This is a genomic window from Pseudomonas sp. HD57-3 (genome assembly GCF_056113135.1).
This window is the reverse complement of sequence record NZ_CM148568.1, coordinates 6,273,542-6,490,155: the sequence shown is the minus strand read 5'-3', so window position 1 is coordinate 6,490,155 and position 216,614 is coordinate 6,273,542. Positions and strand designations below refer to the sequence as shown.

General features: G+C 61.7%; 211 protein-coding genes and 1 other RNA gene (1 of these 212 cut by a window edge). 119 read left to right on the top strand and 93 right to left on the bottom strand.

All coding sequences use genetic code 11. The features are described from left to right. Positions 1–264: 264 nt before the first annotated feature. Positions 265–1,935 (top strand): putative bifunctional diguanylate cyclase/phosphodiesterase, encoded by a 1,671-nt coding sequence (locus tag AC0R79_RS29580; RefSeq protein ID WP_179693290.1) that lies wholly within the window; start codon positions 265–267, stop codon positions 1,933–1,935. 107 nt (positions 1,936–2,042) lie between these two features. On the opposite strand, the gene AC0R79_RS29575 is transcribed toward AC0R79_RS29580, so the two are convergent. Further along, complete coding sequence (locus AC0R79_RS29575) at positions 2,043–3,437, bottom strand: NorM family multidrug efflux MATE transporter (protein WP_085606085.1); 1,395 nt, start codon at positions 3,435–3,437, stop codon at positions 2,043–2,045. Positions 3,438–3,594: 157 nt separating this feature from the next. Here AC0R79_RS29575 and AC0R79_RS29570 point away from each other — a divergent pair, with 157 nt between their 5' ends. Both AC0R79_RS29570 and AC0R79_RS29565 read left to right on the top strand, forming a co-directional pair. Beyond that, entirely contained in the window at positions 3,595–4,515 is a 921-nt protein-coding gene (locus tag AC0R79_RS29570; RefSeq protein ID WP_127800610.1) for a LysR substrate-binding domain-containing protein, read from the top strand. A 183-nt stretch (positions 4,516–4,698) separates the two neighbouring features. Then, positions 4,699–6,675 (top strand): methyl-accepting chemotaxis protein, encoded by a 1,977-nt coding sequence (locus tag AC0R79_RS29565; RefSeq protein WP_474732660.1) that lies wholly within the window; start codon positions 4,699–4,701, stop codon positions 6,673–6,675. A gap of 105 nt (positions 6,676–6,780) precedes the next feature. Here AC0R79_RS29565 and AC0R79_RS29560 read toward each other — a convergent pair whose 3' ends face one another. Next, the gene (locus tag AC0R79_RS29560) at positions 6,781–8,274 is read right to left on the bottom strand and encodes a YifB family Mg chelatase-like AAA ATPase (protein ID WP_474732658.1); all 1,494 of its coding nucleotides are present in this window, start codon (positions 8,272–8,274) and stop codon (positions 6,781–6,783) included. 1,098 nt (positions 8,275–9,372) lie between these two features. Between AC0R79_RS29560 and AC0R79_RS29555 the strand changes: the two genes are divergently transcribed. Beyond that, positions 9,373–9,678, top strand: coding sequence for a HigA family addiction module antitoxin (locus tag AC0R79_RS29555; protein ID WP_474732656.1), 306 nt, complete (start codon positions 9,373–9,375; stop codon positions 9,676–9,678). A 252-nt stretch (positions 9,679–9,930) separates the two neighbouring features. On the opposite strand, the gene AC0R79_RS29550 is transcribed toward AC0R79_RS29555, so the two are convergent. Next, a complete protein-coding gene (locus tag AC0R79_RS29550) occupies positions 9,931–10,191 on the bottom strand; it encodes an accessory factor UbiK family protein (protein ID WP_007920416.1) in 261 nt (86 codons plus the stop codon). Between the two features lie 398 nt (positions 10,192–10,589). Between AC0R79_RS29550 and glnK the strand changes: the two genes are divergently transcribed. The 4 genes from glnK to sutA all read left to right on the top strand — a co-directional run bounded on the left by glnK (position 10,590) and on the right by sutA (position 13,373). Continuing rightward, positions 10,590–10,928, top strand: coding sequence for a P-II family nitrogen regulator (gene glnK, locus AC0R79_RS29545; RefSeq protein ID WP_002555808.1), 339 nt, complete (start codon positions 10,590–10,592; stop codon positions 10,926–10,928). Between the two features lie 37 nt (positions 10,929–10,965). After that, positions 10,966–12,303, top strand: a complete 1,338-nt coding sequence (locus tag AC0R79_RS29540; protein ID WP_007951904.1) for an ammonium transporter — start codon at positions 10,966–10,968, stop codon at positions 12,301–12,303. Between the two features lie 215 nt (positions 12,304–12,518). Beyond that, positions 12,519–12,944, top strand: a complete 426-nt coding sequence (locus AC0R79_RS29535; RefSeq protein ID WP_011336526.1) for a secondary thiamine-phosphate synthase enzyme YjbQ — start codon at positions 12,519–12,521, stop codon at positions 12,942–12,944. Between the two features lie 102 nt (positions 12,945–13,046). Beyond that, positions 13,047–13,373, top strand: a complete 327-nt coding sequence (sutA, locus tag AC0R79_RS29530) for a transcriptional regulator SutA (protein WP_007951900.1) — start codon at positions 13,047–13,049, stop codon at positions 13,371–13,373. 65 nt (positions 13,374–13,438) lie between these two features. Here the strand turns inward: sutA and AC0R79_RS29525 are convergent, their stop codons facing one another. From AC0R79_RS29525 to lptM, 6 genes are read right to left on the bottom strand one after another with little or no spacing between them, the layout of a single operon-like run. Beyond that, positions 13,439–14,143: an HAD family hydrolase gene (locus tag AC0R79_RS29525; RefSeq protein ID WP_375744449.1), complete on the bottom strand. Its 705-nt coding sequence runs from the start codon at positions 14,141–14,143 to the stop codon at positions 13,439–13,441. Further along, positions 14,140–15,039 carry a tyrosine recombinase XerC gene (gene xerC / locus AC0R79_RS29520; protein WP_007951897.1) on the bottom strand — a complete coding sequence of 300 codons (900 nt, stop codon included), beginning with the start codon at positions 15,037–15,039 and terminating at the stop codon, positions 14,140–14,142. Before xerC ends, AC0R79_RS29525 begins: the two co-directional genes overlap by 4 nt. A gap of 2 nt (positions 15,040–15,041) precedes the next feature. Next, positions 15,042–15,767: a DUF484 family protein gene (locus AC0R79_RS29515; RefSeq protein ID WP_007951894.1), complete on the bottom strand. Its 726-nt coding sequence runs from the start codon at positions 15,765–15,767 to the stop codon at positions 15,042–15,044. A gap of 13 nt (positions 15,768–15,780) precedes the next feature. After that, on the bottom strand, positions 15,781–16,611 hold the full coding sequence (gene dapF, locus AC0R79_RS29510; protein ID WP_011336523.1) for a diaminopimelate epimerase: 831 nt from the start codon (positions 16,609–16,611) through the stop codon (positions 15,781–15,783). Between the two features lie 4 nt (positions 16,612–16,615). Further along, entirely contained in the window at positions 16,616–17,863 is a 1,248-nt protein-coding gene (lysA, locus tag AC0R79_RS29505) for a diaminopimelate decarboxylase (RefSeq protein WP_474732652.1), read from the bottom strand. A gap of 9 nt (positions 17,864–17,872) precedes the next feature. Next, positions 17,873–18,046 (bottom strand): LPS translocon maturation chaperone LptM, encoded by a 174-nt coding sequence (lptM, locus tag AC0R79_RS29500; protein ID WP_007951888.1) that lies wholly within the window; start codon positions 18,044–18,046, stop codon positions 17,873–17,875. Between the two features lie 239 nt (positions 18,047–18,285). Between lptM and cyaY the strand changes: the two genes are divergently transcribed. The 3 genes from cyaY to rnk all read left to right on the top strand — a co-directional run bounded on the left by cyaY (position 18,286) and on the right by rnk (position 19,386). Continuing rightward, entirely contained in the window at positions 18,286–18,618 is a 333-nt protein-coding gene (gene cyaY, locus AC0R79_RS29495; protein WP_007951887.1) for an iron donor protein CyaY, read from the top strand. Between the two features lie 4 nt (positions 18,619–18,622). Then, positions 18,623–18,847, top strand: coding sequence for a DUF1289 domain-containing protein (locus AC0R79_RS29490; RefSeq protein ID WP_074690015.1), 225 nt, complete (start codon positions 18,623–18,625; stop codon positions 18,845–18,847). A gap of 128 nt (positions 18,848–18,975) precedes the next feature. Continuing rightward, positions 18,976–19,386, top strand: coding sequence for a nucleoside diphosphate kinase regulator (gene rnk, locus AC0R79_RS29485; protein ID WP_007951886.1), 411 nt, complete (start codon positions 18,976–18,978; stop codon positions 19,384–19,386). A 6-nt stretch (positions 19,387–19,392) separates the two neighbouring features. On the opposite strand, the gene AC0R79_RS29480 is transcribed toward rnk, so the two are convergent. From AC0R79_RS29480 to AC0R79_RS29470, 3 genes are all read right to left on the bottom strand, one after another. Beyond that, complete coding sequence (locus AC0R79_RS29480) at positions 19,393–22,236, bottom strand: class I adenylate cyclase (protein WP_474732649.1); 2,844 nt, start codon at positions 22,234–22,236, stop codon at positions 19,393–19,395. Between the two features lie 194 nt (positions 22,237–22,430). Next, positions 22,431–22,676, bottom strand: coding sequence for a TIGR02647 family protein (locus AC0R79_RS29475; protein WP_007951883.1), 246 nt, complete (start codon positions 22,674–22,676; stop codon positions 22,431–22,433). 191 nt (positions 22,677–22,867) lie between these two features. Further along, positions 22,868–23,152, bottom strand: a complete 285-nt coding sequence (locus AC0R79_RS29470) for a hypothetical protein (protein ID WP_007951881.1) — start codon at positions 23,150–23,152, stop codon at positions 22,868–22,870. Between the two features lie 123 nt (positions 23,153–23,275). Between AC0R79_RS29470 and AC0R79_RS29465 the strand changes: the two genes are divergently transcribed. Beyond that, positions 23,276–23,935, top strand: coding sequence for a glutathione S-transferase family protein (locus AC0R79_RS29465; RefSeq protein ID WP_474732646.1), 660 nt, complete (start codon positions 23,276–23,278; stop codon positions 23,933–23,935). A 127-nt stretch (positions 23,936–24,062) separates the two neighbouring features. Here AC0R79_RS29465 and argH read toward each other — a convergent pair whose 3' ends face one another. Continuing rightward, complete coding sequence (gene argH / locus AC0R79_RS29460; protein WP_375744440.1) at positions 24,063–25,457, bottom strand: argininosuccinate lyase; 1,395 nt, start codon at positions 25,455–25,457, stop codon at positions 24,063–24,065. 474 nt (positions 25,458–25,931) lie between these two features. Here argH and AC0R79_RS29455 point away from each other — a divergent pair, with 474 nt between their 5' ends. The 7 genes from AC0R79_RS29455 to AC0R79_RS29425 all read left to right on the top strand — a co-directional run bounded on the left by AC0R79_RS29455 (position 25,932) and on the right by AC0R79_RS29425 (position 32,331). Further along, positions 25,932–26,678, top strand: a complete 747-nt coding sequence (locus tag AC0R79_RS29455) for a LytR/AlgR family response regulator transcription factor (RefSeq protein ID WP_007951875.1) — start codon at positions 25,932–25,934, stop codon at positions 26,676–26,678. A gap of 138 nt (positions 26,679–26,816) precedes the next feature. Further along, a complete protein-coding gene (gene hemC / locus AC0R79_RS29450) occupies positions 26,817–27,758 on the top strand; it encodes a hydroxymethylbilane synthase (RefSeq protein ID WP_007951874.1) in 942 nt (313 codons plus the stop codon). Continuing rightward, positions 27,755–28,522, top strand: coding sequence for a uroporphyrinogen-III synthase (locus tag AC0R79_RS29445; protein WP_474732643.1), 768 nt, complete (start codon positions 27,755–27,757; stop codon positions 28,520–28,522). The genes hemC and AC0R79_RS29445 overlap by 4 nt, the downstream gene beginning before the upstream one ends. 16 nt (positions 28,523–28,538) lie before the next feature. Beyond that, a complete protein-coding gene (locus AC0R79_RS29440) occupies positions 28,539–29,681 on the top strand; it encodes a uroporphyrinogen-III C-methyltransferase (RefSeq protein ID WP_007951869.1) in 1,143 nt (380 codons plus the stop codon). Beyond that, on the top strand, positions 29,678–30,916 hold the full coding sequence (locus AC0R79_RS29435) for a heme biosynthesis HemY N-terminal domain-containing protein (protein WP_474732640.1): 1,239 nt from the start codon (positions 29,678–29,680) through the stop codon (positions 30,914–30,916). Before AC0R79_RS29440 ends, AC0R79_RS29435 begins: the two co-directional genes overlap by 4 nt. 219 nt (positions 30,917–31,135) lie before the next feature. After that, positions 31,136–31,687 (top strand): disulfide bond formation protein B, encoded by a 552-nt coding sequence (locus AC0R79_RS29430; RefSeq protein WP_127800580.1) that lies wholly within the window; start codon positions 31,136–31,138, stop codon positions 31,685–31,687. Positions 31,688–31,872: 185 nt separating this feature from the next. Continuing rightward, the gene (locus AC0R79_RS29425; protein WP_007951863.1) at positions 31,873–32,331 is read left to right on the top strand and encodes an Rsd/AlgQ family anti-sigma factor; all 459 of its coding nucleotides are present in this window, start codon (positions 31,873–31,875) and stop codon (positions 32,329–32,331) included. Positions 32,332–32,391: 60 nt separating this feature from the next. Here AC0R79_RS29425 and AC0R79_RS29420 read toward each other — a convergent pair whose 3' ends face one another. After that, positions 32,392–33,057: an FKBP-type peptidyl-prolyl cis-trans isomerase gene (locus tag AC0R79_RS29420; RefSeq protein ID WP_007951860.1), complete on the bottom strand. Its 666-nt coding sequence runs from the start codon at positions 33,055–33,057 to the stop codon at positions 32,392–32,394. A gap of 192 nt (positions 33,058–33,249) precedes the next feature. On the opposite strand from AC0R79_RS29420, the gene AC0R79_RS29415 reads away from it, so the two are divergent. Further along, complete coding sequence (locus AC0R79_RS29415) at positions 33,250–34,419, top strand: AlgP family protein (protein ID WP_474732637.1); 1,170 nt, start codon at positions 33,250–33,252, stop codon at positions 34,417–34,419. Here the strand turns inward: AC0R79_RS29415 and AC0R79_RS29410 are convergent. Next, entirely contained in the window at positions 34,416–34,877 is a 462-nt protein-coding gene (locus AC0R79_RS29410) for a TIGR02444 family protein (protein ID WP_127800574.1), read from the bottom strand. The genes AC0R79_RS29415 and AC0R79_RS29410 overlap by 4 nt on opposite strands. Before the next feature lie 50 nt (positions 34,878–34,927). On the opposite strand from AC0R79_RS29410, the gene AC0R79_RS29405 reads away from it, so the two are divergent. The 3 genes from AC0R79_RS29405 (at position 34,928) to AC0R79_RS29395 (ending at position 38,166) form a co-directional block, all read left to right on the top strand. Then, positions 34,928–36,838: an ATP-binding cassette domain-containing protein gene (locus AC0R79_RS29405; RefSeq protein WP_007951855.1), complete on the top strand. Its 1,911-nt coding sequence runs from the start codon at positions 34,928–34,930 to the stop codon at positions 36,836–36,838. Beyond that, positions 36,838–37,419: a mechanosensitive ion channel family protein gene (locus AC0R79_RS29400; RefSeq protein ID WP_007951853.1), complete on the top strand. Its 582-nt coding sequence runs from the start codon at positions 36,838–36,840 to the stop codon at positions 37,417–37,419. Before AC0R79_RS29405 ends, AC0R79_RS29400 begins: the two co-directional genes overlap by 1 nt. A 114-nt stretch (positions 37,420–37,533) precedes the next feature. After that, positions 37,534–38,166: a LysE family transporter gene (locus AC0R79_RS29395; protein WP_007951851.1), complete on the top strand. Its 633-nt coding sequence runs from the start codon at positions 37,534–37,536 to the stop codon at positions 38,164–38,166. A gap of 60 nt (positions 38,167–38,226) precedes the next feature. On the opposite strand, the gene AC0R79_RS29390 is transcribed toward AC0R79_RS29395, so the two are convergent. The 5 genes from AC0R79_RS29390 to AC0R79_RS29370 all read right to left on the bottom strand — a co-directional run bounded on the left by AC0R79_RS29390 (position 38,227) and on the right by AC0R79_RS29370 (position 42,958). Then, positions 38,227–38,970, bottom strand: a complete 744-nt coding sequence (locus tag AC0R79_RS29390) for a penicillin-binding protein activator LpoB (protein WP_115079625.1) — start codon at positions 38,968–38,970, stop codon at positions 38,227–38,229. Between the two features lie 3 nt (positions 38,971–38,973). Further along, complete coding sequence (gene lpoB, locus AC0R79_RS29385; protein WP_007951848.1) at positions 38,974–39,561, bottom strand: penicillin-binding protein activator LpoB; 588 nt, start codon at positions 39,559–39,561, stop codon at positions 38,974–38,976. 36 nt (positions 39,562–39,597) lie between these two features. Beyond that, complete coding sequence (locus tag AC0R79_RS29380; protein ID WP_064379914.1) at positions 39,598–39,972, bottom strand: YcfL family putative periplasmic lipoprotein; 375 nt, start codon at positions 39,970–39,972, stop codon at positions 39,598–39,600. 15 nt (positions 39,973–39,987) lie between these two features. Next, positions 39,988–41,382, bottom strand: coding sequence for a COG3014 family protein (locus AC0R79_RS29375; RefSeq protein ID WP_474732634.1), 1,395 nt, complete (start codon positions 41,380–41,382; stop codon positions 39,988–39,990). A gap of 202 nt (positions 41,383–41,584) precedes the next feature. Continuing rightward, complete coding sequence (locus AC0R79_RS29370) at positions 41,585–42,958, bottom strand: COG3014 family protein (RefSeq protein WP_474732632.1); 1,374 nt, start codon at positions 42,956–42,958, stop codon at positions 41,585–41,587. 201 nt (positions 42,959–43,159) lie between these two features. Between AC0R79_RS29370 and AC0R79_RS29365 the strand changes: the two genes are divergently transcribed. From AC0R79_RS29365 to AC0R79_RS29350, 4 genes are all read left to right on the top strand, one after another. Further along, on the top strand, positions 43,160–43,879 hold the full coding sequence (locus tag AC0R79_RS29365) for a cysteine hydrolase family protein (protein ID WP_474732630.1): 720 nt from the start codon (positions 43,160–43,162) through the stop codon (positions 43,877–43,879). Positions 43,880–43,887: 8 nt separating this feature from the next. Further along, positions 43,888–44,787, top strand: a complete 900-nt coding sequence (locus AC0R79_RS29360; protein ID WP_474732628.1) for a LysR family transcriptional regulator — start codon at positions 43,888–43,890, stop codon at positions 44,785–44,787. A gap of 86 nt (positions 44,788–44,873) precedes the next feature. After that, positions 44,874–46,769: an FTR1 family protein gene (locus AC0R79_RS29355; protein ID WP_474732626.1), complete on the top strand. Its 1,896-nt coding sequence runs from the start codon at positions 44,874–44,876 to the stop codon at positions 46,767–46,769. Between the two features lie 110 nt (positions 46,770–46,879). After that, a complete protein-coding gene (locus AC0R79_RS29350) occupies positions 46,880–47,335 on the top strand; it encodes a YaiI/YqxD family protein (protein WP_085606047.1) in 456 nt (151 codons plus the stop codon). 132 nt (positions 47,336–47,467) lie between these two features. Here the strand turns inward: AC0R79_RS29350 and elbB are convergent, their stop codons facing one another. Continuing rightward, a complete protein-coding gene (elbB, locus tag AC0R79_RS29345) occupies positions 47,468–48,136 on the bottom strand; it encodes an isoprenoid biosynthesis glyoxalase ElbB (RefSeq protein WP_474732624.1) in 669 nt (222 codons plus the stop codon). Between the two features lie 115 nt (positions 48,137–48,251). Between elbB and AC0R79_RS29340 the strand changes: the two genes are divergently transcribed. Next, positions 48,252–49,487 carry a sterol desaturase family protein gene (locus tag AC0R79_RS29340; RefSeq protein ID WP_127800560.1) on the top strand — a complete coding sequence of 412 codons (1,236 nt, stop codon included), beginning with the start codon at positions 48,252–48,254 and terminating at the stop codon, positions 49,485–49,487. Here AC0R79_RS29340 and AC0R79_RS29335 read toward each other — a convergent pair. Further along, complete coding sequence (locus AC0R79_RS29335) at positions 49,468–50,124, bottom strand: DedA family protein (RefSeq protein ID WP_085606041.1); 657 nt, start codon at positions 50,122–50,124, stop codon at positions 49,468–49,470. The two genes, AC0R79_RS29340 and AC0R79_RS29335, sit on opposite strands and share 20 nt — an antisense overlap. Positions 50,125–50,332: 208 nt before the next feature. Between AC0R79_RS29335 and hemB the strand changes: the two genes are divergently transcribed. After that, entirely contained in the window at positions 50,333–51,346 is a 1,014-nt protein-coding gene (gene hemB, locus AC0R79_RS29330) for a porphobilinogen synthase (RefSeq protein WP_474732623.1), read from the top strand. Positions 51,347–51,364: 18 nt separating this feature from the next. Then, a complete protein-coding gene (gene ppk1, locus AC0R79_RS29325) occupies positions 51,365–53,590 on the top strand; it encodes a polyphosphate kinase 1 (protein ID WP_007951835.1) in 2,226 nt (741 codons plus the stop codon). A 66-nt stretch (positions 53,591–53,656) separates the two neighbouring features. On the opposite strand, the gene ppx is transcribed toward ppk1, so the two are convergent. The 5 genes from ppx to AC0R79_RS29300 form a co-directional block, all read right to left on the bottom strand. Further along, positions 53,657–55,159: an exopolyphosphatase gene (ppx, locus tag AC0R79_RS29320; RefSeq protein ID WP_474732622.1), complete on the bottom strand. Its 1,503-nt coding sequence runs from the start codon at positions 55,157–55,159 to the stop codon at positions 53,657–53,659. Positions 55,160–55,421: 262 nt separating this feature from the next. Next, on the bottom strand, positions 55,422–56,159 hold the full coding sequence (locus tag AC0R79_RS29315; RefSeq protein WP_064600296.1) for an amino acid ABC transporter ATP-binding protein: 738 nt from the start codon (positions 56,157–56,159) through the stop codon (positions 55,422–55,424). Next, positions 56,146–56,796, bottom strand: coding sequence for an amino acid ABC transporter permease (locus AC0R79_RS29310; RefSeq protein ID WP_007951832.1), 651 nt, complete (start codon positions 56,794–56,796; stop codon positions 56,146–56,148). The genes AC0R79_RS29315 and AC0R79_RS29310 overlap by 14 nt, the downstream gene beginning before the upstream one ends. Beyond that, positions 56,793–57,473 (bottom strand): amino acid ABC transporter permease, encoded by a 681-nt coding sequence (locus AC0R79_RS29305; protein WP_085606035.1) that lies wholly within the window; start codon positions 57,471–57,473, stop codon positions 56,793–56,795. Before AC0R79_RS29305 ends, AC0R79_RS29310 begins: the two co-directional genes overlap by 4 nt. A 21-nt stretch (positions 57,474–57,494) precedes the next feature. After that, positions 57,495–58,280 (bottom strand): transporter substrate-binding domain-containing protein, encoded by a 786-nt coding sequence (locus tag AC0R79_RS29300; RefSeq protein WP_085689913.1) that lies wholly within the window; start codon positions 58,278–58,280, stop codon positions 57,495–57,497. Positions 58,281–58,536: 256 nt separating this feature from the next. On the opposite strand from AC0R79_RS29300, the gene AC0R79_RS29295 reads away from it, so the two are divergent. The 7 genes from AC0R79_RS29295 (at position 58,537) to AC0R79_RS29265 (ending at position 66,745) form a co-directional block, all read left to right on the top strand. Further along, positions 58,537–59,244, top strand: a complete 708-nt coding sequence (locus AC0R79_RS29295) for a FadR/GntR family transcriptional regulator (RefSeq protein WP_007951828.1) — start codon at positions 58,537–58,539, stop codon at positions 59,242–59,244. Positions 59,245–59,364: 120 nt separating this feature from the next. Next, positions 59,365–59,694: a thioredoxin TrxA gene (gene trxA, locus AC0R79_RS29290; protein ID WP_003206727.1), complete on the top strand. Its 330-nt coding sequence runs from the start codon at positions 59,365–59,367 to the stop codon at positions 59,692–59,694. 249 nt (positions 59,695–59,943) lie between these two features. After that, positions 59,944–61,203 (top strand): transcription termination factor Rho, encoded by a 1,260-nt coding sequence (rho, locus tag AC0R79_RS29285; RefSeq protein WP_007951825.1) that lies wholly within the window; start codon positions 59,944–59,946, stop codon positions 61,201–61,203. A 174-nt stretch (positions 61,204–61,377) separates the two neighbouring features. Then, positions 61,378–63,375 (top strand): acyltransferase family protein, encoded by a 1,998-nt coding sequence (locus AC0R79_RS29280; RefSeq protein WP_474732621.1) that lies wholly within the window; start codon positions 61,378–61,380, stop codon positions 63,373–63,375. Between the two features lie 69 nt (positions 63,376–63,444). After that, on the top strand, positions 63,445–64,911 hold the full coding sequence (ubiD, locus tag AC0R79_RS29275) for a 4-hydroxy-3-polyprenylbenzoate decarboxylase (protein ID WP_007951823.1): 1,467 nt from the start codon (positions 63,445–63,447) through the stop codon (positions 64,909–64,911). After that, positions 64,911–65,879, top strand: a complete 969-nt coding sequence (locus AC0R79_RS29270) for a CDP-6-deoxy-delta-3,4-glucoseen reductase (protein ID WP_127800550.1) — start codon at positions 64,911–64,913, stop codon at positions 65,877–65,879. The genes ubiD and AC0R79_RS29270 overlap by 1 nt, the downstream gene beginning before the upstream one ends. 197 nt (positions 65,880–66,076) lie before the next feature. Further along, on the top strand, positions 66,077–66,745 hold the full coding sequence (locus tag AC0R79_RS29265) for a gamma-glutamylcyclotransferase (protein WP_085606027.1): 669 nt from the start codon (positions 66,077–66,079) through the stop codon (positions 66,743–66,745). On the opposite strand, the gene glpT is transcribed toward AC0R79_RS29265, so the two are convergent. Then, on the bottom strand, positions 66,721–68,070 hold the full coding sequence (glpT, locus tag AC0R79_RS29260) for a glycerol-3-phosphate transporter (RefSeq protein WP_007951819.1): 1,350 nt from the start codon (positions 68,068–68,070) through the stop codon (positions 66,721–66,723). The two genes, AC0R79_RS29265 and glpT, sit on opposite strands and share 25 nt — an antisense overlap. 327 nt (positions 68,071–68,397) lie before the next feature. On the opposite strand from glpT, the gene AC0R79_RS29255 reads away from it, so the two are divergent. Next, positions 68,398–69,012, top strand: coding sequence for an energy transducer TonB (locus tag AC0R79_RS29255; RefSeq protein ID WP_474735199.1), 615 nt, complete (start codon positions 68,398–68,400; stop codon positions 69,010–69,012). A 60-nt stretch (positions 69,013–69,072) separates the two neighbouring features. Here the strand turns inward: AC0R79_RS29255 and AC0R79_RS29250 are convergent, their stop codons facing one another. Continuing rightward, entirely contained in the window at positions 69,073–70,050 is a 978-nt protein-coding gene (locus AC0R79_RS29250) for an NADPH:quinone oxidoreductase family protein (protein WP_007951816.1), read from the bottom strand. 150 nt (positions 70,051–70,200) lie between these two features. Here AC0R79_RS29250 and AC0R79_RS29245 point away from each other — a divergent pair, with 150 nt between their 5' ends. Further along, on the top strand, positions 70,201–70,608 hold the full coding sequence (locus tag AC0R79_RS29245) for a flagellar basal body-associated protein FliL (RefSeq protein ID WP_007951814.1): 408 nt from the start codon (positions 70,201–70,203) through the stop codon (positions 70,606–70,608). Positions 70,609–70,764: 156 nt separating this feature from the next. Here AC0R79_RS29245 and AC0R79_RS29240 read toward each other — a convergent pair whose 3' ends face one another. Then, positions 70,765–71,217, bottom strand: coding sequence for an EVE domain-containing protein (locus tag AC0R79_RS29240; protein ID WP_007951813.1), 453 nt, complete (start codon positions 71,215–71,217; stop codon positions 70,765–70,767). A 197-nt stretch (positions 71,218–71,414) separates the two neighbouring features. Here AC0R79_RS29240 and AC0R79_RS29235 point away from each other — a divergent pair, with 197 nt between their 5' ends. Then, positions 71,415–71,570: a hypothetical protein gene (locus AC0R79_RS29235; RefSeq protein ID WP_007911192.1), complete on the top strand. Its 156-nt coding sequence runs from the start codon at positions 71,415–71,417 to the stop codon at positions 71,568–71,570. 35 nt (positions 71,571–71,605) lie between these two features. Here AC0R79_RS29235 and AC0R79_RS29230 read toward each other — a convergent pair whose 3' ends face one another. From AC0R79_RS29230 to AC0R79_RS29215, 4 genes are all read right to left on the bottom strand, one after another. Continuing rightward, positions 71,606–72,211, bottom strand: coding sequence for a 5-formyltetrahydrofolate cyclo-ligase (locus AC0R79_RS29230; protein ID WP_474732620.1), 606 nt, complete (start codon positions 72,209–72,211; stop codon positions 71,606–71,608). A gap of 80 nt (positions 72,212–72,291) precedes the next feature. Then, a non-coding RNA gene (gene ssrS, locus AC0R79_RS29225) (6S RNA) lies at positions 72,292–72,470 on the bottom strand. A 30-nt stretch (positions 72,471–72,500) separates the two neighbouring features. Then, complete coding sequence (locus AC0R79_RS29220; protein WP_007951811.1) at positions 72,501–72,818, bottom strand: cell division protein ZapA; 318 nt, start codon at positions 72,816–72,818, stop codon at positions 72,501–72,503. Continuing rightward, complete coding sequence (locus AC0R79_RS29215) at positions 72,815–73,024, bottom strand: TIGR02449 family protein (RefSeq protein WP_007940359.1); 210 nt, start codon at positions 73,022–73,024, stop codon at positions 72,815–72,817. The genes AC0R79_RS29220 and AC0R79_RS29215 overlap by 4 nt, the downstream gene beginning before the upstream one ends. Before the next feature lie 125 nt (positions 73,025–73,149). Here AC0R79_RS29215 and AC0R79_RS29210 point away from each other — a divergent pair, with 125 nt between their 5' ends. The 10 genes from AC0R79_RS29210 to gcvP all read left to right on the top strand — a co-directional run bounded on the left by AC0R79_RS29210 (position 73,150) and on the right by gcvP (position 85,534). Beyond that, on the top strand, positions 73,150–73,710 hold the full coding sequence (locus tag AC0R79_RS29210; RefSeq protein WP_007951810.1) for a YecA/YgfB family protein: 561 nt from the start codon (positions 73,150–73,152) through the stop codon (positions 73,708–73,710). A 27-nt stretch (positions 73,711–73,737) separates the two neighbouring features. Further along, positions 73,738–75,072 (top strand): Xaa-Pro aminopeptidase, encoded by a 1,335-nt coding sequence (pepP, locus tag AC0R79_RS29205; RefSeq protein WP_474732619.1) that lies wholly within the window; start codon positions 73,738–73,740, stop codon positions 75,070–75,072. Next, positions 75,069–76,256: a 2-octaprenyl-6-methoxyphenyl hydroxylase gene (gene ubiH, locus AC0R79_RS29200; protein ID WP_007951808.1), complete on the top strand. Its 1,188-nt coding sequence runs from the start codon at positions 75,069–75,071 to the stop codon at positions 76,254–76,256. The genes pepP and ubiH overlap by 4 nt, the downstream gene beginning before the upstream one ends. Beyond that, the gene (locus tag AC0R79_RS29195; RefSeq protein ID WP_127800542.1) at positions 76,249–76,734 is read left to right on the top strand and encodes a DUF4442 domain-containing protein; all 486 of its coding nucleotides are present in this window, start codon (positions 76,249–76,251) and stop codon (positions 76,732–76,734) included. Before ubiH ends, AC0R79_RS29195 begins: the two co-directional genes overlap by 8 nt. A 9-nt stretch (positions 76,735–76,743) precedes the next feature. Beyond that, the gene (locus AC0R79_RS29190) at positions 76,744–77,961 is read left to right on the top strand and encodes a 2-octaprenyl-3-methyl-6-methoxy-1,4-benzoquinol hydroxylase (RefSeq protein ID WP_474735198.1); all 1,218 of its coding nucleotides are present in this window, start codon (positions 76,744–76,746) and stop codon (positions 77,959–77,961) included. A gap of 107 nt (positions 77,962–78,068) precedes the next feature. After that, positions 78,069–79,073 carry an extracellular solute-binding protein gene (locus AC0R79_RS29185; RefSeq protein ID WP_375744396.1) on the top strand — a complete coding sequence of 335 codons (1,005 nt, stop codon included), beginning with the start codon at positions 78,069–78,071 and terminating at the stop codon, positions 79,071–79,073. A 163-nt stretch (positions 79,074–79,236) separates the two neighbouring features. Further along, a complete protein-coding gene (locus AC0R79_RS29180; protein WP_474732618.1) occupies positions 79,237–80,853 on the top strand; it encodes an ABC transporter permease in 1,617 nt (538 codons plus the stop codon). A gap of 157 nt (positions 80,854–81,010) precedes the next feature. Continuing rightward, the gene (gcvT, locus tag AC0R79_RS29175; RefSeq protein WP_375744392.1) at positions 81,011–82,093 is read left to right on the top strand and encodes a glycine cleavage system aminomethyltransferase GcvT; all 1,083 of its coding nucleotides are present in this window, start codon (positions 81,011–81,013) and stop codon (positions 82,091–82,093) included. A 49-nt stretch (positions 82,094–82,142) separates the two neighbouring features. Further along, positions 82,143–82,526, top strand: coding sequence for a glycine cleavage system protein GcvH (gene gcvH, locus AC0R79_RS29170; protein ID WP_273903855.1), 384 nt, complete (start codon positions 82,143–82,145; stop codon positions 82,524–82,526). A gap of 134 nt (positions 82,527–82,660) precedes the next feature. After that, positions 82,661–85,534 (top strand): aminomethyl-transferring glycine dehydrogenase, encoded by a 2,874-nt coding sequence (gcvP, locus tag AC0R79_RS29165; RefSeq protein WP_474732617.1) that lies wholly within the window; start codon positions 82,661–82,663, stop codon positions 85,532–85,534. Between the two features lie 55 nt (positions 85,535–85,589). Here gcvP and AC0R79_RS29160 read toward each other — a convergent pair whose 3' ends face one another. The 3 genes from AC0R79_RS29160 to AC0R79_RS29150 all read right to left on the bottom strand — a co-directional run bounded on the left by AC0R79_RS29160 (position 85,590) and on the right by AC0R79_RS29150 (position 88,190). Beyond that, positions 85,590–85,907 carry a DUF2388 domain-containing protein gene (locus AC0R79_RS29160; protein WP_007951791.1) on the bottom strand — a complete coding sequence of 106 codons (318 nt, stop codon included), beginning with the start codon at positions 85,905–85,907 and terminating at the stop codon, positions 85,590–85,592. A gap of 69 nt (positions 85,908–85,976) precedes the next feature. Next, positions 85,977–87,761, bottom strand: a complete 1,785-nt coding sequence (gene tfpB, locus AC0R79_RS29155) for a type IV pilus assembly ATPase TfpB (RefSeq protein WP_474732616.1) — start codon at positions 87,759–87,761, stop codon at positions 85,977–85,979. 90 nt (positions 87,762–87,851) lie between these two features. After that, positions 87,852–88,190 carry a hypothetical protein gene (locus AC0R79_RS29150; RefSeq protein ID WP_375744385.1) on the bottom strand — a complete coding sequence of 113 codons (339 nt, stop codon included), beginning with the start codon at positions 88,188–88,190 and terminating at the stop codon, positions 87,852–87,854. Positions 88,191–88,316: 126 nt separating this feature from the next. Here AC0R79_RS29150 and AC0R79_RS29145 point away from each other — a divergent pair, with 126 nt between their 5' ends. Beyond that, a complete protein-coding gene (locus tag AC0R79_RS29145; RefSeq protein ID WP_007951785.1) occupies positions 88,317–88,787 on the top strand; it encodes an Lrp/AsnC family transcriptional regulator in 471 nt (156 codons plus the stop codon). A 150-nt stretch (positions 88,788–88,937) separates the two neighbouring features. Here the strand turns inward: AC0R79_RS29145 and AC0R79_RS29140 are convergent, their stop codons facing one another. Continuing rightward, positions 88,938–90,308, bottom strand: coding sequence for a CYTH domain-containing protein (locus tag AC0R79_RS29140; protein ID WP_474732615.1), 1,371 nt, complete (start codon positions 90,306–90,308; stop codon positions 88,938–88,940). 156 nt (positions 90,309–90,464) lie between these two features. Here AC0R79_RS29140 and argE point away from each other — a divergent pair, with 156 nt between their 5' ends. After that, entirely contained in the window at positions 90,465–91,613 is a 1,149-nt protein-coding gene (gene argE / locus AC0R79_RS29135; RefSeq protein ID WP_127800526.1) for an acetylornithine deacetylase, read from the top strand. Positions 91,614–91,748: 135 nt separating this feature from the next. Next, positions 91,749–93,047: an amino-acid N-acetyltransferase gene (argA, locus tag AC0R79_RS29130; RefSeq protein ID WP_007951778.1), complete on the top strand. Its 1,299-nt coding sequence runs from the start codon at positions 91,749–91,751 to the stop codon at positions 93,045–93,047. Positions 93,048–93,086: 39 nt separating this feature from the next. On the opposite strand, the gene tauA is transcribed toward argA, so the two are convergent. Beyond that, a complete protein-coding gene (tauA, locus tag AC0R79_RS29125) occupies positions 93,087–94,076 on the bottom strand; it encodes a taurine ABC transporter substrate-binding protein (protein ID WP_127800522.1) in 990 nt (329 codons plus the stop codon). 365 nt (positions 94,077–94,441) lie between these two features. On the opposite strand from tauA, the gene AC0R79_RS29120 reads away from it, so the two are divergent. From AC0R79_RS29120 to AC0R79_RS29085, 8 genes are all read left to right on the top strand, one after another. Then, positions 94,442–95,785, top strand: coding sequence for an OprD family porin (locus AC0R79_RS29120; protein WP_127800520.1), 1,344 nt, complete (start codon positions 94,442–94,444; stop codon positions 95,783–95,785). A 307-nt stretch (positions 95,786–96,092) separates the two neighbouring features. Beyond that, the gene (locus AC0R79_RS29115; protein ID WP_007951774.1) at positions 96,093–96,731 is read left to right on the top strand and encodes a peroxiredoxin; all 639 of its coding nucleotides are present in this window, start codon (positions 96,093–96,095) and stop codon (positions 96,729–96,731) included. Between the two features lie 329 nt (positions 96,732–97,060). Continuing rightward, positions 97,061–97,654 (top strand): NADPH-dependent FMN reductase, encoded by a 594-nt coding sequence (ssuE, locus tag AC0R79_RS29110; protein WP_127800518.1) that lies wholly within the window; start codon positions 97,061–97,063, stop codon positions 97,652–97,654. An 89-nt stretch (positions 97,655–97,743) separates the two neighbouring features. Then, on the top strand, positions 97,744–98,724 hold the full coding sequence (locus AC0R79_RS29105; protein WP_007953529.1) for a sulfonate ABC transporter substrate-binding protein: 981 nt from the start codon (positions 97,744–97,746) through the stop codon (positions 98,722–98,724). A gap of 25 nt (positions 98,725–98,749) precedes the next feature. Further along, positions 98,750–99,898, top strand: coding sequence for an FMNH2-dependent alkanesulfonate monooxygenase (gene ssuD / locus AC0R79_RS29100; RefSeq protein ID WP_474732614.1), 1,149 nt, complete (start codon positions 98,750–98,752; stop codon positions 99,896–99,898). 9 nt (positions 99,899–99,907) lie between these two features. Continuing rightward, positions 99,908–100,690 (top strand): aliphatic sulfonate ABC transporter permease SsuC, encoded by a 783-nt coding sequence (ssuC, locus tag AC0R79_RS29095; RefSeq protein WP_474732613.1) that lies wholly within the window; start codon positions 99,908–99,910, stop codon positions 100,688–100,690. Beyond that, positions 100,687–101,493: an aliphatic sulfonates ABC transporter ATP-binding protein gene (gene ssuB, locus AC0R79_RS29090; RefSeq protein ID WP_375744374.1), complete on the top strand. Its 807-nt coding sequence runs from the start codon at positions 100,687–100,689 to the stop codon at positions 101,491–101,493. The genes ssuC and ssuB overlap by 4 nt, the downstream gene beginning before the upstream one ends. Positions 101,494–101,520: 27 nt before the next feature. Further along, on the top strand, positions 101,521–101,736 hold the full coding sequence (locus tag AC0R79_RS29085) for a TOBE domain-containing protein (RefSeq protein ID WP_007953520.1): 216 nt from the start codon (positions 101,521–101,523) through the stop codon (positions 101,734–101,736). 180 nt (positions 101,737–101,916) lie between these two features. Here the strand turns inward: AC0R79_RS29085 and AC0R79_RS29080 are convergent, their stop codons facing one another. Then, positions 101,917–102,549 (bottom strand): TetR/AcrR family transcriptional regulator, encoded by a 633-nt coding sequence (locus AC0R79_RS29080; protein ID WP_375744372.1) that lies wholly within the window; start codon positions 102,547–102,549, stop codon positions 101,917–101,919. 118 nt (positions 102,550–102,667) lie between these two features. Then, complete coding sequence (locus AC0R79_RS29075) at positions 102,668–104,044, bottom strand: glutamine synthetase family protein (RefSeq protein WP_007953516.1); 1,377 nt, start codon at positions 104,042–104,044, stop codon at positions 102,668–102,670. Between the two features lie 278 nt (positions 104,045–104,322). On the opposite strand from AC0R79_RS29075, the gene AC0R79_RS29070 reads away from it, so the two are divergent. The 8 genes from AC0R79_RS29070 (at position 104,323) to AC0R79_RS29035 (ending at position 113,142) form a co-directional block, all read left to right on the top strand. Beyond that, positions 104,323–104,679, top strand: a complete 357-nt coding sequence (locus tag AC0R79_RS29070; RefSeq protein WP_474732612.1) for a gamma-glutamyl-gamma-aminobutyrate hydrolase family protein — start codon at positions 104,323–104,325, stop codon at positions 104,677–104,679. A gap of 93 nt (positions 104,680–104,772) precedes the next feature. Further along, positions 104,773–106,131, top strand: a complete 1,359-nt coding sequence (locus AC0R79_RS29065) for a glutamine synthetase family protein (protein ID WP_007953514.1) — start codon at positions 104,773–104,775, stop codon at positions 106,129–106,131. A 56-nt stretch (positions 106,132–106,187) separates the two neighbouring features. After that, positions 106,188–107,552 carry an aspartate aminotransferase family protein gene (locus AC0R79_RS29060; protein WP_192562769.1) on the top strand — a complete coding sequence of 455 codons (1,365 nt, stop codon included), beginning with the start codon at positions 106,188–106,190 and terminating at the stop codon, positions 107,550–107,552. Positions 107,553–107,724: 172 nt separating this feature from the next. Further along, a complete protein-coding gene (locus AC0R79_RS29055; RefSeq protein ID WP_115079590.1) occupies positions 107,725–108,837 on the top strand; it encodes a polyamine ABC transporter substrate-binding protein in 1,113 nt (370 codons plus the stop codon). Between the two features lie 187 nt (positions 108,838–109,024). Then, positions 109,025–110,122: a polyamine ABC transporter substrate-binding protein gene (locus tag AC0R79_RS29050; protein WP_127800508.1), complete on the top strand. Its 1,098-nt coding sequence runs from the start codon at positions 109,025–109,027 to the stop codon at positions 110,120–110,122. Between the two features lie 73 nt (positions 110,123–110,195). Beyond that, a complete protein-coding gene (locus AC0R79_RS29045) occupies positions 110,196–111,338 on the top strand; it encodes an ABC transporter ATP-binding protein (protein WP_007953506.1) in 1,143 nt (380 codons plus the stop codon). A gap of 35 nt (positions 111,339–111,373) precedes the next feature. After that, the gene (locus tag AC0R79_RS29040; RefSeq protein WP_170844921.1) at positions 111,374–112,255 is read left to right on the top strand and encodes an ABC transporter permease subunit; all 882 of its coding nucleotides are present in this window, start codon (positions 111,374–111,376) and stop codon (positions 112,253–112,255) included. After that, entirely contained in the window at positions 112,252–113,142 is an 891-nt protein-coding gene (locus tag AC0R79_RS29035; protein ID WP_007953503.1) for an ABC transporter permease subunit, read from the top strand. Before AC0R79_RS29040 ends, AC0R79_RS29035 begins: the two co-directional genes overlap by 4 nt. 58 nt (positions 113,143–113,200) lie before the next feature. On the opposite strand, the gene AC0R79_RS29030 is transcribed toward AC0R79_RS29035, so the two are convergent. Next, complete coding sequence (locus tag AC0R79_RS29030; RefSeq protein WP_085605974.1) at positions 113,201–113,842, bottom strand: HD domain-containing protein; 642 nt, start codon at positions 113,840–113,842, stop codon at positions 113,201–113,203. Between the two features lie 190 nt (positions 113,843–114,032). On the opposite strand from AC0R79_RS29030, the gene AC0R79_RS29025 reads away from it, so the two are divergent. Next, on the top strand, positions 114,033–114,998 hold the full coding sequence (locus AC0R79_RS29025) for a GlxA family transcriptional regulator (RefSeq protein WP_474732611.1): 966 nt from the start codon (positions 114,033–114,035) through the stop codon (positions 114,996–114,998). 127 nt (positions 114,999–115,125) lie between these two features. Here AC0R79_RS29025 and AC0R79_RS29020 read toward each other — a convergent pair whose 3' ends face one another. Beyond that, complete coding sequence (locus tag AC0R79_RS29020) at positions 115,126–117,537, bottom strand: penicillin acylase family protein (protein ID WP_474732610.1); 2,412 nt, start codon at positions 117,535–117,537, stop codon at positions 115,126–115,128. A gap of 470 nt (positions 117,538–118,007) precedes the next feature. On the opposite strand from AC0R79_RS29020, the gene AC0R79_RS29015 reads away from it, so the two are divergent. The 3 genes from AC0R79_RS29015 to AC0R79_RS29005 all read left to right on the top strand — a co-directional run bounded on the left by AC0R79_RS29015 (position 118,008) and on the right by AC0R79_RS29005 (position 120,777). Beyond that, positions 118,008–120,179, top strand: coding sequence for an S-type pyocin domain-containing protein (locus tag AC0R79_RS29015; protein ID WP_474732609.1), 2,172 nt, complete (start codon positions 118,008–118,010; stop codon positions 120,177–120,179). Between the two features lies 1 nt (position 120,180). Continuing rightward, positions 120,181–120,438: a bacteriocin immunity protein gene (locus AC0R79_RS29010; RefSeq protein WP_127800498.1), complete on the top strand. Its 258-nt coding sequence runs from the start codon at positions 120,181–120,183 to the stop codon at positions 120,436–120,438. A gap of 87 nt (positions 120,439–120,525) precedes the next feature. Further along, positions 120,526–120,777 carry a bacteriocin immunity protein gene (locus tag AC0R79_RS29005; RefSeq protein ID WP_111539326.1) on the top strand — a complete coding sequence of 84 codons (252 nt, stop codon included), beginning with the start codon at positions 120,526–120,528 and terminating at the stop codon, positions 120,775–120,777. Between the two features lie 21 nt (positions 120,778–120,798). Here the strand turns inward: AC0R79_RS29005 and AC0R79_RS29000 are convergent, their stop codons facing one another. Continuing rightward, on the bottom strand, positions 120,799–121,374 hold the full coding sequence (locus AC0R79_RS29000; RefSeq protein ID WP_474732608.1) for a DUF6436 domain-containing protein: 576 nt from the start codon (positions 121,372–121,374) through the stop codon (positions 120,799–120,801). Between the two features lie 97 nt (positions 121,375–121,471). Between AC0R79_RS29000 and bipL the strand changes: the two genes are divergently transcribed. Continuing rightward, positions 121,472–122,422 (top strand): phospholipase BipL, encoded by a 951-nt coding sequence (gene bipL, locus AC0R79_RS28995; RefSeq protein WP_179693353.1) that lies wholly within the window; start codon positions 121,472–121,474, stop codon positions 122,420–122,422. 1 nt (position 122,423) lies between these two features. Here bipL and AC0R79_RS28990 read toward each other — a convergent pair whose 3' ends face one another. Continuing rightward, on the bottom strand, positions 122,424–123,176 hold the full coding sequence (locus tag AC0R79_RS28990; protein WP_039765403.1) for a DUF2059 domain-containing protein: 753 nt from the start codon (positions 123,174–123,176) through the stop codon (positions 122,424–122,426). 108 nt (positions 123,177–123,284) lie between these two features. On the opposite strand from AC0R79_RS28990, the gene AC0R79_RS28985 reads away from it, so the two are divergent. After that, positions 123,285–123,917, top strand: a complete 633-nt coding sequence (locus tag AC0R79_RS28985; protein WP_007953495.1) for a 2OG-Fe(II) oxygenase — start codon at positions 123,285–123,287, stop codon at positions 123,915–123,917. 1 nt (position 123,918) lies between these two features. Beyond that, entirely contained in the window at positions 123,919–124,404 is a 486-nt protein-coding gene (locus AC0R79_RS28980; protein ID WP_474732607.1) for a 2-thiouracil desulfurase family protein, read from the top strand. Positions 124,405–124,415: 11 nt separating this feature from the next. Here AC0R79_RS28980 and AC0R79_RS28975 read toward each other — a convergent pair whose 3' ends face one another. Continuing rightward, positions 124,416–124,994 carry a transporter substrate-binding domain-containing protein gene (locus tag AC0R79_RS28975; RefSeq protein ID WP_085647003.1) on the bottom strand — a complete coding sequence of 193 codons (579 nt, stop codon included), beginning with the start codon at positions 124,992–124,994 and terminating at the stop codon, positions 124,416–124,418. Positions 124,995–125,126: 132 nt separating this feature from the next. Here AC0R79_RS28975 and AC0R79_RS28970 point away from each other — a divergent pair, with 132 nt between their 5' ends. Beyond that, complete coding sequence (locus tag AC0R79_RS28970) at positions 125,127–125,552, top strand: DUF4399 domain-containing protein (protein ID WP_007953489.1); 426 nt, start codon at positions 125,127–125,129, stop codon at positions 125,550–125,552. Between the two features lie 62 nt (positions 125,553–125,614). Here AC0R79_RS28970 and serA read toward each other — a convergent pair whose 3' ends face one another. Beyond that, positions 125,615–126,844 (bottom strand): phosphoglycerate dehydrogenase, encoded by a 1,230-nt coding sequence (serA, locus tag AC0R79_RS28965; protein ID WP_007953487.1) that lies wholly within the window; start codon positions 126,842–126,844, stop codon positions 125,615–125,617. A 204-nt stretch (positions 126,845–127,048) separates the two neighbouring features. Between serA and AC0R79_RS28960 the strand changes: the two genes are divergently transcribed. The 4 genes from AC0R79_RS28960 to AC0R79_RS28945 all read left to right on the top strand — a co-directional run bounded on the left by AC0R79_RS28960 (position 127,049) and on the right by AC0R79_RS28945 (position 131,331). After that, positions 127,049–128,443, top strand: a complete 1,395-nt coding sequence (locus AC0R79_RS28960) for an FAD-binding oxidoreductase (RefSeq protein WP_127800490.1) — start codon at positions 127,049–127,051, stop codon at positions 128,441–128,443. A 40-nt stretch (positions 128,444–128,483) separates the two neighbouring features. Continuing rightward, positions 128,484–129,149 carry a fumarylacetoacetate hydrolase family protein gene (locus AC0R79_RS28955; protein WP_007953483.1) on the top strand — a complete coding sequence of 222 codons (666 nt, stop codon included), beginning with the start codon at positions 128,484–128,486 and terminating at the stop codon, positions 129,147–129,149. Positions 129,150–129,372: 223 nt separating this feature from the next. Further along, complete coding sequence (locus AC0R79_RS28950) at positions 129,373–130,296, top strand: SdiA-regulated domain-containing protein (RefSeq protein ID WP_474732606.1); 924 nt, start codon at positions 129,373–129,375, stop codon at positions 130,294–130,296. 117 nt (positions 130,297–130,413) lie between these two features. After that, positions 130,414–131,331: an SdiA-regulated domain-containing protein gene (locus AC0R79_RS28945; RefSeq protein ID WP_474732605.1), complete on the top strand. Its 918-nt coding sequence runs from the start codon at positions 130,414–130,416 to the stop codon at positions 131,329–131,331. A gap of 83 nt (positions 131,332–131,414) precedes the next feature. On the opposite strand, the gene rpiA is transcribed toward AC0R79_RS28945, so the two are convergent. Next, on the bottom strand, positions 131,415–132,089 hold the full coding sequence (rpiA, locus tag AC0R79_RS28940) for a ribose-5-phosphate isomerase RpiA (RefSeq protein ID WP_007953476.1): 675 nt from the start codon (positions 132,087–132,089) through the stop codon (positions 131,415–131,417). A gap of 146 nt (positions 132,090–132,235) precedes the next feature. On the opposite strand from rpiA, the gene ilvA reads away from it, so the two are divergent. Both ilvA and AC0R79_RS28930 read left to right on the top strand, forming a co-directional pair. Beyond that, the gene (ilvA, locus tag AC0R79_RS28935; RefSeq protein ID WP_085605949.1) at positions 132,236–133,750 is read left to right on the top strand and encodes a threonine ammonia-lyase, biosynthetic; all 1,515 of its coding nucleotides are present in this window, start codon (positions 132,236–132,238) and stop codon (positions 133,748–133,750) included. A 41-nt stretch (positions 133,751–133,791) separates the two neighbouring features. Then, the gene (locus AC0R79_RS28930; RefSeq protein WP_474732604.1) at positions 133,792–134,205 is read left to right on the top strand and encodes a DUF2269 family protein; all 414 of its coding nucleotides are present in this window, start codon (positions 133,792–133,794) and stop codon (positions 134,203–134,205) included. A gap of 105 nt (positions 134,206–134,310) precedes the next feature. Here AC0R79_RS28930 and AC0R79_RS28925 read toward each other — a convergent pair whose 3' ends face one another. Beyond that, the gene (locus AC0R79_RS28925; protein ID WP_474732603.1) at positions 134,311–134,967 is read right to left on the bottom strand and encodes a histidinol-phosphatase; all 657 of its coding nucleotides are present in this window, start codon (positions 134,965–134,967) and stop codon (positions 134,311–134,313) included. Positions 134,968–135,110: 143 nt separating this feature from the next. Between AC0R79_RS28925 and AC0R79_RS28920 the strand changes: the two genes are divergently transcribed. Then, positions 135,111–135,590, top strand: a complete 480-nt coding sequence (locus AC0R79_RS28920) for an RNA pyrophosphohydrolase (RefSeq protein ID WP_003229203.1) — start codon at positions 135,111–135,113, stop codon at positions 135,588–135,590. 22 nt (positions 135,591–135,612) lie between these two features. Continuing rightward, complete coding sequence (ptsP, locus tag AC0R79_RS28915) at positions 135,613–137,892, top strand: phosphoenolpyruvate--protein phosphotransferase (RefSeq protein ID WP_007953470.1); 2,280 nt, start codon at positions 135,613–135,615, stop codon at positions 137,890–137,892. Between the two features lie 33 nt (positions 137,893–137,925). On the opposite strand, the gene AC0R79_RS28910 is transcribed toward ptsP, so the two are convergent. Beyond that, positions 137,926–138,672 (bottom strand): NRDE family protein, encoded by a 747-nt coding sequence (locus tag AC0R79_RS28910; protein WP_127800478.1) that lies wholly within the window; start codon positions 138,670–138,672, stop codon positions 137,926–137,928. 131 nt (positions 138,673–138,803) lie between these two features. On the opposite strand from AC0R79_RS28910, the gene AC0R79_RS28905 reads away from it, so the two are divergent. The 3 genes from AC0R79_RS28905 to AC0R79_RS28895 all read left to right on the top strand — a co-directional run bounded on the left by AC0R79_RS28905 (position 138,804) and on the right by AC0R79_RS28895 (position 141,520). Next, positions 138,804–139,586: a sulfite exporter TauE/SafE family protein gene (locus AC0R79_RS28905; protein ID WP_127800477.1), complete on the top strand. Its 783-nt coding sequence runs from the start codon at positions 138,804–138,806 to the stop codon at positions 139,584–139,586. A gap of 96 nt (positions 139,587–139,682) precedes the next feature. Continuing rightward, a complete protein-coding gene (lgt, locus tag AC0R79_RS28900; RefSeq protein ID WP_007953463.1) occupies positions 139,683–140,498 on the top strand; it encodes a prolipoprotein diacylglyceryl transferase in 816 nt (271 codons plus the stop codon). A gap of 50 nt (positions 140,499–140,548) precedes the next feature. Continuing rightward, the gene (locus AC0R79_RS28895) at positions 140,549–141,520 is read left to right on the top strand and encodes a thymidylate synthase (protein WP_474732602.1); all 972 of its coding nucleotides are present in this window, start codon (positions 140,549–140,551) and stop codon (positions 141,518–141,520) included. 119 nt (positions 141,521–141,639) lie between these two features. Here the strand turns inward: AC0R79_RS28895 and cadR are convergent, their stop codons facing one another. After that, positions 141,640–142,089: a Cd(II)/Pb(II)-responsive transcriptional regulator gene (cadR, locus tag AC0R79_RS28890; protein WP_064600182.1), complete on the bottom strand. Its 450-nt coding sequence runs from the start codon at positions 142,087–142,089 to the stop codon at positions 141,640–141,642. An 84-nt stretch (positions 142,090–142,173) separates the two neighbouring features. On the opposite strand from cadR, the gene AC0R79_RS28885 reads away from it, so the two are divergent. The 7 genes from AC0R79_RS28885 to AC0R79_RS28855 all read left to right on the top strand — a co-directional run bounded on the left by AC0R79_RS28885 (position 142,174) and on the right by AC0R79_RS28855 (position 151,316). Beyond that, positions 142,174–144,483 (top strand): heavy metal translocating P-type ATPase, encoded by a 2,310-nt coding sequence (locus AC0R79_RS28885; protein ID WP_474732601.1) that lies wholly within the window; start codon positions 142,174–142,176, stop codon positions 144,481–144,483. Between the two features lie 16 nt (positions 144,484–144,499). Further along, positions 144,500–145,363, top strand: coding sequence for a LysR family transcriptional regulator (locus tag AC0R79_RS28880; protein WP_474732600.1), 864 nt, complete (start codon positions 144,500–144,502; stop codon positions 145,361–145,363). Between the two features lie 233 nt (positions 145,364–145,596). Beyond that, positions 145,597–146,673, top strand: a complete 1,077-nt coding sequence (locus AC0R79_RS28875; RefSeq protein ID WP_474732599.1) for a putative 2-aminoethylphosphonate ABC transporter ATP-binding protein — start codon at positions 145,597–145,599, stop codon at positions 146,671–146,673. Further along, positions 146,673–148,397, top strand: a complete 1,725-nt coding sequence (locus tag AC0R79_RS28870) for a putative 2-aminoethylphosphonate ABC transporter permease subunit (RefSeq protein WP_474732598.1) — start codon at positions 146,673–146,675, stop codon at positions 148,395–148,397. Before AC0R79_RS28875 ends, AC0R79_RS28870 begins: the two co-directional genes overlap by 1 nt. A gap of 47 nt (positions 148,398–148,444) precedes the next feature. After that, positions 148,445–149,470 (top strand): putative 2-aminoethylphosphonate ABC transporter substrate-binding protein, encoded by a 1,026-nt coding sequence (locus AC0R79_RS28865; RefSeq protein ID WP_064600170.1) that lies wholly within the window; start codon positions 148,445–148,447, stop codon positions 149,468–149,470. 152 nt (positions 149,471–149,622) lie between these two features. Beyond that, positions 149,623–150,756, top strand: coding sequence for a TIGR03364 family FAD-dependent oxidoreductase (locus AC0R79_RS28860; protein WP_474732597.1), 1,134 nt, complete (start codon positions 149,623–149,625; stop codon positions 150,754–150,756). Then, positions 150,756–151,316 (top strand): phosphonate degradation HD-domain oxygenase, encoded by a 561-nt coding sequence (locus tag AC0R79_RS28855; RefSeq protein WP_474732596.1) that lies wholly within the window; start codon positions 150,756–150,758, stop codon positions 151,314–151,316. The genes AC0R79_RS28860 and AC0R79_RS28855 overlap by 1 nt, the downstream gene beginning before the upstream one ends. Before the next feature lie 10 nt (positions 151,317–151,326). On the opposite strand, the gene AC0R79_RS28850 is transcribed toward AC0R79_RS28855, so the two are convergent. Then, complete coding sequence (locus AC0R79_RS28850; protein ID WP_375744327.1) at positions 151,327–152,712, bottom strand: GTPase/DUF3482 domain-containing protein; 1,386 nt, start codon at positions 152,710–152,712, stop codon at positions 151,327–151,329. Next, positions 152,705–154,078 carry a DUF2868 domain-containing protein gene (locus AC0R79_RS28845; RefSeq protein WP_474732595.1) on the bottom strand — a complete coding sequence of 458 codons (1,374 nt, stop codon included), beginning with the start codon at positions 154,076–154,078 and terminating at the stop codon, positions 152,705–152,707. Before AC0R79_RS28845 ends, AC0R79_RS28850 begins: the two co-directional genes overlap by 8 nt. Before the next feature lie 85 nt (positions 154,079–154,163). On the opposite strand from AC0R79_RS28845, the gene AC0R79_RS28840 reads away from it, so the two are divergent. Beyond that, positions 154,164–154,676 carry a dihydrofolate reductase gene (locus tag AC0R79_RS28840; RefSeq protein ID WP_474732594.1) on the top strand — a complete coding sequence of 171 codons (513 nt, stop codon included), beginning with the start codon at positions 154,164–154,166 and terminating at the stop codon, positions 154,674–154,676. 126 nt (positions 154,677–154,802) lie between these two features. Here the strand turns inward: AC0R79_RS28840 and AC0R79_RS28835 are convergent, their stop codons facing one another. Next, positions 154,803–156,194 carry an L-cystine transporter gene (locus tag AC0R79_RS28835; protein WP_007953434.1) on the bottom strand — a complete coding sequence of 464 codons (1,392 nt, stop codon included), beginning with the start codon at positions 156,192–156,194 and terminating at the stop codon, positions 154,803–154,805. Between the two features lie 240 nt (positions 156,195–156,434). On the opposite strand from AC0R79_RS28835, the gene AC0R79_RS28830 reads away from it, so the two are divergent. Then, the gene (locus tag AC0R79_RS28830) at positions 156,435–157,496 is read left to right on the top strand and encodes an HAD family hydrolase (protein ID WP_085605918.1); all 1,062 of its coding nucleotides are present in this window, start codon (positions 156,435–156,437) and stop codon (positions 157,494–157,496) included. Between the two features lie 200 nt (positions 157,497–157,696). On the opposite strand, the gene ilvD is transcribed toward AC0R79_RS28830, so the two are convergent. The 6 genes from ilvD to AC0R79_RS28800 form a co-directional block, all read right to left on the bottom strand. Continuing rightward, positions 157,697–159,538, bottom strand: coding sequence for a dihydroxy-acid dehydratase (gene ilvD / locus AC0R79_RS28825; protein ID WP_375744323.1), 1,842 nt, complete (start codon positions 159,536–159,538; stop codon positions 157,697–157,699). Positions 159,539–159,793: 255 nt separating this feature from the next. Continuing rightward, the gene (locus AC0R79_RS28820) at positions 159,794–161,011 is read right to left on the bottom strand and encodes a multidrug effflux MFS transporter (RefSeq protein ID WP_474732593.1); all 1,218 of its coding nucleotides are present in this window, start codon (positions 161,009–161,011) and stop codon (positions 159,794–159,796) included. Further along, positions 161,004–161,960 carry a diiron oxygenase gene (locus AC0R79_RS28815; RefSeq protein ID WP_474732592.1) on the bottom strand — a complete coding sequence of 319 codons (957 nt, stop codon included), beginning with the start codon at positions 161,958–161,960 and terminating at the stop codon, positions 161,004–161,006. The genes AC0R79_RS28820 and AC0R79_RS28815 overlap by 8 nt, the downstream gene beginning before the upstream one ends. Further along, positions 161,957–163,030: a SagB family peptide dehydrogenase gene (locus AC0R79_RS28810; protein WP_375744320.1), complete on the bottom strand. Its 1,074-nt coding sequence runs from the start codon at positions 163,028–163,030 to the stop codon at positions 161,957–161,959. The genes AC0R79_RS28815 and AC0R79_RS28810 overlap by 4 nt, the downstream gene beginning before the upstream one ends. A 440-nt stretch (positions 163,031–163,470) precedes the next feature. Continuing rightward, entirely contained in the window at positions 163,471–164,667 is a 1,197-nt protein-coding gene (locus AC0R79_RS28805; protein ID WP_085605910.1) for a class I SAM-dependent rRNA methyltransferase, read from the bottom strand. A gap of 123 nt (positions 164,668–164,790) precedes the next feature. Next, on the bottom strand, positions 164,791–165,330 hold the full coding sequence (locus AC0R79_RS28800; protein WP_011336400.1) for a type 1 glutamine amidotransferase domain-containing protein: 540 nt from the start codon (positions 165,328–165,330) through the stop codon (positions 164,791–164,793). Positions 165,331–165,557: 227 nt separating this feature from the next. Between AC0R79_RS28800 and AC0R79_RS28795 the strand changes: the two genes are divergently transcribed. The 3 genes from AC0R79_RS28795 to AC0R79_RS28785 all read left to right on the top strand — a co-directional run bounded on the left by AC0R79_RS28795 (position 165,558) and on the right by AC0R79_RS28785 (position 167,620). Further along, positions 165,558–166,370 (top strand): HDOD domain-containing protein, encoded by an 813-nt coding sequence (locus AC0R79_RS28795; protein ID WP_164872189.1) that lies wholly within the window; start codon positions 165,558–165,560, stop codon positions 166,368–166,370. Positions 166,371–166,414: 44 nt separating this feature from the next. Continuing rightward, positions 166,415–167,227 (top strand): bifunctional DNA-formamidopyrimidine glycosylase/DNA-(apurinic or apyrimidinic site) lyase, encoded by an 813-nt coding sequence (gene mutM / locus AC0R79_RS28790; RefSeq protein ID WP_007953423.1) that lies wholly within the window; start codon positions 166,415–166,417, stop codon positions 167,225–167,227. Between the two features lie 69 nt (positions 167,228–167,296). After that, the gene (locus AC0R79_RS28785) at positions 167,297–167,620 is read left to right on the top strand and encodes a multidrug transporter (RefSeq protein WP_127800441.1); all 324 of its coding nucleotides are present in this window, start codon (positions 167,297–167,299) and stop codon (positions 167,618–167,620) included. A gap of 38 nt (positions 167,621–167,658) precedes the next feature. Here the strand turns inward: AC0R79_RS28785 and AC0R79_RS28780 are convergent, their stop codons facing one another. The 5 genes from AC0R79_RS28780 to AC0R79_RS28760 form a co-directional block, all read right to left on the bottom strand. Further along, a complete protein-coding gene (locus AC0R79_RS28780) occupies positions 167,659–167,910 on the bottom strand; it encodes a YfhL family 4Fe-4S dicluster ferredoxin (RefSeq protein ID WP_003195146.1) in 252 nt (83 codons plus the stop codon). Between the two features lie 102 nt (positions 167,911–168,012). Continuing rightward, positions 168,013–168,492, bottom strand: coding sequence for a pantetheine-phosphate adenylyltransferase (gene coaD / locus AC0R79_RS28775; RefSeq protein ID WP_007953414.1), 480 nt, complete (start codon positions 168,490–168,492; stop codon positions 168,013–168,015). 115 nt (positions 168,493–168,607) lie between these two features. Continuing rightward, a complete protein-coding gene (locus AC0R79_RS28770) occupies positions 168,608–170,203 on the bottom strand; it encodes a GMC family oxidoreductase (protein WP_007953413.1) in 1,596 nt (531 codons plus the stop codon). 42 nt (positions 170,204–170,245) lie between these two features. Next, complete coding sequence (locus AC0R79_RS28765) at positions 170,246–170,791, bottom strand: twin-arginine translocation pathway signal protein (RefSeq protein WP_375744312.1); 546 nt, start codon at positions 170,789–170,791, stop codon at positions 170,246–170,248. A 24-nt stretch (positions 170,792–170,815) separates the two neighbouring features. Further along, positions 170,816–172,246, bottom strand: coding sequence for a coniferyl aldehyde dehydrogenase (locus AC0R79_RS28760; RefSeq protein WP_375744310.1), 1,431 nt, complete (start codon positions 172,244–172,246; stop codon positions 170,816–170,818). A 146-nt stretch (positions 172,247–172,392) separates the two neighbouring features. Here AC0R79_RS28760 and AC0R79_RS28755 point away from each other — a divergent pair, with 146 nt between their 5' ends. Further along, a complete protein-coding gene (locus AC0R79_RS28755) occupies positions 172,393–173,064 on the top strand; it encodes a TetR/AcrR family transcriptional regulator (protein WP_007953407.1) in 672 nt (223 codons plus the stop codon). 28 nt (positions 173,065–173,092) lie between these two features. Beyond that, positions 173,093–173,947: a sulfurtransferase gene (locus AC0R79_RS28750; RefSeq protein WP_474732591.1), complete on the top strand. Its 855-nt coding sequence runs from the start codon at positions 173,093–173,095 to the stop codon at positions 173,945–173,947. A gap of 4 nt (positions 173,948–173,951) precedes the next feature. Here the strand turns inward: AC0R79_RS28750 and AC0R79_RS28745 are convergent, their stop codons facing one another. The 6 genes from AC0R79_RS28745 to AC0R79_RS28720 form a co-directional block, all read right to left on the bottom strand. Next, positions 173,952–174,782: an AraC family transcriptional regulator gene (locus AC0R79_RS28745; protein WP_102716712.1), complete on the bottom strand. Its 831-nt coding sequence runs from the start codon at positions 174,780–174,782 to the stop codon at positions 173,952–173,954. 4 nt (positions 174,783–174,786) lie between these two features. Next, a complete protein-coding gene (locus AC0R79_RS28740) occupies positions 174,787–175,785 on the bottom strand; it encodes a hydrolase (RefSeq protein WP_085605900.1) in 999 nt (332 codons plus the stop codon). 63 nt (positions 175,786–175,848) lie between these two features. Beyond that, the gene (gene rsmD, locus AC0R79_RS28735) at positions 175,849–176,457 is read right to left on the bottom strand and encodes a 16S rRNA (guanine(966)-N(2))-methyltransferase RsmD (RefSeq protein ID WP_127800431.1); all 609 of its coding nucleotides are present in this window, start codon (positions 176,455–176,457) and stop codon (positions 175,849–175,851) included. Continuing rightward, positions 176,457–177,944, bottom strand: coding sequence for a M16 family metallopeptidase (locus tag AC0R79_RS28730; protein ID WP_127800429.1), 1,488 nt, complete (start codon positions 177,942–177,944; stop codon positions 176,457–176,459). Before AC0R79_RS28730 ends, rsmD begins: the two co-directional genes overlap by 1 nt. Next, complete coding sequence (locus AC0R79_RS28725) at positions 177,937–179,292, bottom strand: M16 family metallopeptidase (protein ID WP_150793210.1); 1,356 nt, start codon at positions 179,290–179,292, stop codon at positions 177,937–177,939. The genes AC0R79_RS28730 and AC0R79_RS28725 overlap by 8 nt, the downstream gene beginning before the upstream one ends. Before the next feature lie 6 nt (positions 179,293–179,298). Next, the gene (locus AC0R79_RS28720; protein ID WP_041475450.1) at positions 179,299–179,490 is read right to left on the bottom strand and encodes a hypothetical protein; all 192 of its coding nucleotides are present in this window, start codon (positions 179,488–179,490) and stop codon (positions 179,299–179,301) included. 146 nt (positions 179,491–179,636) lie between these two features. Here AC0R79_RS28720 and ftsY point away from each other — a divergent pair, with 146 nt between their 5' ends. From ftsY to rpoH, 4 genes are all read left to right on the top strand, one after another. Beyond that, entirely contained in the window at positions 179,637–181,166 is a 1,530-nt protein-coding gene (ftsY, locus tag AC0R79_RS28715; protein WP_127800425.1) for a signal recognition particle-docking protein FtsY, read from the top strand. Continuing rightward, positions 181,163–181,834 carry a cell division ATP-binding protein FtsE gene (gene ftsE, locus AC0R79_RS28710; protein ID WP_007953396.1) on the top strand — a complete coding sequence of 224 codons (672 nt, stop codon included), beginning with the start codon at positions 181,163–181,165 and terminating at the stop codon, positions 181,832–181,834. Before ftsY ends, ftsE begins: the two co-directional genes overlap by 4 nt. Continuing rightward, positions 181,831–182,856 carry a permease-like cell division protein FtsX gene (gene ftsX, locus AC0R79_RS28705; protein WP_007953395.1) on the top strand — a complete coding sequence of 342 codons (1,026 nt, stop codon included), beginning with the start codon at positions 181,831–181,833 and terminating at the stop codon, positions 182,854–182,856. Before ftsE ends, ftsX begins: the two co-directional genes overlap by 4 nt. Positions 182,857–182,972: 116 nt before the next feature. Beyond that, on the top strand, positions 182,973–183,827 hold the full coding sequence (gene rpoH, locus AC0R79_RS28700; RefSeq protein ID WP_007953393.1) for an RNA polymerase sigma factor RpoH: 855 nt from the start codon (positions 182,973–182,975) through the stop codon (positions 183,825–183,827). 70 nt (positions 183,828–183,897) lie between these two features. Here rpoH and mtgA read toward each other — a convergent pair whose 3' ends face one another. After that, the gene (gene mtgA / locus AC0R79_RS28695) at positions 183,898–184,623 is read right to left on the bottom strand and encodes a monofunctional biosynthetic peptidoglycan transglycosylase (protein ID WP_474732590.1); all 726 of its coding nucleotides are present in this window, start codon (positions 184,621–184,623) and stop codon (positions 183,898–183,900) included. A 74-nt stretch (positions 184,624–184,697) separates the two neighbouring features. Here mtgA and AC0R79_RS28690 point away from each other — a divergent pair, with 74 nt between their 5' ends. The 4 genes from AC0R79_RS28690 (at position 184,698) to trmB (ending at position 186,941) form a co-directional block, all read left to right on the top strand. Continuing rightward, positions 184,698–185,078 (top strand): DUF423 domain-containing protein, encoded by a 381-nt coding sequence (locus AC0R79_RS28690; RefSeq protein ID WP_474732589.1) that lies wholly within the window; start codon positions 184,698–184,700, stop codon positions 185,076–185,078. A gap of 72 nt (positions 185,079–185,150) precedes the next feature. After that, positions 185,151–185,351 carry a sulfur carrier protein ThiS gene (thiS, locus tag AC0R79_RS28685; RefSeq protein ID WP_007953386.1) on the top strand — a complete coding sequence of 67 codons (201 nt, stop codon included), beginning with the start codon at positions 185,151–185,153 and terminating at the stop codon, positions 185,349–185,351. 60 nt (positions 185,352–185,411) lie between these two features. Beyond that, positions 185,412–186,206 carry a thiazole synthase gene (locus AC0R79_RS28680; RefSeq protein WP_007953385.1) on the top strand — a complete coding sequence of 265 codons (795 nt, stop codon included), beginning with the start codon at positions 185,412–185,414 and terminating at the stop codon, positions 186,204–186,206. Between the two features lie 9 nt (positions 186,207–186,215). Then, complete coding sequence (gene trmB / locus AC0R79_RS28675; RefSeq protein ID WP_085646976.1) at positions 186,216–186,941, top strand: tRNA (guanosine(46)-N7)-methyltransferase TrmB; 726 nt, start codon at positions 186,216–186,218, stop codon at positions 186,939–186,941. A 63-nt stretch (positions 186,942–187,004) separates the two neighbouring features. On the opposite strand, the gene AC0R79_RS28670 is transcribed toward trmB, so the two are convergent. From AC0R79_RS28670 to AC0R79_RS28620, 11 genes are all read right to left on the bottom strand, one after another. Continuing rightward, positions 187,005–187,553 carry an RNA 2'-phosphotransferase gene (locus tag AC0R79_RS28670; RefSeq protein ID WP_474732588.1) on the bottom strand — a complete coding sequence of 183 codons (549 nt, stop codon included), beginning with the start codon at positions 187,551–187,553 and terminating at the stop codon, positions 187,005–187,007. 29 nt (positions 187,554–187,582) lie between these two features. After that, positions 187,583–187,906 (bottom strand): DUF3392 domain-containing protein, encoded by a 324-nt coding sequence (locus tag AC0R79_RS28665; protein ID WP_474732587.1) that lies wholly within the window; start codon positions 187,904–187,906, stop codon positions 187,583–187,585. A 19-nt stretch (positions 187,907–187,925) separates the two neighbouring features. Further along, entirely contained in the window at positions 187,926–189,131 is a 1,206-nt protein-coding gene (hemW, locus tag AC0R79_RS28660; RefSeq protein WP_474732586.1) for a radical SAM family heme chaperone HemW, read from the bottom strand. Next, the gene (gene rdgB / locus AC0R79_RS28655) at positions 189,128–189,724 is read right to left on the bottom strand and encodes an RdgB/HAM1 family non-canonical purine NTP pyrophosphatase (RefSeq protein ID WP_011336379.1); all 597 of its coding nucleotides are present in this window, start codon (positions 189,722–189,724) and stop codon (positions 189,128–189,130) included. Before rdgB ends, hemW begins: the two co-directional genes overlap by 4 nt. Then, positions 189,721–190,155: a DUF4426 domain-containing protein gene (locus AC0R79_RS28650; RefSeq protein WP_127800412.1), complete on the bottom strand. Its 435-nt coding sequence runs from the start codon at positions 190,153–190,155 to the stop codon at positions 189,721–189,723. Before AC0R79_RS28650 ends, rdgB begins: the two co-directional genes overlap by 4 nt. A 26-nt stretch (positions 190,156–190,181) precedes the next feature. Further along, positions 190,182–190,802, bottom strand: coding sequence for a methionine biosynthesis protein MetW (gene metW, locus AC0R79_RS28645; protein WP_007953362.1), 621 nt, complete (start codon positions 190,800–190,802; stop codon positions 190,182–190,184). Between the two features lie 7 nt (positions 190,803–190,809). Then, positions 190,810–191,949, bottom strand: a complete 1,140-nt coding sequence (gene metX, locus AC0R79_RS28640; protein WP_085605883.1) for a homoserine O-succinyltransferase MetX — start codon at positions 191,947–191,949, stop codon at positions 190,810–190,812. Positions 191,950–192,138: 189 nt separating this feature from the next. Continuing rightward, positions 192,139–192,426 carry a DUF167 domain-containing protein gene (locus AC0R79_RS28635; RefSeq protein ID WP_127800408.1) on the bottom strand — a complete coding sequence of 96 codons (288 nt, stop codon included), beginning with the start codon at positions 192,424–192,426 and terminating at the stop codon, positions 192,139–192,141. Next, entirely contained in the window at positions 192,423–193,013 is a 591-nt protein-coding gene (locus AC0R79_RS28630) for a YggT family protein (RefSeq protein WP_007953355.1), read from the bottom strand. Before AC0R79_RS28630 ends, AC0R79_RS28635 begins: the two co-directional genes overlap by 4 nt. A 10-nt stretch (positions 193,014–193,023) precedes the next feature. After that, complete coding sequence (proC, locus tag AC0R79_RS28625) at positions 193,024–193,842, bottom strand: pyrroline-5-carboxylate reductase (RefSeq protein ID WP_474732585.1); 819 nt, start codon at positions 193,840–193,842, stop codon at positions 193,024–193,026. A gap of 23 nt (positions 193,843–193,865) precedes the next feature. After that, entirely contained in the window at positions 193,866–194,552 is a 687-nt protein-coding gene (locus AC0R79_RS28620; RefSeq protein ID WP_474732584.1) for a YggS family pyridoxal phosphate-dependent enzyme, read from the bottom strand. 56 nt (positions 194,553–194,608) lie between these two features. Here AC0R79_RS28620 and AC0R79_RS28615 point away from each other — a divergent pair, with 56 nt between their 5' ends. Beyond that, on the top strand, positions 194,609–195,643 hold the full coding sequence (locus tag AC0R79_RS28615) for a type IV pilus twitching motility protein PilT (protein ID WP_474732583.1): 1,035 nt from the start codon (positions 194,609–194,611) through the stop codon (positions 195,641–195,643). Between the two features lie 124 nt (positions 195,644–195,767). Here the strand turns inward: AC0R79_RS28615 and AC0R79_RS28610 are convergent, their stop codons facing one another. Next, the gene (locus AC0R79_RS28610) at positions 195,768–196,385 is read right to left on the bottom strand and encodes a C40 family peptidase (protein WP_007953345.1); all 618 of its coding nucleotides are present in this window, start codon (positions 196,383–196,385) and stop codon (positions 195,768–195,770) included. A 249-nt stretch (positions 196,386–196,634) separates the two neighbouring features. Here AC0R79_RS28610 and AC0R79_RS28605 point away from each other — a divergent pair, with 249 nt between their 5' ends. Next, complete coding sequence (locus AC0R79_RS28605; RefSeq protein WP_007953343.1) at positions 196,635–197,069, top strand: NINE protein; 435 nt, start codon at positions 196,635–196,637, stop codon at positions 197,067–197,069. Between the two features lie 74 nt (positions 197,070–197,143). Here AC0R79_RS28605 and AC0R79_RS28600 read toward each other — a convergent pair whose 3' ends face one another. The 9 genes from AC0R79_RS28600 to gshB form a co-directional block, all read right to left on the bottom strand. Beyond that, positions 197,144–197,548, bottom strand: a complete 405-nt coding sequence (locus AC0R79_RS28600) for a hypothetical protein (protein WP_474732582.1) — start codon at positions 197,546–197,548, stop codon at positions 197,144–197,146. Between the two features lie 39 nt (positions 197,549–197,587). After that, positions 197,588–198,574 carry a lipid II-degrading bacteriocin gene (locus tag AC0R79_RS28595; RefSeq protein ID WP_127800396.1) on the bottom strand — a complete coding sequence of 329 codons (987 nt, stop codon included), beginning with the start codon at positions 198,572–198,574 and terminating at the stop codon, positions 197,588–197,590. 321 nt (positions 198,575–198,895) lie between these two features. Then, positions 198,896–200,167, bottom strand: a complete 1,272-nt coding sequence (locus AC0R79_RS28590; RefSeq protein ID WP_375744275.1) for a dihydroorotase — start codon at positions 200,165–200,167, stop codon at positions 198,896–198,898. Beyond that, positions 200,164–201,168: an aspartate carbamoyltransferase catalytic subunit gene (locus AC0R79_RS28585; RefSeq protein WP_007913665.1), complete on the bottom strand. Its 1,005-nt coding sequence runs from the start codon at positions 201,166–201,168 to the stop codon at positions 200,164–200,166. Before AC0R79_RS28585 ends, AC0R79_RS28590 begins: the two co-directional genes overlap by 4 nt. A gap of 27 nt (positions 201,169–201,195) precedes the next feature. After that, positions 201,196–201,699: a bifunctional pyr operon transcriptional regulator/uracil phosphoribosyltransferase PyrR gene (gene pyrR, locus AC0R79_RS28580; RefSeq protein WP_007953335.1), complete on the bottom strand. Its 504-nt coding sequence runs from the start codon at positions 201,697–201,699 to the stop codon at positions 201,196–201,198. 81 nt (positions 201,700–201,780) lie between these two features. Beyond that, on the bottom strand, positions 201,781–202,218 hold the full coding sequence (gene ruvX / locus AC0R79_RS28575) for a Holliday junction resolvase RuvX (RefSeq protein ID WP_007953334.1): 438 nt from the start codon (positions 202,216–202,218) through the stop codon (positions 201,781–201,783). Next, positions 202,218–202,790 carry a YqgE/AlgH family protein gene (locus tag AC0R79_RS28570; RefSeq protein ID WP_039767938.1) on the bottom strand — a complete coding sequence of 191 codons (573 nt, stop codon included), beginning with the start codon at positions 202,788–202,790 and terminating at the stop codon, positions 202,218–202,220. Before AC0R79_RS28570 ends, ruvX begins: the two co-directional genes overlap by 1 nt. A 59-nt stretch (positions 202,791–202,849) precedes the next feature. Beyond that, the gene (locus tag AC0R79_RS28565; RefSeq protein ID WP_007953332.1) at positions 202,850–203,749 is read right to left on the bottom strand and encodes an energy transducer TonB; all 900 of its coding nucleotides are present in this window, start codon (positions 203,747–203,749) and stop codon (positions 202,850–202,852) included. Between the two features lie 107 nt (positions 203,750–203,856). Further along, positions 203,857–204,807 (bottom strand): glutathione synthase, encoded by a 951-nt coding sequence (gene gshB, locus AC0R79_RS28560; RefSeq protein ID WP_474732581.1) that lies wholly within the window; start codon positions 204,805–204,807, stop codon positions 203,857–203,859. A gap of 225 nt (positions 204,808–205,032) precedes the next feature. On the opposite strand from gshB, the gene pilG reads away from it, so the two are divergent. The 7 genes from pilG to mdcA form a co-directional block, all read left to right on the top strand. Further along, positions 205,033–205,437, top strand: coding sequence for a twitching motility response regulator PilG (gene pilG, locus AC0R79_RS28555; protein WP_007953330.1), 405 nt, complete (start codon positions 205,033–205,035; stop codon positions 205,435–205,437). A 60-nt stretch (positions 205,438–205,497) separates the two neighbouring features. Beyond that, positions 205,498–205,863, top strand: coding sequence for a twitching motility response regulator PilH (gene pilH, locus AC0R79_RS28550; RefSeq protein WP_007953328.1), 366 nt, complete (start codon positions 205,498–205,500; stop codon positions 205,861–205,863). Positions 205,864–205,873: 10 nt separating this feature from the next. Next, positions 205,874–206,413 (top strand): chemotaxis protein CheW, encoded by a 540-nt coding sequence (locus AC0R79_RS28545; protein WP_007953327.1) that lies wholly within the window; start codon positions 205,874–205,876, stop codon positions 206,411–206,413. Between the two features lie 13 nt (positions 206,414–206,426). Next, positions 206,427–208,487: a methyl-accepting chemotaxis protein gene (locus AC0R79_RS28540; RefSeq protein ID WP_085608862.1), complete on the top strand. Its 2,061-nt coding sequence runs from the start codon at positions 206,427–206,429 to the stop codon at positions 208,485–208,487. 35 nt (positions 208,488–208,522) lie between these two features. Continuing rightward, positions 208,523–214,438, top strand: coding sequence for an Hpt domain-containing protein (locus AC0R79_RS28535; RefSeq protein ID WP_474732580.1), 5,916 nt, complete (start codon positions 208,523–208,525; stop codon positions 214,436–214,438). Further along, positions 214,431–214,901, top strand: coding sequence for a chemotaxis protein CheW (locus AC0R79_RS28530; RefSeq protein ID WP_474732579.1), 471 nt, complete (start codon positions 214,431–214,433; stop codon positions 214,899–214,901). Before AC0R79_RS28535 ends, AC0R79_RS28530 begins: the two co-directional genes overlap by 8 nt. Positions 214,902–215,000: 99 nt before the next feature. Then, positions 215,001–216,614, top strand: the 5' portion of a protein-coding gene (mdcA, locus tag AC0R79_RS28525) for a malonate decarboxylase subunit alpha (protein WP_085689631.1). It continues 57 nt past the right edge of the window; 1,614 of the gene's 1,671 nt are visible here — the first part of the coding sequence; its start codon is at positions 215,001–215,003; the stop codon falls past the right edge of the window.

The following is a 216,614-nucleotide window of genomic DNA, read 5'->3' as shown; positions in this document are numbered from 1 at the left end:
ACGAAAATTCGGGAGTCGTTGACGAAATGGGCCGGCATTTTAACAGGCTCAGCGATTTGTGCTGCTCTCTCCGACTTGTGACGCAGCACGCGATTCAAATTTGCCGGTTTTGTTACTTTCACGCAGGATGCGCGGTGATTTTGCGGCTAATGTTCTCATTCGTGACACAAAATAACGTTTTGATAACCGTTGTCGTTTGGTCATTGGTAGCCGCAACGGCATAATGCCCGCCGCCCACATCATTGCAGAGTCTAGGGAGTCAGCTTGACTACGCCTGTCGAACCCTTGCGTTTGCTGCTACTGGCCGAAGAGCCAGCGTGGACAGCGTTATTGCGCGAGTGTCTGGCTCCGTTGGGGAGTGCGGCGGTGCTGATCAGCGCGCCGAACTGGGAGTCGGTCAGCAGTCTGTTCGAAGACAACCGCCACGCGGTGTTGTTGACCGTTCCCGCGTTGCAGCCGGCGCCCGGCCGTTGCAGCCTGCCGACGGTATTGCTTCTGGAACACGAACCGGCGACCGCGCCCGACGGCGTCAGCGACTGGCTGGTATTCGATGCCCTCGATGCCGGCATGCTCCGGCGTTGCCTGCGGCATGTGCGCGAACGTGGCGTGCTGGAAAACACCCTGCAACGCCTGGCCGAACAGGATCCGCTGACCGGCATCGCCAACCGTCAGGGCTTCCAGACCCTGCTCACGGCGCGCCTCGCCGAAAACGACGGCCGTGGCCTGGCCCTCGGGCACCTCGATCTCGACAACTTCCGCCACGCCAACGACGCCCTCGGCCACCAGGCCGGCGACCGCCTGATCCTGCAAGTCGTCGCGCGGCTGAAAAGCCAGCTGGAAGTCGGCGATCAACTGGCGCGCCTCGGCAGCGATGAGTTCGCCTTGCTGATCGACACCCGCCGCGCCCCGCAACGGGCCGAGTGGATGGCCGAACGCATCACTGAAGCCCTGGCCGAACCTTACTGGGTCGATGGCGAAAGCCTGCTGATCGGCTCCAGCCTCGGCATCGCCCATGCCCGTGCCCAGGGCGGCGCCGATCCGCTGATGTGGCACGCGCACATCGCCATGCAGCAGGCCAAGAGTACTCAGGGCTGCACCTTTCACATCTTCAACGAACGAATCAACCGCAACGCGCGAAGCATGGCCGACCTCGAAAGCGAGCTGCGCCGGGCCTTGCGTCGCGACGAGCTGGAGTTGCACTACCAGCCGCGCCTGAACCTGCAGGACGGCCAGATCGTCGGCCTCGAAGCGTTGGTGCGCTGGCGTCACAGTGAACGCGGCCTGCTGCCACCGAGCGAATTCGTGCCGCTGGCCGAACAGAGCGGTCTGATCGTGCCGCTGGGTTACTGGGTGATTTCCCGGGCCCTGCGCGACATGCAGGCGTTGCGCGAGCGCGGACTGCCGGCGCTGCACATGGCGATCAACCTGTCGTTCCGCCAGTTTCAGGACAGCCAGTTGTTGCCGACGCTCAGCCGTCTGATCGCCGAGCGCGGGGTCGAGGCGCAATGGCTGGAATTCGAACTCACCGAAACCGCCGTGATGCGCCGCAGCGATCTGGTCAAGCAGACCATGGACGCGCTCGGTCGCCTCGGCGTGCGTTTTTCGCTGGATGATTTTGGCACCGGGTTCTCATCGTTCGTGCACCTCAACAGCCTGCCGATCACGTTGTTGAAGATCGACAAGAGCTTTGTTGGCGGCATGGAGCAGCGCGAAGAGAACCGCAAACTGGTGCACGCGATGATCAACCTTGCGCACAACCTGCATCTGGAAGTGGTGGCCGAAGGGGTGGAAACCCGGGAGCAGCTGGATCTGCTTCGCGGGTTCGGTTGCGATCAGGTGCAGGGTTACCTGATCAGCAAGCCGTTGCCGTTGACGGAACTGGTTGATTACCTGGTGGCTGATGCCAGTCAGCCACCGCTGGGAATTGTGGTTTAGCCTCAAGACCCTGTGGGAGCGAGCTTGCTCGCGATGGCGGAGTATCAGTCGAACGATTAGTCACTGACACACCCTTATCGCGAGCAAGCTCGCTCCCACAGTGAAACTCACTCGGGCTGAGCGATCTTGAAGTCTTGAGGTTGCGGCTCGAGCCGAATCATCCGCTTCATCTTCCATTCGAACGCCAGCGTCAGGCTCACCGCCGCACACGCCAGCCCCAGCGCCAGGCCCCACCAGACGCCGGTCGGCCCCCAGTGCAGATGGAACGCCATCAGCCACGCCGCCGGCGCGCCGATCAGCCAATAGCAACCGAGCCCGACCAGGAATGTGGTCTTGGCATCCTTGAGCCCGCGAATGCAGCCCATGGCAATCGTCTGCGTGCCGTCGAACAGCTCGAACCACGCTGCCACGGCGAGCAGGCTCACCGCCAGACGAATCACCTCGGCAAACGCCGGGTCGTTATGGTCGAGGAACAAACCGACCAGTTGATTCGGCAACAACCAGAACACCATCGCAAACCCCAGCATCACCACCGCACCAAAGACGATGCCGACCCGCCCGGACATCCGCGCATCGCTCAATTGCCCGGCGCCGTAGTGCTGGCCGACGCGCATGGTGATCGCATACGACATCCCCGCCGGAACCATGAACGCCACCGAGACGATTTGCAGGGCGATCTGGTGCGCCGCCAGTTGCGTGCTGCCCATGGTGCCCATGCACAGCGCCGCGAAGGCGAACAGCCCGACTTCCACCGCGTAGGTTCCGCCAATCGGCAGGCCCAAACGCCAGAGTTCTTTCAGGTACTGCCGGTTCGGCCGCGACAGGCCTTCGCGCAACGGGTAGGCGTCATAGGCCGGATGCCGGCGAATGTGCCAGGCCAGTGCGAGTGCCATGCAGTTGGCGACAATCGCCGTGACCAGGCCGATACCGGTCAGCCCGAGTTTCGGCAGGCCGAACATGCCGGTGATCAGCGCGTAATTGAGCAGGAAGTTGGCCACCGTGCCGGCGAGGCTGATGACCATCACCGGCGTTGCCCGGCCGATGGCGCTGGTGAAACCGCGCAGGGCCATGAAACTCAGGTAGCCGGGCAGGGCGAACGGCAGGGCGATCAGAAATTGCCCGGCGGCGTTGACGTTGGTCTCGGTCTGGCCGAACAGCAGCAACACCGGTTTCAAGTTCCACAACAGCAACCCGGCACCGAGCGCCATCAGCCACGCCAGCCAAAGCCCGGCCTGAGTCAGGCGGGCGGCGCCGATGATGTCGCCGGCGCCCTGACGAATCGCCACCAGGGTGCCGACCGCCGCAATCACGCCGATGCAGAAGATCGACACGAACGAATAGCTTGCCGCGCCCAGGCCACCGCCGGCCAGCGCTTCGGGGCTGAGGCGGGCCATCATCAGGGTGTCGGTCAGCACCATCAACATGTGCGCCAACTGCGAGGCGATCAACGGCCCCGCCAGCCGCAGGATGGCCCAGAGTTCGGTACGCACAGGACGCTGCATGTTTTCACATCCTTATAGAAGAGGGAGCAAGAGACCGTCGATTCTCAGGGTTTGGCGCGGGTTGCACAAAGGGATAAAAAGGATGGGTGGCATGATTAAAACTCATCCTGCCGCGATTCTGCTAAGTTGGCGCAATCCCGCCATTGGAGCGTTGTGCATGTCCCGTCGTCTTCCACCCTTGTATGCCCTGCGCGCATTCGAAGCGGCGGCCCGCCACAGTTCGTTCACCCGGGCAGCCGAAGAGTTGTCGATCACTCAAAGTGCGGTGAGCCGGCACATCCGTACGCTCGAAGAGCACTTCGCCTGCCGCTTGTTCCACCGCAGCGGGCGCAATCTGCAACTGACCGAGTCGGCGCGCCTGCTGCTGCCGGGCATCCGTGATGGCTTTGCCGCGCTGGAACGGGCCTGCAATACCTTGCGCGCCGAAGATGACATCCTGCGCATGAAAGCCCCGTCGACCCTGACCATGCGCTGGTTGCTGGCGCGGCTCAGTCGCTTTCGTCATCTGCAGCCAGGTAACGAGGTGCAACTGACCAGCGCGTGGATGGACGTGGATTCGGTGGACTTCAACAACGAACCCTTCGATTGCGCGGTGTTGCTCAGTGACGGGCATTTCCCGCCGGACTGGGAAGCCAGCCTGCTGTTTCCGGAGGAGCTGATTCCGGTTGGCGCGCCGAACCTGCTCAACGATCAGCCGTGGGACGTGGCGCGGCTGGCCAGCGCCGAGCTGCTGCACCCGACGCCGGATCGCCGGGACTGGCGCAGCTGGCTGGAACACATGGGGCTGTCGGATCAGGTGTCGCTCAAGGGCGGGCAGGTGTTCGATACCTTGGAACTGGGGATGATTGCGGCGGCTCGGGGCTATGGGGTTTCCATGGGCGATCTGCTGATGGTGGCTGAAGACGTTGCGCAAGGACGCCTGAGTCTGCCGTGGCCGACGGCGGTCGCCAGCGGACTGAATTATTACCTGGTGTGGCCAAAGACCCGTCCGGGAGGTGAACGTTTGCGCCGCCTCAGCGACTTCCTGCAAGGCGAAGTCCGCGCCATGTCGCTGCCGGCGGTCACGCGCTTGAGCTGAAACGTTCGAGCCTGCACAATGCCGGCCTTTCGCCATAACCCTGCTGTTCGCTCAAGTATTCGGTTTTACCGCCGAATACGTGCATGTGGAACCGTCGTGCCGGTCTCCACTATTCACCCCCACTATTAGAAAATTTCCGAGTCGGGATCAAGGAGGATCCCGTGGCTCGGCCAGGAGCTGTCCATGTCTCAACCTCGCGCTCGGATCGCCTCGCAGCTGGGCCTCGCGCTCGCCGTGATACTGGCGATAGTCATCAGCGGCAGTACGGTGTTCGCCCTGCGTTCGCTGGACACCGCCAACCTCGCCACCCGTGAAGAACACCTGGCCAGCGAGGCACGCCTGCTCGCCGATCAGCTGAGCACTTTTCACGGCACGCTGCGTGAAAGCACCCAGCGCCTGAGCGGGCTGTTCGAGAAGCGCTTTAGCGCGGGTCTGAGCATTCACCCGAGCGAGCCGGTCAATGTCGCGGGCACCCAGACCCCGGGCCTGCACCTGGGCAGCGAAGTGTTGAACAACAACTTCAAGGAAGTCGACGAGTTCAAACAGATGACGGCGGGTGTCGCCACGCTGTTCGTGCGCAGCGGCGAAGACTTCATTCGCGTCAGCACTTCTTTGAGCAAACAGGACGGAACCCGCGCCATCGGCACCGTGCTCGACCACGCCCACCCGGCCTATGCGAAATTGATGGCGGGGCAGGGTTACGTCGGGCGCGCCTTGTTGTTCGATCGTTCCTACATGACTCAGTACACCCCGGTGCGTGACAGCAGCGGCAAGGTGATCGCGGTGTTGTTCGTCGGCTTCGATTACACCGACGCGCAGAACGCCCAGTTCGCCAATCTCAAGCGCTTCCGTATCGGCCAGACCGGCTCGCTGGCGCTGCTGGACGAAAAGAACCAGTGGCTGGTCGCGCCGGCCGGTGTGCAGGCGCTGGATCAAGCGGTTCCTGTGATCAACGGTCTGGCGAAAGCGCCGGGTAAAGGACAGTTCTGGAGCGACAAGTCCGAAGACTTCTACAGCATCGCCGTGCCGTTCGAAGGCGGCCCGTGGTCGGTGGTGGCGAGCATGCCGAAAGCCGAGATCCGCGCAGTTACATGGAGCGTCGGCACTCAGCTGGCCATCGGCAGTCTGCTGGCGATGCTGCTGGCGGTCGGTTCCGTGGTCTGGTTGCTGCGCAGCAAGCTGGCGCCGCTGGGTGATCTGGTCCGTCAGGCCGAAGCCTTGGGTGCCGGTGATCTGAGCGTACGTCTGAGCGTGTCGAGCAACGACGAAATTGGCCAGTTGGCTCGCGCGTTCAACCAGATGAGCCAGGCCCTGTCGACCATGGTCGAGCACATCCGCCGCGCCTCGGAAGAGGTCAACCGTCGGGCTCAAGCCCTGTCCGGGCTGTCTGGTGGCGCCTATGAAGGCATGGAGCAACAGTCTGGCGAAATCACCAGCATGGCCGGCGCCGTTGAAGAGTTCTCCGCCACGTCGCTGAACATTGCCGACAACATGGGCAACACCCAGCGTCTGGCCCAGGAAAATGCCCAGCAGACTCAGATCGGTCGCACGTCGATGGAAGAAGCGTCTTCCTCGCTGGAGCAGATTGCCGGCGCACTGAACACCACGGCCACCGTGATCAACACGCTCGGTCAGCGCTCCCAGGAAATCGGCGGCATCGTCAGCGTGATCACCTCGATTGCCGAGCAGACCAACCTGCTGGCGCTCAACGCTGCCATCGAAGCGGCCCGTGCCGGTGAACAAGGTCGCGGCTTTGCCGTGGTGGCCGATGAAGTGCGCAATCTGGCGTCCCGCACCCGTCAGGCGACGGACGAAATCTCCGGCATGATCCACAGCATTCAGCAGGAAACCGGCAACGCAATCAGCACCATGGAACAAGGCAACGTGCTGATGCAGGAAGGCCTGTCGCGTAACGCCAACGTCGCTTCGGCGCTGGCGCGGATCGATGAGCAGAGCCGTTCGGCAGGGCAACAGTTTGCGGCGATCACCACCGCGACCCAGGAACAGAGCAGCACCGCGACGCTGTTGAGCAGCAATCTGCAGAGCATCGCGATGGCCAACAGCGAGCAGCGCGAAGTGGTGTCGAACCTGGCAATCACCGCCAAGGAGCTGGAAGGTCTGGCAGCCGACCTGCGCCAAGAGGTCGACCGCTTCCGTTGAGGCGCCTCTGAAATAGCGATCGCGAGCAGGCTCGCTCCCACAGGGTTTTTGTTGGACCTGTGAGAGCGAGCCTGCTTGCGTTTGGGCCCGCCACGACCTCGGCACTTACTGAGTCGCCGGTCGATACTGCAACGCTTCGGCCAGATGCTCGCGACTGATATCCGCGCGCTTCTCCAGATCCGCCAACGTCCGCGCGACCTTGAGCAGTCGATGCGCCGAGCGCAGCGACAAAGTCAGTCTTTCGCACGCCGTCTCCAGCCAGGTTTCATCGGCTGTGGATAACTTGCAGTGCCTCTTCAGTCCCGGCAAATCGAGGAACGCATTGGCGCAGCCCTGGCGTTTTTGCTGACGCTCGCGGGCCTCGGCGACCAGCGTGGCCGCGCTGGCGCTGTCCTCTCCCGGTTTTACCGCAGGGTTCAGTGCTGTCGCCTCCCGCGCCACCGTCAGGTGCAGATCGATCCGATCCAGCAACGGCCCCGACAGTTTGTTGCGATAGCGCTGCACCATGTCCGGCGTGCATGAGCACTTGCCGCTCGGTTCGCCAAGATATCCACAGGGACAGGGATTCATCGCCGCCACCAACTGGAATCTCGCGGGAAACCGCACCCGTTCCTTGGCACGGGCGATCACGATGCAGCCGGATTCCAGCGGTTCGCGCAGCACCTCGAGCACCTTGCGATCAAATTCGGGCAGTTCATCGAGAAACAGCACACCATGATGGGCGAGGGTGATTTCGCCGGGTTGTGGTTTTGAGCTGCCACCGACCAGTGCCGGGCCAGAGGCCGAGTGATGCGGCTGGCGAAACGGGCGCTGTGGCCAGTGGGTCAACGGTGCGCCACTGGCAACCGATTGAATCGCCGCCACCTCCAGCGCTTCACTCTCGGCCAGCGGTGGCAGCAACCCCGGTAATCGACTGGCCAGCAACGTCTTGCCCGTCCCCGGTGGCCCGCTGAACAGCAGGTTGTGCGCACCGGCGGCGGCAATCAGCAGCGCCCGTTTGGCGGCCAGTTGGCCCTGTACTTCATTCAGGTCGGGATAAGGTTTGGCGGCATGGATCAGCCCATCCGAGACATACGGCTCGACCGGTGTATGCCCATTGAAATGCGCCACGGCCTCCAGCAGATGATCCACCGCAATCACCCTCAGCCCCGACGCCAGACAAGCCTCCTCGGCATTCGCCCGTGGCACCACCAACGTCCGCCCGGCCTTGCGTGCTGCCAGCGCCGCTGGCAACACCCCACGCACCGCCCGCACTGCGCCGGATAACGCCAGCTCACCGAGGCATTCCACGTCATCCAGCGTCAACGTTGGCACCTGCACACTCGCCGACAGAATCCCCAGTGCAATCGCCAGGTCGAAGCGCCCACCATCCTTGGGCAAGTCCGCCGGCGCCAGATTCAACGTGATCCGCCGCGCCGGAAACTGCAGCCCGGAATTGATGATCGCACTGCGCACCCGGTCCTTGCTCTCCTTCACCGCCGCTTCGGGCAGGCCGACCATGGTCAGCGAGGGCAAGCCGTTGGCGAGGTGAACTTCGACGGTGACGGCGGGAGCATCCACGCCAATCTGGGCGCGGCTATGGACGATGGCGAGGGACATGGTCGTTCCTTGAGTTGAATCGAGGGGCCGCTTCCTGCGGGTTTTTGAAGGGTAGTTGAGCCGGGTTTCAGTGTATGAATTGAGGTTTACAAGACGTATCAAGACCTGACGGCAGTGTCACTGCTTCCCTGAATTGGAGCGTTGACTCACGGCCGGCATTGACGGATCATTCCGTTCGAGGACTGCAACTGCGCATTCGTCGGGACTGGGCACCAGCAAAAGCTCCCCCGCATTTTTGGCAGCAGAGAAAGCTGGTTTCTCTGAAGTAGTGACGACGGGATAGCCTGTCGGATTCTGAACCCATGGATTTAAAGCCGGGAGCTAAAGAATCGCTGCGACTACTCCTCAAAAATATTCAAAAGGCGTCCTTCGGACGCCTTTTTTATTTCTGATTGGATGGTGCTCGTGGTATCTGCCCCACCAACGTGCCATGTGCGCGCTTTTGCGGGTACCAAGTCACCACGAAGTAACCAAATCCTGTGGCGCGCTCGTGTCGCGGTTCAAGAATCAGTGTTCCCATGGATGTTCTCAGTACCGCGACCCTGTTTCCGCATCGCTGTTCTTTGAACTCGCAATAGATTTGCGCTCCTGGGACGATCATTTTCGCAACAATCGCTGCTACCCCATCGACAGTCTGGCAACCATGCTTGAGCAAATCGGCTCTGTGCGCTTCCCATATGTGTACTACGCCAAACCACTATTCGCTCGGCGGTGAATACCTATTCGCAAATAAATCTTCCCACCTGGCAAGCCGAATTTTGGCATGTCGGGGATCGCACCAAAGATGTAACTGCCATCTGGGTGCTGAACTAGCGTGTTTTCTTTTTGTGTGAGCAAATCAGACAAGAGGTAGTCCAGAACCAGAATGTCTGGCAATCAATTTGATCCTTCTGAACTCGACGTGTTGGATCGATCAGCGTAGGTGATGGCCACGAGCGTAACTACAAGTAAAAAATCACGTAATCGGGCGCGAGAGGTGATTCTTGTAGGGCCATGCTTTGATGGTTGTAGGACGTCGGCGAAACGGTGGCGGAGGTCTTGAATAGCCGAATCGGATGCTCCAGTTTGGCCGCTCAATGCAGCCTTTGGAGGCGAAAAATGGACCGCAATGGTATGCGCCCGATTCATCCGGGGGAGGTTCTGAATAAGGAATTCATGGAGCCGTTGGGCGTGACGGTCATGGACTTGGCCATGCCCACAAACTGGCCTGAAACCGAGATCGAGAAGCTTGTGAAATGCCAACTCAGGATCTGCGCCGATCTGGCAATCAGGCTGGCCATCCACCTCAACACCACACCTGAGTTCTGGATGAATCTTCAGTCGACTTACGATTTGCGAAAAGATGAAATTGAGAGAGGAGCTTCCATCCGTCACCAAGTAGAGCGGCTAGTGCATTGCGCTTGATCTGAATCCCAGGTCGTACGGCTGGGAGCTGAACAGTTACTGTGACTACTCCTCAGAAAACCGATTGTCGCAGCTATCTCGAGGCGAAAAAAAACCGTCTTGAGGAGACGGTTTTCAGTTGCAGGCTTCGGTGAGGCCAAGGCCTGCGCATCCTTAGTGGACACACTCGCGTATCCCGAGGTTATGCATGTTTGCTCAGTGGCACAAGCATGAACGAAATTCTTCCAGCCAGTTGCGGGCTGGAATGAGGCCTCACTCAGCCGGCGGCGTCAGCTTCGCTTCCATCTCCGCCACCTTCGCCTCAAGGCTCTCGAGCCGGGCGCGAGTGCGCGCCAGCACGACCATCTGACTGTCAAACTCTTCGCGGCTCACCAGGTCCAGTTTGCTGAAGGCACTTTGCAGCAGCATTTTGAACTGGCTTTCGATTTCGGCTTTTGGCAAGGGCGTGTCGCCGCTGAACAGGCGGGAGGCGGTGCCGCTCAGGGCGTCGAGGAAGTCTTTGGGCGCGAGCATGGGATATGTCCTGGAAACTATGGCCGGCAGTGTATCACGCAGTGTCTATAGTCATTCGTGCAGGCACGGATGCACGCTTTTCGCGCAACTGGATGCACGGCCACGCACCGTTGTTGTGCGTATCCCGAGTGCCATTTGGGTGATGGCATCTGCCGCAGCGGCCAAGGGATTGAAATCAGTGGTTTTTGGCGAGATGGCAAGCTTTCTGCTTAGTCACCTTCGACCCATGCACTGATGCAGTCGCTGTGACGAATGCAGTGCGGCAGACGGAGCGGGGAGTTTCGTCTGGAGCGGTTAGCTGGCGTCGACAACGAAGCGTTACAAAGCCAGGCACTGCGCTTAGACTTGAGTCGGGTTTGTTTTCCTGGGGCAAGTCCACCAATTCGGGAGAGAGTTTCATGAAGCTAGTCACTGCCATCATCAAGCCGTTCAAGTTGGACGACGTGCGCGAGTCGCTGTCCGAAATCGGCGTGCAGGGCATTACCGTTACTGAAGTCAAAGGCTTCGGTCGGCAGAAGGGTCACACCGAGCTGTATCGCGGCGCGGAGTATGTGGTCGATTTTCTGCCCAAGGTGAAAATCGACGTGGCCATCGACGACAAGGATCTGGATCGGGTTATCGAGGCGATAACCAAGGCTGCCAACACCGGCAAGATCGGTGACGGCAAGATCTTCGTGGTCAATCTGGAACAGGCGATCCGCATCCGTACCGGCGAAACCGATACCGACGCGATCTAAACGCCGCCACAAACCCAACGCCCCAGGAGAAAACAATATGACTCTGCGTAAATTCGCAGGGCTAGGAGCCCTGTTGTCTATCGTAATGCCCGGCCTGGCCATGGCGGCAGACGAAGTGGCAGCTCCAGTCCTGAACTCCGGCGACACCGCCTGGATGCTCACCTCCACAGCCCTCGTGCTGTTCATGACCATTCCTGGCCTCGCGCTGTTCTACGGCGGCATGGTTCGGTCGAAAAACATTCTTTCCGTGATGATGCAGTGCTTCGCCATTACCGGTCTGATCAGCGTCCTGTGGGTCATTTATGGCTACAGCATCGCGTTCGACACCACCGGCATGGAGCAGGGCGTCGTCAACTTCAACTCGTTCGTGGGCGGTTTCGGCAAGGCGTTCCTGGCCGGCGTCACCCCAGCGAGCCTGACCGGCCCGGCGGCGCTGTTCCCCGAGGCGGTCTTCATCACCTTCCAGATGACCTTCGCGATCATCACCCCGGCGCTGATCGTCGGTGCGTTCGCCGAGCGGATGAAGTTCTCCGCGATGCTGATCTTCATGGGCATCTGGTTCACCCTGGTCTATGCACCGATCGCGCACATGGTCTGGTCCGGCAACGGCGGCCTGATGTGGGACTGGGGCGTGCTCGACTTCGCGGGCGGCACCGTGGTGCACATCAACGCCGGTGTGGCCGGTCTGATTGCATGCCTGGTACTGGGTAAACGCAAAGGCTTCCCGACCACCCCGATGGCGCCACACAATCTGGGTTACACCCTGATGGGCGCGGCGATGCTGTGGGTTGGCTGGTTCGGCTTCAACGCCGGTTCCGCTGCGGCCGCCAACGGCACCGCCGGCATGGCGATGCTGGTGACCCAGATCGCGACCGCTGCTGCTGCACTGGGCTGGATGTTCGCCGAGTGGATCACCCACGGCAAACCAAGCGCACTGGGTATCGCATCCGGCGTCGTTGCAGGTCTGGTTGCGATCACTCCGGCCGCTGGCACCGTGGGCCCGATGGGCGCTCTGGTGATCGGTCTGGCTGCGGGCGTGGTCTGCTTCTTCTGCGCCACCACGCTGAAACGCAAACTCGGTTATGACGACTCCCTGGACGCCTTCGGCGTGCACGGTATCGGCGGTATCCTCGGCGCGATCCTGACCGGTGTGTTCGCCGCACCGTCGCTGGGTGGCTTCGGCACCGTCACCGACATCGCCGCACAAGTCTGGATTCAGTGCAAAGGCGTCGGCTTCACCGTGATCTACACCGCGATCGTCACCTTCATCATCCTCAAGGTGCTGGATGCCGTGATGGGTCTGCGCGTGACCGAGGAAGAAGAATCGGTCGGCCTGGATCTGGCACAACACAACGAGCGCGGCTACAACCTGTAAGCACGCGCCGCAAAAAACTTGCCCGGCTCGCCGGGCATTTTTTTGTCTGGAATTTGTCTTCCCTGATACAGCTGAAAGGATTTTTCGTACTGCTTTGGTCGTGTCTACGACGAGTGTTTTTCTGCGGCCAAAGGCTTACATCATTGAAGGAATATTAGGGCCTTTGTTTTTTTCCAGAGCGCGCTAGAATGCGCCCCGAACGTGCGGAGAACTGTATGTGGCAACAGACTCTGATAACCCTGCGGGCACGGCCCCGGGGCTTTCATCTGGTGACGGACGAGTTGCTCGCCGGCCTGCCCGAACTCAAGGCATGCCGGGTCGGTCTGTTGCATTTGTGGCTGCAGCATACCTCGGCGTCGTTGACCATCAACGAGAACGCCGATCCGGCGGTACGTCGCGACTTCGAACGATTTTTCAATCGTCTGATCCCACAAGGAGCAGACGGCTATGAGCATAACGACGAAGGCCTGGACGACCTCCCGGCGCACTTCAAAGCCAGCGTGCTGGGCTGTCAGATCAGTTTGCCGGTAACGGCGGGCCGACTGGCACTGGGCACCTGGCAAGGCGTTTACCTGGGCGAGCACCGTGATCATGGCGGTGCCCGTAAAGTCCTCGCCACCTTGCACGGTGAAGGGGCATAAACCGTTGGTCACCAATGGTTACCGATTTTTTTCCGGCGACTTTCGACAGTCGCCAAAGCTGGTCTATAACTAATCTGCTTTTCGCAAGTCATGAGGTAGAACATGAGCGACGATGATCTGGAAAACGACGACCTCGAAGTAGGCGACGAAGACGAGGCCGAAGACGGTCTGGAAGCAGCAGCGGAAGACGTTGCTGAAGACGATGGCGGTGACGATACGCCGGCCCCGGCTGCCAAAGGCAAGGCCAAGGCTGCGGTGTCGGTCGACGAATTGCCGAGCATCGAAGCCAAGAACAAGGAGCGCGATGCCCTGGCCAAGGCCATGGAAGAGTTCCTTGCGCGCGGCGGCAAGGTGCAGGAAGTGGAGGCCAACGTGGTCGCCGATCCGCCCAAGAAGCCGGACAACAAGTACGGCAGCCGCCCTATCTGAGGCGTGTCGCTTGCTTGCTGAAAAAGCCCGCCGTCGCTGCGGGCTTTTTCATGGGCGAAAGAAAATCAGCCGCGGCTGTTCCAGCGGGCGAGCACGGCAGGCAGATCGTTCAGGCTGCGAATCTCGGCATCCGGCAGGCGTTCTGCTTCCCAGACCTTGCCGGCCGGGTTGAACCAGATCGCACGCAATCCGGCCTGCTGCGCCCCGGCGATGTCATCCCCCGGGTGATCGCCAATATGCACAGCGGCTTCGGCGCTCACGCCGCCGCGTTGCAAAGCCTCGTGGAACAGTCGCGCATCCGGCTTGGCGATGCCGATGTCTTCGGCGCACAACGCAAACTTGAAGTAGTCCGCCAGCCCGAGACGACGCACATCGGCATTGCCGTTGGTGACGACTCCAAGTGCGTAGTGCTTGGCGAGGGTTTCCAGAATCGGCTCGACCTCCGGAAACACCTCGATCTGATGCCGTGCATGCAGAAACACTTCAAAACTCTTGTCCGCCAGATCCGACGCTTCGCCGTGGGCGTAGCCGGCTTCTTCCAGCGCATGGAGCAGCACTCGCCGGCGCAGTGCGCTGATGCGGTGCTTCAAGCCCGGCTCACTGGCCAGCACCCGCTCGCGGATTGACCACAGATGCTCCACCGGCACCGCGCCCAGATTCGGCGCATGTTCGCTCAGCCATTCGCGCAAAACCGCTTCGGCGCTGACGATCACCGGGGCGGTGTCCCACAGGGTGTCGTCGAGGTCGAAGGTGATCAACTGGATGCTCATGAATCGTCGCCTTTCATGCGTTTGGCCCGTGGATGGGCGCTGTCGTAGACCGCCGCCAGGTGCTGGAAGTCCAGGTGGGTATAGATCTGGGTGGTCTTGATGTCCGAGTGGCCGAGCAATTCCTGCACCGCGCGCAGGTCCTGGGAGGATTCGAGCAAATGGCTGGCGAAGGAGTGCCGCAGCATGTGCGGGTGCAGGTTCTGCCCCAGTTCGCGCTCGCCGGCGAGTTTGACCCGCACCTGAATCGCTCGCGGGCCAAGACGTCGGCCCTGCTGGCTGACGAATACGGCGTCGTCCGCCGGATTGGTCAGCGCCCGCAGCGGCAGCCATTGCTCCAGTGCTTCCCGGGCCTTTTTGCCGACCGGCAACAGGCGCGTCTTGCTGCCCTTGCCGAGTACCTGAACCATGCCGTCGGCCAGATCGAGCTGATCGAGATTGAGCCCGGTCAGCTCCGACAGGCGTAGGCCGGAGGAATAGAACAGCTCCAGAATCGCCTGATCGCGCCGCGCGAGAAAATCGTCCTCGACCGCACCCTCAAGCAGTTGCAGGGCGCGGTCGGTGTCGAGGGTTTTCGGCAGCCGGCGTTCGCCTTTGGGCGGTGCCAGACCCGTTGCCGGATCGTGATCGCAGAGACCTTCGCGATTCAGATAGTGATAAAGCCCGCGAACTGCCGAGAGCAGGCGCGCCAGGCTGCGCGAGGACTGGCCCTGGGCATGCAGGCGGGCGATCAGGCTACGCAGGCGCTGGATGTCCAGCGCCTGCCAGCTGCCAATGTTCTGTTTGTTGCACCAGCCGAGGACTTTATCGAGGTCGCGCCGGTAGGCCGACAGCGTGTGCGGCGACACCTGCCGCTCACTGCGCAGGTGTTCGCAGTAAGCGTCCAGTTGCCGTTCCATGCTCAGCGTACCGAGCGCAGGGAGCTGTTGACCCGTGGCAGCACGCGACCCATGACTTCGGCGATGTAGCTGAGGAACAGCGTGCCGACCGAGCTCTTGTAGTGCTGCGGATCACGGCTGGCGATGGCCAGGATTCCGTGGATGCCCTGATGGCTGACGGCGACCACGGCGGTAGAACCGATCTGCTTGCGTTGTTCTTCGCCGAACAGGAAGTCCAGTTCATGCTCGCGCAGGCTGCCGCTGACGCTCTTGCCTTCGGTGAGCAATCCGCCGATGGCGGTTTGCGCATCGGCGTGGGTCACCCAGCGGCCGACCGGGGCCGGGTTGTCGCCGAGCAGGATCAGGCTGACGAAGGGCACCTGGAAATCCTGGCGCAGGCTGTCTTCGACGCTGATCACCACATCTTCCAGAGTGGCGGCGTCCATCAGCGCAAGAATCAGGCGGCGGGTCTTGTCGAACAGGCGATCGTTGTCCCGGGCGACGTCCATCAAGTGCGAGAGGCGGTGACGCATCTCGATGTTGCGGTCGCGCAGGATGGCCATCTGGCGCTCGACCAGCGAGACGGTATCGCCGCGCTGATGGGGGATGCGCAGGGACGGCAGCAGTTCTTCATGCTCGACGAAGAAGTCCGGATGAGCCTCCAGGTACGCGGCAACCGCTGCCGCCTCCAGGCTCTCGGACGCTGATTCACCGGACTGTCGGGCGGGTACCTGAGGCTTATCGGTCATGGCTTCTGCTCACTCAAAGACGCACTTGTCCTTCGTATACGCGCACTGCCGGGCCGGTCATCAACACCGGTTGGCCAGGGCCTGCCCACTCAATGGACAGGCGCCCGCCCGGCAGGTCGATCAGCAGTGGCGAATCCATCCACCCCTGACTGATCGCCGCTACAGCAGCAGCGCAGGCACCGGTGCCGCAGGCCTGGGTTTCCCCGGCGCCGCGTTCCCAGACGCGCAGTTGTGCGCGATGGCGGTCGATGACCTGGAGAAAACCGACGTTGACCCGCGCCGGAAAGCGCGGATGGTGTTCGATTTTCGGTCCCAGTTCATGCACCGGTGCAGTGTTGATATCGCTGACCCGCAGCACCGCATGGGGGTTGCCCATCGATACCGCCGCCAGATCGACCGGCGTACCGTCGACATCGACCTGATAACTCAGGGCTTGTTCCGGCGCTTGGAACGGAATGTCCGCCGGCACCAGGCGCGGGGCGCCCATGTTCACGCCGATCTGGCCGTCATTACGCACGTCCAGTTCGATGATGCCGCCCTTGGTCTCGACGCGGATCTGCCGTTTGGCGGTCAGGCGCTTGTCGAGCACGAAGCGGGCGAAGCAGCGCGCACCGTTGCCACACTGCTCCACTTCGGAGCCGTCGGAGTTGAAGATCCGGTAACGGAAATCCACATCCGGATTGCTCGGCGCTTCGACGATCAGCAACTGGTCGAAACCGATGCCGGTGTGCCGGTCGCCCCACATTTTTGCGTGCTTGGGTTGAATATGCGCGTGCTGGCTGACCAGGTCGAGAACCATGAAGTCGTTGCCCAGGCCGTGCATCTTGGTAAAACGCAGCAGCATGGGGTTACTCCGGCAGCAGGCTTTCGCCGGCAAACAGCTCGGCCACGGTTTCGCGGCGACGCACTTCAAATGCCTGATCCCCGTCCACCAGCACTTCGGCGGCACGGCCGCGAGTGTTGTAGTTGGAGCTCATCACGAAACCGTAGGCACCGGCCGAATGCACGGCCAGCAGATCGCCTTCTTCCAGCGCCAATTCGCGTTCCTTGGCGAGGAAGTCGCCGGTTTCGCAGATCGGGCCGACGACGTCGTAGGTACGCGCAGCGGTCTCGCGTGGCTTGACCGTAGTCACGTCCATCCAGGCCTGGTACAGCGCCGGGCGGATCAGGTCGTTCATGGCCGCGTCGACGATGGCGAAGTCTTTGTGCTCGGTGTGCTTGAGGTACTCGACCTGCGTCAGCAGCACGCCGGCGTTGGCGACGATGAAGCGGCCCGGCTCGAACACCAGCGCCAGATCACGACCGTCGAGACGCTCGCGCACAGCCTTGATGTAGTCGGCAGCCAATGGCGGCTCTTCATCGCGATAACGCACACCCAGGCCGCCACCGAGATCGATGTGGCGCAGGTGGATGCCGCAATCGCCGAGACGATCGACCAGATCCAGCAGACGATCGAGGGCATCGAGGAACGGAGGCAGGGTGGTCAGTTGCGAACCGATGTGGCAGTCGACGCCGACCACTTCCAGGTTCGGCAGGTGCGCGGCACGCACGTACACGTCTTCGGCGTCGGCGATGGCGATGCCGAACTTGTTCTCTTTGAGACCGGTGGAAATGTACGGGTGGGTGCCGGCATCGACGTCCGGGTTTACGCGCAGCGAGATCGGCGCACGAACGCCCAGCTCGGCGGCGACCACTTGCAGGCGCTCGAGCTCGTCGGTGGATTCGACGTTGAAGCAATGCACGCCGACTTCCAGCGCACGGCGCATGTCGTCACGGGTCTTGCCGACGCCGGAGAACACGATCTTGTCCGGGCTGCCGCCGGCGGCCAGAACACGTTCCAGCTCGCCACGGGAGACGATGTCGAAACCGGCGCCGATACGGGCCAGGACATTCAGGACGCCGAGGTTGGAGTTGGCCTTGACCGCAAAGCACACCAGATGCGGCATGCCGGCCAGCGCATCGGCGTAGGCCAGGTACTGGGCCTCGATGTGGGCGCGGGAGTAAACGTAGGTCGGTGTGCCGAAGCGATCGGCGATGGCGGACAGCGCCACACCTTCCGCGAACAGTTCCCCGCCACGGTAGTTAAAAGCGTCCATGGCGATCCCTTAGTAAACGTCGTGCTTGTGTGCCTTGGAGACAGGCTGCTTTTGCGAAGACTGGGCTTGCTCGGCCGGGTCCTGATCTTCATCGGGCAGGTACAGCGGGCCTTTTTGACCACAAGCCGAAACAAGGCAGGCAACCGCGACGAGCGCAGCAAGGGAAGAGATCAGGCGCTTCATGGCGAAATCCTTGAAAATGCGTTAATTGCGCCGGAGTATACCGGCCACCCGGCAGCTTGCCTATGCGACGGAACTCCCGTCCGGCGGGGCTCGGGCTGCGGCGCGGAAACTTTTCCCGCGTGGCGGGTGGATATTTCGTCGCCGGGCAGGGCGCTTGGTCGTTATCCTTTGCAATCGGCTGGCAGCGTCCGTATCTTGCGGCGCTTGAGCCTGATCAGACATTTTTTGAGGTTGCCGCAATGAGTTTGTCCGAAGCCCGTTTCCACGATCTGGTCGATGAAACCCAGGAAAAACTGGAAGACATCTTCGACGACAGCGACCTGGACATCGACATGGAGAACTCGGCCGGTGTGCTGACCGTCAAGTTCGAGAACGGCACCCAGCTGATCTTCAGTCGTCAGGAACCGTTGCGTCAGCTGTGGCTGGCCGCGGTGTCCGGTGGTTTCCACTTCGACTACGACGAAGAAAGCGAACGCTGGATGTGCGACAAGAGCGAAGAACAGCTGGGCGAAATGCTCGAGCGCATCGTCAAGCAACAGGCCGGCACCGAATTCGATTTCGAAGGCCTGTGATTTCGTGACTGATACTGCGCCCGCCCGTCCGCCGAAGCCGCTCTACAGCAACGTCAGCCCGGCCGTCCCTTCGCCGTGCACCGGAGTGTGCCGGCTGGATGAACAGAAGGTCTGCCTCGGCTGCATGCGCCATGTCGAAGACATCCGCGAGTGGCGTTCGGCCGATGACGAGCGCCGCCGGGTGATTTGTGCGCAGGCCGCTCAGCGCCGGCAGCTCGCCGGAGCGTAGCTTGTATATTTTTTGAGCTGTGATAGTGTCCGGAAACGCCTCAACCCATCGAGGCCTGGTGAAAACCCCGTCTTTTTTGGCGGGGTTTTGCTTTTTTTGTGTGCAGAAGAAAGGAGTCTGCCCGGATCATGACCGCACCTTCCATCACCCTTACCCGTCTGGACGTGCAACGTCTGGAGCGCCTGATCGACAGCCTGGATGACACGCTGCCGGGCGTGATCGCGCTGCAAACCGAACTGGACCGCGCCGATACCCTGGTCGGTCACGATGAAGTGCCTGCCGATGTCGTGACGATGAATTCCCGTGTGCACTGCCGCGAAGAAAGCAGTGGCAAGGACTACCACCTGACCCTGGTCTATCCGAAGCACGCCAACGCCGACGAAGGCAAAGTCTCGATCCTCGCTCCGGTCGGCAGTGCGTTGCTGGGCCTGAAGGTTGGTCAGCACATCGACTGGCCGGCTCCGGGTGGCAAAACCCTGAAGCTGACCTTGCTCGAAGTCGAATCGCAGCCGGCCAACGGCGGTGATTTCCCGGAGTAACCCGCCTCAGACCTGCTCGAGCGCCTCGTTCAGAGAGCGTTCCAGGTCGGCCTTGTAACGCAGATACAGATTGCTCGAACTCTGCCCGTCACCGATCACGCCCGACAGGTCCAGGTCGGTGATGTAGCAGCGGTAGCGCTCGCTTTCCCGGCGCTGCCCGACGATCTCCCGGGCGACCACGCTGAACAGCTGGTCGCCATGTTCCAGCTCGCTGAATTCCCGTTGATTGCAATACAGCGTGACCTGCACTTCGCCGGGCGCGGCTTTGCCGACGATCGCCTGCACGTCGTAGAACGGTTTGTTGACCGGCGTCTGCGGCGCCGGACGCATTTCGACCCGTCGCGCGCGTCCCGGCCCTGATGGCAATAACTGGTAATACAAGATTTCAAGGCTGGCGGCATGGCCCGCGTCCATCGGCAGCAGCGCTTCGCGGCGGAACTGGATCGATTGCAGGAACCGCTGCAACGGCACCAACAGGCTTTGCTCGTCGTGATAGGGCAAGTGCTGTTGCCACAGCGCATTGAACTCGTCGAGTACGTAGAGCTCGGCGGTTTGTTCGGTGATCCGGTAGAACACCTGAATGCATTCGGGCTGGCCCATCGGCAGGATCAACGCCAGGTCGTGGTCTTCCAGCGCCATCGGATCAAGGTGCAGCGGGCTGTAGCGCGGCTGTTCCTCGCCCAGGTAATCGAGCAGCGCCGGCAGGGTGGCGAGGGCGACATGGCTGACCTGACCCGGCACCAGCTCCAGCACGTGGTAATGCTGCTGCACCTGGATCAAGTAGCGGTGATTCAAGTCGCTGAGCAACAGGGTCTGCGCGGTGTCGACAATTTCTTCCACCCGGCGGGCGATGAATTGTGCGCGGTTGTGACAGAAACAGCGCACCCGCAGCGACGGCTGTTGCAGCCCGCGCGGCAGGTTGTTGAGGTAATCGCGCAGGCAGTCCATCAAGGCATGCGGGCCGTCGAAGCGGTTGACCAGTACCTCGTTCCAGCTGTTGAGCGTGACCTGATCCAGGGTCAGCACCAGGTTTTCGCGTACGCCGGCGTAGCTCAGGGAGTCCGTGCGCTCGGTGGTCATCAGGATGTTCAGGTCGCGGTGATGCTTGAGCGGGTCGACCCCGACATTCACCAGCATCAGCACTTCGCTCGGCACGGCGGCGCGCAGCAGCGGTTCTTCGGCAACGGTCGACAAGGGCAGGGCGATGCTTTGTTGCAGGCTGCCGAGCAGGTTGAACAGCTCGAACTCGCTCAAATCGCTGGTGCCGGGATGCAGCGCCAGTCGGGTGCTGCTGTCGATCACGCCGTTGCGGTGGCACCAGGTCAGCAGTTCCAGCAACTCGCGGCTGCGCTTGATCGGCGCAAAGTGTTCCCACTCCAGCGCCGTCAGGCTGCCGTTGTACAGGCCCCACTGGGTTTGGCCCGGTTCCTTTTTGTTCGGCGATTGCACCAGGGTCAGGGTGTCTTCGGCCAGGTCCGGGGCGATGCCGGGATTGATGAACTCGACCTTGTCGGCCTTGCGTTCGAACGCGGCATATAGCCGCCGGCCGAGAACGTTGAGGTCGCGCTTGTTGATCAGGCTGACAGTCTGCTCGGTGCGGGCGAACTGGGTCAGGAAGCGGTAGCTGTAATTCAGTTCGTTGACCAGCGCGCGGCGTTCGGCGCTGACCTGGCGGACTTTCCACTGGCTGCGGCTGTCGAGCAGCGCCAGTTGCCGCTGGTCCCAGTGCCATTCGCCGGCCAGTCTTTCCAGCAATGAGCGTTGCCAGCTCTGGGTGCGGGTGTTACCGGTGAGCTTGCGGTTGACCTTGAGATACAGCGCGCGACGTACCAGCTCAAGCCGTTCCGGCTCGTTGCGCGCTGTGAGGTATTCCTCGATCCGGCGGTAAACCACCATGTACGGGTCCAGCTCGTCGAGATCCAGCCGGTTGGCGAATACGGCCTGCTTGAAGCGCAGGCTCAGACATTGCACCTGCGGATGTTCGCTGGCGTAGACCTCGGTCAGCAGCAGCTTGAGCACCGATTTGTAAGGTGACTCGATGCCCTTGAACAGTTGCCACAGCCCGGCGCCGACGAACTCGCCCGGCGGAATGTGCGCCATCGGCCCCAGGTCGAGGGTTTCATCGTTGCGGATGAAACGCTTGGAAATCAGGGTGTGGGTGTACGCATCGTAGGCACGTTCTTCGTAGACCGGCACCAGCCACCAGATCGGTGTGCGCCCGGCCAGCCAGATCGCGGTGCGGTAAAACTCGTCCAGCAGCAGGTAATGCTGGGTGGTGCCGCAATCTTCGGAGCTGAGCTGGGTGTCGCGTTCGCCTTTGACGAAGCGCCCCGGGTCGATCAGGAAGAAGTGCGCCTCGGCCCCTTGGCTGGCGGCCCAGGTTTCGAGCAACTGGCATTTCTTGCGCAGCTCGGCCAGCTCACTATCGCTCAGGTCGGGGGCGTGACAGACCCACACGTCCATGTCGCTCTGGTCGGCCTGGGCCAGCGTGCCGAGGCTGCCCATCAGGAACAGACCGTGAATCGGCCGTGGCGGGTTGCTGCCGTGACGCGGCTTGTAGGAGAACGAGCGGGTCAGGCGTTGGGCTTCGGCAAGTGCCTCGGCGTCCGGTTCGTAATTCGACAGCCCGGCCGGCGTGCTGCCCGAGACATAACCCGGCAGCAACGGATGATTGACGTGAAAAAACAGCGGCAGCAGCGTCAGCACACTTTGCTGACGCGTCGACAGGCCTTCGAGCGCCCGGTTCAGGCGGCCTTCATTGAGTTTGAGAAAACGTGCACGTAGCTGGCTGAGTACCTTGCGGTCGATGCCTTCGTCCAGGTCGGGGCGGATTTCATGGGTGCGGGTCATGTCGGCTCAAACCGGCGCGCAGGGCTCGGAGGCAAAGGGTCTCGGGTGTCCGGGAGTTTAGCGCCTGAGCGGCAGGAGTTTTAAGCTGAATTTGTTTTTTGACGTCAGATTTCTATCGCGCGGCGATGGTCGACGTTCATGGCTGGCCCGCGGAAATCCCGTGGCAGGGGTTTCCGTGGGCAAAGTCGGGAGGATCAGGCGGTTTGCTGCTCTTTGAGAATCGTCAGTACGGTTTGCACGTTCTGTGCGGCATCGCGACCGAGGCTGGTCAGGTAACCGCCATCAGGCTGGTCTGTCAGTTCTTTTTCGAACAGGCGTTGTGCGGCGGCAATGTGCTTCGGGGCAGCGGTCTGATGAATTTTCAGACCTTCCTGGGAACTGTCCAGGTTGAAGAGTGCGAGGACTTCCAGTTCGGCAACCAACTCAGGGGTAAGCGACATAAGGACTCCAGACTTTCTAGGAATTGGACGACAGCGCCCCTAAGGTGAACCTGCCGGCGCGGCCTGTCCAGTGCGCGTGTCAGGGTTTTTGTCCCGGGGTGGATTCCAGTGTAGTCAGGGGACGGCAGAAGGCCGCGCAGATGGGTGACAAATTGTGTGGGAGCAGGCCTGCTCCCACAGCGAGGGGTCGTTTACTGCTTTTCCGGTGGCAGTTCCGGCAGTGCGCGCAGCGCGGTTTCGTACCACTCGGTATCGAACGCGCGGTCTTCGTCGAGCATCGCGTCGATTTCACAGGCCAGCACGTGGGCCATCAGATTCAGGATGTCATCGCGTTCGTAACCGACCAGCGTCAGCTTGTTGAAGGTTGCCTTGGCCGCTGGCGGGTTGTCGCTTTCGATCTGGTTCTCGATCGCTTCGATCAGTGTCGATTCGGTGAACTCTTCTTCATCATTGTCGATATCAGTCGGCTCGCTCATGGCAGGCTCCTCAAGGAAAGGCGCCAGTTTACCCGCATTCAGCGGCGTGATGCTGCTGGCGGGATTCCCTGGTGCAATCTATAAACAGGCACTGCCCACCCCGCACGGCCTGGAGGCTATGTGATGTTCAAGCTCTATGGATTCTCCGTCAGCAACTACTACAACATGGTCAAACTGGCGCTGCTGGAAAAAGGTCTGCCGTTCGAAGAGGTCACGTTCTACCCGACGCCTACGCCTGAGTCCCTGGCCATCAGCCCGCGCGGCAAGGTGCCGGTGCTGGGAGCCGAAGGTGGTTACATCAACGAAACGATGGTGATGCTCGAATACCTCGAAAGCAGTCAGAAGGGTGTCCCGCTGTTGCCGACCGAGCCGTTTGCCCGCGCTCAGGTGCTGGCGGTGGCCAAGGAAATCGAGCTGTATATCGAGTTGCCGGCCCGTGCCTGTTACGGCGAAGCATTTTTCGGTACGGCGCTGCCGGAGGCGATCAAGGAGAAAACCAAGGCTGAATTGCTGCTGGGTTTTGCGGCGCTGGGGCGTCACGGCAAGTTCGCCCCGTATGTGGCGGGCGACAGCCTGAGCATTGCGGACTTGTACTTCCTCTACAGCGTGCCGCTGGCGGCTGCGGTGGGGCACAAGCTGTTCGGTCTGGATTTGCTGGCGGAGATGCCGAAGGCCAAGGCGCTGCTGGAGCGGCTTGAGCTGAATGCGCATGTGCAGAAGATTGCAGCGGACAAGGATGCGGCGATGCCGGCGTTTTTGGCGATGATCGCAGCCAAAAAATAATTTTTTGGTGCTTTCGAGATAGCTTTCGCGAGCAAGCCCGCTCCCACACTTGATCTCGATGGACACCAATTTCGGTGTTTGCAGCAGATCGAATGTGGGAGCGGGCTTGCACGCGAAGCTTTGGCTTTTAGCGGCTGGCGATCAGCGCCTGACCGCGAACCACGGCAGCCTTGACCTGCGCCGGCGCAGTACCGCCGATGTGGTCACGGGCATTTACCGAGCCTTCCAGGGTCAGCACGGCAAACACGTCCTGCTCGATCTGGTCGCTGAACTGGCGCAGTTCTTCCAGACTCATTTCCGCCAGATCCTTGCCGGTGTCGACGCCGTACTTCACGGCATGACCGACGATCTCGTGGCAATCACGGAACGGCAGGCCACGGCGTACCAGGTAGTCGGCCAGGTCAGTGGCAGTGGAGAAGCCGCGCAGCGCCGCTTCACGCATGATCGCGTGCTTAGGCTTGATCGCCGGGATCATGTCGGCAAAGGCGCGCAACGAGTCGCGCAGGGTGTCGGCGGCGTCGAACAGCGGTTCCTTGTCTTCCTGGTTGTCCTTGTTGTAGGCCAGCGGCTGGCCTTTCATCAGGGTCAGCAGGCCCATCAGGGCGCCGAACACACGACCGGTCTTGCCACGTACCAGCTCCGGCACGTCCGGGTTTTTCTTTTGCGGCATGATCGAGCTGCCGGTGCAGAAACGGTCCGGCAGGTCGATGAACTGGAACTGCGCGCTGGTCCACAGCACCAGCTCTTCGGAGAAGCGCGACAGGTGCATCATCGCGATGCTGGCGGCCGAGCAGAATTCGATGGCGAAGTCGCGGTCGGACACGTTGTCCAGCGAGTTGCCGCCGACGGCGTCGAAGCCCAGCAGTTGCGCGGTGTATTCGCGGTCGATCGGGTAAGTGGTGCCGGCCAGCGCGGCGCTGCCCAGCGGCATGCGGTTGGTGCGCTTGCGGCAGTCGACCAGACGCTCGTAGTCGCGGCTGAGCATTTCGAACCAGGCCAGCATGTGGTGCCCGAAGGTCACTGGCTGAGCGGTCTGCAGGTGGGTGAAGCCCGGCATGATGCTGGCGGCTTCACGCTCGGCCTGCTCCAGCAGGCCTTTTTGCAGGCGGGTGATTTCGTTCAGGATCAGGTCGATCTCGTCACGCAGCCAAAGGCGAATGTCGGTGGCGACCTGGTCGTTGCGGCTGCGGCCGGTGTGCAGCTTCTTGCCGGTGACGCCGATGCGGTCGGTCAGGCGTGCTTCGATGTTCATGTGCACGTCTTCGAGGTCGACGCGCCAGTCGAACTGGCCGGCCTCGATTTCGCCCTGGATGGTCTTCAGGCCATCGATGATGCTGTCGCGCTCGGCATCCGTCAGCACGCCGACCTTGGCCAGCATGGTGGCGTGGGCGATCGAGCCCATGATGTCGTGGCGATACAGGCGCTGGTCGAAAGTGACGGAGGCGGTGAAGCGGGCGACGAAGGCGTCGACGGGTTCACTGAAGCGGCCGCCCCAGGACTGATTGGTCTTGTCAGTGCTCATGAATTCGCTCGTATCGGCTTGAAGAAAGAAGGCGTGAAACGCTGGCGCGGATAATAACAGGGTTGCCAATCCTGTCGCTGACACTGGTCGATACGTTTTTTTCTCATGGCCTGATCCATAGTCGCCGGTGTCGCCGGGAGATTTGCGCAAGGATATTTTCCGATTGAGCAATATCGGCCCGACGAGCGTCTACAGTAGGACATAGGGGTCGACGTGGCGGCGGATCGCGCAAAGGTCCGGCCACCGACTATAAGAAGAGAGAGGGGTGGGTGTATTGGCCATTGGCATACCCTGCGTAAAACGCAGTCGGCGGCGGGCGTCAGGCGGTACGTTGCAGGTGTCGGCAAATATTGCCGGCCGACGTACGGCACTTTTTGGCGCTCGCGCTAGTCTTAGCGTGGATCGCGGTGACGGACGTCACTCCACTTGTCTACGCTATCCTTGTGCGAGACTCACGCAGGAATCCAGCGCAATATGAATGTCCTGATCGTTGATGACGAACCACTGGCCCGCGAGCGACTCAGCCGAATGGTGAGCGAGCTCGAGGGCTACACAGTCCTGGAGCCCAGCGCCACCAATGGCGAAGAGGCGTTGGCGCTGATCGACAGCCACAAGCCGGATATCGTGCTGCTCGATATCCGCATGCCGGGCCTCGATGGCCTGCAGGTGGCTGCCCGTCTGTGCGAACGCGAAACCCCGCCAGCCGTGGTGTTTTGCGCAGGTCCCGATGAATTTGCCGTGGAAGCCCTGCAGGCCAGCGCCGTGGGCTATGTGGTGAAACCCGTGCGAACCGAACATCTGCATGACGCCCTGAAACGGGCTGAACGTCCCAACCGGGCCCAGCTCTCGGCCCTGACCCGCCCTGCCGCCGAAAGCGGCAACGGCCCGCGCAGCCACATCAGCGCCCGCACCCGCAAAGGCATCGAATTGATCCCGCTGGATCAGGTGGTGTACTTCATTGCCGACCACAAATACGTGACCTTGCGCCACGAGGGTGGCGAAGTCCTTCTGGATGAGCCGCTCAAGGCGCTGGAAGACGAATTCGGCGAGCGCTTCGTGCGGATCCACCGCAACGCGCTGGTCGCCCGCGACCGCATCGAGCGACTGCAACGTACACCGCTGGGCCACTTCCAGTTGTTCCTCAAGGGGCTCAACGGTGACGCGCTGATCGTCAGCCGCCGGCATGTGGCGGGTGTGCGCAAAATGATGCAGGGGCTTTAGTCTGCCGGCTCCGGGCGGTTCTTCGTTCTTTTCACCAGGCATCGCAGGCCAGGGAGGCCACGCCGTTTCTGATTCAGGTCAAAGTGGATTTGGCTGAGCTGTTATTATCCGCCGTATCTATTCAGTACGGATTGATCCATGTCCTCTCGCGAAATCCGCATCGCCACCCGCAAAAGTGCTCTGGCCCTCTGGCAGGCCGAATACGTCAAAGCCCGTCTGGAAGCAGCCCACCCGGGCCTGCTGGTGACGCTGGTGCCCATGGTCAGTCGCGGCGACAAGCTGCTTGATTCGCCCCTGTCGAAAATCGGCGGCAAGGGTCTGTTCGTCAAGGAACTGGAAACCGCGCTGCTGGAAAACGAAGCCGACATCGCCGTGCATTCGATGAAAGACGTGCCGATGGATTTCCCTGAAGGCCTCGGTCTGTTCTGCATCTGCGAGCGCGAAGATCCGCGTGACGCGTTTGTCTCCAATACGTATTCCAGCCTCGATGCGTTGCCAGCCGGCAGCATCGTCGGCACCTCCAGCCTGCGTCGCCAGGCGCAGTTGCTGACGCGCCGTCCGGATCTCGAGATCCGTTTCCTGCGCGGTAACGTCAACACCCGTCTGGCCAAGCTCGACGCCGGCGAGTACGACGCGATCATCCTCGCGGCAGCCGGCTTGATCCGCCTCGGTTTCGAAGACCGCATCACCTCGGCCATCAGCGTCGACGACAGCCTGCCGGCCGGTGGCCAGGGCGCAGTCGGTATCGAATGCCGCAGCGCAGACACTGAAATCCATGCCTTGCTCGCGCCCCTGCATCACGCCGACACCGCTGACCGTGTCACCGCCGAGCGTGCCCTGAACAAACATCTGAATGGCGGCTGCCAGGTGCCGATCGCCTGCTACGCCGTGCTCGAAGGCGATCAGTTGTGGCTCCGCGGTCTGGTGGGCGAACCGAGTGGCGGCAAGCTGCTCAGCGCGCAAGCCCGTGCGCCGCGTGCGGCAGCCGAGACGCTGGGCGTGCAGGTGGCCGAAGACCTGCTGAGCCAGGGCGCCGACGATATTCTCAAGGCAGTCTACGGCGAGGCAGGTCACGAGTGACCGCCTGGCGCCTGCTGCTGACGCGCCCGACGGAGGACTGTTCGGCGCTCGCCGCCGTGCTGGCCGAACAAGGGTTTTTCAGCAGCTGTCTGCCGCTTTTGGAAATCGCGCCACTGCCGGTCTCTGACACAATGCGCCGCACGATCACGCAACTTCCGCGTTACAGCGCGGTGATCGTGGTCAGCAAACCGGCGGCGCGGATCGCGGTGGATCTGCTCGACTCTTTGGGTCTGGCGACTCCGACGATGCCGTGGTTCAGCGTGGGTGCAGCGACCGCCGCTATCCTTCGGGATCGGGGGCTGGATGTGAGCTTCCCGGACGCGGGCGACGACAGCGAAGCCTTGCTGCAATTGCCGCGTCTGCTGGCGGCGGTGGCCGTGCCCGGCTCGCAGGTGTTGATCCTGCGCGGGGAGGGCGGACGCGAGCTGCTGGCCGAGCGCCTGCGCGCGCTTGGTGCTAGTGTCGAATGCTTGGAGTTGTACCGTCGCGACCTGCCGGACTATCCGCCGCAGGAGCTGCCCCGCAGGATTGCAGCGGAACGCCTGAACGGGCTGGTGGTCAGCAGTGGACAGGGTTTCGAGCACCTGCGCCAACTGGCCGGCGACAGCTGGCCTGCACTTGCGCAGTTGCCGTTGTTTGTTCCAAGCCCAAGGGTTGCCGAGCAGGCCAGTGCCGCCGGGGCCCGAACAGTTGTGGATTGTCGCGGCGCCAGTGCCGCGGCCTTGCTGACGGCGTTACGGGAGCATCCCGTGCCCGTTCTCTAATGCAAAGGATGGATACGTGAGCGAAACAGCCTTGCCTAAAGATGACGTTCAACCTGTGATCGATGCACCGGTTGATGCACCGCCACCGGCCGCGGAACCGCGCCGAGGCAACGGATTGGCCATTCTCGCGCTGCTGCTCGGCGCCGCCGGTGTTGCGGTGGGTGGCTGGGGTGTGTGGCAGGTGCGACACCTGCAGACCAGCACTCAGAATCAGTTGAGCCAGGTTCAGGCGTTGAGCGATCAGGCCCAGACCCTGAAACTCAACGAGCAACGACTGACCGAACGCCTCGGGCAATTGCCCGGCGCCGATGAACTTGCCGATCGCCAGCGTCTGGTGTCGCAACTTCAGGGCGATCAGCAGCGCCTCAATCAACGTCTGGAAACCGTCCTCGGCGCCAGCCGCAAGGACTGGCGTCTGGCCGAGGCCGAGCACTTGCTGCGTCTGGCCAGCCTGCGTCTTTCCGCCCTCCAGGACATCAGCAGCGCTCAGGCGCTGGTGCAGGGTGCCGACGAAATCCTGCGCGAGCAGAATGATCCCGGCTCGTTCGCCGCCCGCGAGCAAGTGGCGAAAACCCTGGTAGCGCTGCGCAGTACCGCGCAGCCGGATCGCACCGGACTGTTCCTGCGACTGGGCGCCTTGCGTGATCAGGTCGTCGGCCTCACCGAGCTGGCGCCGGAGTACAAGGATCGCGGTGATTCGCTGCTGGGTCTGACCTCCGATGGCGACGGCGCCAGTCGCTGGGCGCAGTGGTGGGATCAGATCTCGCGCTACATCCGCATCGATTTCAACGCTGACAAAAACGTCCGGCCGCTACTCGCCGGCCAGAGCCTGAGCCAGGTGCGTCTGGCCCTGAGCCTTGCGCTCGAACAGGCGCAATGGGCCGCGCTCAACGGTCAGGCGCCGGTGTACACCCAGGCCTTGGCGGAGGCGCGTGACGTACTTACAGGCAACTTCAATCCGGACAACCCGCAGAGCAAAATCATGCTCGAGCAGGTCGCGGAATTGAGCAAGCAGCCGGTTACGGTCAACACGCCGGATCTTGCCGGAACCTTGAGCGCGGTGCAGGCGTATCTGGAGCGCCGCAACGTCAACGCCGAAGACTCGGTGAAACCCTTCGCCAAACCGGCCGCCAGCACCGCGCAGGAGGCGACACCATGAAGCGCCTGTATGTGATCGTGTTTCTGGTGATCGCGGCAACGGCGGCGCTGGGCCTGGCGATTGCCGAGCATTCCGGATACGTGCTGGTCGCCTACAAAAGCTTTCGTTATGAATCGAGCCTGTGGGCGACCCTGGCGGTGGTGGCGGTGCTGTGGCTGCTGGTCTGGGGCATCAAGGCGTTGGTCGAACTGTTGCTGACCTCGGGCGGCGTGGTCAATCCATGGTCCCGTCGCAACCGCAGCCGTCGCGTGCAAGTGGCAATCGAGCACGGTCAGCTCGACCTGGCCGAAGGCCGCTGGGCCAGTGCCCAGCGTCACCTTTACCGGGCCGCCGAGGCCGAGCGTCAACCGTTGCTGTATTACCTGGGCGCCGCCCGCGCCGCCAACGAACAGGGTAACTACGAGGAAAGCGATCGCCTGCTTGAGCGTGCCCTCGAGCGTCAGCCGCAGGCCGAGTTGGCGATCGCCCTCAGCCATGCGCAGTTGCAGACCGATCGTGGCGATACCGATGGCGCGCTGGTCACCTTGCAGGCGATGCACGAACGCCATCCGCACAATGCCCAGACCTTGCGCCAGTTGCAGCGACTGCATCAGCAGCGCGGTGACTGGTCCTCCGTGATCCGGCTGTTGCCGGAGCTGCGCAAAGACAAAGTCCTGCCTCCGGCCGAACTGTCCGAGCTTGAGCGTCGTGCCTGGGGGGAAAACCTGTCTCTGGCAGCCCAGCGTGAAGAGGATGGCGCAGTCGGTTTGCAGTCGCTCAACCGCGCCTGGCAGCAACTGACGTCTGCCCAACGCCAGGAGCCTGCGCTGGTGCTGGCCTACGCCGAGCAACTGCGTCAGCTGGGCGCTCAGGTTGAAGCGGAAGAAGTGCTGCGCACGGCGCTAAAACGTAAGTACGACAGCCATCTGGCGCGTCTTTACGGTCTGGTACGCGGCAGCGATCCGGCGCGTCAGTTGCAGACGGCCGAAGGTTGGCTCAAGGATCATCCGGGCGATGCCAGCCTGCTGCTGACGCTGGGACGTTTGTGCCTGCAAGCCAGTCTGTGGGGCAAAGCGCGGGATTATCTGGAAAGCAGCCTGAGAGTGCAGCGCAATCCGGAAGCGTGCGCCGAGTTGGCGCGCCTGCTGGCCCGGTTGGGTGACACCGAGCGCAGCAATCTGCTGTTCCAGGAGGGGCTCGGTATGCTGGATGAACGCCTTTTGGCTGCGCCTTTGCCCGTAGCCGTTCGAGCGTGATCAGAAAGGGGGAGCGTGCTCCTCCTTTTCTTTCCGGTGACTGAATAGTTACCGGCAAATCCTCTCCCGAGCAAAGTCCTACAGAGGGTTACACCGAATCCTTCGGTGCCTGTCGGGATTTCCCTACACTTCTGCTGAAGTGTCGCCAGTGACCTGCCTTGAAAGCCCGAGGCCCTTTCCTCTACCGTAACTGCCTGTCTTTATTGTTACGGATAAGCCATGTCGTTGGCCTGCTCACGCTCCCTGTTCTTTATGGCTTTCACTGCGGGGATTCTGGCCCTGGGAGCTTCTTATTACCTCGAATACGCGGTCGGTCTGGTGCCTTGCAGCCTGTGTCTGGTCCAGCGTCTGTTCATGAGCGTGCTCACCGCTTTTTGTGGTGTGGCGGCGGTTCATGGGCCGCAACGTGTCGGTCTGTCGCTGTATTGGACGATGGCGTTGCTGACCAGCCTTGGCGGAATGACGGCGGCGTGGCGGCAAGTGCTGCTGCAAAGTGATTCTCTGCAAAGGCTGGCGCATTGCGGGCCCGGACCGGAAGAAATGTTCAGCAGCCTGCCGTGGTTATGCGCCCTGATGCGTATGTTCAATGACACGGCCGATTGCGCGGAATTGTCCTGGACACTGTTCGACCTGAGCATTCCGGAGTGGAGTCTGCTGTTTTTTGTGGGGATGTCGATCCTGGCTGTTTACCAGTTGCTGCGGCAGGTCTGGATGGCTTTGCAGCAACCGCTCAGCGGCCAACCGTCGCACCCGGTGCTGGTCAGGGATTAAACACTTGTATGAACTTTCTCTCCTGCGTACCTTGAAGCCATAGGCGTGCGGGCATAATCTGGCCCGCACGTGTCATTGGAATTGTGTTGCTCGATGACGCTCTGCCTGGCCGCCTCTCAAAGCAATATTCACAAGAAGGGGCGCGGGTGTAGAGCAGCATGACCCACAAGGGAAGAGAGATCGCCATGCTCGAAAGTTGTCAGAATGCTCAGGAACGTTGGGGTGGAGTTCATCTGCTGATCGACCGCTGGCTGCAGGAGCGTGAGGAATTGATCGCTGCCTATGACAAGCTGGGCGCCAAACCTCAGGCGCTGTCCGAGGATCGAAAGCCCTTGCAGGAATTCTGCGGCGTGCTGGTCGATTACGTCTCGGCCGGGCACTTCGAGATCTACGAACAGCTGACGGGCGAGGCCAAGGCCTTCAACGACAAGCGCGGCCTGGAACTGGCCGAGACGATCTATCCGCGGATCGATGTCATCACTGAAAAACTGCTCGCGTTCAACGACCTTTGCGATGAAGGCAAATGCGTTGCGGAGAAATTCAAGGAGCTGGGCGGCCTGCTCCACGAGCGCTTCGAACTGGAAGACTGCCTGATCGAAGTGCTGCACACCGCACACAAGGAAGAGGATTCGGTTCAGGCCTGAATCGAACCTCGCAAGACACATAAACGGTGCGCCCCAAGCGCACCGTTTTTTATTGGGCGATCAACTGGTCGCGCCGCGCAATTCCACTTCGAACACCAGCGGTGTGAACGGCGCGATCAAGTCGCCGGCACCGTCGGCGCCGTACGCTTGATCCGATGGAATCACCAGACGCCACTTCGCGCCCACCGGCATGTTCTGCAACGCGGTGCGCCAACCGGCGATCACGCTGTCGAGATTGAACCACTGCGGCTGGCTGTTCTGATCGAACACGGTGCCATCCGGCAGTCGGCCGATATACAGCACCTGCACTTTTCCATCCGGGCCGGCCTTCGTGCCGTTCCCCGGCGCGAGCTCGGTCAGCAGGATGCCGTCGGCCAACTCCTTCACACCCGGTTTGGCTTTTTCGGCGGTGAGAAAACGTCGCTCGTTTTCCATCGCCGCTTCAGTCGAAGGCATCGCCGCCTGCTCGGCTGTCTGCGATTCGTGATCGGCGAGGATCTGCTCGATGCGTGCTTCGCTCAATGCCAGCGGCTTGCCTTGATAGGCCTGTTGCAGACCTTCGATCAACGCCTGGATCTGGAGCTGCGGCACTTCCTGACGCAGCCGTTCACCGAGGCTGGCGCCGAGGCTGTAAGCCAGATCATGGGCATCGTTCGCGGTGGTTTTTTCGTCGGCCTGAGCCACGGAAAAAATCATGCAGAGGGATAAAAAAAGGTAGCGCGACATGGGCACTCTCCGTCCTGAATTGCGGTGGATTATGCCAGCGCGAACGTCTGCAACGGTGAACTGCTTTTGCCAATGCGCAGAAGTTTTTCGCAAGCCTGCAACCGAGTGCTTTCGATACTGTCAACATGCCCTAGCGGCGGTAGCAGCAGAGGTCTAGTATGAGCCGCACTCACGTCAGCCAGGAGGTAAACCATGTCGGCCACCAAGAAGCCTGTAAACACTCCGTTGCATTTACTCCAACAACTCTCGGGCAGCCTGCTCGAGCATCTGGAAAACGCTTGCTCCCAAGCCTTGGCTGATGCTGAAAAACTGCTCGCCAAACTGGAAAAGCAACGCGGCAAGGCGCAAGAAAAACTGCACAAATCCCGCACCAAATTGCAGGACGCAGCAGCAGCCGGTAAAGCCAAGGCGCAGACCAAGGCCAAGGCTGCCGTGAAGGAACTCGAAGACCTGCTCGATGCGCTGAAGGATCGTCAGTCCGATACCCGCAGCTACATTCTGCAACTCAAGCGCGATGCCCAGGAAAGCCTGAAACTGGCCCAGGGTGTCGGTCGTGTTCAAGAGGCTGTCGGCAAGGCGTTGTCCCTGCGTTCGGCTAAACCTGCAGCGGCGCCTGCGAAAAAAGCGGCCGCCAAACCTGCTGCAAAAGCACCGGCCAAATCGCCTGCCAAAGCGCCAGTGAAAGCCGCTGCAAAACCAGCCGCGAAGAAACCCGCAGCCGCCAGCGCTGCCAAACCTGCGGCTAAAACCACAGCGGCCAAACCGGCTGCCGCCAAACCGGCTGCTGCAAAACCAGCCGCCAAACCTGCGGCGAAAACCGCTGCTGCGAAAGCGGCTCCGGCAAGAACTGCCGCTGCAAAACCAGCTGCCAAGCCAGCCACCAAAGTGGCCGCTAAACCGGCAGCAAAACCAGCCGTTAAAGCCGCCGCTAAACCGGCCGCCAAAACTGCTGCTGCCAAACCTGCAGCCAAAGCGGTGGCGAAACCAGCGGCCAAGCCTGCGGTAAAAGCTGCGGCCAAGCCTGCTGCAAAACCAGCGGCCAAACCGGCTGCCGCCGCGAAGCCTGCAACGACCGCCGCCAAGCCAGCGGCCGCTGCCAAACCGGCCGCCAAGCCAGCAGCGAAACCTGCTGCAAAACCAGCAGTGAAAAAACCTGCCGCTGCCAAGCCGGCTGCCGCCAAGCCAGCAGCAAAACCAGCTGCAGCAAAACCTGCCACTGCGCCTGCTGCCAAACCTGCAGCGCCGGCAACTCCGGCTCCGACCGCAGCACCGGCATCCGCCGCCACTACCTCGACCACCACAACCACGCCATCCCCGGCGCCGGTATCGAGCGTCGCCAGCAACCCGTCCAGCGCTTCCTAAGCGCCGGTCGCCGCGACGCGCAGCACTTGCAGCGCGTCGCGGTTCAGGTTGGCCGCAGGGCCGGCCAGCACTTCCAGCCAGTCACTCGATTCCTTCGAATTACGCTTCCAGCCTTGCGCGGCGCCTTCCAGTCGTGACAGCAGCGCACGCTCCGCCTCCAGCTCCAATCCCTTTATCTGCTCGCGCATACCCTTGAGTACCGGATCGGTGTCGGCCAGGGTTTTCCACTGCATGCGCAATGCGCGTAACGGCTGCACCACTTCCCGGTCCCAGGGCTCTGTCAGTTCCAGAAGCTGTCGCGCACGCACCTCGTCACAAGTCGCATCGCGTTGTTCCAGCCATAAACCGCACAGCATCAGGCACACGCTGGCCCCCGCCGATTGCAGGCGCAGGCAGGCATCCTCCACGCCGGGACGGGCGTAGACGGCAAGGGCAAAGCTCCACAGGTCAGAGGACATCGTGCTACTCGCGCCAGTTGCGGGGGAAGCTGGTAGACTCCGCCGCCATTATGATCCGACTTCAGAACCTGACTTTACAGCGTGGCCCGCAACGTCTGCTAGAAGACGCCGAGCTGACCCTGCACGCCGGCCACAAAGCCGGCCTCATCGGTGCCAACGGCGCCGGCAAATCCAGCCTGTTCGCCTTGCTCCGCGGTGAGCTGCACCCGGACTCGGGCGACTGCCTGCTGCCGGCCGACTGGCGTATCGCCCACATGCGCCAGGAGGTCGACACGCTCGAGCGTCTGGCGGTCGACTATGTGCTGGACGGCGACCTGCGCCTGCGCGAAGTGCAGCGTGAGCTCGCGGCAGCCGAAGAGGCCCACGACGGCACCGCGCTGGCCCGCCTGCATGCCGAACTCGACAGCGCCGACGGCTACACCGCCGATGCGCGGGCGCGCAAGCTGCTCGCCGGCCTCGGTTTCACCAACGAGCAGATGGATCGTCAGGTAGGAGATTTCTCCGGTGGCTGGCGGATGCGTCTGAACCTTGCGCAAGCTTTGATGTGCCCATCAGACCTGCTGCTGCTCGACGAACCGACCAACCACCTGGATCTCGACGCCATCATCTGGCTCGAAGAGTGGCTGAAAAGTTACCCCGGCACCTTGCTGCTGATTTCCCACGACCGGGATTTCCTCGATGAAGTGGTCGATCACGTGGCTCACGTCGATCAGCGCAAGCTGACGCTCTACCGTGGCGGCTATACCGCGTTCGAGCGCGCCCGTGCCGAGCGTCTGGCCCAGCAGCAACAGGCCTACGAGAAGCAGCAGGCGCAGCGTGCGCACATGGAAAGCTACATCGCCCGGTTCAAGGCCCAGGCCACCAAGGCCCGTCAGGCCCAGAGCCGGATCAAGGCGCTGGAGCGCATGGAAGAACTGTCGGCGGCCCACGTCGATTCGCCGTTCGACTTCGTGTTCCGCGAGTCGACCAAGATCTCCAGCCCGCTGATCGATCTGTCCGATGCGCGTCTGGGTTATGGCGAGAAAACCGTGCTGGAGAAGGTCAAGCTGCAACTGACCCCCGGCGCGCGGATCGGTCTGCTCGGCCCGAATGGCGCGGGTAAATCGACCCTGATCAAAAACCTTGCCGGTGAACTCGAACCACTGGCCGGGCGCCTGACTCGTGGTGAAAACACCGTGGTCGGTTACTTCGCCCAGCATCAGCTCGATTCGCTGGATTCCAAGGCCAGTCCGTTGCTGCACTTGCAGCGTCTGGCACCGACCGAGCGCGAGCAGACCCTGCGCGATTTCCTCGGTGGTTTCGACTTCCGTGGTGCGCGGATCGATGAGCCGGTGCTGAATTTCTCTGGCGGCGAAAAGGCCCGTTTGGCCCTGGCGTTGATCGCCTGGGAACGGCCGAACCTGTTGCTGCTCGACGAACCGACCAACCACCTCGACCTGGAAATGCGCCTGGCGCTGACCATGGCGTTGCAGGAATTCAGCGGTGCGGTGCTGGTGGTTTCCCACGATCGGCACCTGCTCAAGAGCACCACTGACAACTTCTTCCTGGTCGCGGACGGCAAGGTCGAGGAGTTCGATGGCGACCTCGAAGACTACGCCCGTTGGTTGGTCGAGTATCGTCAGCGCAATGCCCCGGTCAGCAACACACCGGTCAATCCGGACAAGACCGACAAGAAGGCTCAGCGCCAGGCTGCCGCTGCGTTGCGTCAGCAACTGGCGCCGCACAAGCGCGAGGCCGACAAGCTCGAAGCCGAGCTCGGCAAGCTGCACGAGAAGCTGGCGAAGGTCGATGCCAGCCTTGGCGACAGCGACATCTACGAGCCGGCGCGCAAGAACGAATTGCGTGACCTGCTGGCCGAACAGGCCAAGCTGAAAGTCCGCGAAGGCGAACTTGAAGAAGCGTGGATGGAAGCCCTGGAAACGCTGGAAAGCATGCAGGCGGAGCTGGAGGCGTTGTCCTGATGGACGCCTTCAAACTTCCATTGCCAGCGATGTGGGTCGAGCCGATCTGGCTCGGCGTGCAGATTCTGCTGATCCTGCTCGCCGGCTACTTCGCCCAGCGCGTCGTCGCCCGGTTCCTGACCCGCCTGGGCGAGAAGTATCCGTTTCCGCCGCAGTTGCTGATGCCGCTGCGTGGCGGTCTGCGCTGGCTAATCATGGGCAGTGCGCTGATCTTCGTGCTGGAACGCCTCGGGGTCTCGGCCACAGTGCTCTGGACCGCGTTGTCGGGCTTCGTCGCGGTGGCGGCGGTGGCGTTCTTCGCCATGTGGAGCGTGCTGTCGAACCTGCTCTGCGCAATCTTGATCTTCACCGTCGGACCGTTCCGTCTTGGCGACGTGGTCGAACTGGTCGACACCACCGACAAACCCGGCGTCAAAGGCCGTGTGGTGGCGATCAATCTGCTCTACACCACGTTGATCGAGGCTGAAGAACTCGGCACCGGCAGCGCCATGGTGCAAGTGCCCAACAGCCTGTTCTTCCAGCGCTCGGTGCGACGCTGGCGCGGCACGGATATCTTCCCTTCCAGCGGTTTCGAAAAGTGATCGGACGCCGGCCACGGTGGTCGGCGGTCGCAACATCCTGCAAAAAATCGGTAGTCATCCAGCCAAATCCGCATTAGCTTTGAGGATTGTCACGAGTCCGAGTCGAGGTGTGCGATGGAGCTTCAAACATGGCTGGCGTTTTTTGCCGCCTGCTGGGTGATCAGTCTTTCTCCGGGTGCTGGCGCCATTGCGTCGATGTCCAGCGGCCTGCAATACGGTTTCTGGCGCGGCTACTGGAATGCCCTGGGCCTGCAGATCGGCCTGGCTGTGCAGATTGCCATTGTCGGCGCCGGTGTCGGCGCGATCCTCACCGCTTCGGCCACTGCGTTCCATGCGATCAAATGGTTCGGTGTCGCCTACCTGGTTTATCTCGCGATCAAACAATGGCGCGCACTGCCGATGGACATGAGCGACGACGCGGCCGTTCGCCCGATCGGCAAGCCGCTGGCCCTGGTGTTCCGTGGTTTTCTGGTGAACATCAGCAACCCCAAGGCGCTGGTGTTCATGCTGGCGGTGCTGCCGCAGTTCATCAATCCGCATGCGCCGCTGCTGATCCAGTACGTGGTGATTGGCGTGACCATGATCGCGGTCGACCTGATCGTCATGGCTGGCTACACCGGTCTGGCGTCGAAGGTGCTGCGCTTGTTGCGTACACCGACCCAGCAGAAACGCATGAACCGCACGTTTGCCGGGCTGTTCATTGGCGCGGCGGCGTTCATGGCGACGTTGCGCAAAGCCGCCGCATAAAGCGTGCAGCCACAAAAAAGGCGACCTTCTCAGGTCGCCTTTTTCGTTTCCGGCTGTTGATCAGCGCAGAATCACCGGCGCCGTATCACGCGGCAGATTGTTGCGCTGCTGCGGTTCGCGCGGCTGCTCGTAACCGCCACCGCCAAGCTGCATGCTCAGTTGTCCGGCCACGTCTTCGCCCAGCGCCTTCGAGACGTCACGCACCACCCGCGGGCGGTTGAGCGAGATCTTGATGTCGCGGTGGTTCACCAGTTTGGTGTCCTGCGCCTCACCCATCGCCGTGAAGGCCGAGGTGATCTCGAAGGTCTTGGTGTTGATCAGGCTGAAATCCGCCACCAACGTCAGGCCCAGCACGGCGGAATAGCTGTCGGTGTTCGCCAGCTCGTTCACGTCCTGGGTGAAGTCGATGTCCGACACGGTGCCGAACAGCACGTAGTCGGCACCCTTGAAGTTGCCGGCCTTGATCCGCTTGATCACGTCGTAGACGTCACCCTTGGACGACGCCGTGTACGGCGTGCCCTGCACCAGCTGGAACATGCCGGTACGCAGGATTTCACCCTTGATGTCGCCGGTGAACTTACGCAGCTCGGTCTGTTCGATGTAGCTGGTGGTGGCTTCGAGCTCGTTATAGCTCGAAGACCCACTGGCGCTGTAATAACCCTCGCGGTAATTGCTCTGGGCCGAAACGATGTGGATGTATTGCTCCACACGCTCCTGGTACGCCAGATCCGTCACCGCGACTTTCGGGGCCGCTTGCACGCTGAACGCGCAAGCCAGGGCCATCATGCCAATCCATGTGCGCATCGATTAACGCTCCGTGGTTTTGCGGATCTCTTTCTCGTCCATCCACTCGGCCAGACCGCTTTCAACGTCGATCAGTTGCAGGCTGAATTTGTAGAAGACGTCCTTGTAGTCGCTGCTGCGCTTGACGATCGAGCTGATCGAACCTTCAAGACGGTATTTGGCGGCGATCATGTTGCCGGTCTTGGCCACGGTGCTCTTCTTGTACAGGCCGCTCTGATTTTGCAGCTTGAGCTGGTCGACCTGGCTCTGCATCGCGGTGTTGTCGCTGGCGAAACGGGCGGTGCCGGACTTCATCAGCTGGGTCTTGATGCTGGTGGTGATTTCGCGGGTGTCGATGTATTCGCTGGTCTTGTTCTTCACGTCGTAGACCTGCACCACAGGGCGACCCTGCAGGATGCCGGACTGGGCCAGGGAACGGGTCATCGACTCGGCGATCATCTGCAGGTCGGTCGAACCGAACTCGTTGGTCACGGTTTCAACGGCCTTGGTGTCGCCGTAGCTGATGTTCTTGCTGCCCAGGGTCGGCGAAGTGTTGGCGCAACCGGAGGCCAGCAGGGCGAGGACGGCGATGAAGGAAAAGCGTGCAAACATGGGAATGCTCTCTGAATCGGGAATAGGGTGTCGGGCTTAAGGCGTCTTGAGTTCCAGACGGAAATCCACGGCTTTCGGCGTCGGGGCGATGCCCTGGATGAAGCTGGTCTGGGCGCCGTACATCATCTGGCTCTTCCAGACTTCTTCTTCGGCGATCGGGAAACCTTCCGCGCCGAGCCAGGCGAAGCGGTAGTAGAACGTCTTGTTGCTGTTGAGGGTGTTGCTCAACTGCACGTTGACGGTCATGAAGCCGTTTTCGCGGGCCACGCGCATCGCGCCGACCACGATGTGTTTCTGCGGGCCCATGGCCACGACCTTGCTCGCGGCGCTGCCCGGCTCCGGTGGTGGCGGGGTGGCGCAACCGCTCGCCAAAAGGGCGAGGGCGGCGACGGCGATGAGTTTGAAGCGCATGCAAAGACTCCGTTCTTAAGGTTGTTTGAGGCTGGCCACGGCGGTGGCGCCAGCGCTCGGGGTGACGTGGGCGGCGAGGCCTGCGGCGAATACCTGATTGCCGACGGCGCGCAGGGTGATCACCTGGTAACGCTGATCGACGGTGACCTTGACCAGCGAGCCACCGACCGCGCTCGGCAGAGTGACTTGGTGCTCGCCTTTCTTCAAGCGCAGACGTACCACTTGTGTGGTGTCCGGCAGGGTACGCCACGTACGGGTATCGGCACCTTCGAGCACAGCTGAAGAAATACCGACCGCCAGGCCCGCCAGCGGGTTGGTTTCGTTGATCTTCTTCTGCGCCACACCTTTGGTGATCGCACGCACGGTGGTGCGCAGGATGATCCCCGGCATGTCATCGCGCAGGGCGCGGCGGGACATGGCGGTGGTGCTGTTCAGTGCGGTCAGGTCGACCTGTTGGCCATCGACACCGATCTGCGCGAATGTCGCGGTGGAGGTGTCAGGTTTGATGATCGGGAACGACAGCGGAGTGATTACTACGTTGTTGGAGATCGGCAGCGGCAGTGGCACGCGGATCGAATCGCGGGCCGGCGCCAGACCGCTTTGCACCACGATCAGGATGTCGCTGTCGTCGCTCTTGACCGGCTTGTCGAGGTTGACCAGCGCCTGCTCCAGCAGGGGAGTGTTCGGGCGCAGTTCGGCCGCCTTGCGATAGCCCGGCGCAGCGAGGTCTTTCTCGCCCAGGGCTTCATAGACGAAACCGGCCAGGTAATGGCTGAACGCACTCTGGTAGCTGTTTTTCAGGCCGACCACTTCCGGGGCGTCGAGGCTGGCGACCGGGTAGCCCTGCAAGTCCTTGTATTCGGTCTTGATGCCTTCTTTCTCGGCTTCCTCTTCGCTCTTGAGGTATTCCTTGTCGCGCAGGTCGGCGATCACCGCTTCACGTTCGTGAGTCTTCTTGATCGCGGTGCGGGCGCCGTCGAAATCGTTGACCGCCAGCAGGTTCAGAGCCATCTGCGTGGTCAGCATGACTTTTTCGTAGTCGTAGCCTTCGTAGCGGCGGACCTTGTCGTTGACCAGGAAACTGCCGAACTGGGCCAGGTACTTGTCGGTGTCGAGCTTGACCGAGTCTTCCCACTTGCCCACCACCTGGTCGGCGCTGGTCCAGGCATTCTGGCTGCCGGACAGGTCGCCCTTGGCGCGCAGCAGTTCACCCTTCTCAAAGTAATAGAGCAGGTCCTTGTCCGGGCCGGTGTTGTTTTTTTCCAGCAGGGTCAGGGCGGCGTCGACGTTGCCGGTGGCCAGTTGCTGGTTGGTCTGGGCCAGTTCGGAATCGTAGTTGCGAAACGCCGAACAGCCGGACAGCAGGGTGACAGCGCTGAGCGCGATCAGAGTGGGAGCGCGGAATGCCATGGGTTACTTCTTCCATGAGTAGCGACAGCCTCGGGTGCGGGTCGGGCTGCTGGGACCGATCGACAGTGGCGCTGGCCTCCTGCCAATTCCTCATAAAAAGAGGAGCTTTAATGCCGCAACGCGATAGCGCGGGCGCGGCATTATAAGCGGGCGATGCTGGCTATGTAATAGCTTTTTAATTGCACCGGTTAGTTAGGTGCCATTACTTGTCGGGCAGTCTGGCGTTGCCGATGACGTTGGCGATATCTCTCAGAACTCGCAGGTTGACCAGCTGGTGATCGCGGTCGATGCGCAGGGTGACCGATGACGCTCCGGGTGCATTGGGCGCATTGAATCGATGATCGCCTTTCTTCAGTCGAATGCGTGCCACCAGTGTCTTGTCGGGGAGCGTGCGCCACGTTCGGGTGTCGGCCTCCTCAAAGGGGTCGTGCTCGGTGACGACCAGCGAGGCCTTGGCCGGATTGCGTTCGTTTTCCTGGGCCTGGGAAATGGCGGCCATGTTGGCGCGGAACATCGCCCGGGAAATGATCGCCGGCATGTCATCGCGCAACGTACGAAACGCCATGTCGGTGACGCTGTTGATCACGGTCAGCGGGTGTTTGCGGCCATCCACCATGATGTGATCGAACGCCGGTGTGAGGGTGTCCGGCACCAGGATGGGAAACGAGATCGGCGCGATAATGACCAGGTTTTCATTGAGTCGCACCGGGATCGGCACCGTTACCGAGCTGCGGGCCGGCGCCAGACCGCTCTGGACGACGATCAGAACATCGCTTTCATCATCCTTGGCCGGCGGTTTGTCGAGATTGCGCAACGCCTGTTCGAGGAAGGGGATATTCGGGCGCAACTCGATTGCCTGGCGATAACCCGGCGCAGCCAGGCCGCGTTCGCCCAACGCCTCGTAGGTGAAGCCGGCCAGGTAATGGCTGAAAGCACTCTGGTAGCCGTTCTTCAATTCAATGACGGCCGGCGCATCGAGGGTAGTGACCGGATAGCCTTGCAGGTCCTTGTAATGAACGGCGATACCCTGAGCCTTGGCCTGCTCTTCGAGTTCTTCGTACTGGCGCTCCCGCTGCCGGGCGATCAATGCTTCACGTTCGTGGGTCTTCTTGATGTCTGCCCGGGCGCCGTCGAAATCACTTTCGCCCAATTGGTTGAGGGCCATCTGTGTGGTCAACATGACTTTTTCGTAGTCGTAGCCTTCGTAGCGGCTGAGCTTGTCGTTGACCAGCAGGGTGCCCATTTCATAGGCGAATTGGTTGAGCAGCTTCATGGGGGCGGAAGGCACGGCTTCTTCGCGCTGGAACACCATCCGGTCGGCGCTGCGCCAGGCTTTCTGGCTCTGCGGGCGTGCGTTGGCGAAGCTGAGAATCGAACCCTTCTCGAAGTAGTAGAGCAGGTCCTTGTCTTCCCACGGGTTGTTCCACTCCAGCACATCCAGGGCACCCTGATAGTCGCCGAGCATCAACCGGTCGTTGGTCTGCTGCATTTCCAGATCGTAATTGCGGTAGGCGGCGCACCCGCTCAGTTGCAGAAACGTGCTGAACAACAGGCAAAGCAGCAAGCAGTGGCGCATGGAGGCAAGTTCTTCCTTGAGCGAAGAGGCGCTGGGGTCGGGGCATTATAGGGTTGGGTGCTGGCCATGTGCTGCGCTGTTTTGGCAGGACCAGATTGGTGCGCTAAGTGCACAGATCATGTTCGGGAACCGCCGTTGTTGGCGATCAGTTGCCTTCCTAGACTGAGCGCCAACCCCAAGCACCTGTACAGGAATCGCACCATGACCCTGACTCAAACACCGCGCCTCGCATCTCTCTTCAAAACCTTTTTCGCCGGTCTCGGACTGGCGGCCGCCAGCAGCGCGATGGCCAGCACGGCCGCCGATTCGTCCGCCCACCCAACCTTGCGCGCCCTGTCCGGCGCGGCGCCGATCGAGCGCCTTGATCCGAAGACCACCGCTCTGGTGGTGATCGATTTCCAGAACGAGTACTTCAGCGGACGCCTGCCGATTCCCGACGGCATCGCGGCCATGAACAAGGCCCGTGAGCTGATCCGCTTTGCCGATCAGGCGAAGATGCCGGTGTTCCAGGTCCAGCACGTCGCGCCCGCCGGTTCGCCGGTGTTCGCGCAGGGCGGCGAGACCGTGAAGTTTCATCCGCTGATGCAGCCGAGGGCGCAGGATCGTGTGCTGCAAAAGACCACGGTCAGCGTGTTCGCCAGCACCGACCTCGATCGGCAGCTCAAGCAGGCCGGCATCAAGACCGTGATTTTCGCCGGGCTGATGACCCACGCCTGCGTTGCCGGCGGCGCCCGGGACGCTGCGCCGTTGGGCTATCAGGTCGTGGTAGCATCCGACGCTTCGGCGACCCGGGCGATCACCCGCGTCAACGGCGACACCGTCGACAAGGACAGCCTGCACCGCGCGGCGCTGGCCGAAATCGAAGACACCTTCGGTGACGTCATGACCACCCAGCAGATCGTTCGCCTGCCACTCGACTGAGGGCTTCGATGAATCAGCTGTTGGCCATGCGCGCGTTCCGTTGCATCGTCGAGTGTCGCGGCTTCACTGCCGCCGCCGAGCGGCTCGACACCACGCATTCGACGATCTCCCGCCAGCTCCAGCAACTGGAGGCGGAGCTCGGCACGCGCCTGATCAACCGCAACACCCGGCGCTTCAGCCTGACCACGGCGGGGCAGCAGTATTACGCTGCGTGCGTGGACATTCTCGATCGCCTCGATCAGGCCGCGCTGGCGGTCGGGCAGGCCCGTGAAACCCCCAGTGGACTGTTGCGCATCAGCGCGCCGGTGGTGATCGGCACGCTGGAGCTGGCCAGCTGGCTGCCGGCGTTTCAGCAACGCTATCCCGAGGTTGAGGTCGATCTGTCCTGCGATGACCGTTTTGTCGACCTGATCGCCGAAGGCTTCGACGTCGCGCTGCGCATCTGCGGGCCACTGGCGGATTCATCCCTGGTGGCGCGTCTGCTGACGGTGTCCGAGCTGGTGCTGGTGGCATCGCCGACCTACGTCGCGCGACACGGTCTGGTGCGCCAGGTCAGTGAGCTGGCCGACCATCAATTGCTCGCGTTCGCCGGCGGTGGCGACTGGTCGCTGACCGATGCGCGCGGGCTGACGACAGCATTGCGCGCTCAAGGGCGGTTCAAGGCGGACTCGATCAGCTCGCTGCATGCGGCGGCACTGGCCGGTGTCGGAATTGCCGCGTTCACCCGGGCCACGGTGCAGAACGATCTGTTGCATGGCCGGCTGGTGCAGATCCTGCCCAACTACAGCCTCGGCCAGCGGCATTACTACGCGCTCTATCCCCATGCCCGGCATGTGGCGCTGAAAGTGCAGGTGTTCGTCGAATTCATGGCCGAACACTACCGCAAGGCGAGTGCACCCTTGCGCTAAAACCCGTCGGGCCGCCAAGAAAGCTTGAGGGAAACGCGCTCGACGTGAACAATATGTAACTTCGCATTTCCACTTGAGACTCATTCATGACTGCCGCGTCCCGATTTCTGGCCTGGCTGGTGTTCCCGTTGTGCGCCCTGAGCAGCTTCAATCTGCTGGCCGACACCGTGGAAGGCGCGCCGCAAGCGCTGCACCTGCTCGATTACATCAGCGCCGATTACCCGCCAACGGTAGCGGCAGGCAAAGTCATCGACGACGGCGAGTACCGCGAGCAGCTGGAATTCACCCAGGTGCTGCAAGGGCTGATCAGCGGCCTGCCGGCCAAACCGGAGAAAGCGGCTCTGGAGCAAGGCGTGACTGCCTTGCACGCCGCGATCACGGCGAAACAGGACGGCGCGGACGTCGCCCGTCAGGCCCGGCAACTGGGGGCGAAACTGGCGGTGGCTTATGAAGTCAGCCAGGCCCCGATCATCACGCCTGACCCGACCCGTGGTGCGCCGCTGTACGCGCAAAACTGCTCGGTGTGCCACGGCGACACGGGTGCCGGCGATGGCCCGGCGGGTCTCGGCATGACGCCGGCGCCGGCCAATCTGCGCGACGCTGCGCGGATGGATCACCTGAGCCTGTACGCGATCTACAGCACTCTCGGTCAAGGCGTCGAAGGCACTGACATGCCAGCCTTCGCCGATCAGCTGGATGACCGTCAGCGCTGGGATCTGGCGACCTACATCGCGCAGTTCAGCGCCGATCCGGCCACGGCCAAATCCGACAAGACCTACAACATCGCCGACCTGGCCCGCCAGACCCCGGCCGAAGTGCAGGCTGCCGAAGGCCCTGAAGCCGCCGCGATCTTCCGTGTCCAGCGAGCGCAGCCGCCGCAGGTCAAGCGCGGCCCGGCGCAGTTGCTCGACTACACCGCCGCGACTCTGGACAAGAGCCTGGCGGCGTACCGCGCCGGTGAGCACGATCAGGCCTATGACCTGTCGGTGGCGGCGTATCTGGAAGGCTTCGAACTGGTCGAAAGCTCGCTGGACAACGTCGACGCCAACGTGCGCAAGGACACCGAAAAATCCCTGATGGCTTATCGGCAATCGCTGCAGGATGGTTTGCCGGTCGAGCAGGCCGAACAGCGTCTGGACGCGGCCAAAGCCAAACTCAAGGAATCCGCCGGCCTGCTGGGCAGCGATGGTCTGAGCTGGTCGCTGAGCTACATCTCCGGTCTGCTGATCCTGTTGCGCGAAGGTCTGGAAGCGATTCTGGTGCTGGCGGCGATCCTCGCGTTCCTGCGCAACACCGGCCAGCAATCGGCGGTGCGCAGCGTCAACGTCGGCTGGGGGCTGGCGCTGCTGGCCGGCCTCGGGACGTGGGCACTGGCGGCGTATGTGATCGATGTCAGCGGTTCCCAGCGTGAACTGCTCGAAGGCGCCACGGCGCTGTTCGCCAGCGTCATGGTGTTGTGGCTCGGCGTGTGGATGCACGACCGTCGGCACGCGGCGGCCTGGCAGGATTACATCAAGCAGAGCCTGGTGGGCGGAGGCGGGCGTTTCGGGTTTGCGATCCTGGCGTTCTTCTCGGTGTACCGCGAGCTGTTCGAAGTGATCCTGTTCTACGAAACCCTGTGGCTGCAGGCCGGCCCCGCCGGGCATAACGCGGTACTCGCCGGCGGCGCGACGGCGCTGGTGCTGCTGTTCGGTCTGGCGTGGGTGATTCTTCGCGGCTCGGCGAAACTGCCGCTGACGCTGTTCTTCAGCATCAACGCAGCGCTGCTGTGCGCGTTGTCGGTGGTGTTCGCCGGCCACGGCGTGAAGGCGTTGCAGGAAGCCGGGATCTTCGGCACCCGGCCGGTGGCGTTCTTCGATTTCGACTGGCTGGGGATTCACGCCGACGCCTATTCGCTGACGGCGCAGGCTGTGGCGATTGCGGCGATTATCGTGCTGTATGGTCGTAGCTGGGTGGCTGAAAAGCGCCGAGTGGCTGCTTAAACAGCATTCGCTGCGCTCACATTCGCGGGCAAGCCCGCTCCCACAGGGATTGTGTATAACCTTGTGCGAGCATGGCTTGCCCGCGATGTTTTTGGATTGAGGAAATAATGATGCGCGTATGGATCGATGCCGACGCCTGCCCGAAGATGGCCAAGGAGCTGGTGGTGAAGTTCGCCCTCAAGCGCCGCTTCGAAGTGGTGCTGGTGGCGGGGCAGCCGCAGAGCAAACCGGCGCTGGCGATCGTCAAGCTGATCGTGGTGCCGAGCGGCCCGGATGCAGCGGACGATTATCTGGTGGAACACGCGGTGCCGGGCGAACTGGTGATTTGCAGCGACATCCCGCTGGCAGACCGGCTGGTGAAGAAGGGCGTTGCAGCGCTGGATCCGCGAGGCAAGGAGTTCGACGCGCAGAACATGGGTGAACGGCTGGCGACTCGCAACCTGTTCACCGATCTGCGTGAACAGGGCCAGGTCAGCGGCGGACCAGCACCGTTCGGCGATCGGGAGAAGCAGGCGTTCGCCAATGCGCTGGACCGGATTCTGACACGGCTGGCGCGCCAGGTTTGATCGTTCCCACGCTCTGCGTGGGAATGCCTCTCGGGACGCTCCGCGTCCCAGCCTCACCGCTGATGCAAATCAGACGCGGAGCGTCCAAGGCTGCATTCCCACGCGGAGCGTGGGAACGATCGCTATCGCCAGTCAGGCGTCGTTTTCGTGGGTCAGTTCCAACACCCGATCCACCAGCTTGTTGATCCCCGAAGCCGCCTCGCTGATCGTCTGCGCCAGCATGTACGCCGGTGTGGACACCAGTTTGCGCGCCTTGTCTTCGATGATGTCGGTCACCGCGCAGTCTTCGTGGGTGGCGCCCATCTTGTTCATGGCGGCGGCCGTGTCGGCGTCGTTGCCGATGGTGCAGGTCACGCCCGGGCCGTAGATCTTCGCGGCCAGCGCCGGCGAGATGCAGATCAGGCCAACAGGTTTGCCCGCTTCGGCAAAGGCTTCGGCCAGCGCCAGCACTTGCGGCTGTACGGTGCAGCCGGCGCCTTCGATGGCGAAGTTCGACAGGTTCTTCGCCGCACCGAAACCGCCGGGCACGATCAGCGCGTCGAAGTCCTCGACATCGGCCTCACGCAGATCCTTGACGTTGCCCCGGGCGATGCGAGCCGATTCCACCAGCACGTTGCGCGATTCGGGCATTTCTTCACCGGTCAGGTGATTGATCACATGCAATTGCGCGATGTTCGGGGCGAAGCACTGCACCTGGGCGCCGCGCTGGTCGAGGCGCAACAGGGTGATGACGCTCTCGTGGATCTCGGCGCCGTCGTACACGCCGCAACCGGACAGGATCACTGCAACTTTTTTGCTCATGGGTTTCTCTCCAGATTCATGGCGTTAAATGTCCTCTAATTTGTCGTTCGTTGCCATAGGATCAAGCCGCGGCTACACCTAGGATCTGAGCTACAGATTCCGACCAGGGCGCGTCATGAACTTCATCCTGTATGCGGTACCGTTTTTCTTCGTGTTGATTGCGGCGGAGCTCATCGCCGACCGCTGGCGCGGGGTGAGCAACTATCGCCTGGCCGATGCGGTGAACAGCATCAGCACCGGAGTGTTGTCGACCACCACCGGCCTTTTGACCAAGGGCGTGGGCCTGGTGACCTATGCGTTTGCCCTGGAGCATCTGGCGCTGGTCAGGTTGCCTGTGGACAGCGTCTGGGTCTGGGTGTTTACCTTTGTCTTGTATGACTTCTGCTATTACTGGCTGCATCGCATGGGCCACGAGCGCAACATCCTCTGGGCCGCGCATTCGGTGCATCACCAGAGCGAGGACTACAACCTTTCCACGGCCTTGCGCCAGACCAGCACCGGGTTTCTGCTGGGCTGGATTTTCTACCTGCCGATGGCCGTGCTCGGGGTGCCGCTGCTGGTGTTCGTCAGTGTCGCGGCGCTGAATCTGCTGTATCAATTCTGGGTCCATACCCGGCACATTCCCAAGCTCGGCTGGTTCGAGTGGTGCTTCGTCACACCGTCCAATCATCGGGCTCACCATGCACAGAACGCTCTCTACATGGATCGCAACTACGGCGGGGTGTTCATTATTTGGGACCGTCTGTTCGGCTCGTTTCAGGAAGAGGACGACAACGAGCCGGTGATTTTCGGCGTGACCACGCCGCTGGCGAGCTGGAATCCGTTGTGGGCGAACCTGCAGTTTTATGCGCAGCTATGGGATGACGCGCGTCGTGCCGAGCGTACGTGGGACAAGATCCGGATCTGGTTCATGCGCACCGGCTGGCGTCCGGCAGACGTCGCGGCGAAGTACCCGATGAGCAAGCCGGACCTGAGTCAGTTCCGCAAATTCGAGGTGCCGCTGGACAGTCGTCAGCAGTGGTACGTGGGTTTGCAGTTCGGCGTGTATGTGGCGCTTGGCAGTTATCTGCTGAATCTGGAACGCAGTCTGCCCACCGGCGCATTGCTGCTCGGCTGGGGCGCGATGGCGTTCGGTTTGTTCGTGTTGGGCGTGGCCCTGGAGAATCGCCCGTGGGCGGGGAGGCTGGAAGTGCTGCGGCTGGCATCGAACCTGCCGCTGGTGTGGCTGGCGCCGCTGGTCGGACTCTGGTCGGCCAGCCCGGGGATGTGGGTCGGCCTGCTCAGTTACAGCCTGCTCAGCGGCATCGGGCTGTATTGCTGCCGCCAGCGACTTACTCGGCTGGCGTCTTAGGGTCGGCGGCCTTGGCCATTTCGGCTTTGTGCCGTTCGGCCTTGGCCAGTTGCTCGGCCTGCTCTTCCTCGTAGACCTTTTTCGCCAGCCGGGCATTCTTGAACCGGCGGCGCAGCCACAGGCCCAGGCCAAGCACCAGCAGCGCGCCCAGTACCCACAATTCATACTTCTTGATGCTGCCGAGCATGCCTTCGAGCACGGCGCCGAAATGGTAGGCGGCAGCGGCCAGGGCGGTGGCCCAGATCGCAGCGCCGATGCCGTTCAGCAGCAGATAACGTCCCGGCGGATAGCCCGACAGGCCGATCGCCACCGGCATCACCGTGCGCAGGCCGTATACGAAGCGAAAGCTCAGGACCCAGATGTCCGGGTGCTTGCGGATGTGTTCCAGCGCGCGGTCGCCCATCATCTGCCAGCGCGGTTTGCGCGCCAGCAACTTGCGCCCGTGCTTGCGGCCCAGGAAGTACCACAGCTGATCGCCAGCATAGCTGCCGAAGAACGCCACGACCACCACCAGTTTGATGTCCATGTATTCACGGAACGCGAGGAAGCCCGCGAGCACCAGGATGGTTTCGCCTTCGAAAAACGTGCCGAGAAACAGGGCAAAGTAGCCGAAGTCATGCAGAAATTGTTGGAGCATTGTCTGGGTGCTGGCGAAATGAACGCGCAGCCTAACCCTTCGGACACATTCAGGAAAGTGTCGAAATGTGTCTCGACGTGAACATTTCCTACACGGACAATGGAAAGCGACTACCTGTCGCAGGGGTGCACATAACTGTAATACGTTGGTCATAATGGCCATCTATAACTGTCACGCTCGCCCGTTTGCGCGGGCTCAGGAGTCTGCCGTGAGCTTTACCCCAGCCAACCGTCTGTTCCCTGCCACCCGCCTGCGTCGCAATCGCCGTGATGATTTTTCCCGGCGGCTGGTGCGTGAGAATTTGTTGACGGTCGATGACCTGATCCTGCCGGTATTCGTGCTCGACGGTGAAAACCGCCGCGAAGCCGTGGCCTCGATGCCGGGTGTCGAGCGCCTGACCATCGACCTGCTGCTTGAAGAAGCCGCCAAATGGGTCGAACTGGGGATCCCGGCGCTGGCACTGTTTCCGGTTACCCCGCCTGAACTCAAATCCCTCGATGCCGCCGAAGCGTGGAATCCCGAAGGTATCGCCCAGCGCGCCACCCGTGCCCTGCGTGACCGATTCCCCGAGCTGGGCGTGATCACCGACGTCGCCCTCGACCCGTTCACCACCCACGGTCAGGACGGCATTCTCGATGAAGAAGGCTATGTGCAGAACGACATCACCGTCGATGCACTGGTCAAACAGGCGTTGTCTCACGCCGCTGCCGGCGCCCAGGTGGTTGCCCCGTCGGACATGATGGACGGCCGCATTCAGGCGATCCGCGAAGCTTTGGAGCTGGCCGGGCACGTCAACGTGCGGATCATGGCCTACTCGGCCAAGTACGCGAGCGCCTATTACGGCCCGTTCCGCGATGCCGTGGGTTCGGCCGCGAACCTGGGCAAGGCGAACAAGGCTTCCTACCAGATGGACCCGGCCAACAGCGACGAAGCGCTGCACGAAGTGGGCGCGGACTTGTCTGAAGGCGCGGACATGGTCATGGTCAAACCCGGCATGCCGTACCTGGACATTTTGTTCCGGGTAAAAGATGCCTTCAAAGTGCCGACCTTCGTCTATCAGGTTAGCGGCGAATACGCCATGCACATGGCGGCGATCCAGAATGGCTGGTTGAGCGAAGGCGTGATCCTCGAATCCCTGACCGCCTTTAAACGTGCCGGCGCTGATGGCATCCTGACTTACTTTGCTGTCCGTGCCGCTCAATTGTTACGAGAGCAGAAATAGCCCTCCCAGGAACATTCGATGAATACCGAAGGACTCACTGAAGTTGCCGTAAAAGAAGCTCAACCCGTGGTCGAGCAGATTACCGAAACCCCGCCGGAACTGGAGCCTGCGCCACCCGCGCCGGCAACCGAGCCTGCCGCGGCGGTTCCGGCGATCGCGATTCCCGGTCTGGATGACAGCAGCCTGTACATCCACCGTGAGTTGTCGCAACTGCAGTTCAACATCCGCGTGCTGGAACAGGCGCTGGACGAGTCCTACCCGTTGCTGGAGCGGCTGAAGTTCCTGCTGATCTTCTCCAGCAACCTCGACGAATTCTTCGAAATCCGCGTCGCCGGCCTCAAGAAACAGATCACCTTTGCCCGTGAACAGGCCGGCGCCGATGGCCTGCAACCGCATCAGGCCCTGGCCCGCATCAGCGAGCTGGTGCACGGTCATGTCGACCGCCAGTACGCGATCCTCAACGACATCCTGCTGCCGGAGCTGGAAAAGCATCAGGTGCGTTTCATCCGCCGGCGCAACTGGACGACCAAGCTCAAGACCTGGGTGCGCCGCTATTTCCGCGACGAGATCGCACCGATCATCACCCCGATCGGCCTCGACCCGACGCACCCGTTCCCGTTGCTGGTGAACAAGAGCCTGAACTTCATCGTCGAGCTCGAAGGCATCGACGCCTTCGGTCGCGACTCCGGTCTGGCAATCATCCCGGCACCGCGCCTGTTGCCACGGATCATCAAGGTGCCGGAAGAAGTCGGTGGCCCTGGCGACAACTATGTGTTCCTGTCGTCGATGATCCACGCCCACGCCGATGACCTGTTCCAGGGCATGAAGGTGAAGGGCTGCTATCAGTTCCGTCTGACCCGGAACGCCGACCTTGCGCTCGACTCCGAAGACGTCGAAGACCTGGCCCGCGCCCTGCGTGGCGAGCTGTTCTCCCGTCGTTACGGTGACGCAGTGCGCCTGGAAGTCGCCGACACCTGCCCGAAACACCTGTCGGACTACCTGCTCAAGCAGTTCAACCTGAGCGAGACCGAGCTGTATCAGGTCAACGGTCCGGTGAACCTGACGCGTCTGTTCAGCATTACCGGCCTGGACAGCCATCCGGAGCTGCAATACACGCCGTTCACGCCGCAGATTCCGAAACTGCTGCAGAACAGCGAAAACATTTTCAGCGTGATCAGCAAGCAGGACATCCTGCTGCTGCACCCGTTCGAGTCGTTCACCCCGGTGGTCGACCTGCTGCGCCAGGCCGCGAAAGACCCGCACGTTCTGGCCGTGCGCCAGACCCTTTATCGCTCCGGTGCCAACTCGGAAATCGTCGATGCGCTGGTGGACGCCGCGCGTAACGGCAAGGAAGTGACGGCGGTCATCGAGCTGCGTGCGCGCTTCGACGAAGAATCCAACCTGCAACTGGCGAGCCGTCTGCAAGCGGCCGGTGCGGTGGTGATCTATGGCGTGGTCGGCTTCAAGACCCACGCCAAGATGATGCTCATCCTGCGCCGCGAAGCCGGCGAGATCGTGCGTTACGCGCACCTCGGCACCGGTAACTACCACGCCGGCAACGCCCGTCTGTACACCGACTACAGCCTGCTGACCTCCGACGACGCCTTGTGCGAAGACGTCGGCAAACTGTTCAGCCAGTTGATCGGCATGGGCAAGACGCTGCGCATGAAAAAGCTGCTGCATGCGCCGTTCACCCTGAAGAAGGGCATGCTCGACATGATCCTGCGCGAGACCCAATTCGCGCTCGACGGCAAGCCGGCGCACATCATCGCCAAGTTCAACTCGCTGACCGATCCGAAGATCATCCGCGCGCTGTACAAGGCCAGCCAGTCCGGCGTGCGTATCGACCTGGTGGTGCGCGGCATGTGCTGCTTGCGTCCGGGCATCGCCGGGGTTTCGCACAACATCCACGTGCGCTCGATCATCGGTCGCTTCCTTGAACACACCCGGGTTTTCTACTTCCTCAATGGCGGCGAGGAGCAAATGTTCCTCTCCAGTGCCGACTGGATGGAGCGCAACCTCGACAAGCGCGTCGAGACTTGCTTCCCGGTGGAAGGCAAGAAGCTGCTGACCCGGGTCAAGAAAGAGCTGGAGCTGTACCTGACCGACAACACCCACAGCTGGAGCCTGCAATCGGACGGCCGCTACATCCGCAACACACCGACCGGCAACCAGAACCCGCGCAGTGCGCAGGCGACGTTGCTGGAGCGGCTGGGTAGCCCGATTTTGCCGGTCAGCAGCTGACCGCGGGTTTCAAAGCCATAAAAAAGGCGATCCATCCGGATCGCCTTTTTTGTGCCTGCCCGTTACTCAATGCACGGTCAGAACAATCCCCACCCGCGTCAGCCACTCGGCCTCAAGCCCGAAATCCGCCTGGGTCAGCTGGTTTTCATCCAGCCAGTTCTCCGGGAATTCCACGTCGAGGTTGCTGCCATTGGCATGCAGTGCCACTTGCGGCATCGCCTGGGTGCCACGGATGTGGTGGAACAGGATAGCGAAACGCAGCAGCACGCACAGGCGGATCAGCTTGTCGCCGTCATCGCCGAACTCGGCGAACTTGTCCTTGGGGATGTTGCGGCGATGGCCGCGCACCAGCAGGGCGAGCATTTGCTGGTCTTCGCGGGAGAAGCCGGCGAGGTCCGAGTGCTCGATCAGGTAGGCGCCGTGCTTGTGGTAGTGATAGTGCGCGATGTCGAGCCCGACTTCGTGCACTTTCGCCGCCCAGCCCAGCAGTTCGCGCCAGATGCCGTCGTCCAGCTCCCAGTCCACGGCCACTTGATCAAACGCGTGCAGGGCTTTGCGCTCGACCCGTGCAGCCTGTTCCAGATCGACGTGGTAGCGCTCCATCAGCGAGGTCAGGGTGCGTTCGCGCACGTCTTCGTGGTGATGGCGGCCGAGCAGGTCATACAGCACGCCTTCACGCAGCGCGCCTTCGCAGTGATCCATGCGTTGCAGTTCGAGGGCGTCGAAGATCGCTTCGAGAATCGCCAGACCTGCCGGGAAGATCGCCCGGCGATCCGGCTTGATGCCTTCGAAATCGATCTTGTCGACATCGCCGAGCTTGAACAGGCGGCGCTTGAGCCACGCCAGACCTTCGGCATTCACTTCGCCGGTGCCGTGACCGCCGGCCTTCAGCGCCAGGCCGATGGCGCGGATGGTGCCCGAGGAGCCGATGGCCTCATCCCAGGTCAGGCGGTGCAGGGCGTGTTCGATGCTCATGATTTCCAGCCGCGCCGCCGTGTACGCCTGGGCGTAGCGGGCCGGGGTGATCTTGCCGTCCTTGAAATAGCGCTGGGTGAAACTCACGCAGCCCATTTGCAGGCTTTCGCGCAGCAGCGGTTCGAAACGCTGGCCGATGATGAATTCGGTACTGCCGCCGCCGATGTCGGCGACCAGACGTTTGCCCGGAGTGCCGGCGAGGGTGTGGGAGACGCCAAGGTAGATCAGGCGGGCCTCTTCACGGCCGGAGATGACTTCCACCGGATGGCCGAGGATTTCTTCGGCGCGACGGATGAATTCGCCACGGTTGCGGGCCTCGCGCAGGGCGTTGGTGCCGACGATCCGCACGGCGCCCAGCGGCATGCCGTTGATCAGTTGGGCAAAGCGCTTGAGGCAGTCGAGCCCGCGCTGCATGGACTCTTCGTTGAGCTGACGCTCATCGTCGATGCCGGCGGCCAGCTGAACCTTTTCACCGAGCCGCTCGAGAATACGGATTTCGCCGTTCTGGGCCTTGGCCACGACCATATGGAAGCTGTTGGAGCCCAGGTCGATCGCGGCGATCAGGGACAGATTCTTGGCTTGGGATTGCGGCATGGTGTGGGGGTCTCGGTCGATAACCCCGACATCGTGCCACGATCAAACGCTGCCGCCAACGCGCATGGTTCAAACCCTTGATCCTGCGCATAAAAGCCAGGGACCGTTGCGCACTCAACGACGCTGATCGTTCCCACGCTCTGCGTGGGAATGCCTCAATGGACGCTCTGCGTCCGCTTTTGGGACGCGGAGCGTCCCGGGCTGCATTCCCACGCGGACGGTTCGACGCCTCGACGTGGGAACGAGCGGGTAGCAGGCCGTTTCAGGCAGTCGCTTCAACCGTGCCAATGAAATTCGCCAGCTCCGGCGTCTGCGGATCGGCAAACAGCACTTTCGGATCCCCCACCTCGTGCACCTTGCCCTGGTGCATGAACACCAGCTTGTCCCCAACCTCGCGGGCGAAGCGCATTTCGTGGGTGACCATGATCAGGGTCATGCCTTCTTTCGCGAGCTGGCGGACCACGCTGAGCACTTCGTTGACCAGTTCCGGATCCAGCGCCGAGGTGATCTCGTCGCACAGCAACACCTTCGGCGACATCGCCAGCGCCCGGGCAATCGCCACGCGCTGTTGCTGGCCACCCGAGAGGCGCTCCGGAAACGCGTCGAACTTCTCGCCCAGCCCCACGCGTTCCAGCATCTGCCGCGCCAGCTCTTGCGCTTTGGCCTTGGGCACTTTCTGCACCACTTGCGGCGCGAGCATCACGTTTTCGCCAACGGTCAGGTGCGGAAACAGGTTGAACTGCTGAAACACCATCCCGACTTTCTGCCGCAGGCTGCGCAGATCGGCGCGGGCGGCGTCGAGGTATTCGCCGTCGACTTCGATCACGCCGTCGTTGATCGACTCCAGACCGTTGAGGGTGCGCAGCAGGGTGGATTTGCCCGAGCCGCTGCGGCCGATGATCGCCACGACCTGGCCTTCCTCGACGCTCAGGTCGATGCCTTTGAGCACGTGGTGATCGCCGTAGTATTTATGCAGGGCGGAAATTCTAAGCAGAGGCATGCAGTCTCCTTTCCAGGTAGCGCGCACTGAGGGACAGGGGGTAGCAGAGCAGGAAGTAGCCCAAGGCGACGAGGCCGTAGACCATGAACGGTTCGAAGGTGGCGTTGGCGAGCATGCCGCCGGTCTTGGTCAGTTCGGTGAAGCCGATGATCGAGGTCACGGCGGTGCCTTTGACCACTTGCACCGAGAAACCCACGGTCGGCGCCACGGCGATGCGCAGTGCCTGCGGCAGGATCACGTAGCGCAGTTGCTCCAGCGGATTCAGCGCCAGGCTCGACGAAGCTTCCCACTGACCGTTGGGAATCGCCTCGACGCAACCGCGCCAGATCTCCGCCAGATAGGCGCTGGTGAACAGCGTCAGGGCAATCGCCGCCGCCATCCACGGCGAAATCTCCACCCCGGCCAGCGCCACGCCGAAGAACACCAGAAACAGCTGCATCAACAGCGGGGTGCCCTGGAACAGTTCGATCCAGGTGCGGGCGATGCTGCTGGGCAGCGGGTTTTTCGAGATGCGCATGATCAGGATCAGCAACCCGACGATCCCGCCGCCGATGAACGCCACCAGCGACAGCGCCAGCGTCCATTGCAGGCCGGTCAGCAGGTTGCGCAGGATGTCCCAGAACGTGAAGTCGCTCATTGGCTGCTCCTTGCGCTGCTTTTAGACAGATAACGCCGGCCGAGCCAGTTCAGCAACTGACGAATCAGCAGCGCCATGCACAGATAAATGAGGGTGGTCAGGGCGTAGGTTTCAAAGGCGCGAAAGTTGCGCGACTGAATGAAGTTGGCGGCGAAGCTCAACTCTTCGGTGGCAATCTGCGAACACACCGCCGAACCGAGCATGACGATGATGATCTGGCTGCTCAGCGCCGGCCAGACCTTGCCCAGCGCAGGCAGCAGTACCACGTGGCGGAACGCTTCGAAACGGCTCATCGCCAATGCCGCCGCTGCTTCCAGCTGCCCGCGCGGAATCGCCTGGATGCCGGCGCGGATGATCTCGGTCGAGTACGCGCCGAGGTTGATCACCATCGCCAGCACCGCCGCTTGCCACTCGGAAATCTGTACACCGAGGGACGGCAGGCCGAAGAAGATGAAGAACAGTTGCACCAGGAATGGCGTGTTGCGGATCAACTCCACATAAACGCCGAAGATCGTCGAGAACGGGCGGATGTTCCACGCCCGCACCAGCGCGCCGACGATACCCACGCCGACCCCGAGCAACGCACCAATGGCCGTCAGCTCAAGGGTAAACAACGCCCCGCGCAGCAGCAGGTCGGTGTTTTCCACCACCGGCAAGAAATCGAACTGATAGGCCATGAAAGTCTCCCGCGGCGCCGGTCAGAGGTCGGCCGGCAGCGGCTCTTTGAGCCAGGTCTGCGCGTTCTTTTCCAGTGCGCCGTCAGCCTTGGCGGTGGCCAGGATCTCGTTGACCTTGCCCAGCAGCGCCGGCTCGTTCTTGTTCACGCCGACGTAGACCGGCGAATCCTTGAGCTTCACTTTCAACGCCGGTACGCGTTTCGGGTTCTTTTCGCTGATCGCGACCATCACCACGTTACCGCTGGCGATCAGGTCGACTTGCCCTGCGAGGTAGGCGGCGATGGTCGAGTTGTTGTCTTCGAAGCGTTTGATGGTCACGCCTTCAGGGGCGACCTTGGTCAGCTCGATGTCTTCGATGGCGCCCCGGGTGACGCTGATGGTCTTGCCCTTGAGGTCGTCGAGGGTGCTGACGGCTGCGTCCGGCGGGCCGAACACGGCGAGGTAGAACGGCGCATAGGCGCGGGAGAAATCGATGACCTTCTCGCGCTCGGGGTTCTTGCCGAGGCTGGAAATCACCAGGTCGACCTTGCCGGTGGTGAGGAACGGGATGCGGTTGGTGCTGTTGACCGGGGTCAGTTCGAGTTTGACCTTGAGCTGCTCGGCCAGCAGTTTCGCGGTGTCGATATCCAGGCCGCGCGGCTTCATGTCCGGGCCGACCGAACCGAACGGCGGGAAGTCCTGAGGCACGGCGACTTTCAAGGTGCCGCGTTTGACCACGTCATCCAGACCGTCGGCATGGGCGGGGGCCTGGCTCAACATCAGACCGGCAAACAGGGCGGCGAGGAGGGCGCTGTAACGCTTCGTCATGGACAATCTCCGGATCGGCGGGAAGTGAATTCTGCGATCGGACAGAGCATGGGCCGTGCCAAGACAGCGATTCGGCCCCGCAAAGCCGCGGGTTTAGCGGGTTTGTTCGGTCTTACTGGTCTGAACAGTCAGGTCGGGTTTCGCACTGCGATAGCGCATCGACGCGCACCGTCGAACCCCGCTGGGGCACGACTTGCCTGATGCCTCGAATAGCATTACAACTGGCCGCACCTTGGCCTGGTCCGTCTGGAAAACCATGAACTCGATCTCCCGCGCCGTACCCGAAGTGGCGCTGCAAGCGATCCGCAAACTGATTACCGAGCAGGGCTTCGGCCCCGGCGATGCGCTGCCTTCGCAACGGGATCTGGCGGTTCAGCTGGGCGTCAGCCGCGCGTCGTTGCGTGAGGCGTTGTCGTCCTTGAGCGCGCTGGGTGTGGTCAGCATTCAGCCGGGCAAGGGCGTGTTCGTGCAGGCGCCGGTGGAATTGCCGCGCGGCGAGGGCGCTCCGGCCTGGCCGTTTGCCGCCCAGGCTTCGCCGCTGGAAATCTTTCAGTTGCGCTACGCGCTGGAAGGGTTCGCGGCCGGTCTGGCGGCGGTGACGCTGAGTACGTTTGATCTGGACGAACTGGAAGACAACGTCGCCGCCATGCGCGAGCAACTGCGCGCCGGCGATTTCGAGGCAGCGGCGAAACTGGATTTCGAATTCCACCGGCGGATCCTGCTGGCCAGCGGCAATCAGGCGATGCTGAGCATCCTCACCGCCAGCGCCGACATCTTTCTGGAGAGCCAGAAACTACCGTTCATCCGCGCCGAACGGGCCATGGAAACCTGGCAGGAACATCGCAAGATCCTCCGCGCCCTGGCCCGCCGGGCTTCCGCCGCCGCGCAGAAAGCCATGCAGGAGCACGTGCGCAACGCGGCCCTGCGTACCGGAATTTCCTTTATCGCCCCCGCCAGCGCGTGACTTGAGCTATACCCAAACTCATCGAGTGCCATAGCAAGACTCAATCATCTGCGGCTTCCTGAACAAGGGAAGGGCGGCTATGATGGGCCACGTTTTTTTGCTTACAACCTGGAGAATTCCATGAGCAGCGATCTGATCAAACACGTTAGCGACGCTAGCTTCGAAGCCGACGTACTCAAGGCCGAAGGCGCTGTCCTGGTCGACTACTGGGCTGAATGGTGCGGCCCTTGCAAAATGATCGCTCCGGTTCTGGACGAGATTGCAGAGACTTACAAAGGCAAGCTGACCGTTGCCAAACTGAACATCGACGAAAACCAGGAAACCCCTGCCAAGCACGGCGTACGTGGTATTCCGACCCTGATGCTGTTCAAGAACGGCAACGTGGAAGCGACCAAGGTCGGCGCTCTGTCGAAGTCGCAACTGGCTGCTTTCCTCGACGCCAACATCTAAGCGTCGCGGTAAAGATTGTCCTCAAAAAGCCCCGCAAATTGCGGGGCTTTTTGCGTATTCAGGGCTAGACGCTCCGAAACTCAGGTGATACATTCGGCCCCGCACTGGTTTCTCCACTGCCCCCTGCTAGCCGTCGCCGACGCACTCCTTTTCGAATAAGTACGCGATCCTGTCGCCTTCTCCGCGGCGCGGCCTCATTAAGCCAAAAGCTTAATTTCCCCCCTCCATAAATGATTACGTCATTCCTATATGAATCTGACTGAACTCAAGCAAAAGCCGATTACCGAACTGCTCGAATTGGCCGAACAGATGGGCATAGAAAATATGGCCCGTTCGCGCAAGCAGGACGTGATTTTCTCCCTGCTGAAAAAGCACGCTAAAAGCGGTGAGGAAATCTCCGGTGATGGCGTGCTGGAGATTCTCCAGGACGGCTTCGGCTTCCTGCGCTCCGCTGACGCTTCCTATCTCGCCGGCCCTGACGACATCTACGTCTCGCCGAGCCAGATCCGCCGTTTCAACTTGCGCACCGGTGACACCATCGTTGGCAAGATCCGCCCTCCGAAGGAAGGCGAGCGTTATTTCGCCCTGCTCAAGGTCGACACGATCAACTTCGATCGCCCTGAGAACGCGAAGAACAAGATTCTCTTCGAGAACCTGACCCCGCTGTTCCCGAACGTGCGCATGAAGATGGAAGCCGGCAACGGTTCCACCGAAGACCTGACCGGTCGTGTGATCGACCTGTGCGCCCCGATCGGCAAAGGCCAGCGCGGTCTGATCGTTGCACCGCCGAAAGCCGGTAAAACGATCATGCTGCAGAACATCGCAGCGAACATCGCCCGTAACAATCCTGAAGTTCACCTGATCGTGCTGTTGATCGACGAACGTCCGGAAGAAGTGACCGAAATGCAGCGCACCGTGCGCGGCGAAGTGGTTGCCTCGACCTTCGACGAGCCGCCGACCCGTCACGTGCAAGTGGCTGAAATGGTGATCGAGAAGGCCAAGCGCCTGGTTGAACACAAGAAGGACGTGGTGATCCTGCTCGACTCCATCACCCGTCTGGCACGTGCCTACAACACCGTGATCCCGAGCTCCGGCAAGGTGCTGACCGGTGGTGTCGATGCCCACGCCCTGGAGAAACCGAAGCGTTTCTTCGGCGCTGCGCGCAACATCGAAGAAGGCGGCTCGCTGACCATCATCGCCACCGCGCTGGTTGAAACCGGCTCGAAGATGGACGAAGTGATCTACGAAGAGTTCAAGGGCACCGGCAACATGGAGCTGCCACTGGACCGTCGTATCGCCGAGAAGCGTGTGTTCCCGGCCATCAACATCAACAAGTCCGGTACCCGTCGCGAAGAGCTGTTGACTGCCGACGACGAACTGCAGCGTATGTGGATCCTGCGTAAACTGCTGCACCCGATGGACGAAGTGGCGGCCATCGAGTTCCTGGTCGACAAGCTGAAAACGACCAAGACCAACGACGAATTCTTCCTGTCGATGAAGCGCAAGTAACATCGTCGGTTGATTCAGAAAATGGCGTCCCTCAGGGGGCGCCATTTTTTTTTGCCTGTTTTCTGTCCGGGACGATGGGAGGTTTGCGATCTGGTAAGGTCATTGAGTTGGCAAAACAAAGAAGCAGCATTGAAGGCTGTACAAAAATAACCATCTGATTGGCATCAAGGATTTATGAGCACACTCGCTTATCGAAGGGATATCGACGGCTTGCGCGCAGTCGCTGTAATTGCCGTGGTGTTGTTCCATTTTGGCGTCCCCGGAATTACCGGCGGTTTTGTCGGCGTGGACGTGTTTTTCGTGATCTCCGGCTACCTCATCACCTCGATCATCTGGAACCAGCGCCAGGCGGGCAGGTTCAGCTTCGTCGAGTTCTGGTCGCGGCGTGCGCGGCGGATTCTGCCGGCGCTGTTTGCGATGATCATTGCGGTGCTGGCGGTGGGCTGGTTCCTGCTGGCGCCCAAGGACTACGAAGAACTCGGGCGTTCGGTGCGCTATCAGGTGATGTTCGTCTCGAACATCCTGTTCATGCGCCAGGACGGCTATTTCGATGTTGCCTCGGACCTCAAACCGCTGCTGCATACCTGGTCGCTGGCGGTGGAGGAGCAGTTCTACATCGTCTTTCCGCTGTTGCTGGCCCTGATGTCGAGCCGCTTGAAACACTGGCGGCTGGCGCTGTTCGGCGTGCTGCTCGTGTCGTTCGGGTTGAGCGTCTGGGCGGTCCATCATCACCCGGAAAAAGCCTTCTTTCTGTTGCCGATGCGGGCGTGGGAGCTGTTGGCCGGTGCGATGCTGGCGATTGCGCCGAAACACGCGTGGCGCCTCAAGCCGATGGCCGCACAACTGTTGAGCCTGCTCGGCATGGGCCTGATTCTGTTGGCGGTGCTCGGTTTCGACAAGCGTACGCCGTTCCCCGGTGCGGCCGCATTGCTGCCGGTGCTTGGCGTCGTGCTGCTGATCCTGGCCAACGGTCATCGCCAGACCTGGGTGGGTCAATTCTTGAGCAGCCGGGTCATGGTCGGCCTGGGTCTGATTTCCTATTCCTGGTACCTGTGGCACTGGCCGGTGTTCGTGTTTTCCAGCTACGCCAGCGTCGAGGAACCGAGCGCCTTCGACAGTGCCGGGCTGATCCTGCTGACCCTGGTGCTGGGTTATCTGTCGTGGAAATTCGTCGAGACGCCGTTTCGCGAGCGGCGTTTGTTGGCCGGGCGTCGGCAGATTCTTCTGGCCGGCGCTTTCGGTGTGCTGGTACTCGGGCTGGCCGGGCAAACCCTGCGCTGGACTGATGGGTTGCCGTGGCGGTTGTCCGATCAGGCGCTGCAATACGCCAAGGGCCGCGAATGGCGGCCGGAACTGATGGCATGCCTGGCCGACGACAAGACGCCGGATGACAAACTGTTCTGCCGCTACGGCCAGCAGGACCGCCCGTCACGTGCGCTGGTCTGGGGTGACAGCCATGCCACGGCGCTGATTCCGATATTCGACGATGGCGCCAAAGCCCATGGTGTCAGCGTAATCCTCGCCAGTTCGGCCGGTTGCGTTCCGGTGGCGGGAATTGAACATGACGCCCGCTGCGCACGGTTCAATCAGCGGGTCGAACAGGCACTCAAGCCGCAGAACGTCAGCGATGTGGTGCTGGTCGCGCGCTGGAGCCTGTATCTCTATGGCGACACGAAAAGTGGCCTGGATCACGCATTGAAAGCAGCCGACGGACATTACGACCGGGTCATCGCCGAGCAGCGTCTGGCCGAAGGCCTTCGTGCACGGGTGGCGCAGTTGCGGGCAGCCGGGCATCGGGTCTGGCTGGTGAAAGAGGTGCCGTTGCAGGCTTTCAGTCCGCCGTACCGCCTGACGCGGCTGGCGATGCTGGATCGCCCGGTAGATGACGTCGGGCTGAATGTCGCCGAACACCACAAGCGCCAGGCGTTCATCAGTCAGCTGTTCGCCGATCTGGCAAAAGACCCGGCGGTGCGAGTCATTGATCCGGCGCCGAAGCTGTGCGATGAAAGCGGCCTGTGCCGTGCCGAGCTCGGTGGTTACTCGCTGTACACCGATGACAATCACCTGTCGGAAGTCGGTGCGCGCTTCGTGGCGCCGATCCTCGAACCGCTGTTTGTCGGCCTGCAGGCCAGGGCAAATCTGGGAAAAGGTCAGGCGAATGCAGCCAAGTAAGCAGTGACGGGCTGCCAGCGACCGGCATAGCAGGTAGGATGTACGCCTATTTTGAGGGTGCCATCGTCAATGAAATTCAAGGATCTTCGGGATTTCGTGCAGCAGCTTGAGCAGCGCGGAGAGTTGAAACGCATCCAGATTCCCGTCTCGCCGGTGCTGGAAATGACCGAGGTGTGCGACCGCACGCTGCGGGCCAAGGGCCCGGCGCTGCTGTTCGAGAAGCCGACCGGTTACGACATCCCGGTGCTCGGCAACCTGTTCGGCACTCCCGAGCGGGTGGCCATGGGCATGGGCGCCGAGTCGGTCAGCGAGCTGCGCGAAATCGGCAAGCTGCTGGCATTCCTCAAGGAGCCTGAGCCGCCGAAGGGCTTGAAAGACGCGTGGTCGAAGCTGCCGATCTTCCGCAAGATCATCGCGATGGCGCCGAAGGTCGTCAAAGACGCCCCGTGCCAGGAAGTGGTCATCGAAGGCGACGACGTCGATCTGGCGATGCTGCCGGTACAGACCTGCTGGCCGGGCGACGTGGCGCCGCTGATCACTTGGGGTCTGACGGTCACCAAAGGTCCGAACAAGGACCGGCAGAACCTTGGTATCTACCGCCAGCAAGTGATCGGCCGCAACAAGGTCATCATGCGCTGGCTCAGCCACCGTGGCGGCGCGCTGGATTTCCGTGAGTGGTGCGAAAAGCATCCGGGCCAGCCGTTCCCGGTGTCCGTGGCCCTTGGCGCGGATCCGGCGACCATTCTCGGCGCCGTTACTCCGGTGCCGGACAGCCTCTCCGAATACGCCTTCGCCGGTCTGCTGCGCGACAGCCGCACGGAACTGGTGAAGTGCCGTGGCAACGACCTGCAAGTGCCGGCCACTGCCGAAATCATTCTTGAAGGCGTGATCCATCCGGGCGAAATGGCCGATGAAGGCCCGTACGGTGACCACACCGGTTACTACAACGAAGTCGACAGCTTCCCGGTGTTCACCGTCGAGCGTATTACCCATCGGATCAAGCCGATCTACCACAGCACCTACACCGGCCGTCCGCCGGATGAGCCGGCGATTCTCGGCGTGGCGCTGAATGAAGTGTTCGTTCCGATCCTGCAGAAGCAGTTTCCGGAGATCACCGATTTCTACCTGCCGCCGGAAGGCTGCTCGTACCGCATGGCCGTGGTGACGATGAAGAAGTCGTATCCGGGCCACGCCAAGCGCGTGATGCTGGGTGTCTGGTCGTTTTTGCGACAGTTCATGTACACCAAGTTCGTTATCGTCACCGACGACGATATCAACGCGCGGGACTGGAACGACGTGATCTGGGCCATCACCACGCGCATGGACCCCAAGCGCGACACGGTGATGATCGACAACACGCCGATCGACTACCTCGACTTCGCCTCGCCGGTGTCGGGGCTCGGCTCGAAGATGGGCCTGGACGCCACCCACAAGTGGCCGGGCGAAACCACTCGCGAGTGGGGCCGCGTCATCGTCAAGGATGACGCCGTCACCCAACGGATCGATGCCATCTGGAATCAGTTAGGAATAGATTGATGCGTGTAACCCTGCAGCCCTCCGGAGCGGTGCTCGAGATACAGCCCGGAGAGCGGATTCTCGATGGTGCGCGGCGCTTGGGCTACGAATGCCCGCAAAGCTGCCGCAACGGCAATTGCCACGTGTGTGCGGCGCTGCTGGTGGAAGGCCGGGTCGAACAGGCCGGCAAGGTGCACGACCACGGCGAGTTCTACACTTGCATAGCGGAGCCGCTGGAAGACTGCATCGTGCTGTGGGATGGCGTGCTCGCGCTGGGAGAACTGCCCGTGCGCAGCGTGTCGTGTCAGGTCATCGAATGCCGGGACGTCGGTGGCGATACCTTTCGTGTGCGTCTGCGGGCGCCGGCCGGCAAGCCGCCGCGCTACCACGCTGGCCAGTATCTGATGATCGAGCGCGAGAACGGCGAGAAGTCGGCGTTCTCCATGGCCTCGGCGCCCCACGGCGGGCGCGATCTGGAAATCCATGTGCTGGCGCGCGAATCCAGTGCGCTGAGCCTGATCGATCAGCTCACGCGCAACCCGATGGTGCGGGTCGAACTGCCGTTCGGCGACACCCATCTGGCGGAACTGCCGGACGGGCCGCTGGTGCTGATCGCCGCCGGCACCGGCATGGGCCAGATCCACAGCCTGATCGAACACTGCCGGGCCACTGGCTTCAAACATCCGGTGCACTTGTACTGGGGCGTGCGTCGTCCGGAAGATTTTTACGAAATCGAACATTGGGACGAATGGCTGAAGTTGCCCAATCTGTTCCTGCACAAGGTCGTCAGTGATCAGTGCGGCTGGGAAGGGCGCTGCGGCATGTTGCATGAGGCAGTCTGCGAGGATTTCCCCGATCTGAAACCGCTGCACGTCTACGCCAGCGGCTCGCCAGCCATGGTCTACGGCACGCTGGATGCGTTGGTCGAAGCAGGGATGGATGCTCATCAGATGCGTGCGGATGTGTTCGCTTACGCACCGCGCTCGTAAGTTCGTTATAACTCTCTATATAGCCGATCGGTATTTATGTAATTGCATAAATGCCGGTAGGTTATATATCAATCAGGCAATCAATTAAGAACTGTGCCATGGCACTCAAATTGCCTTAAAACATATGTGCCTTATTGTTACAGCGGTGCGTTCTATTAAGTAATTCTTCACCCGCGGGGAGCTGAACGCTATTCGCCATGAGCGCCATTGAAAACGCTTTTCTGAACCTGGCTTACCCTCCGCGGCTCGATCTTGGGCCGCAGCTGACGCACGAACAACTTCTCGCTTCCATGCAATCGACCATGGCGCGCCACAAGGGCGGGCCGGTGTGGCTGTTCGCCTACGGCTCGCTGATCTGGCGGCCGGAATGCTCCGCCGTCGAGCGGATGCGCGGGCGCGTGCATGGCTACCATCGCGGTTTGTACCTGTGGTCCCACGAACATCGCGGCACGCCGGAAATGCCCGGTTTGGTCTTCGGTCTGGATCGCGGCGGCTCGTGCAGCGGCTTCGCCTATCGGTTGCCGGAAGACAATCTGGACAGCGCGCTGTATGCGTTGTGGAAACGCGAGATGCCGTTCCCGTCCTATCGGCCACACTGGCTCAACTGCCGACTCGAAGATGGCAGCCAGGTACAGGCCTTGGGATTTGTATTGGAGCGACACCTGCCCAGCTATGCCGGCAATCTGCCGGATCATGTGCTGAGCCAGGTGTTCGAAAGCGCTTGCGGGCGGTACGGCACCACTCGCGATTATGTCGAGCAGACCGCTCACGCCCTGCGCAGCCACGCCATGCCAGACCGGAATCTGGAGGCGCGGCTCAAGCGCTGTAAGTCAAAGGCCGATCAGGCGACTGCTTCGCGGCTCTGACTGGCGACTTGCTTGTGCCACAGGGTCGGGGCCAGGAAGGCCATCGACAGCAGGCAAGCGCCCACCAGCAGCACGAAACCGCCATCCCAGCCGAAATGGTCCACGGTGTAGCCCATTGCTGCACTGGCCGCGACCGAACCACCCAGATAACCGAACAGACCGGTGAAGCCTGCGGCAGTGCCGGCGGCTTTCTTCGGTGCCAGTTCCAGCGCCTGCAGGCCGATCAGCATCACCGGGCCGTAGATCAGGAAGCCGATGGAGAACAGCGCGATCATGTCGACGGTCGGGTTGCCGGCCGGGTTCAGCCAGTACACCAGCGTCGCCACGGTCACCAGTGCCATGAACACCATGCCGGTCAGGCCACGGTTGCCACGGAAGATCTTGTCCGACATCCAGCCGCACAGCAGCGTGCCCGGAATCCCCGCCCACTCATAGAAGAAATAGGCCCACGAGGTTTTATCCACGGTGAAACCCTTGGCTTCCTTCAGGTAGGTCGGCGCCCAGTCCAGCACGCCGTAGCGCAGCAGGTAAACGAAGACGTTGGCCATGGCGATGTACCAGAGCATTTTGTTGCGCAGCACGTATTTGACGAAGATTTCCTTGGCGCTGAATTCGTCTTCGTGGCTGGCGTCGTAGCCTTCCGGGTAGTCGTTCTTGTACTTCTCGATCGGCGGCAGGCCGACCGACTGCGGGGTGTCGCGCATGGTCACGAAAGCGAACACCGCTACCGCCAGAGCCACAGCGGCCGGGACGTAGAACGCTGCGTGCCAGTCGTTGAACAGGCCCATGCCGATCAGGAACAGCGGGCCGATCAGGCCGCCGCCGACGTTATGCGCCACGTTCCACACCGACACCACGCCGCCACGTTCTTTCTGCGACCACCAGTGCACCATCGTGCGTCCGCTCGGCGGCCAGCCCATGCCCTGGGCCCAACCGTTGATGAACAGCAGGATGAACATCATGGTCACGCTGGAGGTTGCCCAAGGCGCGAAACCGAAAATGAACATGACCCCGGCCGATACCAGCAGACCGAATGGCAGGAAGTAACGCGGGTTGGAGCGGTCGGACACCAGGCCCATGAGGAACTTGGACAGGCCGTAGGCGATGGCGATGGCCGACATCGCCAGGCCCAGATCGCCACGGCTGTAGCCTTCGTCAATCAGGTACGGCATGGCCAGCGAGAAGTTCTTGCGCAGCAGGTAGTAACCCGCGTAGCCAAAGAAGATGCCGGCGAAGATCTGCCAACGCAGGCGTCGGTAGGTGCTGTCGATTTTTTCTTCAGGCAATGGAGCCTGATGTGCGGCAGGACGAAAGAAAGCAAACATTCAAGAGCTCCAGATTTCTTGTTTTGACTGCGGATGCGAATGTTACAGTTTCGTTACCGAAAATAGCACCGCTTCCCATCGGCAAAACAGCGGAAATGTTGGAAGTCGCGCGTTCCTTTATGAACATGTCGCTCAGATATAAGTACGCGGCGTTGTGGGAAAGGTTACTTCGACGTCTTCCTGCCGGGTTTCATGGCTTTGTAGGGCACAGATTTGGGAAATGTCCTGCGAACAATGCGGAAGGCGCGGCGTTCTGTTTCAGGCTGCCGGGCTCTACCCTTTTGACGGTGCCAATCGGGCACTCGTGCGGTGAAGGGGGAAGGGCTCATGCGGTGGTGTGTGTTGCTGTTTTTGCTGATGGCATCGGGAGGAGCGTGGGCGTCAGAGGTGCTGCTGATTCCGGAAAACAACCCGAGGCCGGTCTATCCGCTGGGGCTTTTCAGGGCTGGCGTGGTCGGTGAAGTGGGCGCCGAGTTCACTGTCCATGCTGACGGTTCAGTCGACCGGATCAGCTTCGCGCCAAACAGCCATCCGGAGCTGATCGAAGCGGTCAGGGCGGCTGTCGAGCAATGGCGTTTCAAACCGTGGATCGTCGAGGGCGACAAACCGGCAGAGAGGCGAGTCCTTGCGCCGATGGTATTCAGGCTGGATCTGGATCAACCCATCCACATCAACCAGCAACTGAAAGCCTTGAAGTGCCGAACCCTGAACGAATACCTCGGCAACATTGCGGAACAGTCGTGGATCGATGCCAAGGTGTTCGTTCACACCAGGGCCTACCTTTCCAATGTTTTACACAAAGCGCAGCTGCCGGACGAACAGCGCCTCGAGATGATCGCCAGACTGAACAAGCGGATTCCGATGATTGTCAGGGGATGCCGCGACAGTCCGGTCCGGACGTACATGAGCCTGTTGCCGGAGGACATTCGCAGTTTGATGTAGGGCTGGAGTGCTCTGAAGGGCGACCCGGAAGTTGCCATCAATCCGGGTCGCCCGATCAGCTCAGCGCACTTGCACCACGACTTTCCCGACAGCCTTGCGCTGCCCGAGATCATTGATCGCCTGCGCGGCGTTGCCCAGCGGATAGACCTGCGACACCAGCGGTTTCAGCTTGCCCTCGGCAAACCAGCCGAACAGTTGCTGGAAGTTCGCCGCGTTGTCCTGCGGCTGGCGCTGGGCGAAGGAACCCCAGAACACGCCGAGTACCGCCGCGCCCTTGAGCAGGGCGAGGTTGACCGGCAGTTCGGGAATGCGGCCGCTGGCGAAACCGACGACCAACAGGCGGCCGTTCCAGGCGATGGCGCGGATGGCCTGATCGAACAGGTCGCCGCCGACCGGGTCGTAGATCACGTCGGCGCCCTGGCCGTCGGTCAGGCGCTTGATCTCGTCCTTGAGGCTGGTTTCGCTGTAGTTGATCAGTTCGTCGGCACCGGCAGCCTTGGCCACGGCGAGTTTTTCCGCGCTGCTGGCGGCTGCGATCACCCGGGCGCCCATGGCTTTGCCGATTTCCACGGCAGCCAGGCCAACGCCGCCGGAAGCACCGAGAACCAGCAGGGTTTCACCCGGTTGCAGGTTGCCGCGCTGTTTGAGGGCGTGCATCGACGTGCCGTAGGTCATGCTGAACGCGGCGGCGGTGTTGAAATCCATCGACGGCGGGATCGGCAGCACGTTATAGCCCGGCACCGCGACCTGCTCGGCGAAGCTGCCCCAGCCGGTCAGGGCCATGACCCGGTCGCCGACTTTCAGGTGACTGACCTTTTCACCCACTTCGCTGACCACGCCGGAGGCTTCGCCACCTGGCGAGAACGGGAAGGGCGGCTTGAACTGGTACTTGCCCTCGATGATCAGCGTGTCCGGGAAGTTGACCCCGGCGGCGTGCACGTCCAGCAGGATTTCGTTCTTCTTGGCGACAGGACTGGCGACGTCTTCCAGCACCAGCGATTCGGCAGGGCCGAAGGCTTTGCACAGCACGGCTTTCATCAGGGCTATTCCTTTGGGAGAGATGGCCGATAAGTGTAGGTGTGGCAGTCAACGGGTCAACGAGCATGCCCGGCCCTGATAGTCCGCCATAAGCTTGTGCTTGCGCGGCGGGTCGTTATGCTAGGCCGCAAACCGGATAAGGAGCGAATTGTGAAAGCGTGGATCATGTTGTTGCTGGCCCTGTCTCTGCCTGTGGCAGCGCTGGCCGAAGAGGCCAAAGAAGGCGAGGCGCCGAAGGTCAACTACATCACCCTGAGCCCGCCGTTCGTGGGCAACTACGGGCTGGATGGCACCCCGAAGCTCAAGGTCTACAAGGCCGACGTGGCACTGCGGGTGACCGGTGAAGAGGCGACCAAACTGGTCAAGGCCAACGAGCCGCTGATCCGCAATCAGCTGGTGGCGCTGTTCACCCAGCAGACGACTGATGCGATGGGCAGCATCGAAGGCAAGGAAAAGCTGCGTCAGGAAGCCTTGAAGCAGACTCAGCAAGTGATGAATGACGAGACCGGCAAGCCGGTGGTTGAAGATCTGTTGTTCAACAACCTGATCATTCAGTAAGGCATTCGTTGTTCGGGCGGGCCCCATCGCTGGCAAGTCGAATCGTCGCACCGCAGCTCCCACAGGGATTTTTAGTGAACACATAATTTGTGACCACCAGAAATACCTGTGGGAGCTGGCTTGCCAGGGATTGCATTCTGTCAGGCAAAGGATGATTCAGGGTTTGAGCGCGATCACCGCCGCCCACTGCTCGGCCGTCACTGGCATCACCGACAGTCGCGAACCCTTCTGCACCAGCGGCATCTCGGCCAGCGCGGTCTGCTGTTTCAGATAGTCCAGCTTCAAGACCCGGCTGAAAGTTTCGACGTGGGCAACATCAATCGCGCTCCAGGCGTTCTTCTCCGGCGTGGCTTTCGGGTCGAAGTAATGGCTTTCCGGTTCCAGTGCGGTGGGATCCGGGTACGCGGCTTCGATTATTTTGCCGATTCCGGCAATCCCCGGCTCCGGGCAGCTGGAATGGTAGAAAAAGAACTCGTCCCCCACCGCCATGGCCCGCAGGAAATTGCGTGCCTGATAGTTGCGAACCCCGTCCCAGCGCGCTTTGCCGAGCTTTTCCAGGCCCTTGATCGAGAGTTCGTCGGGCTCGGATTTCATCAGCCAGTAGGCCATGGTGTGTGCTCCTCAAGCGGTCATTGGGCAGGTTGTCCGGCAATTTTATGACAAACCGACGGTCGGTTGACGCCAGCATTTGCGCAGAGGTTCACGTTGTCGCAAAATGCCGGCCTTTAAAGCTTGACGCTGCTGCACGGCCTACGAATGGAAACCGCTGCTGTCATCGTGATGATGTGCCTTGAGGGGGGCAATCGATGAAACGCAAACCGGATTTGCTGTGGACTTTGGTGATTTTGTTCGGTCTGGGCGTAGTGACCACCGGTTATGCGCAAAGTCTGTGGGCCAACAAGGCCGATGCACCGATTGAAGTAGCGCAACAAGTACAACAGTCGACAGCCTTCAAACGCTGAAACTGCCTTTTCGACGCCGCTGATCCGCGCGGCGTCTATCCTGCGAAATACCACGTCTTGTCTGTCACCGTTCCCTGCAACGGTACATCCCAGCTCGCTTGCGCGAGACGTTCGACTTTCTGACATTCATGGGCCAGCCCCAACAGTGTCGGCTTGCGCCAGTTCTGGCGTCGGGCCAGGTACGCCAGACTGCGATCGTAGAATCCGCCGCCCATGCCCAGGCGCCCGCCGACATCGTCGAATCCCACCAGTGGCAATAACACCAGATCCAGTGCCCAGACCTTGCGTTGACGGGCCAGATTGGCGCGCGGCTCCAGAATGCGGAAGCGGTTGGGTTTGAGTTTCTCGCCGGGGCGGATCTGCTGGAAGACCATTTTGGTCCGCGGCCAGGCACTGAGCACCGGCAGGTAGGTTTTCTTGCCCCGACGCTGGGCGGCGCGCAGCAACAGGCGCGGGTCGATTTCACCGTCGGTGGGCAGGTACAGGGAAATGTGTTTCGCCCGGCGAAAGTGCGGGTCTTGTGCCAGTTGCTTGTACAGACCTTCGGCGGCCTGGCGTTGTTCGCTTCGCGTCAGCGAGCGGCGGGCCTTGCGCAGCAGGCGGCGCAGTTGGGGACGGGGCAGCAACGCGGGTTCGGTCATGGTTCGGCTTCGGCAGGATGGGACGAAAACGTACGCATAAAAAATCCGATGCCGGCATGCACCGGCATCGGATTCGAATCAGGCTCCCCGGATGAGCCGCTGTCGACTTAGCCCTTGAACCCGAGAGTTCAAGGTGGAGGATGCAGTAGGCTTTAAGGCTTTCCGTCTGGCGGACATGCACACCAGCCCAACGTGCAACCCCCAGGGTAGTGCAAATCGGCTCAGGGACATCGTCAACTGGCAAGCACCCCAGGGAGTGCGGCGAGTATAACTCAAGCAGCCTGGCGAATCAGCCCTTGCTGATGTCCGGATCGTCGGCCAGCACCAGATCGACACGATCGAGCAAGTCACGCACCTGTTCACGGGTCGAACCGCTGGCCTGGATGTCCGGACGCTCTTCTTTGTGCAAGAGGTCGTGAGTGATGTTCAGCGCGGCCATCACGGCGATGCGGTCGGCGCCGATGACTTTGCCGCTGCTGCGGATCTCGCGCATCTTGCCGTCCAGGTAGCGAGCGGCGCTGATCAGATTGCTGCGCTCTTCCTGGGGACAGATGATCGAATACTCTTTGTCGAGGATCTGCACGGTAACGCTATTGCTTGAACTCATGAGTCTTGCTCCAGGGCCTTGAGGCGCGAAATCATCGATTCGACCTTACGCCGGGCGATTTCGTTTTTTTCAATGAGGTGCGCGCGTTCCTCGCGCCAGGTCTTTTCCTGAGCAAGTAAGAGTGCATTTTGACTCTTTAGTTGCTCGACTCGGGTAATCAGCAGTTCGAGTCTGGCCATCAGCGCTTGCAGGTCGGTGTCTTCCATTGTGTCCACTGATTCGGTCTGATGGGTTTGGCTGGCGGACAGCCTTTAATGGTCTTGGCGAGTCTGTCGATGTAGGATACAAGGCCTTCATTCTAGACATAGCGCCGTCTGGCGCCTAGCTGCCCATGCCCATTCAGAATTCCCCGTACCAAGGCTTTGCCACCCTGCTGAACTCCAGCGGTCACTCCGTTTCGCCTGCCGAACTGCACGGCCTGTTGCTGGGCCGCAGTTGCGCCGGCGCCGGCTTCAATGCCGAAGAGTGGCTGATCGATGCCGCCGAGCTGCTCGAAAGCGAGCCGCAGGACAACGTCCGCAACGCGCTGATCGGTCTGCAGGAGATGGTCAAGAGCGAACTCACCGGTGATGACGTCACCGTGGTTCTGCTGCTGCCGAACGATGACGCGCCACTGGCCGAGCGCGCCGCCGCGCTGGGCGAATGGTGCCAGGGCTTCCTCACCGGTTTCGGTCTGAACTGCCGCGACAGCAGCATGCTGAGCACCGAAGCCACTGAAGTGTTGCAGGATTTGGCAGCGATCTCCCAGGTGCAAGACGCACTGGAGGAATCCGAAGACGGCGAAAGCGACTATATGGAAGTCATGGAGTACCTGCGTGTCGCTCCGTTGCTGCTGTTCTCCGAAACCAAAAAGGCCGACGTGCCGCCAGCGGCCAAGCCGTCGCTGCACTGATCGCGTGCCAGGGAAAGCCATCTGCCCATGATCCATATCCCGAAAGCGGAATACGCCCGGCGCCGCAAGGCGCTGATGGCGCAGATGGAACCCAACAGCATCGCGATCCTGCCTGCCGCCGCGGTCGCCATTCGCAACCGCGACGTCGAGCACGTCTATCGTCAGGACAGCGACTTCCAGTACCTCAGCGGCTTTCCTGAGCCACAGGCGGTCATCGTCCTGATGCCCGGGCGCGAGCACGGCGAGTACGTGCTGTTCTGCCGTGAGCGCAATGCCGAACGCGAACTCTGGGACGGCCTGCGCGCCGGCCAGGAGGGCGCGATTCGCGATTTCGGCGCCGACGACGCCTTCCCGATTACTGACATCGACGACATCCTGCCGGGCCTGATCGAAGGCCGCGACCGGGTGTATTCGGCGATGGGCAGCAACCCGGAATTCGACCGTCACCTGATGGACTGGATCAACGTGATCCGCTCAAAGGCGCACCTCGGCGCCCAGCCGCCGAACGAATTCGTTGCCCTGGATCACCTGCTGCACGACATGCGCCTGTATAAATCGGCGGCAGAAGTGAAGGTGATGCGCGAAGCGGCGCGGATTTCCGCCCAAGCCCACATCCGGGCGATGCAGGCCAGCCAAGCCGGGCTGTACGAGTACAGTCTAGAAGCCGAACTGGATTACGAGTTCCGCAAGGGCGGGGCGAAAATGCCGGCCTATGGTTCGATCGTCGCTGCCGGGCGCAACAGCTGCATCCTGCATTACCAGCAGAATGACGCGCTGCTCAAGGACGGCGATCTGGTGCTGATCGACGCCGGTTGCGAGATCGACTGCTACGCCAGCGACATCACCCGCACCTGGCCGGTCAACGGCAAGTTTTCCGCTGAACAGAAAGCGATCTACGAACTGGTGCTGGCTTCGCAGGAAGCCGCGTTCGCCGAAATCGCCCCGAACAAGCACTGGAACCAGGCGCACGAAGCCACGGTTCGGGTCATCACCACCGGGCTGTTGAAGCTCGGGCTGTTGCAGGGCGAAGTCGACGAGTTGATCGCCTCCGAGGCCTACAAGGCGTTTTACATGCACCGCGCCGGCCACTGGCTGGGGATGGATGTGCATGACGTCGGCGAATACAAGGTCGGCGGCGAATGGCGAGTGCTGGAAGTCGGCATGGCGCTGACCGTGGAGCCGGGCATCTACATCGCTCCGGACAATCAGAACGTAGCGAAGAAATGGCGCGGCATTGGCGTGCGCATCGAGGATGACGTGGTAGTGACCAAGAGCGGTTGTGAAATCCTGACGGGTGGCGTGCCGAAAACCGTCGCCGAGATCGAAGCCCTGATGGCGCAAGCACGGACCTGCGCGGCATGAGTCGGGTCAATCTGGCAATCATCGGTGGAGGTCTGGTCGGCGCCAGTCTGGCGTTGGCCTTGCAGGCCGGAGCCAAGGCCCGTGGCTGGAAGATCGTGCTGATCGAACCGTTCGCCCCCGGTGACACCTGGCAGCCAAGCTACGACGCGCGTTCCTCGGCGCTGTCTTTCGGTTCGCGGCAGATTTATCAGCGGCTGGGCGTGTGGCAGGAAATCTCCCGCCGCGCCGAGCCAATCAAGCAGATTCATGTATCCGACCGTGGACGTTTTTCCACCGCCCGCCTGTCGGCGATGGAAGAGGGCGTCCCGGCTCTCGGCTATGTCGTGGAAAACGCCTGGCTCGGCCAGTGTCTCTGGCAGCACCTCGATAAAGAGGTGATCAGTTGGCGTTGTCCTGCGGAAGTCACTCGCATGGAGCCGTTGCCGGACGGTTATCGCCTGACCCTCAATGACGAAACCACGGTCGAGTGTGATCTGGCGGTGCTCGCCGATGGCGGCCGTTCCGGTCTGCGCGAGCAACTGGGCATCAACGTGCGCAAGCGCCCGTATAACCAGAGCGCGCTGATCGCCAACATCACCCCGAGCGAAGCGCACAACGGCATGGCCTTCGAGCGCTTCACCGACGAAGGCCCGATGGCGCTGCTGCCGCTGCCGGAAAACCGCTGCGCGCTGGTCTGGACGCGTCTGGGCATGGACGCGCAACGGCTGGCCGATCTGAGCGAGCGTGATTTCCTCAGCGAGCTGCAAGGTGTGTTCGGCTACCGTCTCGGCACTTTGAAACAGGTTGGCGCGCGGCATCTGTATCCGCTGTCGCTGGTGGAAGCCGAGGAGCAGGTGCGCTCGCATCTGGCCGTTCTCGGCAATGCCGCCCACAGCCTGCATCCAATTGCCGGGCAGGGTTTCAACCTGTCCCTGCGCGATGCCGATGCGTTGGCCGCCGCGCTGCTGGCCAGCGACAAACCGCTGGGGGATTTCGCCACGTTGCAGGCCTATCGCGAGCGTCAGCGTCTCGATCAGGACCTCACCGTCGGTTTCTCCGATCAGGTCACGCGCCTGTTTGGCAGCACTCAGCCGCTGGTGTCGCTGGGGCGCAACATCGGCCTGCTCGGTCTCGATCTGCTGCCGCCGGCCAAACGCTGGTTCGCCCGTCAGGCCATGGGGCTGGGGACGCGGCCGGATGCGTGAGTGGCTGATCCAAAAGTTTGGCAAGGCGCGGCTGATGCGCTGGATCATGACGTTCTACCCGCCGTATTTCGGCGCCGGTGTCCGCGTGAAGCACATCAGCGATGACTTTCGTGACATCCAGGTCTCGATGGGCCTGGGCTGGTACAACCGCAATTACGTCGGCACCCAGTTCGGCGGCAGTCTGTATTCGATGGTCGACCCGTTCTTCATGTTGATGCTCATGGAGAACCTCGGCTCGCGGTACATCGTCTGGGACAAGGCCGCCGACATTGATTTCATATCGCCGGGCAAAGGTCCGGTGTTCGCCCGGTTCAACATCGACGACACCCTGCTTGACGAGATCCGTCGGCAGACCGCCAGTGGCGAGAAATACCTGCCGCAGTTGCAGGTCGACATTCATGACGGCGCCGGCAACCTGGTGGCGCGGGTCGGTAAAACCCTTTACGTGCGGCTCAAGCCGCCAGCGAGACAGGCTTAAAGCATGGAAATGCGCGCGGATGTGCTGATTGTCGGAGCCGGAATGGTCGGCAGTGCCTTGGCGCTGGCGTTGCAGGGCAGCGGGCTGGAAGTCCTGCTGCTCGACGGCAGCCCGTTGAGCGTCAAACCCTTCAATGGCGACGCACCGTTCGAGCCACGGGTGAGCGCACTGTCGGCGGCCAGCCAGCGGATCCTCGATCGCCTCGGCGTGTGGGACGGCATCGTCAATCGACGCAGCAGTCCTTACACCGACATGCACGTCTGGGACGGCAGCGGCACCGGGCAGATCCACTTCTCGGCCAGCAGTGTGCACGCCTATGTGCTTGGGCATATCGTCGAAAACCGCGTGGTCCAGGATGCCTTGCTCGACCGTCTGCATGATTGCGATATGGGCCTGCTGGCCAACGCGCGACTGGAGCAGATGCGCCGTTCCGGTGACGACTGGCTGCTGACCCTGGCCGACGGCCGCACCTTGCGTGCGCCGCTGGTGATCGCGGCGGACGGCGCCAATTCTGCGGTGCGCCGTCTGACCGGTGTCGCCACTCGCGAGTGGGATTACCTGCACCACGCCATCGTCACCAGCGTGCGCAGCAGCAAACCGCACCGCATGACCGCGTGGCAGCGCTTTACCGATCACGGGCCGCTGGCGTTTCTGCCGCTGAAGCGAGATGGTCAGCAGGACTGGTGCTCGATCGTCTGGTCGACCACGCCGAGCGAAGCCGAACGGCTGATGGCGCTGGATGAAGCGGATTTCTGCCGTGAACTCGAACGCGCTTTCGAAGGTTGCCTCGGCGACGTCATCAGCGCCGACCCGCGTCTTTGCGTGCCGCTGCGTCAACGCCACGCCAAACGCTACGTGGCCGAAGGCCTGGCGCTGATCGGCGATGCCGCGCACACCATTCACCCGTTGGCGGGGCAGGGCGTGAATCTCGGCTTCCTCGATGCCGCCGTGCTGGCCGAAGTGTTGTTGCAGGCCAACGAACGCGGCGAACGCCTGGCGGACGTGAAAGTCTTGAGCCGCTACGAACGCCGGCGCATGCCGCACAATCTGGCGCTGATGGCCGCGATGGAAGGCTTCGAGCGGTTGTTCCAGGCCGATCCGCTGCCGCTGCGCTGGTTGCGCAACACCGGACTGAAAATCGTCGAGCAGATGCCCGAGGCCAAGGCGTTGTTCGTGCGCGAAGCATTAGGTCTGACCGGGGACTTGCCGGCACTGGCCAAGGCCTGACGAATGTCGTGCAACATCTGGTAACTCCTTGGGAAAGTGTTCGATTGAGCTCGTAAATGTGAGTCCTTATCATTTGGGCCACTTTTCCCGACCGAGAGACCGCTCCCATGTTGGCATCCAAGCGTGTTCTGACCGCACTGGCCCTGACCCTGATCGGCAGCACTGCCGCCCAGGCCGCCGACGAGGTGGTGGTCTACTCCTCGCGTATCGATGAGCTGATCAAGCCCGTGTTCGATGCCTACACCGCCAAGACCGGGGTGAAGATCAAGTTCATCACCGACAAGGAAGCGCCGCTGATGCAGCGGATCAAGGCCGAGGGCGAGAACGCCACCGCCGACCTGCTGCTGACTGTCGATGCCGGCAACCTCTGGCAGGCCGAGCAGATGGGCATTCTTCAGCCGTTCACCTCGGAAACCATCGACGCCAACATTCCTCTGCAATATCGCTCGTCCAGCCACGCCTGGACCGGCCTGAGCCTGCGCGCGCGGACCATCGCCTACTCCACAGAACGGGTGAAGCCGGGCGAACTGACCACCTACGAAGCACTGGCCGACAAGAACTGGGAAGGCCGCCTGTGCCTGCGCACGGCGAAGAAGGTCTACAACCAGTCGCTGACCGCCACCATGATCGAAGTCCACGGTGCCGAGAAGACCGAGAAGATCCTCAAGGGCTGGGTCAACAACCTGTCCACCGACGTGTTCTCCGACGACGTCGCGGTGCTGGAGGCGATCAACGCCGGCCAGTGTGACGTCGGCATCGTCAACACCTACTACTACGGCCGCCTGCACAAGCAGAAGCCGGAGCTGCCGGTGAAACTGTTCTGGCCGAACCAGGCGGATCGTGGTGTGCACGTCAACCTGTCGGGCATCGGCCTGACCAAACATGCACCGCACCCGGAAGCCGCCAAGGCACTGGTCGAGTGGATGACCACGCCTGAAGCGCAGAAGATCTTTGCCGACGTGAACCAGGAGTTCCCGGCGAATCCGGCGGTGAAGCCTTCGGAAGAAGTGGCGGCGTGGGGGCAGTTCGTGGCGGATACGCTGCCGGTTGAAGTGGCGGGCAAGCGCCAGGCTGAAGCGATCCGGATGATGGATCGGGCGGGTTGGAACTGAGTCTTTCCTGACAGCACTGTTTGATCGTTCCCACGTCGAACCGTCTGCGTGGGAATGCAGCCCTCGACGCTCTGCGTCGCATCATCGACAGCGTGACGCAGAGCGTCACAGAATGTGTGCCCACGCAGAGCGTGGGCACAATCATTTGAACGAGACTGTTTCCTTGGCCCACCCCGCCCAACGCCGCTGGTATCCCATCGTCTTCGCCATCGCCGCGTTGGTGCTGCTCCCCCTCAGCGTGCTCCTGCTCTCATGGCAAACCATCGACCACCAGATCTGGTCGCACCTCTGGGAAACCCAGATGCCGCGTCTGCTGGGCAACACCCTGACACTGGTCTTCGGCGTAGGCATCGGCGTAACCCTGCTGGGCGTAAGCCTCGCCTGGCTCACCAGCCTCTGCGAATTCCCCGGCCGCCGCTGGCTCGACTGGGCACTGATGCTGCCGTTCGCAATTCCGGCCTATGTGCTGGCGTTCGTCTTCGTCGGCCTGTTGGACTTCGCAGGCCCCGTGCAAACCCTGTTGCGCGAATGGTTCGGCACCGGCCTGCGCCTGCCGCGAGTGCGCTCCACCGGCGGGGTGATTCTGGTGCTGGTGCTGGTGTTTTATCCCTACGTCTACCTGCTGGCGCGCACCGCGTTCCTGGCGCAGGGCAAGGGATTGATGGAAGCCGCGCGAGTACTCGGCCAGTCACCCTGGCAGGCATTCTGGCGCGTGGCATTGCCGATGGCTCGGCCGGCCATCGGTGCCGGCGTGGCGCTGGCACTGATGGAAACCCTGGCGGATTTCGGCGCAGTCTCGGTGTTCAACTTCGACACCTTCACCACCGCGATCTACAAGACCTGGTATGGCTTCTTCAGCCTGTCGAGTGCTGCGCAACTGGCCAGCCTGTTGTTGCTGGTGGTGATGCTGGTGCTGTACGGCGAACGTCGCGCGCGCGGCGCCAATCGGGCGAGCAACGAGCGACCACGGGTCAAGGCGCTGTATCACCTGCGCGGGCCCAAGGCCTGGGCGGCGACCGGTTGGTGCGGTCTGGTGTTCGCCTGCGCATTTGTCATTCCGGTGCTGCAACTGGTGGTGTGGTTCTGGCAGCGCGGGCGCTTCGACCTGGATGAGCGCTACGCCGGGCTGATTCTCCATACGTTGTATCTGGGCGGCATGGCGGCGCTGATCACGGTCAGCGTGGCGATGTTGCTGGCCTTCGCCCGGCGCCTGGCGCCCACCCGGACGATCAATTCGGCGGTCGGTCTGGCCAATCTCGGTTATGCCTTGCCGGGTTCGGTGCTGGCGGTGTCGATCATGCTCGCGTTCAGTTATCTGGATCGGGAGCTGGTGATTCCGCTGTCCGGCTGGCTCGGCGGTGCGGGCAAACCGTTGCTGCTGGGCAGTCTGGCGGCGCTGCTGCTGGCGTATCTGGTGCGGTTCGTGGCGGTGGCCTATGGTCCGCTGGAAAGCAGTCTGGCGCGTATACGGCCCTCTTTGCCTGAAGCGGCACGTAGCCTGGGCGTCAGCGGGCCGCGACTGTTTTTCAAAGTGTATCTGCCGCTGTTGCTGCCCGGCACGCTCAGTGCTGCGTTGCTGGTGTTCGTCGATGTGCTCAAGGAAATGCCCGCGACCCTGCTGATGCGCCCGTTTGGCTGGGACACGCTGGCCGTGCGGATCTTCGAAATGACCAGCGAAGGCGAATGGGCGAGGGCGTCGTTGCCGGCGCTTACCTTGGTGCTGGTCGGTCTGTTGCCGGTCATCGGACTTATTCGCCGTTCGGCGCATCGAAACACTTAGTCGTCAGTCCTGAATCATGCGGCTACAATGCGCGGCATTCGGTGCGGTCCGTCTGACAGACCCTGTCGCTGAAATCGGCTGAAAGCCCTTTTTTACAGGGTTTTCCGAACCGTGCAGCAGCGCTCCGCACCTTCGCCACGCCCGGAAGGAGAAACCCATGGGACAGCGTACGCCTCTGTATGACCTGCATCTCGCCCTCGGCGCGAAGATGGTCGATTTTGGCGGTTGGGACATGCCCCTGCATTACGGCTCGCAGGTCGAGGAACACCATCAGGTGCGCCGCGATTGCGGGGTGTTCGATGTTTCCCACATGACCGTGATCGATGTCACCGGCCCCCAGGCCAAGGCCTGGCTCCAGCATTTGCTGGCCAATGACGTCGAACGCCTGCACAGCCCCGGCCGTGCGTTGTACAGCACCATGCTCAACGAGCGCGGCGGTATCGTCGACGACATGATCGTCTACCGCCTCGAAGACGGTTATCGTCTGGTGGTCAACGCCTCCACCCGCGATCAGGATCTGGCCTGGATGCAGGCACAGCTGGGCAGCTTCGATGTGCAAATGCACGAACGCTACGAGCTGGCGATGCTCGCCATCCAAGGTCCCCATGCCCGGCACAAGATTGCCGAACTGGTGACCCAGTCCCGCGCCAACCTGATCCAGATGCTCAAGCCTTTCGAAGGCCACGTCGACGGCGACTGGTTCATCGCGCGCACCGGCTATACCGGTGAGGACGGTCTGGAAATCGCTCTGCCAGCCGATCAGGCCCCCGGATTTTTCAACGATCTGGTGGGCGCCGGCATTTCCCCCATCGGCCTCGGCGCCCGCGACACGTTGCGGGTGGAAGCCGGCATGAACCTGTACGGACAGGACATCCACCAGGACGTTTCGCCACTGGCCTCGAACATGGCCTGGAGCATCGCCTGGGAACCGGCCACGCGCCGCTTCATCGGTCGCGACGCGCTGGAAGCGGAAAAAGCCGCCGGCGTGCAGCACAAACTGGTCGGCCTGGTGCTTGAGGAACGCGGGGTTTTGCGGGCCCATCAGGTGGTTCGTATCGCTGATGTTGGCGAAGGGGAGATCACCAGTGGTAGTTTCTCTCCTACGCTTAGCAAGTCGATTGCCCTGGCGCGTGTACCGATGGCGACTGCCGACCGCGCCGAAGTGGAAATCCGTGGCAAGTGGTATCCGGTACGAGTGGTCAAACCGACCTTTGTCCGTCACGGCAAAACCTTGATCTAAACCTTTTCCGGCGGGCACGACCGCTGACAATTTCTTGAGGACACCGAGCATGAGCAACATCCCAGCTGAACTGCGTTTTGCCGAAAGTCATGAATGGGCGCGTCTGGAAGCCGACGGCTCCGTCACCGTGGGCATCAGCGATCACGCCCAGGAAGCGTTGGGTGATGTGGTGTTTGTCGAGCTGGCAGAAGTGGGCAAGGTGTTCGCCGCCGGTGATGCTGCCGGTGTCGTCGAGTCGGTGAAGGCTGCTTCCGACATCTACTCTCCGGTTGGTGGCGAAGTGATTGCCGTCAACGAAGACCTGGCCAGCGCACCGGAGGAGCTGAACAACGATCCGTACGCCGCGTGGATCTTCAAGCTCAAGCCAAGCGACAAGGCCGAGCTGGACAAGCTGCTCGATGCTGCCGGCTACAAGGCTGCCATCGGCGAATAAGCTGCAGGCGAGACCCCAAAGCCCTGACCCGTCGGGGCTTTTTTCTGCCCGGGACTTTGGCCGTCGGGGTGGCTGCTATGCTGGTTTGACCGTGTTGCATTGACGCCGAGCCGCCAGCCAAGAGAGAGCCCGTCATGTCCCAGTTGCCATCCCTGAGCCAGTTACGCGATCCCCATGCCTTCCTGCGCCGCCACCTCGGCCCCGATGCCGCCGAGCAGCAGGCGATGCTCGACAGCCTCGGCCTCGGCAGCCGGGTCGAGCTGATCGAACAGACCGTGCCGCCGGGCATTCGCCTCAATCGCGAGCTGGACCTGCCGCCGGCGCTGGACGAACAGGCGGCGCTGGCAAAGCTGCGCGGTTATGCCGAGCAGAACCAGGTCTGGACCAGCCTGATCGGCATGGGCTACCACGGCACCCTGACCCCGACCGTCATCCTGCGCAACGTGCTGGAAAATCCTGGCTGGTACACCGCCTACACGCCTTACCAACCGGAAATCGCCCAAGGCCGGCTCGAAGCGTTGCTCAACTTTCAGCAACTGACCATCGACCTCACCGGTCTTGAATTGGCCAACGCTTCGCTGCTCGATGAAGCCACCGCTGCGGCGGAAGCCATGGCCCTGGCCAAGCGCGTGGCGAAGTCGAAAAGCAATCTGTTCTTCGTCGACGAAAACTGTCATCCCCAGACCATTTCCGTGGTGCAGACCCGCGCCGAAGGCTTCGGCTTCGAGCTGATCGTCGACACTGTGGATAACTTGAAGCAGCACCAGGTGTTCGGCGCACTGCTGCAATACCCCGACACCCACGGCGAAGTCCGCGACCTGCGGCCACTGATCGATCACCTGCACGCGCAGCAGGCGCTGGCCTGCGTGGCGGCCGATCTGCTCAGTCTGTTGCTGCTGACCCCGCCGGGCGAACTGGGTGCCGACGTGGTGTTCGGCTCATCCCAGCGCTTTGGCGTGCCGATGGGGTACGGCGGCCCGCACGCGGCATTTTTCGCCAGTCGCGAGGAATACAAACGGGCGATTCCCGGCCGGATCATCGGTGTGTCGAAAGATGCCCGCGGCAATGTCGCGCTGCGTATGGCCCTGCAAACTCGCGAACAGCACATTCGCCGGGAGAAGGCCAATTCGAACATCTGCACCGCCCAGGTGCTGCTGGCCAACATCGCCAGTTTCTATGCGGTCTATCACGGCCCGGAAGGTCTGAAACGAATCGCCCAGCGTGTGCATCGTCTGACCTGCATTCTCGCCGCCGGGCTCGAACGCCATGGCATCCAGCGTCTCAACCAACACTTCTTCGACACCCTCACGCTGGACGTGGGCGGGGCGCAAACCGCGATCATCGAAAGCGCCCAGGCCGCGCAGATCAACCTGCGCATCCTCGGTCGTGGCCAACTCGGTCTGAGCCTCGACGAGACCTGTGATGAAAACACCGTGGCCAGACTGTTCGATGTGTTGCTGGGCGCCGATCACGGGCTGAGCGTCGATGATCTCGACGCTGAAACGCTGGCCTCCGGCATTCCCGAAGCGCTGCAACGCAGCACGCCTTACCTGCGTCACCCGGTGTTCAACGCCCACCACAGCGAAACCGAGATGTTGCGCTACCTCAAGCAGCTGGAAAACAAGGATCTGGCGCTCAACCAGTCGATGATCCCGCTGGGCTCCTGCACCATGAAACTCAACGCCACCAGCGAGATGATCCCGATCACCTGGCCGCAATTCGCCAACCTGCACCCGTTCGTGCCCCGGGAGCAGGCCGTTGGTTACACGCTGATGATCGAGGAACTGGAGCGCTGGCTGTGCGCGATCACCGGGTTCGATGCAATCTGCATGCAACCCAACTCCGGCGCCCAGGGCGAGTACGCCGGGTTGCTGGCAATCCGCAAATATCACGAGAGCCGCCAACAGGGCGGACGGGATATCTGCCTGATTCCTTCTTCGGCCCATGGCACCAACCCGGCCTCGGCGCAGATGGCCGGGATGCGCGTGGTGATTGTCGAATGCGACGACGCCGGCAACGTCGATCTGGAGGACTTGAAAGCCAAGGCGTCCGAGGCCGGGGGCAAGTTGTCGTGCCTTATGGCGACCTACCCTTCGACCCACGGTGTGTACGAGGAAGGCATCAGCGAAATCTGCGAAGTTATCCACAAGCACGGCGGCCAGGTGTACATGGACGGCGCCAACCTCAATGCCCAGGTCGGGCTGGCGCGGCCGGCGGACATCGGCGCCGACGTATCACACATGAACCTGCACAAGACCTTCTGCATTCCCCACGGCGGAGGCGGGCCGGGCATGGGGCCTATCGGTATTCGCGCGCATCTGGCGCCGTTCGTTGCCAACCATCCGGTGATCCCGATCGACGGGCCGCAACCGCAAAACGGTGCGGTCAGCGCCGCGCCATGGGGCAGTGCGAGCATTCTGCCGATCAGCTGGATGTACATCGCGATGATGGGGCCGCAACTGGCAGATGCCAGTGAGGTGGCGATCCTCGCGGCGAATTACCTGGCGCAGCATCTGTCCGGTGCTTTCCCCGTTCTGTACACCGGTCGCAACGAGCGGGTCGCCCATGAGTGCATTCTGGATCTGCGGCCGCTGAAAGCGCAGACCGGCATCAGCGAAGAAGACGTCGCCAAGCGCCTGATGGATTACGGCTTCCATGCGCCGACCATGTCGTTCCCGGTGCCGGGCACCTTGATGGTCGAGCCGACCGAGAGCGAGTCCAAGGCTGAACTGGATCGCTTCATCGGCGCGATGCTGAGCATCCGCGCAGAAATCACCGAGGTGCAGAACGGCAACTGGCCGGCCGAGGACAACCCGCTCAAACGGGCGCCGCATACCCTGGCCGATATCACCGGCGTTTGGGAACGGCCCTACAGCATCGAGCAGGGCATCACGCCGGATGCACACACCAAGGCGCACAAATATTGGCCGGCTGTGAACCGTGTCGATAACGTCTACGGCGACCGCAACCTGTTCTGCGCCTGCGTGCCGGTGGACGATTACCGCTGAACCGCGGGCAAAAAAATGCCGCTCATATGAGCGGCATTTTTGTCTGTCCGGAAGGTTATTCCGACGCCACGGCGTTCTTCGCCAGGATCGCGTTCGCCAGTTCCATGTCCGTTGCCTGCAGGCCCGGGTTGTCGGCGCGGACTTTCTGCATCGCGGCTTCCAGGTACGGGCCACGGATGCCGCCGTCGCTGGCGACGAAGCTGCCGGCATCGTCCTGGGCGGCAACGATCAGTTTGTGATCCTTGAAGGTCAGGTAGGTCGAGCCGGTGGTCGCACCGGACGAAATGACGTTACGCCAAAAGCTGTCGGCCATTGCCGAACCGACGGGCAGAGACAGCAGGGCAAGGGTGGCGACAGCAAGTTTGAGACGCATGTTGGGTGACTCCACTGGTGTTGAATAACCGGTTGGATCGCCGTTTCCCCGATCCGGTTCCGTGAGCGGCTATTTCTGCTCGCTCTGTGGTGTCACCCGCAACACTTCCTCAAGGTTTGTCAGCCCGGCCGCGACTTTCTGCGCGCCGGACAATCGCAGGCTGCGCATGCCTTCCTTGAACGCCTGCCGGCGGATTGCGGTGAGATCGGTGTCGGGGCTGATCAAGGCCTTGAGGCTGTCGCTCAGTTGCATGATTTCATAGACCCCGGCGCGGCCGTGATAACCGGTGTCGCGGCACTCCAGGCAACCGATGGCCCGTTGCGCATTGCCCGGCAGCGGCGCCTGCCACGGCCGGGTCAGGGTTTGCCAGTCTTCTTCATCAAGGGTCAGCGGCGCCTTGCAGTGCGGGCACAGTGTTCGCACCAGTCGTTGCGCCATCACACCGAGCACGGTGGCCTTTATCAGGTAATGCGGCACGCCGAGTTCCAGCAGACGGCTGATGGCGCTCGGCGCGTCGTTGGTGTGCAGGGTCGAGAGCACCAGGTGCCCGGTCAGCGCGGCTTGAATCGCCATTTCGGCGGTTTCCAGGTCGCGGATCTCGCCGATCATGATGATGTCCGGGTCTTGCCGCATCAGCGCTCGCACGCCGGCGGCGAACGTCAGGTCGATGTTGTGCTGGACCTGCATCTGGTTGAAGGCCGGCTCGACCATCTCGATCGGGTCCTCGATGGTGCAGAGGTTGACCTCGGGCGTCGCCAGTTTTTTCAGCGTGGTGTACAGCGTGGTGGTCTTGCCGGAACCGGTCGGGCCGGTGACCAGGATGATGCCGTTGGGCTGACGGGTCATGTCCTGCCAGCGCCGCAGGTCGTCGGCGGAAAACCCCAGCTGATCGAAATCCTTGAGCAGCACTTCCGGGTCGAAGATCCGCATCACCATTTTTTCGCCGAACGCAGTGGGCAGGGTCGACAGCCGCAGTTCGACCTCTCCGCCGTCCGGAGTCTTGGTCTTGACCCGGCCGTCCTGGGGTTTGCGCTTCTCGGCGACGTTCATCCGGCCAAGGCTTTTCAGGCGACTGACGATGGCCATCGTCACCTGCGGCGGAAATTGATAGACGTTGTGCAGCACGCCGTCGATGCGAAAACGCACCGTGCCTTGCTCGCGCCGGGGCTCGATGTGGATATCGCTGGCGCGTTGCTGGAAGGCGTACTGGAACAGCCAGTCGACGATGTTGACGATGTGCGCGTCGTTGGCGTCGGGCTCCTGATCGCTGGCGCCGAGGTTGAGCAGTTGTTCGAAGTTGCCGAGGTTGCCGCCCTGCGCATCGGCATTGCTGGCGCCGCTGACCGATTTGGCGAGGCGGAAGAATTCGACGCTGAAACGCTGAATGTCTGCGGGATTGGCCACCACCCGTTTGATCGGCAGTTTCAGGACGTGAGTCAGATCCGCCTCCCAGCCGCTGACATAGGGCTGGGCGCTGGCCACAGTCACCGCGTCGCGGTCGACCGACACCGCGAGAATCTTGTGGCGCTGGGCGAAGGCATAGGACATCAGCGGCGTGATGGCGGCGACGTTGATCTTCAGCGGATCGATCCGCAGGTACGGCTGGCCGGCCTGCTGCGCCAGCCACAGGGTCAGGCTTTCCAGGTCGAGGTGTTTGCCCGGACGGCTGAGGTCGTCCAGTTGCTGGCTGGCGATAAATTCCAGCGGGTGTTTCTGGCCGTGGGCGGCATGCCGACGCCGGGCATTCAGCGCCTGCTCGGCCGAGTCCTGGCAGATGAAACCCTGGGCGACCAGTTCACGCAGTACCTCATTGAGATCCAGCCAGCGGTCCTGAGTGGCGAGTTGAACGGACATGCGGGCTCCTTTTGAACGACAGTGCGCAAAGGATAGTCGTGGCCCCGCCGACCGTTGGGCCACTACCCGACGGAGACGTTTCGGTTCTTGTCAGCCGGCCGCCTGCGCCGGCGCATCCCACGCTGCGTCGGGGTTTTGCAGGTTCACCGAGCAGACGCTGATCAGGTTACGAAGTTTTTCCGCGATCACCTGGGCGCGGTGCCAGCTCAGGCCGCTCATGACGATGTCGATCGACAGCAGATCGTCCAGGCGCTGGACATTGACCTGTTCCGGCGTGAGGAACTGCAAGGCGAACAGGTTCAGCACCCGCACCAGCAAATCCGGCTCGGCCTCGGCCAGGATCTGGTACTGCGCAAGGCAATGGGCGTTGCTGGCGTTCCACACATCGGCACGGGGCGCAGGGGTGTTGACGGCTTCGAGGTGTGGCATGGCAGGTCTCCGGAATCAGTGGAGGAATTTTTACATCCGATGCCGGGCATTTCTTGTCTAAGATGAGCTGATCAGGCGATTGTTAAGGTTGATCAATTCGCCATTAGCTTATTTTGGGGATTATTTATGCATAGCGAGCTGGACAGCTACGACCGGCGCATTCTCGCCCTGCTGCAAGAGGACGCTTCCTTGTCCAGCGCACAGATTGCCGAACAGGTGGGGCTGTCGCAGTCGCCGTGCTGGCGGCGGATTCAGCGGATGAAGGAGGAGGGGATCATTCGTGGCCAGGTGACTTTGCTCGATCGCAAGAAGATCGGCCTGAACACGCAGATCTTCGCCGAGATCAAACTCAACGCACACGGTCGTTCGAACTTCACTGAGTTCACCGAGGCGATTCGCGGCTTTCCCGAAGTGCTGGAGTGTTACGTGCTGATGGGGGCGGTGGATTTTCTGTTGCGGATTGTCGCGGCGGACATCGAGGCGTATGAGCGGTTCTTCTTCGAGAAGCTGTCGCTGGTGCCGGGGATTCAGGAAGTGAACTCGATTGTGGCGCTGTCGGAGATCAAGTCGACGACGAGCCTGCCGGTACTGCGCTGATTTGATGATCGTTCCCACGCTCCGCGTGGGAATGCAGCCCGGGACGCTCCGCGTCCCAAAGCGGACGCAGAGCGTCCATTGAGGCATTCCCACGCAGACGGTTCGACGCCTCGACGTGGGAACGATCACAGTCTGCTGGCGATGGCGGTGTTACATGCGCAGCAGCATTTTCCATGCGCGGTTCTGGTACACCGCAATCGCCTGATGCTTGCGTGCATCGAGCAGTTCGTCGGTGATGGTCGGCTCGTTGGCCAGCTGCGCCAATTTGTTCAGCTCGCCGTACAGACGATCCATTTCCGGGATTTCCAGCACGTTGCGCGCGTGGTGCAGCCAGACCTGGATGCGTTCCATGCGCGGCAGTTGCTCGGCCAGATCTTCCGGCTGCTGCTGATAACGCTGCAGTTGCAGCGAAGTGGCTTCTTCGCCCAGCAGGCGCGGCAGCCAGCTTTGCAACTGCGCGGCACCCTGGCGATTGCCACGGGTGTTGCGGTCAGCCGTCCAGGTGCGAGCCAGCAACCAGCGCGAAGCGTTCAGCGAGAACAGGCCCCAGCGCGGGTCTTCCAGCTCTTCGAGGAACTGCTCCGGCGCGGCTTTGCGCACGTCTTCGTCTTCGATGCCAACCTGCACCAGCGGGCGCCAGTCTTCCAGCAGGGCATCGAGGGCAACGCGCAAGTCGTGAGTCGACGGACGCGGCGCGGCCTGGCCGAGGCTGCTCAGCAGGGCGCGCATTTCCGCGAGGTTCTCGACCCAGTCCTGCAGCAGGCGCCAGTGGCCGTTGAAGCGATACTGTTCGGCCAGACGTTGGCTGCTGCCGAGCAAGTGCCAGGCCAGGGCGGCGAAGGCGTCGTCCAGCGGGGTTTCAGCAGTGATGGCCGGCGCCGGCAGGCTCAGCGAGTAACTGTTGGCGTCGTACAGACGGTAGCCGCGCTCGGCCTTGCTGATGTCGCACGGCATCAGGGCCAGGGTTTCGGCCAGCTCGGCGGCCAGTTCCAGCAGCGCGGCAGGTTCGCCTTCGCGCAGTTCCAGTTCCAGCTCGCAGATTTCTTCTTTCTGCTTGCCGACCACCACGTGGCCCAGGTCCAGCGCGGCTTCGATGACCACTTTGGTCTTGCCACGGCCCCAGGCGATTTCGGCGCGCTCGCGGACGAAATCGGTGGTGAAGATCGGCTTCAGGGTTTTTTTGTCCAGCTCGGCGAGGGACTCGGGCCAGCATTCGCCGTCGAGTTTCTTCACGTCGAGCTTGGCTTTGGGCAGGTTCCAGTCGTACTCGTTACGCTCGGACAGGCCGGCAACGCTCTGGCCACGGGTCTTGAGGGTCTGAATCACGTCTTCGCCGTCCTTGCGCAGGCGCAGGGCAACCTTGGCCCGGGCCAGGTCACGCTCGGGCGTGTCGAAGTACTGATTCATCAACTCACGGCGTTCCCAGCCACTTTTGTTGCGTTTTTTCAGGAGAGGGTGCTCGCGCAGGGCGGCGAGGGTTTCGCGGCTGACGCGGAGTTTGATTTCGGTTTCTTTCTGCATGGCCGGAAAATCCAGGATCGGAAGCGCAGCCGGGGGAATGTGTGGCTGCCAAGGCCGTGCAGTGTACAGGACTGAACCTTCCTACGCTTTGCGGCGGTTTATTCTCGGCGCCGGATGGTTCTATGATGAACCTCAATCCGGGAGTTGGAGTCAGCGATGCCTTTGCCGTCCATGCAAGACCAGTTCGCTGCACTGATCGCCGCGCCGTCGGTCAGTTGCACCCAGCCACGGCTCGATCAGTCCAACCGGGCTGTGATCGATCTGCTTGCGGGCTGGCTCGGCGACCTCGGTTTCAGCTGCGATATCCAGCAGGTCAGCCCCGGAAAATTCAACCTGCTTGCCAGTTTTGGCAGCGGCCCCGGCGGGCTGGTGCTGGCCGGGCACAGCGACACGGTGCCGTACGACGATGCGCTGTGGAAAACCGATCCGCTGAAACTCACCGAAGTCGATGGCCGCTGGGTCGGCCTCGGCAGTTGCGACATGAAGGGCTTTTTCGCCCTGATCATCGAAGCCGTGCAACCGCTGCTCGACCAGCCGTTCAAGCAACCGCTGCTGATCCTCGCCACCTGCGATGAAGAAAGCTCGATGTCCGGTGCCCGTGCGCTGGCCGAAGCGGGGCGACCGCTGGGCCGGGCGGCGGTGATCGGCGAGCCGACCGGGCTCAAGCCGATCCGCATGCACAAGGGCATCATGATGGAGCGCATCGATATCCTCGGGCAGAGCGGCCATTCGTCGGATCCGCGCCTGGGGCACAGCGCCCTCGAAGCGATGCACGATGCCATAGGCGAACTGCGCGGCTTGCGCCTGTTGTGGCAGCGTGAATTCAACAACCCTCAGTTCAGCGTGCCGCAGCCGACCATGAACTTTGGCTGCATCCACGGTGGCGACAACCCCAACCGCATCTGCGGCCAGTGTTCGCTGGAGTTCGACCTGCGGCCGTTGCCGGGAATGGACCCCAAGCTCTTGCGCAGCGAGATTCTGCGCAGGCTCAACCCGGTCGCCGAACGCCATCAGGTGAAGATCGATTACGCGCCGCTGTTTCCCGAAGTGCCGCCGTTCGAGCAGGCCGAAGACGCGGAGTTGGTGCGAATTGCCGAAAAACTCACCGGCCACACGGCCGAAGCGGTAGCGTTCGGCACCGAAGCGCCTTATCTTCAGCGCCTTGGCTGCGAAACCATCGTGCTCGGCCCTGGCGACATCGCCTGTGCGCACCAGCCGGACGAGTACCTCGAAATGTCACGTTTGCAGCCTACCGTGCATCTATTGCGGCAGTTGATCGAACATTACTGTCTCAAAGCTGTATAAATTGCCCAAACACCCACCCGTATTCATGAGGAGAGCGCGCGTGTCGCCAAGCCTGTTCCGACGATAACCATCAGCCCGCTGTGCGTTTTCCGTTTCGCCCCTTTTCCGGCTGCTATTTATTACAGGCCCAGGTTCATGCCCGAATACGTCAATTGGCTTCGCCACGCGTCTCCCTATATCAATGCTCACCGCGATTGCACCTTCGTCGTCATGCTTCCGGGCGACGGCGTGGAGCATCCGAATTTCGGCAACATCGTCCATGACATCGTGTTGCTGCACAGCCTCGGCGTGCGGCTGGTGCTGGTGCATGGTTCCCGTCCGCAGATCGAAACCCGCCTTGCCGCCCGCGGCCTGACCCCGCATTACCACCACGGCATGCGCATCACCGATGCCGCGACGCTGGAATGCGTGATCGACGCGGTCGGCCAGCTGCGCATTGCCATCGAGGCACGGTTGTCGATGGACATGGCCTCGTCGCCGATGCAGGGCTCGCGTCTGCGGGTGGCCAGCGGCAACCTCGTGACGGCGCGGCCGATCGGCGTGCTGGAAGGTGTCGACTATCACCACACCGGCGAAGTGCGCCGGGTCGACCGCAAAGGCATCAACCGCCTGCTCGACGAGCGCTCCATCGTGCTGCTGTCGCCGCTGGGTTATTCGCCGACCGGCGAGATCTTCAACCTCGCCTGCGAAGACGTCGCCACCCGCGCCGCCATTGATCTGGGCGCCGACAAGCTGCTGCTGTTCGGTGCCGACCTCGGTCTGATCGACGAAAACGGCAAACTGGTTCGCGAGCTGCGCCCGCAACAGGTGCCGGCGCATTTGCAGCGTCTGGGCAGCAACTATCAGGCGGAACTGCTGGATGCCGCCGCCGAAGCCTGCCGTGGCGGCGTGGCGCGCAGCCATATCGTCAGTTATGCCGAGGACGGCGCGCTGCTGACCGAACTGTTCACCCGTGACGGTGGCGGCACGCTGGTGGCCCAGGAGCAATTCGAACTGGTGCGCGAGGCGGCGATTGAAGACGTCGGCGGCTTGCTCGATCTGATCAGTCCGCTGGAGGAGCAGGGGATTCTGGTGCGCCGTTCCCGCGAAGTGCTGGAACGTGAAATCGAGCAGTTCAGCGTGGTCGAGCGTGAAGGGATGATCATCGCCTGTGCGGCGCTGTATCAGATTGCCGATTCGGATGCCGGCGAGCTGGCGTGCCTGGCGGTGAATCCTGAGTATCGCCATGGCGGTCGCGGCGACGAACTGCTCGAGCGCATCGAGACCCGTGCCCGGGCGCAGGGCCTGAAAACCCTGTTCGTCCTTACCACCCGTACCGCCCACTGGTTCCGTGAGCGCGGTTTCGAGCCGAGCAGCGTCGAGCGCCTGCCGGCGGCGCGGGCTTCCCTCTATAACTATCAGCGCAATTCGAAGATCTTCGAAAAGTCTCTGTGATATGCGATTGCCCCCACGCGATGCGTGGGGGCAATTGTTTTACTCCGCTACAAACTTCGCACTGACATAAGGCGAGTAGTCAGGCAAAACGCTTTCGACCTTGCCCTGTTCCTTCAAGAACTTCGCCGTCTCACCAATCGCCTTCGCCGTGCCGCCGTCCAGCAGCGCTGTGGTCTGTTGCGCCTTGGCGTCCGGGAAGGCCGAACCGGCAAGCAATTCCGGAACGTCGGCAGCATTGGCACCGGTCAGTTTGGCGATTTTCTGTACAGGTACGGAATCGGCTGTCCAGCTGTCTTTATGGGCGGCGTAATCAGCGAACGAGTCCAGAGTCACCTTGGCGAATTTGGCCACGACTTCAGGATGCTTCTCGGCAAAGTCCTTGCGCGCTACCCAGACTTCGAAAGTCGGCGCGCCCCACTGGCCGACCTGCGCGGCATCGGTCAGGGTCTTGCCGGTCTTGCGGATTTCGCCCAGCGCCGGCGACCAGACAAAGGCGCCGTCGATGTCGCCACGTTTCCAGGCGGCCGCGATTTCAGCGGGTTGCAGGTTCACTACTTTGACTTTCGTGGTGTCCAGGCCCCAGTGCTTGAGCGCACCGAGCAGGCTGTAATGGGAGGTGGAAACGAACGGGGTGGCGATGGTCTTGCCGATCAGGTCTTCGGGCTTGTTGATACCGCTGCCGTTACGCACCACCAAGGCTTCGGCGGCATTGATCTGCGCCGAGACGATGAAGGCAACGATCGGCAGATTGCGCGAGGCGGCGGCCGCCAGCGGGCTGGAGCCGAGGTTGCCGATCTGCACGTCGCCGGAGGCAATGGCTGTCACAACTTCCGGGCCGCTGTTGAACCGGCGCCAGTCGATCTTCTCGCCGATGGTCTTCTCGTAGATGCCGTCGGCCTGGGGGACTTTGCTCGGGTCGATACCGGTCTGGTAGCCCACGGTGAGGTTGGCGGCATGGGCTGAAAAAGAAATCAGCGCCGACACACAAACTGTAACAAATTGACTAGATAGTGCGCGTTTGGCCATCATGGCGTCGCCTTTTTGATAGGGATTGACGAATCGGGGTTGCGTCAAAGCTAATCGATCTAAAAAAAGGCTAACAAATACCATTTAGTAATGAGCTTAGTCGCCGATACGCTGTATCCCGGTGAAGATGGCAATTGGCTGGCCATATAGCCGAATGGTATGAAAAAGAATGAATAAATTCTTTTTGGGTTTATCAGGAAGTCTTTACCCTGCAGGGACCAAATAACTGCGATTAGACCTTGGTCGTAGACACACAAGGTTACGATTGACTTGTCAGTCACGGTCTGGCGCTAATCGCGCATCTTAGGATCCAGGGGCATCAGACCCCGGACCAGGAACACAAGAATTAGAAACGAGAGGAGCGAAACATGAACAAGTCCACCTTGGCCCTGGCCGTGGCCGTAGGGGTTTTGGCGCAGCAGGCAGGCGCCGCAGGTTTCATCGAAGACAGCAAGGCCACCTTGGGGCTGCGTAACTTCTACATCAACACTGACAACCGCGATGGCACTGGCCCGAACAAGAACGAAGAGTGGGGCCAAGGCTTCGATCTGCGTTTCATCTCCGGCTACACCCAAGGCACTGTGGGCTTCGGTATCGACGCCATCGGCCTGCTGGGCGTGCGTCTGGATTCGGGCGGCGGCACCAACGGCAACAGCGGCACCGCTTACGGCGGCACTGTGTTCCCGAGCGAGTCCAACGGTAAAGCCGTAGACAACTTCTCCAGCCTGGGTCTGACTGCCAAAGCCAAGATCTCCCAGACTGAACTGAAGCTGGGTACCCTGCAGCCGAAGAACCCGGTCATCGTGACCAACGACGGTCGTCTGCTGCCACAAACCTGGCAGGGCGGCCAGATCACTTCCGGCGAAATCAAGGACCTGACTCTGGTCGGTGGTCAGATCGAAGCCGTGAAAGGCCGTAACTCCAGCAACAACGAAAACTTGTCCATCAGCGGTGCAAACACCCGTGGTACTGGCTTCCGTGACAGCAACAAGTTCATCTACGCCGGTGGTGACTACAAGATCACCAAAGACCTGACTGCCCAGTACTACTACGGCAACCTGGAAGACTTCTACAAGCAGCACTTCCTGGGTCTGGTACACAACTGGGCCATCGGCCCGGGCGTATTGAAGTCTGACTTCCGTTACTTCAACAGCTCCGACGACGGCAAGAACGGCACTGATCCTGCGTACTTCAGCACCGGTAACTACACCGGCGTGCGCAACGGTCGTGGCGAAGTCGACAACAACCTGTACAGCGGCCTGTTCCTGTACACCGTTGAAGGTCACACCTTCGGTGGCGGTTACCAGGTTTCCAACGGCAGCTCCGACTTCCCTTGGCTGAACCAGGGCGACGGTTCGTCGAACTACACCATCACCGACATGCAGATCCAGAAGTTCGGCCGTGCCGGCGAGAAAACCTGGCAAGCTCGCTACTCCTATGACTTCGCCAAAGTCGGTATCCCTGGCCTGACCGCTGGTGTGGTTTACCTGAAAGGCGACAGCATCGACACCGTTGGCACCAACGGCCGCGAAAACGCTTCGGATCGTTCCGAGTGGGAACGCGACCTGACCATCGGTTACGTCGTACCGGAAGGTCCGTTCAAGAACGTCGGCCTGATGTGGAAAAACGCTGTATGGCGCACCGACCTGCCGAACACCCGTTCGCAGGACGAAAACCGCCTGATCGTCAGCTACTCGATCCCGCTGCTGTAATAGCGCGCTCCTGCACTGATGTAAAAAACCGATGTAAAAAAGCCCCGTCCGGCATCGCGCCGGACGGGGCTTTTGCGTTTTCGGGTCCGGCTCACCCCCGTAAGCCTTTCCCGATGTTCCCCTCTTTACAGCAACTCAAGGCCTTCTCGAACCTTGAGGGCGATGTTCGTCGCGATGCTGCGGGGCGTCCAGTGAACAGATGTTTAATATTCAATAAAGATATAAATATCTAGTTATTTATTCTTTTTCAGAAGATCGAATCCCGAGCTACAGTTGAGGTCTCCAACCACTCATCAGGAGCCGCACCATGAGCCTCAGACTTGGCGATATCGCCCCCGATTTCGAACAGGATTCCAGCGCCGGCAAGATTCGTTTCCACGAATGGCTGGGCGATAGCTGGGGCGTGCTGTTTTCCCACCCGGCGGACTTCACCCCGGTCTGCACCACCGAGCTGGGCTTCACCGCCAAGCTCAAGGACGAGTTCACCCAACGTGGCGTGAAAGCCATTGCGCTGTCGGTCGACCCGGTGGACTCGCACCACAAGTGGATCGAGGACATCAACGAAACCCAGAACACCATCGTCAACTTCCCGATCCTGGCCGATGCCGATCGCAAGGTGTCCGATCTTTACGATCTGATCCACCCGAACGCCAACGACACCCTGACCGTGCGTTCGCTGTTCGTGATCGATCCGAACAAGAAGATCCGCCTGACCATCACCTACCCGGCGAGCACCGGGCGCAACTTCCACGAGATCCTGCGGGTGATCGATTCGCTGCAGCTCACCGACAATTACAAGGTGGCAACCCCGGCCAACTGGCAGGACGGTGAAGAAGTGGTGATCGTGCCGTCGCTCAAGGACGAAGACGAAATCAAACAACGCTTTCCGAAGGGCTATCGCGCGGTGAAACCGTACCTGCGCCTCACCCCACAGCCGAACAAATAACCTACCTCGGATCGTTCCCACGCTCCGCGTGGGAATGAATACATGGACGCTCCGCGTCCACTGTGACGCAGAGCGTCACGGGCGGCATTCCCACGCGGAGCGTGGGAACGATCAGTCAGGGAGCGATCAGTACGAACCACGATGCAGGGTTTCAGGCCGTTTTCACGGCCTGTTTTTTTGCCCGCAGGAAAGGGAAATGCATATCTCCATAAAGAATAACCAAATGAATAAATATGATTTATGGATATATGAATCAGCTGGTAAGGTCACTGACATCGAAGCGAGATCGCAACCCGCGAATCGCCTGTAACGCGCAAGGAATCGTCTGAATGCTGGTCGTCTCACTCGGTGGCAGTCCCAGTCAACGTTCCCGCTCCGGGGTGTTGCTGGAACGCTCGCAACGCTGGTTGCAGCAGCAAGGGGTGGAAGTGGTGAGTTATCAGGTGCGGGACTTCCCGGCCGAAGACCTGCTCCACGCCCGCTTCGACAGCCCGAAGGTGCTCGACCTGCTGCAACAGATTGAAAACGCCGATGGCCTGCTGATCGCCACGCCGGTTTACAAGGCGTCATTTTCCGGCGCCCTGAAGACCGTGCTGGATCTGCTGCCCGAGCGTGCGTTGAACCACAAGATTGTTCTGCCGATGGCTACCGGCGGCAGCATCGCCCACATGTTGGTGGTCGATTACGCCCTCAAGCCTGTGCTGTCGGCGTTGAAGGCCCAGGAAATGCTGCAAGGGATTTTTGCCGAGGACAGCCAGATCGCCTATGGCGAAGGCAGTGCCCAGGCGCAGTTTGCGCCGGCGCTGGAGCAGCGGCTGCATGAAGCGCTGGACCAGTTTGTCAGCGCCATGGCCCGCCGGCCCAAGCCGCTGGAGCCGGGGCTGTTGAACGAACGTTTGTTGAGTGCTCGCTGGAGCATTTGAGCCACACCGAATCTTGAAGTACTCACCTTACTCAGCCGCCAACGGCCAAGCAGGTGCAGCCAAAACCCAACAGCAAAAAGGAGAGCGCTATGCGCACTGTATTTTTGCGTCGTGGTCTGGTCGCTCTGTTTGCTGCGGCTGTGTCCTTCGGCGCCATCACTCAAGCTCAAGCCGAAACCCTGCGTATCGGTTATCAGAAGTACGGCACGCTGGTGCTGCTCAAAGCCAAGGGCACTCTGGAAAAACGCCTCGCCGCCCAAGGCGTCGACGTGCAATGGACTGAATTCCCCGGCGGCCCGCAGTTGCTGGAAGGCCTGAACGTCGGCTCGATCGACTTCGGTGTCACCGGCGAAACCCCGCCGGTCTTCGCCCAGGCGGCCGGTGCCGATCTGCTCTACGTGGCTTACGAGCCACCAGCGCCGAACAGCGAAGCGATCCTTGTGCCGAAAGATTCGCCGATCAAATCGGTGGCGGATCTCAAGGGCAAGAAAGTCGCCCTGAACAAAGGCTCCAACGTTCACTACCTGCTGGTGCGTGCGCTGGAAGACGCCGGCCTCAAGTACACCGACATTCAAACCGTATTCCTGCCGCCGGCCGATGCCCGCGCCGCGTTCGAACGTGGCAGCGTCGACGCCTGGGTCATCTGGGATCCGTACCAGGCCGCCGCCGAGAAACAGCTGCAAGCGCACACCCTGCGTGACGGCAAAGGCATCGTCGACAACCACCAGTTCTACCTGGCGACCAAACCCTACGCACAGAAAAATCCCGAGGTGATCAAGACCCTCGTGGAAGAAGTGCGCGCCGTCGGCGAGTGGTCCAAGGCCAACCCGGAAGACGTGACCCAACAGGTGTCGCCGCTGCTCGGCCTGCCGGCAGACATCACCCTGACCTCGGTGAAGCGCCAAGGCTACGGCGCGCTGTTCCTGACCCCGGAAGTGGTCGCCGCACAACAGAAAATCGCCGACACCTTCTACCAGCTCAAGCTGATCCCCAAGCCGTTGAGCATCAAGGACGTGATCTGGACCCCACCGGCTGCTGTGGCCCAAAGCTCGGTCACCCAAGCCCAGTAAATCGAATCCCCAAGGAGACCACTCCATGAGCCTCAACATCTTCTGGTTCCTGCCTACCCACGGCGACGGCCATTACCTTGGCACCGCCGAAGGCGCCCGCGCCGTCGACCACGGCTATCTGCAACAGGTCGCGCAAGCGGCGGATCGTCTGGGCTTTGGCGGCGTGCTGATTCCCACCGGCCGTTCCTGCGAGGACTCGTGGCTGGTGGCGGCATCGCTGATCCCGGTGACCCAGCGTCTGAAATTCCTTGTCGCCCTGCGCCCCGGGATCATTTCCCCGACGGTGGCGGCGCGTCAGGCCGCGACGCTGGATCGATTGTCCGGTGGTCGTGCGCTGTTCAACCTGGTGACCGGTGGCGATCCGGAAGAGTTGGCCGGCGACGGTCTGTTCCTCGATCACGAAGCGCGCTATCAGGCCTCGGTGGAATTCACCCGGATCTGGCGCCGCGTGCTGGAAGGCGAAACCGTGGATTACGACGGCGAGCACATCAGCGTGAAGGGCGCCAAATTGCTTTATCCGCCGATCCAGCAACCGCGTCCGCCGCTGTATTTCGGTGGTTCGTCGGAAGCGGCGCAGGATCTGGCCGCCGAACAAGTGGAAATGGTCCTGACCTGGGGCGAGCCGCCCGCAGCCGTTGCCGAGAAGATCGAACAGGTTCGCGCTAAAGCGGCCAAGCTCGGCCGCACCGTGCGCTTCGGCATTCGTCTGCATGTGATCGTGCGGGAAACCAACGCCGAAGCCTGGCAAGCGGCAGATCGCCTGATTTCGCATCTGGATGACGACACCATCAAATGTGCCCAGGCATCGCTGGCGCGGTTCGATTCGGTTGGCCAGCAACGCATGGCCGCGCTGCACGGTGGCAGCCGCGACAACCTCGAAGTCAGCCCGAACCTGTGGGCCGGCGTCGGCCTGGTGCGCGGCGGTGCCGGGACGGCGCTGGTCGGCGACGGCCCGACCGTGGCGGCGCGCGTGAAGGAATACGCGGATCTGGGCATCGATACCTTCATCTTCTCCGGTTATCCACACCTCGAAGAATCGTATCGGGTGGCTGAATTGCTGTTCCCGCACCTCGACGTCGAGCGTCCGGAACTGCCGAAAAGCGCCGGTTACGTCAGCCCGTTCGGCGAGATGGTGGCCAACGACATTCTTCCCAAAGCCGCGTCCCAGAGCTGAGGCGCTGCCATGAAGAAATTTATCCACAGCCTCGCGCCCTGGGCGTTGCCGGTGTTGTTGCTGGTGGTGTGGCAGCTGTCGGTGTCGGCAGGCTGGTTGTCGACGCGGATTCTGCCGGCGCCGGTGGCGGTGATCGAAGCCGGTGTGAGCCTGGTGCGCAGCGGCGAAATCTGGACACACCTGGCGATCAGCGGCTGGCGCGCCGCGCTGGGCTTCACCATCGGTGGCAGCATCGGCCTGGTGCTGGGTTTCATCACCGGCCTGTCGAAGTGGGGCGAACGCCTGCTCGACAGCTCGGTGCAGATGATCCGCAACGTGCCGCACCTGGCGCTGATTCCGCTGGTGATCCTGTGGTTCGGCATCGATGAGTCGGCGAAGATTTTCCTGGTGGCATTGGGCACGCTGTTCCCGATCTACCTCAACACCTATCACGGCATTCGCAACGTCGACCCGGCGCTGGTGGAAATGGCCCGCAGTTATGGCCTGTCCGGTTTCAGCCTGTTCTGGCAGGTGATTCTGCCGGGCGCGCTGCCTTCGATTCTGGTCGGCGTGCGCTTCGCCCTGGGCTTCATGTGGCTGACGCTGATCGTGGCGGAAACCATCTCCGCGAGCTCCGGCATCGGTTACCTGGCGATGAACGCCCGCGAGTTCCTGCAGACCGACGTGGTGGTGCTGGCGATTCTGATGTACGCGGTGCTCGGCAAGCTGGCCGACCTCGCGGCTCGTGGACTTGAACGTGTGTGGCTGCGTTGGCATCCGGCGTATCAAGTGGCGAAAGGAGGTGCGGCATGACCGCTCAACAACCTCCACGCCTGCTGCGCGGGATTCCGCTGGCAGTGCGCAACCTGCAAAAGACTTTCGGCTCGCGCCAGGTACTGCGTGACATCGACCTGCACATTCCGGCAGGGCAGTTTGTTGCCGTGGTCGGGCGCAGCGGATGCGGCAAGAGCACATTTCTGCGCTTGCTTGCCGGCCTCGATCAACCCACTGGCGGCGATTTGCTCGCCGGTGCCGCACCGCTCAGCGATGCGCGGGATGACACCCGGTTGATGTTCCAGGAAGCGCGACTGCTGCCGTGGAAGAAGATCATCGACAACGTCGGTCTCGGCCTCAAGGGCAACTGGCGTCCGCAAGCCTTGCAGGCGCTGGATGCAGTCGGCCTCGCCGATCGCGCCAATGAATGGCCGGCGGCATTGTCCGGTGGGCAGAAGCAGCGCGTGGCGCTGGCCCGGGCGCTGATTCATCAACCGCGTCTGTTGCTGCTCGACGAGCCGCTGGGCGCACTGGATGCGCTGACTCGGATCGAGATGCAGCAACTGATCGAACGTCTCTGGCAACAGCATGGTTTCACCGTGTTGCTGGTGACCCACGACGTCAGCGAAGCGGTGGCGATTGCCGACCGGGTGATTCTGATCGAGGACGGCGAAGTCGGCCTCGACCTGCAAGTGGAGCTGCCGCGTCCTCGGGTGCGTGGCTCCCATCGCCTGGCGGCGCTGGAAACCGAAGTGCTCAACCGTGTGTTGTCCCTGCCCGGCGAGCCGCCGGCGCCGGAACCCGTTTCACCCTTGCCTACGCAACTGCGTTGGGCTCAATAACTCAAGCAAACGACAGGAATCAATGCCATGACTATCAAAGCCATCAACGTACGCAACCAGTTCAAAGGCGCGATCAAGGAGATCGTTCTCGGCGACGTGCTGTCGGAAATCGACGTGCAGACCGCTTCCGGCATCGTCACGTCGGTGATCACCACCCGTTCGGTCAAGGAGCTGGAACTGGAGGTCGGCAGCGAAGTGATCGCCTTCGTGAAGTCCACCGAGGTGTCCATCGCCAAGTTGTAAGGGCGTGGGACAAAAACAACCCCGAAGGGTGTGAGCCCTTCGGGGTTTTTTGTTGACTTGAGATTGACCGTGCTGATCGTTCCCATGCTCTGCGTGGGAATGCCTCTGGGGACGCTCCGCGTCCAGTGACGCGGAGCGTCACGGGCTGCATTCCCACGCAGAGCGTGGGAACGATCATCGCTAGAGAATTCGCTTGGGCAAATAGGGCGGCAGATACAGCCCGATATAGGCATCGAACACCCGCATGCCTTCCTCGGCCATGCGCGGGGTGATCTGCCCGTGCTGCTGCACCGAACGGGCGTAGACGCGGTCGCCCAGTTCCATGGCCAGCGCAAACACGTCCACATCGTCCGGCAGTCGCGGCAGTTCGAAGTGATGGTCGAACAGCTTGTGCATCAGGTCGCCGAGTTCGAGGTCGTGCTGGCGGTCGGCCTGAGTGACTTCGGTGAGGCCGTGCTGCGCGAGGATCAGCTGGCGGGCGGCGGCATCCTCGCCGTAGATCTCCAGCATCCGCTCCTCGACCAGCCGCGACAGGTCGCGCCATTCGCGCAGGGCATCGTGATCGATCGGCGCTTGCAGGCAGGCGCGGAAGGCCGCGTGCACATCGGCGGTCAGCGCTTCGAGCAGCGCCGGGACACTGGCGAAGAAGTGGTAGACCGAGGAGGGCGGAATCTGTGCGCGCTCGGCCACGCTGTAGATCGACAGGCTCGCCACGCCCTCGGCAGCCAGCAGCGTGCGCGCGGCGTCGAGTATCGAATCGATCCGCGCCTGACTGCGGGCACGGGGTTTGCGGACGGGGGCGGGACGCGTCATGAAAGTCTCCTGCGGGGCAGCGGGCATTGTACGCAGAGCTTGAATCTCTGCCACAGAGGCCAATAAAAAAACGCCGCTGGCTGAGAAGCCAACGGCGTTTTCCTTTGCTGCAGTCCGCTTAAACGGTGTGCAGGTACCAGTTGTACTCGAGGTCGGAGATGGAGTGTTCGAACTCCTCCAGCTCGCTTTCCTTACAGGCGACGAAGATATCGATGTATTTCGGATCGATGTACTTGGCCATCACCTCGCTGTCGTCCAGCTCGCGCAGGGCATCGCGCAAGTTGTTCGGCAGGCTCTGCTCGTTTTGCTCGTAGCTGTTGCCTTCGACCGGAGCGCCCGGTTCGATCTTGTTGACCAGACCGTGGTGCACGCCCGCCAGGACCGAAGCCATCAGCAGGTACGGGTTGGCGTCGGCGCCGGCAACGCGGTGTTCCAGACGGACCGCGTCGGCGGAGCCGGTCGGTACGCGCAGGGCCACGGTGCGGTTGTCCAGGCCCCAGCTCGGCGAGTTCGGCACGTAGAACTGTGCGCCGAAACGACGGTAGGAGTTGACGTTCGGGCAGAGGAAAGCCATCTGCGCGGGCAGGGTCTCGAGCACACCGCCGATCGCGTGACGCAGCGCGGCGTTCTGCTCGGGATCCTCGCTGGCAAAAATGTTTTTGCCTTCTTTGTCGAGAACCGAAATGTGGACGTGCAGACCGTTGCCTGCCTGGCCAGGGTACGGCTTGGCCATGAAAGTGGTGTCCATTTCATGGTCGTAGGCGATGTTCTTGATCAGACGCTTGAGCAGGACCGCGTAGTCGCATGCCTTGATCGGGTCGGCGACGTGGTGCAGGTTCACTTCGAACTGCGCCGGGGCACTTTCCTTGACGATGGCGTCGGCCGGGATGCCTTGCTCTTTGGCGCCTTCCAGAATGTCCTGGAGGCAGTCGACGTATTCGTCGAGGTCGTCGATCAGGTAGACCTGGGTCGAATGCGGGCGTTTGCCGGAGATCGGCGAGCGCGGCGGCTGAGGGCGGCCGTTCACGTTTTCCTGGTCGATCAGGTAGAACTCGAGTTCGAACGCGGCGCAGATGGTCAGGCCGAGCTCGTCAAACTTTGCAACAACTTGACGGAGCACTTCGCGCGGGTCGGCGAAGAAAGGGTCACCTTCGAGTTCGTGCATGGTCATCAACAGTTGCGCGGTCGGGCGCTTCTGCCATGGCTCGTTGCACAGGGTATCGGGGATTGGATAGCAGATACGGTCGGCGTCGCCGATGTCCAGGCCCAGGCCGGTGCTTTCCACCGTCGAACCATTGATATCCAGAGCAAATAGAGAGGCCGGCAGGTTGATGCCTTTCTCGTAAACCTTGTGGAGGCTGGTGCGTTCGATGCGCTTGCCGCGCACCACACCATTCATATCCGCAATCAGAAGGTCAACGTACAGAACCTCAGGATGTTCCTTAAGGAACGCGTTCGCTTCGTTAAGCTGAACGGCACGCGGGGGTACCGACATGATGCAACACCTTTGTTGTTAAAAATATCAATCATTGATCTTTTCTTGTTTCAGTCAACCCGAACGGCCTGCCGAAGTCAAGCGAGGCCTTTTCTGCCCTGAAAAAGCGCCACGAGGGCATTTATGGGGCACTTTGGGGCATTTTTTTATCCGTGAAGGACGCGCCACCCGCAGGCTTGAGCAGGCCGTGTTGTATTTTTTACGGGGGTGTTGTGTAAAAAAATGAACAAGGCTAAGCTCGGATCAAACCCATAACAGCAATAATACCGGGGTGTTTCATGTCTCGCCTGCCGTTAATCGGCGTCACCGACTGCTCTTTGCGGTCCGGTCTGCATGCTTATCACATCAGTGGCGACACGTCCGTCCGCAGCGCGGCCAGCAAGGCCTGCAACGTGCCAGCGATCTCCCTGCCCATGGCAGATCGAGCGGCAGCGTCCGATATTCTGGACGTGTGCGAAGGCATCCTCTTTAGCGGTTCTCCTTTCAATATAGATCTCTTTCCCTCTCCCGGCCTGCACCGCGCCCGTCGTCGTGCCCGTGATTCTGCACGCCCGGGATGTGCACAGGAAATGCAACGCCAGCGTAAAGGGCAGGTAAGCTCCTCCTTCATTGTCTATGCGCGGTGCCGGGCGTAAGCCGGCACTGCGCGCAAGCAAGGCCCTTTAACGCGACGCCTGGTGCGTCAAAATTGCCTGACATGCGTCAGGAGACTCAGCCCAGAGGCATTTATGAGTAACAACCTCGACCAGCTCACCGATTGGTTGAAAGACCACAAGATCACAGAAGTCGAATGCATGATCGGCGACTTGACCGGCATCACCCGGGGCAAGATCTCGCCGACCAACAAGTTCATCGCCGAAAAAGGCATGCGCCTGCCAGAGAGCGTTCTGTTGCAGACCGTGACCGGCGACTACGTCGAAGACGACATCTATTACGAACTGCTCGACCCGGCCGACATCGACATGATCTGCCGTCCCGACCAGAACGCCGTGTACCTGGTGCCATGGGCCATCGAGCCGACCGCCCAGGTGATCCACGACACCTACGACAAGCAAGGCAACCCGATCGAGCTGTCGCCGCGCAACGTCCTCAAGAAAGTCCTGAAACTCTATGCCGACAAGGGCTGGCAGCCGATCGTGGCGCCGGAAATGGAGTTCTACCTGACCAAGCGCAGCGACGACCCCGACTATCCGTTGCAGCCGCCGGTCGGCCGTTCCGGGCGTCCGGAGATCGGTCGTCAGTCGTTCTCCATCGAAGCGGCGAACGAATTCGATCCTCTTTTCGAAGACGTCTACGATTGGTGCGAACTGCAGGAACTGGACCTCGACACGCTGATCCACGAGGACGGCACCGCGCAGATGGAAATCAACTTCCGTCACGGCGATGCCCTGTCGCTGGCCGACCAGATTCTGGTGTTCAAGCGCACCATGCGTGAGGCCGCCCTCAAGCACAACGTGGCCGCGACCTTCATGGCCAAGCCGATGACCGGTGAGCCGGGCAGTGCGATGCACCTGCACCAGAGCATCATCGACATCGAGACCGGCAAGAACGTGTTCTCCAACGAAGACGGGACCATGAGCCAGCTGTTCCTGCACCACATCGGTGGCCTGCAGAAATTGATTCCGGAATTGCTGCCGCTGTTCGCACCGAACGTCAACTCGTTCCGCCGCTTCCTGCCGGACACCTCCGCGCCGGTGAACGTGGAGTGGGGCGAAGAAAACCGCACCGTGGGCCTGCGCGTCCCGGATGCCGGCCCGCAGAACCGCCGGGTGGAAAACCGCCTGCCGGGCGCCGACGCCAACCCGTACCTGGCGATTGCCGCGAGCCTGCTCTGCGGCTACATCGGCATGGTCGAAGGCATCAACCCGAGCGCGCCGGTCGTGGGCCGTGGTTACGAGCGCCGCAACCTGCGCCTGCCGCTGACCATCGAGGACGCCCTGGAGCGCATGGAAAACAGCGCGACCATCGAGAAATACCTGGGCAAGACCTTCATCACCGGCTACGTCGCGGTCAAGCGGGCCGAGCATGAAAACTTCAAGCGCGTGATCAGTTCCTGGGAGCGTGAGTACCTGCTCTTCGCCGTCTGATACGCCGGGCGCGGTGGCCAGCCGCCGCGCCTTCACCGATAACAAGGAGAATTGGCATGACCAGCAACAACCCGCAAACCCGTGAGTGGCAAGCCCTCAGCAGCGATCACCACCTGGCCCCGTTCAGCGACTTCAAGCAGCTGAAAGAAAAGGGTCCACGGATCATCACCAACGCCAAGGGCGTGTACCTGTGGGACAGCGAGGGTAACAAGATCCTTGATGGCATGGCGGGTCTGTGGTGTGTGGCGATCGGTTATGGGCGCGACGAGCTGGCCGATGCGGCCGCCAGACAGATGCGCGAACTGCCTTACTACAACCTGTTCTTCCAGACCGCGCACCCGCCGGCACTGGAACTGGCCAAGGCCATCGCCGACGTGGCGCCGGAGGGCATGAACCACGTGTTCTTCACCGGTTCCGGCTCCGAAGGCAACGACACCATGCTGCGCATGGTTCGCCACTACTGGGCGATCAAGGGTCAGCCGAACAAGAAAGTCATCATCAGCCGAAAGAACGGCTACCACGGTTCCACCGTGGCCGGCGCGAGCCTGGGCGGCATGACCTACATGCACGAACAGGGCGACCTGCCGATTCCGGGCATCGTCCACATCGCCCAGCCGTACTGGTTCGCCGAAGGCGGCGACATGACCCCGGAAGAGTTCGGGATCTGGGCGGCCAATCAGCTGGAAGAAAAGATTCTGGAAGTCGGCGTGGACAACGTCGGTGCCTTTATTGCCGAGCCGATCCAGGGCGCCGGCGGCGTGATCATTCCGCCAGACACCTACTGGCCGCGCATCAAGGAAATCCTCGCCAAGTACGACATCCTGTTCGTGGCCGATGAAGTGATCTGCGGTTTCGGCCGTACCGGCCAATGGTTCGGCAGCGATTTCTACGACCTCAAGCCACACATGATGACCATCGCCAAAGGCCTGACGTCCGGCTACATACCGATGGGTGGCCTGATCGTGCGTGACGAAGTGGTGGCGGTGCTCAACGAGGGCGGTGATTTCAACCACGGCTTCACCTACTCCGGTCACCCGGTGGCGGCAGCGGTGGGTCTGGAAAACATCCGGATTCTGCGCGAAGAGAAAATCATCGATCGCGCCCATGAAGAAACGGCACCGTATTTGCAGAAACGTCTGCGCGAACTGAACGATCACCCGTTGGTGGGTGAAGTGCGCGGAGTCGGTCTGCTGGGGGCCATCGAGCTGGTGCAAGACAAGGCCACTCGCAAGCGTTACGAAGGCAAGGGTGTGGGCATGATCTGCCGCCAGTTCTGCTTCGACAACGGGCTGATCATGCGTGCCGTGGGCGACACCATGATCATTGCGCCGCCGCTGGTGATCAGCAAGGCGGAGATCGATGAGCTGGTGACAAAGGCGCGCAAGTGCCTGGACCTGACCCTGAGTGCGTTGCAGGGCTAAGTGCTAGGCTCTGAGCGATGGAGCTGTTGCGCTGTCGCTCGGAGCTGTCAGAAAGGCTGGTCTTTTCTTGAAAGACCGCCTCGGATCTTGCCAGACTAGCCGCGGTTCCAGTTGTCCGGGTTCGGCCGCTGAACAAAGTGGTTCAAAAAAGAAAAATTTGGAGCATTAACGCATGAAGGCATTAGGCAAAAAGCTCGCTGGCAAGACTCTGCTCGCCATGTCCCTGATGGGCGTGATGGCGGGTGCGGTTCAGGCGGACGACAAGGTGTTGCACGTTTACAACTGGTCCGACTACATCGCGCCGGACACGGTTGCCAATTTCGAAAAAGAGACGGGCATCAAGGTCGTCTATGACGTTTTCGACAGCAACGAAACCCTGGAAGCGAAGCTGCTGGCCGGCAAATCCGGTTACGACATCGTGGTGCCTTCCAACAACTTCCTGGCCAAGCAGATCAAGGCCGGCGTTTATCAGGAACTGGACAAGTCCAAACTGACAAACTGGAAGAACCTCGACGAAGACCTGCTCAAAGCCGTTGGCGACGCCAGCGACCCGGGCAACAAGCACGCGTTCCCGTACATGTGGGGTTCGATCGGCATCGGTTACAACCCGGAGAAGGTCAAGGCTGCGCTGGGCGTCGACAAGATCGATTCCTGGGACATCGTGTTCAAGCCTGAAAACATCGAGAAGCTGAAAAGCTGCGGCGTGAGCTTCCTCGACGCGCCGACCGAAATGATTCCGGCGGCTTTGCACTACCTGGGCAAACCGACCAACAGCAAAGACAAGGCTGACCTGAAAGCCGCCGAGGACCTGTTCCTCAAAGTGCGTCCTTCGGTTGCCTACTTCCACTCCTCGAAGTACATCTCGGACCTGGCCAACGGCAACATCTGCGTGGCGGTCGGTTACTCGGGTGACCTGGAACAATCCAAGACCCGCGCCAAGGAAGCCGGTGACAAGGTCAAACTGGCCTACACCATTCCGAAAGAAGGTGCCGGTACTTTCTACGACATGGTCGCCATTCCAAAGGATGCCGAAAACGTCGAAGCCGCCTACAAGTTCATGAACTACCTGCTCGAGCCGAAAGTGATGGCCGAAATCACCAACGCCGTGCGTTTCCCGAACGGCAACAAGGCGGCCACGCCGCTGGTGGACAAGGAAATCACCAGCGATCCGAGCATCTACCCTTCGGCTGAAGTGAAGAAGCAGCTCTATGCGATCAGCGATCTGGACGCAGCCACCCTGCGCCTGATCACTCGCAGCTGGACCAAGATCAAATCCGGTAAATAAGCCGGTTTGAAGCAGTCACCGCTGGCCGTCGCCTTCACCCGGGCGGTCAGCGGTGCAATTAAATGACAGAAAGTTTTGCTGGAACGGTTTTTCGAAGGTAAGTTGCGCGCCGGTTTTGTTGCCGGGCAACCGTGACTGTCATGCAGCACGGGGCAACTTGGGCCCAACTAAATTAGAGGACCTCCACTTGCCTATTTTTTCTTCTTTGCGCAATGCCCTGCTGGCCGCTGCCGGCCTGACGTTCGCTGTCGGTGCCCAAGCCGCCGGTACTGTGCATATTTATAACTGGTCGGATTACATCGGCGAGACCACTCTGGCCGATTTCCAGAAAGACACCGGGATCAAACCGGTCTACGACGTGTTCGACTCCAACGAAACCCTGGAAGGCAAATTGCTCGCCGGGCGTACCGGTTACGACGTGGTCGTGCCGTCGAACCACTTCCTCGGCAAGCAGATCAAGGCGGGCGCGTTCCAGAAGCTCGACAAGGCGCAGCTGCCGAACTATTCCAATCTCGATCCGGTGTTGCTCAAGCGCCTGGAACAGAACGATCCGGGCAACCTGTACGCGGTTCCATACCTGTGGGGCACCAACGGCATCGGCTACAACGTCGATAAAGTGAAGGCCGTGCTCGGCGTCGACAAGATCGACTCCTGGAGCGTGCTGTTCGAGCCGGAGAACATCAAGAAGCTGCACAGCTGCGGCGTGGCGTTCCTCGATTCGGCCGATGAAATGATGCCGACCGTGCTCAACTATATGGGCCTGAACGCCAACAGCACCGATCCCAAGGATTACGCCAAGGCCACGGACAAACTGCTGGCAGTGCGTCCGTACGTGACCTACTTCCACTCCTCGAAATACATCGGTGATCTGGCCAACGGCGACATCTGCGTGGCCATCGGTTTCTCCGGCGACATCTTCCAGGCGAAGAACCGTGCCGAAGAAGCCAAGAAAGGCGTGAACATCGCCTACTCGATCCCGAAAGAGGGCGGCGCGCTGTGGTTCGACATGCTGGCGATTCCGAAGGACTCGGCCAACGTCAAAGAGGCCCATGCCTTCATCAACTATTTGCTGAAACCTGAGGTGATCGCCCAGGTCAGTGATTACGTCGGTTACGCCAACCCCAACCCGGGTTCGGACAAGCTGATGGAGCAGTCCATCCGCACCGACGAGTCGGTTTATCCACCGCAGGCCGTGCTCGACAAGACCTACGTGTCGATTGAGTTGCCGCCGAACATTCAGCGTTTGATGACCCGCAGCTGGACCAAGGTCAAGTCGGGTAAATAGCTTCAACGTACAAACTATCCTGGGTTCGTCTTGCGTGGGCGAACTGCACTCTTTTTTTCTGGGAGTTTTGTAAATGGCAGTTGCCTCCGGCGCCTATAAGAAAGCCCTCGAGGGCGACCAGACACCGAAACAGGTGCTGGTCAAAATCGACCGGGTCACGAAGAAGTTCGACGAGACGGTTGCCGTGGACGATGTGTCCCTGGAAATCAAGAAGGGCGAGATCTTCGCCCTGCTCGGCGGTTCGGGATCGGGCAAGTCCACTCTGCTGCGGATGCTGGCAGGGTTCGAACGGCCCACGGAGGGGCGCATTTTCCTCGACGGCGTCGACATCACCGACATGCCGCCGTACGAGCGACCGATCAACATGATGTTCCAGTCCTACGCCCTGTTCCCGCACATGACCGTGGCGCAGAACATCGCGTTCGGCCTGCAACAGGACAAGATTCCCAAGGCCGAGATCGACGCCCGCGTGGCCGAGATGCTCAAGCTGGTGCAGATGAGCCAGTACGCCAAGCGCAAGCCGCACCAGCTGTCCGGCGGCCAGCGTCAGCGTGTGGCACTGGCGCGTTCCCTAGCCAAGCGGCCGAAACTGCTGCTGCTCGACGAGCCGATGGGCGCACTGGACAAGAAACTGCGTTCGCAGATGCAGCTGGAACTGGTTGAGATCATCGAGCGCGTGGGCGTGACCTGCGTGATGGTGACGCACGACCAGGAAGAGGCCATGACCATGGCCGAGCGTATCGCGATCATGCACCTGGGCTGGATCGCCCAGATCGGCAGCCCGATCGACATCTACGAAACCCCGACCAGCCGTCTGGTCTGCGAATTCATCGGTAACGTGAACATCTTCGAAGGCGAAGTGATCGACGACGCCGAAGGCCACGCGACCATCACCTGCAAGGATCTCGACCGGCAGATCTACGTCGGCCACGGCATCAGCACCTCGGTGCAGGACAAGTCCGTGACCTACGCGATCCGTCCGGAAAAACTGCTGGTCACCGCCGACCAGCCGACCTGCGAATACAACTGGTCGAGCGGCAAGGTGCATGACATCGCCTACCTCGGCGGTCACTCGGTGTTCTACGTCGAATTGCCGAGCGGCAAGCTGGTGCAGTCGTTCGTGGCCAACGCCGAACGCCGTGGCGCACGTCCGACCTGGGGCGATCAGGTCTACGTGTGGTGGGAAGACGACAGCGGCGTGGTACTTCGCTCATGAACATGCGCAAATTCAAACGCCGGCTCAATCGAATAATTCCCGGTGGCCGTCAGCTGGTCATCGGGGTTCCGTTCATCTGGCTGTTCCTGTTCTTCATGCTGCCGTTCTTCATCGTCCTGAAGATCAGCTTCGCCGAAGCGGATGTGGCCATCCCGCCGTACACCGAGATCTACACCTACGCCGAGCAGAAGCTGCAACTGCTGCTGAACCTGGGCAACTACGCGATGCTCGGCGACGACGAGCTGTACATCGCCGCCTACCTCGGCTCGCTGAAGATGGCATTTTTCAGCACGCTGCTGTGTCTGTTGATCGGTTATCCGATGGCCTACGCCATCGCCAGCGCCCGCAAAGAGCTGCAAACGGTGCTGGTGCTGCTGATCATGATGCCGACCTGGACCGCGATCCTGATCCGCGTCTATGCCTGGATGGGCATCCTCAGCAACAACGGCCTGCTCAACGGTTTCCTGATGAGCATGGGCCTGATCGACGAGCCGCTGCAGATCCTCAACACCAACCTGGCGGTGTACATCGGCGTCGTCTACTCGTACCTGCCGTTCATGATCCTGCCGCTGTACGCCAACCTGGTGAAGCACGACACCAGCCTGCTGGAGGCCGCGTCCGACCTGGGTTCGAGCACCTTCAACAGCTTCTGGAAAATCACCGTACCGCTGTCCAAGAACGGCATCATCGCCGGCTGCATGCTGGTGTTCATCCCGGTGGTGGGCGAGTTCGTGATCCCGGAACTGCTGGGCGGTCCGGAAACCCTGATGATCGGTAAAGTGCTCTGGCAAGAGTTCTTCAACAACCGTGACTGGCCGGTGGCGTCCGCCCTGGCGGTGGTGATGCTGGCGATCCTGATCGTGCCGATCATCCTGTTCAACCGCAGTCAGGCCAAGGAAATGGAGGGTAAAGAATGAAGCGCTTCCGTTTCTCCAGCCTGATGCTGGTGCTCGGCCTGTTGTTCATCTACCTGCCGATGCTGATCCTGGTGATCTACTCGTTCAACGCCTCGAAACTGGTAACGGTGTGGGGCGGCTGGTCGGTGAAGTGGTACGTCGGCCTGCTCGACAACTCGCAACTGATGGGCTCGGTGGTGCGCTCGCTGGAAATCGCCTGCTACACCGCGATTGCCGCCGTGGCGCTGGGTACGCTGGCAGCCTTCGTGCTGACCCGCATCACCCGCTTCAAGGGTCGCACGCTGTTCGGCGGCCTGGTCACCGCGCCGCTGGTCATGCCTGAGGTGATTACCGGTCTGTCGCTGTTGCTGCTGTTCGTGGCGATGGCGCAGATGATCGGCTGGCCACAGGAGCGCGGCATCGTCACCATCTGGATCGCTCACACCACGTTCTGTGCGGCGTATGTGGCGGTGGTGGTGTCGGCGCGTCTGCGTGAGCTGGACCTGTCGATCGAAGAAGCGGCGATGGACCTCGGTGCGCGGCCATGGAAGGTGTTCTTCCTGATCACCATCCCGATGATCGCGCCGTCGCTGGCAGCGGGCGGCATGATGTCGTTCGCGCTGTCGCTGGATGATCTGGTACTGGCGAGCTTCGTCTCCGGCCCGGGTTCGACGACCCTGCCGATGGAAGTGTTCTCGGCCGTGCGTCTGGGCGTGAAGCCTGAAATCAACGCCGTGGCCAGTCTGATTCTGCTGGCGGTGTCGCTGGTGACTTTCCTGGTCTGGTTCTTCAGCCGCCGTGCCGAAGAAGCCCGCAAGAAAGCGATTCAGCAGGCCATCGAAGAAGGCGCTGCCGATTCGTGGAAGCAACCGGACGTGCGCCGGGCGCCGACGCCGGAAGCGGCTTAAGTCTGCGGACACAGAAAACCTCGCGACCGGAAACGGTCGCGAGGTTTTTTTATGCCGGTCAGGAAACCCAGGGCGACTGGCGAATCACCTCGACGAAGTTCATCGGCTTGAACCCCGGCGCCTGATCCTTCAGCACATCGGTCTTCACATTGCCGAACGTGGTCTGCGGACGATGACGCAAGCCATCGGCGAACGCGCAGATGATGCACTCCTTGAAACCTTCGCCCCGTGGATGCGCATGCACCACCGCCTCGCGCTGCACCGTGGTGAACGCCGCGTAGTCCATGCCCAGCACGTCCATCTCGACGCCTGCGGTCACCAGCGCCACGGTCGGGCGCAGATGCTTCGGCACCCCCGGCGTGGTGTGCAGGGCGATCGACAGCCAGACCTGCTCGATGTCGTCATCGCTCAACCCGTACGGCTTGAGAAACGCGGCGGCTGCGTTGGCGCCATCGACTTCGAAGCGCTCGTCATCACTGCGGTGACCTTCGACCAGACCCAGGTCGTGGAACATCGCGCCGACGTACAGCAGCTCCGGATCGTAGGCCAGTTGCTGGCGCTCACCGCTCAAGGCACCGAACAGAAACACCCGGCGCGAGTGATGGTAAAGCAGGTCGGATTCGATGTCGCGGATGTACTCGGTGGTGGCCCGGGCGAGGGCGCTGTCGGGGATCTGGATACCGGCGATGGTCGTGGTCATGTTGAGCTTCCTCGTCGAAAACGCCGTCGCGGCGCTGATGGGGAAAGTCTGTTCCCGGGGGCAAAACCGGACAATCGATCCATGGCTGCGATCCTTGCCATTCCACCTGCAAATCGTGCCAGCTCGCTTCTGCGGCGAGGATTGGCTAGGGTTGGCGCTGATCCGCCATTCCCCGGGAGCCGAGATTGCCATGAACAGAACCGTCGCCATCGTGGTGTTCCCCGGCGTGCAGGCGCTGGATGTCAGCGGGCCGATGGACGTGTTCGCCGAGGCCAACCGCTTCCTGGCGCCGGAGGATCATTACCGGCTCGACGTGATCGGCGTCGAGCGCGGATCGATGGCGTGCTCCAACGGGCTGAACCTGAGTGCGCATCGGCATTTCAGCGACGCGTCGCAGGTTTACGATTTACTGCTGGTGGCGGGTGGGCCGCAGTTGCCGTTTCTGGACTTCGGCAGCACGTTCGATGCCTGGTTGCGTGAGGCCTGTGGGCGGGCGCGGCGATTCGGCTCGATCTGCAACGGCGCGTTCATGCTCGCCCGTGCCGGGTTGCTGGACGGGCGCACGGTCACCACCCACTGGAACGACGCCGAAGCGCTGGCGCAGTTGTGCCCGTCGAGCCGGGTCGAGGCTGATCGGTTGTACGTCGAGGATGGCCAGCTCTACACCTCGGCGGGGGTGACGGCGGGGATCGATCTGTCGCTGTACCTGCTGGCGCGTGATTACGGGGCCGAGGTGGCGCTGAGCGTGGCCAAGCGGCTGGTGGTGTTCACCCAGCGCTCGGGCGGGCAGTCGCAGTTCAGCCCGTTCCTCACGCCCCATGCCGAGCCGACGTCGGCGGTGGCGATGGTGCAGCTGTATGTGCTGGCCAATCTCACCGGCGACCTGACCATCGCCGATCTGGCGAATGCCGCGAACATGAGTGCGCGGAATTTCTCCCGGGTGTTTGCTCGCGAAGCGAAAGTCACCCCGGCGGAGTTCGTCGAGCGGGCTCGGGTGGATGCGGCGCGGGTGATGCTTGAAAGCACCACGGCGCCCCTGAAGACGGTGGCGTATCAGTGCGGGTTTCGTGATGCGCAACATATGCGCAGCGTGTTCAATCGGCGGCTGGGGGTGACGCCGCAGCAGTTTCGGCTGAATTTTGCGGCGATGGTTTGAGATCTGTTTTGTTCTGACTGACCCCTTCGTCGGAACGCCGCCCGGAGCAAGCTCGCTCCCACAGGAAACCGCGATCCAATGTGGGAGCGAGCTTGCTCGCGAAGGTGCCGCTCCAGTCAGCAAAAACCTATTGAGCTGACCGCGCCGGCAACAGCTTCAAGGTACTGCGCGTATTCGCCGTCACCTCTTCATCACTGAAATGCGCCTGCACATACATCCCGTCCACATACGCTTCCGCCTGATCGTCATAGTGGCTGTCGAACGGCACGCCGCTCTGGCCCACCGGGTTGATGGTCAGGCTGTGAGCCGGGTCGGCGAAGTCCACGAGCCGGCGGGTCGACGGGCCGTAGGTCACCGGCCACGGCGCCGGGCCGATCTTCGCCGAGAGGTTGTTCGGCACTTCATGGGAGCCCGGTGCGGCGAAGGGGCCGACGTTGAAAATGCGGTCCAGCGGTTTCTGCTGACCCAGCGGATGACCATGGGTCAGGGTGTGCGCCTTGCCCCATTGCCAGCCGGAAGCGTCGTCGCCGAGGATCGACTTCAGGTGCGCCATGCTCGCCTGCCACGCGGCGCGCACGGTGTCGGCGCGGGTCTCCTTGTTCGGCGTGCTGCGGTTGTCCCACCACGGTGAATCGGCATTCGCCGCGAGCTTAGGCAGGGCTGCATCGATCACTCGGGTCGACAGCAGGGTTTCGAAGAAATCATTGCCCAGCTCATCGCGCATCGCCGCGTCGGCGAGGTCGTAGAGGAACTGGTTGAACACCGTCGCACTGACCGAATCCAGCGGATAGTCGCCTTGCCACTGGGCCAGTTGCTCGATCAGCTTCTGCTCGGCGGGATTGCCCGCCACTTCACGCAGCACCGGCAGCAACGGCGCCAGCAGGCGCGGGCCATAACCGGTGGTGGTGCCCAGTTGCAGCTTCTGGTTGGCTTCGTTGTCCCACTTCACGTTCTTGTCGGCGAGCTGGCGGTTGAGCTGCTGGCCACGGTCGGCGAGGTTGTAATAACCGGGAATCTCCATGCCGGTCGGCGACACGGGCTGGAAGTTGGCCGAGACGATATAGCCCCGCGCCGGGTTCTCTTCCTGCGGGTTGGCGCTGAACGGGAAGTAGCCGTCCTTGTCCGCCTGATTGCTGCTGCCGTCGAGAATGAAGCCAGGCTTCACCCCGGCCGGTCGCTTGGGCAATAGCGCCGAGGCCCACCACGCGATATCGCCCTTGGCGTTGGCGTAGACGATGTTCAGCCCCGGCGCCTGCACCTTCGCGGCAGCGGCACGGGCTTTGGCCAGGGTGTCGGCGCGGTTGAGCTGGTAGAAACCTTCGAGGATCGGGTTCGGCGTTTCGAGAAATGCCCACCACATCGCGATCGGGGTTTTCCCGGCGGCGCTGCCAAGGGCGTCGTTGACGATCGGGCCGTGGGGCGACTGACGCAGGGTGATGGTTACCGGTGTCTGGCCTTTCACGGCGATCTGCTGCTCGGTCTTGACCATGTCGGTCCACTGGCCGCGATACCAGACCTGATCCGGGTTGTCCGGATTGACCTTCTCGGCGATCAGGTCGAGGTCATCGTTCTGGAACATGGTCAGGCTCCAGCCGAAATCCAGGTTGTGCCCCAGGAACGCAAACGGCACCAGCGCCTGATGATGTCCGTAGAGTTCAAAACCCGGCGCCGACAACTGCGCCTCGTACCACACCGACGGCACCGAGAAGCGAATGTGCGGATCGCCCGCCAGCAAAGGCTTGGCGCTCTTGCTGTGGCTGCCGGCGATCACCCAGGCGTTGCTGCCTTCGAACTGCGGCAGACCGTTGTCGATCAGCGCCTGTTCGCTGACGCGGGCGAGGGTATTCAGGCCTTTCCAGTCTTCGGCGGCGAGGGCCGGTGCGGTGCCGGCGTGGCCCTTGGCGAGCACGCCCTTGGGTTGCCAGTCGAGGTCGAAGACGTTGAGGTAATCGGCGCCCAGTTGATCGCGCACGTAGGTCAGCAACGGTTCGGTGCGAAATGCGGCGGCAAAGCTGTAGGCCATGTAGCCGGCGACGCTGATGCTGTCTTCGGCGGTGAATGGCCGCTTGGGGATGCCCAGCACGTCGAACTCGACAGGGGTGGCGTGCGAGTCCTGATATTGATTGATGCCGTCCAGATAGGCTTGCAGGGCCTTCCACGCCGGTGACTGCTTGTCGAGGCCGGCCACGTAACTGGCGGCACGCTCGCGAATGCGCAGGCTGCGGAACAGTTTGTCGGTGTCGAGCAGTTTCGGCCCGAGCACTTCGGCCAGTTCGCCCCGGGCCAGGCGGCGCATGGCTTCCATCTGAAACAGGCGATCCTGGGCGTGCACGTAGCCAAGGGCACGATAGAGGTCGGCCTCGTTTTCGGCCCGGATGTGCGGCACACCGCGCTCGTCGTAACGCACGGTCACCGAGCCTTGCAGGTTGCGCAGTTCCACCTGGCCCTGACGCGTCGGTTGCTTGCTGTAGAGGTAACCGCCGACCCCGATGGCGGAAATGACGATCAGCAACGCAAGTACGGTCAGGCCTTTTTTCATGAAAAATCTGCTCCCTGTCGTTCTATTTATATGAAGGCATTGATGGTGCTGATCTATTTGAGGATCGCAACCGGGATTTCATAACACAGTATTTCTTGAATAGGAAGTTTCCTTCAGGTTTTCGGGAAGTGCACTACAAGTTTGTTGTTGCTGCGTTTAACGGGGCGGGCCTATAAAAGACCTCGAGAAAAAGCAGAGGGCGAAAACAAAGTTCGCGAATTCAATACATGGAATAACTGACATGGAGAAGTCGTATGAGTGATATTGAAAATTATCTTGGACCTCACAGACAAACCGGGCCAGGCAGATATGAACTGGCCCCCATACCGGTTCGGGACAGGGCTCCGTCTCGATTGGGGCAGGGTGGGTTTTTCTCGGGAAGTTGGGGTTTGAATGAAGGACCGCATAGAGGAACAGGTCAAGGGTCTGGAAAACTTGATCCGTTAACTCCCTTTATCTGGAATGATTTGATGCAGGAGCAACAGAATGCTCAGGCATATATTGATCTTGAGTACGCTGGAGTATTCAGCAATATCGGCGCGGCATCAAACAATGAAGTAGAGCAGGCCAGGCAAGCAGCCAGTGCTGGACTTTCTGCGGCTCAGAAGTTCAAGGCTGATCAGGAAATAACCATTCAGGTTATTCATTCAAAGTTGTTGGAGTATCGGGCTCATACCGAGACCGCTTACTCGCTGTATGGACATAATCCATTTTTCCTGATGAAGGATTTGTCCTTCAAGAAGATACGAGACAGTCTGGCATCGCCCAATCCGGATGTCTCCGTCGCCTACGCCGCGATTGACAGGGCATACCGTTCGGCAATGGAGCTCCGGCGCCTTTCATGGGTGATGGCCATTATCGCCAATCAACTTCCGGAACTGGCCGCAAGAAGAAGCCAGGTTGAGGCCGCGACTCAAACCACGAGGGACGCCCAGCAGACTCTTTCTGCCGAAAGGCTATCCGTGGTAAATCTGGAAACGAATATCCGCCTGCATTTCCTGCCGGGTTTTCTGGTTGAAAGAATCGCCGCTGCAGCGGGCTCAACCGGAGGCAGTCTCTCTCAAACACTCACAAATTATAAAATCGCAGCGGACAATATTCGTGCTGTTGAGCAAGCAGCTGTCCGGCCCTATGCAATCGCAAATCCGGCGATCAACGCCCCGTTGAGCAAGCCTGAGCTCGAAGCGCTGAAGAACCTGGTGGACTTGCAGGCCACGACCGAACTGGGCAAGCGCTGGCAGGACTATCACGCGTCACTCCTGCATTCGGAAAACGCCCGGCATATGGCAGCGGCGGCGGACGCATTTGCCGGTCTGATCGCCCGCGCCCAGGAGGCGGAGCGGTTGCAGGAGCAGATACGCATTGCCCGTGAGCAGGAAGCCCGGCATTTGCAGGAACAGGCGCGTATTGCCGTGCAGGCTGAAGCCAGGCGTGTTGCCGAGGAACAGGCACGTATACGGGAGCAAGCTCGTATTGCCGCCGAAGCAGAGGCAAGGCGCCTTGCCGAGGAACAAGCGCGCATAGCGGCAGAGGCCATTCGCAACGCCCATACCTTCCGCGCGCCAGGTGCCGCTTCGGCTACAGGGCCGTTGTTCATGACATCAGCCGGAGCCGTGGCGGTTGTCGAGGCCGCTTCGGCCAGTCTGCAAGTGGCCGTTCGCAGCGCCATCGCGGGCTTGGGCAGTCTTGCTGCGAGTGTCGGGGCTGGCGCGGTCGTCGGTGTTTCAGCGTTGGTCTACTCGTCGAAACTGGGCAACGGGGAGTTGCCGGACCGTTACGCGTTCAGCACGCCGCTGTCGGACCTCGCGCCCGACTTCGCGCCAGATCTGCACGCCATAGCGGCGGCTGGCGGGACGGTTGACATGCCTTTCCGTGTCAGTTCAAAGACCGACGCGAACGGGCAGTCAGAGGTTTTTGTCGTCAAGACTGATGGGCGGAATATTCCGTCGGCGGTCAGGGTGGTGGCAGCCTCCTACGACGCCGAACGCAACGTCTACACCGCGACCACCACCGATGTTCCGCCACGCACCCTGACGTGGACCCCGATCGTCAATCCGGGAAACAGCTCGACGACCTCACCGGCCGGGCAGCCGGATGTGCCTGCCTATACTGGGGCGACGGTGGTCCCGGTAGAGGGACGCCTCGATTCGTTCCCGGGCGTTTTCGAAGCCGGATTCGATGACTATGTGCTGGTGTTCCCGCAGAACTCCGGGCTGCCACCCAACTACACGATGTTTCGGGATCGGCGGGAGGATCCGGGCGTCGCGTCAGGTGTGGGGCAGGCGGTATCGGGCAACTGGCTCAGGAGCGCATCGCAGGGTGAAGGCGCGCCGGTTCCGACGCAGATTGCCGATCAGTTGCGAGGGCGGGAGTTCAGGAATTTTCGGGCGTTTCGAGAGGCGTTTTGGAGGGCGGTGGCCGATGATTCTGAGCTAGTAAGTCAATTTAATAATAGTAGTGCTTTTGAAATGAAAAATGGCCGAGCACCGTTCGTTCGAAAAATTGATAGGGTGGGAGGGCAAGTGAAGTTTGAGCTTCATCATTCCGCCTATATATCTAGAGGAGGGGAGGTTATGGATGTAGATAACGTTCGAGTAGTTACTCCTAAACAGCACGGCGCGATACATTCGGAGGGGGATTGATATGAGCGCAAAAGAGTTAGAGGACTACACTGAGGAAGATTTTTTGTTGTTTGTTAAAAAAATCTATAATTCTTCGTATTCGACGGAAGAGCAGCAAATAGAAGCTGTTTTTGAGTTTGAGCGTTTAACTCAGCATCCAGATGGTTCGGATTTGATCTATTATCCTCGCGATGGTAGGGAAGATAGTCCAGAGGGAGTCGTTAAAGAAGTTAAGGAGTGGCGGGCTATCAGCGGTAGGTCAGGATTTAAACCGGAATAGGTTTTTGGCAGTGCCCTTGCTATTCGAGTAATAGTAAGGGCGCTTTTTGTGTTTGAGTTTTAATTTGGAGGTATTGTCGTGTCGGTAATGAATAAGCGTGTAAGTGATCTGTTGGAATCAGATTTTTTGAGCTTTGTTACGAGGGTTTATAATAATGACTACGATACTGAGGAGCAGCATATTGATGCTGTTTTAGAGTTTAAGGCCTTGAGCGAGCATCCATCCGGCTCGGATCTGATCTTTTATCCGGAGCCAGGAAAAAGTGGGCCAACAGCAGTGGTTGAAGAAGTGAAGGCGTGGCGGGCGGCCAACGGCAAGCCTGGTTTTAAAGTGGTTTAGTTGTGGAGTAGGGCGAAATTCTCACTCCCCACTCAACCACGGGCAATAACACCCAACCGCCAACGTATGAGTCGCATTGACCGGACGATCATCACTCAACGCTTGCAGGATCGGTTCGATAAAACTGTTGCTGGAGTTGCACGTCAGGCCTTCGCTGTACGGGCCGAAGTACGCCAGTCTGCCGCTGCGGTCCCAGATCGCCACGGCCGGGCTCGCGGGAATCTGTTCGGAGCCGGGCAGCACCGCGATGGTTTTAAGATTGCTGAGGGTGGCGGGCAACTGGCCGTGGCTGCCGGTCTTCTGCACGGCAAAGAATTCGACGCCCTTAGGGCCGAACTGTTCGACCATTTCGGTCAGGTGCTGTTGGTTGCCGACGTTGCACGGGCAGGCCGGGTCCCAAAAGTGCACCAGACGGATATTGCCGGGGCCGGCGAGTTCGTCGGGCAGGCGCAACGGGTCACCGGAAAACACAGCGGTGTGTTCGCTGAACGCCCGCAGATAGCGGCCCTGGAACCAGTCGTACGCGGCCCACAGCACGCCGGCACACACGATGGCGAGCAGGCTGGCAAACAGTGCGGTGCGGTAGGGCGAACGCATGGTTTTGATTCCTTGAGAGCGCGCTAGCTTGCCATGCTTGCCGCGACAGATGAATATCGCAGGCCGATAAAGTCCGTTTACCGTTCTGGAATTGCCCATGTCTGTTGCCTTCGATCCCGATCACCTGCGTGCGAGCCTCAAGCCTCTGGCCGAGTGGCAGCCGTTGTCCGAGGAGGCGAAGGCGTATCAGCGGTTCTACAAGACCGACTTTCCGGAACGCGATGTGTGGCGCGGCATGGGCCGGTTCGACATCAATGGCTATCAACTGGTCAGCCATTGCTGGTGGCCGGCGGAAACGGCCAAGGCCACGCTGTTTCTGGTGCACGGTTTTTATGATCACACTGGTCTTTACCGGCATGTGATCGAGTGGGCGCTGGATCAGGGCTTTGCGGTGATTGCCTGCGATCTGCCGGGGCATGGTCTGTCCAGTGGCGAGCGGGCGAGCATCCGCGACTTCTCCGAGTATCAGGATGCGCTGCAAGGCCTGTTCGCCGAGGCGCGCTCGATTGCGCTGCCGCAGCCGTGGCACCTGTGCGGGCAAAGCACTGGCGGGGCGATCATTGTCGATCACGTGCTCAATCATGGTGAAAACAGCCCGGCGCAGGGGCAGCTGATTCTGCTGGCGCCGTTGGTGCGTCCGCGTGCCTGGGGTTGGTCGCAGTTCAGTTATTACCTGCTGCGGCCCTTTGTCAGGGGCATCGCCCGACGTTTCAGCGAGAACTCCAACGACCCGGATTTCCTGCCGTTCCTGCAGGCCGATCCGTTGCAGCCAAAACGCTTGCCGACCGCATGGGTCGGGGCGTTGTCACGCTGGATCAACCGGGTTGAATACGCGAAGAAAAGTCCGCGCCGGCCGCTGATCGTTCAGGGCCAGGCGGACATGACCGTGGACTGGCAGCACAACCTGCAAGTGATGAAGTGGAAGTTCGACCGGCCGCAGATTCTGTTGCTGGCCGAGGCACGGCATCACCTGGCCAACGAGACGGCGGAAATGCGCGAGGAGTATTTCGAGTTCTTGAGCAAGCGGATCAAGGGCCGCAACCCCTAGATCACTGGCTGAGGTTCGAGGTGCTCTGACCGACGGCCAGCCCGGCGCGGATTGCTGCCAGTGCGGCCTGATAGTAGGCCTTGCCTTCGGTGGATTCGGCAAAGGTCGCGAACTCTTCCAGTTCTTCATCCGACAGGTCGCGATAGACATACAGCAGCGTGTTGTTCAGGTCGGCGCCGATCTGATCCATCAGGCGCTGGCGTTGACCGTTCAACATGCCCTGGGCCTGACCGCCGCCGAGCAGGCCGGGGATCATCGAACTCAAGCTGTCCGCCGCCACGCCGGCAATCGCCAGGCTGACTTCGGCACCGGCTTCACGGGCGGGCAGGGCCTGGGCGAGGTGGCCAATGATCAGCAGGCGACTGTCGCTGGCCGGCATCTTCGGCAGGCCCTTGGCGTTTTTTGCCAGTTGATCGCGGCGGGTGGCCAGCAGTTCGGCGGCGACGATCTTCTTGCCCAACGGAGACTGAAAGAACGACAGGGCCGGTTTCGGATCGGCGAGGTTCTTGCGCAGTTGTGCTTCGGCGCGTTGATCAACAGCCTGGGGGGCGAAGCGCTGGTTGCTGTTGTTCACCAGCGCCTGAAACACCGCCGGCGGCAGGCTGTTCTGGTAACGCTGCTGCGCTGCACTCAGGGCGTCGTTGAAATGCGCGCGTTGTTCTGGCCAGCCGGCGACCTTGTACAACTGGTCGTGGCCGTCCGCCCAGGCGGGCAAAACGCAGAACATCAACAGTGAAAAAAGCAAACGGCGCATAAGGACTCCTGTCGGCAGCCGACTATTCTCCGTGCGGTGCCAGTACTTGTCGAGAATTCGTGTCAAGCCGCCGCGTGGCTCTGTCGGATTTCTTGCCGCAGGCATACTATGCGCGCCATGCAAATATCCTCTGATCACCCGCTGCTGTTACGTATCGTCGACGACCTGGCCGAGCGCGGCTGGTCGCAGCAGAACATTTTCCTGCCTGCGGATTTGACCCGCGCACTGGCGGCCGAGTGCCGCAAACGTGACGCCGAAGGTGAACTGGCGCCGGCGGGGGTCGGACGTGGCCCGTTTTCGGAGATCCGTGAGGGGATTCGTGGCGACCATATCCAATGGATCGACCCCGGTCAGGCCGAAGCCAGCGACCGCTACCTGAACCTGATGGACAGCTTGCGCGAGGCGCTCAACCGGGGCCTGTTCCTCGGGCTGGAAGACTTCGAGTGCCACTTCGCCCTGTACCCGCCGGGTGCGTTCTACCGCAAGCATGTCGACCGTTTCCGCGACGATGACCGGCGCATGGTCTCGGCGGTGATCTACCTCAATGACGGCTGGTTGCCGGAGGATGGCGGGCAACTGCGCATGTACCTGGAGAATGACCGCGTTCATGACGTGCAGCCTACGGGCGGTTGTCTGGTGGTGTTTCTCTCCGGCGAAGTCCCTCATGAAGTGTTGCCAGCCAGCCGCGAGCGGCTGTCGCTGACAGGCTGGTTCCGCCGCCGTGGCAACGAGCCGTTCTGAGATGCACAGGATTCTGGTCAGTCGCTGCCTGCTGGGCCATCGCGTGCGTTACGACGGTGGTGCCAGCGGGCCGTTCGATCTGCTGGAGCAGTGGATCAGCGAAGGCCGGGTAGTGCCGCTGTGCCCGGAAGTCGCCGGTGGTTTGCCGACGCCACGGGCAGCGGCGGAGATTCCGGGCGGGCAGGGCAGCGAAGTGCTGGACGGACTCGCCTCGGTGATCACCACCGAGGGCGAAGATGTCAGTGCGCAGTTTCTCGACGGCGCGCAGCAGGCGCTGGCGCTGGTGCAAAAGCACGGGATTCGGGTGGCGGTGCTCAAGGCCAACAGTCCTTCGTGCGGGAATCTGTTGACCTATGACGGGACGTTCAGTGGGGTGAAGGTGAGTGGCGAGGGGGTTACCGCCGCGTTGCTGAAGCGCCATGGCGTACAGGTTTTCAGCGAACTCGAACTGCCGCAAGCCGCACAGGCCCTCAACTTGCTTGACTAGTCACGCTCACTTCAGTTTTCCGTAGCCTGCACACTCAACCACTTCTTCGACAACGCCTCCAGCCGCCCATCCGCCCTGATCCGCTGCAAGGCATTCTCCAGGCTCGCGTGAAACGCCGGGTTACCCTTCTGAAACGGAATCGCCAGATCTACCGGCGGCCCAACCTTCGGTTTCTCCTCGGTCAGCGTCTGCACCAGCACCATCGGCCGAGGTTGCTCGTCCTTTTTCGCCAACAACTGCGCATTGACCTGCGTGTAAGGCTCGCTCACGTCGAAACGATCCTTGAGTTCCGGGGTCAGTGCTATGTGGTTGAGCGCGACGTCGTACTTGCCGCTTTCAACGCCCTGGAGCAGATCGGCTTCGTCAGTGACGATGAAGTCGGCGCGCACATCCAGTTCGTTGGCCAGCAGTTGCCCAAGCTCGACCTCGAACCCCGTGAGCGTGTCGCCGTCCTTGAAATTGAAGGGCGGTGTATTAGCCTCAAGGGCTATGCGCAACTCGCCACGGTCGTAGACGTCATCAATCAGTTCGGCGTGAGCCAGAGGGCTCAGAAGGGGAAGCAGGCAGATCAGGCCAGGCAGAAAACGCATGGTCACTCCTTTGAAATCGATATCGGCCTGTTTTCCAGGCTCGCTTTGCTATGGTTGTCGAGTGCCTTCGACAACGAATGGTCATGAAGTTGTCATGACCGTGCGGATTTTACGGAAAAACTGGAGAAGAAAATGAAAAGCTTTATGTCACGTGCAGCGTTGGCCGGTGTGCTGATGGGTGTTTCGGTACTGGCCAGTGCGGCCACACCGGCACCGAAGGGCGCCGAAGTGTTCATCGTTTCTCCCGAGGACGGAGCCACGGTTCCGCAGACCTTCACGGTCAAGTTCGGTGTAAAGGACATCGCGCTGGCACCGGCCGGTGACGTCACCAAGAACACCGGTCATCACCATCTGCTGATCGATGCCAAGGAAATCGTTCCGGCCGGCTCCGTCGTGCCGACCGACGCCAACCACATGCATTTCGGCAAGGCGCAGACCCAGGCCGATATCAAGCTCGCGCCGGGCAAGCACACCCTGCAACTGGAGCTGGGTGACAGCGGCCACATGGCGTTCGATCCGCCGATCGTGTCGAAGAAGATCACCGTCAACGTCGAATGACGTTTTCGCGTGCATGAAAAAGGGAGCCCGAAGGCTCCCTTTTTTTGTCGCTCAGCGTCGGATCAGAACAGCACGCGGCTACGGATGGTGCCGTTGACGTGTTGCAGCTTCTCTTGCGCCAGCTCCGAGTACTCGGCGTCGACGTCGATCACCACGTAGCCGACCTTCTCGTTGGTCTGCAGGAACTGACCGGAGATGTTGATGCCGTTTTCGGCGAAGACCTTGTTGATCTCGCTCATCACACCCGGGATGTTCTCGTGGATGTGCAGCAGACGGTGCTTGCCAGGGTGAGCCGGCAGGGCCACTTCCGGGAAGTTCACGGACGATACCGAAGTACCGTTGTCGCTGTACTTGACCAGTTTTTCTGCCACTTCCAGACCGATGTTGGCCTGCGCTTCAGCGGTGGAACCGCCGATGTGCGGGGTCAGGATCACGTTGTCCAGGCCACGCAGCGGGCTTTCGAACTCTTCGTCGTTGGAGCGCGGCTCGACCGGGAACACGTCGATGGCAGCGCCGATCAGGTGCTTGTCCTTGATCGCAGCGGCCAGGTGGTCCAGCTCGACCACGGTGCCGCGTGCAGCGTTGATCAGGATGCCGCCCTTCTTGATGGCGCGGATTTCCTTCTCGCCGATCATCCACTGGGTCGCAGCGGTTTCCGGAACGTGCAGGGTGACGATGTCGGACATGCCCAGCAGCTCGTGCAGGTTGCCGACCTGGGTCGCGTTGCCCAGTGGCAGCTTGGTCACGGTGTCGTAGAAGAACACCTGCATGCCCAGACCTTCAGCCAGGACCGACAGCTGAGTACCGATCGAGCCGTAGCCGACGATGCCCAGTTTCTTGCCACGGATCTCGAAAGAGTTGGCTGCGGACTTGATCCAGCCGCCACGGTGGCAGGAAGCGTTTTTCTCAGGGATGCCGCGCAGCAGCAGGATCGCTTCGGCCAGCACCAGCTCGGCAACGGAGCGGGTGTTGGAGTACGGCGCGTTGAACACGGCGATGCCGCGCTCGCGGGCCGCTTCCAGGTCAACCTGGTTGGTGCCGATGCAGAAACAGCCGACCGCGACCAGCTTCTTCGCGTGATCGAAGATCTCTTCGGTCAGCTGGGTGCGCGAACGAATGCCGATGAAGTGAGCGTCAGCGATCTTTTCCTTGAGCTGGGCTTCCGGCAGGGAGCCTGTCAGGTATTCGATGCTGGTGTAGCCCGCCGCCTTGAGGACGTCGACAGCCGATTGGTGGACGCCTTCGAGAAGAAGGAACTTGATCTTGCTCTTATCGAGAGAAGTCTTGCTCATCTGCGTAAACCTGTATCCCGGAGAAAAATGGCAGGAAATGGTCAACAGACATTGACCTTGACGACAAGAATGCCGTCACCGCAGAACCGCCGTTGGGCACTGGCCTGCGGGGTCGGTATGCTAGCATAGCCGCCCCGCTAAACACTCATTCCTGCGACGTGAAGCGTTCTCAGGATGACCATGAATTGTTCGAGAGTTCCGTCGATGACCAATCCTGCCCTGATTGATGAACTGAAGACCCTGGTCGAGCCTGGCAAAGTCCTGACCGATGCCGACTCCCTGAACGCTTACGGCAAGGACTGGACCAAGCACTTCGCTCCGGCGCCCAGCGCCATTGTGTTCCCCAAGACCATCGAGCAGGTGCAGGCCGTCGTCCGCTGGGCCAACGAGCATAAAGTGGCGCTGGTGCCGTCGGGCGGACGCACCGGTCTTTCCGCCGCGGCCGTGGCCGCCAATGGCGAAGTGGTCGTGTCGTTCGACTACATGAACCAGATTCTCGATATCAACCTGACCGACCGCACCGCCGTCTGTCAGCCGGGCGTGGTCACCGAGCAATTGCAGAACGCCGCCGAAGAACATGACTTGTACTACCCGGTGGACTTCGCTTCGGCCGGTTCCAGCCAGATTGGCGGCAACATCGGCACCAATGCCGGCGGAATCAAGGTCATTCGCTATGGCATGACCCGCAATTGGGTGGCGGGCATGAAAGTGGTGACCGGCAAGGGCGATGTGCTGGAACTCAACAAAGACCTGATCAAGAACGCCACCGGTTATGACCTGCGGCAGCTGTTCATCGGCGCCGAAGGCACTCTCGGTTTTGTGGTCGAGGCCACCATGCGCCTGGACCGTTCGCCGAAAAACCTGACCGCGATGGTCCTCGGGACCGCCGATTTCGATTCGATCATGCCGGTGCTGCACGCCTTTCAGGGTCGACTCGACCTGACCGCGTTCGAATTTTTCTCCGACAAGGCCCTGGCCAAGGTCATGGGCCGTGGTGATGTTCCGGCGCCGTTCGAAACCGACTGCCCGTTCTATGCCTTGCTGGAATTCGAGGCGACCACCGAAGAAGTGGCCAACACCGCCCTGGAAACCTTCGAGCATTGCGTGGAGCAGGGCTGGGTGCTGGACGGCGTGATGAGCCAGAGCGAAACCCAGTTGCAGAACCTGTGGAAGCTGCGCGAGTACATCTCCGAAACCATCTCCCACTGGACGCCGTACAAGAACGACATCTCGGTCACGGTCTCGAAAGTTCCGGCTTTCCTGCGGGAAATCGACGCGATCGTCGGCGAACACTACCCGGATTTCGAAATCGTCTGGTTCGGCCATATCGGCGACGGCAACCTGCACCTGAACATCCTCAAGCCGGACAACCTGAGCAAAGACGAGTTTTTCGCCAAGTGCGCCACCGTCAACAAGTGGGTGTTCGAAACCGTCGAGAAGTACAACGGTTCGATTTCCGCCGAACACGGCGTGGGCATGACCAAGCGCGACTACTTGACCTACAGCCGCTCGCCGGTGGAAATCGAATACATGAAAGCGGTCAAGGCGGTGTTCGACCCGAACGGCATCATGAACCCGGGCAAGATCTTCGCGGTTTGATTGGCAATCCCTGATGAATCAATGAAGGCAGGAGTCGGTAATGAGCTATCAGCACCAGTATGTCGACGGTACGCGGATTCATTTTCCGCTGGGGAAAGTGGTGTGCATCGGCCGTAACTACGCCGAACACGCCAAGGAACTGGACAACCCGGTGCCTACCGAGCCGTTGCTGTTCATCAAGCCGGGCAGTTGCGTGGTGCCGCTGGAAGGCGGTTTCAGCATTCCGACCGAGCGTGGCTCGGTGCATTACGAGGCGGAAATCGCCGTGTTGATCGGCAAGCCGCTGTCGACCAAGCCGAGCCGCGAAGAAGTGCTGGACGCGATCTCCGGTTTCGCCCCGGCGCTGGACCTGACCCTGCGCGACAAGCAGGCCGAGCTCAAGTCCAAGGGCCTGCCGTGGGAAATCGCCAAGTCGTTCGATGGCGCGGCGGTGATTGCGCCGTTCGTGGTCGGCAGCACTTTCGCCGACCTGACCGACATCGGCATTCGCCTGACCATCAACGGCGAAGTGCGCCAGGATGGCAACAGCAGCGCAATGCTCAACCCGATCGTGCCGATGATCCAGCACATGGCCGGCTGCTTCTCGCTGCAGGCCGGTGACGTGATCCTGACCGGCACGCCGGTGGGCGTCGGCCCGCTGAACGTTGGCGATGAGATCGTGCTGGAGCTGCCGGGCGCCAGTCGCTTCACCAGCAGCGTTCGCTGATCCGTACGTCGCGTTCCCAAGCGGGAGATTGCAGGTTTGAGCTCAGCCCTCAAGCCTGCAATCTCCCGTTTTCGTTTTGTGATGCGGCCTGCAAAGACGCAGGGCATTCCGGCCATTTGCCGTTTTTTTCACATTTTGTCCGGATAATTCCGGTCATTCTGGCGTCTGAGCCGGCCTCTTTGTGCTATTACCCGTAGCCTGAATTTTCGGAACGCGTCCTTCGATGTCATCTCAAACTCAGCTCAAACCCGCCCGCCGTTCACGTTTCGCCCTGCGTTGGTATTCCTGGCTTTTGTTGGCAGCCGCCGCTGCGTACGGGCTGGCGTTTGCCATGCATTGGGACGACCGCGGTGTGCTGTGGGTGCTGGAGCGTTTCGAAAGCACGGCCGAGCAGCAGGAAAGCGTCTGGCTCCCGGACTACCGGGTGGTGATCGACGCCAAGCTGCTGCCGGGCATGGAAAAGGACGAAGCTTCGGACCTCTCCTATAACCCGCAGACCAAAACCCTGTTTTCGGTGATGGGCAAGAATCCGTTCCTGGTCGAGCTGACCCTGCAGGGTGACGTGCTGCGCAAGATGCCGCTGGTGGGCTGGAGCAATCCCGAAGGCCTGACGGTGATGGAAAACGGCTTGATGGCGATTGTCGACGAGCGCGAGCACATACTCTCGATCGTCAAGGTCGATGCCGAGACCCGCGAACTGAAGCGCGACGACTTCCCGAAATACGACCTCGGCCCGTCGAAAGACCAGAACAAGGCCTTCGAAGCCATCACCTGGGACGCCCGTAACCAGCAACTGCTGCTGGGCGAAGAGCGTCCGCCCGCACTGTTCACCTGGAAAAGCGACGGCAGCCAGACGCTCAAGGGCGACAAGCAGAAACTCGACAGCGACGAACTGGACCTGCGCAACCTTTCGGCCCTGGCGATTGACCCGCGCACCGGTCACACCCTGGTGTTGTCCGCCGATTCGCATCTGTTGCTGGAGCTGGACGAAAAGGGCGAACAAGTCAGCTTCATGACCCTGCTCGGCGGTTTCAACGGCTTGAAGAAAACCATTCCCCGCGCCGAAGGCGTGACCATGGACGAGGCGGGCACGCTGTACATGGTCAGCGAGCCGAACCTGTTCTACCGCTTCGAAAAGCAGAAGTAACAACTCCTACAGCAATTGCAGATCTGTGCAGTTGTGGCCTGAGGCAAGTGGCCATTAAGCTTCAGTTCAGACAGGCGTGATATTTCATCCGCCTGTTTTGACTCCGAGCCTGCCCGAATGCGTCGACTTGCCCGTCCCAAGCCTCTGTTCATCATCCTGTCGGTGATTGCCCTGATCGCGCTGATTGCGATCGGCCAATACATGCGCCTGTTCGAGCGTGCCTGGTTCAACCTGCATACGCTCTGGCAGCCGATGAGCAGCCAGGCCACCGGGCTGGACCAATATCGGGTAGAGATCGAGGCGAAAGTCATCGACGGGCTGAACGACGATGTCTCGGCGCTGACCTACGATCCGGTGCGCAAGAGTCTGTTCACGGTCACCAACAAGAATGCCGAGCTGATCGAGCTGTCGCTGGACGGCGCGATCCTGCGTCGGGTCGCCTTGATCGGCTTCGGTGATCCGGAGGCGGTGGAGTTCATCAGCGCCGACACCTATGTGATCACCGATGAGCGCCAGCAACGGCTGATCAAGATCCATCTGGAACACGACACCACGTTCCTCGATGCGGCGGACGCCGAGCAAATGACCCTCGGTGTACACATGAGCGGCAACAAGGGCTTTGAAGGCCTGGCTTACGACTCGGTGGGCAAGCGCCTGTTCGTGGCCAAGGAGCGGGATCCGATGCTGATCTATGAAGTGCACGGTTTTCCGCACTTCAATCCTGAAAAATCCTACGCGGTACACGTGATCAACAATCCCAAGCGCGATGCCGGGATGTTCGTGCGCGATCTGTCGAGCCTGCAATACGACGAGCGCAGCGGCCATTTACTGGCGCTGTCCGACGAGTCACGGCTGATTCTGGAACTGGATGTGGACGGGCGCCCGTTGAGCACCCTGTCGTTGAGCGGTGGCCGGCAGGGCCTGAAGAAAACCGTGCCGCAGGCGGAAGGTATCGCGATGGATGACGACGGGACGCTGTATCTGGTGAGCGAGCCGAACCTGTTTTATGTCTTCAGGAAGCCTGCGCAGAATTAACCAACACCACAAAACACTGTGGGAGCTAGCAAGCTAGCTCCCACAGGTTTTTCATCTGCCCACAAATATGTGGGCAGCCTGGTTTATTCAGCTTTGAGGGTCTTCACGCCTTCGCTGGTACCCAGCAACAGCAGATCCGCCGGACGCGCCGCGAACAGGCCGTTGGTGACCACGCCGACGATCGCGTTGATCTGCGCTTCCAGCTCCACCGGATTGGTGATCTGCAGGTTGTGCACGTCGAGGATGATGTTGCCGTTGTCGGTCAGCACGCCTTCGCGGTAGACCGGGTCGCCGCCCAGTTTCACCAGTTGGCGGGCCACATGGCTGCGGGCCATCGGGATCACTTCCACCGGCAGCGGGAACGCACCCAGCACCGGCACCAGTTTGCTGGCGTCGGCGATGCAGATGAAGGTCTGGGCCACGGCCGCGACGATCTTCTCGCGGGTCAGGGCTGCGCCGCCGCCCTTGATCAGGTTCAGGTGTTCGTCGCTTTCATCGGCGCCGTCGACGTAGAACTCCAGGTTGCTCACGGTGTTCAGCTCGTACACCGGAATCCCGTGGCCCTTGAGGCGCGCGGCGGTGGCTTCGGAGCTCGCGACCGCGCCATCGAACGCGCCCTTGTGCTGGGCCAGGGCGTCGATGAAGCAGTTGGCGGTGGAACCGGTGCCGACGCCGACGATGCTCTTGTCGTCGAGTTTCGGAAGGATGAAGTCGACGGCGGCCTGGGCCACGGCCTGTTTGAGTTGATCCTGGGTCATGCGGGCTCCGGAAGCGGGCAAGGTAAGAACGGAAAGGCCGGCATTATAGCCTCAAGCCGGGCTAAAACCTCTGCATTCGTGTGGTCGTCCGGCCGAAAGCCGGGTTAGACTCGCTGGTCCCGCCCAACCGCCAGTGATGCTTTCCGATGCTCGAACAGTACGTCAAGAAGATCCTCACCTCGCGCGTTTATGACGTTGCCGTAGAAACCCCGCTGCAGAACGCCCGCCAGCTCTCCGAGCGGTTGGGCAACGACATCTGGCTCAAGCGCGAAGACTTGCAGCCGGTGTTCTCGTTCAAGATTCGCGGCGCCTACAACAAGCTGACCCAGTTGAGCGACGAAGAGCGCGCTCGCGGCGTGGTCACCGCGTCGGCGGGCAACCATGCGCAGGGCCTGGCCCTGGCGGCGAAAGTGCTGGGCGTGAAAGCGACCATCGTGATGCCCAAGACCACCCCGGAAATCAAGGTCGAAGGCGTGCGCTCCCGTGGCGGCAAGGTGGTGCTGCACGGCGACTCCTTCCCGGAAGCGCTGGCGTATTCGCTGAAACTGGTCGATGAAAAAGGCTACGTCTACATCCACCCGTACGATGATCCGCACACCATTGCCGGGCAGGGCACCGTGGCGATGGAAATCCTGCGCCAACACCCGCAGCCGTTGGATGCGATCTTCGTTCCGGTAGGCGGCGGCGGTCTGATCGCCGGCATCGCGGCGTACGTGAAATACCTGCGCCCGGACATCAAGGTCATCGGCGTCGAGCCCGATGACTCCAACTGCCTGCAAGCGGCGATGGCCGCGGGCGAGCGCGTGGTGCTGCCGGCGGTGGGCATCTTCGCCGACGGCGTGGCGGTGGCGCAGATCGGCCAGCACACCTTCGACATCTGCAAGGATTACGTCGATGAAGTGATCACCGTCAGCACCGATGAAATCTGCGCGGCGATCAAGGACATCTACGACGATACCCGTTCGATCACCGAACCGGCTGGCGCCCTGGGCGTGGCAGGGATCAAGAAGTACGTCGAGCAGCGCGGCGTCAGCGGCCAGACCTTCGTGGCCATCGACTCCGGGGCCAACGTCAACTTCGACCGCTTGCGCCATGTCGCCGAGCGCGCCGAGCTGGGTGAAGGCCGCGAAGCGATCATCGCCGTGACCATCCCGGAGAAGGCCGGCAGCTTCAAGGCCTTCTGCGAGGCCATCGGCAAACGCCAGATCACCGAATTCAACTACCGCTATAACAATGGCAGCGAAGCGCACATCTTCGTCGGCGTGCAGACCCACCCGGACAACGACCCGCGCAGCGCACTGCTGGCGAGCCTGACCGAGCAGGGTTTCCCGGTGCTCGACCTGACCGACAACGAACTGGCCAAGCTGCACATCCGCCACATGGTCGGCGGTCGTGCGGCGCACGTGGTCGATGAAGTGGTGCTGCGCTTCGAGTTCCCGGAGCGTCCGGGCGCGCTGTTCAACTTCCTCAACAAACTCGGCGGGCGCTGGAACATCTCGATGTTCCACTACCGCAACCACGGTGCGGCGGACGGCCGCGTGGTGGCGGGTCTGCAAGTGCCCCACGACGAACGTCATTTGGTGCCCGCAGCCCTTGAGGAAATCGGCTACCCGTACTGGGACGAAAGCGACAACCCGGCCTATCAGCTGTTTCTTGGCTGAACGGCTACGCTGATGGGTATGGCCCAAGGAAAGAGAAATTCATGGAAACCCTGACCACCCTGAAAGTCCTTCACGTCGCGGCGACCGTGGTGATACTGGCGAGCGGGCTGGGGCTCGCCGCTGTTTCCTGGCGTAATCGCAGCGAGGGGCCGGCCAGCACGATGCAGCGACCCTGGTTGTTCGTCTGGTGTCTGATGCTGATCGGCGTGCTAAGCATGCCTTTCACCGGCTGGTGGTTGGTGCACCTGATCGGCTGGCCGTTGGGACAGTTTTGGATTCTGGGGTCCAGCGTGATCTATGCCGTGGCCACATTCAGCGCGGTCTGGCTGCTTGTTCGGCTTAATCGGCTATGGACCAGCGGGGTCGGCAACCGGAAATTCAATCTGGCGCTGGCAATTGTCAGCGGCGTCGGATTTCTGGCCATTGTGGCGTTGATGGGGGCGAAGCCGGTTTAAGGCTTGGGACCGCGTCGACCCCGTTCGCGAGCAGGCTCGCTCCCACATTGATCTGACGCGTTCACAAATTCTTTGTGGGAGCTGGCCTTGCCAGCGATGGCGGTATCAGCCGCGAAGGCTTATGACGGGCCAGCCACGCTTCTCAGCCTCGGCCCGCAGGTTCGGATCCGGGTCGACTGCCACCGGATTCGCCACCTGCTCCAGCAGCGGCAGGTCATTCATCGAGTCGCTGTAGAAATAGCTGCCTTCCAGCGAATGCCCGGTTTCTTCCAGCCAGCGGTTCAGGCGCGTTACCTTGCCTTCGCGGAAGCACGGCACGTCGGTGCTGCGCCCGGTGTAGCGGCCGTCCTGCATCTCGCACTCGGTGGCGATCAGGGTTTCGACACCCAGGCGCACTGCAATCGGCGCGGTGACGAAGCGGTTGGTGGCAGTGATGATCACCAGCTTGTCACCGGCATCGCGGTGATTTTTCAGCAACTCGAGCGCCTTCGGCAGCATGATCGGCTCGATGCAGTCGCGCATGTAATCGTTGTGCCACTGCTCAAGCACGGCCATCTCGGTGCGGCCGAGGATTTCCAGGCAGAAGTTCAGGTAGGCCGCGTTATCCAGTTTGCCGGCCAGGTAATCCTGATAGAACTCGTCGTTGCGCGTCTTGTAGGCAATCGGGTCGAGGAAGCCGCGTTCGCACAGATAATCGCCCCAGGCGTGATCGCTGTCGCCGCCCAGAAGGGTGTTGTCCAAATCGAATAAAGCCAGGCGCATTGCAGTTACCCGCTGAAAAGTCAGTAAAAAGGCCACAAGAATACGGTCTTTTCACAAGAGTGCACATAAGCTCGGAACCTTCGTTGCCGCCTTCACAACCTTTGTGGAACAATGCGGCGACATGCGTTTGCGAGGTTGTTGCCGTGATCGACCCCGATGGTTTCCGCCCTAATGTCGGGATCATTCTGACGAATGACGCCGGCCAGGTGCTATGGGCTCGCCGTATCAATCAAGATGCCTGGCAGTTTCCACAGGGGGGAATCAATCCCGAGGAGACGCCGGAAGACGCCTTGTACCGCGAGCTGAACGAAGAAGTTGGCCTGGAACGCGAAGATGTTGAAATACTGGCCTGCACCCGGGGCTGGTTGCGCTATCGTTTGCCGCAACGTCTGGTGCGAACCCACAGCCAACCGCTGTGCATCGGCCAGAAACAGAAATGGTTTCTCCTGCGCCTGATCTCCAACGAGCAGCGGGTGCGGATGGATTTGACCGGTAAACCGGAGTTCGATGGCTGGCGCTGGGTCAGTTATTGGTATCCGTTGGGCCAGGTGGTGACATTCAAGCGCGAAGTGTATCGCCGCGCTCTCAAAGAGCTTGCCCCGCGCCTTTTAGCGCGCGACTGACGACGGAGTTCGACCCCGAGCCATGCTCAATACGCTGCGCAAGATCGTCCAGGAAGTTAACTCCGCCAAGGATCTCAAGGCGGCGTTGGGGATTATTGTGTTGCGCGTCAAAGAGGCCATGGGCAGCCAGGTCTGCTCGGTCTACCTGCTTGATCCAGAGACCAACCGCTTCGTGCTGATGGCCACCGAGGGCTTGAACAAGCGCTCGATCGGCAAGGTCAGCATGGCACCCAACGAAGGTCTGGTCGGCCTGGTCGGCACGCGTGAAGAACCCCTGAACCTCGAAAACGCCGCGGATCACCCGCGCTACCGCTACTTCGCCGAAACCGGCGAAGAGCGCTACGCCTCGTTCCTCGGGGCGCCGATCATTCACCACCGCCGCGTCGTTGGCGTGTTGGTCATCCAGCAGAAAGAACGCCGCCAGTTCGATGAAGGTGAAGAAGCCTTCCTCGTGACCATGAGCGCGCAGCTCGCGGGCGTAATCGCCCACGCCGAGGCCACCGGCTCGATTCGTGGCCTGGGCCGTCAGGGCAAAGGCATCCAGGAAGCCAAGTTCGTCGGCGTGCCGGGTTCACCGGGTGCGGCGGTCGGTACCGCGGTGGTCATGCTGCCACCGGCGGATCTGGACGTGGTGCCGGACAAGACCATCACCGATATCGACGCTGAACTGGCGCTGTTCAAGACCGCCATCGAAGGCGTGCGCGCCGACATGCGTGCGTTGTCGGCCAAGCTGGCGACCCAGCTGCGTCCGGAAGAGCGTGCGCTGTTCGACGTCTACCTGATGATGCTCGACGATGCCTCGCTGGGTAGCGAAATCACCAACGTGATCAAGACCGGGCAGTGGGCCCAAGGTGCGTTGCGCCAGGTCGTGACCGATCACGTCAACCGTTTCGATTTGATGGACGACGAATACCTGCGTGAGCGGGCGTCGGACGTCAAGGACCTGGGCCGCCGTCTGCTCGCCTACCTGCAGGAAGAGCGTCAGCAGAATCTGGTCTACCCGGAAAAGACCATTCTGGTCAGCGAAGAACTGACGCCGGCGATGCTCGGCGAGGTGCCGGAAGGCACGCTGGTCGGTCTGGTATCGGTGCTCGGTTCGGGTAACTCCCACGTCGCGATCCTGGCCCGGGCCATGGGTATCCCGACGGTGATGGGTGTAGTCGACTTGCCATACGCCAAGGTCGACGGCATTCCGATGATCGTCGACGGACTCAAGGGCGAAATCTACACCAACCCGAGCGAAGTGCTGATCAAGCAGTTCGCCGAGGTGGTGGAAGAAGAGAAACAACTGGCGCTGGGCCTCGACTCCCTGCGCGACCTGCCGTGCGTGACCCTCGATGGCCACCGCATGCCGCTGTGGGTCAACACCGGCCTGCTGGCCGATGTGGCGCGGGCGCAGAAGCGCGGCGCCGAAGGCGTTGGTCTGTACCGCACCGAAGTGCCGTTCATGATCAACCAGCGCTTCCCGAGCGAGAAGGAACAACTGGCGATCTACCGCGAGCAGCTTGCCGCGTTCCATCCGCAACCGGTGACCATGCGCAGCCTGGACATCGGCGGTGACAAGTCGCTGTCGTACTTCCCGATCAAGGAAGACAACCCGTTCCTCGGCTGGCGCGGGATCCGCGTCACCCTCGACCACCCGGAAATCTTCCTGGTGCAGACCCGCGCGATGCTCAAGGCCAGTGAAGGCCTGAACAACCTGCGGATCCTGCTGCCGATGATCTCCGGCATCCACGAGCTCGAAGAGGCGCTGCACCTGATCCACCGGGCCTGGGGCGAAGTGCGCGACGAAGGCACCGACGTGCCGATGCCGCCGGTGGGCGTGATGATCGAAATTCCTGCGGCGGTTTACCAGACCAAAGAGCTGGCGCGGATGGTGGACTTCCTGTCGGTCGGCTCCAACGACTTGACCCAGTATCTGCTGGCGGTGGACCGCAACAACCCACGGGTGGCCGATCTCTACGACTACCTGCACCCGGCGGTGCTGCAAGCCCTGCAAACCGTAGTGCGCGACGCCCATGCCGAAGGCAAGCCGGTGAGCATCTGCGGCGAGATGGCCGGTGACCCGGCGGCAGCGGTGCTGTTGATGGCGATGGGTTTCGACAGCCTGTCGATGAACGCCACCAACCTGCCGAAGGTGAAATGGATGCTGCGTCAGATCAACCTGAGCAAGGCCAAGGATCTGCTGGCGGAACTGATGACCATCGACAACCCGCAGGTGATCCACAGCTCGCTGCAATTGGCGCTGAAGAACCTCGGGTTGGCGAAGATGGTCAATCCGGCGGCGGTCAAACCGCTATAGAAAGACAAGATCGCAGCCTTTGGGCTGCGATCTTCATAGGTTGATCTCCACTTCCCCCAGATGCCCGCCATACGGCCCGAAACTACGCTCCACCATCCGCCGTGTCCCGTCCGCCTGCACAATCAACGCCGTACTCGCCCGAGTCCCATAGCTCTGGCTGGCAATAAACACGCTCGACAGCAACGACTCGGTCGCCAGCCCAACGCCAGTGTCCGGCAGATCAGCAAACGGCGCCGTTTGCGCATCCCCCAACAGCGCCAACAATCGCTCGGGCTGCGGATCATCCAGCACTGCACTCAATGCCGCCTTGGCCTTGAGCAGTTTCGGCCACGGCGTATCCAGCCCGGCGTTGGACAGTCCATAAACGCCGGGCTGCAGCATCACCGGTTCCGAAGACCGCGCATTGAAGTGCCACAGCTCGTTGGCATTGCCCAGCAGCAGGTTGAAGCCGGCATAGTCCGGCGAACGGGCGACAACGTCGGACAAATAGTCATCGATCGACAGGTTTCCGGTCAGAAACCCTGCCACCAGCTCGCCCCGAGAGCGTCGCGCCGGCGGCTGATGCGGATCGCGGATGTTGGTCAGCGCCGCAAAACGACCGTTGGCGCCAAGACCGAGCCAGGTTCCACCGGCCTCAAGATCCCGGCCGGCATGAACATGCGGCGACTCGGGCCACTGCGCCAGGGGCAGGCTGGGCCGGGCGTAGAACTCGTCACGGTTGGCCGCGACGATCAGCGGCTGGGCATGCCCCGGTCGCCAGGCGAAAACAATCAGGCACATAAGGTGGTCCTTGTGTGTTTTTTGCCCACTCTACGCAGACATCGTCCGTGCATCCATCGCCAGTGGAGCCGAAGGGTATCCATCCGTTACCATGCCGCTCCGGTTTTGGGGACGCGCCTTGGGAGGCAGTCATGGAATTTCTGCTCTATCTGGCGCTGGGCGCCTGTGCGGGCGTACTGGCCGGGCTGTTCGGGGTGGGCGGCGGGATCATCATCGTCCCGGTGCTGGTGTTCAGTTTCACCTTGCAGGGCTTCGATCCGTCGATCCTGACCCATCTGGCGGTCGGCACGTCCCTGGCGACGATCATCTTCACGTCGGTCAATGCCGTGCGCGAGCATCACCGACGCGGCGCGGTGCGGTGGTCGATCTTCAAGTGGATGACCGTCGGCATTCTGCTCGGCGCCGGTTTTGGGGCGCTGACCGCCGAAGCGATCTCCGGGCCCAACCTGCAAAAGATCATCGGTGTGTTCGCCCTGGTGATCGCGGCGCAGTTGGCACTCGACGTCAAACCCAAGGCCAGCCGAACGGTGCCGGGCAAACTCGGTCTGACCGTGGCCGGCAGTGTGATCGGCTGGGCGTCGGCGATTTTCGGGATTGGCGGCGGCTCGCTGACCGTGCCGTTCCTGACCTGGCGCAGCGTGCCGATGCAGCAGGCCGTGGCGACATCGTCGGCCTGCGGTCTGCCGATTGCTGTGGCCAGTGCAATAAGTTTCATGATTCTGGGCTGGCATGATCCGTTGCTGCCGGCCCATAGTCTCGGTTTTGTGTATTTGCCGGCACTGCTCGGCATTGCGCTGACCAGCATGGTGTTCGCCCGTCTCGGCGCGCGGCTGGCGCACAGGTTGTCGCCGAAGTTGCTGAAACGGCTGTTCGCGGCTTTGCTGTTTTGCGTGGGTCTGAGCTTTCTGTTCTGAGCCGTCTGTTTTGGCAGGTCGCAATCCTGGCTTAATCCTGAGGTGACAGCGTCGCCCGGGAATTTTTGAAGATTTGAATGCTAACGAGGAGTCGCAATGCTGCCTTACCCGCAGATCGATCCGGTGGCCCTGGCCATCGGTCCGCTGAAAATCCACTGGTACGGCCTGATGTACCTGGTCGGCATCGGCGGCGCGTGGCTGCTGGCATCGCGCCGGCTCAACCGTTTCGACCCGACCTGGACCAAGGAAAAGCTGTCCGACCTGGTGTTCTGGTTGTCGATGGGGGTGATTGTCGGCGGGCGTCTGGGTTATGTGCTGTTCTACGATCTGAGCGCCTACATCGCCAACCCGACGCTGATTTTCGAAGTGTGGAAGGGTGGCATGTCGTTCCACGGCGGTTTCATCGGCGTAATGCTGGCCGCGTTGTGGTTCGGCAAGCGTAACGGCAAGTCGTTCTTCCAGCTGATGGATTTCGTGGCGCCGATGGTGCCGATCGGTCTGGGCGCCGGACGTATCGGCAACTTCATCAACGCCGAGCTGTGGGGCAAGGCCACCGACGTGCCGTGGGCCATGGTGTTCCCGCCGTTCAGCGACCCGGCGCAACTGCCGCGTCACCCGTCGCAGCTTTATCAGTTCGCACTGGAAGGCGTGGCGCTGTTCCTGATCCTCTGGCTGTTCTCGCGCAAACCGCGACCAACCATGGCGGTCTCGGGCATGTTCGCGCTGTTCTATGGCATCTTCCGTTTCATCGTCGAATTCGTCCGCGTGCCGGACGCGCAACTGGGCTATCTGGCCTGGAACTGGCTGACCATGGGTCAGGTACTCTGCGTACCGATGATCATCGGCGGGCTGTTCCTCATCTGGCTGGCCTACCACCGCGCCCCGGCGGCGCCGGTTGCACCGACAGCTTAAATATTCGAACCCCGGCGATGTCTGCCGGGGCTCAAGGACACAGGTAACTCATGAAGCAATATCTCGATCTGGTGTCGCACGTCATCAACAACGGCACCAAACAGGCCAACCGTACCGGCGTGAACACCATCAGCTTTCCGGGCGCCATGCTGCGCTTCGATCTGCAGGAAGGTTTCCCGGCGATCACCACCCGCAAGATGGCCTTCAAGTCGGCCATCGGCGAGATGTGCGGCTTTCTGCGTGGCGTGAACAACGCCGCCGAATTCCGTGCGCTGGGCTGCAAGGTCTGGGATCAGAACGCCAACGAAAACGCGCAGTGGCTGGCCAACCCGTTCCGTCAGGGCGAAGACGACCTCGGCGAAATCTACGGCGTGCAATGGCGCAAATGGCCGGCGTACAAGCAGATCCCGCTGAGCAACACCGCCGCCATCGAACAAACCTTGAGCAATGGCTACAAGCAGATTGCCCAGGGCGAAGAAGACGGCCAGGCCTACGTGGTCTTGTACAAAGCCATCGATCAGGTGCGCCAGTGCATCGACACGATCATCAAGGACCCGGGCAGCCGGCGCATCCTGTTCCACGGCTGGAACTGCGCCCAGCTCGATGAAATGGCCCTGCCGCCGTGCCATCTGCTGTACCAGTTCCACCCGAATGTCGAGACCAAAGAGATTTCTCTGACCCTCTACATCCGCTCCAACGACTTGGGCCTAGGCACGCCGTTCAACCTCACCGAAGGCGCCGCGCTGCTGAGCCTGATCGGTCGCCTGACTGGCTATACGCCGCGCTGGTTCACCTATTTCATCGGTGATGCCCACGTCTATGAAAACCACCTGGACATGCTCAACGAACAGCTCAAGCGCGAGCCGTTCGCCATGCCGAAGCTGAAGATTTCGGACCGCGTGCCGGAGTTTGCCGAGACCGGTGTTTATCAGCCGGAATGGCTGGAGCTGGTAGAGCCGAGCGACTTCTCGCTGGAAGGCTACGAGCACCATGCGCCGATGACCGCGCCGATGGCGGTCTAGTCGGCAGGATCGTTCCCACGCTCTGCGTGGGAATGAATCCCGTGACGCTCCGCGTCACTTTGGACGCGGAGCGTCCATGGCGGCATTCCCACGCGGAGCATGGGAACGAGCGTCAATCGTTAGTGGCCGTGGCTTCTGCCCACATGCGAATGTTCGACTTCGGTTGCCACAACCCCGCCACTGACTTCCAGCCTCTGCAAAATCCCGCACTGATCCGCCTCCGGCCCTTCGCCACAGCGCTGGCGCAGGTCAAGCAGTTGCGTCTGCAATGCCAATAACCCGTCAATCCGCGCCTTGACGTGCTGAATGTGCTCGTCGATCAGCGCATTCACGCTTTCGCACTGATCCTGCGGGCTGTCGCGCAAGGCGAGCAGGCTGCGGATTTCTTCGAGGGTCATGTCGAGGGTGCGGCAGTTGCGGATGAAGGTCAGGCGTTCGGCGTGGGCCTGGGTGTAGACGCGGTAGTTGCCGTCGCTGCGGGCCGGTTCCGGCAGCAGGTTTTCACGTTCGTAGTAGCGGATGGTTTCCACGGCGCAATCGGTCTGTTTCGCCAGTTCTCCGATCTTCATGACGGCAATCTCCAAAAGGGTGCTTGACCCTATAGTGGCTACAGGGTCTTTACTTGGCAACAGGCACCTTCATGGACGCGACCAATGAGCGATTCCCTGCACACCCACAAGCCCGGCGACGGGCACGATCACAGTCACAAACTGCAGCCTGTGCATAAACATTCCCACGGTGGCGATTCCTGCTGCGGGTCGAAAACCGTTACGCCTGCGCCGGCTCATTCGAGTGAAGACGCCTGCTGCTCGTCGAAAGCCGCCGCGCCTTCACTGGTGCAACTGAGCGAGGCAAAAAGCGCCGACGCCCGGCTGAGCAGCTTCCGCATCGAGGCGATGGACTGCCCGACCGAACAGACGCTGATCCAGAACAAGCTCGGCAAACTGGCCGGGATCCAGCAGCTGGAATTCAACCTGATCAACCGTGTACTCGGCGTGACTCACAACTTGCCGGACACCGCACCGATCATCGACGCGATCAAATCCCTCGGCATGCAGGCCGAGCCGCTGGAGGCGGGCGTCGACGCGCCAACGCCGGCGCCGGTGAAAAAACACTGGTGGCCGCTGGCGTTGTCCGGCATCGGTGCGCTGGCCGCCGAAGTGATCCACTTCACCAGCGCCGCGCCGACCTGGGTGGTGGCGATCATCGCGCTGATCTCGATCCTCAGCGGCGGCCTCACCACCTACAAGAAGGGCTGGATCGCCCTGAAGAACCGCAACCTCAACATCAACGCCCTGATGAGCATCGCCGTGACCGGCGCCGTGTTGATCGGCCAATGGCCGGAAGCGGCGATGGTGATGTTCCTGTTCACCGTGGCCGAGCTGATCGAAGCGCGCTCGCTGGACCGCGCACGCAACGCTATCAGCGGCCTGATGCAGATGACGCCGGAGCAAGCCACGGTGTTGCAGGCGGACGGTAACTGGGTCGAACTGGACGTCAAAAGCATCGATCTCGGCGCCCGCGTGCGGGTGAAACCCGGCGAGCGCATCGCGCTGGACGGTGAAGTCTTCAGCGGCAGTTCGACCATCGATCAGGCGCCGATCACCGGTGAAAGCCTGCCGGTTGAGAAAACCGTCGGCGACAAGGTGTTCGCCGGCACCATCAACCAGGCCGGTTCGCTGGAATATGCGGTAACCGCAGCGGCGAACAATTCCACCTTGGCGCGGATCATCCACGCCGTGGAACAGGCGCAAGGCGCGCGAGCGCCGACCCAGCGTTTCGTCGATCAGTTCTCGAAAATCTACACCCCGGTGGTCTTCGTCCTGGCGCTGGCCGTGGCGATCATCCCGCCGCTGTTCATGGGCGCCGCGTGGTTCGACTGGATCTATCGCGCGCTGGTGTTGCTGGTGGTCGCTTGCCCGTGTGCGCTGGTGATTTCCACCCCCGTCACCATCGTCAGCGGCCTCGCCGCAGCGGCGCGCAAAGGCATTCTGGTCAAGGGCGGCGTGTACCTGGAGGGCGGTTTCAAGCTCGACTATCTGGCCCTCGACAAGACCGGCACCATCACCCACGGCAAACCTGTGCAGACCGATTACCTGTCCCTCGACCCGACCGCCGACGCCACGGCCCCGGCGATTGCCGCCGCGCTGGCCGGGCGCTCCGATCACCCGGTGTCGCTGGCCATCGCCAACGCGGCTGTGGATAAGGGGTTCGCAGCGCTGGTTGTGGATAACTTCGAAGCGCTGGCCGGCCGTGGGGTAAAAGGCGAGGTCAACGGTCAGGTCTACCACTTGGGCAACCATCGTCTGGTGGAAGAACTGGGCCTGTGCTCGCCGCAACTGGAAGAAAAACTGTTCGCGCTGGAGAAACAGGGCAAGTCCGTGGTGCTGCTGCTCGACCGCTCCGGCCCGCTGGCACTGTTCGCCGTGGCCGACACGGTCAAGGAAACCAGTCGCGAGGCGATCCGCCAACTGCACGAACTGGGCGTGAAAACCCTGATGCTCACCGGCGACAACGTCCACACCGCACAGGCGATTGCGGCGCAGGTCGGGATCGATCAGGCCAAGGGCGACTTGCTGCCTACCGACAAACTGCAAGCCATCGAAGAACTGTATGCGCAGGGCCGTCGGGTCGGCATGGTCGGCGACGGCATCAACGACGCGCCGGCACTGGCGCGGGCGGAGATCGGTTTTGCGATGGCGGCGGCCGGCACCGACACGGCGATCGAAACCGCCGATGTCGCCCTGATGGACGACGATCTGCGCAAGATCCCGGCCTTCATCAGCCTGTCGCGCGATACCGCCACTATCTTGAAACAGAACATCGCGCTGGCGCTGGTGATCAAAGCGATCTTTCTTGGGGTAACCTTCGCCGGGCTCGCCACCATGTGGATGGCGGTGTTTGCCGACATGGGCGTGAGCCTGCTGGTGGTGTTCAACGGTTTGCGCCTGTTGCGCAAATAGAGGAAGAGGAACGGTTGTGCTGAGTGCCGAGCTGAAAGCGTTTTACATGGTGGCCCGTCTGGGCAGCATCACGCTGGCGGCGAAAAAGCTCGGCCTCAGTCAACCGACCGTGACCACCCAGATCCGCAATCTGGAAAGCCAGTATTCGGTAGAGCTGTTCTACCGTGGCGGCCGGCGCCTGAGTGTCAGCGACGAAGGTGCGCGGCTGTTGCCGATGGTCAAAGCCTTGTTGCAGCAGGAAGCCGATATCGAATTCTTCCTGCGCAACAGCGGCCAGGTCCAGGGCACGTTGCGCATTGCCGCCACCGCACCGTATTACATCCTCGATCTGGTGAAGACTTTTCGCGAACGCCTGCCGCAGGTGGAAGTCTCGGTGGAAATCGGCAACTCGCAGCAAGTGCTCGAAGCGCTGGAGGATTACCGGGTAGATGTCGCGGCCTCCTCGCAATTGCTCGACGATGCACGGCTGATCCGCAGGGTGCTGGGCAGCGATCCGCTGGTGCTGGCGGTGCATCGCAATCATCCACTGGCGGCGCACGACCATGTGACGCTTAGCGCGCTGGCGGGGCATACCTTGCTGATGCGTGAATCCGGCTCGACCACTCGGCGCCTGACCGAAGAGTTGCTGGCCAGCGCCGGCGTCAGTTTTGGCCCGTTGCTGGAGATCGGCAGCCGCGAATCGATCCGCGAGGCGGTGCTGCGCAATATCGGCATCAGCATCATTGCCCGCCAGGAAGTGCCGCACGATCCGCAGTTGCGGGTGCTGACCCTGGAGAATGCGCCGCAGATTCCCGAATACCTCTACTGCCTCAAGGAGCGCAAGAGCGCCCGGTTGCCGGCGGCGTTTCTCGGGCTTGCGCAGGAAATGTCCCCCGCTTGATCGTAATGATCGTTCCCACCCTCTGCGTGGGAATGCCTCATTGGACGCTCTGCGTCCGCTCTTGGGACGCAGAGCGTCCCGGGCTGCATTCCCACGCAGAGCGTGGGAACGATCCGCGATCCGCGGTGAACCCAAATCCCTGAATACCACTATCGGTCGATTTTGCCTTGTTGCCATATGACCGACGCATTACAACTCTAGGATTCGTCTCATCTGCTTGATGAGGCCTGTCCATGAACCCTGCAATCGCAACTGCCCTGACCAACCCCGGCGCACCGATGAAAGTGCGCGGCGTGCAGAAGCGCTTCGGCGCCTTCACCGCGCTGGATAACGTCTCCCTCGATGTCGCGGCTGGTGAGCTGGTGTGCCTGCTCGGTCCGTCGGGGTGTGGCAAGACCACGCTGCTGCGTTGCATCGCCGGTCTGGAGAAGCAGGACAGCGGCGAGTTGTACCTCGGCGAGCGCGACGTTTCCCACCTCGCGCCGCAGGCTCGGGATTACGGCATCCTGTTCCAGTCCTACGCGCTGTTCCCCAATCTGACCGCCGAAGCGAACATTGCCTACGGCCTCGCCGGCAGTGGTCGCGACGAAGTGCGTCGTCGCGTCGGTCAGATGCTGGAACTGGTCGGCCTCACCGGCAGTGAGAAAAAGTACCCGGGCCAATTGTCCGGCGGCCAGCAACAACGGGTGGCACTGGCCCGCGCTCTGGCCCCCGCGCCGTCGCTGTTGCTGCTCGACGAACCGATGTCGGCCCTCGACGCCCGGGTTCGCGAGCATCTGTGCACCGAGCTGCGCCAGCTGCAACGCAACCTCGGCATCACCACCCTGATGGTCACCCACAATCAGGACGAGGCCATGCTGATGGCCGACCGCATCGCCGTGATGAACAACGGCAAGGTCGAGCAGTACGCCGCTCCGCAGGAAATCTACAATCGCCCGGCCACGCCGTTCGTGGCCGAGTTCGTTGGTCAGGGCAACTGGCTGCCGTTCCAGCGCAGCAGCGACAGCCACGCCAAGGTCGGCGGGATGAACCTGCGCCTTGCCGATGGCAGCGTCCACAGCCCGTCGGGCCGGCTGTTCTGCCGCCCGGAAGCGATCAACGTCAATCCACTGGTACACGAAGAAAACCTGTTCCCGGCCAAGGTCCGCGAGATCACTTTCCTCGGCAACCGCTGCCGCATGAGCTTCGAGCTCGATCAACTGCCCGGTCACGCCTTGCTCGCCGAACTGGCGCCGGAAGCCATGCCACGCCTCGGCGCCCAGCAGATCATGGTCGCCTTGCCGCCACGCAGCCTGCAGGTGTTTGCCTGATGAACAGCAACCTCGCACTGCCGCTACCGCAAAAGCAGGCGCGGCAGGTGTCCGGGGCCGAGGTCGGCGACCGGATCTTCGTCCTCGGCGGCAAACTCCTGCTGCTGGTTTTGCTCGGTGTGGCGGTGTTGTTGCCGTTGCTGGCGATCTTCTGGCGCGGCTTCAGCAGCGAAGCTGGGCAGGGCGGTGGCTGGCTCGCCGCCAAGGAGCTGGTGACCAGCGACAATTTCCACTGGCTGCTCGGCAACAGCCTGAAAGTCTCCCTCAGCGTCGCGGCCATCGTCGTACCGCTGGCCTATCTGTTTGCCTACGCCTTGCAGCGCACGTTGATTCCGGCAAAAGGCATCTGGCGCGGGATCTCCCTGCTGCCGCTGATGGCGCCGTCGATGTTGCCGGGGATCGCGCTGGTTTATCTGTTCGGCAATCAGGGCATGTTGCGCGGGCTGCTGTCGGACAACATCTACGGTTTCTGGGGGATTGTTCTGGGTGAGGTGATCTACACCTTCCCACACGCCTTGATGATTTTGCTGTCAGCCCTGTCGCTGGCGGATGCGCGATTGTTCGACGCCGCGTCGAGCATGGGCGCCAGTCCGGCGAAAGCCTTCCGCAGCATCACCTGGCCGGCGACCCGTCAGGCCGTGTTCGCCGCGTTCTGTCTGGTGTTCACCCTGACGATCACCGATTTCGGTGTGCCGGTGGTGGTCGGTGGCGACTATCAGGTGCTGGCGCTGGAAGCCTACAAAGCGGTGGTCGGCCAGCAGCAATTCGGTCGCGGCGCGTTGATCGGCATGGTTCTGCTGCTGCCAGCGCTGTTCAGCTTCGGCGTCGATGCCAGGCTGCGTCGCCGTCATGGCGACTCCATGAGCGGCCGCGCCCAGGTGTTCAAACCGGCGCCGTCGAAGAAACGCGACGCCTTTTATCTCAGCGTTGTCCTGCTGATCAGCGCCGCGTTGCTGCTGGTGTTCGGCATGGCGGTGTTCTCGTCGCTGGTGAAGTTCTGGCCGTACAACCTGTCGCTGTCGCTCAATCACTACCAGTTCAACGAGACCGCCGGCGGTGGCTGGCTGGCCTACGGCAACAGTTTGAAGATGGCGCTGGGCACGGCGCTGATCGGCAGCGTGCTGATTTTCACTGGCGCCTACCTGATGGAAAAGACTCGCAGCCAGCGCGGGCTGAATCTGACACTGCGCATGCTCAGTTTCGTACCGATGGCGGTGCCGGGGCTGGTGCTGGGGCTGGGTTACGTCTTCTTTTTCAACCTGACCGGCAACCCGTTGCACGTGTTGTACGGGACCATGACCCTACTGATCGTCTGCACCATTGCTCACTATTTGACCACCGCGCAGATGACCGCCACCACCGCGCTGCGTCAGCTCGACGCCGAATTCGAAGCCGCCGCGCTGTCGCTCAAGGCGCCGCTGTACCGGCACTACCTGCGGGTCACCGTGCCGATCTGCCTGCCGGCGCTGCTGGACATCGTGCGCTACCTGTTTGTCTCGGCCATGACCACCGTGTCCGCCGCGATCTTCCTCTACAGCCCCGACACCATCCTCGCGGCGGTGGCTGTGCTGAACATGGATGACGCCGGCAACGTCGGCGGCGCGGCGGCGATGTCGACCCTGATTCTGTTCACCTCGGCGGGCGTGTCCTTGCTGCTGGCGTGGGCTTCGCGCGGCTTGCTGCGCCGTTCCCAGGCCTGGCGGCAAACGGCGCCCGGCCACTGATCCACGACTTATCCCTTCAGCCTCAACTCACCGACAGGAAAACGATCATGTTCAAGCCTATGGCCCTGGCCGCTGCTGTGCTCGCGACTTTCAGCCTGAATGCCTTCGCGGCAAAAACCGAGTTGACGGTGTACACCGCCCTCGAAGCCGAGCAGTTGAAGTCCTACAAAGAGGCCTTCGAAAAGGCCAACCCGGACGTCGAGATCAAGTGGGTGCGCGACTCCACCGGGATCATCACCGCCAAACTGCTGGCCGAAAAGGATCGCCCGCAGGCTGACGCAGTGTGGGGCCTGGCGGCGTCGAGCCTGGCGATCCTCGATCAACAGGGCATGCTGCAAAGCTATGCACCGAAGGATCTGGGCAAGATCGGCGCGAACTACCGCGACGCCGCCAACCCGCCAGCCTGGGTCGGCATGGACGTCTGGGCCGCGACCATTTGCTTCAACACCGTCGAGGCCGAGAAACAGGGCCTGACCAAACCGGTGAGCTGGCAGGACCTGACCAAGCCTGAGTACAAAGGCAAGATCGTGATGCCGAACCCTGCCTCGTCCGGCACTGGCTTCCTCGACGTCAGCGCCTGGCTGCAAACCTTCGGCGAGAAACAGGGCTGGGCCTACATGGACGGTCTGCACCAGAACATCGGCCAGTACGTTCACTCCGGTTCCAAGCCTTGCAAACTGGCGGCAGCGGGCGAGTTCCCGATCGGTATTTCCTTCGAATACCCGGCCGTTCAGCTGAAGCGTCAGGGCGCGCCGCTGGACATCATCCTGCCGAAGGAAGGCCTGGGCTGGGAGATCGAGGCGACTGCCGTGATCAAAGGCACGCCGCACGAAGAGGCCGCGAAGAAACTGGCCGACTTCTCCGCCAGCGCCCCGGCGATGGATCTGTACAAGGAAAACTTCGCTGTCCTCGCCCAACCGGGCATCGCCAAGCCGCAGACCGAACTGCCGGCCGACTACGAGCAGCGCCTGATCAAGAACGACTTCGCCTGGGCCTCGAAGAACCGCGACGAGATCCTGACCGAATGGCGCAAGCGCTATGACGGCAAGTCCGAGAAGGTCGCTGCCAAGTAAATCTTCTCACCCAATCGTTCCCTGACGGAGCATTGATCGTTCCCACGCTCCGCGTGGGAATGCAGCCAAGGACGCTCCGCGTCCTCTGTGACGCAGAGCGTCACGGTATTCATTCCCACGCAGAGCGTGGGAACGATCATTGAGGTAGCTACATGACACAACACAAAGACTTGCTGATCGTCGGCGCCGGCATCCTGGGCCTGTCCCACGCCTATGCCGCTGCCCGGCGCGGTCTCAAGGTCATGGTTTTCGAACGCACCGCCACGCCACTTGGCGCGTCAGTACGCAACTTCGGCCAGGCACTCGTTACCGGCCAGCCACCGGGCCCGATGCTCGAACTGGCCAAGGCCAGCCGCGAAATCTGGGGCCAGTGGGCGCAGCTCGCCGGCCTGCAACTCAAGCGCAACGGCTCGTACCTGTTCGCCCGCACCGAGGCCGAAGAGCACTTGCTCGAAGCCTTCTGCGCCGGACGCGCCGTGGAGCACGACTATCGCGTCGAGCTGCTGCGTGGTGCCGCGTTGCGCGACTTGTACGGCGGCCAGTTCAGCCATCACCGCGCCGCTCTGCACGGCATGGACGATCAACAACTGTATTCCCGGGAAGCGATTCCGGCGCTGATCGAATACCTGCGCCGCGAGCTCAATGTCGAGTTTCACTTCTCGACGCTGGTGCGCGACGTCGAACCGGGGCGCTTGCACAGCACTGCCGGGATCTTCACCGCCGAACAGATCATCGTCTGCTCCGGCCACGATTATCAGACTTTGCTGGCCGAGCCGATTGCCGCCCTCGACCCGCAAATCTGCTGCCTGCAAATGCTCCGTGCCCGGCCGCAGATCGACCTGAACTTGCAACACGCCTTGCTCACCGGCCTCAGCTGCGTGCATTACGGCGCCTTTGCCGATCTGCCGGAAGCAGCCGCAGTGCAGGCGCAGATCCTGCGCGAGCAACCGCACTTGCAGGAAAACGGCATTCACCTGCTGATCAGCCCGACACCTTATGGCGAACTGATCATCGGTGATTCACACCATTACGGCAGCGATCCATCACCGTTCAACGCCGAGCAGGTCGACAACTGGATGCTCGAGCTGGCCGAACAGACCCTCGGCTGCAAGGTGCAAGTGGTCGAGCGCTGGCAGGGCGTCTATGGTTCCCGGGGTCCGGGGCCGTTTTCGTTCCTGCGTCCGGCGCCGGGGCTGAGTGTGGCGTTGATGCACAGCGGCGTCGGTATGAGCGTCGGCCCGGCCATGGCCGAGCGCAATGTCGCACAGCTTTTTGGAGAGCGTTGATGGTGAGTCACGAGCAAGTCATCGATCGGGTGTTCGGCCTCTATGAGCGCTTCGGCGCCAGCGACTACATCGGCGAACCGGTGTCGCAGATCGAGCACATGTCCCAGGCGGCGCAACTGGCCATCGCCGAAGGCTTCGACGACGAAGTGGTGCTTGCCGCGTTCTTCCACGACATCGGCCACTTGTGTGCCGAAGGCGCGGAGAACATGGGCGGTTACGGCGTGGTCAGCCACGAACGCCTCGGCGCGGACTATTTGCGTAAGGCCGGATTCAGCGAGCGCATGGCACGACTGGTGGAATATCACGTACAGGCCAAGCGTTATCTGACGCTCAGGGAGTCGGGTTATTACGACCGCTTGAGCGAAGCCAGCCGCCGCACCCTGGAGTATCAGGGCGGAGTGATGACCGAGGCTGAAGCCGATGCGTTCGAGCAGGATCCGTTGTGCGCCGTCAGCCTGCGAATGCGCCAGTGGGATGAGTTGGCGAAGGAAAAGGCGGTGCCGGTGATGGATCTGTCTGTTCTCAAGCGCAAGGCTGAAGTTTTGTTATCGACCGGGTGAGGGCGCGGATCTAAAGCTCAAGCACCTTCCCGACCAACAACTCAATCTGCTCCTGCCGCTCCGCCTGATTCAGCTTCGGATGCGGATTCAGCGAAGACCATTGCGGATGCGCGCGCGCCTTGTTCAGCGCCTCTGGCAGCTTGCCTTCGCGCCAGGTCTTGTCCTGCGGCGTCGCCACCTGAACGGCATCCATCGCCGCATGGCCTCGGGCATTCAGCGCTTGCAGCAGTTGCCGCTGACGCAGTGCCAACAGGCGCAACACGTTGTCGTCGACCGTCAGTTCCCTCTGCCCTTTGATCTTGCCGAGCAGGCGGTTGCCATAGCTGCGGGCGGTTTGCAGGGCGCCGCCAGCAATCGCGCCGGCCAGAGCAGCGGCGCCGAGGGTGATGCCGCCCACCAGCAGATCCACACCGGCACCGGCTGCGGCACCGGCGGCAATCCCGCCACCGACTCGCACGCCGAGTTGCTTGAGGGTTTCCGGGTTGAACAGGTCATCGCCCCAGCGCCCGTCGAGCAGCGGCAGATCACTGGCGGCGGCGTCCTGCGGGCGGAAGGCGTAGAGCTTGAGCAGCGCCTCGACGCACTTCTGCTCGCGCTGGCGCACGGCTTTACGCAGTTCGCTGATGGCCTGTTGTTCCTGTTCGGCGTTGCTCGCCACACTGCGTCGGCACGCGGCGCAGTCGATCAGCAATTCGGCGATCAGGCGCGCGGCACTTTGCTCGCGGGCGAGGCGTTGGGACTGTTGATCGGCGATCAGACGTTCAAGTTGTGGACGGGCGTTTTCCAGCAGCAACGCGAGGCTTTCATACAGCCGCCGCTCGCCATCTTCCGGCGGGGCGACGCTGTCGAAACGCACCAGTGCATGCAGGCCGAGGCGCGCCAGTGCTTCACGCCAGTCCGGTTCGCGGTGGTTGGCGCTGCTGACGAAATTCAGCACCGGCAGCAACGGCTTGCCGCAACTGGCCAACACTTCCAGTTCATCGCGGTACTTGGCCAAGACCGGTTCACGGGCATCGATCACATACAGGCCGGCATCGGAATCGAGCAGTTGCCGCAGGACTTTAGCTTCCTGTTCGAAACGCTGGCGCGCTTCGCTGCCGTCGAGAAACCGCGCAAGGCGTGCCGGGCCGTCGAGGCGTTCGCCGGGGCGCTCCAGACGTTCCAGAAAATCCAGCAGGGCGATGGCGTCTTCCAGACCGGGCGTGTCGTAGAGGTCGAGCAACGGTTCGCCATCCACCGACAAGCGCGCGCCTTCGACATGCCGGGTGGTGCTCGGGCGATGGGAGACTTCGCCGAAGCCAACGTCGCGGGTCAGGGTGCGCAACAGCGAAGTCTTGCCGACGTTGGTGTGGCCGACCACCGCCAGTTTCAGCGGGGCTTTCCAGGCATCAGTCATGTCCGTGCTCCAGCCAGTTCAACGGGGCGCAATCGGCGAACGGCAGCTCCAGCTGTTGCAATGCCACGTGCCAGTCACCGAGGCGTTCGGCGTCCAGCGCCTGCCCCGATGGCGCCTGCAACAGCCAGACCCGGGTCGCGGCGGCGTTGCGCGCCAGCTCGGCGATCAGCGCCAGGCTGCCGCGATCCGGTGAACGCCGTGGGTCGCAAGCAATCGCGAGTCGCGCCGGCGGGAAGCGGCTGAGTTGTTCGAGCAGTTTGTTGCGCGATTCGCGACTATCGAGGATGCCGGCGTTGCTGACGTTTTTCGGCAGCGTCGGCGGCCATGAGTGTTGATCGTCGAGTTCGATTGCCACCAGCAACGCCCCGTCGCTGGCGTGTTCGCCGACGGTGCTTTCGATGCGGTGCAATTGCGCAGGTTCTGGGTCGGTGATGCCGAGGCGTTCGCTGGTCGGCATCAGGCGTTCGCGCAGTTGGGCGTAACCGGGCAGATTGAGGTCCAGACGCAATGCGGCTTTGCCGTTGTTCCAGCGCCAGAAGCAGAACAGCGCCAACAGCAGACGCGGCAGCACGCCGTACACCACCAGCACGCCAACCAGCCAGGTCGCCCAGGCCTGACGGGCGCTTTCGATGTTCAGCGCGGTGTCGCCGCTGGCGCGGATCATGTCCACGGTCGGCACGTTGAATCCCAGCAGCGCCGGCAAGGCACCGAGGGCCTGGGTCATGTTGATGAACGTGTCGGCACTGAGAATCGTGGTTTCCCAGACGAAGCCGTAGCGCCGGGTCGCCATCAGCGTCAGCAGCAAAACCAGCGCGCTGACCATTGCCAGCAACCACAAGCCATTGACCAGCGTACCGAGCGCCCAGCGATTGAGCTTCTTGCGTTGCAGCATCAACAGCAGGGCCGGCGCCAGTTGCGCCGCCTTGGCATCGCGGGCGAGTTTTTCACTGAGCCACAGCCACAAGCGGCCGAGTGTAGCGCCGTGTTCGCCAGCGAAGATCAGCCCCAGCAGCCAGCTCAACAGCAGAATCAGGTTCAGCCCGAGCAGACTGCCCAGGGCCCAGAACACATTGACCGGCGTCTGGCCCAGTGCGGCGAAAGCCAGGCCAGCGCCGCTCAGTACCGCGAAGATCGCCAGCAGCACCAGCGCCAGACGTGCGCCTTGCAGCCAGTGCTTGAGCGCCGAGGTCAGGCCGTCGCGCTCGGCCAGCCACAGGGCGCGGCGTTGAATGCGTCCCGGCAGATCGCCGCCGGCCGCGCGGGCCAGGCGATTGGCTTCCAGATCGTCCAGCGGGCCTGCGTGTTCTTCGCGCAGTCGCACGGTTTCGGTGAGCCAGAGGTTTTGCAGTGAAGTCAGTTCAGTCACGCGGCATCCCGTTGCTTGATTGAGCCGTGAGCATAACCGCTGTGGCGCTTATCGGGGTAAGGGCGGCTCTGGTATCCTCGCCGGCATGACTAAATCACTCCCCCTCAGCCTGATCGCAGCCCTCGGTGAAAACCGCGTGATCGGCGTCGACAACAGCATGCCCTGGCACCTGCCGGGGGACTTCAAATACTTCAAGGCCACGACGCTCGGCAAGCCGATCATCATGGGTCGCAAGACCTGGGATTCGCTGGGTCGTCCGTTACCGGGCCGTCTGAATATCGTGGTCAGCCGCCAGACCGATCTGGTGCTGGAAGGCGCGGAAGTCTATCCGTCGCTGGAAGCCGCCGTGGTTCGCGCCGAAGCGTGGGCGAAAGAGCAGGGCGTCGATGAATTGATGCTGATTGGCGGGGCGCAATTGTATGCGCAGGGGCTGGCGCAGGCGGATCGTTTGTATCTGACTCGCGTGGCACTGAGCCCGGAAGGGGATGCGTGGTTTCCGGAGTTCGATCTGAACCAGTGGACGCTGGTGTCGAACGTGCCGAATCCGGCTGAAGGCGACAAACCGGCTTACAACTTCGAAGTCTGGGAAAGAAGATAGCTACAAGCTTGTGATCGTTCCCACGCTCCGCGTGGGAATGCAGCCCGTGACGCTCTGCGTCACTGGACGCGGAGCGTCCCTAGAGGCATTCCCACGCAGGAGCGTGGGAACGATCAGTATCAAGACTTACGCCTGAGCAAGCTCCGCATGCTCATCGGCATCCAGCAGTGCCTTGTCGGTCTGCTGCATCGCCTGACTGGTAATCGCGCCAGCGGTGATCGAACCGCTCACGTTCAGCGCCGTGCGACCCATGTCGATCAGCGGCTCGACCGAAATCAGCAACGCCACCAGCGAAACCGGCAAGCCCATGGCCGGCAGCACGATCAGCGCGGCGAAGGTCGCACCGCCCCCCACGCCCGCCACACCGGCCGAACTCAAGGTTACGATCGCCACCAGCGTCGCGATCCACAGCGGATCCAACGGGTTGATGCCCACGGTTGGCGCAACCATCACCGCCAGCATTGCCGGGTACAGGCCGGCGCAACCGTTCTGGCCGATGGTCGCGCCGAACGAAGCGGCGAAGCTTGCCACCGATTGTGGAATGCCCAGACGACGGGTCTGCGCTTCGATGCTCAGCGGAATGCTCGCCGCGCTGGAGCGGCTGGTGAACGCGAAGGTCAGCACCGGCCAGATCTTGCGGAAGAAACGCAGCGGGTTGATCCCGGCGGCCGACACCAGCAGACCGTGTACCACGAACATCAGGCCCAGACCGAGGTACGACACCACCACGAAACTGCCGAGCTTGATGATGTCTTGCAGGTTGGAACCGGCGACCACTTTGGTCATCAGCGCCAGCACGCCGTACGGGGTCAGCTTCATCACCAGACGCACCAGACGCATCACCCAGGCTTGCAGGGTGTCGATGGCGTTGATCACTTTCTGACCTTTCTCGACGTCATCCTTGAGCAGTTGCAGCGCGGCAACCCCCAGGAACGCGGCGAAGATCACCACGCTGATGATCGAGGTCGGCTTGGCCCGCGCCAGGTCGGCGAACGGGTTCTGCGGGATGAACGACAGCAGCAGTTGCGGCACATTCAGGTCGGCGACCTTGCCGGCGTAGTCGGTCTGAATGGTTTGCAGACGGGCCATTTCCTGCGTACCGGCGACCAGGCCTTCGGCGGTCAGGCCGAACAGGTTGGTCAGGCCGATGCCGATCAACGCCGCAATCGCGGTGGTGAATAGGAGCGTGCCGATGGTCAGGAAGCTGATCTTGCCCAGCGATGAGGCGTTGTGCAGACGGGCCACGGCGCTGAGGATCGAGGCGAACACCAGCGGGATCACGATCATTTGCAGCAGTTGCACGTAACCGTTGCCGACCAGATCGAACCAGCCGATCGAGGCTTTCAGCACCGGGTTGCCGGCACCGTAAATCGTGTGCAGCGCGACGCCGAATGCCACGCCCAGCACCAGCGCGAGCAGGACTTTTTTCGCCAGGCTCCACGAGGTGTGACGGGTTTGCGCCAGGCCGAAGAGCAGGGCGAGGAACACCAGCAAGTTGAGAATCAGGGGCAGATTCATGAGGACTCCAGAAAAGACTGTGCCAACAACCTTCCGGGGCTGTTGCGAACCGGCAAGCCTAACAGTTTGATTTCCAATGATTTAATACCGAAATCAAAGGTCGTCCGTCGTTTTTGGAATAAGCGGGTGTCGCTCTCGGGGATGCAGCTGGCGCGAAACGGACGTGCACGGTCGCTGACAGACGGGGACTGTCACATTTATTTGTTAGCGTCGATTTCTTTGACCCAGGGAGAAGCGCCAATGAAGTTTGCACCGAAATTTCTGGCTGTCGCACTGACTGTGGGGATGGGCCTGGCCACTCAGGCATTCGCCACCGACCTGAAACACTGGCCGGCGGATCAGGCCAAGGCGCTGGACGCGATGATCGCCGCCAACGCCAACAAGGGTAACTACGCGGTGTTCGACATGGACAACACCAGTTACCGCTACGACCTCGAAGAGTCGTTGCTGCCGTTCATGGAAAACAAGGGCCTGATCACCCGCGACAAGCTCGACCCCTCCCTGAAACTGATGCCGTTCAAGGACACCGCCGACCACAAGGAAAGCCTGTTCAGCTACTACTACCGCCTCTGCGAAGTCGACGACATGGTCTGCTATCCATGGGTTGCGCAGGTGTTTTCCGGCTTCACCCTCAAGGAGCTCAAGGGCTACGTCGATGAGCTGATGGCCTCGGGCAAACCGGTGCCGGCGACTTATTACGAAGGTGACGTGGTCAAGAATCTGGATGTGAACCCGCCGAAGATCTTCACCGGCCAGAAAGAGCTGTACAACAAACTGATGGAGAACGGCATCGAAGTCTACGTGATGACCGCCGCCTCCGAAGAACTGGTGCGCATGGTCGCGGCCGATCCGAAGTACGGCTACAACGTCAAACCGCAGAACGTGATCGGCGTGACCACGTTGCTGAAGAACCGCGAGACCGGCGAACTGACCACCGCGCGCAAGCAGATCACCGCCGGCAAGTATGACGAGAAAGCCAACCTCGGCCTCGAGTTGACCCCGTACCTGTGGACCCCGGCGACCTGGATGGCCGGCAAGCACGCGGCGATCCTGACTTACATCGACGAGTGGAAAAAACCGGTACTGGTGGGTGGCGACACGCCGACCAGCGACGGCTACATGCTGTTCCACGATGTGGACGTGGCCAAGGGCGGCATTCACTTGTGGGTCAACCGCAAGGACAAGTACATGACCCAGATCCAGGGCATGATGGCCAAGCACGCGGCGGCCCAGGCGAAAGAAGGTTTGCCGGTGACGGCGGACAAGAACTGGGTGATCGTGAAGCCGGAAGAAATCCAGTAATTGCTACGGTGATCGCTCTCGAGCAGAGCGCGATGATCGTTCCCACGCTCCGCGTGGGAATGCAGCCCGTGACGCTCCGCGTCACTGGACGCAGAGCGTCCCTTGAGGCATTCCCACGCGGGAGCGTGGGAACGATCAAAACCTGAAGGCAAAAAATGCCCCGCACTTGGCGGGGCATTTTTGTTTCTGCGAGTTGACGCTTACAGCCCGTCGAGCATCGCCTTGTTGCGCACGGCACCCTTGTCGGCGCTGGTCGCCAGCAGGGCGTAGGCTTTGAGGGCGGTGGTCACTTTGCGTGGACGCTGTTCGACCGGTTTCCAGCCTTTCTTGTCCTGCTCGACCCGGCGTGCCTCCAGTTCTTCGTCGCTGATCAACAGGTTGATCGAGCGGTTTGGAATGTCGATCAGCACCTTGTCGCCGTCCTGCACCAGACCGATCGCGCCGCCGGCCGCAGCCTCTGGCGAAGCGTGGCCGATGGACAGACCGGAAGTACCGCCGGAGAAACGGCCATCGGTCAGCAGGGCGCAGGCTTTGCCCAGGCCTTTGGATTTCAGGTACGAGGTCGGGTAGAGCATTTCCTGCATGCCCGGACCGCCTTTCGGACCTTCGTAGCGAATGATGACGATGTCGCCTTCCTTCACTTCGTCGGCGAGGATGCCGCGTACGGCGCTGTCCTGGCTTTCGAAGATCTTCGCGTTGCCTTCGAAGATGTGGATCGACTCGTCGACGCCGGCGGTTTTCACCACGCAGCCGTCCAGGGCGATGTTGCCGTACAGCACGGCCAGGCCGCCTTCTTTCGAATAGGCGTGTTCGAAGCTGCGGATGCAGCCGTTTTCACGGTCGTCGTCCAGGGTTTCCCAGCGGGTCGACTGGCTGAACGCGGTTTGCGTCGGAATGCCGGCCGGGCCTGCCTTGAAGAAATGGTGCACGGCTTCATCGTCGGTCTGGGTGATGTCCCACTTGGCGATGGCTTCTTCCATGCTGCGGCTGTGCACGGTCGGCAGGTCGGTGTGCAGCAGGCCGCCACGGGCCAGCGAACCGAGGATGCTGAAAATACCGCCGGCGCGGTGCACGTCTTCCATGTGGTACTTCTGGATGTTCGGCGCGACCTTGCACAGCTGCGGCACGACGCGCGACAGGCGGTCGATGTCGCGCAGGTCGAAGTCGATCTCGGCTTCCTGGGCAGCAGCCAGCAAGTGCAGGATGGTGTTGGTCGAACCGCCCATGGCGATGTCGAGCATCATCGCGTTCTCGAACGCCTTGAAGTTGGCGATGTTGCGCGGCAGTACCGATTCGTCGTTCTCACCGTAGTAGCGTTTGCACAGCTCGACGATGGTGCGGCCGGCCTGCAGGAACAACTGCTCGCGATCGCTGTGGGTGGCCAGGGTCGAACCGTTGCCCGGCAGTGCGAGGCCCAGGGCTTCGGTCAGGCAGTTCATCGAGTTGGCGGTGAACATGCCGGAGCACGAACCGCAGGTCGGGCAGGCGCTGCGCTCGTACTCGGCAACCTTCTCGTCAGAAGCGCTGGAGTCGGCGGCGATCACCATGGCGTCGACGAGGTCGAGACCGTGGCTGGCCAGTTTGGTCTTGCCGGCTTCCATCGGGCCGCCGGAAACGAAGATCACCGGGATGTTCAGACGCAGGGCGGCCATCAGCATGCCCGGGGTGATCTTGTCGCAGTTCGAGATGCAGACGATGGCGTCGGCGCAGTGGGCGTTGACCATGTACTCGACGGAGTCGGCGATGATCTCGCGGCTCGGCAGCGAATAGAGCATGCCGTCGTGACCCATGGCGATGCCGTCGTCCACGGCGATGGTGTTGAATTCTTTTGCAACGCCGCCAGCGCGTTCGATCTCACGGGCAACCAGTTGGCCCAGGTCCTTCAGGTGAACGTGGCCCGGTACGAACTGGGTGAAGGAGTTGGCAATGGCGATGATCGGCTTCTTGAAGTCGTCATCTTTCATCCCGGTGGCGCGCCACAGTGCGCGGGCGCCGGCCATGTTGCGGCCGTGGGTGGATGTTTTCGAGCGGTAATCTGGCATGGAGCACTCCGGGCGGCTAATCAGGTATCAAAAGGGAGTGAGCTTCTATTGACGTCTGGAACACTCAGAAATGGCCGTGTGTCCTGATGTTGCCGATGACGTTGCGGGATCGCCGCTGGTCTCAGCCTGAGCTCATAAACCCGCCGGGGATGAATGGCGATGAATCTCGCGATTCTACACCGCTGGCGTCAGGAGGGAATGGCGCAAAGCGTTGTTCCAGTGCTGACGAAGCGTGCGGGATGACGACCGGCAGGATTAATCGCTGTCCGGTTGCGCCACCAGAGCGTTGCGCCGGCTGATCCGCGCGTTCAACGCCAATGCCACTCCGCTGAGTATCACGAAGCTATAGCCCAGCGTGGATTGAAGGTTGGTCGGGCTCAGGCTGATCAAGGCACTGATCAACCCGCCGCAGATGAAAATGATCGTGCTGCCGGCCGAGGCCGAGGTGCCGGCGTTTTCCGGAAACAGACTCATGGCCTGGGACGTGGCCGCCGGCCGGGCAATGGTGGTGCCGGCGGTGCAGATCAGCATCGGGATCAGCACGGTCGCCGCAGCCAGTGCAAAGTTCGACGACAGGTACAGCATGGTCACGCCGGCGAACAGGATCAGGCTCAGGCCGACGATTATCTGCTGGCCGCTGTTGATACGCCTGCTCAGCACGCTGGCGAGGATCCCCCCGGTGACGTAAGCCGCACCGTAGATCAGCAGGATCAATGAAAATTCGTAAGCGGACAGTTGCAGTCGATCCATGAAGATCAGCGGCGAGATCACGATGAATGAAAAGTGGCAGGCGAAGGCAAATGCTGAAATCAGCCAGTAGCCGACGAAGTCGAAATCTCCCAGAACCCGTCGATAGGCCGTGAGGAAGTTCGTACGTGTGCCAGTGGCGGTAGGTCGGGTGTTCTCCAGAAACAGCCAGGCCTTGAGCAGCACTGCGGCTGATAATGCGATGAACACCCAGAAGCTGCCGCGCCAGCCCAGCGTCGCCTGAAGAAAGGTGCCAGCCAGCGGCGATATCGAGATGAAAATCCCGCCGGCGGTGACCATTAAAATCCGTAGGCGGTCACGTTCTTCGCCTTCGAACAGGTCCTGCACCAGCGCCTGTGACAGCACGAAGCAACCGCAGCCCAGCGCCTGCAACACCCGGAACATCAGAAACAGCGAATAGTCCGAGGTCATCACGCACCCGACGGCGCCGAGCATTGAAACGCTCATGCCGGCGAGCAGCAAACCCTTGCGCCCGATCACATCCGACAGCGGACCGATCAGCAACTGGGCGAAGGCAATCCCGACCGCGAACAGGCTGATCGACAGGGCGATGTCCGCCGGGGTGCGGCGAAAGTGTTCGGCCAGTGCCGGGAACGAAGGCAGCAGGACATCCAGTGGAAAGACGCCGAGCAACACCATTGCCAGCAAAAGACTGACAGCCCCGCGCCGCTGTCGTCGAGTCACCACAGATTGTCCGTCATCCATCGATCAGTCCTGCCCTGGCAAATAATGTCTGGTTTTGAGGTTCGGCAAAAAATCCGGCTTTTTTCAATGCGTTCAATGTAGCGAGGCTGCCGGCGCGTGCCCGCCGTCGACTGGCCTGGGTCGATGTCATCGTGCCGAGAATGTCCATCACCGTCGTGTTTGCAGTGCCCGCGCCACAGAGGCTTTCCCGCAGCCAGTGCTCATCCACTTCGAAGAAGATTTGCAGAATATCGAGCAGGGTCGTCGCGGTGAACGTTCGCTGTTGCGGGTTCAGGTGCAACCAGAGGTAGTGGAACACCTCGGTGAAATAGCGGCTGTGGCGCGCTTCGTCGGTGAGGTGATCGCGCAACATGTCGTTGACGCCGGACACCAGGCTGTCGCGGCAGACATCCAGCAGTTCACGGGCAATGATGGTTTCCGAGACGAAGCCCAGAAGAAAGCACGCCAGCGGCCGTTGCTCCTGAGCGGTGCGGGCAATCAGCAGGTTCATCCGGGTGATCCGTCTGGGCATGACCGGGCGCCCGGTGATGGCGTAGAGGCTGGCGATCTGCTCTGCCACCTGACTGGAAAACAGGGCGTGATAGCCCTCGTCGGTGTAGAGCTGGAGCGCGGCGGTCTTCATCGACGTCGGCACCTCGACCGGCAATTCGCCATGCACGATGGTTTCGACGGCGCGGTTGACGATCCGGTGTTCGAGCAAGGTGGTGTAGTCGAGAAAATGCACCAGATGCCGGGCCGTAAGCCGATGCAGCATCGAGAGGCCCGCTGCCTCAATAACCGGGTGGGTCAGATAGGGCAGGAATGCCGGCGGAAACCAGTGCCGGGTCTCCAGTTGTTCCTGCACGTTGTCCGGCAAGCGGTAATCGTGGGGGCTGGTGCGAACCGAGGCGCGGCTGTTCCAGTCACTCAGGGTGAACTGAAAGACCGGTTCCGGGGCGAGGGCGCTCATGGTTGTGCCTCACGCAGCAGGTCGCGTATTTCCTGACACATCGCCTGACCGTCGCTTTCCCCGCAACCGACAAAGAACAAGGGTTGCTCCGCACTGTTCTCGAGCTTCAGCAACGTTTCGACCTGATCGTCGGAAAACGCGCCCGTGAGCCAGGTGTTCATGCCCAGCGCTGTAGCCACCAATTGAAACGTCTGCGAAAGGTGCCCGGCTTCGACGAACGCCATTCGATAGGCGCGCGAGTGCGGATATTTCCACCAGAGCCGGTCGAAGCGGGCGGTGATGAACAGCCCCAATGGCAGGTTATTGATGAAGTGCTGGCCCCCCAGCAGATTGCCGGGCTCGGTGTCGGGTAAGGGGTTGATGAAGCTCAAGGCGTGTTCGACGGGGTGGTAGGCATAAACGCCGGGCGCCAGTCCGTCGACGTTCTGTACAAACACGAACCCCGCGCAGGCATTGAGCCCGCCGCCGGAAGGACTGCTACGCCGTGCGCCAAGTCCGTTGGCAATGCTGTCGTCGCAATCGGCTTCGCGTTCTCGCAGGTAACCGAGTGACAGGTAGAGCAAGGTGCCGACATCGTCCAGCGACACGGCGGCGCCGGTGAAGGATCGGCAGGTCTTTCGCCGGGTCAGTGAACTCGACAGGCTGTCGTCATTCAGTGCCAGCGGTTCGGGCAGGGCGATGAGTGGGGTCGGACAGGTATCTGCAGGAATGTCGGCCGGCGGTGGGGTGGCAAGCACTGTGTTGCAGTGTTCGAGGTATTGCCTGGACCATTCCTGAATGTTTCGTGGAGTGTGTTCGCAAGGAATATCCCGAGTCCCGATATGGTAGATCCTGGACAATTCATCCCAGCCCCAGACAGACGCTGAGATTTTTGAAGAAGTCAGTATTCCGGCATTTAATAACTGTGTGTCTATTATGTTGCTGTTGTCATATGAATCAGGGTTGTGAATAAGTTGCGCCAATCGGGAGGAGTACTCAAGATCAAGTTCATGTTGAGTATGGTCTTTGTAGTTCCAGACTATCTGGCCGGGCGTTCGTGGCAGTATGAATAAATAAGGGTTTATATGCATGTTGGGGCACGCTGCTCTGGATAGGTGCTTTGTCAGAGGCGCTGGGTAGCCGGCTATACCCAGCGCCGACCTTACTTAACGGGCTTTAGGTGCGACCAGAAAAGCCAGGTTTGCGAGGGTGCGGGATTCCAGAGTAATTGCTTTCATGATTGAACTCCTTGTTCATTGTTGCTTCGTGGTTAGTTAGTGTCACCTCCGTGGTGACGACTTAATAATAGTTTGTAATGGGTTAATCGCAAGCAAATATTAAGTAGGAATAATCCAGTAATTTTGTCGGAGTGATCTTTGGCTGGAAGTCAGTGTGTAAGTTAGATATCAGTGAATAAAGTATTCGCGGAAATATCCTGCACGTCGGCAGGACGATAAATGTAGGAAAGCAAAATCAAAGGCAAAAAGAAGGGGAGCCCGTGGGCTCCCCTTCTTTATACGCATCGATACCGTTAGCTGTTCGGCAGCAAGCGGCAGGTGATGCTCTTGATGTAGCGGGTTTCCGGGATGGCCGGGTGTACCGGGTGATCCGGGCCCTGACCGCCGCGCTCCAGCAGCTGGATGTTGCGGTCCAGGTGACGGGCGCTGGTCAGCAGGATGTTCTGCAGGTCGTCTTCCGGCAGGTGCATCGAGCACGAAGCGCTGAACAGGATGCCGTCTTTAGTGAGCAGGCGCATGGCTTGCTCGTTCAGGCGACGGTAGGCGCCTTCACCGTTCTTCAGGTCTTTCTTGCGCTTGATGAACGCAGGCGGGTCGGCAACGATCACGTCGAAGCGCTCTTCGCTGGCCTTGAGTTCCTTCAGGGCTTCGAACACGTCGCCTTCGATGCAGGTCATCTTGTCGGCGAAGCCGTTGAGTGCGGCGTTACGCTCAACGCCGTCGAGGGCGAAGCCCGATGCGTCGACGCAGAACACTTCGCTGGCGCCGAATGCGGCCGCCTGAACACCCCAGCCACCGATGTAGCTGTACAGGTCCAGCACGCGTTTGCCCTTGGCGTAAGGGGCCAGGCGTGCGCGGTTCATGCGGTGGTCGTAGAACCAGCCGGTTTTCTGACCTTGAACCACTGGCGCTTCGAATTTCACGCCGTTCTCTTCCAGCGCCACCCACTCCGGCACCACGCCGAACACGGTTTCGGTGTAACGCTCGAGGCCTTCGGCATCGCGCGCGGCGGAGTCGTTCTTGAACAGGATACCGCTTGGCTTGAGCACTTGGGTCAGCGCCGCGATCACGTCATCTTTATGGGCTTCCATGGTCGCCGAGGCGAGCTGCACCACGAGGATGTCGCCGAAACGGTCGACCACCAGACCCGGCAGCAGGTCGGAATCGCCGTAGACCAGACGATAGAACGGCTTGTCGAACAGGCGCTCGCGCAGCGACAGGGCCACGTTCAGGCGATGCACCAGCAGCGACTTGTCCAGCGGCAGCTTGATGTCGCGCGACAGCAGGCGCGCGCAGATCAGGTTGTTCGGGCTCATGGCGACGATGCCCAGCGGCTTGCCGCCGGCGGCTTCGAGGATCGCCTGGTCGCCGGCCTTGAAGCCGTGCAACGGGGTCGCGGCCACGTCGATTTCGTTGCTGTAGACCCACAGGTGACCGGCGCGCAGGCGACGGTCGGCGTTGGCTTTGAGGCGCAAGCTAGGCAGGGACATGACGTCGCTCCGGAAAAAAGAGCGGGAGTATACCGTGTTGCGTCTTATGCCGGGTTTGTCGTGCGATGAAACGCGGCTGACCTCATCACGAGCAGGCCCGCCCCGTATCCACGCGCTTATGCCCTATGCCGACAGCGCATCAATCAGCGCATTGCTGAACGCCGGAATATCATCCGGTTGGCGGCTGCTGATCAGGTGGCCGTCTTTTACTACCTCCTGATCAACCCAGTTCGCCCCCGCATTGACCAGATCGTCCTTGACGGTCTTGTAGCTGGTCATGGTTTTGCCATTGACCAGCCCTGCCGAAATCAGCAGCCAGCTGCCATGGCAGATCACTGCGATCGGCTTGCCGGCAGAGGTACCGGTCTTGACCAGGTGCTGGGCGTCCTGATCGATGCGGATGGTGTCAGAGTTCTGCACACCACCAGGCAGCACTACGGCATCGTATTGATCGATGCTTGCGCCCTGGAAGGTCTGGTCGACCTTGAAGTCGTCCGCAGGTTTATCGTGATTCCAGCCTTTGACGCTGCCGGCTTCGGCAGAGAGGATGTCAACTTGCGCTCCGGCCTGCTCCAATGCCTGTTTGGGGCCAGTCAGTTCAACCTGCTCGAAACCGTCGGTTACCAGAAAAGCGACGCGCTTGCCGCTGAGAGAAGTCGCCATCGTTAAGCTCCTGAGTCTGTTGGAATTACTGCCCGAGACAGATGGAGAACTGCTCCGGGCACTACAGATTCCGAAGGCTGGTGGAAAGTGAAAGTTCCTGCGAATTGCCCACTGGTGTGTCGTCCGTCGGTTTTTAGAGGTTAGAATCGCCGCCTGTCCCAGAGTGTGTACTTATGTCCCAAGAGCTGACCACCGAACAGATTCAACAGTCCCTGCAAGGCATCAGCGTGCCTGCGCAGCCGCAGATCATGGTGGATCTGCAAATGGAGCAATACATGCCTGACCCGGATCTGGAGACGATCGCCAAGCTGATCTCCCAGGATCCCGGACTGTCCGGCTCACTGCTGAAAATCGTCAACTCGCCGTATTACGGCCTGAGCAACAAGATCACTTCGATCAAGCGCGCGGTGAACCTGCTGGGCAGCCGTTCGATCGTCAATCTGATCAACGCCATGTCGATCAAGGGCGAGATGAATGACGACACTATCGTCACCCTCAACCGTTTCTGGGACACCGCCCAGGACGTGGCCATGACCTGCCTGACCCTGGCCAAGCGCGTCGGCACCGAGGCGAGCGACGAGGCTTACGCCTTGGGTCTGTTCCACGATTGCGGCGTGCCGCTGATGCTTCAGCGTTTCCCGGACTACATGACGACGCTAGAAAAGGCCTACGCCAACGCGAGTGCCGAGCGCCGGGTCGTGGACACCGAGAACGATGTCTACAACACCAACCACTCGGTGGTCGGTTATTACACCGCCAAGTCCTGGCGCCTGCCGGAACACGTCAGCGCGGCCATCGCCAACCACCACAATGCCCTGGCGATCTTCAGCGACGAGACTTCGCGCAACACTCAGATGAAAAACCTGCTGGCGATCCTGAAAATGGCCGAGCACATCTGCGCGTCGTACCGGGTGCTGGGCAACCAGACCGAAGACTTCGAATGGCAGGCCGTCGGGCCGCTGGTGCTGGAATACATCGGTCTCTCGGATTACGACTTCGAAACGTTGAAGCAGACCATCCGCGAACTTGGCGCACACTGATTCAGCAGCTCATGATTCCAGAAGACCAATGATTCGAGACACTCATGCCTGAACTGCCGGAAGTCGAAACCACCCGCCGCGGCATCGCCCCGCACCTGGAAGGCCAGCGAGTCAGCCGGGTGATCGTGCGTGATCGCCGGCTGCGTTGGCCGATTCCCGAAGACCTCGATGTGCGCCTGTCCGGGCAGCGCATCGTGCTGGTCGAGCGACGCGCCAAGTATCTGCTGATCAACGCCGAAGTCGGCACGCTGATCAGCCACTTGGGCATGTCGGGAAACCTGCGGCTGGTGGAGGTGGGGATGCCGGCGGCCAAGCATGAGCATGTCGATATCGAACTGGAGTCGGGCCTGGCCTTGCGCTACACCGATCCGCGGCGTTTCGGGGCGATGCTCTGGAGCACCGACCCGCTCAATCACGAATTGCTGATCCGCCTAGGGCCTGAGCCGTTGACCGATCTGTTCGATGGCGAGCGCTTGTATCAGCTGTCACGCGGACGTTCGATGGCGGTCAAGCCGTTCATCATGGACAACGCGGTGGTGGTGGGGGTCGGCAATATCTACGCGACTGAAGCGCTGTTCGCCGCCGGTATCGATCCGCGTCGTGAAGCCAAAGGCATTTCCCGGGCGCGTTATTTGAAGCTGGCGATCGAGATCAAGCGCATCCTCGCTGCCGCCATCGAGCGCGGCGGCACCACGTTGCGTGATTTCATCGGCGGCGACGGGCAGCCGGGGTATTTCCAGCAGGAACTGTTTGTCTACGGTCGTGGCGGCGAGCACTGCAAGGTCTGCGGCACGGGCCTGCGGGAAATGAAGCTCGGTCAGCGCGCGAGCGTCTGGTGTCCGCGCTGCCAAAGCTGAGCAAAGCGTCCGAAAAAGTCCTACGGTCTATAGTGAGTTGTCTCACTGTTCAGCCCGAAGGATCGTGCCATGAAGTCCTTGCCAACCCTCATCGTCGCCCTGCTGCTGTGCTCCAGCCTGACCGTTCAGGCCACGGAAGGCGGCAGCGGTGACCCTCGTTACGCCATCCAGAATCCACCGGCCTACGCCATGCTCGGCGATCTGCTGATTGCCCGACCATTGCTGGTGGTGGCAACGGTGATCGGTGCCGGGGCGTTCGTCGTGTCGTTGCCGTTCACCGCGCTGGGTGGCGGGATTGGCGATGCGGGAGAGGCGCTGGTGGTGGCGCCGGCGAAAGCGGCGTTCGTGCGTTGTCTGGGCTGCACAGGGGAGGGATTCGAGCAGCGCGAATGACGCGATCGCAGCCGGGAGCTGCGATCGTATTCAGTGGCTCAAGCCTTGCCGGTAATCTTGCGGTACTTCTCCATCAACTGTTCTTCAGTCTCCGGATGGGCTTCGTCCAGTGGAATGCAATCCACCGGGCAGACCTGCTGGCACTGCGGCTCGTCGTAGTGGCCGACGCACTGGGTGCACAGGTTCGGGTCGATCACGTAGATCTCTTCGCCTTGGGAAATGGCGGCGTTCGGGCACTCGGGTTCGCAGACGTCGCAGTTGATGCAATCGTCGGTGATGATCAGGGACATGCTAACTCCAGCCGGGGCGGGGAGCCCGGGCGCTATGAATCAATGCGCGCAATTGTGCCGCATTGGCGCCCGTAGTGCACGCGGGCGCCGTTTGAACGGTCGTTACTTCTTGAAGCGCAGGGTCAGGGCTTCGGCCACCGCCGGGTGGACGAACTTGCTGATATCGCCGCCCAGGGCCGCGATTTCCCGCACCAGGGTCGAGGAAATGAACGAATAACGCTCGGACGGGGTGAGAAACAGGCTCTCCACATCCGGGGCCAGCTGGCGGTTCATGTTGGCCAGCTGGAATTCGTATTCGAAGTCCGACACCGCGCGCAGGCCACGCAGGAACACGTTGGCGTTCTGCTCTTTGGCGAAATGCGCCAGCAGCGTCGAGAAGCCGACCACTTCCACGTTCGGCAGGTGTTTGGTGACCTCGCGGGCCAGCTCTACCCGTTGTTCCAGCGGGAACAGCGGATTCTTCTTGGGGCTGGCGGCGACGGCGATGATCACGTGGTCGAACAGGCGCGAGGCGCGTTCGACCAGATCGCCATGGCCCTTGGTAATAGGGTCGAAGGTACCTGGGTACAACACTCGGTTCATCGCGTCGTCCTGGCGGGAATCCGTTGGGGAGTCGGATGGTATCGCAGCCGTCCCGGTCGGGAAAGTCGCCTGTTGGGTAAGAAAGCACTATAGACGATCGGAATTTTCGTCTTTTTCACGGGTTTCTCAACCGTTCGCCGAGGGATGTCGCCAGTTGCGCCGTCAGACCGTACACCGACAACTGCGGGTTGGCGCCGATGCTGGTGGGGAACAAAGAGCCGTCATGAATCGACAGATTGCTCAGTTGATGATGGCGGCCGAGGCTGTCGGTGACGGCGGTTTTCGGGTCCTCGCCCATGGCGCAACCGCCCATGACGTGGGCGCTGCCCAGGCGGGTGCGATACAACTCCAGACTCAGACTGTCGATCAACGAGCGGGCCTCGGCCAGACTGTTCACGTAGCGCGCATCGGCGTGCATCGGCATCACCGCCTTGGCGCCGCCGGCGAACTGGATCTCCGCCATGCTGTGGAATGACCGGCGCAAACCCTCCCAGGTGTAAGGCGACACCTGATAGTCGAGCACCGGCGAGCCGTCACCGCGCAACTCGACACTGCCGCCCTGACTGTCCGGGTGAAAACCGTCGCGCAACAGGGCCAGCATCGCGTGGGTGTGCGGCAGGTCCGCCATGTGTTGCGCGCTTTCCTGACCGAAACCACCGAGCAACGTGGCGGCCAGTGCGGGGTGCAGCGGCGGCACTTCGAGTTTGTAGGCCATCGGGCCGGTCGTGCCGTCCTTCCACTGGAAATGATCCGAGTAGATCGACTGCGGCGCACCGTAGAACGGGTTGATGACCTCGTCGAAACGCCCGGCGGACATGTTCACCAAGTGCAGGAAGGTGCGCTTGCCCAGCCGTTTGTGCGGATCCGGTGCGTCCGAGCGCATCAGCAGCGCAGGACTGTTGATCCCGCCGCCGGCCAGCACGTAATGCCGTGCCTTGACGGTGATCGTGCGCCCAGTCGGCTCGACGCAGCGTTCGTCCATCGCCACGCATTGCAGGCCGGTGACCTTGTCGCCGCTGATCAACAGCTTTTCGGCGCGGGCCAGATAAAGCAGCTCGCCACCCTTTTCCAAAGTCGCCGGAATGGTCGTGACCATCATCGATTGCTTGGCGTTGGTCGGGCAGCCCATGCCGCAGTAGCCCAGGTTCCAGCAGCCACGCACGTTGCGCGGGATCACGTGCCAGCTGTAGCCGAGCTGTTCGCAGCCTTTGCGGATCACATCGTTGTTGGCGTTGGGCGGCACCATCCACGGGGCGACCCCGAGTCGCTGCTCCATTTTTTCGAACCACGGCGCCATGTCGGCGGGGCTGTGGCCTTTGACGTTGTGCTCTTTGGCCCAGTGTTCGAGGGTCGGTTCGGGCGTGCGAAAACTCGATGTCCAGTTGATCAGCGTGGTGCCGCCGACCGCGCGGCCCTGAAGGATGGTGATCGCGCCGTCCTTGCTCATGCGGCCGATGCCTTCCTGATAGAGGCTGCTGTAGGCCTGGTCTTCCAGCAGTTTGAAATCGCTGCTGGTCTTGAGCGGGCCTTCTTCGATCAGCAGCACCTTATAGCCGGCGGCACTGAGGATTTCCGCCGTGGTGCCGCCACCGGCGCCGCTGCCGATGATGGCGACGTCGGCTTCCAGGGTCAGGTCATCGGTGAGTTGCGCGCCGTTGTAGGTTTTCCAGCCACGGGCAAGGCCTTCGCGAAACGGGTCGGGTACGGGCATCGATCAGGTTCTCTTATTATTGTTTTGCGTGGGTCGCCAGGCTCAAACGGCGGGCGGGCCGGGGTAACCGCAATGGGCCCAGGATTCGGCGCGGGTGTACCAGGCCATCATCACCATTTGCAGCAATGAGCTGTGGCCCATGCGCAGCAGGCTCAGCGAGCTGTTTTCCCAGCGTTCGAGGAAGTGGCGGATCGCCTCGGGGCTGGCGTTTTCCCAACTGCCCCAGATCCCGGTGAGCGGCCCGCGCGTCACCGCCATGCCCAGCACATCGAACAGTTGCCGGGTCAGCTTGAGCATTTCCGGCGACAGATGATCGAGGCTGTAGTCCAGCGACTTCAGCGTTCCATCGACAGCGGCGGGCATCTTTTCCGCAGCAACGGCGCCATCCAGCATCACCGGAATCAGTGCGCGCAGAAACAGCAGATCACCGCTGCGCAACGTGGTGAATCCGTTGGCCGATACGCTCGACGAACAGCCACTCAGGCTGGCACCAAGGCCGGCGGTGGCGAGAAAAGCCGTGGCGCCCAGGCTGAATTTCAGCAGGCCACGGCGCGACAGGGCAGGTGTTTCGGTCAGGCTTGGGTGCATTGTTGTTATTACCCGGCGGTGACGTTAGCGAATGAACAGTTTCTGGATCAGTTTCTGAATCGATTTGCCGTAGGGCGGGTAGATCAGCTTCGCCGCGTTGAAGCGCTGTTTGACCAGCACGCCCTTGGCCTTGCTGAACGTCAGGAAACCTTCGTGCCCGTGGTAATGGCCCATGCCCGACGGGCCGATGCCGCCGAACGGCATGTCGTCCTGCGCCACATGCAGCAACGTGTCGTTGAGGCAGACGCCGCCGGAATGAGTTTCGCTGAGCACGCGCTTCTGTTCGCGCTTGTCGTAGCCGAAGTAGTAAAGAGCCAGAGGACGTGGCCGCTGATTGATGTAAGCAAATGCCTGATCCAGATCCTGATACGGCACGATCGGCAGCAGCGGGCCGAAGATTTCGTCCTGCATCACCGTCATCTCGTCGCTGACATTCAGCAGCAGGCTGTGCGGCATGCGCCGGCCCTGGCCCTGGTCGAACAGCGGAATCAGCAGCGCGCCCTTGCTGGTGGCGTCGCTGAGATAGCTGTTGAGCCGCGCCAGTTGGCGCTCGTTGATGATCGCGGTGTAGTCCGGATTGTCGGCAAGCGTCGGATAAAACCCGCGCACCGCCTGGCGATAGGCTTCGACGAAACCACCGATGCGCGCTTCCGGCACCAGCACGTAGTCCGGGGCCACGCAGGTCTGGCCGGCGTTGAGGGTCTTGCCGAAAGCGATGCGTTCGGCGGCGTCCTTGAGCGGCACATCGTGGGAAACGATGGCCGGGGATTTGCCGCCCAGCTCAAGAGTCACGGGCGTCAGGTTTTCTGCCGCTGCACGCATCACATGCTTGCCGACGCTGGTGGAGCCGGTGAACAGCAGGTGGTCGAAGCGCATCTTCGAAAATGCCACGCCGACATCGGCCTCGCCGAGCACCACGCACACCAGATCTTCGGGGAAGATCCGCGCCAGCAATTCCTTGAGCAGCAGGCCGGTGGCCGGGGTCGATTCGCTGAGCTTGAGCATCACCCGATTGCCGGCCGCGAGCGCGCCGGTCAACGGGCCGATGGCCAGGAACAGCGGGTAGTTCCACGGCACGATGACGCCGACCACACCGAGCGGCTGATACACGACCTTCGCCGACGCCGGCTGGAAAGCCACGCCCACTTTGCGCCGCGAAGGTTTCATCCACTGGCTGATGTGCTGGCTGGCGTAGTGAATGCCGTGCAGGCTCGGCATCAGTTCGGCGAGCAGGGTTTCATCGGCGCTGCGGTGGCTGAAGTCGGAGCTGATGGCGTCGATCAGGGCCTGCCGTTCGCTGCTCAGCAAATCGCGCAGGGCCTTGAGCCATTGCTGGCGCTGGGCCGCAGCCGGCATCGGGTTGGCGGCGTAGGCGGCGCGCTGCGCATCGAACAGCCGGTTGAGCTCTTCCAGCGGCTGTTGCAGCGTTTGCAGGTAGGCAATATCGGCAGTCATTGTCAGCTCCGGAGGTGTTGTTGTGAGGAACTTTTTAGAGTCTATGCTCTAGAAAGTCAAATGGCTTCCTTGCGCATCCTGGTTTTATCCCGTTCCGGTTAGGTCGTAAGATGCCCCCCAACGCACTCTGAATTAAAGCTCAAGCCATGGCCCCACGGATCAAAACCAGCGAGCGCATCGTGCAGAACAGCCTCGAGCTGTTCAATCAGCAGGGCGAGCGCAGCATCAGCACCAATCACATCGCCGCCCACATGGAGATTTCTCCGGGCAATCTGTACTACCACTTCCCCAACAAGCAGGCGATCATCGCCGTGCTGTTCAGTGAGTACGAAAGCCTGGTGGACAGCTTTCTGCGTCCGCCCCAGGGCCGTGCCGCGACGGTCGAAGACAAGCGTTTCTATCTCAAGGAGCTGCTGTCGGCGATGTGGCGCTACCGTTTCCTGCACCGCGATCTCGAGCACCTGCTCGACAGCGATCCGGACCTGGCCGGGCGTTATCGGCGCTTCTCCCAGCGCTGCGTGATCCAGGGCGCGGCGATCTACGAAGGCTTCGTTGCTGCCGGGATCCTGAAGATGGACCGGGTGCAGATCGAGTCCCTGACCCTCAACGCGTGGATCATCCTCACCTCGTGGGTGCGCTTCCTGTGCACGACCCGGGAGAATTCCAATCACCTCAGCGAACAGGCCATCAAACGTGGCGTGTATCAGGTGCTGGTGCTGGAAGCGGGGTTCGTCACCGAGCAGGCCCGCGATGAGGTCAACGCCTTGTTCGAAGAGTTCTACGTGCCGCTGGCCCAGGCCCTCGAAGAAAGACCGTAAGCCCATTTCCTCACTGGAGTCGTTCGCTATGCCGATTGCGCAACTGATCAGCCCGACCGCACTGGATGCCCGCAAGGCGCAACCGGGGCTGGTGATTCTCGATTGCCGTTTTGCCCTCGAAGACCCGGATTACGGCCAGCGCAGCTACGCCGAGGGGCACATTGCCGGGGCACATTTCGCCGATCTTGAACGCGACCTCAGCGGCCCGGTGACCAAAGGCGTCACCGGTCGCCACCCGCTGCCGGAGCCGGCGGCGCTGATCGAGCGCCTGCAAGCCTTCGGCATCAATAACGACAGCGACGTGGTTCTGTATGACGACGGCCCGGGCGCCTATGCGGCGCGTGCCTGGTGGTTGCTGGCATGGCTGGGCAAGCGCGACGGCGTGTTCATTCTCGATGGCGGGCTCAAGGCCTGGCATGCGGCTGGGCTGCCGCTGAGTCTCGATCCACCGTCAGCGGCCCGGGGCAACTTCAGCGGCCAGCCGGACATGAGCCTGCTGCTCAGCGCCGAGCAATTGCAGCAGCGCCTCGGCCAGCCGGCCCTGACCCTGATCGATGCCCGCGCCTTGCCGCGCTTCAAGGGTGAAGTGGAGCCGATCGACCCGATCGCCGGGCACATTCCCGGCGCGCAATGCGCGGCGTTCACCGACAATCTGGGCAGCGACGGACGTTTCCTGCCGGCCGATCAGCTCAAGCAGCGTTTCGCAGCGAAACTCGGCGAGCGTTCGCCGAACGATCTGGTGGCTTACTGCGGCTCCGGGGTGACGGCGTGTCACAACCTGTTCGCCCTGAGCCTGGCGGGTTACCCGTTGGGTTCGCTGTATGCCGGATCGTGGAGCGAGTGGATCAACGAGCCGTCTCGCGGTATCGCCACCGGCGAGTAAACGCTCAGCGATCCAGCCGCGCGCTGCGATAGGCCGCCGGCCCCACGCCATAAACCTGTTTGAACTGCCGGCTCAGATGGCTCTGGTCGGCAAATCCCAGCTGAGTGGCAACTTCCACCGGCAGGCAGCCGCTCTGCAACAAGCCCCGCGCGCAGGCGATCCGCTGCTGCATCAGCCAGCTGTGCGGCGGCATGCCGGTGGCGCGGCGGAACACCCGGGCGAAGTGGAAGGGCGAGAGGTTCACGGCCGCCGCGAGTTCTTCCAGCGAGGGCGGCGCCGCCAGTTGCGCGTGCAGCAACTCCTTGGCCATCGCTACCGCGCGGTGTTCTTTGCCGGGATTGCCGTTGATCTGCACCGCCGCATGACGCTGCAACAGCAACATCATCATTTCGCGCCACACCGTTTGCTGCTGCAACGCGGTGGCGGGGCTTTCCAGCAAGCGATGCAACTGACAGAAACCGTTGACCAGATCCGGGTCGCGATACAGCGTCGCACCGAAGGCCGGCATCGGTGCGGTCGGCAGTTCCAGCTCATTCAGCAGCGCGACGATCTGCCCGGTGTCGGGATAAAACGCCCGGTACAGCCAGCCGTCCTCGGTGCCCTTGTGGCCGTTATGCACTTCGTCCGGATTGATCAGCACCAGCGTGCCGCTGCCCGCCAGGTGTTCGGCGCCGCGATATCGGTAGCGCTGGGCGCCGGCCATGATCATGCCGATCACATAACCGTCGTGGACGTGCGGGGCGAAACGATGCTCGATGTAGCGCGCGGTCAACAGCTCGACCCCTGCCAGGGGCGCGGCTTGCCAGAAACGGATCGACTCGCCCTGATCGCTCATGACCTCACCCGCGCCCCGCATCGGCCAGCCACTGCGGAATCCGTCGCTCCAGGTAATAACCCGGCTGGCGGAACGTGCCGTCGACGAAGCCGACATGTCCGCCCTTGCTCTGCAATTCGAACTGGGTCGTGGCCGACAACTCACTGGCCTGCGGCAGGCTGTGGGGGAACACGAACGGGTCGTCGGCCGCCTGAATGATCAGGGTCGGCGTGCGGATCTCACCGAGAAAATAGCGGCTCGACGCGCGGCGATAGTAATCCTCGGCATCGGCGAAACCGTGCAGCGGCGCGGTCACCCGGCCATCGAAATCCCAGAAGGTGCGCATGTTTTCCAGCGAGCCGAGGGCAGCCAGTGCGGCGAGACCGTCCTCGCGCCCGTCGTGCTGGAACTGGCGCTGCTTGTTCTTGATGTAGGCCACCATCTCGCGCATAAAGTGCGCCTGATAGACCTTCGAGAAACCCTGGCCGATACGGTCGGCACATTGATCGAGGCGAAACGGCACCGACACCGCCACTGCACCGAGCACGCCGCTGGCGCTGCCGGTTTCCCCCAGATGCTTGAGCAACACATTGCCGCCGAGGGAATAGCCGACCGCATACAGCGGCGCCAGTGGCCGCTTGGCTTTGAGGTGGCGAATGGTCTCGGCGAGGTCTTCGCTGGCGCCGGAATGGTAGCTGCGCGGCAACAGGTTCGGTTCGCCCGAGCAGCCGCGCCAGTTCAGCGCGACACTGGCCCAGCCCTGCGCGGCGAGCGCTGCCTGGATTCCCGCCACGTAAGGCGAATTGGAAGAACCGGTCAGCCCGTGCAGCACCAGCACCAGAGGCGCTTCGGCGCTGTGGGGGCCGTGCCAGTCGAGGTCGAGGAAGTCGCCGTCGTCCAGCCAGAGCCGTTCGCGTTGGCGATCAAGGTGCACGGTCTTGCGCCACAGCGGCCCCCACAAGGTTTGCAGGTGCGGATTGCCGAGGCCGAAGGCGGGGATGAACGGTTTTGACGAAGGGGACACGATTGCTCTCGATGCAGCGCAGCGAGCCTCGGCTGAGACTCGCCGCTTTCTCAGGCCGGTCGGTTAACCGGCGATCACTGCCATACGTTGCCACAACGCGTAGTACACCCGCCCGGATTTCTGCTCGCGGTGCAGGCGCCAGTTGCCCGGCAGGCCGAGGGTCGATGGCGCGGTTTCGCTTTCAGTGTAGATCCACGAATCGTCGGCCAGCCATTGGCGCTCTTCCAGCAGCGTGCACACGGCTGGCAGCAGGTTCTGGTTGAACGGCGGATCGAGGAACACCAGGTCGAACGCGGTCGCAGTCTGGGTTTCCAGGTAGCGCAGGGCATCGGCGGTCTGCACGTGGCCGTTGGTGCAGCGCAGCGTGCCGAGGTGTTCTTTCAGGCTGGAGACCGCGACATGGCTGGCATCCAGCGCCTGACCCAGGGCCGCGCCACGGGACAGCGCTTCCAGAAACAGCGCGCCGCTGCCGGCGAACGGGTCGAGCACCTTGGCCCCGGCAACGTAGGGCGCGAGCCAGTTGAACAGGGTTTCGCGCACCCGGTCCGGCGTCGGGCGCAGGCCCGGCGCATCAGGAAAGCTCAGCTTTCGGCTGCGCCATTCGCCGCCGATGATGCGCAACTGGTTCACACCGTTGTGCAGTTTTTGTACAGGTTTCTTTGGACTGGCCATTAATGCTCCGGAACCCCGAGCGGCTGCTCGGCAGGTTTATCAGATGGGGCCGGTAACGGCTTTTGCGGCACGGTCGGGCCAGCGCTGACGATGACCAGTTTATCCGTGCTCAAGTGTTTGTTCAGAACGTCGCGAACCTGCTCGACCGTCAGGCTCTGGGACTGACGCATGAAGTCGTCCAGATAGCTCAGCGGCAGGTTGTAGAAACCCATGGCGCCGAGCTGGCCGACGATATCGGCGTTGCTCGCGGTGGACAGCGGGAAGCTGCCGGCCAGTTCGCGCTTGGCGTCGTCGAGTTCTTTCTGGGTCGGGCCGGTCTTGAGGTAGTCGGTGAGCACGTCCTGCACCAGTTTCAGGGTGCCTTCGCTCATTTCCGCGCGGGTCTGCAGATTGATCATGAACGGGCCGCGAGCCTGCATCGGGCTAAAGGCCGAATACACGCCGTAGGTCAGGCCGCGCTTCTCGCGTACTTCGCTCATCAGCCGGGTGCCGAAACCGCCACCGCCGAGGATCTGGTTGCCCATCGACAGCGCGGCGTAGTCCGGGTCATCACGGTCGATGCCCAGTTGCGCAATCATCAGGTTGGTCTGCTTCGACGGAAACTCGATGTGGCCGATGCCGGCTTTCGGCTCGGTCGGTTGCTCGACTTTCGCCAGCGCCGGGCCTTTTGGCAGCGCGGCGGAGACCTGATTGGCAATCGCCTCGGCTTCGCTGCGGGACAGATCGCCCACCAGCGCGATCACCACGTTGCCGGCCGCATAGGCCTTGGCGTGGAACTCACGCAGTTGCGCCAGCGTGATCTTCGGCACGCTTTGCGCATTGCCGTCGCTGGAATGGGCGTACGGGTGATTGCCGTACAGACGCTTCATCAGCTCCAGGCTGGCAAGTTTGCCGGGGTTCTGTTTCTGGTATTCGAAACCGGCGAGCATCTGGTTCTTGATGCGCGCGAAGGAGTCGGCCGGGAAGGTCGGCTTGCCCACCACTTCCGAGAACAGCTTCAGCGCCGGCTCACGTTTGTCGGCAGCACTGAGGCTGCGCAGCGACGCGATGGCCATGTCTTTATAGGCGCCGTTGCCAAAATCTGCGCCCAGACCTTCGAAACCTTGGGCGATGGCGCCGACATCCTTGCCCGCCACGCCTTCGTTGAGCATGGCGTTGGTCAGCAGGGCCAGACCCGGCGCGTTGCCGTCCTGGCTGCTGCCGGCGGAAAAGATCAGGCGCATGTCGAACATCGGCAGTTCGCGGGCTTCGACGAACAGCACCTTGGCGCCTTCGGCGGTGTTCCAGGTCTGCACGTCGAGCTTGCGACTGGCCGGGGCCTTGCCGTCGAGTTCGGCCAGCGATTGCAGTTTCTGGCTGGACTTGGCGTTATCCAGCGCTTCGCTGGCCTTGGTGTTGTCGCTCGGCACCAGATAGAACGCGGCCGAGCCGATGATGGCCACGGCGATCAGGCCGAACAGCAGGCGTGGGGTTTTGCGCTCACTCATGAGTCGTCTCCAGTGGCAGGACGTGGGCGACGCTGAGACGTTCGCGGGTGAAATACAGCTTGGCGGCGTTCTGGATGTCTTGCGGAGTGACGCTTTCCAGATCGGCCAGCTCGGTGTCCATCAGCTTCCACGACAGACCGACGGTCTCCAGCTGGCCGATGGCAGTGGCCTGGCTGGTGATCGAGTCGCGCTCGAAGACCAGACCGGCGATGACCTGCGCACGCACGCGCTCCAGCTCTTCGGCGGACGGCGCAGTGGTTTTCAGTTGTTCCAGCAGTTTCCACAGGCCGGCTTCAGCCTGGGCCATGGTCTTTTTCTTCTGGGTGTTCGGCGTGGCCGACAGGGTGAACAGGCTGTCACCGCGGGTGTAAGCGTCGTAGCTCGACGAGCCGCCGGACACCAGCTCTTCGCCGCGCTCCAGTTGGGTCGGGATGCGACCGCTGTAGCCGCCGTCCAGCAGGGCCGAAATCAGGCGCAAGGCGTTGACCGAACGTTTGTCTTCGGCGGTGGCGATACTCGGGACGTTGAAGCCGAGCATCAGGCTCGGCAGTTGGGTCTGCACGTGCAGGGTGATCTGGCGTTCACCCGGTTCGGCCAGTTCCAGCGGCTTTTTCGCCGGCGGCACATCGCGTTTCGCGATTGGCCCGAAGTAGCGCTGGGCGAGGGTCTTAACCTCGTCCGGGGTCACGTCGCCGACCACCACCAGCGTGGCGTTGTTCGGCACGTACCAGGACTGATACCAGTGACGCAGCTCTTCGACCTTCATCCGCTCAAGGTCGGCCATCCAGCCGATGGTCGGCGTGTGATAACCGCTGGCCGGATAGGCCATGGCCTTGTAGCGCTCGTAGGCCTTGGACATCGGCTTGTCATCGGTGCGCAGGCGGCGCTCTTCCTTGATGACTTCGATTTCCTTGGCGAACTCGTCGGCCGGCAGGCGCAGGTTGGCCATGCGGTCGGCTTCCAGTTCGAAGGCCACGCCCAGACGGTCGCGGGCCAGCACCTGGTAATAAGCGGTGAAGTCGTCGCTGGTGAACGCGTTCTCTTCGGCGCCGAGGTCGCGCAGGATCAGCGAGGCTTCGCCGGGACCGACTTTCTCGCTGCCCTTGAACATCATGTGCTCGAGGGCGTGGGACAGACCGGTCTGGCCCGGGGTTTCGTAGCTGGAACCGACCTTGTACCAGACCTGCGACACCACCACCGGCGCGCGATGGTCTTCGCGCACGACGACCTTCAGGCCGTTGTCGAGGGTGAATTCGTGGGTCGGTTGCGGGTCGGCCGCCAGGGCCGAAAGGGGCAGGCAGACTGTGCTGAGCAGCAGGCCTGCGGCGCGGCGGGCTAGAGCATTCATTCGTTTTTAAACCTGTTGGGCTGCCCGCTTGGTCTTAGCGTCGGCGGGCGAGAGGGTGCTAGGATACTGATCCGTTTTACCGGCGACCACGCCTATCCGGTTTTGAAACCTGATCAGGTTGTAAGGGTTTGCGGCAGAAGGCTTTGGTTTATCAGCTAAACTTCGCTTTTTCGCCGATTTTGCCGGCCAGTCCTTCATTAAAACGATTCCTTTGAGGTGCCGTTGGTGCCTCGACAAAATGTTGCGCGTGAACAAGCTGGGTGAAACACAGTCTGTTCTGCATCGAATATTTATTTGCCGGGGCGCCCCTGTGGCGCGTCGCTACCGTGAGATAGCCGTCCTCCATGTTTGGTTCCAACGACGACAAGAAGACCCCAGCTGCGGCTGGCGAGAAGAAAAGCCTGTTCGGATGGCTGCGCAAGAAACCGCAGGAACCCGTCGTCGAACAGCCGACTGCCATTCCTGAGTCAGCCCCTGCGCCCGCTCCCGTAATACAAGAAGCGCCGGCACCGGTTGTGCTGCCGATCGCCGAGCCGGTGCTGCAACCGGTCGCCGAGGCCGAGCCTGAAGCGCCGGCTGCCGCTGAGTTGCCGCTGTCCCCGGCCAGCGAGCCTTGGCTGACCTTGCCAGTGGCGGAAGAGCCGGTGGCGCTGGTTGAAGAGGCTGCGCCGCACATTACGCCGCCGATTCCTGCGCCGGTGGCGTTCGCTCCGGAGCCTGTTCCGGCGCCGGTGGTGGAACCTGCTCCGGTCATTCCAGAACCTGTGGTTGCTGCCCCGGTTGCTCCGGTTGTTCCGATTGTTGAAGCGCCCGAGCATGCACCTGCACCTGCACCTGCACCTGCACCTGCACCTGCACCTGCACCGGTTGCCGTAGCGCCAGTCGCACCTGTGGAAACCCAGGTTGAAACCCCGGTCGAGGCCCCGCGCACCGAAGAAACCAAGGCCGGCTTCTTCGCCCGTCTCAAGCAGGGCCTGTCCAAGACCAGCGCCAGCATCGGCGAGGGCATGGCCAGCCTGTTCCTCGGCAAGAAAGCCATCGATGACGATCTGCTCGACGACCTCGAAACCCGCCTGCTGACTGCCGACGTCGGCGTCGAGGCGACTTCGGTGATCATCCAGCGCCTGACCCAGAAGGTCGCGCGTAAAGAGCTGGCCGATTCCGACGCCCTGTACAAATCCCTGCAGGCCGAGCTGGCTGCAATGCTCAAGCCGGTCGAGCAGCCGTTGAAGATCGTTTCCCAGAACAAGCCGTTCGTGATTCTCGTGGTCGGCGTCAACGGCGCCGGCAAGACCACCACCATCGGCAAACTGGCGAAGAAACTGCAGCTGGAAGGCAAGAAAGTCATGCTCGCTGCCGGTGACACCTTCCGTGCCGCGGCTGTCGAGCAGTTGCAGGTCTGGGGCGAGCGCAACAAGATTCCGGTCATCGCCCAGCACACGGGCGCGGACTCGGCTTCGGTGATCTTCGACGCCGTGCAGGCCGCCAAGGCTCGTGGCATCGACGTGCTGATCGCCGACACCGCCGGTCGTCTGCACACCAAAGACAACCTGATGGAAGAACTAAAGAAGGTTCGCCGGGTGATCGGCAAGCTCGACGCCGATGCGCCGCACGAAGTGCTGCTGGTGCTCGACGCCGGCACCGGCCAGAACGCCATCAACCAGGCCAAACAATTCAACCAGACCGTCGAACTGACCGGCCTGGCGCTGACCAAGCTGGACGGCACCGCCAAGGGCGGGGTGATTTTCGCCCTGGCCAAACAGTTCGGCCTGCCGATCCGCTACATCGGCGTCGGTGAAGGCATCGACGATCTGCGTACCTTTGAAGCCGAACCCTTTGTCCAGGCACTGTTTGCCGAGCGGGAGCGTTCATGATTCGTTTCGAACAGGTCGGTAAGCGCTACCCGAACGGTCACGTCGGCTTGCATGAGCTGAGCTTTCGAGTCCGTCGCGGCGAGTTCCTGTTTGTCACCGGCCACTCCGGTGCCGGTAAATCCACGCTGTTGCGCCTGCTGCTGGCGATGGAGCGTCCGACCAGCGGCAAACTGCTGCTCGCCGGGCAAGACCTGAGCACCATCAGCAATGCGCAGATTCCGTTTCTGCGTCGGCAGATCGGCGTGGTGTTCCAGAACCATCAACTGCTGTTCGATCGCACGGTGTTCAACAACGTCGCGCTGCCGTTGCAGATTCTCGGGCTGTCCAAGGTCGAGATCGCCAAGCGCGTCGATTCGGCGCTGGAGCGCGTGGCGCTGTCGGACAAGGCCGAGCTGTATCCGGGCGACCTGTCGACCGGTCAGCAACAGCGCGTCGGCATTGCCCGCGCCATCGTTCACCGTCCGGCCCTGCTGCTGGCGGACGAACCGACCGGTAACCTCGACCCGCGTCTGGCGGCCGAGATCATGGGCGTGTTCGAAGACATCAACCGTCTGGGCACTAGCGTGCTGATCGCCAGTCACGACCTGGCGCTGATCGCGCGCATGCGCCATCGCATGCTGACCCTGCAACGCGGCCGATTGATCGGCGACGGGGAGGCCGGCGTATGAGTGCAACACGCAGTCCGAAGGTTTCCGAGCGCGTGGCCCCGAAGGCCGCCGATCCGCAACCGCCAAAGAAGAAAAAGCACGACGATGACGACGGCCCGGACTTCGCCACGTTGTTCCGTGCCTGGATCGAAAGCCATCGCGCCAGCTGGATCGACAGCCTGCGCCGTCTCGGCAAGCAGCCGATCGGCAGCTTCTTCACCTGCATGGTGATGGCGGTTGCGCTGAGCCTGCCGATGGGCCTGTCGTTGTTGCTGAGCAATGTCGAGCGACTGGGCGGCTCGTGGCAGCGCGCGGCGCAGATATCGTTGTACCTGGAACTCGAGGCCAGTCCGGCTCAGGGCGAAGCGTTGCGTGATCAGATCAAAGGCATGCCGGGCGTAGCTGATGCCGAATATGTCGGCCGCGATCAGGCGCTGGAAGAGTTCCAGCAGCAGTCCGGCTTGGGCGAAGCCCTGCGCGAGCTGCCGGAAAACCCGCTGCCGGGCGTGGTGCTGGTGACGCCGAACGAGGTCGACAAGTCGACCCTGGAAGCATTAAGACAAAAACTTTCCGAGCTGCCCAAGGTACAACAGGCGCAACTTGATCTAGTCTGGGTCGAGCGTCTGGCCGCCATCCTCAAGCTCGGCGATCGTTTCGTGTTCGGTCTGACGGTGTTGCTGGTTTCTGCATTACTTTTGGTGATAGGCAATACCATTCGTCTTCATATTGAAAACCGCCGCACCGAGATAGAAGTGATTAAACTCGTCGGCGGCACCGACAGCTATGTGCGTCGTCCCTTTCTTTATATGGGCGCCTTGTATGGCTTCGGTGCGGGGCTGCTGTCCTGGGGTGTATTGGCGTTCGGCCTGAACTGGCTGAACGATGCGGTGGTCGGGCTGGCCGGCTTGTACGGCAGTGATTTCGCACTGGCCGGCGTGCCAGTTGCCGACGGTCTGTCGCTCTTGCTTGGCGCGGTGCTGTTGGGTTATATCGGTGCATGGATTGCAGTCGCACGTCATCTCAGGGAGCTGGCGCCGAAGTAGAATCTTTTTTTGCGCGTGATTGACCTTTCAGTGGTTAAGGAAACTTTCATTTGAGTTTCCGGTCAATTTTTCGCAATGCTGAAAAGCATGAGTATGTAAGTCGGAGGTTTTTCCGTATGTCCAATTCTTTGCAACCTGCGTATGCATTGGTTCCAGGCGCAAACCTGGAAGCCTACGTGCACACCGTCAACAGCATTCCATTGCTGACGCCGGAGCAGGAGCGTGAACTGGCCGAGAGTCTCTACTATGAGCAGGATTTGGGGGCGGCTCGGCAGATGGTGCTCGCCCACCTGCGGTTTGTCGTACACATCGCCCGTAGCTATTCCGGCTACGGTCTGGCTCAGGCTGACCTGATCCAGGAAGGTAACGTCGGTCTGATGAAGGCCGTGAAGCGTTTCAACCCGGAAATGGGCGTGCGTCTGGTGTCCTTCGCGGTGCACTGGATCAAGGCCGAGATTCACGAGTTCATCCTGCGCAACTGGCGGATCGTGAAAGTCGCGACCACCAAGGCCCAGCGCAAGCTGTTCTTCAACCTGCGCAGCCAGAAGAAACGTCTGGCCTGGCTGAACAACGAGGAAGTCCACCGTGTGGCGGAAAGCCTCGGCGTCGAGCCGCGTGAAGTGCGTGAGATGGAAAGTCGCCTGACCGGCCATGACATGGCCTTCGACCCGGCTGCGGAAGCGGACGACGACAGTGCTTTCCAGTCGCCGGCCAACTACCTGGAAGACCACCGGTACGACCCGGCGCGTCAACTGGAAGATGCCGACTGGAGCGACAACTCCAATCACAACCTGCACGAAGCGCTGGAAGTGTTGGACGAACGTAGCCGTGACATCCTCTACCAGCGCTGGCTGGCAGAAGAGAAAGCCACGCTGCACGACCTGGCGCAGAAGTACAACGTATCGGCCGAGCGGATCCGTCAGCTCGAGAAGAGCGCGATGAACAAGCTCAAGTTGTCGATTGCCGCGTAACCGGCGAGCAAGTAATAAAAAACGCCCCGATCAGTGATGATCGGGGCGTTTTTGTGTGTGCTTCAGAAACTCATTGGGCCCAGGGCGCGCGGCGTGGTGAATCATCGAGTGTCAGCAGATAGCTGTCGCCACCCAGCTGGCTCATCTGCTGGCGAATCCATCCGGCCCGACGCGACACATAGGAAGTCGGGTGACTGGCACTCCAGACCCGCGGATTGGGCAGTACGGCCGCCAGGTAACTCGCCTGCTGCCGCGACAATGACTTGGCGCTTACGCCAAAGTGATGCCGTGCTGCCGCTTCGGCACCAAATACGCCGTCATCCCACTCGACACTGTTCAGGTACACCTCAAGAATCCGCTGCTTGGGCCAGAACACTTCGATCAGTGCGGTAAACCACGCTTCCAGGCCTTTGCGCAGGTAGCTGCGGCCCGACCACAAAAACAGGTTCTTCGACACTTGCTGGCTCAGGGTGCTGGCGCCGCGAATCGAGCCGCCGAGTTCGTTGTGGGCCAGTGCGGCTTTGATTGCGCTCAGGTCAAAACCCCAATGCTCGGGGAATTTCTGGTCCTCGCCGGCAATCACCGCGACCTTCAGGTCATCGGAGATCTCGTCCCACGGCTTCCAGGTACGTTGCAGATCGATCGGCTCGCCGTCGACCCAGGATTCGATCTTGCGCTCGACCATCAGTGCCGTGCCCGGTGGCGGCACGAAACGAAACACCAACACCAGCAATACGCTGCCGCCCGCGAACCAGAGCAGGGCCTTCGTGAAACGACGGAGAAATAAACGCAGCATAGAGATGGCTTGGCCGAACCGGTTGAGCGGGCCATTATACAGACCCTGCCGATCGAGTCTGAGTGGAGTTCTACATGCTGCGTAGCTTTCTGATGCTGGCTGCCTTCTTTGGTTTCACCGGTGTCGGCCTTGGCGCATTCGCCGCCCATGGCCTGAAAAACCGCCTGACCCCCGAGTACCTCGCGATCTTCCATACCGGCGTCACCTATCAACTGGTGCACGCGCTGGCGCTGTTCGGCGTGGCGCTGCTGGCCACGCAGCTTCAGGGGCGTCTGGTCGTCTGGGCCGGCATCTCGTTCACCATCGGTATCCTGCTGTTCTCCGGCAGCCTGTACCTGCTGACCACCCTCGGCATCAGCAAGCTCGGCATCATCACCCCGTTCGGCGGCCTGGCGTTCCTGATCGGCTGGCTGTGCCTCGGACTTGCCGCCTGGCGCCTGCACCCAACCGCTTGACGCTTGGTGCTGACCTTTAGGTCATGATCGGGCTAGAATGCCACCCCCTAAAAAGTGATGGCGGCGTTGCGCATGCGCATTCAGTTGAACGGTGAATCCTTTGAACTGCCCGACGGTGAAACCGTTGCGGCCCTGCTGACCCGTCTGGACCTGACCGGACGCCGCGTCGCGGTCGAACTCAATCTGGATATCGTCCCGCGCAGCCAGCATGCCGACACCACTTTGAACGACGGCGACAATGTCGAAGTCGTGCACGCGATCGGCGGCGGCTGATCGCCAGGCCTGCATGGGCCGAGAATTCTGCAAGACCCTCACCCCAACAGAGGATTCCCCATGAGCATCGTTCGTAGCGACAAGCCTTTCGTTCTGGCCGGTCGTACTTACCAGTCGCGTTTGCTGGTCGGTACCGGCAAGTACCGTGACATGGAAGAAACCCGCCTGGCCATTGAAGCCTCGGGTGCCGAGATCGTCACCTTCGCCGTGCGCCGCACCAACCTGGGCCAGATCGAAGGCGAGCCGAACCTGCTCGAAGTGCTGTCGCCGGATCGCTACACCTTCCTGCCGAACACCGCTGGTTGCTACGACGCAGTCGAAGCCGTGCGCACCTGCCGCCTGGCCCGTGAGCTGCTCGACGGCCACAACCTGGTGAAGCTGGAAGTACTGGCCGACCAGAAAACCCTGTTCCCCAACGTGATCGAAACCCTCAAGGCCGCCGAAGTGCTGGTCAAGGAAGGCTTCGACGTGATGGTTTACACCAGTGATGACCCGATCATCGCCCGGCAACTGGCGGAAATCGGCTGCATCGCGGTCATGCCGCTGGCCGGTCTGATCGGCTCGGGCCTGGGGATCTGCAATCCGTACAATCTGCAGATCATCCTCGAAGAAGCCAAGATCCCGGTGCTGGTGGATGCCGGTGTCGGCACCGCTTCCGACGCCACCATTTCCATGGAGCTGGGCTGTGACGCGGTGCTGATGAACTCGGCCATCGCCCACGCCCAGCAGCCGATCATGATGGCTGAAGCCATGAAACACGCGATCGTCGCGGGCCGCCTGGCCTACCTCGCCGGCCGCATGCCGAAAAAACTCTATGCCAGCGCCTCTTCGCCGCTGGATGGTCTGATCAAGTAAGAGCTATTGATGACTGAATCGAACGACACGCCAATCCAGACGGAAGAGGGCGACGAGCGCCAACACCGCCGCATCAAGAGTTTCGTGATGCGCGCCGGGCGCATGACCGAAGGCCAGCAGCGCGGCCTGGATCAGGGCGCACCGAAGTTCGTCCTGCCGCTGGCCGATGCGCCGGTGGATTACGACCAGGTGTTCGGCCGTTCCGCGCCGCGTTCGCTGGAGATCGGTTTCGGCATGGGCCATTCGCTGCTGGAAATGGCCGCCGCTGCGCCGGAACAGGATTTCATCGGTGTCGAGGTTCACCGTCCGGGTGTCGGCGCGCTGCTCAACGGCGTGCTGACTCAGGGCCTGACCAACCTGCGGGTCTACGATTGCGATGCGATCGAAGTGCTCAACCGCTGCATCGCCGACAACAGCCTCGATCGCCTGATGCTGTTCTTCCCGGATCCGTGGCACAAGAGCCGCCATCACAAGCGCCGTATCGTTCAGGCGTCCTTCGCTGAACTGGTGCGCAGCAAGCTGAAGGTTGGCGGCATTCTGCACATGGCCACCGACTGGGAGCCGTACGCCGAATACATGCTGGAAGTGATGAACGTCGCTCCGGGCTATCGCAACCTCGCCGAAGACGGCAAGTGTGTACCCCGCCCGGCTGAACGCCCGATCACCAAGTTCGAACGCCGCGGCGAACGTCTTGGGCATGGCGTGTGGGATCTGAAGTTCGAAAAGCTCGCTTAAGCGTCACGCAATAAAACTGAGGGAGCCAATGGCTCCCTCAGTTGTTTTAGCAGTACTCGGAAACTACACCGTAGAAAGAAATTTCGCGGGGACCCGCTCTGTCAGCCAGACCCCATTCTCGGCCTGATAGAACTTGAAACCCTGCTCCTGCATCCGCCGCGCGGCGACTTGCAGAATCACGACCGTTCCATAACGTTGCCCAACCGCTGAAGCGGTGGCGGTTTCCTGGGAAAGATGCACGTGATGACGTGATCCCGGGATCAATCCCTGCTCGTTGATCGAGTCCATGAAGCGTGTCGCGGTGCCGTGATACAGGGTCTCCGGTGGCTGTTTTTCTTCGAACTGCAGCTCCACGCTTTTCGTCGAGTGGCCCTGTACGGCACGAATCGAATGACCATCTGCGGAGATCGAAAAGCGCTTCTTGTCACTGCTCGCCACGACGTTTTCAATCAGCGCGCGATCCAGCGTTCTGCCGTCCCGCGCCGCGCCATCGATCAAGGCATCGATGTTCGCCCAGCCTTCGGAGTCCAGCGTCAGGCCAATCGCCTGAGGCTCGTGGCGCAGCACGAAGCTGAGAAATTTGCTTGTTTCATCCAACAGTTTTTTGCTCATGAACTTCCCTGTCTGTTTTCAACGCGCGATCAGCGGCGATCCGCGACCACGCCAATCAACACCAACACCACCAACAACACCGGCGCCAGGCTGTAGTTGTTGAACTGGCTCAGCCCCTTCACCACCCACGGCGTCGCGTAAATCAGTGCCGCGCCGCTGCCGATCAGGCACAGCAGGGCCATCAGTGGGGCGCGCAGGGCGCCGGCGATGCTGCCCAGGCGTTGCTCGACCCAGGCCTTGAAGTCAGCGCCGAACAGCACCAGCAGGCAGCCCACCAGGGCCAAAGCGATTTCCGAGAGGTTGCTGCGGCTCCAGCGGGACACGGTGGCGAGCAGGTCGAGTATCAAATCCATGCGGTTTCCTTAAGAGCGGTCAGCTCAGAAATTTCTGCAGCAAGTCGTTGAGGAACAGTTGTCCGCGCTCGGTGGCCGCCAGACGTGACGCTTCGACCTGCAACAGACCGCTTTGTTCGGCCTCTCGCCGGTGTTCGTCGAGGCTCTCCAGCGGCAGGCCGGTGCGCTCCGGGTACAGGCGCGATTCGACGCCGGCGGTCAGGCGCAGGGCGTTCATCAGGAATTCGAACGGCATCTCGTCGTTGGTCAGGGCTTTCTCGCCGGCCTGGAAGCTTTTGGCCGGGTTGAGGTAATCCTTGGGCAGGCGCGTCTTCCAGGTGCGCACGATGCGCCCGTCCGGATGGCTGAGCTTGCCGTGGGCGCCGGCGCCGATGCCGATGAAGTCGCCGAAGCTCCAATAATTGAGGTTGTGTCGCGCCGGGCGACCCGGTTGGGCATAGGCCGAAACTTCGTACTGCGCGTAACCGTGTTCGGCCAGCAGCGCCTGTCCGGCCTCTTGAATGTCCCATAGCGTGTCGTCTTCCGGCAGCACCGGCGGCTGGTTCCAGAACACGGTGTTCGGCTCCAGCGTCAGCTGATACCAGGAAATGTGCGTTGGCTTCAGTTCGATCGCCTGGCGCAGATCGCTCAGGGCATCGTCCAGCGACTGGTCCGGCAAGCCATGCATCAAGTCGAGGTTGAAATTATCGAACCCGGCCTGGCGCGCCATGCCGGCGGCGCGTACCGCTTCGTCGCCGTTGTGGATACGACCGAGGGCCTTGAGCTTTTCCTGCTGGAAGCTCTGGATGCCGATCGACAGGCGATTGATCCCCAGTTTGCGGTAGGCGACGAACTTCTCTTGTTCGAAGGTCCCGGGGTTGGCTTCCAAGGTGATTTCGATGTCATCGGCAAACGGGATGCGTTGTTTCACGCCTTCGAGCGAGCGACCCAGGGCTTCGGCACTGAACAGGCTCGGCGTGCCGCCGCCAAAGAAGATCGAACTCAACTCACGGCCGTACACCGCGTGAAGATCCTGATCGAGGTCGGCCAGCATCGCGTCGACGTATTCCTGCTCCGGCAGCACCGGGCTGGCGGTGTGGGAGTTGAAGTCGCAATAGGGGCATTTGCGCACACACCACGGGATGTGGATGTACAGCGCCAGGGGCGGCAGCGTCGGCAACGGCGCCCGAGGTGAGGAGGCGGCGCCGCCGATAATCAGCGACGACGCGGAGGAGCTATCGGTCATTTCAAGCCCAGACGCTGGCGCAGCAGATCCATTGCACGGGCGCGGTGGCTGATCTGGTTCTTGTCGCTCGGGCTCAGTTCGGCGCTGGACACGTTACGCTCCGGCACCCAGAACAGCGGGTCGTAGCCGAAACCGTGCTCGCCACTGGCGGCGGTCAGAATGCGACCGTGCCACAGACCTTCGCAGAGGATCGGCAGTGGATCGTCGGCGTGACGCACCAGCGCCAGCACGCAGACGAACTGCGCGCCACGCTCGGCTTCAGGCACGTCCTTCAAGGCGTCGAGCAGTTTGGCGTTGTTTGCCGCGTCGCCCTTGCCGTCGGCGTAGCGCGCCGAGTAGATGCCCGGCGCACCGCCGAGGAAATCCACCGCCAGGCCCGAATCGTCGGCCAGCGCCGGCAGCCCGGAAATGCGCGCGGCATTGCGCGCCTTGAGAATCGCGTTCTCGACGAACGACAGACCGGTTTCTTCCGGCTCCACGCTGCTGAATTCGCCAATCGAGCGCAGTTGCACCGAATCGCCGAGCATGGCCTGGAGTTCCTTGAGCTTGCCGGCGTTATGGCTGGCCAGTACGAGTTGCTTGAGATTGATCATTGGCCAGGGAAAAGCTCTTGGTTGAAATTGATGATGTTGATCTTGTCGCCGGTCTGCACCTTGATTTCAAAGGTGCGGGTTTCCTGCTGTTCCACCGGGTACTGGGCGATGTAGTAGATCGCGCCTTGCTCGGTGATCTGGCGGAAAGTCAGCGGCACGCTCTGGCTGGTCAGGTCTTTGACGGTGCCGGTGACTTGGGCGATCAGCGGTTTGCCGTCCTTGATCACCGAGACATTGATCACGCCCTGGTTCTTGCTGCGGATCAGCTCGGCAGCCTTGGCGATGTCCGGCGTCAGGAAGGTCGAGTTGAAGGTGTTGTAATGCACGGTGACATCACCGAACACTTCCTTGCGTTCGCCCTTGATGGCATCGGCGGCCACGGCCGACAGGCTCAGGCAGGCGGCCAATAGCGCGGTAATCAAGCGTCCCATGTTCGTTCTCCTCGCAATGTCGTGGTTCAGACCGCGATTCTGTGATCCGCAAGCCCCGGGCTGCTGACGCGGTAGATACCGATCTCACCTAACAGATTAGGCCATAGCTTACTGGCCCACCCGTGGCGGTGCTGTTGATCCACGGCAAGCCGATCAATGACCTTCGCCTCACGTTCGCGACAAAGTTCTTCAAAGTCTTCGAAGGTGCAGAAGTGAATGTTCGGCGTGTTGTACCAGGTGTACGGCAGGAATTCCGACACCGGCATCCGGCCCTTGCTCGCCAAGTACCAGCGGCAGCGCCAGTGACCGAAGTTGGGGAAGGTGATGATGCACTGGCGTCCGACTCGCAGCATTTCGTCGAGGATCTTGTCCGGGTAGTGCACGGCTTGCAGGGCCTGGGTCATCACCACGATGTCGAAGCTGTTGCTGGCGAAGTTGCCCAGGCCCTTGTCCAGGTCCTGTTCGATGACGTTGACGCCCTTGGCCACGCACTGCGCGATGTTGTCGGCGTCGTTTTCCAGGCCGTAGCCGGTGACTTGCTTGTGGTCGCGCAGCCAGGTCAGCAACTCGCCGTCACCGCAACCGAGGTCGAGCACGCGGCTGCCGGCGGGGATCCATTCCTGGATGATTTCCAGATCAGCTCTCATGGCTTTCTCACAACGTAATGCGGTTCATGTAATTGCCGAACGCCTGCAAATAACGCGGGATCGGAATCAGGAAGGCGTCGTGGCCTTGCGGCGCGTCGATTTCCAGGTAGCTGACGTCTTTGCGCGCGGCCATCAGCGCGTCCACCAGTTCCCGCGAGCGGGCCGGGGAGAAACGCCAGTCGGTGGTGAACGACATCACGCAGAACTTGGCTTTCGCACCTTCGAAGGTTTTCGCCAGGTTATCGTTGAAGTTCGCCGCCGGATCGAAGTAGTCCAGCGCTTTTGTCATCAACAGATAGGTGTTGGCATCGAAGCGCCCGGAGAACTCTTCGCCCTGATAACGCAGGTAACTTTCGACCTGGAACTCGACGCTGTGGAAGTCGTAGTTGAGCTTTTCGCTCTTCAGGCCACGGCCGAATTTCTCGCCCATGGAGTCGTCGGACAGGTAGGTGATGTGTCCGACCATCCGCGCCAGCATCAGGCCGCGCTTGGGGATCACGCCTTGTTCCTGGAACGAGCCGCCGTGGAATTCCGGGTCGGTGAGGATCGCCTGGCGCGCCACTTCGTTGAAGGCGATGTTCTGCGCCGACAGCTTCGGGGCCGAGGCGATGGCCAGGCAGTGGCGAACGCGATCCGGGTACGTGATGGTCCATTGCAGCGCCTGCATGCCGCCGAGGCTGCCGCCGATCACCGCGGCCCACTGGCTGATGCCGAGCAGGTCGGCCAGGCGTGCCTGGCTGTGCACCCAGTCTTCCACGGTCAGCACCGGGAAGTCGGCGCCGAACGGCTTGCCGGTTTCCGGGTTGAGGCTGCTCGGGCCGGTGGAGCCGTTGCAACCGCCGAGGTTGTTCAGGCTGACCACGAAGAACTTGTTGGTGTCGATCGGTTTGCCGGGGCCGATGCAGCTGTCCCACCAGCCGGGCTTGCGGTCGTCGACGCTGTGATAACCCGCAGCGTGGTGGTGGCCGGACAAGGCATGGCAGATCAGCACGGCGTTGCTCGCTTGCGCGTTCAGCGTGCCGTAGGTTTCGTAGATCAGGTCATAATCGGCCAGCGAACGGCCGCAGGCCAGGGCCAGCGGTTCGCTGAAGTGCGCCGTTTGCGGCGTCACCAGACCAACAGAATCGGGGGGAAAGGCAGCTGGCATCGACCCTGCTCTCGTTGAAATGAGGCGTAAGTCTAAAGACCGGTGGGGTTAGCGGCAAGCAACGATCAGGCCTGATTTTCGCTCGTTCCCACGCTCCGCGTGGGAATGCCTCATTGGACGCTCCGCGTCCGCTTGGGCGGGGGACGCGGAGCGTCCCGGTATGCGTTCCCACGCGGAGCGTGGGAACGATCAGCGGAGTAGTCCAGGCAAATCCGGCAACTTCTTCGGCGAGCAGATCTTCACTCGCTTCTGCCGGTTCAACTCGCCGCCGATCAGGCTGACCTGGCTTTTGGAAACCCCAAAAGCCTTGGCCAGAAACCCCATCAGGTAGGCATTGGCCTTGCCCTCGACCGGCGGCGCGGTCAGGCGGATCTTCAGGCGATCGCCGTGCAGCCCGCAGAAATCATCGCTGCGGGCGGCCGGTTGCAGGTGACATTCCAGAATCAGGTCGTCACCGTCCCAGCGAAACCAGCTCACATCAGCAGGCGCAGGATTTCCGGCATCATCGTCATCGCCGCGAGGTTATTGATCACCAGCATGTCGATCAGCTTCAGCACGAGGAAGGCGAAAATCGGCGACAGGTCCAGACCACCGAGGTTCGGCAGGATTCGGCGGAACGGCGCCAGGGCCGGTTCGCAGATCTGGTTTACCAGTTCGGCGCCCGGATTGTGGCTGCCCGGTGCGACCCAGGACAGGATGATGCTGATGATCATGGCCCAGAAGAAAATCTTCAGGAACAGCGCCGTCACGCCGATCAGCGACCAGATCAGCAGTTGCAGCGGGTTACCGGTGGTGCCGTAGGTCAGCAGCAGGGTCAGCGCCATCAGCGCCAGTTGCACCAGAATCGCCAGCACCAGCGACGACATGTCGAGGCCGAACATGCTCGGGATGATCCGGCGCAGTGGCTTGAGCAGCGGCTGCGTGGCCTTGACCACGAACTGGCACAGCGGGTTGTAGAAGTTCGCCCGCACCAGTTGCAGGACGAAGCGCAGCAGCACGATCAGCAGGTACAGGCTGCCAAGGGTTTGCAGCACGTAGACCGCTGCGGTGTTCAATCCAATCATGTAAGGCTCCTTATTTGCCCAGTTGTTCGGCCATTTCGGCCGAGCGGTGCGCGGCGGCGCCGAGTGCTTTTTCCACCAGGGCTTCGAAGCCGCCGGCCTGGAACGATTTGATCGCAGCTTCCGTGGTGCCGGCCGGCGAGGTCACGCGGCGGCGCAGTTCGGCAGCGTCGACGTCGCTGGACACCGCCATGTGCGCGGCACCCAGCGCGGTCTGCAAGGTCAGCTGCTCGGCGATATCCTTCGGCAGGCCGAGTTTGACGCCGGCGGCGGTCATGGCTTCGATCAGCAGGAAGAAGTACGCCGGGCCGGAACCGGAGACGGCGGTGACCGCGTCCAGTTGCTGCTCTTCGTTCAGCCACAGGGCGATGCCCACGGCGGACAGCAGTTCTTCAGCCTGTTGGCGTTGTTCGGCGCTCACTGCGCTGGTGGCATACAGGCCGCTCACGCCCTGACGCAGCAGCGCCGGGGTGTTCGGCATGCAGCGCACGATCGGCTGCTCGCCCAGCCAGGCAGTCATGCTGGCGCAGGTGATGCCGGCGGCGATGGAAACCACCAGTTGATTCGGTTTCAGGCTCGGGCGAATCGCTTCGCACACAAGCTTCATGGCTTGTGGCTTGACCGCCAGTACCACCACGTCGGCGCCGTCGATGGCCTGGGCGTTGTCGGCGAAGGTTTCGATGCCGTGTTCGGCGCTGACTTTGGCGCGGGTTTCTTCGCCCGGATCGCTGGCGCGAATGTGTGCAGCTTCCAGACCCTTGGCCCGCAGGCCGCCGATCAGGCTGGCGGCCATGTTGCCGGCACCGATAAAGGCAATACGTGTGTTGCTCATGTCAGGTCCTTATCTGGAAATGTTCAAGATTGGGAATAGTCGCGGGCGCCGAACAGGGCCGTACCGATACGGACCCAGGTCGCGCCCTGGGCAATGGCCGACTCGAGGTCGTGGCTCATGCCCATGGAAAGTGTGTCGAGCGGCAGATCGAGGCTGGCCTGCAACTTCTGAACGGCGGCGAATGCAGCGTCCTGCTCGGCGCGATCTTCAGTCGGCTCGGGAATCGCCATCAACCCGCGCAGCTTCAGGCGTGGCAGGACGCTGATGGCCTGGGCCAGCGCTGGCAGGTCTTGCGGCGTGCAGCCGGACTTGCTGGCCTCACCGCTGACGTTGACCTGAATGCAGATGTTCAGTGGCGGCAGATCCGCCGGGCGTTGCTCTGACAGGCGTTGGGCGATTTTCAGACGATCCACGGAGTGCACCCAGGCGAAATGCTCGGCGATCGAGCGGGTCTTGTTCGACTGAATGGGGCCGATGAAGTGCCAGATCAAGGGCAGGTCGGCCAGTTCGAGCTGTTTGCCCAAGGCCTCTTGCAGGTAGTTCTCGCCGAAGTCGCGCAGGCCGGCGGCGTACGCTTCGCGCAGGGCTTCGGCCGGTTTGGTCTTGCTCACGGCCAGCAGCTGGACGCTGTCTTCGCTGCGATTGGCAGCTTGGGTCGCTGCCTGGATGCGCGAACTAACCTGGAGAATGTTGTCTGCTATCGTGGACATCAAGAGGCGCCAGCGGTCTGAAGGTTCGCGGCATTCTACTGGAATTGAGGGACGCTATGGATATCACTGAACTGCTGGCCTTCAGCGCCAAACAGGGCGCTTCCGACCTGCACCTGTCGGCCGGTCTGCCGCCGATGATCCGCGTGGATGGCGATGTGCGGCGGATCAATCTGCCGGCGCTGGATCACAAGCAAGTACACGAGCTGATCTACGACATCATGAACGACACCCAGCGGGTGGACTTCGAGAAACATCTGGAAACCGACTTTTCCTTCGAAGTCCCCGGCGTGGCGCGCTTTCGGGTCAATGCCTTCAACCAGAACCGTGGCGCTGGCGCGGTGTTCCGGACCATTCCGTCGAAAGTGCTGAGCATGGAAGACCTCGCCATGGGCGACGTCTTTCGCAAGATCACCGATGCGCCACGCGGACTGGTGCTGGTGACCGGACCGACCGGTTCCGGCAAGTCCACGACCCTGGCGGCAATGATCGATTACCTCAACACCCATCGCCATCACCACATCCTGACCATCGAAGATCCGATCGAATTTGTCCACGAATCGCGCAAATGCCTGATCAATCAGCGCGAAGTCCATCGCCATACCCGCAGTTTCGCCACCGCATTGCGTTCAGCGCTGCGCGAAGACCCGGACGTGATCCTCGTGGGCGAGATGCGCGATCTGGAAACCATTCGCCTGGCGCTGACCGCGGCCGAGACCGGGCACCTGGTGTTCGGCACCTTGCACACCACTTCGGCAGCCAAGACCATCGACCGGGTGGTGGACGTGTTCCCCGGGGACGAAAAATCCATGGTGCGCTCGATGCTCTCGGAGTCGTTGCTGGCGGTGGTGTCGCAGACGCTGATCAAGAAGATCGGCGGTGGCCGGGTGGCGGCGCACGAGATCATGCTGGGAACGTCGGCGATTCGTAACCTGATCCGCGAGGACAAGGTGGCGCAGATGTACTCGGCGATACAGACCGGCGGCTCGCTGGGGATGCAGACACTCGACATGTGCCTGAAGGATCTGGTGACCAAAGGCTTGATCAGCCGCGAACATGCGCGGGAGAAGGCGCGCACGCCGGATAACTTCTAGGCAAAAAAAATCGCAGCCCGTGGGCTGCGATTTTTGTTCTGATCGTTCCCACGCTCTGCGTGGGAATGCAGCCCGGGACGCTCTGCGTCCCAAAGCGGACGCAGAGCGTGCGGACGAGCTGGCTTCAGCGCTGAACGACGCGCATCTGCCCCTGTTCTTTCGGCAATACGCGCTTGGCCACCACGTAGTGCTTTTCCCAGTACGGCTTGTTCAGCGTGTCGATGCTCACCGACTTGCCGCGCCGTGGCGCATGGATGAAACGGTCGTTGCCCAGGTAGATGGCAACGTGATTGACCCGACGGCTCTTGATGTTGAAGAAAATCAGGTCGCCCGGCTTCAGGTCCTTGCGTTCGACTTTCTCGCCGTGACCGCTGGCCATTGCGTTCGAGGTGCGTGGCAGGTCGAACGTGGCGTCGTTGAACGCGTATTTCACCAGACCGCTGCAGTCGAAGCCTTTACTCGGGCTGCTGCCGCCCCAACGGTATGGCGTACCGAGGACGTTTACCGCGCGACTCAGGACGTTGCTGCTTTCCTTGGTCGCCATCGGTGGCACCAGCTTGCTGCGGCCGTTGCTGCTCAGCGTGGTGTGTTTGACCTGTTTGCCTTTGTTCGATGGAGCAGAGGCATGGGATTTAGGGGTAAAGCCGTTAACGTTTGGAAGACGTTGCTCACGATTGGTGGCGTGGGCGGCCAGTGGCATTAATAGGCAAATGGTTAGCCATGTCTTGAAAAATGGACGCATTAGGCAGGGCTCTTGGTGTGTTAGCGCGCAACTTTATAACAGCTTTTTTGTCACTTCCGAGGCCGTTGGTCGATTCAATCGGGTGCCAACGGAACCAAATAAGCGGCAAAAAGACGCAATTGTCGGACAGAAGTCCGGTGCTATAAGGCTTTGACGGGAGACACGGTAGCATTTGCCATACGTCGGCTACCTGTAAAAAAGTCACAAAGAATTAAAGAATATTTATCTATCGCGTGTATCGAGGTCTTAATGAACGGCTATCAGCTGCCCCGTGTGAAGGAAAAAGACACCCATAGCAAGGTGATCGGCTACCTGTTGTGGATTTTCGGTTTCACAGGCTCTCACCGCTTCTATTACGGCAAACCGGTGACCGGCACGATCTGGTTTTTCACCTTCGGGTTGCTGGGGATCGGCTGGCTGATCGACGTGTTCCTGATCCCGGCGATGGATCGCGAAGCCGACCTGCGTTTCGCGGCGGGCCCGATCGAGTACAACGTGGCATGGATTCTCCTGACCTTCCTCGGCGCGCTCGGCGTGCACCGGATGTATCAGGGCAAGTGGATCAGCGGGGTGGTGTATCTGCTGACCGGTGGGTTGTTCTTTCTGGGGGTGCTGTATGACTTCTGGACGCTGAACGATCAGGTGTCGGTGCGTAATGCCGAAGGGCGCGGTGCCTTTCAGTAAGTGATGCCGAGGGGGAGGACCGCCGGCGCAGTTCGTGCGCTGGCAGGCTCCCCCTCGACACTTGGTCTTGCGCGTTATTTTAATCGCACCACGGTTTGTATTTGGAAAACGGCAAACGTAATGGCAGTCACACCATAAAGTATTGCAATGATGGCGTGATGGGGTATCGACCAATACACAATCCTGTCCACCAAAATCATCAAGGATATTGTTGCAATCAGGTAGGCTGATATTTTCAGTAGCAGACCTGCAAACGAATTGGCGCGCGCGCAGCGTAATAAGAGAATCTGCAGTAGGTGCATTAGTACAAGTGTCAGGAAAATAATCAGTATTGCGCCAATGGGCAGGCCGATCGAATCCTGGTTTATGTCATATGTCCCTGCTTTGAGATTCTTTATTAATGCAAGTGCTCCTGCACCAGATGTAAGTGCGAGAGCGGTTGGGTACAAATAGCTCAATAGTGTGTAAGTTCTGCTCATTCGCTTTCCGTTGTGCAGTTGTCTGTAAATTATTGATGCTCATGGGGTAGGGTGAAATCCAGTTCCGCTCAGCCTTATTTTATGCTCGCCGAAAATGTCGATTTCGTAATGAGTTCCAGAAAATACTCTGCCTGCTGTTGTTAATAACTCAAGGGCAGTTGATCTGTTGCTTGCGTCGAAGTCGTAAGTGTCAGTGTAGGCTCTGATAACACCATCGAAAACCCAGGATCCTGCATTGTCGCGTGAAAAATTTCCCTCCATCTTTAACGTTATTCTTCCCAGGTAAGCCCCGGTGACATTGCTGTCATTAATGGTGGCGTAAGGGATCTTAGGGTCAGACAAGTAATAAGTTCCGGTTTCTCGAGTGTTCGCGATAGAGCTTGCCAGCAGTGGCAGTTCGTTGGCTCTGACATTCAGGCCAATATTGTTGATGTTGACCCTCATTCTCTCACCATTTCCCCAGAGGTAATGAGCAAAGGCTTTGATCGGGCTGAAGGTTCCTCCAGAAAGCTCGTTTGTGAGTGTTTCGTAATTCAGATTGTACGGAGTAGTCGCGGAGACTTTGATCAAGGCTTCTATGGTGCTTAGTTTTTGCTGCGCCGCAAATGAATCAGCCAAGCTGAAGTTGATGACTTTGTTCTTGAAATAGCCATGGCTGATAATGGCGGAGTTATTGAGTAAATAGTTGTCGCTTTCCGTGATTCTCCAAAGATCCCGAATTCCACCCAGAGCGTCGTTGTTAATTGCCTTGTTCACCATTTGCAGTTCATAGGTGAAGGCTTTAATTCCGGATTTCATTTCAAGCCAGGCATGGAACATGTCCATTTCTGCTGAGGTTATGACGGGGCCATTGCTCAGTGGCAGTGAATAGGTTTGACCGTCATTGGTGATAATGGCCTCTCCTGCACCCTGCCAATCTGCTGTTGCATAGGTTCCCCATCTGAAGCCGGAGTTGACTGTAAATCCGCCAGAATTTCCTGTTGTGCCTCTGGTGATAATAGGGGGAAGCGTAAGTCCATTTTTCATATGCTCATCCTTGTGGATATTGGTTATCCTTTTGACATTTTTATATTAATGGGTACGCGTAAGTGCCGCCTATTAGAACTTTGTAGGCTGTTTCTGATTGTGTCGAAGCTGTTTTTACGAGAGTGTAAAGCGTCGGATATTTCTTGATGGCAGGCCGCCGCTTTCCTACGTCAATCGGTGTAGATCTAACAGCAGAGATGACGTGAAGGAGAGGGTGTTGCGAGGAATCACTTTGAGCGTGGCTTTACCAGCAAGGATGTTTGTCGCTATTAAATAGAATTCAGGAGATAGCAGGCCATTACAGCCTGCTATCTCTTGTCTTCATGCCTGATGGCTGATCCGGCCATCCACCAAGGTGTAACGCACCGCACCCGGCAGGCTATGGCCGAGGAACGGGCAGTTCTCGCCCTTCGACAGCCAGGTTTCGCCGGCAACGGTCGAGGCCTTCGGATCGAACAGCACGATATCCGCCGCGCCGCCGACAGCCAGTTTGCCCGCCGGCAGGCGCAGGGCCTCGGCCGGGCCGGCGCTCAGGCGGGCCAGCAGAGTCGGCAGGTCCAGCAGACCATCCTCGACCAGGGTCATCGCCAGTGGCAGCAACAGCTCGACGCTGCTGATGCCCGGCTCGGTCGCGCCGAACGGTGCCAGTTTGGCATCGCGCTCGTGAGGCTGGTGATGGCTGGAAATCGCCGAGACAACGCCGGACTTCACCGCCTCACGCAGACCGTCGCGGTCGGCGCGGGTGCGCAGCGGCGGTTGCACGTGATACAGGCTGCTGAAGTCGATCAGGGCTTCGTCCGTCAGGATCAGCTGATACAGGGCGACATCCGCCGTGACTTTCAAACCACGGGCCTGGGCCTGAGCGATCAGGGCCACGCCGCGAGCGCTGGTCAACTGGCTGAAGTGCGCACGCACGCCGGTCTGCTCGACCAGCAGCAGGTCCCGGGCCAGCGCCACGGTTTCAGCGGTCTCCGGAATGCCCGGCAAGCCGAGGAAGCTGGCGGTGGCGCCTTCGTGGGCCAGGCCACCGTCGGCCAGGTCGTGATCCTGCGAGTTGAAAATCACCGTCAGGTCGAAGGTCGCCGCGTAATCCAGCGCCCGGCACAGGGTGCGGGTGTTGCGGAAGCTTTCGAGGCCGTTGCCGAACGCCACACAACCGGCGTCGCGCAGGGCAACCAGCTCGGCCAGTTGTTCGCCATCCAGACCTTTGCTCAGCGCGCCGATCGGGAACACCTTGGTGTTGCCGGCCTCGCGGGCGCGGTCGAGGATCAGTTCGGCCACGGCGGAGGTGTCGAGTACTGGTTTGGTTTTCGGCGGGCAGCACAGGCTGGTCACGCCGCCGGCCGCAGCCGCGCGGGTTTCGCTGGCGATGGTGCCTTTGCGGCTGTAGCCCGGCTCGCGCAGGGCGACGTTGAGGTCTACGAGGCCTGGAGCGGCAACAAGGCCTTGGGCGTCGATGGTTTCGACGGCGGTGAAACCGGCCGGTGCCGCGCCGAGGGCGACGATCTTGCAGGCTTCAACGTGAATATCGGTGATTTGGTCCAGGCCGCTGCTTGGATCGATGACGCGGGCGCCAAGAATGCTGAGCTTCACTGGGCGTTCTCCTGCTCGAATTGACGTTGCGCCGTTTGCCCGCTCATGGCCATCGACAGCACGGCCATACGGATCGCGATGCCGTAGGTGACTTGATTGAGGATCACCGAGTGCGGGCCGTCGGCCACCGCCGACTCGATCTCCACACCGCGGTTGATCGGCCCCGGGTGCATGACGATGCAATCGGGCTTGGCGCCGGCCAGGCGCGCGGTGGTCAGGCCGAACAGGCGGTAGAACTCGCCTTCGCTCGGCAGCAGGCCGCCGGTCATGCGCTCACGCTGCAGGCGCAGCATGATCACCACGTCGACGTCTTTCAGGCCTTCGGTCATGTCGGTGTAGACCTTCACACCGTACTGCTCGATGCCGATCGGCAGCAGGGTCTTCGGCGCGATCACGCGGATGTCCGGGCAGCCTAGGGTCTTCAGGGCGAGCATGTTCGAGCGCGCCACCCGCGAGTGCAGGATGTCGCCGACGATGGCCACCGAGAGGTTCTCGAAACCGCCCTTGTGGCGGCGGATGGTCAGCATGTCGAGCATGCCCTGGGTCGGGTGCGCGTGCCGGCCGTCGCCGCCGTTGATGATCGCCACTTGCGGGCAGACATGTTCGGCGATGAAGTGCGCAGCGCCCGAGTCACCGTGGCGCACGACGAACATGTCGGCGGCCATGGCTTCCAGATTGCGCAGAGTGTCGAGCAGGGTTTCGCCCTTGCTGGCCGACGAGGTCGACACGTTCAGGGTGATCACGTCCGCCGACAGCCGCTGGGCCGCCAGTTCGAAGGTGGTGCGGGTGCGGGTCGAGTTTTCGAAGAACACGTTGCACACGGTCTTGCCGCGCAGCAACGGGACCTTCTTCACGGCCCGGGCGCCGACTTCGAGGAACGAGTCGGCGGTGTCGAGGATTTCCGTCAGCAACTCGCGGCGCAGGCCGTCGAGCGAGAGGAAGTGGCGCAGCTGGCCCTGATCATTGAGCTGCAGCGGGCGCTTGGTATCTAGAGGCGTCATCGCGAGGGGGACTCTCAATAGGGCGGATTAAAGGGCAAGGTCTTGCAGTTCGAGGGCCAGCTCCGGCCCGGACAGCTTGACCCGCTCGTGGGCGGCCAGCGACAGCGTCGCGCCGACCACGTTCGGGCGGATCGGCAGTTCGCCGGCGTCCAGGTCCAGCAGGCAGACCAGCGTCACGCTGGCCGGGCGGCCGTAGTCGAACAGTTCGTTCATGGCGGCGCGGATGGTTCGGCCGCTCATCAGTACATCGTCGATCAGCACCAGATGCTGGCCTTCGATTTCGAAGGGCAGGGCAGACGGGCGCACCTGCGGGTGCAGGCCGTTCTGGCTGAAGTCGTCACGGTAGAAGGAAACATCCAGCGTGCCCAATGGCGCATCGCTGCCCAGCTCTGCGAGCAGGGCCTGGGCGACCCAGACGCCGCCGGTGCGGATGCCGATGTAACGCGGTTCGCTGATATCACGCTGGGCAAGGTGCGCCTTGAGGCGGGTCGCCATCTGGCTGATCAGATCGGCGGGATTGGGCAGGCTCATGGTTGCTCCTTCTTGGGGTCGAGCCGGTTCTCGCGAACCGGGGCTCGGGTTGTAACCAAAAGAAAAGCGCCGTAGCGCTTGTCAGGATTCAAATAGTGCGGTGTTTTCGTCGAGCCAGCCTTGCAGCAGCAGGGCGGCGGCGATGGCGTCCACCGGGTTGTCGCGGTAGCTGCCTTTCTGTCCGCCGCGCACCAGCCGTTCGCCCTTGGCTTCGAAGGTCGTCAGGCGTTCGTCGTGGGTATAGAAAGGCAGATTGAAGCGGCCGTTGAGGCGGCGGGCGAATTTCTCGGCGCGGGCGCACATCTCGCTGGGCGTGCCGTCCATGTTCAGCGGCAGGCCGACCACCACGGCGTCGGGTTTCCATTCCTTTATCAGGGCTTCGACCTGATTCCAGTCCGGCACGCCGTTTTGCGCCTTCAAGGTGCACAGTTCGCGGGCCTGGCCGGTAATCACCTGGCCGACCGCCACGCCGATCTGTTTGGTGCCGTAATCGAAGCCGAGGATCAGGCGCAGGGCCATCAGGCGTGTCCTGCCTGGCTGGTCAGCAGGCTGAGGTTGATCCCCAGGTGCTTGGCCGCCGCTTCCAGGCGCAGTTCACTGCTGGTGTTGAACAGGATGTCGGCGTCGTACGGGCAGGTCAGCCAGGCGTTGTCGGCCAGTTCGGCCTCCAGCTGACCGGCTTCCCAACCGGCATAACCGAGGGTGATGACGCTTTTGGCCGGGCCCACGCCGTCGGCGATGGCGAACAGCACGTCCTGCGAGGTGGACAGGGCCAGATCGCCTTCCAGCTCGACGGTAGCCTGGAACGTCTTGCCCGCCGGGTGCAGGACAAAACCGCGATCGGTCTGCACCGGGCCGCCGATGAAGATCGGCACATGCTGGCACAGCGCTGGCGGATCGATGTCCGGGCGCAGTTGTTCGAGAATGTCGGCCAGATTCAGCTCTTGCGGTCGGTTGACCACCAGCCCCATGGCGCCATTGGCCGTGTGCTCGACGATGTAGGTCAAGGTGTGGGCAAAGTTCGGGTCGGCCATGTGTGGCATGGCGATCAGGAAGTGATGCTTGAGGTAGCTGGGGCTGACGTTTTTCATGTGCGCTAGTGTGGCGTTCGGGGGGCGAACTGACAAGCTGGAGCGGGCAAAAGATCGACTCAGTTACTGGACAACCGGTCGCCCCGGGCGAATTTCCAGGTGCGGATGATTTCCAGCCGGTCGATGTCCGACAGGTCCCCGGTAAACGGTGCAAACGGTGCCGCCAGCCGTACGATGCGTTGCGCCGCCTGATCCAGCAGCGGCTGGCCGGAAGACTCCAGCACCAGCACTTCATACAGCGAGCCGTCGCGATTGATCGACACCATCAGGCGCAGATTGCCGTAGATCTGCTTGCGCCGGGCTTCGTCGGGGTAATTGAGGTTGCCGATGCGCTCGACCTTCTTGCGCCATTCGTCCTTGTACCAGGCGCCCTTGTCGCGCATGGTCGACGCCGCGCTCAGGCGGTGAATGCGCGGGCGCTTGGCGTACAGCTGTTGTTCGTTGGCCAGTTCGGCTTCAAGGCTGGCGATGTCGCTGGAGAGCTGCGAACTGTCGAAGGTCGGGGCGTCGACCGTCGGTTTGGTCTCGGTCTTGGCTTCTTCTTTCTTGGTCGGCGCCTTTTTCGGTTTCGGCGCGACGGTGGTCACGGCCGCCTTGGGCGCGGCCTCCTGCACTTCCGGCTTGGCGGCCGGCGGCGGGGTGACTTTCTTGACCTGATTGTCCTGGAACGGCGCGACCTCGGTGGTCTTGGGGATCGCCTTCTTGTCGAGGGTGCCGCTGCCTTCCTGGTTTTCCTGGGCGAGGAAATCGGCCTTCGCCGGCTTCTTTTCGCTCTTGAAGGTGGCGAGGGTGATTTCCAGGGTTTTGCTGATCTGCTTGGGCTCGACCATGGTGAAACCCACGCCGAGCAACAGCGCCAGATGGATCAGCGCTGCGAGAAACAGGGTAAATCCGAGGCGATCGACCGGGCGCACGCCTTTATGGGCGAGTTCAGCGGGCAGATCGGACGGAAGTGTCATGACAAGAAAACCAACATCGCGTTTTTCACAGGCCGCGCATGATAACGCAATGTTGGTTTCACGCCTTTAGCTTCAAGCATCAAGCGACAGGCTGCATGTGATGCACATCAAGCTTGCAGCTTTTTCTCGATGGCATCCATCAGCAGGCCGCCGATGTCGGTGCCGAAGGCATTGTCGATTTCGCGGATGCAGGTCGGGCTGGTGACGTTGATTTCGGTCAGGTGCTCGCCGATCACGTCCAGGCCGACGAACAGCAGGCCTTTTTCGCGCAAGGTCGGGCCGACCTGGGCGGCGATCCAGCGATCCTTGTCGGTCAGCGGGCGAGCTTCGCCACGGCCGCCGGCCGCGAGGTTGCCACGGGTTTCGCCTTGGGCCGGAATCCGCGCCAGGCAGTAATCCACCGGCTCGCCGTCGATCATCAGGATGCGCTTGTCGCCGTCCTTGATCGCCGGCAGGTAGGCCTGGCCCATGATCTGCTGGGCGCCGAGGGCGGTCAGGGTTTCCAGGATCACCGACAGGTTCGGGTCGCCGGCGCGGTGACGGAAGATCGAAGTACCGCCCATGCCGTCCAGCGGCTTGAGGATCACGTCGCCATGTTTGGCGGCGAATTCACGCAGCACGTCGGCGCGGCGGCTGACCACGGTCGGCGGCGTGCACTGCGGGAACAGCGTGGCGAACAGCTTTTCGTTGCAGTCGCGCAGGCTCTGCGGCTTGTTGACCACCAGCACCCCGGCCGACTCGGCCTGTTCGAGCAGGTAGGTGGAGTAGACGAACTCCATGTCGAACGGCGGATCCTTGCGCATCAGGATCACGTTCAGGTCGCTGAGCGGCGAATCCAGTTCGGTGCCCAGTTCGAACCATTTTTCCGGGTTGGCGAAGACTTTCAGCGGCTTCATCCGCGCCCGTGCCTGGCCTTCACCCTGGTAAAGGTCTTTCTGTTCCATATAGAACAGTTCCCAGCCGCGCTTCTGCGCCGCCAGCAGCATGGCCAGCGAGCTATCCTTTTTATAGGAAATGCTGGCGATAGGGTCCATGACAATCCCGACGCGAACGCTCATTGGGTTTTCCTCGAAAATTGGCTACCGGATCGGTATGAAAAAAGTGCCGCCAGAGTGGCGCCGGGCGGGTTTTCGGTCAAGGAAAAACCCGTCGATAGATTGGATCAGGAGACTGTGCTAAAAAGGCTGCCATGTCGTGCTGGCCCTTGAACATCAAGGGTTTCCAGCCATTACGCATCGCAAAACGGACAAATTGATTCGCAAAGGCGACGGTAGAGCCCCCTTATGGAACAGCAGTCCAGCGCCTTGAAGGTCATGGTGATCGACGACTCGAAAACGATTCGTCGCACCGCCGAGACCCTGTTGAAAAATGCAGGGTGCGAAGTCATCACCGCGATCGACGGTTTTGACGCCCTGGCGAAGATCGCCGACCACCATCCCGGGATCATCTTTGTCGACATCATGATGCCGCGTCTGGATGGTTATCAGACCTGCGCTTTAATCAAGAACAACAACGCGTTCAAGGGCACGCCGGTGATCATGCTGTCGTCCCGGGACGGGCTGTTCGACAAGGCCAAGGGGCGGATTGTCGGTTCCGATCAATTTTTGACCAAGCCTTTCAGCAAGGAAGAACTGCTCGACGCGATTTCGGCCCATGTTCCGGGCTTCGCTGCCGCTTTGCCGCAGTAAGACACGCACAGAGACGCTCGGCCAGCGGGCCCGGTGTCGACAAGAAAAATGGGGAAGACCATGGCACGTATCCTGATCGTCGATGACTCGCCGACCGAAATGTACAAACTCACCGGCATGCTGGAAAAGCACGGGCACGAAGTGCTCAAAGCCGAAAACGGCGCCGACGGCGTGGCCCTGGCCCGTCAGGAAAAACCCGACGCGGTGCTGATGGACATCGTCATGCCCGGCCTCAACGGCTTCCAGGCCACCCGTCAGTTGACCAAGGATGCGGAAACCAGCCACATCCCGGTGATCATCATCACCACCAAGGATCAGGAGACCGACAAGGTCTGGGGCACCCGCCAGGGCGCCAAGGACTACCTGACCAAACCGGTCGACGAAGACACGCTGATCAAGACCCTGAACAACGTGCTGGCCGGTTGATCGCGCCGCCATGAGCGAATCGCTGACCGCGTTCGAACTGTTGTGGCAGATCGACCAGCGCTGTCGCCTGCTGGCGGCGGACCTGCCGTCGCAACCGGCGCGTCAGGATCGCTGGAGCGGCATCGGCTTTCGTCTGGGCGAGCACTGGTACGTCACGCCGATGGGCGAAGTCAGCGAAGTGCTGCCCGAACTGCGCGTCACCCAGTTGCCGGGCGTCAAGCCGTGGGTCAAGGGCGTGGCCAACCTGCGCGGACGGCTGTTGCCGGTCATGGACCTGTGCGGCTTTTTCGGCCATGAGCTGTCACCGATGCGCAAACAGCGGCGGGTACTGGTGGTAGAGCATCAGGACGTGTTTGCCGGATTGCTGGTCGATGAAGTCTTCGGCCTGCAGCACTTCGAGCAGGACAGTTTCGAATCCGTCTCGATCAGTAAACGGCAAGGCTCCAAGGGCGAGTTCATCAAGGGTTATTTCCGGCGCGAGCAGAACTGGCGGGTGTTCAGCCTGTTTGCGCTGGCGCAGTCACCGAGTTTCATGCACGTCGCGGTTTAACAGGCGAGGACCGATGATCAAAGCAAAAACAGGCAAGCCCGCAGAAGGCTCGCGCAGCCGCTCGCAGATCATCGTGCTGTTCATCGCACTGATCGTGTTCATCATGCTGCTGTTCGCCAACTTCGCTTACCTCAACACCCAGGCCAACTACGACAAGCAGTACATCGGCCACGCCGGCGAGCTGCGGGTGCTGTCGCAGCGGATCGCCAAGAACGCCACCGAAGCCGCCGCCGGCAAGGCCGCCGCGTTCAAACTGTTGAGCGATGCGCGCAACGACTTCGCCCAGCGCTGGGGTTACCTCAAGAAAGGTGATCCGGCCACCGGCCTGCCGCCGGCGCCGTCCACCGTGCGCCCGGAAATGCGCGCCGTGCAGCTGGACTGGGAACGCCTGCTGAAAAACACCGACGCGATTCTCTCCAGCGAACAGACCGTGCTGTCCCTGCATCAGGTGGCCGCGACCCTGGCCGAAACCGTGCCGCAGTTGCAGATCGAATACGAAAAGGTCGTGGAAATCCTCCTGCAACGCGGTGCGCCGGCGGCGCAGGTGGCGATGGCCCAGCGTCAGTCGCTGCTGGCCGAACGGATTCTTGGCGCGGTCAACACCGTGCTCTCGGGCGATGAAAACTCCCAGCAGGCCGCCGACGCCTTCGGTCGCGATGCCGCACGCTTCGGCCAGGTGCTCAACGGCATGTTGCAGGGCAACCCGGCGCTGAAAGTCAGCCAGGTCGAAGACCGCGACGCCCGCGCTCGCTTGAGCGAAATTTCCGAACTGTTCCAGTTTGTCTCCGGTTCGGTAGATGAAATCCTCGAAACCTCGCCGGAGCTGTTCAAGGTCCGTGAGTCGGCCACCAATATCTTCAGCCTGTCGCAGACCCTGCTCGACGAAGCCTCGCACCTGGCCAGCCGTTTCGAAAACCTCGCCGGCGGGCGCAATACCGACACCATCGGCGGTTATGTGCTGGGCCTGCTGGCGCTGGCTTCGATCATCCTGATCGGCATGGTCATGGTCCGGGAAACCAACCGTCAGTTGCGCGAAACCGCCGAGAAAAACGAGCGCAACCAGAACGCGATCATGCGCCTGCTAGACGAGATCGAAGACCTCGCTGACGGCGACCTGACCGTAACGGCCTCGGTGACCGAAGACTTCACCGGGACCATCGCCGACTCGATCAACTATTCCGTCGACCAGTTGCGCGATCTGGTGGCCACCATCAACCTCACCGCCGGCCAGGTCGCCGCTGCGGTGCAGGAAACCCAGGCCACTGCCATGCACCTGGCCCAGGCCTCGGAGCATCAGGCCCAGCAGATTTCCGAAGCCTCGACCGCGATCAGCGACATGGCCCAGTCCATCGATCAGGTGTCGGCCAACGCCGCCGAATCTTCGGCGGTGGCCGAGCGATCAGTGGAGATCGCCAACAAGGGCAACGAGGTGGTGCACAACACCATCCACGGCATGGACAACATCCGCGAACAGATTCAGGACACCGCCAAGCGCATCAAGCGTCTGGGCGAGTCGTCCCAGGAAATCGGCGACATCGTCAGCCTGATCGACGACATCGCCGACCAGACCAACATTCTTGCCCTCAACGCGGCAATTCAGGCCTCGATGGCCGGTGACGCCGGGCGCGGTTTTGCGGTGGTGGCCGATGAAGTGCAGCGGCTGGCCGAGCGTTCGTCCGCCGCGACCCGGCAGATCGAAACGCTGGTGCGGGCGATCCAGACCGACACCAACGAAGCCGTGATTTCCATGGAGCAGACCACCACCGAAGTGGTGCGCGGCGCGCGACTGGCGCAGGATGCCGGTGTGGCCCTGGAAGAAATCGAAGGCGTGTCCAAGACCCTTGCGGCGCTGATCCAGAGCATTTCCAACGCGGCGCAGCAGCAGACGTCTTCGGCCGGGCAGATTTCCCTGACGATGAACGTGATCCAGCAGATCACCTCGCAGACCTCGTCCGGCTCCACGGCCACCGCCGAGAGCATCGGCAACCTGGCGAAAATGGCCAGCCAGTTGCGTCGCTCGGTGTCCGGGTTCACCTTGCCGGCGGCGCCTGCGCCCGTCGCGGACAAGGCGTGAGGCCTGCGGGCGAGTCCATGTCGAGCGGAGTGGTTATGGGTGACCGGCACGACTACGTGGCCCTCGAATGGGTCAAGGGTGAAATAGCCGAGACGCTGAGGCAGGCGCATCAGGCCATCGAAGCCGTGCTCGACGATCCGCAGTCAGTGCCGGGCCTGGACGAATGCCTGGCCTGCATCCATCAGGTGCACGGCAGCCTGCAGATGGTCGAGTTCTACGGCGCGGCCTTGCTCGCCGAAGAGATGGAACACCTGGTCGAAGCGTTGCAGAACGACCGCGTCAGCCACCGTGACGAAGCGCTGCACTTGCTGTTGCAGGCGCTGGGTCAGTTGCCGATTTATCTCGACCGCGTGCAGGGCGCCCGCCGTGACCTGCCGCTGGTGGTGTTGCCGCTGATCAACGATTTACGCAGCGCCCGGGGCGAAAGCCTGTTGTCGGAAACCAGCCTGTTCAGCCCGCAATTGCCCGAACTTGCGCCTTTGGGCGAGGAAACCCTGGCGCTGCTGGAACCGGCAGAGCTGCCGAATGTGCTGCGCAAGTTGCGCCAGATGCTGCAAATGGCGCTGGTCGGATTGCTCCGCGAACAGGACGACCAGACGCATCTCGCTTATCTGGCCAAGGTCTTTACCCGGCTTGAAGCACTCAGCGGTAACTCGCCGTTGAGCCCGTTGTGGCAAGTCGCCTCGGCACTCGTCGAGGGCATGCGCGAAGGGCGGATCGCCAACAGCCCGGCCCTGCGCAGCCTGTTCAAGGACGCCGACAAGGAACTCAAGCGCCTGCTCGAACAGGGCATGCCCGGCCTCAACCAGCCGCCACCGCCTGAACTGCTGAAAAGCCTGCTGTTTTATATCGCCAAAGCCGAACATCCCACCGGGCAGATGCTGACCATGAAAGATCGCTACTCCCTGGACGACGCGCTGCCCGACAGCGCGATGGTCGACGAAGAACGCGCCCGCCTGGCCGGCCCCGACCGCGATGCCATGCGCTCGGTGCTCGCGGCGCTGTGCGAAGAACTGGTGCGGGTCAAGGAGCGCCTCGACCTGTTCGTGCGCAGCGACCGCCAGCACGCCTCGGATCTGGACAGCCTGCTGGCGCCGCTGCGGCAGATCGCCGACACCCTGGCGGTGCTCGGTTTCGGCCAGCCACGCAAGGTGATCATCGATCAACTGGCGGTGGTGCTCAGCCTCGCTCAGGGCCAGCGCGAACCGAACGACGCCACGCTGATGGACGTCGCCGGCGCCTTGCTCTACGTCGAAGCGACGCTGGCCGGGATGGTCGGCACGGTGGAACCGGAGAGCCCGGAAGACTCGCGCCTGCCGACCACCGACCTGACGCAGATCCATCAGATCGTGATCAAGGAAGCGCGAATCTGCCTGCAACAGGCCAAGGACATGATCGTCGACTACATCGACGCCGATTGGGATCGCCAGCAACTGCAAAGCCTGCCGGCGCTGCTGACCCAGGTGCGCGGCGCGCTGGCGATGATTCCACTGGCGCGTGCGGCAAGCCTGCTCGAAGCCTGCAACGGATTTATCCGCGAACATCTGTTGCTCGACCCCCACGAGCCGGGCTGGCAGCAACTCGACAGCCTCGCCGACGCCATCACCAGCCTCGAGTATTACCTCGAACGCCTGACCGACGACCCGCAGGCACCGAGCGAGCATTTGCTGGATATCGCGCAGAAAAGCCTCGCCAGTCTCGGTTTCTTTCCTGACGAACAGCCCGGCGAGCCGCATGTGCCGGTGCTCGACGATGTGCTCAGCCCCAGCGAAGCGCTGGTGATGCAGGATTTGCAGGAGCTGGACGACCCGCAGATCGTGCAGTCGTTGGCCGAAGTGCTGGCCAGTCCGGTCTCGGCGGTCAACCCGCCGGCGCTGACCACGCCGGGCAGCCTGCTGCCGCCACCGGCCGACGAAGAACCGGTGGACGACGAGCTGCGCGAAGTGTTCCTCGAAGAGACCGGGGAAGTGCTCGAAGTACTGAGCGAATACCTGCCGCGCTGGTCTGCCGAGCCCGATGACCGCGCCGCCCTGAGTGAACTGCGCCGCGCCTTCCACACCCTCAAGGGCAGCGGCCGGATGGTTCGGGCGCTGGTCCTCGGCGAGCTGGCCTGGGCGGTGGAAAACCTGCTCAACCGCGTGCTGGAACACAGCGTCGAACCCGGCCCGGCGGTGCGCCAGTTGCTGGCCGACACCCTGCTGCTGTTGCCGGATCTGATCGGCGAATTCGCCACCAACGGTCAGCGTCAGCGCCACGATGTCGATCAACTGGCAGCCCGCGCTCACGCGCTGGCCAAGGGCGACACGCCGCTGCCAGCCGAAGACGTGGAAGACGTCGCAGCCCTCGATCCGCTGTTGCTGGAGATTTTCCGCAACGAAGCCGAGACCCACCTCGCCAGCCTCAACCGTTTTCTCGATCAGGCCGCCGAGCATGTGCCATTGCAGGCCAGCGACGAGTTGCAGCGCGCGCTGCACACCCTCAAGGGCAGCGCCTCGATGGCGGGGGTTTCGCCGATTACCGAACTGGCGGCGCCGCTCGACAAACTCGCCCGGGAATTCAAGGCCCATCAGCTGGCTCTGGACCTCGACGAAGTGGAACTGCTGCTCGAAGCCGAGGGCCTGTTCCGCGTCGGTCTGCGTCAGCTCAAACACGATCCGCTGGCGCCGATTGTCGGCGCGCAGTCGCTGATCAAACGTACCGAAACCCTGCTCGGCGAGCGCCTGGAATCGATCCTCAATGCCCCGAGCAGTGCGTTGCGGGTCAAACGCGATCCGCAACTGATCAACAACTTCCTGGCCCAGGGCATGGACATCCTGCTCGACGCCGAAAACCTCCTGCAGCGCTGGCAGCAGCACCCCGGTGAACGTCAGGAACTCAGCGCGCTGCTGGATGAGCTGACCACCCTGGGCGAAGGCGCGCACCTGGCGGATCTGCTGCCGGTGGACGTGTTGTGTGAAGCCTTGCTCGACCTGTACGGCGCCGTCGAAGAGAGCAGCCTGGCGGTCAGCGAGCGGTTTTTCCATGAGGCGCAGCAGGCCCACGAAGCGCTGATCAACATGCTCGACGAACTGGCCGCCGGCCAGGAAATCACCCCGCAACCGCAACGCATCCGCGCCTTGCACGAACTGCTCGACGAGAGCCTCGATCCGTCGGCCATGGGCCTGATCCGCAGCGACGGCAGCCGCACCCTGAGCATCCGCGAACTGGGCAGCGCCACCGCCGAACTGCAACAACACAGCGTCGACAGCGGGCCGGACGACGAGATCGTCGAGATCTTCCTCGAAGAGGCGGTGGACATTCTCGACAGCGCCGGGCAAGCCTTGCAGCGCTGGCTGAAGGACCCGGAAAACGGCGCGCCGCTGTCGTCGCTGCAACGGGACTTGCACACGCTCAAGGGCGGCGCGCGGATGGCCGAGGTGGCGGCGGTCGGTGATCTGGCCCATGAGCTGGAAGGCCTTTACGAAGGGCTGTTGGATCGTCGTTACAGCCACAGCGAAGCCCTCGACCGATTGCTGCGTCAGAGCCACGAGCGCCTGGCGCAGTTCCTCGAACAGTTGCACCGGCACCAGCCGCTGGATCCGGCGCAGGACCTGATCGAGGCGATCCGACGCTTCCGTCAGGGCTCGGCCGCCAATCATGAATCACCGCCAACCAGCGTCACGCAGGACGGCCCGGGGCATGATCCGGAGCTGCTGGAAATCTTCCTCGAAGAAGGTTTCGACATCATCGAAAACTCCGGCGCCGCGCTGCTGCGCTGGCAGGCCGAACCCGGCAATCGCCAGGAAGTGGAAACCCTGCTGCGCGACCTGCACACCCTCAAGGGCGGCGCGCGGATGGTGGAGATCGGCCCGATCGGCGACCTCGCCCACGAGCTGGAATACCTTTACGAAAGCCTGTCCGCCGGCACCCTGCAGGGCAGCGCCGAACTGTTCGCGCTGTTGCAGCGGGGCCAGGACCGCTTGGCGCAAATGCTCGATGCAGTGCGCGCCGGCCAGCCGTGCCCACCGGCAGACCGGCTGATCAGCGCGATCCAGAATTTCAGCCATCCGCTGGTCGTGCAAACCCCGGCGCCCGTGCCGCCGGTGGCGGTCAAGGTCGAGCCTGCTGCCCCGGCGCCGGAGGCCGGGGCGGACATGGTCAAGGTCTCCGCCGAGTTGCTCGACGAACTGGTCAACCTCGCGGGCGAAACCTCGATTTTCCGTGGGCGCATCGAGCAGCAAGTCAGCGATGCGCAGACCGCCCTGCACGAGATGGAAACCACCATCGAGCGGATGCGCGACCAGTTGCGCCGGCTCGACACCGAAACCCAGGGGCGGATCCTCAGTCGTCAGCAAGTGGATGCCGAACGCCTCGGCTACGAAGATTTCGACCCGCTGGAAATGGACCGCCATTCGCAGTTGCAGCAGCTGTCACGGGCGCTGTTCGAGTCCGCTTCCGACTTGCTGGATCTGAAGGAAACCCTCGACCGGCGCACCCACGACGCCGAGAACCTGTTGCAGCAGCAGGGGCGGATCAACACCGAATTGCAGGAAGGCCTGATGCGCACGCGCATGGTGCCGTTCGAACGCATGTTGCCGCGTCTGAAACGCATCGTCCGGCAGGTCGCCGAAGAGCTGGGCAAGGACGTCGCGTTCAGCGTCGGCAACGCCGAAGGCGAGATGGACCGCAACGTCCTCGAACGCATGGCCGCACCGCTGGAGCACATGCTGCGCAATGCCGTCGACCATGGTCTGGAGTCCGCCGAAGTCCGGCTGGCGGCGGGCAAACCGGCGCAGGGGCAGATCAGCCTCGACCTGTCCCGCGAGGGCGGCGACATCGTGTTCGACATCCGCGACGATGGCGCCGGCGTGCCGCTGGATGCCGTGCGGCGCAAGGCGATCAAGCGCGGCCTGCTGGCGCCGGACGCCGAGATCAGCGACCGCGAGGTGTTGCAGTTCATCCTCCAGCCAGGCTTTTCCACGGCCGAGAAAATCACCCAGATTTCCGGGCGCGGCGTGGGCATGGACGTGGTCCACGAAGAAGTCCGGCAACTGGGCGGAACAATGAGCATCGACTCGGTGCCGGGGCAGGGCGTGCATTTCCGCATTCGCCTGCCGTTCACCGTGTCGGTCAACCGAGCGCTGATGGTCCAGTGCGGTGAGGATCAGTACGCGATTCCGCTGAACACCATCGACGGCATCGTCCGCGTACTGCCGAATGAACTGGACGGGCATTTTCGTCTCGATCCGCCGAGTTATCAGTACGGCGGCCAGCGTTATGAATTGTGCTACCTCGGCGAGCTGCTGAAAACCGCTCCCCGGCCAAAACTGTCCGGCCAGAGCCTGCCGGTGCCGGTCTTGCTGGTGCAGTGCAACGACCGGCACATCGCGGTGCAGGTCGACACGATGGCCGGCACCCGCGAAATCGTAGTCAAGAGCCTCGGCCCGCAGTTCGCATCGGTGCAGGGCGTGTCCGGGGCGACAATCCTCGGCGATGGCCGGGTGGTGCTGATTCTCGACCTGCTGGCGCCGATCCGCGCGATGCAGGCGCGATTGCCGCAGCGTCCGGCCAGTCACGAAATCGAAAGCGAACCGCAGAAGCCGTTGCTGGTGATGGTGGTCGACGATTCGGTCACGGTGCGCAAGGTCACCAGCCGTCTGCTCGAACGCCACGGCATGAACGTGCTGACCGCCAAGGACGGGGTCGATGCGATGCTGCTGCTGGAGGAGCACATGCCGGACCTGATGCTGCTCGACATCGAAATGCCGCGCATGGACGGCTTCGAAGTGGCGACCCAAGTGCGCCACGACGAACGCCTGCAACACCTGCCGATCATCATGATCACCTCGCGCACCGGCCAGAAACACCGCGACCGCGCGATGGCCATCGGCGTCAACGACTACCTCGGCAAGCCGTACCAGGAATCGGTGCTGCTCGAAAGCATCGCCCTGTGGAGCAAAAAACATGCATGAACGCCGGCACAACCAGCGCACCAGCCAACTCACCGGGCTGCTGCTGCCGCTGGCGGATCGCAACCTGATCCTGCCCAACGTCGCCGTCGCCGAGCTGATCGACTACCAGTCCAGCGCCTTCGATCTCGACACGCCGCCGTGGTATCTCGGTCGGGTAACCTGGCGCGAGCGGCAGATTCCGCTGCTGAGTTTCGAGTCGGCGTGCGGCAACAAGATCGTCATCGGCGAGCGGGCGCGGATCGTCATCCTCAATGCCCTCGGCGGGCGGCCGGAATTGAAGTTCATCGCGCTGCTGGTGCAGGGGATTCCGCGCTCGTACAAGCTCGATAGCCAGTTGAGTTATGTCGATGTGCCGCTGTGTGCGCTGGAGCAGGCGGCGGTGCAGGTGGGGGAGCAGGTGGCGAAGGTGCCGGATTTGTTGGCGCTGGAGACGTTGTTGGTGGATGCGGGGCTGGTCGACTGATCGTTACGCTGACCGTAATGATTCATCACCGCGCTTGATTGATGCCCCCACCCGACACTCCTAAGGTAGCTCCACGACAGCGAACCCCGTGGAGTGAGCATGACAACAACAATATCCCCCGACTCGCGCTGGACGCGGCGGCGTGACGAGAAGCAGCGGCGCCTCGACAAGGTGCGCGGGCTGGCCGACGGTGCGGTGTTGCCCACCGACAGGATCGTCGCGGCGCTTGAGGCGCTGATCCTGCCCGGCGACCGTGTGGTGCTGGAGGGCAACAACCAGAAGCAGGCGGATTTCCTTTCCCGTGCGCTGGCCAAGGCCGATCCTGAAAAGCTCCACGACCTGCACATGATCATGCCCAGCGTCGGTCGCTCCGAGCATCTGGACCTGTTCGAACGCGGCATCGCCCGCAAACTCGATTTCTCCTTCGCCGGCACTCAGAGTCTGCGCATCAGCCAGTTGCTCGAAGACGGTCTGCTGGAAGTCGGTGCGATCCACACCTACATCGAACTCTACGCCCGGCTGGTGGTGGATCTGATTCCCAACGTCGTGCTCTCGGCCGGTTTCATGGCCGACCGTGCCGGCAACATCTACACCGGCCCGAGCACCGAAGACACCCCGGCGCTGATCGAACCGGCCGCTTTCAGCGACGGCATCGTCATCGTCCAGGTTAACCAACTGGTGGACGACGTCAGCGAACTGCCTCGTGTGGACATCCCCGCATCGTGGGTCGATTTCGTGGTGGTGGCGGACAAACCGTTCTACATCGAGCCGCTGTTCACACGCGACCCGCGCCACATCAAGCCTGTGCACGTGCTGATGGCGATGATGGCGATCCGCGGGATCTACGAAAAACACAACGTGCAGTCGCTGAACCACGGCATTGGTTTCAACACCGCCGCCATCGAACTGATCCTGCCGACCTACGGCGAATCCCTCGGCCTCAAGGGCAAGATCTGCCGCAACTGGACGCTCAACCCGCACCCGACGCTGATCCCGGCCATCGAAAGCGGCTGGGTCGAAAGCGTGCATTGCTTCGGCACCGAACTGGGCATGGAAAACTACATCGCCGCCCGGCCCGACGTGTTCTTCACCGGCCGCGACGGCTCGCTGCGTTCCAACCGGATGTTCTGCCAACTGGCCGGGCAATACGCGGTGGACCTGTTCATCGGCGCAACCCTGCAAGTCGATGGCGATGGCCATTCCTCTACCGTGACCCGTGGCCGCCTCGCCGGTTTCGGCGGCGCGCCGAACATGGGTCACGACCCGCGCGGCCGTCGTCACGGCACCCCGGCGTGGCTTGATATGCGCCACGATGATTCGCAGCAACCGATGCTCGAACGCGGCAAGAAACTCGTGGTGCAGATGGTCGAGACGTTCCAGGAGGGCGGCAAACCGACCTTCGTCGAAACCCTCGACGCGGTAGAGGTGGCGAAGAAAAGCGGCATGCCGCTGGCGCCGATCATGATCTACGGCGACGACGTCACCCACTTGCTCACCGAAGAAGGCATCGCCTACCTGTACAAGGCGCGCTCGCTGGAAGAGCGTCAGGCGATGATCGCTGCGGTGGCCGGCGTCACCGCCATCGGCCTGCGCCATAACCCGAAAGACACCGAACGCATGCGCCGCGAAGGCCTGATCGCCTTGCCCGAAGACCTCGGCATCCGTCGCACCGACGCCACCCGCGAACTGCTGGCGGCGAAAAGCGTGGCCGAT

What these genes read in the sequence shown, in the direction of transcription:
- AC0R79_RS29575 (WP_085606085.1), bottom strand. Translation starts at nt 3,437, where the DNA reads ATGCAGCGTCCTGTGCGTACCGAACTCTGGGCCATCCTGCGGCTGGCG.
- AC0R79_RS29570 (WP_127800610.1), top strand. Translation starts at nt 3,595, where the DNA reads ATGTCCCGTCGTCTTCCACCCTTGTATGCCCTGCGCGCATTCGAAGCG.
- AC0R79_RS29565 (WP_474732660.1), top strand. Translation starts at nt 4,699, where the DNA reads ATGTCTCAACCTCGCGCTCGGATCGCCTCGCAGCTGGGCCTCGCGCTC.
- AC0R79_RS29560 (WP_474732658.1), bottom strand. Translation starts at nt 8,274, where the DNA reads ATGTCCCTCGCCATCGTCCATAGCCGCGCCCAGATTGGCGTGGATGCT.
- AC0R79_RS29555 (WP_474732656.1), top strand. Translation starts at nt 9,373, where the DNA reads ATGGACCGCAATGGTATGCGCCCGATTCATCCGGGGGAGGTTCTGAAT.
- AC0R79_RS29550 (WP_007920416.1), bottom strand. Translation starts at nt 10,191, where the DNA reads ATGCTCGCGCCCAAAGACTTCCTCGACGCCCTGAGCGGCACCGCCTCC.
- glnK (WP_002555808.1), top strand. Translation starts at nt 10,590, where the DNA reads ATGAAGCTAGTCACTGCCATCATCAAGCCGTTCAAGTTGGACGACGTG.
- AC0R79_RS29540 (WP_007951904.1), top strand. Translation starts at nt 10,966, where the DNA reads ATGACTCTGCGTAAATTCGCAGGGCTAGGAGCCCTGTTGTCTATCGTA.
- AC0R79_RS29535 (WP_011336526.1), top strand. Translation starts at nt 12,519, where the DNA reads ATGTGGCAACAGACTCTGATAACCCTGCGGGCACGGCCCCGGGGCTTT.
- sutA (WP_007951900.1), top strand. Translation starts at nt 13,047, where the DNA reads ATGAGCGACGATGATCTGGAAAACGACGACCTCGAAGTAGGCGACGAA.
- AC0R79_RS29525 (WP_375744449.1), bottom strand. Translation starts at nt 14,143, where the DNA reads ATGAGCATCCAGTTGATCACCTTCGACCTCGACGACACCCTGTGGGAC.
- xerC (WP_007951897.1), bottom strand. Translation starts at nt 15,039, where the DNA reads ATGGAACGGCAACTGGACGCTTACTGCGAACACCTGCGCAGTGAGCGG.
- AC0R79_RS29515 (WP_007951894.1), bottom strand. Translation starts at nt 15,767, where the DNA reads ATGACCGATAAGCCTCAGGTACCCGCCCGACAGTCCGGTGAATCAGCG.
- dapF (WP_011336523.1), bottom strand. Translation starts at nt 16,611, where the DNA reads ATGCTGCTGCGTTTTACCAAGATGCACGGCCTGGGCAACGACTTCATG.
- lysA (WP_474732652.1), bottom strand. Translation starts at nt 17,863, where the DNA reads ATGGACGCTTTTAACTACCGTGGCGGGGAACTGTTCGCGGAAGGTGTG.
- lptM (WP_007951888.1), bottom strand. Translation starts at nt 18,046, where the DNA reads ATGAAGCGCCTGATCTCTTCCCTTGCTGCGCTCGTCGCGGTTGCCTGC.
- cyaY (WP_007951887.1), top strand. Translation starts at nt 18,286, where the DNA reads ATGAGTTTGTCCGAAGCCCGTTTCCACGATCTGGTCGATGAAACCCAG.
- rnk (WP_007951886.1), top strand. Translation starts at nt 18,976, where the DNA reads ATGACCGCACCTTCCATCACCCTTACCCGTCTGGACGTGCAACGTCTG.
- AC0R79_RS29480 (WP_474732649.1), bottom strand. Translation starts at nt 22,236, where the DNA reads ATGACCCGCACCCATGAAATCCGCCCCGACCTGGACGAAGGCATCGAC.
- AC0R79_RS29475 (WP_007951883.1), bottom strand. Translation starts at nt 22,676, where the DNA reads ATGTCGCTTACCCCTGAGTTGGTTGCCGAACTGGAAGTCCTCGCACTC.
- AC0R79_RS29470 (WP_007951881.1), bottom strand. Translation starts at nt 23,152, where the DNA reads ATGAGCGAGCCGACTGATATCGACAATGATGAAGAAGAGTTCACCGAA.
- AC0R79_RS29465 (WP_474732646.1), top strand. Translation starts at nt 23,276, where the DNA reads ATGTTCAAGCTCTATGGATTCTCCGTCAGCAACTACTACAACATGGTC.
- argH (WP_375744440.1), bottom strand. Translation starts at nt 25,457, where the DNA reads ATGAGCACTGACAAGACCAATCAGTCCTGGGGCGGCCGCTTCAGTGAA.
- AC0R79_RS29455 (WP_007951875.1), top strand. Translation starts at nt 25,932, where the DNA reads ATGAATGTCCTGATCGTTGATGACGAACCACTGGCCCGCGAGCGACTC.
- hemC (WP_007951874.1), top strand. Translation starts at nt 26,817, where the DNA reads ATGTCCTCTCGCGAAATCCGCATCGCCACCCGCAAAAGTGCTCTGGCC.
- AC0R79_RS29435 (WP_474732640.1), top strand. Translation starts at nt 29,678, where the DNA reads ATGAAGCGCCTGTATGTGATCGTGTTTCTGGTGATCGCGGCAACGGCG.
- AC0R79_RS29430 (WP_127800580.1), top strand. Translation starts at nt 31,136, where the DNA reads ATGTCGTTGGCCTGCTCACGCTCCCTGTTCTTTATGGCTTTCACTGCG.
- AC0R79_RS29425 (WP_007951863.1), top strand. Translation starts at nt 31,873, where the DNA reads ATGCTCGAAAGTTGTCAGAATGCTCAGGAACGTTGGGGTGGAGTTCAT.
- AC0R79_RS29420 (WP_007951860.1), bottom strand. Translation starts at nt 33,057, where the DNA reads ATGTCGCGCTACCTTTTTTTATCCCTCTGCATGATTTTTTCCGTGGCT.
- AC0R79_RS29415 (WP_474732637.1), top strand. Translation starts at nt 33,250, where the DNA reads ATGTCGGCCACCAAGAAGCCTGTAAACACTCCGTTGCATTTACTCCAA.
- AC0R79_RS29410 (WP_127800574.1), bottom strand. Translation starts at nt 34,877, where the DNA reads ATGTCCTCTGACCTGTGGAGCTTTGCCCTTGCCGTCTACGCCCGTCCC.
- AC0R79_RS29405 (WP_007951855.1), top strand. Translation starts at nt 34,928, where the DNA reads ATGATCCGACTTCAGAACCTGACTTTACAGCGTGGCCCGCAACGTCTG.
- AC0R79_RS29400 (WP_007951853.1), top strand. Translation starts at nt 36,838, where the DNA reads ATGGACGCCTTCAAACTTCCATTGCCAGCGATGTGGGTCGAGCCGATC.
- AC0R79_RS29395 (WP_007951851.1), top strand. Translation starts at nt 37,534, where the DNA reads ATGGAGCTTCAAACATGGCTGGCGTTTTTTGCCGCCTGCTGGGTGATC.
- AC0R79_RS29390 (WP_115079625.1), bottom strand. Translation starts at nt 38,970, where the DNA reads ATGCGCACATGGATTGGCATGATGGCCCTGGCTTGCGCGTTCAGCGTG.
- lpoB (WP_007951848.1), bottom strand. Translation starts at nt 39,561, where the DNA reads ATGTTTGCACGCTTTTCCTTCATCGCCGTCCTCGCCCTGCTGGCCTCC.
- AC0R79_RS29380 (WP_064379914.1), bottom strand. Translation starts at nt 39,972, where the DNA reads ATGCGCTTCAAACTCATCGCCGTCGCCGCCCTCGCCCTTTTGGCGAGC.
- AC0R79_RS29375 (WP_474732634.1), bottom strand. Translation starts at nt 41,382, where the DNA reads ATGGCATTCCGCGCTCCCACTCTGATCGCGCTCAGCGCTGTCACCCTG.
- AC0R79_RS29370 (WP_474732632.1), bottom strand. Translation starts at nt 42,958, where the DNA reads ATGCGCCACTGCTTGCTGCTTTGCCTGTTGTTCAGCACGTTTCTGCAA.
- AC0R79_RS29365 (WP_474732630.1), top strand. Translation starts at nt 43,160, where the DNA reads ATGACCCTGACTCAAACACCGCGCCTCGCATCTCTCTTCAAAACCTTT.
- AC0R79_RS29360 (WP_474732628.1), top strand. Translation starts at nt 43,888, where the DNA reads ATGAATCAGCTGTTGGCCATGCGCGCGTTCCGTTGCATCGTCGAGTGT.
- AC0R79_RS29355 (WP_474732626.1), top strand. Translation starts at nt 44,874, where the DNA reads ATGACTGCCGCGTCCCGATTTCTGGCCTGGCTGGTGTTCCCGTTGTGC.
- AC0R79_RS29350 (WP_085606047.1), top strand. Translation starts at nt 46,880, where the DNA reads ATGCGCGTATGGATCGATGCCGACGCCTGCCCGAAGATGGCCAAGGAG.
- elbB (WP_474732624.1), bottom strand. Translation starts at nt 48,136, where the DNA reads ATGAGCAAAAAAGTTGCAGTGATCCTGTCCGGTTGCGGCGTGTACGAC.
- AC0R79_RS29340 (WP_127800560.1), top strand. Translation starts at nt 48,252, where the DNA reads ATGAACTTCATCCTGTATGCGGTACCGTTTTTCTTCGTGTTGATTGCG.
- AC0R79_RS29335 (WP_085606041.1), bottom strand. Translation starts at nt 50,124, where the DNA reads ATGCTCCAACAATTTCTGCATGACTTCGGCTACTTTGCCCTGTTTCTC.
- ppk1 (WP_007951835.1), top strand. Translation starts at nt 51,365, where the DNA reads ATGAATACCGAAGGACTCACTGAAGTTGCCGTAAAAGAAGCTCAACCC.
- ppx (WP_474732622.1), bottom strand. Translation starts at nt 55,159, where the DNA reads ATGCCGCAATCCCAAGCCAAGAATCTGTCCCTGATCGCCGCGATCGAC.
- AC0R79_RS29315 (WP_064600296.1), bottom strand. Translation starts at nt 56,159, where the DNA reads ATGCCTCTGCTTAGAATTTCCGCCCTGCATAAATACTACGGCGATCAC.
- AC0R79_RS29310 (WP_007951832.1), bottom strand. Translation starts at nt 56,796, where the DNA reads ATGAGCGACTTCACGTTCTGGGACATCCTGCGCAACCTGCTGACCGGC.
- AC0R79_RS29305 (WP_085606035.1), bottom strand. Translation starts at nt 57,473, where the DNA reads ATGGCCTATCAGTTCGATTTCTTGCCGGTGGTGGAAAACACCGACCTG.
- AC0R79_RS29300 (WP_085689913.1), bottom strand. Translation starts at nt 58,280, where the DNA reads ATGACGAAGCGTTACAGCGCCCTCCTCGCCGCCCTGTTTGCCGGTCTG.
- AC0R79_RS29295 (WP_007951828.1), top strand. Translation starts at nt 58,537, where the DNA reads ATGAACTCGATCTCCCGCGCCGTACCCGAAGTGGCGCTGCAAGCGATC.
- trxA (WP_003206727.1), top strand. Translation starts at nt 59,365, where the DNA reads ATGAGCAGCGATCTGATCAAACACGTTAGCGACGCTAGCTTCGAAGCC.
- rho (WP_007951825.1), top strand. Translation starts at nt 59,944, where the DNA reads ATGAATCTGACTGAACTCAAGCAAAAGCCGATTACCGAACTGCTCGAA.
- AC0R79_RS29280 (WP_474732621.1), top strand. Translation starts at nt 61,378, where the DNA reads ATGAGCACACTCGCTTATCGAAGGGATATCGACGGCTTGCGCGCAGTC.
- ubiD (WP_007951823.1), top strand. Translation starts at nt 63,445, where the DNA reads ATGAAATTCAAGGATCTTCGGGATTTCGTGCAGCAGCTTGAGCAGCGC.
- AC0R79_RS29270 (WP_127800550.1), top strand. Translation starts at nt 64,911, where the DNA reads ATGCGTGTAACCCTGCAGCCCTCCGGAGCGGTGCTCGAGATACAGCCC.
- AC0R79_RS29265 (WP_085606027.1), top strand. Translation starts at nt 66,077, where the DNA reads ATGAGCGCCATTGAAAACGCTTTTCTGAACCTGGCTTACCCTCCGCGG.
- glpT (WP_007951819.1), bottom strand. Translation starts at nt 68,070, where the DNA reads ATGTTTGCTTTCTTTCGTCCTGCCGCACATCAGGCTCCATTGCCTGAA.
- AC0R79_RS29255 (WP_474735199.1), top strand. Translation starts at nt 68,398, where the DNA reads ATGCGGTGGTGTGTGTTGCTGTTTTTGCTGATGGCATCGGGAGGAGCG.
- AC0R79_RS29250 (WP_007951816.1), bottom strand. Translation starts at nt 70,050, where the DNA reads ATGAAAGCCGTGCTGTGCAAAGCCTTCGGCCCTGCCGAATCGCTGGTG.
- AC0R79_RS29240 (WP_007951813.1), bottom strand. Translation starts at nt 71,217, where the DNA reads ATGGCCTACTGGCTGATGAAATCCGAGCCCGACGAACTCTCGATCAAG.
- AC0R79_RS29235 (WP_007911192.1), top strand. Translation starts at nt 71,415, where the DNA reads ATGAAACGCAAACCGGATTTGCTGTGGACTTTGGTGATTTTGTTCGGT.
- AC0R79_RS29230 (WP_474732620.1), bottom strand. Translation starts at nt 72,211, where the DNA reads ATGACCGAACCCGCGTTGCTGCCCCGTCCCCAACTGCGCCGCCTGCTG.
- AC0R79_RS29220 (WP_007951811.1), bottom strand. Translation starts at nt 72,818, where the DNA reads ATGAGTTCAAGCAATAGCGTTACCGTGCAGATCCTCGACAAAGAGTAT.
- AC0R79_RS29215 (WP_007940359.1), bottom strand. Translation starts at nt 73,024, where the DNA reads ATGGAAGACACCGACCTGCAAGCGCTGATGGCCAGACTCGAACTGCTG.
- AC0R79_RS29210 (WP_007951810.1), top strand. Translation starts at nt 73,150, where the DNA reads ATGCCCATTCAGAATTCCCCGTACCAAGGCTTTGCCACCCTGCTGAAC.
- pepP (WP_474732619.1), top strand. Translation starts at nt 73,738, where the DNA reads ATGATCCATATCCCGAAAGCGGAATACGCCCGGCGCCGCAAGGCGCTG.
- ubiH (WP_007951808.1), top strand. Translation starts at nt 75,069, where the DNA reads ATGAGTCGGGTCAATCTGGCAATCATCGGTGGAGGTCTGGTCGGCGCC.
- AC0R79_RS29195 (WP_127800542.1), top strand. Translation starts at nt 76,249, where the DNA reads ATGCGTGAGTGGCTGATCCAAAAGTTTGGCAAGGCGCGGCTGATGCGC.
- AC0R79_RS29190 (WP_474735198.1), top strand. Translation starts at nt 76,744, where the DNA reads ATGCGCGCGGATGTGCTGATTGTCGGAGCCGGAATGGTCGGCAGTGCC.
- AC0R79_RS29185 (WP_375744396.1), top strand. Translation starts at nt 78,069, where the DNA reads ATGTTGGCATCCAAGCGTGTTCTGACCGCACTGGCCCTGACCCTGATC.
- gcvT (WP_375744392.1), top strand. Translation starts at nt 81,011, where the DNA reads ATGGGACAGCGTACGCCTCTGTATGACCTGCATCTCGCCCTCGGCGCG.
- gcvH (WP_273903855.1), top strand. Translation starts at nt 82,143, where the DNA reads ATGAGCAACATCCCAGCTGAACTGCGTTTTGCCGAAAGTCATGAATGG.
- gcvP (WP_474732617.1), top strand. Translation starts at nt 82,661, where the DNA reads ATGTCCCAGTTGCCATCCCTGAGCCAGTTACGCGATCCCCATGCCTTC.
- AC0R79_RS29160 (WP_007951791.1), bottom strand. Translation starts at nt 85,907, where the DNA reads ATGCGTCTCAAACTTGCTGTCGCCACCCTTGCCCTGCTGTCTCTGCCC.
- tfpB (WP_474732616.1), bottom strand. Translation starts at nt 87,761, where the DNA reads ATGTCCGTTCAACTCGCCACTCAGGACCGCTGGCTGGATCTCAATGAG.
- AC0R79_RS29150 (WP_375744385.1), bottom strand. Translation starts at nt 88,190, where the DNA reads ATGCCACACCTCGAAGCCGTCAACACCCCTGCGCCCCGTGCCGATGTG.
- AC0R79_RS29145 (WP_007951785.1), top strand. Translation starts at nt 88,317, where the DNA reads ATGCATAGCGAGCTGGACAGCTACGACCGGCGCATTCTCGCCCTGCTG.
- AC0R79_RS29140 (WP_474732615.1), bottom strand. Translation starts at nt 90,308, where the DNA reads ATGCAGAAAGAAACCGAAATCAAACTCCGCGTCAGCCGCGAAACCCTC.
- argE (WP_127800526.1), top strand. Translation starts at nt 90,465, where the DNA reads ATGCCTTTGCCGTCCATGCAAGACCAGTTCGCTGCACTGATCGCCGCG.
- argA (WP_007951778.1), top strand. Translation starts at nt 91,749, where the DNA reads ATGCCCGAATACGTCAATTGGCTTCGCCACGCGTCTCCCTATATCAAT.
- tauA (WP_127800522.1), bottom strand. Translation starts at nt 94,076, where the DNA reads ATGATGGCCAAACGCGCACTATCTAGTCAATTTGTTACAGTTTGTGTG.
- AC0R79_RS29120 (WP_127800520.1), top strand. Translation starts at nt 94,442, where the DNA reads ATGAACAAGTCCACCTTGGCCCTGGCCGTGGCCGTAGGGGTTTTGGCG.
- AC0R79_RS29115 (WP_007951774.1), top strand. Translation starts at nt 96,093, where the DNA reads ATGAGCCTCAGACTTGGCGATATCGCCCCCGATTTCGAACAGGATTCC.
- ssuE (WP_127800518.1), top strand. Translation starts at nt 97,061, where the DNA reads ATGCTGGTCGTCTCACTCGGTGGCAGTCCCAGTCAACGTTCCCGCTCC.
- AC0R79_RS29105 (WP_007953529.1), top strand. Translation starts at nt 97,744, where the DNA reads ATGCGCACTGTATTTTTGCGTCGTGGTCTGGTCGCTCTGTTTGCTGCG.
- ssuD (WP_474732614.1), top strand. Translation starts at nt 98,750, where the DNA reads ATGAGCCTCAACATCTTCTGGTTCCTGCCTACCCACGGCGACGGCCAT.
- ssuC (WP_474732613.1), top strand. Translation starts at nt 99,908, where the DNA reads ATGAAGAAATTTATCCACAGCCTCGCGCCCTGGGCGTTGCCGGTGTTG.
- ssuB (WP_375744374.1), top strand. Translation starts at nt 100,687, where the DNA reads ATGACCGCTCAACAACCTCCACGCCTGCTGCGCGGGATTCCGCTGGCA.
- AC0R79_RS29085 (WP_007953520.1), top strand. Translation starts at nt 101,521, where the DNA reads ATGACTATCAAAGCCATCAACGTACGCAACCAGTTCAAAGGCGCGATC.
- AC0R79_RS29080 (WP_375744372.1), bottom strand. Translation starts at nt 102,549, where the DNA reads ATGACGCGTCCCGCCCCCGTCCGCAAACCCCGTGCCCGCAGTCAGGCG.
- AC0R79_RS29075 (WP_007953516.1), bottom strand. Translation starts at nt 104,044, where the DNA reads ATGTCGGTACCCCCGCGTGCCGTTCAGCTTAACGAAGCGAACGCGTTC.
- AC0R79_RS29070 (WP_474732612.1), top strand. Translation starts at nt 104,323, where the DNA reads ATGTCTCGCCTGCCGTTAATCGGCGTCACCGACTGCTCTTTGCGGTCC.
- AC0R79_RS29065 (WP_007953514.1), top strand. Translation starts at nt 104,773, where the DNA reads ATGAGTAACAACCTCGACCAGCTCACCGATTGGTTGAAAGACCACAAG.
- AC0R79_RS29060 (WP_192562769.1), top strand. Translation starts at nt 106,188, where the DNA reads ATGACCAGCAACAACCCGCAAACCCGTGAGTGGCAAGCCCTCAGCAGC.
- AC0R79_RS29055 (WP_115079590.1), top strand. Translation starts at nt 107,725, where the DNA reads ATGAAGGCATTAGGCAAAAAGCTCGCTGGCAAGACTCTGCTCGCCATG.
- AC0R79_RS29045 (WP_007953506.1), top strand. Translation starts at nt 110,196, where the DNA reads ATGGCAGTTGCCTCCGGCGCCTATAAGAAAGCCCTCGAGGGCGACCAG.
- AC0R79_RS29035 (WP_007953503.1), top strand. Translation starts at nt 112,252, where the DNA reads ATGAAGCGCTTCCGTTTCTCCAGCCTGATGCTGGTGCTCGGCCTGTTG.
- AC0R79_RS29030 (WP_085605974.1), bottom strand. Translation starts at nt 113,842, where the DNA reads ATGACCACGACCATCGCCGGTATCCAGATCCCCGACAGCGCCCTCGCC.
- AC0R79_RS29025 (WP_474732611.1), top strand. Translation starts at nt 114,033, where the DNA reads ATGAACAGAACCGTCGCCATCGTGGTGTTCCCCGGCGTGCAGGCGCTG.
- AC0R79_RS29020 (WP_474732610.1), bottom strand. Translation starts at nt 117,537, where the DNA reads ATGAAAAAAGGCCTGACCGTACTTGCGTTGCTGATCGTCATTTCCGCC.
- AC0R79_RS29015 (WP_474732609.1), top strand. Translation starts at nt 118,008, where the DNA reads ATGCAGGAGCAACAGAATGCTCAGGCATATATTGATCTTGAGTACGCT.
- AC0R79_RS29010 (WP_127800498.1), top strand. Translation starts at nt 120,181, where the DNA reads ATGAGCGCAAAAGAGTTAGAGGACTACACTGAGGAAGATTTTTTGTTG.
- AC0R79_RS29005 (WP_111539326.1), top strand. Translation starts at nt 120,526, where the DNA reads ATGAATAAGCGTGTAAGTGATCTGTTGGAATCAGATTTTTTGAGCTTT.
- AC0R79_RS29000 (WP_474732608.1), bottom strand. Translation starts at nt 121,374, where the DNA reads ATGCGTTCGCCCTACCGCACCGCACTGTTTGCCAGCCTGCTCGCCATC.
- bipL (WP_179693353.1), top strand. Translation starts at nt 121,472, where the DNA reads ATGTCTGTTGCCTTCGATCCCGATCACCTGCGTGCGAGCCTCAAGCCT.
- AC0R79_RS28990 (WP_039765403.1), bottom strand. Translation starts at nt 123,176, where the DNA reads ATGCGCCGTTTGCTTTTTTCACTGTTGATGTTCTGCGTTTTGCCCGCC.
- AC0R79_RS28985 (WP_007953495.1), top strand. Translation starts at nt 123,285, where the DNA reads ATGCGCGCCATGCAAATATCCTCTGATCACCCGCTGCTGTTACGTATC.
- AC0R79_RS28980 (WP_474732607.1), top strand. Translation starts at nt 123,919, where the DNA reads ATGCACAGGATTCTGGTCAGTCGCTGCCTGCTGGGCCATCGCGTGCGT.
- AC0R79_RS28975 (WP_085647003.1), bottom strand. Translation starts at nt 124,994, where the DNA reads ATGCGTTTTCTGCCTGGCCTGATCTGCCTGCTTCCCCTTCTGAGCCCT.
- AC0R79_RS28970 (WP_007953489.1), top strand. Translation starts at nt 125,127, where the DNA reads ATGAAAAGCTTTATGTCACGTGCAGCGTTGGCCGGTGTGCTGATGGGT.
- serA (WP_007953487.1), bottom strand. Translation starts at nt 126,844, where the DNA reads ATGAGCAAGACTTCTCTCGATAAGAGCAAGATCAAGTTCCTTCTTCTC.
- AC0R79_RS28960 (WP_127800490.1), top strand. Translation starts at nt 127,049, where the DNA reads ATGACCAATCCTGCCCTGATTGATGAACTGAAGACCCTGGTCGAGCCT.
- AC0R79_RS28955 (WP_007953483.1), top strand. Translation starts at nt 128,484, where the DNA reads ATGAGCTATCAGCACCAGTATGTCGACGGTACGCGGATTCATTTTCCG.
- AC0R79_RS28950 (WP_474732606.1), top strand. Translation starts at nt 129,373, where the DNA reads ATGTCATCTCAAACTCAGCTCAAACCCGCCCGCCGTTCACGTTTCGCC.
- AC0R79_RS28945 (WP_474732605.1), top strand. Translation starts at nt 130,414, where the DNA reads ATGCGTCGACTTGCCCGTCCCAAGCCTCTGTTCATCATCCTGTCGGTG.
- rpiA (WP_007953476.1), bottom strand. Translation starts at nt 132,089, where the DNA reads ATGACCCAGGATCAACTCAAACAGGCCGTGGCCCAGGCCGCCGTCGAC.
- ilvA (WP_085605949.1), top strand. Translation starts at nt 132,236, where the DNA reads ATGCTCGAACAGTACGTCAAGAAGATCCTCACCTCGCGCGTTTATGAC.
- AC0R79_RS28930 (WP_474732604.1), top strand. Translation starts at nt 133,792, where the DNA reads ATGGAAACCCTGACCACCCTGAAAGTCCTTCACGTCGCGGCGACCGTG.
- AC0R79_RS28925 (WP_474732603.1), bottom strand. Translation starts at nt 134,967, where the DNA reads ATGCGCCTGGCTTTATTCGATTTGGACAACACCCTTCTGGGCGGCGAC.
- ptsP (WP_007953470.1), top strand. Translation starts at nt 135,613, where the DNA reads ATGCTCAATACGCTGCGCAAGATCGTCCAGGAAGTTAACTCCGCCAAG.
- AC0R79_RS28910 (WP_127800478.1), bottom strand. Translation starts at nt 138,672, where the DNA reads ATGTGCCTGATTGTTTTCGCCTGGCGACCGGGGCATGCCCAGCCGCTG.
- AC0R79_RS28905 (WP_127800477.1), top strand. Translation starts at nt 138,804, where the DNA reads ATGGAATTTCTGCTCTATCTGGCGCTGGGCGCCTGTGCGGGCGTACTG.
- lgt (WP_007953463.1), top strand. Translation starts at nt 139,683, where the DNA reads ATGCTGCCTTACCCGCAGATCGATCCGGTGGCCCTGGCCATCGGTCCG.
- AC0R79_RS28895 (WP_474732602.1), top strand. Translation starts at nt 140,549, where the DNA reads ATGAAGCAATATCTCGATCTGGTGTCGCACGTCATCAACAACGGCACC.
- cadR (WP_064600182.1), bottom strand. Translation starts at nt 142,089, where the DNA reads ATGAAGATCGGAGAACTGGCGAAACAGACCGATTGCGCCGTGGAAACC.
- AC0R79_RS28885 (WP_474732601.1), top strand. Translation starts at nt 142,174, where the DNA reads ATGAGCGATTCCCTGCACACCCACAAGCCCGGCGACGGGCACGATCAC.
- AC0R79_RS28875 (WP_474732599.1), top strand. Translation starts at nt 145,597, where the DNA reads ATGAACCCTGCAATCGCAACTGCCCTGACCAACCCCGGCGCACCGATG.
- AC0R79_RS28870 (WP_474732598.1), top strand. Translation starts at nt 146,673, where the DNA reads ATGAACAGCAACCTCGCACTGCCGCTACCGCAAAAGCAGGCGCGGCAG.
- AC0R79_RS28865 (WP_064600170.1), top strand. Translation starts at nt 148,445, where the DNA reads ATGTTCAAGCCTATGGCCCTGGCCGCTGCTGTGCTCGCGACTTTCAGC.
- AC0R79_RS28860 (WP_474732597.1), top strand. Translation starts at nt 149,623, where the DNA reads ATGACACAACACAAAGACTTGCTGATCGTCGGCGCCGGCATCCTGGGC.
- AC0R79_RS28855 (WP_474732596.1), top strand. Translation starts at nt 150,756, where the DNA reads ATGGTGAGTCACGAGCAAGTCATCGATCGGGTGTTCGGCCTCTATGAG.
- AC0R79_RS28850 (WP_375744327.1), bottom strand. Translation starts at nt 152,712, where the DNA reads ATGACTGATGCCTGGAAAGCCCCGCTGAAACTGGCGGTGGTCGGCCAC.
- AC0R79_RS28840 (WP_474732594.1), top strand. Translation starts at nt 154,164, where the DNA reads ATGACTAAATCACTCCCCCTCAGCCTGATCGCAGCCCTCGGTGAAAAC.
- AC0R79_RS28835 (WP_007953434.1), bottom strand. Translation starts at nt 156,194, where the DNA reads ATGAATCTGCCCCTGATTCTCAACTTGCTGGTGTTCCTCGCCCTGCTC.
- AC0R79_RS28830 (WP_085605918.1), top strand. Translation starts at nt 156,435, where the DNA reads ATGAAGTTTGCACCGAAATTTCTGGCTGTCGCACTGACTGTGGGGATG.
- ilvD (WP_375744323.1), bottom strand. Translation starts at nt 159,538, where the DNA reads ATGCCAGATTACCGCTCGAAAACATCCACCCACGGCCGCAACATGGCC.
- AC0R79_RS28820 (WP_474732593.1), bottom strand. Translation starts at nt 161,011, where the DNA reads ATGGATGACGGACAATCTGTGGTGACTCGACGACAGCGGCGCGGGGCT.
- AC0R79_RS28815 (WP_474732592.1), bottom strand. Translation starts at nt 161,960, where the DNA reads ATGAGCGCCCTCGCCCCGGAACCGGTCTTTCAGTTCACCCTGAGTGAC.
- AC0R79_RS28810 (WP_375744320.1), bottom strand. Translation starts at nt 163,030, where the DNA reads ATGCATATAAACCCTTATTTATTCATACTGCCACGAACGCCCGGCCAG.
- AC0R79_RS28805 (WP_085605910.1), bottom strand. Translation starts at nt 164,667, where the DNA reads ATGTCCCTGCCTAGCTTGCGCCTCAAAGCCAACGCCGACCGTCGCCTG.
- AC0R79_RS28800 (WP_011336400.1), bottom strand. Translation starts at nt 165,330, where the DNA reads ATGGCGACTTCTCTCAGCGGCAAGCGCGTCGCTTTTCTGGTAACCGAC.
- mutM (WP_007953423.1), top strand. Translation starts at nt 166,415, where the DNA reads ATGCCTGAACTGCCGGAAGTCGAAACCACCCGCCGCGGCATCGCCCCG.
- AC0R79_RS28785 (WP_127800441.1), top strand. Translation starts at nt 167,297, where the DNA reads ATGAAGTCCTTGCCAACCCTCATCGTCGCCCTGCTGCTGTGCTCCAGC.
- AC0R79_RS28780 (WP_003195146.1), bottom strand. Translation starts at nt 167,910, where the DNA reads ATGTCCCTGATCATCACCGACGATTGCATCAACTGCGACGTCTGCGAA.
- coaD (WP_007953414.1), bottom strand. Translation starts at nt 168,492, where the DNA reads ATGAACCGAGTGTTGTACCCAGGTACCTTCGACCCTATTACCAAGGGC.
- AC0R79_RS28770 (WP_007953413.1), bottom strand. Translation starts at nt 170,203, where the DNA reads ATGCCCGTACCCGACCCGTTTCGCGAAGGCCTTGCCCGTGGCTGGAAA.
- AC0R79_RS28765 (WP_375744312.1), bottom strand. Translation starts at nt 170,791, where the DNA reads ATGCACCCAAGCCTGACCGAAACACCTGCCCTGTCGCGCCGTGGCCTG.
- AC0R79_RS28760 (WP_375744310.1), bottom strand. Translation starts at nt 172,246, where the DNA reads ATGACTGCCGATATTGCCTACCTGCAAACGCTGCAACAGCCGCTGGAA.
- AC0R79_RS28755 (WP_007953407.1), top strand. Translation starts at nt 172,393, where the DNA reads ATGGCCCCACGGATCAAAACCAGCGAGCGCATCGTGCAGAACAGCCTC.
- AC0R79_RS28750 (WP_474732591.1), top strand. Translation starts at nt 173,093, where the DNA reads ATGCCGATTGCGCAACTGATCAGCCCGACCGCACTGGATGCCCGCAAG.
- AC0R79_RS28745 (WP_102716712.1), bottom strand. Translation starts at nt 174,782, where the DNA reads ATGAGCGATCAGGGCGAGTCGATCCGTTTCTGGCAAGCCGCGCCCCTG.
- rsmD (WP_127800431.1), bottom strand. Translation starts at nt 176,457, where the DNA reads ATGGCCAGTCCAAAGAAACCTGTACAAAAACTGCACAACGGTGTGAAC.
- AC0R79_RS28730 (WP_127800429.1), bottom strand. Translation starts at nt 177,944, where the DNA reads ATGAGTGAGCGCAAAACCCCACGCCTGCTGTTCGGCCTGATCGCCGTG.
- AC0R79_RS28725 (WP_150793210.1), bottom strand. Translation starts at nt 179,292, where the DNA reads ATGAATGCTCTAGCCCGCCGCGCCGCAGGCCTGCTGCTCAGCACAGTC.
- AC0R79_RS28720 (WP_041475450.1), bottom strand. Translation starts at nt 179,490, where the DNA reads ATGAAGGACTGGCCGGCAAAATCGGCGAAAAAGCGAAGTTTAGCTGAT.
- ftsY (WP_127800425.1), top strand. Translation starts at nt 179,637, where the DNA reads ATGTTTGGTTCCAACGACGACAAGAAGACCCCAGCTGCGGCTGGCGAG.
- ftsE (WP_007953396.1), top strand. Translation starts at nt 181,163, where the DNA reads ATGATTCGTTTCGAACAGGTCGGTAAGCGCTACCCGAACGGTCACGTC.
- ftsX (WP_007953395.1), top strand. Translation starts at nt 181,831, where the DNA reads ATGAGTGCAACACGCAGTCCGAAGGTTTCCGAGCGCGTGGCCCCGAAG.
- rpoH (WP_007953393.1), top strand. Translation starts at nt 182,973, where the DNA reads ATGTCCAATTCTTTGCAACCTGCGTATGCATTGGTTCCAGGCGCAAAC.
- mtgA (WP_474732590.1), bottom strand. Translation starts at nt 184,623, where the DNA reads ATGCTGCGTTTATTTCTCCGTCGTTTCACGAAGGCCCTGCTCTGGTTC.
- AC0R79_RS28690 (WP_474732589.1), top strand. Translation starts at nt 184,698, where the DNA reads ATGCTGCGTAGCTTTCTGATGCTGGCTGCCTTCTTTGGTTTCACCGGT.
- thiS (WP_007953386.1), top strand. Translation starts at nt 185,151, where the DNA reads ATGCGCATTCAGTTGAACGGTGAATCCTTTGAACTGCCCGACGGTGAA.
- AC0R79_RS28680 (WP_007953385.1), top strand. Translation starts at nt 185,412, where the DNA reads ATGAGCATCGTTCGTAGCGACAAGCCTTTCGTTCTGGCCGGTCGTACT.
- trmB (WP_085646976.1), top strand. Translation starts at nt 186,216, where the DNA reads ATGACTGAATCGAACGACACGCCAATCCAGACGGAAGAGGGCGACGAG.
- AC0R79_RS28670 (WP_474732588.1), bottom strand. Translation starts at nt 187,553, where the DNA reads ATGAGCAAAAAACTGTTGGATGAAACAAGCAAATTTCTCAGCTTCGTG.
- AC0R79_RS28665 (WP_474732587.1), bottom strand. Translation starts at nt 187,906, where the DNA reads ATGGATTTGATACTCGACCTGCTCGCCACCGTGTCCCGCTGGAGCCGC.
- hemW (WP_474732586.1), bottom strand. Translation starts at nt 189,131, where the DNA reads ATGACCGATAGCTCCTCCGCGTCGTCGCTGATTATCGGCGGCGCCGCC.
- rdgB (WP_011336379.1), bottom strand. Translation starts at nt 189,724, where the DNA reads ATGATCAATCTCAAGCAACTCGTACTGGCCAGCCATAACGCCGGCAAG.
- AC0R79_RS28650 (WP_127800412.1), bottom strand. Translation starts at nt 190,155, where the DNA reads ATGGGACGCTTGATTACCGCGCTATTGGCCGCCTGCCTGAGCCTGTCG.
- metW (WP_007953362.1), bottom strand. Translation starts at nt 190,802, where the DNA reads ATGAGAGCTGATCTGGAAATCATCCAGGAATGGATCCCCGCCGGCAGC.
- metX (WP_085605883.1), bottom strand. Translation starts at nt 191,949, where the DNA reads ATGCCAGCTGCCTTTCCCCCCGATTCTGTTGGTCTGGTGACGCCGCAA.
- AC0R79_RS28630 (WP_007953355.1), bottom strand. Translation starts at nt 193,013, where the DNA reads ATGATTGGATTGAACACCGCAGCGGTCTACGTGCTGCAAACCCTTGGC.
- proC (WP_474732585.1), bottom strand. Translation starts at nt 193,842, where the DNA reads ATGAGCAACACACGTATTGCCTTTATCGGTGCCGGCAACATGGCCGCC.
- AC0R79_RS28620 (WP_474732584.1), bottom strand. Translation starts at nt 194,552, where the DNA reads ATGTCCACGATAGCAGACAACATTCTCCAGGTTAGTTCGCGCATCCAG.
- AC0R79_RS28615 (WP_474732583.1), top strand. Translation starts at nt 194,609, where the DNA reads ATGGATATCACTGAACTGCTGGCCTTCAGCGCCAAACAGGGCGCTTCC.
- AC0R79_RS28610 (WP_007953345.1), bottom strand. Translation starts at nt 196,385, where the DNA reads ATGCGTCCATTTTTCAAGACATGGCTAACCATTTGCCTATTAATGCCA.
- AC0R79_RS28605 (WP_007953343.1), top strand. Translation starts at nt 196,635, where the DNA reads ATGAACGGCTATCAGCTGCCCCGTGTGAAGGAAAAAGACACCCATAGC.
- AC0R79_RS28600 (WP_474732582.1), bottom strand. Translation starts at nt 197,548, where the DNA reads ATGAGCAGAACTTACACACTATTGAGCTATTTGTACCCAACCGCTCTC.
- AC0R79_RS28595 (WP_127800396.1), bottom strand. Translation starts at nt 198,574, where the DNA reads ATGAAAAATGGACTTACGCTTCCCCCTATTATCACCAGAGGCACAACA.
- AC0R79_RS28585 (WP_007913665.1), bottom strand. Translation starts at nt 201,168, where the DNA reads ATGACGCCTCTAGATACCAAGCGCCCGCTGCAGCTCAATGATCAGGGC.
- pyrR (WP_007953335.1), bottom strand. Translation starts at nt 201,699, where the DNA reads ATGAGCCTGCCCAATCCCGCCGATCTGATCAGCCAGATGGCGACCCGC.
- ruvX (WP_007953334.1), bottom strand. Translation starts at nt 202,218, where the DNA reads ATGGCCCTGCGCCTGATCCTCGGCTTCGATTACGGCACCAAACAGATC.
- AC0R79_RS28570 (WP_039767938.1), bottom strand. Translation starts at nt 202,790, where the DNA reads ATGAAAAACGTCAGCCCCAGCTACCTCAAGCATCACTTCCTGATCGCC.
- AC0R79_RS28565 (WP_007953332.1), bottom strand. Translation starts at nt 203,749, where the DNA reads ATGACACTTCCGTCCGATCTGCCCGCTGAACTCGCCCATAAAGGCGTG.
- gshB (WP_474732581.1), bottom strand. Translation starts at nt 204,807, where the DNA reads ATGAGCGTTCGCGTCGGGATTGTCATGGACCCTATCGCCAGCATTTCC.
- pilG (WP_007953330.1), top strand. Translation starts at nt 205,033, where the DNA reads ATGGAACAGCAGTCCAGCGCCTTGAAGGTCATGGTGATCGACGACTCG.
- pilH (WP_007953328.1), top strand. Translation starts at nt 205,498, where the DNA reads ATGGCACGTATCCTGATCGTCGATGACTCGCCGACCGAAATGTACAAA.
- AC0R79_RS28545 (WP_007953327.1), top strand. Translation starts at nt 205,874, where the DNA reads ATGAGCGAATCGCTGACCGCGTTCGAACTGTTGTGGCAGATCGACCAG.
- AC0R79_RS28540 (WP_085608862.1), top strand. Translation starts at nt 206,427, where the DNA reads ATGATCAAAGCAAAAACAGGCAAGCCCGCAGAAGGCTCGCGCAGCCGC.
- AC0R79_RS28535 (WP_474732580.1), top strand. Translation starts at nt 208,523, where the DNA reads ATGGGTGACCGGCACGACTACGTGGCCCTCGAATGGGTCAAGGGTGAA.
- AC0R79_RS28530 (WP_474732579.1), top strand. Translation starts at nt 214,431, where the DNA reads ATGCATGAACGCCGGCACAACCAGCGCACCAGCCAACTCACCGGGCTG.